This is a genomic window from Halorhabdus sp. CUG00001 (genome assembly GCF_009797925.1).
GTDB lineage: Archaea > Halobacteriota > Halobacteria > Halobacteriales > Haloarculaceae > Halorhabdus.
On the sequence record NZ_VOLB01000001.1, the window covers coordinates 1,805,702 to 2,036,387 of the forward strand.

General features: G+C 63.6%; 196 protein-coding genes, 4 tRNA genes, 3 rRNA genes and 2 pseudogenes (2 of these 205 cut by a window edge). 106 read left to right on the forward strand and 99 right to left on the reverse strand.

Features of this window, described 5'->3' with window-relative positions; translation table 11 throughout:
* The 3 genes in view from FR699_RS09100 to FR699_RS09110 are tightly spaced (at most 10 nt apart) and all read left to right on the forward strand, a layout consistent with a single transcriptional unit that may run on beyond the window.
* Positions 1 to 50: the final stretch of a sulfurtransferase TusA family protein gene (locus tag FR699_RS09100; protein WP_158855212.1), read on the forward strand. Its footprint begins 190 nt before the window's first position; only the last 50 of its 240 coding nucleotides appear in the window; the start codon falls outside the window, past its left edge; its stop codon occupies positions 48 to 50.
* On the forward strand, positions 47 to 1,186 hold the full coding sequence (locus tag FR699_RS09105; protein WP_158855213.1) for an NAD(P)/FAD-dependent oxidoreductase: 1,140 nt from the start codon (positions 47 to 49) through the stop codon (positions 1,184 to 1,186). Before FR699_RS09100 ends, FR699_RS09105 begins: the two co-directional genes overlap by 4 nt.
* Positions 1,187 to 1,196: 10 nt before the next feature.
* A complete protein-coding gene (locus FR699_RS09110) occupies positions 1,197 to 1,898 on the forward strand; it encodes a DUF1641 domain-containing protein (protein WP_158855214.1) in 702 nt (233 codons plus the stop codon).
* Between the two features lie 162 nt (positions 1,899 to 2,060).
* Here the strand turns inward: FR699_RS09110 and FR699_RS09115 are convergent, their stop codons facing one another.
* The 4 genes from FR699_RS09115 to FR699_RS09130 all read right to left on the reverse strand — a co-directional run bounded on the left by FR699_RS09115 (position 2,061) and on the right by FR699_RS09130 (position 7,005).
* Complete coding sequence (locus tag FR699_RS09115) at positions 2,061 to 3,458, reverse strand: signal recognition particle protein Srp54 (RefSeq protein ID WP_154553082.1); 1,398 nt, start codon at positions 3,456 to 3,458, stop codon at positions 2,061 to 2,063.
* Positions 3,459 to 3,553: 95 nt separating this feature from the next.
* On the reverse strand, positions 3,554 to 4,627 hold the full coding sequence (locus FR699_RS09120; RefSeq protein ID WP_158855215.1) for a threonine synthase: 1,074 nt from the start codon (positions 4,625 to 4,627) through the stop codon (positions 3,554 to 3,556).
* A gap of 44 nt (positions 4,628 to 4,671) precedes the next feature.
* Positions 4,672 to 5,775: a DoxX family protein gene (locus FR699_RS09125; RefSeq protein ID WP_158855216.1), complete on the reverse strand. Its 1,104-nt coding sequence runs from the start codon at positions 5,773 to 5,775 to the stop codon at positions 4,672 to 4,674.
* Positions 5,776 to 6,048: 273 nt separating this feature from the next.
* Positions 6,049 to 7,005 (reverse strand): succinylglutamate desuccinylase/aspartoacylase family protein, encoded by a 957-nt coding sequence (locus FR699_RS09130; RefSeq protein WP_158855217.1) that lies wholly within the window; start codon positions 7,003 to 7,005, stop codon positions 6,049 to 6,051.
* Between the two features lie 165 nt (positions 7,006 to 7,170).
* Between FR699_RS09130 and FR699_RS09135 the strand changes: the two genes are divergently transcribed.
* The gene (locus FR699_RS09135; RefSeq protein WP_154553079.1) at positions 7,171 to 7,440 is read left to right on the forward strand and encodes a hypothetical protein; all 270 of its coding nucleotides are present in this window, start codon (positions 7,171 to 7,173) and stop codon (positions 7,438 to 7,440) included.
* A gap of 27 nt (positions 7,441 to 7,467) precedes the next feature.
* Here FR699_RS09135 and FR699_RS09140 read toward each other — a convergent pair whose 3' ends face one another.
* Entirely contained in the window at positions 7,468 to 8,685 is a 1,218-nt protein-coding gene (locus tag FR699_RS09140) for a potassium channel family protein (RefSeq protein ID WP_158855218.1), read from the reverse strand.
* 212 nt (positions 8,686 to 8,897) lie between these two features.
* On the opposite strand from FR699_RS09140, the gene citZ reads away from it, so the two are divergent.
* Both citZ and FR699_RS09150 read left to right on the forward strand, forming a co-directional pair.
* On the forward strand, positions 8,898 to 10,043 hold the full coding sequence (gene citZ / locus FR699_RS09145; RefSeq protein WP_158855219.1) for a citrate synthase: 1,146 nt from the start codon (positions 8,898 to 8,900) through the stop codon (positions 10,041 to 10,043).
* 221 nt (positions 10,044 to 10,264) lie between these two features.
* Positions 10,265 to 10,417: pseudogene (locus tag FR699_RS09150) on the forward strand (citrate/2-methylcitrate synthase); the annotation flags it as partial.
* 41 nt (positions 10,418 to 10,458) lie between these two features.
* Here FR699_RS09150 and FR699_RS09155 read toward each other — a convergent pair.
* Positions 10,459 to 11,175, reverse strand: a complete 717-nt coding sequence (locus FR699_RS09155) for a hypothetical protein (protein WP_158855220.1) — start codon at positions 11,173 to 11,175, stop codon at positions 10,459 to 10,461.
* Positions 11,176 to 11,301: 126 nt separating this feature from the next.
* On the opposite strand from FR699_RS09155, the gene FR699_RS13200 reads away from it, so the two are divergent.
* On the forward strand, positions 11,302 to 11,796 hold the full coding sequence (locus FR699_RS13200; RefSeq protein WP_199268308.1) for a hypothetical protein: 495 nt from the start codon (positions 11,302 to 11,304) through the stop codon (positions 11,794 to 11,796).
* 397 nt (positions 11,797 to 12,193) lie between these two features.
* Positions 12,194 to 13,405, forward strand: coding sequence for a threonine ammonia-lyase (ilvA, locus tag FR699_RS09165; RefSeq protein WP_154553075.1), 1,212 nt, complete (start codon positions 12,194 to 12,196; stop codon positions 13,403 to 13,405).
* Between the two features lie 5 nt (positions 13,406 to 13,410).
* Here the strand turns inward: ilvA and FR699_RS09170 are convergent, their stop codons facing one another.
* From FR699_RS09170 to FR699_RS09180, 3 genes are all read right to left on the reverse strand, one after another.
* Positions 13,411 to 15,096, reverse strand: coding sequence for a PAS domain-containing protein (locus FR699_RS09170; protein ID WP_158855221.1), 1,686 nt, complete (start codon positions 15,094 to 15,096; stop codon positions 13,411 to 13,413).
* Positions 15,097 to 15,190: 94 nt separating this feature from the next.
* Positions 15,191 to 15,538: a hypothetical protein gene (locus tag FR699_RS09175; protein WP_195837595.1), complete on the reverse strand. Its 348-nt coding sequence runs from the start codon at positions 15,536 to 15,538 to the stop codon at positions 15,191 to 15,193.
* A gap of 181 nt (positions 15,539 to 15,719) precedes the next feature.
* Complete coding sequence (locus FR699_RS09180; RefSeq protein ID WP_154553072.1) at positions 15,720 to 17,015, reverse strand: twin-arginine translocation signal domain-containing protein; 1,296 nt, start codon at positions 17,013 to 17,015, stop codon at positions 15,720 to 15,722.
* Between the two features lie 417 nt (positions 17,016 to 17,432).
* On the opposite strand from FR699_RS09180, the gene FR699_RS09185 reads away from it, so the two are divergent.
* A complete protein-coding gene (locus tag FR699_RS09185) occupies positions 17,433 to 18,554 on the forward strand; it encodes a tRNA (guanine(26)-N(2))-dimethyltransferase (protein ID WP_158855222.1) in 1,122 nt (373 codons plus the stop codon).
* 27 nt (positions 18,555 to 18,581) lie between these two features.
* Here FR699_RS09185 and FR699_RS09190 read toward each other — a convergent pair whose 3' ends face one another.
* Entirely contained in the window at positions 18,582 to 18,971 is a 390-nt protein-coding gene (locus FR699_RS09190) for a hypothetical protein (protein WP_154553070.1), read from the reverse strand.
* 133 nt (positions 18,972 to 19,104) lie between these two features.
* On the opposite strand from FR699_RS09190, the gene FR699_RS09195 reads away from it, so the two are divergent.
* Positions 19,105 to 20,361 (forward strand): YihY/virulence factor BrkB family protein, encoded by a 1,257-nt coding sequence (locus FR699_RS09195; RefSeq protein ID WP_158855223.1) that lies wholly within the window; start codon positions 19,105 to 19,107, stop codon positions 20,359 to 20,361.
* A 3-nt stretch (positions 20,362 to 20,364) separates the two neighbouring features.
* Positions 20,365 to 21,204, forward strand: coding sequence for a phosphatase PAP2 family protein (locus tag FR699_RS09200; protein ID WP_158855224.1), 840 nt, complete (start codon positions 20,365 to 20,367; stop codon positions 21,202 to 21,204).
* A 21-nt stretch (positions 21,205 to 21,225) separates the two neighbouring features.
* Here FR699_RS09200 and glnA read toward each other — a convergent pair whose 3' ends face one another.
* Positions 21,226 to 22,596 (reverse strand): type I glutamate--ammonia ligase, encoded by a 1,371-nt coding sequence (glnA, locus tag FR699_RS09205; protein WP_158855225.1) that lies wholly within the window; start codon positions 22,594 to 22,596, stop codon positions 21,226 to 21,228.
* Positions 22,597 to 22,722: 126 nt separating this feature from the next.
* Here glnA and lrp point away from each other — a divergent pair, with 126 nt between their 5' ends.
* Positions 22,723 to 23,181, forward strand: a complete 459-nt coding sequence (lrp, locus tag FR699_RS09210) for an HTH-type transcriptional regulator Lrp (RefSeq protein WP_154553066.1) — start codon at positions 22,723 to 22,725, stop codon at positions 23,179 to 23,181.
* 66 nt (positions 23,182 to 23,247) lie between these two features.
* Here the strand turns inward: lrp and FR699_RS09215 are convergent, their stop codons facing one another.
* Together FR699_RS09215 and FR699_RS09220 are read right to left on the reverse strand one after the other, a co-directional pair.
* Positions 23,248 to 23,715 carry a hypothetical protein gene (locus FR699_RS09215; RefSeq protein WP_154553065.1) on the reverse strand — a complete coding sequence of 156 codons (468 nt, stop codon included), beginning with the start codon at positions 23,713 to 23,715 and terminating at the stop codon, positions 23,248 to 23,250.
* 327 nt (positions 23,716 to 24,042) lie between these two features.
* The gene (locus FR699_RS09220) at positions 24,043 to 24,708 is read right to left on the reverse strand and encodes a TrkA family potassium uptake protein (protein ID WP_158855226.1); all 666 of its coding nucleotides are present in this window, start codon (positions 24,706 to 24,708) and stop codon (positions 24,043 to 24,045) included.
* 653 nt (positions 24,709 to 25,361) lie between these two features.
* Between FR699_RS09220 and FR699_RS13420 the strand changes: the two genes are divergently transcribed.
* From FR699_RS13420 to FR699_RS09285, 14 genes are all read left to right on the forward strand, one after another.
* Positions 25,362 to 25,496 (forward strand): hypothetical protein, encoded by a 135-nt coding sequence (locus FR699_RS13420; RefSeq protein WP_255470255.1) that lies wholly within the window; start codon positions 25,362 to 25,364, stop codon positions 25,494 to 25,496.
* Between the two features lie 91 nt (positions 25,497 to 25,587).
* Positions 25,588 to 26,511, forward strand: a complete 924-nt coding sequence (rnz, locus tag FR699_RS09225) for a ribonuclease Z (RefSeq protein ID WP_158855227.1) — start codon at positions 25,588 to 25,590, stop codon at positions 26,509 to 26,511.
* 116 nt (positions 26,512 to 26,627) lie between these two features.
* Complete coding sequence (locus FR699_RS09230; RefSeq protein WP_158855228.1) at positions 26,628 to 27,782, forward strand: sensor histidine kinase KdpD; 1,155 nt, start codon at positions 26,628 to 26,630, stop codon at positions 27,780 to 27,782.
* Positions 27,783 to 27,838: 56 nt separating this feature from the next.
* Positions 27,839 to 28,213 carry a VOC family protein gene (locus tag FR699_RS09235; protein WP_158855229.1) on the forward strand — a complete coding sequence of 125 codons (375 nt, stop codon included), beginning with the start codon at positions 27,839 to 27,841 and terminating at the stop codon, positions 28,211 to 28,213.
* 49 nt (positions 28,214 to 28,262) lie between these two features.
* On the forward strand, positions 28,263 to 30,242 hold the full coding sequence (locus tag FR699_RS09240; protein WP_158855230.1) for a DUF460 domain-containing protein: 1,980 nt from the start codon (positions 28,263 to 28,265) through the stop codon (positions 30,240 to 30,242).
* 89 nt (positions 30,243 to 30,331) lie between these two features.
* Entirely contained in the window at positions 30,332 to 30,856 is a 525-nt protein-coding gene (locus FR699_RS09245) for a hypothetical protein (protein ID WP_158855231.1), read from the forward strand.
* A 98-nt stretch (positions 30,857 to 30,954) separates the two neighbouring features.
* Positions 30,955 to 31,242 (forward strand): translation initiation factor eIF-1A, encoded by a 288-nt coding sequence (gene eif1A, locus FR699_RS09250; RefSeq protein WP_154553056.1) that lies wholly within the window; start codon positions 30,955 to 30,957, stop codon positions 31,240 to 31,242.
* An 86-nt stretch (positions 31,243 to 31,328) separates the two neighbouring features.
* The gene (gene rio1, locus FR699_RS09255) at positions 31,329 to 32,180 is read left to right on the forward strand and encodes a serine/threonine-protein kinase Rio1 (RefSeq protein ID WP_158855232.1); all 852 of its coding nucleotides are present in this window, start codon (positions 31,329 to 31,331) and stop codon (positions 32,178 to 32,180) included.
* 171 nt (positions 32,181 to 32,351) lie between these two features.
* Positions 32,352 to 33,500, forward strand: a complete 1,149-nt coding sequence (locus FR699_RS09260; protein WP_154553054.1) for a thiamine ABC transporter substrate binding subunit — start codon at positions 32,352 to 32,354, stop codon at positions 33,498 to 33,500.
* Between the two features lie 2 nt (positions 33,501 to 33,502).
* Positions 33,503 to 35,296 carry an iron ABC transporter permease gene (locus FR699_RS09265; protein WP_158855233.1) on the forward strand — a complete coding sequence of 598 codons (1,794 nt, stop codon included), beginning with the start codon at positions 33,503 to 33,505 and terminating at the stop codon, positions 35,294 to 35,296.
* Positions 35,289 to 36,356 carry an ABC transporter ATP-binding protein gene (locus FR699_RS09270; protein ID WP_158855234.1) on the forward strand — a complete coding sequence of 356 codons (1,068 nt, stop codon included), beginning with the start codon at positions 35,289 to 35,291 and terminating at the stop codon, positions 36,354 to 36,356. Before FR699_RS09265 ends, FR699_RS09270 begins: the two co-directional genes overlap by 8 nt.
* 79 nt (positions 36,357 to 36,435) lie before the next feature.
* A complete protein-coding gene (locus FR699_RS09275) occupies positions 36,436 to 37,452 on the forward strand; it encodes an AIR synthase family protein (RefSeq protein WP_158855235.1) in 1,017 nt (338 codons plus the stop codon).
* Between the two features lie 93 nt (positions 37,453 to 37,545).
* Positions 37,546 to 39,672: a ribonucleoside triphosphate reductase gene (locus tag FR699_RS09280; RefSeq protein WP_158855236.1), complete on the forward strand. Its 2,127-nt coding sequence runs from the start codon at positions 37,546 to 37,548 to the stop codon at positions 39,670 to 39,672.
* A complete protein-coding gene (locus tag FR699_RS09285; protein WP_158855237.1) occupies positions 39,672 to 40,355 on the forward strand; it encodes an anaerobic ribonucleoside-triphosphate reductase activating protein in 684 nt (227 codons plus the stop codon). Before FR699_RS09280 ends, FR699_RS09285 begins: the two co-directional genes overlap by 1 nt.
* Before the next feature lie 67 nt (positions 40,356 to 40,422).
* Here FR699_RS09285 and FR699_RS09290 read toward each other — a convergent pair whose 3' ends face one another.
* Together FR699_RS09290 and FR699_RS09295 are read right to left on the reverse strand one after the other, a co-directional pair.
* Entirely contained in the window at positions 40,423 to 41,091 is a 669-nt protein-coding gene (locus tag FR699_RS09290; RefSeq protein WP_158855238.1) for a hypothetical protein, read from the reverse strand.
* 102 nt (positions 41,092 to 41,193) lie between these two features.
* Positions 41,194 to 42,024: a TrmB family transcriptional regulator gene (locus FR699_RS09295; protein ID WP_154553049.1), complete on the reverse strand. Its 831-nt coding sequence runs from the start codon at positions 42,022 to 42,024 to the stop codon at positions 41,194 to 41,196.
* A gap of 262 nt (positions 42,025 to 42,286) precedes the next feature.
* Between FR699_RS09295 and FR699_RS09300 the strand changes: the two genes are divergently transcribed.
* From FR699_RS09300 to FR699_RS09310, 3 genes are all read left to right on the forward strand, one after another.
* Positions 42,287 to 43,288, forward strand: coding sequence for a transcription initiation factor IIB family protein (locus FR699_RS09300; protein ID WP_154553048.1), 1,002 nt, complete (start codon positions 42,287 to 42,289; stop codon positions 43,286 to 43,288).
* A gap of 82 nt (positions 43,289 to 43,370) precedes the next feature.
* The gene (gene nagA / locus FR699_RS09305) at positions 43,371 to 44,552 is read left to right on the forward strand and encodes an N-acetylglucosamine-6-phosphate deacetylase (protein ID WP_158855239.1); all 1,182 of its coding nucleotides are present in this window, start codon (positions 43,371 to 43,373) and stop codon (positions 44,550 to 44,552) included.
* Positions 44,553 to 44,704: 152 nt separating this feature from the next.
* Complete coding sequence (locus FR699_RS09310; RefSeq protein WP_158855240.1) at positions 44,705 to 45,958, forward strand: OFA family MFS transporter; 1,254 nt, start codon at positions 44,705 to 44,707, stop codon at positions 45,956 to 45,958.
* 42 nt (positions 45,959 to 46,000) lie between these two features.
* On the opposite strand, the gene FR699_RS09315 is transcribed toward FR699_RS09310, so the two are convergent.
* Positions 46,001 to 47,347 carry an MBL fold metallo-hydrolase gene (locus FR699_RS09315; protein WP_154553045.1) on the reverse strand — a complete coding sequence of 449 codons (1,347 nt, stop codon included), beginning with the start codon at positions 47,345 to 47,347 and terminating at the stop codon, positions 46,001 to 46,003.
* Between the two features lie 94 nt (positions 47,348 to 47,441).
* Between FR699_RS09315 and FR699_RS09320 the strand changes: the two genes are divergently transcribed.
* The 15 genes from FR699_RS09320 (at position 47,442) to FR699_RS09390 (ending at position 66,312) form a co-directional block, all read left to right on the forward strand.
* The gene (locus tag FR699_RS09320; protein ID WP_158855241.1) at positions 47,442 to 48,134 is read left to right on the forward strand and encodes a DUF502 domain-containing protein; all 693 of its coding nucleotides are present in this window, start codon (positions 47,442 to 47,444) and stop codon (positions 48,132 to 48,134) included.
* A gap of 208 nt (positions 48,135 to 48,342) precedes the next feature.
* Positions 48,343 to 49,521, forward strand: coding sequence for an alpha-1 4-glucan-protein synthase (locus tag FR699_RS09325; RefSeq protein WP_158855242.1), 1,179 nt, complete (start codon positions 48,343 to 48,345; stop codon positions 49,519 to 49,521).
* Between the two features lie 34 nt (positions 49,522 to 49,555).
* Positions 49,556 to 50,716 (forward strand): extracellular solute-binding protein, encoded by a 1,161-nt coding sequence (locus FR699_RS09330; RefSeq protein ID WP_158855243.1) that lies wholly within the window; start codon positions 49,556 to 49,558, stop codon positions 50,714 to 50,716.
* On the forward strand, positions 50,713 to 52,350 hold the full coding sequence (locus FR699_RS09335; RefSeq protein ID WP_158855244.1) for an iron ABC transporter permease: 1,638 nt from the start codon (positions 50,713 to 50,715) through the stop codon (positions 52,348 to 52,350). Before FR699_RS09330 ends, FR699_RS09335 begins: the two co-directional genes overlap by 4 nt.
* Positions 52,347 to 53,486 (forward strand): ABC transporter ATP-binding protein, encoded by a 1,140-nt coding sequence (locus FR699_RS09340; RefSeq protein WP_158855245.1) that lies wholly within the window; start codon positions 52,347 to 52,349, stop codon positions 53,484 to 53,486. The genes FR699_RS09335 and FR699_RS09340 overlap by 4 nt, the downstream gene beginning before the upstream one ends.
* Entirely contained in the window at positions 53,486 to 55,504 is a 2,019-nt protein-coding gene (locus FR699_RS09345; RefSeq protein ID WP_158855246.1) for a glycosyltransferase family 39 protein, read from the forward strand. Before FR699_RS09340 ends, FR699_RS09345 begins: the two co-directional genes overlap by 1 nt.
* Complete coding sequence (locus FR699_RS09350) at positions 55,501 to 56,043, forward strand: gluconate 2-dehydrogenase subunit 3 family protein (RefSeq protein ID WP_158855247.1); 543 nt, start codon at positions 55,501 to 55,503, stop codon at positions 56,041 to 56,043. Before FR699_RS09345 ends, FR699_RS09350 begins: the two co-directional genes overlap by 4 nt.
* A complete protein-coding gene (locus FR699_RS09355; protein WP_199268309.1) occupies positions 56,040 to 57,677 on the forward strand; it encodes a GMC family oxidoreductase in 1,638 nt (545 codons plus the stop codon). The genes FR699_RS09350 and FR699_RS09355 overlap by 4 nt, the downstream gene beginning before the upstream one ends.
* Before the next feature lie 139 nt (positions 57,678 to 57,816).
* Positions 57,817 to 60,018 (forward strand): PAS domain S-box protein, encoded by a 2,202-nt coding sequence (locus tag FR699_RS09360; protein ID WP_158855248.1) that lies wholly within the window; start codon positions 57,817 to 57,819, stop codon positions 60,016 to 60,018.
* A gap of 220 nt (positions 60,019 to 60,238) precedes the next feature.
* Positions 60,239 to 60,883, forward strand: coding sequence for a helix-turn-helix domain-containing protein (locus tag FR699_RS09365; RefSeq protein ID WP_158855249.1), 645 nt, complete (start codon positions 60,239 to 60,241; stop codon positions 60,881 to 60,883).
* Between the two features lie 131 nt (positions 60,884 to 61,014).
* Complete coding sequence (locus tag FR699_RS09370; protein WP_154553255.1) at positions 61,015 to 61,239, forward strand: 4Fe-4S ferredoxin N-terminal domain-containing protein; 225 nt, start codon at positions 61,015 to 61,017, stop codon at positions 61,237 to 61,239.
* Entirely contained in the window at positions 61,232 to 63,703 is a 2,472-nt protein-coding gene (locus tag FR699_RS09375; RefSeq protein ID WP_158855250.1) for a molybdopterin-dependent oxidoreductase, read from the forward strand. The genes FR699_RS09370 and FR699_RS09375 overlap by 8 nt, the downstream gene beginning before the upstream one ends.
* Complete coding sequence (gene dsrO / locus FR699_RS09380) at positions 63,700 to 64,449, forward strand: sulfate reduction electron transfer complex DsrMKJOP subunit DsrO (RefSeq protein ID WP_154553033.1); 750 nt, start codon at positions 63,700 to 63,702, stop codon at positions 64,447 to 64,449. The genes FR699_RS09375 and dsrO overlap by 4 nt, the downstream gene beginning before the upstream one ends.
* On the forward strand, positions 64,446 to 65,786 hold the full coding sequence (gene nrfD, locus FR699_RS09385) for an NrfD/PsrC family molybdoenzyme membrane anchor subunit (protein WP_154553032.1): 1,341 nt from the start codon (positions 64,446 to 64,448) through the stop codon (positions 65,784 to 65,786). Before dsrO ends, nrfD begins: the two co-directional genes overlap by 4 nt.
* Positions 65,779 to 66,312 carry a molecular chaperone gene (locus FR699_RS09390; RefSeq protein WP_158855251.1) on the forward strand — a complete coding sequence of 178 codons (534 nt, stop codon included), beginning with the start codon at positions 65,779 to 65,781 and terminating at the stop codon, positions 66,310 to 66,312. The genes nrfD and FR699_RS09390 overlap by 8 nt, the downstream gene beginning before the upstream one ends.
* Positions 66,313 to 66,777: 465 nt before the next feature.
* Here the strand turns inward: FR699_RS09390 and FR699_RS09395 are convergent.
* Positions 66,778 to 66,850 (reverse strand) — tRNA-Pro (locus FR699_RS09395).
* 82 nt (positions 66,851 to 66,932) lie between these two features.
* On the opposite strand from FR699_RS09395, the gene FR699_RS09400 reads away from it, so the two are divergent.
* Positions 66,933 to 67,211, forward strand: coding sequence for a pro-sigmaK processing inhibitor BofA family protein (locus FR699_RS09400; protein ID WP_154553030.1), 279 nt, complete (start codon positions 66,933 to 66,935; stop codon positions 67,209 to 67,211).
* Positions 67,212 to 67,235: 24 nt separating this feature from the next.
* On the opposite strand, the gene FR699_RS09405 is transcribed toward FR699_RS09400, so the two are convergent.
* Positions 67,236 to 69,896 (reverse strand): glycoside hydrolase family 31 protein, encoded by a 2,661-nt coding sequence (locus tag FR699_RS09405; RefSeq protein ID WP_158855252.1) that lies wholly within the window; start codon positions 69,894 to 69,896, stop codon positions 67,236 to 67,238.
* 479 nt (positions 69,897 to 70,375) lie between these two features.
* On the reverse strand, positions 70,376 to 71,434 hold the full coding sequence (locus FR699_RS09410) for a TrmB family transcriptional regulator (protein WP_158855253.1): 1,059 nt from the start codon (positions 71,432 to 71,434) through the stop codon (positions 70,376 to 70,378).
* Between the two features lie 226 nt (positions 71,435 to 71,660).
* Here FR699_RS09410 and FR699_RS09415 point away from each other — a divergent pair, with 226 nt between their 5' ends.
* From FR699_RS09415 to FR699_RS09425, 3 genes are all read left to right on the forward strand, one after another.
* Positions 71,661 to 73,379 carry an alpha-glucosidase gene (locus tag FR699_RS09415; protein ID WP_158855254.1) on the forward strand — a complete coding sequence of 573 codons (1,719 nt, stop codon included), beginning with the start codon at positions 71,661 to 71,663 and terminating at the stop codon, positions 73,377 to 73,379.
* A 3-nt stretch (positions 73,380 to 73,382) separates the two neighbouring features.
* Positions 73,383 to 75,077 carry an alpha-glucosidase gene (locus FR699_RS09420; protein ID WP_158855255.1) on the forward strand — a complete coding sequence of 565 codons (1,695 nt, stop codon included), beginning with the start codon at positions 73,383 to 73,385 and terminating at the stop codon, positions 75,075 to 75,077.
* 216 nt (positions 75,078 to 75,293) lie between these two features.
* Positions 75,294 to 76,202, forward strand: coding sequence for a hypothetical protein (locus FR699_RS09425; RefSeq protein WP_158855256.1), 909 nt, complete (start codon positions 75,294 to 75,296; stop codon positions 76,200 to 76,202).
* A gap of 1 nt (position 76,203) precedes the next feature.
* Here the strand turns inward: FR699_RS09425 and FR699_RS09430 are convergent, their stop codons facing one another.
* Positions 76,204 to 78,285: a DEAD/DEAH box helicase gene (locus FR699_RS09430; RefSeq protein WP_158855731.1), complete on the reverse strand. Its 2,082-nt coding sequence runs from the start codon at positions 78,283 to 78,285 to the stop codon at positions 76,204 to 76,206.
* Positions 78,286 to 78,390: 105 nt separating this feature from the next.
* Between FR699_RS09430 and FR699_RS09435 the strand changes: the two genes are divergently transcribed.
* The gene (locus FR699_RS09435; RefSeq protein ID WP_158855257.1) at positions 78,391 to 79,638 is read left to right on the forward strand and encodes a CBS domain-containing protein; all 1,248 of its coding nucleotides are present in this window, start codon (positions 78,391 to 78,393) and stop codon (positions 79,636 to 79,638) included.
* Between the two features lie 14 nt (positions 79,639 to 79,652).
* Here FR699_RS09435 and FR699_RS09440 read toward each other — a convergent pair whose 3' ends face one another.
* The gene (locus FR699_RS09440; protein ID WP_158855258.1) at positions 79,653 to 80,156 is read right to left on the reverse strand and encodes a 2'-5' RNA ligase family protein; all 504 of its coding nucleotides are present in this window, start codon (positions 80,154 to 80,156) and stop codon (positions 79,653 to 79,655) included.
* 82 nt (positions 80,157 to 80,238) lie between these two features.
* Entirely contained in the window at positions 80,239 to 80,418 is a 180-nt protein-coding gene (locus tag FR699_RS09445) for a hypothetical protein (RefSeq protein WP_154553022.1), read from the reverse strand.
* A gap of 336 nt (positions 80,419 to 80,754) precedes the next feature.
* Here FR699_RS09445 and FR699_RS09450 point away from each other — a divergent pair, with 336 nt between their 5' ends.
* The 9 genes from FR699_RS09450 (at position 80,755) to thrC (ending at position 91,034) form a co-directional block, all read left to right on the forward strand.
* Positions 80,755 to 81,984 (forward strand): argininosuccinate synthase, encoded by a 1,230-nt coding sequence (locus tag FR699_RS09450; RefSeq protein ID WP_158855259.1) that lies wholly within the window; start codon positions 80,755 to 80,757, stop codon positions 81,982 to 81,984.
* 3 nt (positions 81,985 to 81,987) lie between these two features.
* The gene (gene argH, locus FR699_RS09455; RefSeq protein ID WP_158855260.1) at positions 81,988 to 83,466 is read left to right on the forward strand and encodes an argininosuccinate lyase; all 1,479 of its coding nucleotides are present in this window, start codon (positions 81,988 to 81,990) and stop codon (positions 83,464 to 83,466) included.
* 108 nt (positions 83,467 to 83,574) lie between these two features.
* The gene (lysX, locus tag FR699_RS09460; protein WP_158855261.1) at positions 83,575 to 84,450 is read left to right on the forward strand and encodes a lysine biosynthesis protein LysX; all 876 of its coding nucleotides are present in this window, start codon (positions 83,575 to 83,577) and stop codon (positions 84,448 to 84,450) included.
* Positions 84,450 to 85,508, forward strand: coding sequence for an N-acetyl-gamma-glutamyl-phosphate reductase (gene argC / locus FR699_RS09465; protein WP_158855262.1), 1,059 nt, complete (start codon positions 84,450 to 84,452; stop codon positions 85,506 to 85,508). The genes lysX and argC overlap by 1 nt, the downstream gene beginning before the upstream one ends.
* A 16-nt stretch (positions 85,509 to 85,524) precedes the next feature.
* A complete protein-coding gene (locus FR699_RS09470) occupies positions 85,525 to 86,367 on the forward strand; it encodes an acetylglutamate/acetylaminoadipate kinase (protein WP_158855263.1) in 843 nt (280 codons plus the stop codon).
* Positions 86,364 to 87,491, forward strand: a complete 1,128-nt coding sequence (locus tag FR699_RS09475) for an aspartate aminotransferase family protein (protein WP_154553016.1) — start codon at positions 86,364 to 86,366, stop codon at positions 87,489 to 87,491. Before FR699_RS09470 ends, FR699_RS09475 begins: the two co-directional genes overlap by 4 nt.
* Positions 87,491 to 88,567, forward strand: coding sequence for a [LysW]-lysine hydrolase (locus FR699_RS09480; RefSeq protein WP_158855264.1), 1,077 nt, complete (start codon positions 87,491 to 87,493; stop codon positions 88,565 to 88,567). The genes FR699_RS09475 and FR699_RS09480 overlap by 1 nt, the downstream gene beginning before the upstream one ends.
* Positions 88,564 to 89,454, forward strand: coding sequence for an ornithine carbamoyltransferase (gene argF / locus FR699_RS09485; RefSeq protein ID WP_158855265.1), 891 nt, complete (start codon positions 88,564 to 88,566; stop codon positions 89,452 to 89,454). Before FR699_RS09480 ends, argF begins: the two co-directional genes overlap by 4 nt.
* Positions 89,455 to 89,762: 308 nt before the next feature.
* On the forward strand, positions 89,763 to 91,034 hold the full coding sequence (thrC, locus tag FR699_RS09490) for a threonine synthase (RefSeq protein WP_158855266.1): 1,272 nt from the start codon (positions 89,763 to 89,765) through the stop codon (positions 91,032 to 91,034).
* Between the two features lie 210 nt (positions 91,035 to 91,244).
* Here the strand turns inward: thrC and FR699_RS09495 are convergent, their stop codons facing one another.
* A complete protein-coding gene (locus FR699_RS09495; protein WP_158855267.1) occupies positions 91,245 to 92,822 on the reverse strand; it encodes an NAD(P)-dependent oxidoreductase in 1,578 nt (525 codons plus the stop codon).
* A 96-nt stretch (positions 92,823 to 92,918) separates the two neighbouring features.
* Positions 92,919 to 93,083 (reverse strand): hypothetical protein, encoded by a 165-nt coding sequence (locus FR699_RS13205; RefSeq protein ID WP_195837594.1) that lies wholly within the window; start codon positions 93,081 to 93,083, stop codon positions 92,919 to 92,921.
* Positions 93,084 to 93,288: 205 nt separating this feature from the next.
* On the opposite strand from FR699_RS13205, the gene FR699_RS09500 reads away from it, so the two are divergent.
* From FR699_RS09500 to FR699_RS09515, 4 genes are all read left to right on the forward strand, one after another.
* Positions 93,289 to 94,140, forward strand: coding sequence for a CBS domain-containing protein (locus FR699_RS09500; RefSeq protein ID WP_154553011.1), 852 nt, complete (start codon positions 93,289 to 93,291; stop codon positions 94,138 to 94,140).
* The gene (glyS, locus tag FR699_RS09505) at positions 94,137 to 95,900 is read left to right on the forward strand and encodes a glycine--tRNA ligase (protein ID WP_158855268.1); all 1,764 of its coding nucleotides are present in this window, start codon (positions 94,137 to 94,139) and stop codon (positions 95,898 to 95,900) included. Before FR699_RS09500 ends, glyS begins: the two co-directional genes overlap by 4 nt.
* A gap of 4 nt (positions 95,901 to 95,904) precedes the next feature.
* Positions 95,905 to 96,531, forward strand: coding sequence for a dolichol kinase (locus tag FR699_RS09510; RefSeq protein WP_154553009.1), 627 nt, complete (start codon positions 95,905 to 95,907; stop codon positions 96,529 to 96,531).
* Positions 96,532 to 96,667: 136 nt separating this feature from the next.
* On the forward strand, positions 96,668 to 99,187 hold the full coding sequence (locus FR699_RS09515) for a DEAD/DEAH box helicase (protein WP_158855269.1): 2,520 nt from the start codon (positions 96,668 to 96,670) through the stop codon (positions 99,185 to 99,187).
* A gap of 28 nt (positions 99,188 to 99,215) precedes the next feature.
* On the opposite strand, the gene FR699_RS09520 is transcribed toward FR699_RS09515, so the two are convergent.
* On the reverse strand, positions 99,216 to 100,409 hold the full coding sequence (locus tag FR699_RS09520; RefSeq protein ID WP_158855270.1) for an inorganic phosphate transporter: 1,194 nt from the start codon (positions 100,407 to 100,409) through the stop codon (positions 99,216 to 99,218).
* 190 nt (positions 100,410 to 100,599) lie between these two features.
* Here FR699_RS09520 and FR699_RS09525 point away from each other — a divergent pair, with 190 nt between their 5' ends.
* The 3 genes from FR699_RS09525 (at position 100,600) to hisS (ending at position 105,081) form a co-directional block, all read left to right on the forward strand.
* On the forward strand, positions 100,600 to 102,039 hold the full coding sequence (locus tag FR699_RS09525; RefSeq protein ID WP_158855271.1) for an APC family permease: 1,440 nt from the start codon (positions 100,600 to 100,602) through the stop codon (positions 102,037 to 102,039).
* A 1-nt stretch (position 102,040) separates the two neighbouring features.
* Positions 102,041 to 102,790 carry a universal stress protein gene (locus tag FR699_RS09530; RefSeq protein ID WP_158855272.1) on the forward strand — a complete coding sequence of 250 codons (750 nt, stop codon included), beginning with the start codon at positions 102,041 to 102,043 and terminating at the stop codon, positions 102,788 to 102,790.
* Positions 102,791 to 102,945: 155 nt separating this feature from the next.
* Positions 102,946 to 105,081, forward strand: a complete 2,136-nt coding sequence (gene hisS / locus FR699_RS13335) for a histidine--tRNA ligase (protein ID WP_229770485.1) — start codon at positions 102,946 to 102,948, stop codon at positions 105,079 to 105,081.
* 50 nt (positions 105,082 to 105,131) lie between these two features.
* On the opposite strand, the gene FR699_RS09540 is transcribed toward hisS, so the two are convergent.
* Together FR699_RS09540 and FR699_RS09545 are read right to left on the reverse strand one after the other, a co-directional pair.
* Complete coding sequence (locus FR699_RS09540; protein ID WP_370515569.1) at positions 105,132 to 105,542, reverse strand: zinc ribbon domain-containing protein; 411 nt, start codon at positions 105,540 to 105,542, stop codon at positions 105,132 to 105,134.
* Between the two features lie 738 nt (positions 105,543 to 106,280).
* Complete coding sequence (locus FR699_RS09545; RefSeq protein ID WP_158855732.1) at positions 106,281 to 107,321, reverse strand: zinc-dependent alcohol dehydrogenase family protein; 1,041 nt, start codon at positions 107,319 to 107,321, stop codon at positions 106,281 to 106,283.
* A gap of 420 nt (positions 107,322 to 107,741) precedes the next feature.
* On the opposite strand from FR699_RS09545, the gene FR699_RS09550 reads away from it, so the two are divergent.
* Positions 107,742 to 107,951, forward strand: coding sequence for a hypothetical protein (locus tag FR699_RS09550; protein WP_154553004.1), 210 nt, complete (start codon positions 107,742 to 107,744; stop codon positions 107,949 to 107,951).
* Between the two features lie 14 nt (positions 107,952 to 107,965).
* On the opposite strand, the gene FR699_RS09555 is transcribed toward FR699_RS09550, so the two are convergent.
* From FR699_RS09555 to FR699_RS13210, 4 genes are all read right to left on the reverse strand, one after another.
* Positions 107,966 to 109,033, reverse strand: a complete 1,068-nt coding sequence (locus tag FR699_RS09555) for a hypothetical protein (RefSeq protein ID WP_158855273.1) — start codon at positions 109,031 to 109,033, stop codon at positions 107,966 to 107,968.
* Positions 109,034 to 109,116: 83 nt separating this feature from the next.
* A complete protein-coding gene (locus tag FR699_RS09560; RefSeq protein WP_154553002.1) occupies positions 109,117 to 110,400 on the reverse strand; it encodes a Tat pathway signal protein in 1,284 nt (427 codons plus the stop codon).
* 89 nt (positions 110,401 to 110,489) lie between these two features.
* Positions 110,490 to 111,530, reverse strand: a complete 1,041-nt coding sequence (locus FR699_RS09565; protein WP_158855274.1) for a hypothetical protein — start codon at positions 111,528 to 111,530, stop codon at positions 110,490 to 110,492.
* A gap of 70 nt (positions 111,531 to 111,600) precedes the next feature.
* Positions 111,601 to 111,750 (reverse strand): hypothetical protein, encoded by a 150-nt coding sequence (locus FR699_RS13210; protein WP_195837593.1) that lies wholly within the window; start codon positions 111,748 to 111,750, stop codon positions 111,601 to 111,603.
* Between the two features lie 179 nt (positions 111,751 to 111,929).
* Here FR699_RS13210 and FR699_RS09570 point away from each other — a divergent pair, with 179 nt between their 5' ends.
* Positions 111,930 to 112,541, forward strand: a complete 612-nt coding sequence (locus tag FR699_RS09570) for a YigZ family protein (protein ID WP_158855275.1) — start codon at positions 111,930 to 111,932, stop codon at positions 112,539 to 112,541.
* A gap of 98 nt (positions 112,542 to 112,639) precedes the next feature.
* On the opposite strand, the gene upp is transcribed toward FR699_RS09570, so the two are convergent.
* Positions 112,640 to 113,314 carry a uracil phosphoribosyltransferase gene (gene upp / locus FR699_RS09575; protein ID WP_154552999.1) on the reverse strand — a complete coding sequence of 225 codons (675 nt, stop codon included), beginning with the start codon at positions 113,312 to 113,314 and terminating at the stop codon, positions 112,640 to 112,642.
* A gap of 155 nt (positions 113,315 to 113,469) precedes the next feature.
* Between upp and FR699_RS09580 the strand changes: the two genes are divergently transcribed.
* Entirely contained in the window at positions 113,470 to 114,159 is a 690-nt protein-coding gene (locus tag FR699_RS09580; protein ID WP_158855276.1) for a DUF5828 family protein, read from the forward strand.
* Between the two features lie 82 nt (positions 114,160 to 114,241).
* Positions 114,242 to 115,426: an inorganic phosphate transporter gene (locus FR699_RS09585; protein WP_158855277.1), complete on the forward strand. Its 1,185-nt coding sequence runs from the start codon at positions 114,242 to 114,244 to the stop codon at positions 115,424 to 115,426.
* A gap of 20 nt (positions 115,427 to 115,446) precedes the next feature.
* Here the strand turns inward: FR699_RS09585 and FR699_RS09590 are convergent, their stop codons facing one another.
* Positions 115,447 to 116,853: a hemolysin family protein gene (locus FR699_RS09590; RefSeq protein WP_154552996.1), complete on the reverse strand. Its 1,407-nt coding sequence runs from the start codon at positions 116,851 to 116,853 to the stop codon at positions 115,447 to 115,449.
* A 116-nt stretch (positions 116,854 to 116,969) separates the two neighbouring features.
* On the opposite strand from FR699_RS09590, the gene FR699_RS09595 reads away from it, so the two are divergent.
* From FR699_RS09595 to FR699_RS09605, 3 genes are read left to right on the forward strand one after another with little or no spacing between them, the layout of a single operon-like run.
* On the forward strand, positions 116,970 to 117,266 hold the full coding sequence (locus FR699_RS09595; protein WP_154552995.1) for a glutathione S-transferase N-terminal domain-containing protein: 297 nt from the start codon (positions 116,970 to 116,972) through the stop codon (positions 117,264 to 117,266).
* Entirely contained in the window at positions 117,266 to 117,778 is a 513-nt protein-coding gene (locus tag FR699_RS09600; RefSeq protein WP_158855278.1) for a redoxin domain-containing protein, read from the forward strand. Before FR699_RS09595 ends, FR699_RS09600 begins: the two co-directional genes overlap by 1 nt.
* A 1-nt stretch (position 117,779) precedes the next feature.
* The gene (locus FR699_RS09605; RefSeq protein ID WP_158855279.1) at positions 117,780 to 118,370 is read left to right on the forward strand and encodes an L-threonylcarbamoyladenylate synthase; all 591 of its coding nucleotides are present in this window, start codon (positions 117,780 to 117,782) and stop codon (positions 118,368 to 118,370) included.
* A gap of 25 nt (positions 118,371 to 118,395) precedes the next feature.
* On the opposite strand, the gene FR699_RS09610 is transcribed toward FR699_RS09605, so the two are convergent.
* The 3 genes from FR699_RS09610 to hemG form a co-directional block, all read right to left on the reverse strand.
* Entirely contained in the window at positions 118,396 to 119,043 is a 648-nt protein-coding gene (locus tag FR699_RS09610; protein ID WP_158855280.1) for a hypothetical protein, read from the reverse strand.
* A gap of 64 nt (positions 119,044 to 119,107) precedes the next feature.
* A complete protein-coding gene (locus FR699_RS09615; protein WP_158855281.1) occupies positions 119,108 to 119,719 on the reverse strand; it encodes a hypothetical protein in 612 nt (203 codons plus the stop codon).
* A 74-nt stretch (positions 119,720 to 119,793) separates the two neighbouring features.
* Positions 119,794 to 121,053, reverse strand: coding sequence for a protoporphyrinogen oxidase (gene hemG, locus FR699_RS09620; protein WP_158855282.1), 1,260 nt, complete (start codon positions 121,051 to 121,053; stop codon positions 119,794 to 119,796).
* 184 nt (positions 121,054 to 121,237) lie between these two features.
* On the opposite strand from hemG, the gene FR699_RS09625 reads away from it, so the two are divergent.
* Positions 121,238 to 121,465, forward strand: coding sequence for a DUF2249 domain-containing protein (locus FR699_RS09625; RefSeq protein ID WP_195837592.1), 228 nt, complete (start codon positions 121,238 to 121,240; stop codon positions 121,463 to 121,465).
* A gap of 56 nt (positions 121,466 to 121,521) precedes the next feature.
* Here FR699_RS09625 and FR699_RS09630 read toward each other — a convergent pair whose 3' ends face one another.
* Entirely contained in the window at positions 121,522 to 121,941 is a 420-nt protein-coding gene (locus tag FR699_RS09630; RefSeq protein ID WP_158855283.1) for a universal stress protein, read from the reverse strand.
* 129 nt (positions 121,942 to 122,070) lie between these two features.
* Here FR699_RS09630 and FR699_RS09635 point away from each other — a divergent pair, with 129 nt between their 5' ends.
* From FR699_RS09635 to FR699_RS09645, 3 genes are all read left to right on the forward strand, one after another.
* The gene (locus FR699_RS09635; protein WP_158855284.1) at positions 122,071 to 122,382 is read left to right on the forward strand and encodes a CGCGG family rSAM-modified RiPP protein; all 312 of its coding nucleotides are present in this window, start codon (positions 122,071 to 122,073) and stop codon (positions 122,380 to 122,382) included.
* Positions 122,383 to 122,483: 101 nt separating this feature from the next.
* The gene (locus tag FR699_RS09640; protein WP_158855285.1) at positions 122,484 to 122,717 is read left to right on the forward strand and encodes a DUF2249 domain-containing protein; all 234 of its coding nucleotides are present in this window, start codon (positions 122,484 to 122,486) and stop codon (positions 122,715 to 122,717) included.
* Between the two features lie 48 nt (positions 122,718 to 122,765).
* Positions 122,766 to 123,542, forward strand: coding sequence for an MOSC domain-containing protein (locus tag FR699_RS09645; RefSeq protein WP_158855286.1), 777 nt, complete (start codon positions 122,766 to 122,768; stop codon positions 123,540 to 123,542).
* A 35-nt stretch (positions 123,543 to 123,577) separates the two neighbouring features.
* Here the strand turns inward: FR699_RS09645 and FR699_RS09650 are convergent, their stop codons facing one another.
* Complete coding sequence (locus tag FR699_RS09650) at positions 123,578 to 124,225, reverse strand: TetR/AcrR family transcriptional regulator (RefSeq protein ID WP_158855287.1); 648 nt, start codon at positions 124,223 to 124,225, stop codon at positions 123,578 to 123,580.
* A gap of 175 nt (positions 124,226 to 124,400) precedes the next feature.
* Here FR699_RS09650 and FR699_RS09655 point away from each other — a divergent pair, with 175 nt between their 5' ends.
* A complete protein-coding gene (locus tag FR699_RS09655; protein WP_199268311.1) occupies positions 124,401 to 127,265 on the forward strand; it encodes an RND family transporter in 2,865 nt (954 codons plus the stop codon).
* A 19-nt stretch (positions 127,266 to 127,284) separates the two neighbouring features.
* Here the strand turns inward: FR699_RS09655 and FR699_RS09660 are convergent, their stop codons facing one another.
* The 12 genes from FR699_RS09660 to FR699_RS09715 form a co-directional block, all read right to left on the reverse strand.
* Positions 127,285 to 128,400, reverse strand: a complete 1,116-nt coding sequence (locus FR699_RS09660) for a TIGR04053 family radical SAM/SPASM domain-containing protein (protein WP_158855288.1) — start codon at positions 128,398 to 128,400, stop codon at positions 127,285 to 127,287.
* A 128-nt stretch (positions 128,401 to 128,528) separates the two neighbouring features.
* Positions 128,529 to 128,780 (reverse strand): hypothetical protein, encoded by a 252-nt coding sequence (locus FR699_RS09665; protein ID WP_154552983.1) that lies wholly within the window; start codon positions 128,778 to 128,780, stop codon positions 128,529 to 128,531.
* A 27-nt stretch (positions 128,781 to 128,807) separates the two neighbouring features.
* Complete coding sequence (locus tag FR699_RS09670; RefSeq protein ID WP_158855289.1) at positions 128,808 to 129,593, reverse strand: HEAT repeat domain-containing protein; 786 nt, start codon at positions 129,591 to 129,593, stop codon at positions 128,808 to 128,810.
* Entirely contained in the window at positions 129,586 to 130,455 is an 870-nt protein-coding gene (locus FR699_RS09675) for a hypothetical protein (RefSeq protein ID WP_158855290.1), read from the reverse strand. The genes FR699_RS09670 and FR699_RS09675 overlap by 8 nt, the downstream gene beginning before the upstream one ends.
* Positions 130,455 to 131,189, reverse strand: coding sequence for a molecular chaperone TorD family protein (locus tag FR699_RS09680; RefSeq protein WP_158855291.1), 735 nt, complete (start codon positions 131,187 to 131,189; stop codon positions 130,455 to 130,457). Before FR699_RS09680 ends, FR699_RS09675 begins: the two co-directional genes overlap by 1 nt.
* Entirely contained in the window at positions 131,186 to 132,037 is an 852-nt protein-coding gene (locus FR699_RS09685) for an ethylbenzene dehydrogenase-related protein (protein ID WP_158855292.1), read from the reverse strand. The genes FR699_RS09680 and FR699_RS09685 overlap by 4 nt, the downstream gene beginning before the upstream one ends.
* Positions 132,038 to 132,216: 179 nt before the next feature.
* Positions 132,217 to 133,266 carry a 4Fe-4S dicluster domain-containing protein gene (locus tag FR699_RS09690; protein ID WP_158855293.1) on the reverse strand — a complete coding sequence of 350 codons (1,050 nt, stop codon included), beginning with the start codon at positions 133,264 to 133,266 and terminating at the stop codon, positions 132,217 to 132,219.
* The gene (locus tag FR699_RS09695; RefSeq protein ID WP_158855294.1) at positions 133,266 to 136,121 is read right to left on the reverse strand and encodes a molybdopterin-dependent oxidoreductase; all 2,856 of its coding nucleotides are present in this window, start codon (positions 136,119 to 136,121) and stop codon (positions 133,266 to 133,268) included. Before FR699_RS09695 ends, FR699_RS09690 begins: the two co-directional genes overlap by 1 nt.
* Entirely contained in the window at positions 136,118 to 136,303 is a 186-nt protein-coding gene (locus FR699_RS09700) for a hypothetical protein (protein WP_154552977.1), read from the reverse strand. The genes FR699_RS09695 and FR699_RS09700 overlap by 4 nt, the downstream gene beginning before the upstream one ends.
* On the reverse strand, positions 136,296 to 137,708 hold the full coding sequence (locus tag FR699_RS09705; RefSeq protein WP_158855295.1) for a cytochrome bc complex cytochrome b subunit: 1,413 nt from the start codon (positions 137,706 to 137,708) through the stop codon (positions 136,296 to 136,298). The genes FR699_RS09700 and FR699_RS09705 overlap by 8 nt, the downstream gene beginning before the upstream one ends.
* Positions 137,708 to 138,334, reverse strand: coding sequence for a ubiquinol-cytochrome c reductase iron-sulfur subunit (locus FR699_RS09710; protein ID WP_158855296.1), 627 nt, complete (start codon positions 138,332 to 138,334; stop codon positions 137,708 to 137,710). Before FR699_RS09710 ends, FR699_RS09705 begins: the two co-directional genes overlap by 1 nt.
* On the reverse strand, positions 138,327 to 138,902 hold the full coding sequence (locus FR699_RS09715) for a hypothetical protein (RefSeq protein ID WP_154552974.1): 576 nt from the start codon (positions 138,900 to 138,902) through the stop codon (positions 138,327 to 138,329). The genes FR699_RS09710 and FR699_RS09715 overlap by 8 nt, the downstream gene beginning before the upstream one ends.
* Positions 138,903 to 139,137: 235 nt before the next feature.
* Between FR699_RS09715 and FR699_RS09720 the strand changes: the two genes are divergently transcribed.
* Together FR699_RS09720 and FR699_RS09725 are read left to right on the forward strand one after the other, a co-directional pair.
* A complete protein-coding gene (locus FR699_RS09720) occupies positions 139,138 to 139,824 on the forward strand; it encodes a helix-turn-helix domain-containing protein (protein WP_158855297.1) in 687 nt (228 codons plus the stop codon).
* Positions 139,814 to 140,146, forward strand: a complete 333-nt coding sequence (locus tag FR699_RS09725) for a hypothetical protein (protein WP_158855298.1) — start codon at positions 139,814 to 139,816, stop codon at positions 140,144 to 140,146. Before FR699_RS09720 ends, FR699_RS09725 begins: the two co-directional genes overlap by 11 nt.
* A gap of 96 nt (positions 140,147 to 140,242) precedes the next feature.
* On the opposite strand, the gene FR699_RS09730 is transcribed toward FR699_RS09725, so the two are convergent.
* The 3 genes from FR699_RS09730 to FR699_RS09740 all read right to left on the reverse strand — a co-directional run bounded on the left by FR699_RS09730 (position 140,243) and on the right by FR699_RS09740 (position 144,288).
* The gene (locus tag FR699_RS09730; RefSeq protein ID WP_158855299.1) at positions 140,243 to 141,499 is read right to left on the reverse strand and encodes an RNA-guided endonuclease TnpB family protein; all 1,257 of its coding nucleotides are present in this window, start codon (positions 141,497 to 141,499) and stop codon (positions 140,243 to 140,245) included.
* 256 nt (positions 141,500 to 141,755) lie between these two features.
* On the reverse strand, positions 141,756 to 142,442 hold the full coding sequence (locus FR699_RS09735; RefSeq protein WP_158855300.1) for a molybdenum cofactor guanylyltransferase: 687 nt from the start codon (positions 142,440 to 142,442) through the stop codon (positions 141,756 to 141,758).
* Entirely contained in the window at positions 142,429 to 144,288 is a 1,860-nt protein-coding gene (locus FR699_RS09740) for a molybdopterin biosynthesis protein (RefSeq protein ID WP_158855301.1), read from the reverse strand. Before FR699_RS09740 ends, FR699_RS09735 begins: the two co-directional genes overlap by 14 nt.
* 103 nt (positions 144,289 to 144,391) lie before the next feature.
* On the opposite strand from FR699_RS09740, the gene FR699_RS09745 reads away from it, so the two are divergent.
* The gene (locus tag FR699_RS09745; protein ID WP_158855302.1) at positions 144,392 to 145,219 is read left to right on the forward strand and encodes a molybdopterin synthase; all 828 of its coding nucleotides are present in this window, start codon (positions 144,392 to 144,394) and stop codon (positions 145,217 to 145,219) included.
* Positions 145,220 to 145,309: 90 nt separating this feature from the next.
* Positions 145,310 to 145,555, forward strand: coding sequence for a DUF2061 domain-containing protein (locus tag FR699_RS09750; protein WP_154552968.1), 246 nt, complete (start codon positions 145,310 to 145,312; stop codon positions 145,553 to 145,555).
* Here the strand turns inward: FR699_RS09750 and glp are convergent.
* Positions 145,545 to 146,756, reverse strand: a complete 1,212-nt coding sequence (gene glp / locus FR699_RS09755) for a gephyrin-like molybdotransferase Glp (protein ID WP_154552967.1) — start codon at positions 146,754 to 146,756, stop codon at positions 145,545 to 145,547. The two genes, FR699_RS09750 and glp, sit on opposite strands and share 11 nt — an antisense overlap.
* Before the next feature lie 113 nt (positions 146,757 to 146,869).
* Here glp and moaA point away from each other — a divergent pair, with 113 nt between their 5' ends.
* Positions 146,870 to 147,907 (forward strand): GTP 3',8-cyclase MoaA, encoded by a 1,038-nt coding sequence (gene moaA, locus FR699_RS09760; RefSeq protein ID WP_154552966.1) that lies wholly within the window; start codon positions 146,870 to 146,872, stop codon positions 147,905 to 147,907.
* 39 nt (positions 147,908 to 147,946) lie between these two features.
* Here moaA and moaC read toward each other — a convergent pair whose 3' ends face one another.
* The 8 genes from moaC to FR699_RS09800 all read right to left on the reverse strand — a co-directional run bounded on the left by moaC (position 147,947) and on the right by FR699_RS09800 (position 155,863).
* A complete protein-coding gene (moaC, locus tag FR699_RS09765; RefSeq protein ID WP_158855303.1) occupies positions 147,947 to 148,441 on the reverse strand; it encodes a cyclic pyranopterin monophosphate synthase MoaC in 495 nt (164 codons plus the stop codon).
* Between the two features lie 53 nt (positions 148,442 to 148,494).
* Positions 148,495 to 148,995: a molybdenum cofactor biosynthesis protein B gene (locus FR699_RS09770; RefSeq protein ID WP_158855304.1), complete on the reverse strand. Its 501-nt coding sequence runs from the start codon at positions 148,993 to 148,995 to the stop codon at positions 148,495 to 148,497.
* A gap of 225 nt (positions 148,996 to 149,220) precedes the next feature.
* Positions 149,221 to 149,296 (reverse strand) — tRNA-Cys (locus FR699_RS09775).
* A gap of 561 nt (positions 149,297 to 149,857) precedes the next feature.
* Positions 149,858 to 149,980: ribosomal RNA gene (gene rrf / locus FR699_RS09780) — 5S ribosomal RNA — on the reverse strand.
* A 112-nt stretch (positions 149,981 to 150,092) separates the two neighbouring features.
* Positions 150,093 to 153,012: ribosomal RNA gene (locus FR699_RS09785) — 23S ribosomal RNA — on the reverse strand.
* Positions 153,013 to 153,222: 210 nt separating this feature from the next.
* A tRNA-Ala gene (locus FR699_RS09790) sits at positions 153,223 to 153,294 on the reverse strand.
* A gap of 98 nt (positions 153,295 to 153,392) precedes the next feature.
* A 16S ribosomal RNA gene (locus FR699_RS09795) occupies positions 153,393 to 154,864 on the reverse strand.
* Together the 16S, 23S and 5S rRNA genes with 1 tRNA gene alongside form the textbook arrangement of a ribosomal RNA operon.
* A gap of 687 nt (positions 154,865 to 155,551) precedes the next feature.
* Positions 155,552 to 155,863: a non-histone chromosomal MC1 family protein gene (locus tag FR699_RS09800; protein ID WP_154552936.1), complete on the reverse strand. Its 312-nt coding sequence runs from the start codon at positions 155,861 to 155,863 to the stop codon at positions 155,552 to 155,554.
* Between the two features lie 254 nt (positions 155,864 to 156,117).
* Here FR699_RS09800 and FR699_RS09805 point away from each other — a divergent pair, with 254 nt between their 5' ends.
* Both FR699_RS09805 and FR699_RS09810 read left to right on the forward strand, forming a co-directional pair.
* Positions 156,118 to 156,315 carry a hypothetical protein gene (locus tag FR699_RS09805; RefSeq protein WP_154552935.1) on the forward strand — a complete coding sequence of 66 codons (198 nt, stop codon included), beginning with the start codon at positions 156,118 to 156,120 and terminating at the stop codon, positions 156,313 to 156,315.
* Positions 156,316 to 156,367: 52 nt separating this feature from the next.
* Complete coding sequence (locus FR699_RS09810; protein ID WP_158855305.1) at positions 156,368 to 157,420, forward strand: quinone-dependent dihydroorotate dehydrogenase; 1,053 nt, start codon at positions 156,368 to 156,370, stop codon at positions 157,418 to 157,420.
* 27 nt (positions 157,421 to 157,447) lie between these two features.
* On the opposite strand, the gene FR699_RS09815 is transcribed toward FR699_RS09810, so the two are convergent.
* From FR699_RS09815 to FR699_RS09830, 4 genes are all read right to left on the reverse strand, one after another.
* Positions 157,448 to 157,669 (reverse strand): hypothetical protein, encoded by a 222-nt coding sequence (locus FR699_RS09815; protein WP_154552933.1) that lies wholly within the window; start codon positions 157,667 to 157,669, stop codon positions 157,448 to 157,450.
* A 224-nt stretch (positions 157,670 to 157,893) separates the two neighbouring features.
* Complete coding sequence (gene pheT / locus FR699_RS09820; protein WP_158855306.1) at positions 157,894 to 159,624, reverse strand: phenylalanine--tRNA ligase subunit beta; 1,731 nt, start codon at positions 159,622 to 159,624, stop codon at positions 157,894 to 157,896.
* On the reverse strand, positions 159,624 to 161,129 hold the full coding sequence (locus tag FR699_RS09825; protein ID WP_158855307.1) for a phenylalanine--tRNA ligase subunit alpha: 1,506 nt from the start codon (positions 161,127 to 161,129) through the stop codon (positions 159,624 to 159,626). The genes pheT and FR699_RS09825 overlap by 1 nt, the downstream gene beginning before the upstream one ends.
* A 248-nt stretch (positions 161,130 to 161,377) precedes the next feature.
* On the reverse strand, positions 161,378 to 162,874 hold the full coding sequence (locus FR699_RS09830; RefSeq protein WP_158855308.1) for an MATE family efflux transporter: 1,497 nt from the start codon (positions 162,872 to 162,874) through the stop codon (positions 161,378 to 161,380).
* A 173-nt stretch (positions 162,875 to 163,047) separates the two neighbouring features.
* On the opposite strand from FR699_RS09830, the gene FR699_RS09835 reads away from it, so the two are divergent.
* A complete protein-coding gene (locus tag FR699_RS09835) occupies positions 163,048 to 164,835 on the forward strand; it encodes a S9 family peptidase (protein ID WP_158855309.1) in 1,788 nt (595 codons plus the stop codon).
* 144 nt (positions 164,836 to 164,979) lie between these two features.
* Here FR699_RS09835 and FR699_RS09840 read toward each other — a convergent pair whose 3' ends face one another.
* Complete coding sequence (locus FR699_RS09840; RefSeq protein WP_154552929.1) at positions 164,980 to 165,225, reverse strand: ferredoxin; 246 nt, start codon at positions 165,223 to 165,225, stop codon at positions 164,980 to 164,982.
* A 94-nt stretch (positions 165,226 to 165,319) separates the two neighbouring features.
* Here FR699_RS09840 and FR699_RS09845 point away from each other — a divergent pair, with 94 nt between their 5' ends.
* Together FR699_RS09845 and cgi121 are read left to right on the forward strand one after the other, a co-directional pair.
* Positions 165,320 to 167,773, forward strand: coding sequence for an ATP-dependent DNA helicase (locus FR699_RS09845; RefSeq protein WP_158855310.1), 2,454 nt, complete (start codon positions 165,320 to 165,322; stop codon positions 167,771 to 167,773).
* A complete protein-coding gene (cgi121, locus tag FR699_RS09850; RefSeq protein WP_158855311.1) occupies positions 167,773 to 168,309 on the forward strand; it encodes a KEOPS complex subunit Cgi121 in 537 nt (178 codons plus the stop codon). Before FR699_RS09845 ends, cgi121 begins: the two co-directional genes overlap by 1 nt.
* A gap of 30 nt (positions 168,310 to 168,339) precedes the next feature.
* Here the strand turns inward: cgi121 and FR699_RS09855 are convergent, their stop codons facing one another.
* Positions 168,340 to 168,816, reverse strand: a complete 477-nt coding sequence (locus FR699_RS09855) for a MaoC family dehydratase (RefSeq protein WP_154552926.1) — start codon at positions 168,814 to 168,816, stop codon at positions 168,340 to 168,342.
* Positions 168,817 to 169,034: 218 nt separating this feature from the next.
* Between FR699_RS09855 and FR699_RS09860 the strand changes: the two genes are divergently transcribed.
* From FR699_RS09860 to FR699_RS09880, 5 genes are all read left to right on the forward strand, one after another.
* Positions 169,035 to 169,325: an AbrB/MazE/SpoVT family DNA-binding domain-containing protein gene (locus FR699_RS09860; RefSeq protein WP_154552925.1), complete on the forward strand. Its 291-nt coding sequence runs from the start codon at positions 169,035 to 169,037 to the stop codon at positions 169,323 to 169,325.
* Positions 169,326 to 169,328: 3 nt separating this feature from the next.
* On the forward strand, positions 169,329 to 169,880 hold the full coding sequence (locus FR699_RS09865) for a hypothetical protein (RefSeq protein WP_154552924.1): 552 nt from the start codon (positions 169,329 to 169,331) through the stop codon (positions 169,878 to 169,880).
* A 43-nt stretch (positions 169,881 to 169,923) separates the two neighbouring features.
* Complete coding sequence (locus tag FR699_RS09870; RefSeq protein WP_154552923.1) at positions 169,924 to 170,472, forward strand: poly(R)-hydroxyalkanoic acid synthase subunit PhaE; 549 nt, start codon at positions 169,924 to 169,926, stop codon at positions 170,470 to 170,472.
* Between the two features lie 5 nt (positions 170,473 to 170,477).
* Positions 170,478 to 171,818: a class III poly(R)-hydroxyalkanoic acid synthase subunit PhaC gene (gene phaC, locus FR699_RS09875; protein WP_154552922.1), complete on the forward strand. Its 1,341-nt coding sequence runs from the start codon at positions 170,478 to 170,480 to the stop codon at positions 171,816 to 171,818.
* Between the two features lie 111 nt (positions 171,819 to 171,929).
* Positions 171,930 to 179,645 carry an LAGLIDADG family homing endonuclease gene (locus FR699_RS09880; RefSeq protein ID WP_158855312.1) on the forward strand — a complete coding sequence of 2,572 codons (7,716 nt, stop codon included), beginning with the start codon at positions 171,930 to 171,932 and terminating at the stop codon, positions 179,643 to 179,645.
* Positions 179,646 to 179,665: 20 nt separating this feature from the next.
* Here the strand turns inward: FR699_RS09880 and FR699_RS09885 are convergent, their stop codons facing one another.
* Together FR699_RS09885 and FR699_RS09890 are read right to left on the reverse strand one after the other, a co-directional pair.
* Positions 179,666 to 180,583, reverse strand: coding sequence for a transcription initiation factor IIB family protein (locus FR699_RS09885; protein ID WP_158855313.1), 918 nt, complete (start codon positions 180,581 to 180,583; stop codon positions 179,666 to 179,668).
* Positions 180,584 to 180,646: 63 nt separating this feature from the next.
* Positions 180,647 to 181,069, reverse strand: coding sequence for an HIT family protein (locus FR699_RS09890; protein ID WP_154552919.1), 423 nt, complete (start codon positions 181,067 to 181,069; stop codon positions 180,647 to 180,649).
* A gap of 82 nt (positions 181,070 to 181,151) precedes the next feature.
* On the opposite strand from FR699_RS09890, the gene FR699_RS09895 reads away from it, so the two are divergent.
* Positions 181,152 to 182,159, forward strand: a complete 1,008-nt coding sequence (locus FR699_RS09895; protein WP_158855314.1) for a hypothetical protein — start codon at positions 181,152 to 181,154, stop codon at positions 182,157 to 182,159.
* 27 nt (positions 182,160 to 182,186) lie between these two features.
* Here the strand turns inward: FR699_RS09895 and FR699_RS09900 are convergent, their stop codons facing one another.
* A complete protein-coding gene (locus tag FR699_RS09900) occupies positions 182,187 to 182,414 on the reverse strand; it encodes a hypothetical protein (RefSeq protein WP_158855315.1) in 228 nt (75 codons plus the stop codon).
* An 87-nt stretch (positions 182,415 to 182,501) separates the two neighbouring features.
* Here FR699_RS09900 and FR699_RS09905 point away from each other — a divergent pair, with 87 nt between their 5' ends.
* Positions 182,502 to 182,723: a hypothetical protein gene (locus FR699_RS09905; protein ID WP_154552916.1), complete on the forward strand. Its 222-nt coding sequence runs from the start codon at positions 182,502 to 182,504 to the stop codon at positions 182,721 to 182,723.
* 50 nt (positions 182,724 to 182,773) lie between these two features.
* On the opposite strand, the gene FR699_RS09910 is transcribed toward FR699_RS09905, so the two are convergent.
* Positions 182,774 to 183,763, reverse strand: coding sequence for an aldo/keto reductase (locus FR699_RS09910; RefSeq protein ID WP_158855316.1), 990 nt, complete (start codon positions 183,761 to 183,763; stop codon positions 182,774 to 182,776).
* A 118-nt stretch (positions 183,764 to 183,881) separates the two neighbouring features.
* Here FR699_RS09910 and ileS point away from each other — a divergent pair, with 118 nt between their 5' ends.
* Complete coding sequence (gene ileS, locus FR699_RS09915) at positions 183,882 to 187,133, forward strand: isoleucine--tRNA ligase (protein WP_158855317.1); 3,252 nt, start codon at positions 183,882 to 183,884, stop codon at positions 187,131 to 187,133.
* Positions 187,134 to 187,473: 340 nt separating this feature from the next.
* On the opposite strand, the gene FR699_RS09920 is transcribed toward ileS, so the two are convergent.
* A complete protein-coding gene (locus tag FR699_RS09920) occupies positions 187,474 to 188,910 on the reverse strand; it encodes a type IV pilin (protein ID WP_158855318.1) in 1,437 nt (478 codons plus the stop codon).
* Between the two features lie 117 nt (positions 188,911 to 189,027).
* On the opposite strand from FR699_RS09920, the gene FR699_RS09925 reads away from it, so the two are divergent.
* Both FR699_RS09925 and FR699_RS09930 read left to right on the forward strand, forming a co-directional pair.
* The gene (locus FR699_RS09925) at positions 189,028 to 190,281 is read left to right on the forward strand and encodes an MFS transporter (RefSeq protein ID WP_158855319.1); all 1,254 of its coding nucleotides are present in this window, start codon (positions 189,028 to 189,030) and stop codon (positions 190,279 to 190,281) included.
* A 79-nt stretch (positions 190,282 to 190,360) separates the two neighbouring features.
* Positions 190,361 to 190,999 carry a class I SAM-dependent methyltransferase gene (locus FR699_RS09930; RefSeq protein WP_158855320.1) on the forward strand — a complete coding sequence of 213 codons (639 nt, stop codon included), beginning with the start codon at positions 190,361 to 190,363 and terminating at the stop codon, positions 190,997 to 190,999.
* Between the two features lie 324 nt (positions 191,000 to 191,323).
* On the opposite strand, the gene FR699_RS09935 is transcribed toward FR699_RS09930, so the two are convergent.
* From FR699_RS09935 to FR699_RS09985, 11 genes are all read right to left on the reverse strand, one after another.
* Positions 191,324 to 191,746 carry a CopG family ribbon-helix-helix protein gene (locus FR699_RS09935; RefSeq protein ID WP_158855321.1) on the reverse strand — a complete coding sequence of 141 codons (423 nt, stop codon included), beginning with the start codon at positions 191,744 to 191,746 and terminating at the stop codon, positions 191,324 to 191,326.
* A 272-nt stretch (positions 191,747 to 192,018) separates the two neighbouring features.
* Positions 192,019 to 192,867, reverse strand: coding sequence for a ribose-phosphate diphosphokinase (gene prs / locus FR699_RS09940; protein ID WP_158855322.1), 849 nt, complete (start codon positions 192,865 to 192,867; stop codon positions 192,019 to 192,021).
* A gap of 41 nt (positions 192,868 to 192,908) precedes the next feature.
* Complete coding sequence (locus tag FR699_RS09945) at positions 192,909 to 193,724, reverse strand: hypothetical protein (RefSeq protein WP_158855323.1); 816 nt, start codon at positions 193,722 to 193,724, stop codon at positions 192,909 to 192,911.
* 66 nt (positions 193,725 to 193,790) lie between these two features.
* Entirely contained in the window at positions 193,791 to 194,348 is a 558-nt protein-coding gene (locus tag FR699_RS09950) for a pyruvate kinase alpha/beta domain-containing protein (protein ID WP_233263390.1), read from the reverse strand.
* 760 nt (positions 194,349 to 195,108) lie between these two features.
* Positions 195,109 to 196,023 (reverse strand): hypothetical protein, encoded by a 915-nt coding sequence (locus FR699_RS09955; RefSeq protein WP_154552909.1) that lies wholly within the window; start codon positions 196,021 to 196,023, stop codon positions 195,109 to 195,111.
* A gap of 141 nt (positions 196,024 to 196,164) precedes the next feature.
* Complete coding sequence (locus FR699_RS09960) at positions 196,165 to 197,214, reverse strand: zinc-binding dehydrogenase (RefSeq protein ID WP_158855324.1); 1,050 nt, start codon at positions 197,212 to 197,214, stop codon at positions 196,165 to 196,167.
* 146 nt (positions 197,215 to 197,360) lie between these two features.
* Positions 197,361 to 197,609 (reverse strand): hypothetical protein, encoded by a 249-nt coding sequence (locus FR699_RS09965; protein WP_158855325.1) that lies wholly within the window; start codon positions 197,607 to 197,609, stop codon positions 197,361 to 197,363.
* Between the two features lie 277 nt (positions 197,610 to 197,886).
* Positions 197,887 to 199,137 (reverse strand): ABC transporter substrate-binding protein, encoded by a 1,251-nt coding sequence (locus tag FR699_RS09970; protein WP_158855734.1) that lies wholly within the window; start codon positions 199,135 to 199,137, stop codon positions 197,887 to 197,889.
* Positions 199,138 to 199,349: 212 nt separating this feature from the next.
* Positions 199,350 to 200,294: an ABC transporter ATP-binding protein gene (locus FR699_RS09975; RefSeq protein WP_158855326.1), complete on the reverse strand. Its 945-nt coding sequence runs from the start codon at positions 200,292 to 200,294 to the stop codon at positions 199,350 to 199,352.
* Positions 200,294 to 201,469 carry an iron ABC transporter permease gene (locus FR699_RS09980; protein WP_154552904.1) on the reverse strand — a complete coding sequence of 392 codons (1,176 nt, stop codon included), beginning with the start codon at positions 201,467 to 201,469 and terminating at the stop codon, positions 200,294 to 200,296. Before FR699_RS09980 ends, FR699_RS09975 begins: the two co-directional genes overlap by 1 nt.
* A 6-nt stretch (positions 201,470 to 201,475) precedes the next feature.
* Positions 201,476 to 202,414, reverse strand: coding sequence for an NAD(P)/FAD-dependent oxidoreductase (locus tag FR699_RS09985; protein WP_154552903.1), 939 nt, complete (start codon positions 202,412 to 202,414; stop codon positions 201,476 to 201,478).
* A 476-nt stretch (positions 202,415 to 202,890) separates the two neighbouring features.
* On the opposite strand from FR699_RS09985, the pseudogene FR699_RS13340 reads away from it, so the two are divergent.
* Positions 202,891 to 203,049 (forward strand): annotated as a pseudogene (locus FR699_RS13340) (ZIP family metal transporter); the annotation flags it as partial.
* Between the two features lie 35 nt (positions 203,050 to 203,084).
* On the opposite strand, the gene FR699_RS09990 reads toward FR699_RS13340, so the two are convergent.
* The 9 genes from FR699_RS09990 to FR699_RS10030 all read right to left on the reverse strand — a co-directional run bounded on the left by FR699_RS09990 (position 203,085) and on the right by FR699_RS10030 (position 211,542).
* On the reverse strand, positions 203,085 to 204,062 hold the full coding sequence (locus FR699_RS09990) for a nucleoside hydrolase (RefSeq protein WP_158855327.1): 978 nt from the start codon (positions 204,060 to 204,062) through the stop codon (positions 203,085 to 203,087).
* Positions 204,063 to 204,321: 259 nt separating this feature from the next.
* A complete protein-coding gene (locus tag FR699_RS09995; protein ID WP_154552901.1) occupies positions 204,322 to 204,639 on the reverse strand; it encodes a ferredoxin family protein in 318 nt (105 codons plus the stop codon).
* Positions 204,640 to 204,643: 4 nt separating this feature from the next.
* Positions 204,644 to 205,984: an FAD-dependent oxidoreductase gene (locus FR699_RS10000; protein WP_154553249.1), complete on the reverse strand. Its 1,341-nt coding sequence runs from the start codon at positions 205,982 to 205,984 to the stop codon at positions 204,644 to 204,646.
* Between the two features lie 68 nt (positions 205,985 to 206,052).
* Complete coding sequence (locus FR699_RS10005) at positions 206,053 to 207,093, reverse strand: electron transfer flavoprotein subunit alpha/FixB family protein (protein ID WP_154552900.1); 1,041 nt, start codon at positions 207,091 to 207,093, stop codon at positions 206,053 to 206,055.
* Positions 207,094 to 207,873 carry an electron transfer flavoprotein subunit beta/FixA family protein gene (locus tag FR699_RS10010; RefSeq protein WP_158855328.1) on the reverse strand — a complete coding sequence of 260 codons (780 nt, stop codon included), beginning with the start codon at positions 207,871 to 207,873 and terminating at the stop codon, positions 207,094 to 207,096.
* Between the two features lie 223 nt (positions 207,874 to 208,096).
* Complete coding sequence (locus FR699_RS10015; RefSeq protein WP_154552898.1) at positions 208,097 to 208,381, reverse strand: DUF6360 family protein; 285 nt, start codon at positions 208,379 to 208,381, stop codon at positions 208,097 to 208,099.
* Between the two features lie 85 nt (positions 208,382 to 208,466).
* Positions 208,467 to 209,192 (reverse strand): DUF6612 family protein, encoded by a 726-nt coding sequence (locus FR699_RS10020; protein WP_154552897.1) that lies wholly within the window; start codon positions 209,190 to 209,192, stop codon positions 208,467 to 208,469.
* Positions 209,193 to 209,263: 71 nt separating this feature from the next.
* The gene (locus FR699_RS10025; RefSeq protein ID WP_158855329.1) at positions 209,264 to 211,039 is read right to left on the reverse strand and encodes a nitrite/sulfite reductase; all 1,776 of its coding nucleotides are present in this window, start codon (positions 211,037 to 211,039) and stop codon (positions 209,264 to 209,266) included.
* Positions 211,040 to 211,128: 89 nt separating this feature from the next.
* Positions 211,129 to 211,542, reverse strand: coding sequence for a hypothetical protein (locus tag FR699_RS10030; protein WP_233263391.1), 414 nt, complete (start codon positions 211,540 to 211,542; stop codon positions 211,129 to 211,131).
* Positions 211,543 to 211,923: 381 nt separating this feature from the next.
* Between FR699_RS10030 and FR699_RS10035 the strand changes: the two genes are divergently transcribed.
* Positions 211,924 to 212,622, forward strand: a complete 699-nt coding sequence (locus FR699_RS10035) for a hypothetical protein (protein WP_154552895.1) — start codon at positions 211,924 to 211,926, stop codon at positions 212,620 to 212,622.
* Positions 212,623 to 212,656: 34 nt separating this feature from the next.
* A tRNA-Lys gene (locus FR699_RS10040) sits at positions 212,657 to 212,730 on the forward strand.
* A 339-nt stretch (positions 212,731 to 213,069) separates the two neighbouring features.
* Here the strand turns inward: FR699_RS10040 and FR699_RS10045 are convergent.
* The 5 genes from FR699_RS10045 to FR699_RS10065 all read right to left on the reverse strand — a co-directional run bounded on the left by FR699_RS10045 (position 213,070) and on the right by FR699_RS10065 (position 219,715).
* Entirely contained in the window at positions 213,070 to 213,738 is a 669-nt protein-coding gene (locus tag FR699_RS10045; protein ID WP_158855330.1) for an Sjogren's syndrome/scleroderma autoantigen 1 family protein, read from the reverse strand.
* A gap of 203 nt (positions 213,739 to 213,941) precedes the next feature.
* The gene (locus FR699_RS10050; RefSeq protein ID WP_158855331.1) at positions 213,942 to 215,321 is read right to left on the reverse strand and encodes a sugar porter family MFS transporter; all 1,380 of its coding nucleotides are present in this window, start codon (positions 215,319 to 215,321) and stop codon (positions 213,942 to 213,944) included.
* Positions 215,322 to 215,694: 373 nt separating this feature from the next.
* Complete coding sequence (locus tag FR699_RS10055; protein ID WP_158855332.1) at positions 215,695 to 216,579, reverse strand: class 1 fructose-bisphosphatase; 885 nt, start codon at positions 216,577 to 216,579, stop codon at positions 215,695 to 215,697.
* Between the two features lie 109 nt (positions 216,580 to 216,688).
* Entirely contained in the window at positions 216,689 to 217,984 is a 1,296-nt protein-coding gene (locus tag FR699_RS10060; RefSeq protein WP_154552891.1) for an O-acetylhomoserine aminocarboxypropyltransferase/cysteine synthase family protein, read from the reverse strand.
* 132 nt (positions 217,985 to 218,116) lie between these two features.
* Positions 218,117 to 219,715, reverse strand: coding sequence for a DNA-directed DNA polymerase II small subunit (locus FR699_RS10065; protein ID WP_158855333.1), 1,599 nt, complete (start codon positions 219,713 to 219,715; stop codon positions 218,117 to 218,119).
* Positions 219,716 to 219,873: 158 nt separating this feature from the next.
* Between FR699_RS10065 and FR699_RS10070 the strand changes: the two genes are divergently transcribed.
* Positions 219,874 to 220,770, forward strand: a complete 897-nt coding sequence (locus FR699_RS10070) for a S26 family signal peptidase (RefSeq protein ID WP_154552889.1) — start codon at positions 219,874 to 219,876, stop codon at positions 220,768 to 220,770.
* 26 nt (positions 220,771 to 220,796) lie between these two features.
* Here the strand turns inward: FR699_RS10070 and FR699_RS10075 are convergent, their stop codons facing one another.
* Positions 220,797 to 222,368 carry a Cdc6/Cdc18 family protein gene (locus FR699_RS10075; protein ID WP_154552888.1) on the reverse strand — a complete coding sequence of 524 codons (1,572 nt, stop codon included), beginning with the start codon at positions 222,366 to 222,368 and terminating at the stop codon, positions 220,797 to 220,799.
* A 1,048-nt stretch (positions 222,369 to 223,416) separates the two neighbouring features.
* Between FR699_RS10075 and FR699_RS10080 the strand changes: the two genes are divergently transcribed.
* The 5 genes from FR699_RS10080 to FR699_RS10100 all read left to right on the forward strand — a co-directional run.
* Positions 223,417 to 224,058 carry an Era-like GTP-binding protein gene (locus FR699_RS10080; RefSeq protein WP_154553247.1) on the forward strand — a complete coding sequence of 214 codons (642 nt, stop codon included), beginning with the start codon at positions 223,417 to 223,419 and terminating at the stop codon, positions 224,056 to 224,058.
* 6 nt (positions 224,059 to 224,064) lie between these two features.
* Positions 224,065 to 224,448 (forward strand): DUF2073 domain-containing protein, encoded by a 384-nt coding sequence (locus FR699_RS10085; RefSeq protein WP_154552887.1) that lies wholly within the window; start codon positions 224,065 to 224,067, stop codon positions 224,446 to 224,448.
* A complete protein-coding gene (locus FR699_RS10090; protein WP_154552886.1) occupies positions 224,448 to 225,215 on the forward strand; it encodes a Zn-ribbon containing protein in 768 nt (255 codons plus the stop codon). The genes FR699_RS10085 and FR699_RS10090 overlap by 1 nt, the downstream gene beginning before the upstream one ends.
* Positions 225,216 to 225,280: 65 nt before the next feature.
* Positions 225,281 to 225,703, forward strand: a complete 423-nt coding sequence (locus FR699_RS10095; RefSeq protein ID WP_154552885.1) for a PPC domain-containing DNA-binding protein — start codon at positions 225,281 to 225,283, stop codon at positions 225,701 to 225,703.
* 24 nt (positions 225,704 to 225,727) lie between these two features.
* Positions 225,728 to 230,686, forward strand: the 5' portion of a protein-coding gene (locus tag FR699_RS10100; protein ID WP_158855334.1) for a DNA polymerase II large subunit. Its footprint extends 72 nt past the window's final position; the window shows 4,959 of its 5,031 coding nt (coding positions 1–4,959); its start codon is at positions 225,728 to 225,730; its stop codon lies beyond the right edge, outside the window.

The following is a 230,686-nucleotide window of genomic DNA, read 5'->3' on the forward strand; positions in this document are numbered from 1 at the left end:
CGGTCGAAGAGATCGACGACCACTGGGCCATCTACGTCGAGACTACATGACCGACGAGATCGTCGTCGTCGGTGGCGGCACCGGCGGCACTGTCCTGGCGAACCGGCTCGCCGAGCGCCTCGAACCGGCGATCGACGCCGGCGAGGCCCGCGTGACCGTGATCAACGACGGCGAGCACCAGCACTACAAACCCGCCTACCTCTACGTCCCCTTCGGCAAGAAGACCGTCGAGGAGGCCAAACGGCCACTGACCGATCTGTTGGATCGCCGCGTCGAGTTGCGTATCGATCGCGTCACGGGGATCGACACCGACGGCAAGTCCGTCACGCTCGAAGACGGCGACGAACTCGCCTACGATCACCTCGTGATGGCAACAGGCGCGAGTCTCGACCCCGAGGAAGTCCCCGGCCTCACCGAGGGCGGCCATCACTTCTACGGACCCGAGGGTGCGGAGGCGCTTCGAGACGAGCTGGCGGACTTCGATGAGGGGCATCTCGTGCTGTCGGTCATCGGCGTCCCGCACATGTGTCCGGCCGCACCTCTGGAGTTCGTCTTCATGGCCGACGATTGGTTCCGGAAACGCGGCATCCGTGAGGACATCGAGATCACGTACACGTACCCGATTCAGCGCGCCCACGGCCTGCAATCGGTCGCCGACTGGGCGAGACCGAAACTTGCGTCCCGGGACATCAACCTGGAGACGTTCTTCAACGCCGATCGGGTCGATCCCGACGCACAGGTCTTAGAGACCATGGAAGGCAACGAACTCGACTACGACCTGCTCGTGGCGATCCCGCCCCACACTTCCAGTGACCTCGTGAGCGAGGGCGGACTGGGCGATACCTGGATCGACGTCGACCGAGCGACCCTGGAGGCCGAACAGGCCGAAGACGTCTACGCGATCGGCGACGTGGCCGACGTGCCGACGAGCAAGGCCGGCAGCGTCGCCCACTACGAGGCCGGCGTCGTCGCCGACCGGATCGCCAGCCGCGTCCGGGGTCAGACGCCGACCTCGGTCTACGACGGGAAGACGGTCTGCTTCATCGAGACTGGCATGGACGAGGCGACGTTCGTCGAGTTCGGGTACGGCGACGAGCCGGCGATGCGCGAACCATCCAAACCCGTCCACTGGGCGAAACTGGGCTACAACGAGTCCTACTGGCTGACCGCCAGGGGACTGCTGTGAGGTGCCAGTCATGACCGAGGACCCTGCCGACCGGCTCCGTACTGACGGCGGTGCTGGCCACGTCGAGACGGAAGAGGCAACCGAGAACGGGCACGGAGAGAGTGAGACCGACGTCGATCTCGAATCACTGGTCGCCGAGAACCCCGAGGCGGTCGCCCGCCTGCTCGAACGTCTCGATCTGGTCAACGACCTGCTGGACGGCGCCGACGTCGCCACGTCGGCGATGGACGACGAGATGGTCCAGTCCCTTGCCGGCACGGGGACGAATCTCGGACTCGCAGCCAACGAGATCGCGACCGACGAGACCGTCCAGCTCGGCGAGGCCGTCGGGCAAAACGCCGACGATCTCGCCGATGGCGTCGAGAAAATAGCTGAATTGCAGCGAACGGGCACGCTGGACGACCTGCTCGAACTGGCGGAACTGGCCTCCCTGGCCAGCGCCGCGATGGACGACGAGATGGTGATGTCGCTTGCCTCGACCGGGACGCGGCTTGGCGAAGTCGCCGATACCGCGGCTGACGACGACGTTGCACGCGGCCTCGAGGAGGTGCTGGCTGCTCTGGGTGAAGCCACAAGCAAGGATCCCGAGCAAATCGGTACAATCGGACTGCTGAAGGCCACTCGTGACCCCGACGTTCAGGCCGGGCTGGGGCTTGTGATTGCACTTGCCCGGGCACTCGGCCAGCAGACGCGCGAGCGGGCCGAAGAGTAACTATTTTTCGAGTCGGCAGTGAGACGAGAGACCCCGGTAGGCACCCGCGGCTACCTGTCCGTCCACCGGCGTCAGAACCCTGAATCGGTCGGTCGAATGCGGTTGCAGCGACGTTTCGAGCAGTTGGTCTGACCGAGACCGGTCGCTGCTCGCAGACGGTAGTTATCCGAACGGGTTGCCGCCCATGCCACCCATGCCGCCGCCCATATCGCCCATGTCGCCCTGGTCCATCTGTTTCATCATGCGCTCCATGTCGGCGTCGCCCATGCCCTGGAACTGCTTCAACGTGCGTTCCATCATCTTGTGCTGTTCGAGCAGTTCCCGAATCCGATCCTCTGGTTTCCCAGAGCCACGGGCGATACGATCAGTCCGGCTGCGGCCGATCTGGCGCGGGTTCTCTAGCTCGTCTTCGGTCATCGAGTCCATGATGACCTCGAAGTCACGCATGCGCTCTTCGGTGACGTCCATGGCGTCGTCGGGCAGTTGGTCCATCATCCCACCGCCCAGGCCCGGGATCATGTCCATCACCTGATCGAGCGGCCCCATCTTGTTCATCGCCTCCATCTGCTTGCGCATGTCCTTCAGGGTGAACTCTCCCTGGAGCATGTCCTCGGGGTCCCAGTCTTCTTCCTCGCCCGTCTCCTCCATCGCGCGCTCGACGCGCTCGGTCAGCTGTTCGAGGTCGCCCATCCCGAGCAAGCGGGAGACGAATCCGGAGGGCTCGAAGCGTTCGACGTCCTTGACGGTCTCGCCGGTACCGAGGAACGCGATCGTCGAATCGGTCTCGTTGACGGCCACCAGGGCCCCGCCACCTTTCGCCGTCCCGTCGAGTTTCGTGATGACGACGCCGTCGATCCCGACAGCCCCTTCGAAGCGCTGGGCCTGCTCTTTGGCCTCCTGGCCGATCGCGGCGTCGAGCACCAGCAGGTTCCGGTCGGGCTCGACGACCGATTCGATCTCCTCTAACTCGTCGATGAGGTCGTCTTCGAGGGCGTGGCGACCGGCGGTGTCGACGATCCGCACGTCGGCGTCCTGGGTGGCTTCCAGGCCGTCACGGGCGATCTGGACCGCGTCGTCGCTATCGGGATCGCCATAGAAGTCGACCTCGGCGCGTTCGGCCATCTGCTCGGCCTGTTCGTAGGCGCCGGGCCGCCAGGTGTCGGTCTGGATGACCGCCGGGCGCAGTCCTTTCTTCGAGAACCACCAGGCGATTTTCGATGCCGTGGTGGTTTTCCCCGACCCCTGGAGGCCGGCCAGCACGATCGTCTGGGGCTCAAGCGGGATCGGCGTCGATTCACCGACCAGATCGACCAGTTCCTCGTAGACGATGCGCAACACCCAGTCACGGGCAGAGGTGCCGGCCGGTGGCTCCTCCTCTAAGGCCCGCGTCTCGATGTTGTCCGAAAGTTCCATCACCAGGTCGACGTCCGCGTCGGCCTGGAGGAGCGACCGCTGGACCTCCCGGACGACATCGGCGACGTCGTCCTCGCTGATGCGGGACTTCCCCCGGAGGTTGTCGAGTGCCCCCCGCAGAGACGATCCCAAATCGTCGAGTACCATTTGCTCGCGGCTACGCTGTGGCAGCGGTAAAGGCTTTCCGTCGGTGCCTACTCGGGAAAGCCCGGCGTTCTGCACGCTCACACTGTGAGGGGCAGTCAGCGAATCGTGGTGCCGTTTCGCCCCGTCAGTGGGACCACCACGTCCTCACCATCCGCGATCGCCCCTCGCTCACGAAGTCGCGCCACGCCCGCCACCGCTGTCGCGCTCGTCGGTTCGACGACCAGTCCCTCTCCACGCAGTCGCTCGTGTGCGCGCTCGGTTTCGCCGGCCGTGACTGCGATCGCATCGCCCTCTGTCGTCTCGATCGCATCGAGTATCTGACGCCGCCGCACCGGGTCAGCGATCTGGATGCCGTCAGCCACGTCGTTGCGGGCCGCGTCGCGCTCGTTGCCCCGAGCGGCAGCGATCGGGGCGACGCCGCTGGCCTGGACACCGTAGCATCGTGGCAGCGAATCGATCCAGCCCGCCCGGTAAAGGCGCTGAAAGCCCTGTGCTGCACCCAGAAACAGCGTGCCGTGACCCAGCGGCGTCACCACTGCGTCGGGGGCCGTCCAGTCGCGCTGGGCGAGCACTTCCAGAGCGAACGTGGCCGTCCCGGCCAAGAAGAGTGGGTCCCAGGCGTGACTCGCATAGTACCCGTCCCCTCGCTCGACGGCCCCGATGCAGGCGTCAGTCACGGCCCTTCGGGAGCCGTCGATTTGCCGGACTGTGGCTCCCGTCCCCTCGATCGCCCGAATCTTCGAGGGCGTGGCGTCGCTGGGGACGAAGATCTCGGCGTCGATCCCGGCCCGGGCCGCATAGGTGGCGATCGCCAGCCCGGCGTTACCAGAAGAGTCTTCGAGGACGCGATCGGCCCCGCGCTCGACGGCACGAGAGATGACGACGGCCGCACCGCGATCCTTGAAACTCCCCGTCGGAAACAGGTGTTCGAGTTTGTACTGGATACCGCGCTCGCTGTCGATCAGCGGGGTCCAGCCCTCACCGAGCGTGACCTGGCGGGCGACGGGGACGAACCCATCACAGGCCCACAGCCCAGCGTCCCGATCGAGAGCGGGTGGCGTCGCCGGCAGCCTCGACAATGCCTGGAGCGCCAGTGGCGACCCACACGAACACCGCCAGGGACCCGCAGTCGGAGACGTCCGTCCACAGTCGGTACAGACGCGTTTCATACCGTCACTCCTCGGCCCCGAGACTCGGATCTATCGGTCGATGCTCAGTCGGCCGCCGATGCCGGATCGGCCGGCGACTCCCAGTGAGGGTCGAGTCGCTGCCGGATGGCGGGAACGAGCGAGGAGTCAAGCGAGTACCGGCCGCTCCCGACGACCAGCAGCGCCGAGAGGAGGCCAAACAGGGTGATGTGGGCGAGGACGGGATCGTCCGGTAGGCCGAACAGCGTCGTCGTCAACATCAGGAAGCCGACGGCGGCACTCCCGCGGGTGAACAGCCCCAGGATGAACGCCGCGCCGACGGCGGCCTCGACTAAGCCCGCGCCGAACACCCACAGTTCGGGCGCCACGGGGACGACCCGGGTCAGTTCGTACTTCTCGACGACCGCGAGGGCGCTTGCAGGGTTGAACCACTTTTGGGTCACACCCAGATACAGGAAGTTCGCCCCGACGAACAGCCGGAGCAAGGGGGCGAGGGGCCACTCGTCGATCCCGACCCGGCCGGCGAGTTCGGCCGGCGTCGGCAGGCCGCGGCCGCGGCTGGCGAGGGTGCCATCAGTGACGACCAGCCGCCGGATGAGCATATCGGCGCTGGGCTGGCCGGCCCCGACGATCATGATACCCAGAAAGCCCGCGATGTACTCGCTGGCGAGCAAGAGCGTGGCATCGGTGGCGAGCAAGCCGAGATAGACGACCAGCCCGATCGCCGCGACCACGCGGGTCGCTAACCCGAACAACAGCAGGAAGCCGATCGCGACCTGCAAGAGTCGGGCTTCGACGGGGAGACTCGGCGTGAACAGGTAGCCGGCAAAGCCAGCGCCCACCAGCGGGAGGCCGACCGACAGCCGGAGCATCCAGGGGAGATAGGGCCGGTAGGACTGGAGGGCCTTGCTGGCGACGGCAATGTCCGGAACGACGCTGGCGAAGCGGAGATACCCCGCGACCAGCGCGAGCGCACCGATCGCACCGCCGGTGAGCAACACGAGACTGCCCGGATCGGTGAAGACAGCGGTGAACAGTTCAGCGGCGTTCCCAGTGCCCTCGTCGCCGGTGACGTACTCGACGTGGGCACTGACCGGCACAGCCGAGAGGACCGCCGCGAGACTGGCAGCCAGGAGGATAGAGAGCCTGCGTTTCGAAGACGTTCGCATAGGGGGAGTAAGGGAGAGTCCCGTAATACCCCTTGTTCCCCGGAAGATCGTGTCGCTATCGAAGGTGCCACCGACCGATCACGCCCCATGGACACGCAACAACACACTCGACTCAGCGTCGGAGTGAACGCTCTAGGGAGCGGGTGACGACGAAGCCAGCACCGTGCGTTCGATGATAGAGCCCCGAACGATCGTGTCTCACCCGCCAGAGTGCCAGTGGTGTCGGTGACGGGACGTCGATACGACGGTGTGGCATCGGGCGATACTCGACGGTCAGTACGAATCGATAGTGGTCCCGACCGAGCAGACGTACTCGCCGGTCGCGACCTGCGGGAGCCGGCGTGTCCGCCAGAAGATACCGTCGGAGTCGGCGCTGATACGCTCTTTGACGGTCCCGAAGACGTCCGTCACCGAAAAGAGGTGATCGCCGGCCGCGACGCGCTCGCCCAGGTCGGGTTCGAAATGAACCAGCCCCCCAGCCGGTGCACCGTACTGGTCGAAGCCACTGGCGCGGGTCTGGGTCTCCATCGGGGCCGTTCCGTCGAGGAAGCCGTAGTGTCTGAGCACGTTCCGGACGCCCTCGACCCCCACCTGGATCGAGCCCTCGTCCCAGCCGACGGCCCCGCCGAGTTCGGGATCGATCGTCGGGATGCCCTCGTCGGGCGCGGCCCGGGCGAGCTGGCCGTCTGGCCCCTTCTGGTCGAGGACGTGCCCACAGCCGAAGGCTTTCGCGAGTTCGAGACACGCCTCGTGAAGACGGTGGCGTGTGCCACACCGGATCCGGGTCTCGTCGATCATCCGACTGGTCGAGCCCTGATGCAGGTCGAGCACGAGATCGGCCCGGGAGGCAGCCGCGAAGGTCGCCGCGGCGAGGCGCTCGCTGGTGGTACCGGCTTCCTCGCCGGGGTAGGCCCGGTTCAGCTTCGTGTCGTCGATGGGATTGCGATGTTCGGCGACCTGGAACCCGTGGTAGTTGACGATCCCGACGAGCAAGATCGTGCCACTGATCGCGTCGGGATCGAGTGTCGGCACGAGCCGTGTGAGGACGCCTGCGCCGTTGAGTTCGTCGCCATCGCTGACCGCCTGGACGTACAAGGTCTTGCCGTCCTCGCGGCCGTTGACGACGGCGACCGGCAGGCCGACCGCACTCCCATCGCGGGTCTCTCCGACGTGCATTCGTCCGGTGGCGATCTCGCCGGGCGCGGCGGTCGCCGTCCCCAGACTCGTCATTGTGCGTACTGGACGGGGCCACCGTCTTTAGCAGTTCGATGTGGGTCAAGCGTGCCGGAAAGGCACACGGCGGTGTCGCGGCGGCACCACGGCCGGCACCGTTCCCAGCAGCCGGCCGGATCGCTGGTCCGGGGAGTTCTTGACGGTCCCGCGCCAAGTCGACCCGTGTCCGAGGCATCGAACGGCCGTAGACGACTGGTCCGTGCACTCCGGGTCCAAGAACACGCGAAGCTCGGCTTCGGGGCGGGTATGGCCTTCGCCGTTGGTCTCTACGTGCTGTTTGTCCTCCGGGCGGGCTCGCTCGTGACGCGAGCGCTGTACGTGACGCTCCTGGTCGTCCTGGCACTGAGCGTGGGCGCGGTCGTAACGACGGTGCTGGTCGGGGCTGAAGCGTACAAACTGGCCGCCGAGGACGGCCCGCCGGATCGCCGGTGACGGCGCCCAGTCGACACCCACCGCCGCTCAAGCACCGTCCAAGAGGGTCGCCAGCCGCTCGGCACCGCTGCGGGTGCCCTTGGCGATGAGGACGTCACCCGCGTTGACCTCCGTCGTCGGCCCAGGCGAGAGTTCCCACTCGGACCCGTGTTTGCCAGTCGGCTGGTCGCGAGGCCGGCGGACGGCGATGACGCGCATCCCCGTCTCGGTCTTGAGTTCCCGCTCACCGAGCGTGACGCCGTCGAGTTGGCTGTCGGCGTCGACGGCCTCCCGGACGATCACTTCGTCACTCTCCTCGACGGCGGCCGCGACCACAGGGTGGGTCCCCAATCCCCGGAGGACACCTTCACTGATCTCCAGGGCGGCATCCGAGATCACCTCCGTCGCGTTGGCGAGGCGGACCATCCCCCGGAGGCTGATCGGCTCCTCGACCCGGCCGGCCGCCCGGAGCGTCCAGGCTTCAAACCGGGACTGGAGGGCGTCGACTTCCGCTTCGAGTTCGAGGACCTCCTCGGCGACGGCCTCGCTGTCGAACAGCACGGCCCCATAAGCGAGGTCGACGGCGAGTTCGCTCATGTTCTTCATGAGGACGATCGAGTCGACCGCCCGTTCGAGGTCCTCGATGGCCGGTTCGGGGGCGGCCGGCGGCTCGTAGTCTTCACCGGTCGCAACCGCGTAGACATCGGCGATCCCGTCGTCCGGCCCGCGCACCAGGAGGACATCCCCGGTTTCGAGTGCCGTCGTCGCGTCGGGATTCAACAGCCACTCGCCCTGGCGACGAATTGCGATCACGCGGACCCCAGTGGCGGTTTCGAGGTTGAGATCACCGAGGGACCGGCCGGCGTAAGACGACCCATCTGTGACGGTTGCCCGCACCAGCGTCTCGACGGCCTCCGGAAGCGTCGCTCGCATCGCCGGCGGCAGGCCGACGTCTTCGAGGACGACCTTGGCGATGTCGCCCGCGGCGTCGCTGATCTTCTCGGCAGCCCCGACGACCCCAAGCACCGGGGCGAGCGCCTCGGCATCGGACGGGTTGCGGGCGGCCATGAGGAGACTCATCCGTGCCTGCAGGTGCAAGACGTCCATGCGCTCTTCTAAGACGAGCACTTCCTCGGCGATATCGTCACTCCCCAACAGGACGGCCGAATACGACAGATCGATCAACAGCTCGGCAGTGTCTTTCATCTCCGCCAGCACTGCCTTGACACTGACCGGCTCGTAGCTGACAGCCTCGTCGGGCGACATTCAGTATCGGTTCAGCGCCACGGGCCAAAAGGATTGCCCGGCGTCGACCGGGATCGGTTATTGGTACCATACCACTCGCCAAGAGAGACGAACGTCCAGCGACAGACCCGAAACGGCGCCATTCGACCAGTAAACGGACCAAAAACAGGAGACGCCGGCAGACGAGACCGGGAAACGATAATGCTTTTCCTTGACGGAAAGCAGTATAGGGTATGCCTGAGGAGCTCCGGAAGGGACTAGAGGGCGTGCTGGTCGCCGAGTCGACATTGAGTGACATCGACGGCGACGCGGGCCGACTCGTCTACCGGGGGTACGCCATCGAGGACCTCGCCAGAAACGCCAGTTTCGAGGAGGTACTGTACTTGCTCTGGGAAGGGCAGTTGCCGACCGAATCGGAACTGGCGGACTTCCAAGAGCGGATGGCAAACGAACGCGAGGTCGACGAGGCCGTCCTCTCGACGATCCGGGAGCTGGCGGCCGCCGAGGAGAACCCGATGGCCGCTCTCCGGACGGCCGTCTCGATGCTGTCGGCCTACGATCCCGAGGACTCGACCGGGGAGGGGGGCAACGGCGAGATCACCCAGCGGAAGGGGCGGCGAATTACGGCCAAGATGCCGACGATCGTCGCCGCCTACAAGCGCTTCCGTGACGGCGAGGAGTACGTCCCGCCCCGAGAGGACCTGGGCCACGCGGCGAACTTCCTGTACATGCTCAACGGTGAGGAACCCGACCAGACGCTCGCGGACATCTTCGACATGGCCCTGGTCGTCCACGCCGACCACGGCATCAACGCCTCGACCTTCGCCGCGATGGTGACCGCCTCGACGCTGTCTGACCTGCACAGCTCGGTCACCAGCGCCATCGGCGCGCTGAAGGGGGATCTACACGGCGGTGCCAACCAGAACGTGATGCACACGCTGCTCGAAATCGACGAGCACGAGCTGACGGCCGTCGAGTGGGCTCGGGAGGCCATCGAGGGCGGCGAGCGCATCCCCGGCTTTGGCCACCGCGTCTACAGCGTCAAGGATCCCCGGGCGAAGATCCTCGGCGCGAAATCCAAGGCCCTGGGCAAGGCCGCAGACGAGTTCAAGTGGTACTCCTATAGCCGGGCCATCGAGGAGTTCATGGACAAAGAGACGGGCATCGCGCCGAACGTCGACTTCTACTCGGCGTCGATGTACTACCAGATGGGCATCCCGATCGACATCTACACGCCCATCTTTGCAATGAGTCGCGTCGGCGGCTGGGTCGCCCACGTCCTCGAATACCAGGACGAAAACCGCCTCATCCGGCCGCGGGCACGCTACGTCGGCCCCGACGATCAGGCATTCGTTCGGATCGACAAGCGTGGGGAATAGCGAGAGAGATCGATCCGAGAATCCGGAAGACGAATCGATGTGCCGGAAAGAACTATCGGACGACAACTCGGACGATCTCCGTGCTCGGGTTCGTCGTATTATCGACGAGGATCGGACTCTCTTCGACGAACTCGACGAGTAGCTTTCCTTCGATCTGTTCAGCGGAGCGACACGCGCCGTATTCGAATTGGCTACGGATCGATGCCGTCCAAATCGGCCAGGTCGACATCTACACGCCCATCTTCGCGATGAGTCGCGTCGGCGGCTGGGTCGCCCACGTCCTCGAATACCAGGACGAAAACCGCCTCATCCGCCCGCGAGCCCGTTACGTCGGTCCCGACGATCAGGCATTCGTCCGGATCGACGAGCGGTAGGCTCGGCGCCGAATCGCTCGACAAGTTTGGATTCTAGTCCGTCAGTTCGTCGGTTCGAGCAAGGTCGAAACGAGTTCGTAGGCGTACTCAGCTTCGTCCGGGCCTGCCGTGACGCCGAGTTCGACCTGGTACGGACCGTCTGGTCGCTCCTCGACGACGGCGGCACGGTGGCCCCCGGTCCCTTTGATCGGGACGGCCTCGCCGTCCTGGTCCGTCGCGGTCACCTCGGTGACGATCAGGGCGTGGCCCGCCGCGAACGAACCGGGCGCACTGAGTGGACCGATCGAGTACCCGGACTCGATCTCGGTGAGGTCGATCGTGAACGGGTCTGACCGATGGCAGGCGTCCTGGGTTGGCGTCGGAATCGGCGTTGGCGTCGGCTTGTACGGTCCCGTGTAGGTTTCCCGCAAACAGGCCGTCATCTCCCCAGCGTCGCTGAGGAAAACCACCTGGAGAGTCACGTCGAGAGATTGCACGGTATCGGGAACGTCGCCGGCTCGAACGTCGTACTCGACGGTGACGGGTGACGTCTGCGTCGTTTCGGTCCCAGTCCGGGTGCTCGTCTCGATGTCTTCCTTCGTCGGTGTCGCGGTTTCGTCGGGGCCATTGGAGTCGATGCCGGTCGGGGACGCCGCTGTCGTTCCAGGCTGCTGTCGGGTCTCGCTTGGCGAGTGACCGTCGTCGCTCGCCGTGGACAAGCAGCCGGCAGTGCCGAGGGCCCCCGTTCCACACAGTGCCAGGAACGTTCGTCGGTTCATGGGCGTCCCTACCGGGGCCACTGAAAAGTGCTTTCAGAAGACTCAACGGCCGGTTTGTGTTATCGATGCGCTCGACGATTCCCGTTCGCCCAAAAACATATACCACATTGATGGCCAGTGATCGGTATGTCGAGCCGCCTTGTCCCCCTGCTTGTGGTCGTCGGTATCGTCGCGATAGCAGGCTGTGCGACGACGAGTGCGCCGACGACCCAAACGCCAACCGCCACTACAACCGCAACGCCGACCGCGACGCCGACGACAGCAGCCCCGACAGCGACCCCAGCTACAACGGAGACGGCAACGACGACGAGCGAACCCACGACGATCCTGGATGGTGACGATGCCCCAGTCGTCCTCACCAACAATGACGACGAGCGTCACACACTGCGCGTTTCTGTCACCAACGAGTCGGCCGTCCTTTTCAACGAGACAGTCACGGTCGAGGCCGACGCCGAGCAGACGATCGTGACCCTCCAGGGACCGGAGACGACCTACCGGGTGCAGGCGGCGCTGGACGGCCAGTCGATCGACGAGAACGTAACGCTGTATCCGGGATTCGTCGAGAGCCAAATCGGGATCGACGACGACGGAGACCTCGAATACACGACACTGGTCAATTAGCGGTTCAACGCGGACACTGCAGATGTCGAGACACAACCCAGAAATGAGAGCCACACGCCTGCTCACAGCGAGAGAGGGACCGAACCGACGGTGGCTGGGAGAGTGATCGATCGGGTCACGCTGACACGAAGACACGACCGGCGACTGGGACGCACCACGAACGGATCACGTTGTCACGAGCGGATGATCGCTGTCTCGGTACGACCGCCGGAGATTCTATTGAAGTAACCGGACGTCCGTCGGTCACCCGTCAGACTGCTCCTCTAACCGCTTTGAGTCCTGCGATTTTACGCCCATCACGCTACCACGAGATTTAAGTACTCTCCACCACCCGCTTCGAGTGCAGTCACACGCTCTCTTCCCCTACCCTTACTGGCGTCCAGTCGGAAGTGCAGATATGCTCACCCGCGAGGACGTCCTGGCGGCCCGCGATCGGGTCACCCGGACAGCCAGACACACGCCCCTAGAGCGGTCGTACTCGTTTTCCGAGATGACGGGCGCGGACGTACACTTGAAATACGAGACCGTCCAGCGGACCGGCTCGTTCAAGATCCGTGGCGCGACCAACCGGATCGCAACACTCACCGAAGCCCAGCAAGACGCCGGTGTCGTCGCGGCCAGCGCCGGCAACCACGCCCAAGGTGTTGCACTCGCAGCCAGCCAGATGGGGGTCGATTCGACGATCGTCATGCCCGAGCGTGCACCCGTCGCGAAAGTCAAAGCCACCCGCAGCTACGGGGGCAACGTCGTCCTCCACGGCGAGGACTACGACGCGGCAGCCGAACACGCCCACGAGATCGCCGACGCAGAAGATCGAACGTACGTCCCTGCCTTCGACGACGAGATGGTGATGGCCGGCCAGGGAACTCTCGGCCTGGAGATCGAAGAAGACTGTCCCGAGGTGGACACGGTGGTCGTCGCGGTCGGCGGCGGGGGACTGATCAGCGGCGTCGCGACCGCGCTGAAAGGCCTCTCAGAGGACGTCCGCGTCATCGGCGTCCAGGCCGAGGGTGCGGCCAGCCTCCCGCAGTCGCTGGCAGCGGGCGAGATCGTCGAGCGCGAGGGCGTCGACACGATCGCGGACGGCATCGCGACCCGGAAGGTCGGCGAGCGAACGTTCGAGGTGATCCAACGGCGGGTCGACGAGGTGGTCACCGTCCCGGACTCGGCGATCGCCGTCGCGGTGACGAAGCTGCTAGAGCGAACGAAGACACTCGTCGAAGGCGGCGGGGCGGTGCCCGTCGCTGCCCTGTTCGAGAACGCCTTCGAATACGAGGCCGGCGAGACGATCGTCCCGGTGTTGTCCGGTGGGAACGTCGACCTGAACGTCCTGACGACGATGATCATGCGCGGGTTGATCGAGACGGGCCGGTACCTCCGGATCCGGACCGTCCTCGAGGATCACCCCGGGGCCTTGGAGGATCTCGTCGAAATCATCTCCGCCCAGCAAGGCAACATCTACGCCATCGAGCACGACCGCGCCTCGCGTGACATCGCGATGGACGATACGGTCGTCGATCTCGACATCGAAACGCGCGGCCCGGAGCACGTCGAAACGCTGCTCGGGACACTTCGCGAGAACGGGTACGCGGTCGACGTGTTGGTCTGAGAGGCTCACCCGACGCGATCGTCGACGTCGATGTGCACCCCGACAGCACGGAGCGGGTCGCCGTCCTCGTCGCGGCGAGTCACCCGACCGATGTCCTGGACCCACTTCCAGGCCCCGCCGGCCGTTCGCATGCGATGTTCACTCTCGTAGCGGTCGGTCTCACCGGCCAGATGAGCGTCCAAGGCGGCCGTGACGTCGGGGAGATCTTCCGGATGGACGCGCTGTTCCCAGGCGTCGAGGGTGTCGTCGATCTCCGCTATCGAATACCCAAGCATCGTCGCCCACTGCTCGTTGAATTGGACCTCGTCGGTCCGAATATCCCAATCCCAGATGCCGATTTCAGCCGCCTCGACGGCGAGATCGTACCGTTCCTTGTAGCGTTTGAGTTCCCGCTCGGCGATCTTTCGCGGTGTGATGTCCCGCATCGCCCCGACGACCCCGAGGATCGTACCGTCGCGGTCTTTCAGTGGATAATCGCGGACCGAAAAGGTCCGTTCGTCACCGTCCGGGCCCGTCCGCGTCACTTCGTAGTTGAGAATCGCACCATCGAGAACGCGATCCTCGCGTGCTTTGATTTGCTCGGACCAGACCTCGCCTAAGGCGTCGGGCAGCGGGATCTCGCCGACGGCATCCTCGGAAATGCCGTGAAATTCCCGGTAGCGCTCGTTGGCGAAAATGAGCGTATAGTCGGTATCGATCCCGGCCAGTAGATCACTCGAAGACGCGACGGCCCGCTCGTAGACGCGCAGATCGGCCTGTTTGTCTCGCAATTCCCGCTCGTTTTCGGCCCGATGGATCGCGTGTGCGACGTCTTCGCCCAGTTCGGCCAGCAGAGAGTGTTCCCGCTGATCGAAAAACGCCGGCTGGTCGCTGTAGACACTCAAGGCCCCGAACTGCCGGCCGTCGTGAACGAGTGGTACGGTGACGACACCTCGGAGGCCGTGCTCACGGGCGAGGGCTTCCCAGGACTCCGGGGCGGGATCGTCCGGGATCGACTGGACCACGACCGACGTGGCCCCGCCGAGAGCTTGTGCAGTCGGTTCCACCGCGGGAGCGGCATCATCGATCTCGACAGTGAGTGCATCCAGATAGTCGGTTGCGGGACCGGCACTCGCGCGGACCGTGACGATGCCGCCCGCAGGCGCGCCAATCCAGACCAGTCCGTAGGGCTCGATCCGGCTGATAACTGTACACACGTCCGCTTCGATCTGAGCCCGACTTTCAGCGCGGACGAGACGCTGGTTGACGTCCCGGAGGACTTTCTGCATCCGGTGCATCGTCGCCGCCCGGTCCCGACTGCGGGCGGTCGCGACCGCGTTCGTGACCCGATTGGCCAGGACGGCGTACTGGCTCGTGCCTGCCCCCTTCTGGAGATAGTCGGTCACGCCAGCAGAGATGGCATCGCTGGCGATCTCCTCGCTCCCTTTGCCCGTAAAGAGGATAAACGGCAGGTCATCGTACTCAGCACGAACGGCTTCGAGGAACGCGATCCCGTCACAGTCGGGCATCTCGTAGTCGCTGACGATGCAATCGACATCGATCTCCGCCAGTACGTCCAGGGCCGCGGCAGCACTGGTCGCGGTTTCGACGACGAGGCGCTCGTCCTCACGGGCGAGCAACTGGCTGGCCGTCTCGACGAACGCGGACCCGTCGTCGACGTGCAACACGACGATCTCGTCCCGCGACTCCATGATTGTACCCGGTCTTGGAATCCTGAACCATTAAATCATGGGTACAGTTAGCAAATGCCAGCTTTCGATCGCCGGCGACGAGACTAACCGGCCGTCACACGAAATCCCGGACGTCAGAGTAGTACATGTCGTGGTGGTCGACAGCGTCGATCTCCCGGGCGATCTTGACCGCCAAAACGTGCCAGCAGAGGGCGGTCGGATCGTCGGGATCCAGATTGTAAGCGGCGTCCTCGCAGGTACAGCCGCCGCCCTCGATGACGTATTCGTCGCTGTGGCCGACGACAACCGTGAAGTCCTCGTATTCCTTGACGCGATCCTCGGCGACAGCCTCGATGGCCCGGACGCCACGGGAGTCGTGGACAGTAGTGATACGGTCGACGACGTCGGCGGTGAGTTCGCCCGCTTCAGCGAGAGCCGCTTGCCACTCTTCGAGGCCAGTCACTGGTTCCGTTTGGATGGCGTCGGGCAAAACAGGTTCGGTGCACGCAGTGTTCGGGACACAGCAACGAAGATCGAATCACAACCCCGCCCGAAAAAGAGCGGTGAACGTCAACCCGCCGGGACCGGCAGTTCAAGGCGGAGGGGACGGCGCTCGGCCCGCTGGGGCCGACAACGCGTCGAGGCTAGTCCGCAGACGACGAATCCGATCGGAGCGCTGCGAGCAGTTCGCTGACACCGGACGACTGGGACGGGGATTCGAGATCGGCCCAGACCATACGGTGGTCGGACGCGGCTCGGACCGTCTCGATCCGGCTATCGCTCGGTTTGGGCCAGACGACGCCGCCATCCTCGTAGGAGAGGGCGGGAGAGGGCAGCACGCGATCCAGTTGGCCGACGACGGTATCGCCATCACCGGCCTGGCCAGGTCGCGGCCCGCGAATCCGGGTCGCATGCGGCTTGCCGAGGTTCTCGCCGCCGGGACTGCTCGGGAGTTCGTCCGTGTAGAAGTCCTTGTTCTCCCGGAAGAACGCGTGGGCCGGCTTCAGGATGCGTTCGCCCATGACCGCGGCGTTTTGATCGCCCATGAGGACGTAGCGATCGTCGTCGAGTCCGCCCTCGTTGCCGTCGTCGTCGTAGATGTACTCGGCGTTGGCGACGTAATCCGCCCAGAACCGGACTTCGTCGTGGTTCCAGCGGCCGTTGAAGTTGTTCGGCCCGTCGTACTGTGGCGGGGTCGGGTGAGACGTGAGGACGTGAACGGGCTCGCCGTCTACGCGAACCGGAATGTCGGCGTGAGTCTTCGAGGAGAGACGGAACGCGTCTGTCTCCTCCGGAGTCAGGTAGATGCCGTCCTCGTCGAGGTCCATCGAGCCGTCGTCGAGGGGCATCAGGTTGTTGGGCATGTCCGCCCAGAGGAACTCCTGGAAGGTTCTGATATCGGATTCCAGGATGGGATACTGACTGGCGATCGCCATGCCGTACTGGCCGGGGTAGAACCCGAACCCGTAGGCGTCGCCGGGCCGCTCGCCCGCACTCCCGTCCTTGTTGAAGTCGTAATCCTCCTCGGGGAGGACGCCGGTGTTGACCGGTGGCTGGAAGGTGTACGGGAACGGAATCGGGTCCAGATCGTCCCGCTGTGGCACGCGGAGGTAGTTGTCGATGAACGCCCGGATGTTCGTCTTGTCCGTCTTCTTGCCCTGCTGAATGTTGTTTGTCAGCTCGTTGATGACGAGGACGTCCGGCCGGATCTCTTGAATGAGTTCTGCGGCCGCAGCTGCCTGCTCGTCGCCGGAGCTGTCTTCGTAGAAACTAGTCTCTTCTTCTTGAACCTGCGACGTTGTGAGATCCTCGATGTTGAACTGTGCAAACCGCGTCGCCGAACGAGGCTCGTACGCACTCGCCGTTCCGGCGATACCCGCGGTCGCTACAGTCGCGCCGATCCCTTGCAGGAACGTCCGCCTGGTCGTGTCGTGCGACATCACATACTTATATACTCTATATAGTTATAAATGGAGGGGGTCGATCATGACATATAAAATGCGGGAGCACAGGGCCGATCGGCTCTCCGGCAAGCGGTTGAACGCAGCGATTGCCGTGTTTATACTCACAGAGCGGTAGTGAAAAGTGGCACAGCATGCACTCTGGGACGAGATTCGCGCCACCGACCGGACGATAGCCTCTCGGGCCAACGATCGGTCCGTCGTCGTCCCGTCCCCAACATTTTTATATTGTAGATGCTGGCGCGACGAGCACCCTCGCAGTACTTATGATCACAGATGGTATAAAAGGCGATACGCCCGACGGGTGACGACAGGCCTGGCAGAGCGGTGGCCAGTTGGGCACTCGAGGATGGCCAAGAGCGAGGGGCTTTTCCTCACGGCCGGCCCAGCGAGGATATGCGTGTCACGGAGGGACGGGTAACCGTCGATGTCCCCGAGCAGGCCGAGGCAGGTGTCGGCGATGCCGTCTTTTTCAATCCCGACCAGGAGTTGAATCGAGACCTGACGGTCGCCACACTCAAAGCCTACCGCGAACGGATCGACGCTCGCGACGAGCACCCCGTCGAGACCTATCTCGATGCGACGGCGGCAAGTGGCATCCGCGGCGTGCGGGCGGCCGCAAACGACTTCGAGACGACACTGTGTGACGTCGATCACGATGCTGTCGAGCGCTGCCGGGCAAATCTCGCTAGCAACGACCTCGATGGCGACGTCGTCCACCGGAACGCAAACGCACTCATGCACGAACGACAGTTCGACGTCGTGGATCTGGACCCGTTCGGGACGCCGATCCCGTTTGCCGACGCCGCGGTCAACAGCGCGAGTCGCCTACTCGCGGTGACGGCGACCGACCTCGCGCCCCTGTGTGGGGCTCACTTCAACAGTGGCGTCCGGTCTTACAGCGCGGTCCCGCGAAACACCGAGTACCACGGCGAGATGGCGGTCCGGATGCTCCTGGGCGCGCTGGTGCGGACCGCCGCACGCTACGACGTTGCGGCCCGGCCGATCCTCACTCACGCGAGCGATCACTACGTGCGGACCTACCTCGAGTTCGACTACGGCGCACAGGTCGCCGACGATGCGATCGCGGGACTCGGCCACGTCCACCACTGCCAGCATTGTCTGTATCGCTCGACGGCCGATGGACTCGTCGCCGACCCGCCAGAGAGTTGTCCCCACTGCGGTGAGCACCTCCAGACAGCCGGGCCGCTGTGGCTCGGGTCGACCCACGAGTCCGGCTTCCTCGATACGGTCGAAACACACCTCGAAGAGACGATGGAGAGCCGCGACCGTGCAGGAACGCTCCTCGAAACGCTCTCGGCAGAGTTGGACGAACCGACCCACTACGATCAACACCGTCTCTGTAAGCGCTGGGACCGGTCGGCGATGGCCATGGACGACTTTCTCGCCGCGCTCCGGGAGGGGGGCTACGACGCCAGCCGCACCCACTACGGCGGGACGACGTTCAAAACGGATGCCGACGTCGAAGCGATTCGGACGGCAACGGCAAAGCTGTAGGCGGCGACGTGGAACGGGGCAGAAGCGTCAGGCCAGCGCACCCGAGAGGCGAGTGACGACGAGAGAGAGCAGGCCGTAGATCGGGCGCAAGAGGTGATTGAGCAGCGCGAGGAGGCCAACGACGCCGCCAAGCGTCTGGAGTTCACCCGGCGACGCCCCGGCAAAGACCAACAGGACGAGGCCAGCAACCAGTGGGCCGGCGGGAAGGGCGGTAAGATATGCCTCGAACGCTCGATTGTCCAGCAGGCCATAGAGACGATGGCGCAGTGCCGTGCCGGCGAGGCCACTGCCGATCAGGGCGATCGAAAGCGGCAGCGACCCGGGAAGTCCCGCGAGTCCGCATCCGACCAACAGGAGGCCGCCGGTAAAGCCCGCACCGGTGACCTGGCGAATGCGCCAGACCAGTCGCTGGTTCATACCATCAGTTGCGGGAGCCTGACGTAATCAGTTTTCGCTCCAGGAGAGATACGGTAAGTTGCAGCCCCGCCCAGCGGACAGACAGCGAGAAACCAGCCAAGCGGTTTTGTCGTGGCCGGGTGGAGCAACGCCCATGCAACGACAGGGACGTGAATTGATCGGGACGACCCGGGAGATCGTCACTACCGTTCGGGAGACTCGACTATCTTTTCTGGCGGCGGGGACGGCGTATTACGCGTTCGTCTCGGTGTTCCCGCTTGTCTTGCTGGTCGTGGCCGTCGGCTCGCTGCTTGGTGGCGATGCGATCGCCCAGCAGGTCATCGGTACGGTCAGCGGGGCACTCTCGCCCAGTGGCCGTCAGTTGCTCCAGGAAGCCTTCGTCAGTGAGAGCGGTCGAACCAGTGCGACCATCGTCGGGGTCGGCGTGCTGGCCTGGAGTGGGTTGCGTGTCTTTCGCGGTCTCACGATAGCGTTCGGAACGATCTATGGCACCGCCGACGAGGAAACGTTCCGCGGCCAGTTGCGGAGGGCAAGTCTCGCGTTACTCGCGCTGGGGATCGGCGTGGGGACCGTCGTCACTGGCACAGTCCTCCTCTCGGAGGCGGGTATCGCCTTCGCCGGGTTCGCCCAGACGAGTGCGGTCGTTGTCGCGTTATCGGGCCTGTTGTTGCCGGTGTACATCGTCCTCCCAGCCACGTCAGTCGGGCTCCGCGAAGCAGCCCCGGGGGCGATCACGGCCGCCGTCGGGTGGACGGTATTGAGTGTCGTCTTTCGGGTCTACGCCGCGAATGCCGGCCAGTTCGACGTCTACGGCGTGGTTGGCGGCGCACTGCTGTTTGTCACCTGGCTGTACGTTGGGGCAAGTGTCCTCCTGCTTGGGGGCGTCGTCAACGCCGTCCTTGCGGGGCCAGACCGGCAATTACAACTTCGATCGCCTCACACGTCCGGGAGAGACCCGACAATGACCGGGAGAGACGGGGCGGGCGACGGGACCGACGCGCTGGATCGGGAGGGCAGCGGCCAGACTGAGGCCGACCAGCACGCGGAGGTCGAACAGTTACGCGCCGAGATCGAGCGCCTCGAAGCCGAGATCGACGACCGGACGGTCGATCGAGATGACTTCGAAAGCGACCTCGAGCGGTACGTCCGCCGGCGCGTCCGTCGGGGTCACGCCCACGGCTGGGGACCGTACCTCGTCTTGCTGTACGGGACAGTCATGACGCTCGGGGCCTTCTACTTCCTGGGCGGCGGCTGGGCAATCCTGGCGATGCTGGTGATCTGGTTGTCGACACTCGGCCTGTACGCGCTGATGGTGCTGATCGGCGTGGCGACCAAAATCGTAGGCGCGCCAGGTCGCCTCCTGGATCGAATTCGTGACTGGCGCGATTGATCCGTGATCGATCCGATCTCGGCGGCGTGGCTCGCCGTCGCCGGTGTGACGCTGCTCGGGGACCCGCTGGTGGTTGTGAGCATCGGCATCGCCGCGTACCTGTTCGGTGGCCGACTCCGTAGCGGTGGGCGCGACCGCACGCGGGAAGCAATGCTTCTGGGGCTGATCGCCGGCGCTCTCGCGTTGACGGCCGCCCTCAAGACAGGGCTCGCAATCACTCGCCCGGGGGGCGCTTCCACCCTGCCCGGCAGTGAGGGGATGGGGCCTGTCGTCGAATCGATCTACACCTGGGTCGTCGGCCCTGGCGGGTACGCCTTCCCGAGTGGCCACGCCACGGGCGCGGCCGTCGGCTGGGGCGGCCTGGCGTGGGTGTTTGCCGACGACGATCGACGACCGCTCCTGGTGGCCGGAGGCGCGATCGTCGCGATCGCTGCCTCACGGGTCGCTCTGGGAGTCCACCGACCGCTCGAAGTGAGTGTCGGCATTGGCCTGGGCCTGACCTACCTCGCCGTCGCGACCAGAGTGGCAGGGACGCCCCGACGCACCTTCGCGCTGGCGGGCGTGATCGGCACAACGAGCCCACTGTTTGTCGCACTCGACACCGATGGATTGTTCGCCGCTGGATTCGCCCTCGGTGGGTTCGTCGGCTGGGAACTGCTGGGGGCTGGCCGGCCGAGCTATCGGACGAGCGCCATCGCAATCGGCGGCGGGCTCGCAGTGATAGGGCTGTTCGCACTCCGGCTCGAACTGTCCCAGGTCGCGCTGACGCTGCTCGCCGCCGGTGGCGGGGTCGCCGTCGTCGCCGCGCCGCTTGCCGTCGGCAACGACCGCAAAAACGAGTAAAAAGCGATCCGGTGGCTCGTCTCAGAACGTCTCGAGGTAGCGATCGAGTTCCCACTCGGAGACGTCGACCAGGTAGTCCTTGTACTCCTGGCGTTTGGCCTGGAGGAACTTCTCGCTGGTGTGGGGGCCAAGCGCGTCGAGAATAACCTCGTCGTCTTCGAGGGCGTCGAGCGCTTCGCCGAGGTTCTCGGGCAGCGTGTTGATGCCGTACTCCTCGCGTTTGGCCTCGTCGAACTCGTAGATGTTCTCCCGGACTGGATCGGGGCAGTCGATTCCGTTCTCGATCCCATCCAGGCCAGCGTGGATAAGCGCCGCAAAGGCCAGGTACGGGTTCGAGGACGGATCGGGGAAACGGGCCTCGATCCGGCTGGCGGCGGGGACGCGCGCGGCGGGCTTGCGGATCAGCGCCGAGCGGTTCCGATCGGACCAGGCGACGTAGACGGGTGCCTCGTAGCCTGGGACCAGGCGCTTGTAGCTGTTGACGGTCGGGTTCGTGACGGCGGTGATCGCGGGCGCGTGGTCGAGGATACCCGCGAGGAACTGCTTTGCCGTCCCGCTGAGGTCGAACTCGTCGTCACCGTCGTGGAAGGCGTTCTCGCCCTCGGCGGTGAACAGTGAGATGTGGGTGTGCATCCCCGAGCCGTTGATTTTCGGGATCGGCTTGGGCATGAACGTGGCGTGGAGGTCGTGTTCGGCCGCGATGGCGCGGACGACCGACCGGAAGGTGGCGACGTTATCGGCCGTCGAGAGGGCGTCGTCGTAGGTGAAGTTGATCTCGTGTTGGCCCTCGGCGACCTCGTGGTGAGAGGCCTCGATGTCGAAGCCCATGTCCTCTAAGCCGAAGATGATGTCCCGGCGGACGTCGCTTGCGAGGTCCTTGGGCGCGAGGTCGAAGTACCCGCCGACGTCGTTGGTCTTCGTGGTCGCACGACCGTCCTCGTTCTCTTCGAAGAGGAAGAACTCGGGTTCGGGGGCGACGTTGACCTCGTAACCCATCTCGTTTGCGCGGTCGATGGCCGTCTTGAGAATGCCACGCGGATCGCCCTCGAAGGGTTCGCCAGTCGAGGTGTTGATCACATCACAGATGAGACGGGCGGCAGCGCTATCCTCGCTGGTCCGCCACGGCAGGACGGCAAAGGTCGACGGATCGGGGTCGAGGCGCATGTCCGACTCTTGAATCCGGACGAACCCGTCGATCGACGAGCCGTCGAAGTAGATCCCCTCGGTGAAGGCTTTCTCGGCCTGGTCGGCCGTAATCGAGACGTTCTTGACGGTCCCCAGAATGTCCGTAAACTGCAACCGCAGGAAGTCGACGTTCTTCTCGTCGATCGCTTCGAGCACTGCCTCGGCCTCGGCGGACAACCCGCCGTCTGTGAGCTGATCGTTTGTCATCTTTCTCGTCACTCCCGAACTGTACCCCCGATATAAAAACACTGCCGCTCTGCGCAAATCTTCCGTGTCACTTCGAGAATTGGATATTCGTAAAATTCTAATGGGTAGATCCCGTCAGTGACGCCAATGACGTACGAAAATCTCGACCGCAAGCTCATCAACGAACTGCTGAGCGACGGGCGCGCAAGCCTCCGAAGCCTCGCCGACGACCTCGACGTCTCGGTCACGACGGTCTCGAACCATCTCTCGGATCTCGAAGAACAGGGAATCATTCAGGGGTACACACCGCGGGTCGACTACGGCGAGATCGGCTACGACGTCACGGCGATCCTCCAGTTGAAAGTCGAAGGAAGCGCCCTGCCCGAAGTCACTGATCGACTCGAAGAACTCGACCAGATGATCAGCGTCTACGAAGTGACGGGCGATCACGACATCATCGCGGTCGGGAAGTTCGCCGACACCGACGACATGAACGCCGAGATCAAGAGCCTGCTTACCGACCCCGAGATCAAAGAGTCAAACACGAGCGTCGTGCTCAACGCGGCCGTCGAACACGAACAGTTCGAACTCGATATCGAGCAGTGAGCGCCCCGGCCGAACCGACGGCGTAAATCGCGACTCGGCGTGGCAGTCGGGCTCGGTTGCGACCGCTCACTGTCGCGGATCACGATCCGGCCCAGGATAGTCCCCACCGACCGTCGCTTCGTACAGTGATTGGGCATCGAACACAGCCAGGAATGCCGCTGGCGAGCGGACGCTGACCGTGTATCTTCGGAGTGCGACACCGGCTTGTGCGCCAGTGAGTTGCTCGTCGAAAGAGAGGACGTGCCCGGCGTCGCCGGCGACAGCCGATGCCAGGGCCGGATGGTCCCCATCCGGATGGGTGACCGAGTGGCGTTCACGCTCGATCCGGGCACGCCAGTCAGTAGCCAGTGACTGCCCCGCGATGTCCGCAATCAGGGCCGCGGCGTCGGCGAGGAGAGCGTCGCTGGCGAGCAGCGTCAGCCAGTCGTGGGCACGAATACGTGCCATCGCCTGCCGGGCCTGGCCGCCGACCAGCAGGTCCGCCGCCAACACGTCGGCGTCGGCCACGAACCGCGTGGGGTCACTCGTCGTCATCGGCCCGGTGGGCCGCCAACCGCTGGCCGATAGCGTCGACGGACGTCTCGACGTCTTTCGCTCGGTCGAACAACACGTCCCAGGAGTCCATGTCCTGCCTGTCGGTGCTGACGGGCAAAAGCCCTCGGATCAGCGAGCCGTCATGCACTCGTCTGACGCAGTTTTTTGTAGGCCCCACCAGGCAGTTAGGATGGGCGCGCACCGACGGCCTCGTCGTTTTCCCATCCTCCCACAGCGCGCCCGGGCACCCACCCGTTTTCGACGGGCCCGAACGGCACACAGTGATACAGCCACGCGTTCGTGAGTGAAATAGCCAGCGAGAGCCACTCAGGCGTCGACAGCGGGAGTCAGATGGGTGCGGATCTCCTCGATAGCCTCGGGTGGGGCAGTGATCGCGATGCGATCGCCGGGTTCGATCGTGGTTCTGGGCAGCGGAATCGACATCGGTTCGTCGTTGCGACCGTGGGCGTAGATTTGGGCGGAGCCAGGAAGATCGAGCGTGACCACACGATCACCGACCACCGGCGAGTCCGCCGGGATACGGATCGACGTGACGGTCAGGTGCTCGGTGAGGTCCGCCAAGACGTCGAAATCACCGCCGAGCATAGCCGTTTTCGCCCCCGCGGCACCCAGCCGCTCGGGATAGATGACTTCGTCGACTTCGCTGGCGTAGTTGTCGTACAGTTCCTCCCGATAATCCGCATCGATCCGCAGGACCGTCCGACAACCGTGTTCGGTACCGATCATACACGCGGCGAAATTAGCGTTGAGATCGCCCGTCAACCCGGCGATGGCGTCCGCCTCGGCGATGCCCGCTGCGTCGAGGGTGTCCGTATCAGTGCAGTCGCCCAGTACCGTCTCGAAGGACTCCTCGCGTGCGCGCTCGGCCCGCTTGGCGTCGATCTCGACGATCGTGACGTCGTGGTCCTCCTCCCGGAGCACCCTGGCGGTACGCATCCCGACCCGCCCGAACCCGACGATGACGAAGTGCATACCTGTGTGAAGTACCACCACACCTAAAAACGCTCCCCTCATTGGCTCCTCCAAGCAGCCGATCGGGAGCATCTCGATGAGAAGTGAGCCACAGCCATAGAAGCCTCTCCCGTGGAGCGCTCGAATAGTGACAATCGAGAGACCAAACAGTGACGACCGCACCGATGGAGTGGGCCATTCTAGGGCCTGGAAAGTAGCTGACAGGGGTCGCTGGGGCTAGGGACAGTCGATCACAGGATCAGGGATGCAGCACGCGTCGGCCATACCAAGTAAGAGTGTGTAGTGCGTTCACATCACCTCCGATAAAAGTTCTCACGACCCACGCTGTAAAAAGGCTTTGCCATACCACCAAATTTGCACCCCAAAACGACGACGATGCGTCGAGTCTTTCCGATATTACAATCAAAATGAAAGACTATCCGACTACGAATACAACAGTCGCTGTTCAGGAGCAGTCCATTCGACGACGAGCAGACCGCACAGGGACAGCACAGTGATCCAGCGAACCAGTCGAGATGACCTGAGACAGATTGGTCACGGTCGTGGGGAGAACTGGCAGATGTGTGTTTCCCAATCGACGAAGTAGTCGGACACGGGGAGATCGACAGCCGATATCAACACTGATTTGGGAGGAAGTACAGGGGGTGGGTGAGATGGGTGAGGAGGACAGCGACGAGTACCCCTACACGTTCGAGTGTGCCAAGTGTGGTTGGGAGACAGCAGGCGAGCGCCGGCCCGTGGCCTGTGCCGTCTGTGGGGGCCGGATGCTAGCGACGCCATCACGGTGAGAGGCCGACAATCCCGAACCGGTAAGAGACGAGCGGTCGCCGCCCGGTCGATTCGAAGGGCGTTTAGCCGTCGACGGGTGACAGACGGGTAATGCGCGTGACGTTCCTTGGGACCAGCGGTGCGGTGCCGACGACCGAACGTAACCCCTCGGCGATCATGTTCTCCCGAGACGGTGAGCGACTGCTCTTTGACTGTGGTGAGGGGACTCAGCGCCAGATGATGCACTTTGGGACGGGATTCGACGTCGCACACATCTTCATCACCCACCTCCACGGCGATCACGTCCTGGGCATCCCGGGCCTCTTACAGACGATGGACTTCAACGACCGCGAGGCCCCGCTGGCGATTCACGCCCCTCAGGGCACGCGGTCCCGACTGGAGGATCTCATCGGAGCGACCGGCGACCGTCCCTCCTACCCCATTCGGATTACGCAAAATCGGGCAGGGGACGTGGTGCTAGACGCCGACGAATACGAGATTCGAGCGATCGAGACCGAACATCGCACACGGTCGATCGGCTACGTCCTCGAAGAGGACGACCGCAAGGGCCGATTCGACCGCCAGAAAGCCGAGGAAAAGCTCGGGATCTCACCGGGGCCAAAGTACTCCAAACTCCACGACGGCAAGCCAGTCGAACACAACGGGCGGACGATCCAGCCCGAGGAGGTCGTCGGGCCGCCCCGACCCGGACGGACCGTCGTCTACACGGGCGATACGCGGCCAGTCGAGGCTGTCCGGCGAGCCAGCGAGGATGCAGAGCTGTTGATCCACGACGGCACGTTCGCCGACGATCGCGCCGAACGGGCGGCCGGAACCGGGCACTCGACGGCGCGCGAGGCGGCGACGCTGGCTGCCGAGGCTGGGGCAAAGCGGCTCGCACTCACCCACGTCTCGACGCGGTACGCGGGGCAGGGCCACCGCCTCGAAACAGAGGCCCGAGACGTATTCGGTGACGGTGCCTTCGTCGCGGCAGACGGCCAGACGCTCGATGTCCCGTTCCCGGACAGCGAATGACACGGTAGAGGAGGAGAGCGCGATCGTCACCGTCGAAACGGTCGAAAACTGGAGAGCGAAAGCGCCAGTGTCTCGAAGTCAGAACAGTTACTTCCCTGTAGTCTAAGTACGTCGTAATGGCCAAGCAGCGGGCCGATGCCCTCATCGCACGGGGTCTCGACGCCGCGTCGCCGCGGGGTATTCGTCTCGCCAGTGCCTGGTTCATCGCTGCAGCTGGCCTGGCCGGGGTCGTCGTCCCGCTGATACGGGCCGTCACGAGTGCCAGCGCCACCGGGTCCCCCCTGCTTGGCACCGTCGTGCCGATGACGTTCGGGCTGAGTGTCCTGGGCGGCGGCTACTGGCTCGCAAACAGCGATTTCGACGGCGAACTCGCCGTTGCCGTCACAGTGTGGTGGTTCCTCGGGACCGCCTTCGGCGCGTTCGCCGCGCTTGGAATCGTCGGCTATCAGTTGTCCGCCGGCGTCGAGTTGACCAATATTTCCGTCGTCGTTAGCGGCTTGGCGTCGATCGGTGGGATCGGCGGGCTACTCGTCGGCCGATACGACGCTCGCAGCCAGCGCCGTCGCCGCGATCTCGAAGCTGAACGGGAGCGACTGGCCGACGAGCGGGAGAAACTCGCCTTGCTCAACCGAATCGTCCGTCACGATATCGGCAACGACCTCCAGATCATCAGCGGCATGACCGGTCACTTAGAGAGCTACGTCGAAGACGACGGACAGGACTATCTCGAACGTGTCCAACGCACCACCGAGGAAGCGATCCAACTGACCGAGCAGGTCCGGGCGTTCGTCGCGTCACTGGGTGTGGACGATCGGTCGACCAGTCGTCGGATCTCACTCGAACGAGTCCTCGAAACGCAAGTCGACAACGCACGCGAGGTCCATCGCCGGGCGACGATCGCCGTCGACGGCGAACTGCCGGACGTCGCCGTCGCCGCCGACGAACTCCTCTCGACGATCTTTCACAACCTGCTCACCAACGCCGTCGAACACAACGATCGGGAAAACCCGTCCGTCGAAGTATCGGTAGAAGCAAGCGAGAGGGCGGTGACTGTCTCGGTAGCCGACAACGGCCCAGGCATCCCGCCGGCCGAGCGCACAGCCGCGCTGAACCCCGATGGCCACGAGGTAGACAGTCAGTCTGGACTGGGCCTGTACATCGTCGGGATGCTCGTCGATCGCTACGGCGGCTCGATCTCGTTTGCGGATCGGGATCCCAGGGGCACAGTCGTGACCGTCCAGTTGCCGATTGCCGACGGAGACTCCGAGTAACACAGCCTAGACAGGGGCCGTTAGCGTCTTCCGTCAGGAATGGGAACCGTCCCGGCATGAACCTGACGCACGTCGCACTCTGGGTGTCGAAGTTGGATCGCTCGCTATCGTTCTATGGGGATCTGGGGTTCGAACGAACCTGCTCGTTCACTGCCGACGGCGTCGAGAACGTCTACCTCAGTGCTGGCGACGGCGAACTCCAACTCAAGCACGATCCGACGCGAACGACGCCGATCGCGCCGTCGCGGGCAGACACTGACCACGTTGCGTTCCTCGTCGAAGACGTCGAGCGCGTCGCCGAGCAGGCCCGCAAAGCCGGTGGGTCGGTCCGCACCGAACCACACGTCGTCAAGGCTGCCGACGCCAAGGCGACGTTCCTCGAAGATCCAGACGGACACACCATCGAGTTCTACCGACCGCTCGACGGATGAGCGTGGGGACGCCACGGCGTTTATACTCCTGACTCCCCTACCGACGGCCGTGCAACGGACGGCTGCCCTGGACGACGTGATCTTCGGCGTGGATATCCAAAGCGGGGACGTCAGAGGTAACTCGCCCGCCTACGCGCTGGTGATCTTCGACGGCGAGTCCATCGAGCGAGACGTGGTGAGCCACCGGAAGCTCCGCCGGCTGATCGAGACGAAGACACCGGCGATCGTCGCCACGGACAACATGTACGAGCTCGCCGAGGACAAGGACGCCCTCGTGCACTTCCTCCGCGAGTTGCCCGAGGAGACGCGACTCGTCCAGGTGACCGGTGACCAACAGCCGGAGCCGCTATCACGGGTCGCGACGCGCCACGGCGTGCCATACGGCAAGGACCCGATGGAAGAAGCCGAGGCCACAGCCCGTCTGGCCGCGGGAAACGTGGGCTATGAAGTCTCGGCGTTCACCGACACGACACGCCTGAAAGTCGCCCGCGGTCGCTCGACGGGCGGTGGTGGTGGGTGGAGCGAGGACCGCTACACGCGGCGCATCCACGGCTCGGTCAAAAAGCGAACGCGCGAGGTCGAACGCGAACTTGACGCGGCCGCGCTGGACTACGAGCGGGAGGTCACCGAGAAGTACGGCGGGTTCGCAAACGCAGTCTTCGAGGTGCAAGCGAGCCCGGGTGAGATCCCCATCTCGGCCGAGCGGTCCGGCGACACCCGCATCGAGATCGAGCGTGAGCGTCGGGACGGGATCGAATTCGAGCCACTCGCCCACCGGCGCGATCACGTCGTCGTCGGGGTCGACCCGGGAACGACGACCGCCGTGGCCGTCCTCGGCCTCGACGGCGAGGTACTGGACGTCTACTCGACGAGAACCGACGATACCGCAGCAGTCATCGAGTGGGTCATCGAGCGTGGGCGACCGCTCCTCGTCGCCGCGGACGTGACACCGATGCCCGAGACCGTCGAGAAGTTGCGCCGAAGTTTCGACGCCGCCGGCTGGACGCCCGACAGCGACCTCGCCGTCGACGAGAAACTGCACCGAACGCGCGAACAGGCCTACGACAACGACCACGAACGGGACGCCCTGGCGGCGGCCCTAGAAGCCTACGACGATCACGAAACGCAGTTCGAGCGGGTCGCGGCGAAAGTCCCGCCACGCGAGGAGGTCGGCCCCGTCCTCGCGCGGGTCGTCGCCAACGACGAATCCGTCGAGAGCGTCCTCGAAGACCTCAGCGACGACGAGAGCGAAGCCACGGAGACGAGCGAGCACGAACCACGGGAGTTGAGCCCCGAAGAGAAAGAGATCAAACGCCTCCGGGAACGCGTCGATCGCCTCGAATCACACGTCGAGGACCTCCGTGGCACGATCGAGGACAAAGACGAGACGATCGCGGCCTACGAGGAGAAACTCGAAGCCGCCCGCAGCGAGCAGCGCGCCGAGACGCGCAAACGGCGGGAAGTCAACCGCCTCGAACGCGAGAACGACCGCCTCGAACGCGAACTCGAAGACGAGCGCGATCGCGTCGCGGATCTCGAAGGCAAGCTCGAACGTCTGAAAGCCCTCTGGAAGCTCGATCACTCCAATTTTGCCGACGTCGAGAAAGCCAAAGAGGGCCTGGTCCCGGTGAAGGTCGTCGAGAAGTTCACCACCGAGGCCATCGAGGACGCCGACGACCGCTTTGGCCTCGCCGAGGACGACATCATCCTGTTCCGGGACGCCACCGGTGCCGGACGCTCGACGGCGGCGTTACTGGCCGACCTGGAACCGCGGCTGGTCCTCCGGACAGGCGGACTCTCGGACGTCTCCGACGAGGTGCTGTTCGAGCGACGCGTGCCCATCGCGCCGGCCGACGCCGTCACCGTCCAGGAGGTCGACGAACTCGCCGTCGCCCGCGAACGGGAAGTCGAGGCCGCAATCGAGGAGTGGCGCGACTACGAGAGCGAGCGTGAGAAGGCCCGGACCGCCGAGATGGTCGACCAGCTCATCTCCGAACACCGCGCCTCCGGACACGGCGGGAGCGTGTGAGGCAAGTCGAGCACTCACCGACTCGCGCGTGCCACCGCTCGTCGGACCCGAAGTGAGGGTTCTTGTGGACCAGGGACCGACGAGTCCGCATGGAGGAGTTCGTCGCGAAAAACCTGGATCGGTACGCGGACACGCAAGGGTTGTTACCCGAACGCCTCGCCGAATTCGGCGAACAGTATCGCGAGCAGGGCCATCTCACCCGCGAGCAACTCTACGACCTGGCCTTCGAGAGTTCGACCAGAAGCGCCTACCACGTCGAATCGAACCCAAAAGCGCGCTGTATCGAAGTGACGCAAAACGTCCGACGAGTCGAGGGCGACTTCTCGAAGATCCGGCTCATCAGCGGGCTCTCGGGGTTCAAAGCGCCGACGGCCTCGGCCGTGCTGACCGCGCTCGATCCCGGCCGGCACGCCGTCGTCGACACGCGCGTGTGGGCCTCGTTGGAGCGCCTCGAACATGTGGAGGGACGCAAGGAATCGTTCGACGCGGCCGACTACGTGACGATGATCGAGCCGATCCGTGAGATCGCGCAAGCGACGGGTTACTCCCCCGCCGAGGTCGGCTATGCGCTGTTTGCCTACGACGAGCACGTCCGTGAGGGGACGCTACACTGAGCGGGGGGCGGTCGGCGTGTGGCGAGTGAGTGGCCAGGGACCAGACCGGCCCGAGGCGGTTTCCAAACCTTAAACCCCTGCCTCCCGTAGCGGGAGATATGAGCGATCAGGAGCGCACGGATCTTCGCATGCCTGACGACGACGAGGTGTTCGCAATCGTCACAGAGATGCTGGGGGCAAACCGCATCAACGTCCGCTGTATGGACGGCGTCGAGCGGACCGCTCGTATCCCGGGCAAGATGCAAAAGCGCATCTGGATCCGCGAAGACGACGTTGTTCTGGTCAGTCCGTGGGACTGGCAAGACGAGAAAGCCGACGTTACCTGGCGCTACGAGAAACAGGAAGCCGACCAGTTGCGCGAGGAGGGCCACATTCAGGAACCGTGACGGGCGAGACATGACGGTGGCACCCCACCGACTGGCTGGGTCGAAGCGGGATCGAGGCCCACACCGACTGTTTTCGCGGGGCGACGATGGCTGAGTTCGGCCTGATCGACGACGAGGGAGCCGAAAAGCCAGGTGACGAGTTCGAGGAAATCGAGGTCGCGGATACCGAAGCCGACCGGATCGCCCGCCGCCGAGATCGGGAGTTCAGCGAGTTTCGCAAACGCATCAAGAACACCGAGCAGTTCAAAGTCGAAGCGTCGGTCTTCGACGACGCGACCTTCGCTGCGCTGTACAAACTCGTCCAGGACGGCCACATCGAGGCCTTCGGGGCACCGATTTCGACTGGAAAAGAGGCAAACGTCTATACTGCATTAGGCCCGGAAGACACCGAGGTCGCGGTCAAAGTCTACCGGATCAACGCCTCCGACTTCAAGGACATGCGCGGGTATCTGGACGGCGACCCGCGATTCGAAGGGATCGGCTCGGACAAGAAGAAGGTCGTCACTGCCTGGGTCCGCAAGGAGTTCGCCAACTTACGGCGCGCCAAAGAAGCCGGCGTCCGGGTGCCCGAACCGATTGCCGTCGAGCGAAACGTCCTCGTCATGGAGTACATCGCGACCGACGCCGAGGGTCGGGCCAAGCGACTCAACGAGGTGCACATCGAGAACCCCGAGACGGCCTTCGAGGTCCTCCGGGAGTACATGCGCCGCCTCTACGACGCCGGCCTCGTGCACGGGGACCTCTCTGAGTACAACGTCGTCTTCCACGAAGGTCAGCTCGTGGTGATCGACCTCGGCCAGGCCGTAACGGTCCTCTCGCCCAACGCCGACGACTTCCTGCAGCGAGACTGTGCAAACGTCGCGAACTTCTTCGCCGGACTAGGTGTCGAGGTGACGGCCGAGGAGTTGTACGACGACATCACCGGCGACGACGAGTAAGTGAGACACGCCTCGATTGGACGAGGTGGTTCGTGGATGGCAGCCATCATCGCACGTGCCGACTGAACGAGCGCGATAGCACACTGAGAGAGTAACAGCACAGCCAGCGAGCAGTAGAGACGTTTGCTGCAAACCGCAAAGGACACCACCACCCAGTCGAACAACCAGGTGGTGAAACGACGCACGTTCCTTCGAACAGCCGGTGTGGGTGCCGTCGGGATGACGGCACTGGCCGGCTGTACGGGCGGAGAACAAACGGACGAGGGATCGTCGACGACCGAGACGGAGACGAATACCGAGACGGACACGAACGCCGAGAACACCGCAACGCAGACAGACACGACGACCGGTTCCGTGACGGCCGAGCGGACGCTGCGGGTGGCGACATACTCCTCGTTCACTGGCGAGGGGACCGCCGGCAACTGGCTGAAGTCGGCCTTCGAGTCGGCCCACGACGGGGTGACTGTCGAGTTTGTCACGCCCGAGAGCGGCCTCAACCAGTACATCCTGCGCCGTCAGCAAGGTGCCCCCCTGGATGTCGACGCCTACGTCGGGCTGAACACGTCGGAGCTCGTCCGGGCCGATCAGGAACTCGATAGCTCGCTGTTCGCGACGCCGGACTTAGAGCGGGCTGGAGACGTCAAGCCGGGACTGCAGGCCGACCCACGCGGGCGGGCAGTCCCCTACGACACCGGGTACATCTCTCTGGTCTACGACGAAAACGAGGTCGAGAACCCGGCAACCTTCGACGCACTCACGACCGACCCGTATCAGGGTGACCTTATCGCGCAGAACGCCCAGCAATCCGATCCGGGCCGGGCGTTCCTGCTGTGGACGATCGCCCAAAAGGGACCGGACGGCTACCTTGAGTACTGGCGGGACCTGCTGGCCAACGACGTGACGATCCTCTCCGATTGGGAGCCGGCCTATCAGGCCTACCAGAACGAGGAAGCGCCGATGGTCGTCTCCTACTCGACCGATCAGGTCTACTATCACGGCGAGGGCGTCGATATGTCGCGCCACCAGGTCGGGTTCATCAACGACCAAGGGTACGCCAACCCGGAGATGATGGGGCTGTTCGCCGATGCCGACACACCGGAGCTTGGCCAGCAGTTCATGGACTTCGTGCTCTCACCGGACGCCCAGGCCGAGATCGCGGTCCGGAACGTCCAGTTCCCGGCCGTCGAGGGCGTCGATCCCGGCGCGGAGTTCTCGAAGTACGCCTACGAGCCAGCCGAACCCGTCACGTTCTCCTACGACGAACTGGCAGGGAACGTCGAGGGATGGATCGAGGACTGGGCCCGCGAAGTCAACGCGTGAGGATGCGGTGGCCGTCGTCGGATCGGGTCGTCTTCCCGGCCGGCGTGGTGGCCACGCTGGGAGTGCTTGTCGTCGTCTTTTACTACCCCGTCGGTCGCGTGCTTCTGGCCGCGATCGACCTTGGCGGGACCCCGCTGGCACCGATCGTGGACGTCCTCGCTGACCCGTTCTACGTCGGCCTGGCCCACCATGTCTTTGCTGACCCAACGGGCATTCCTGCAGGCGTGGGCTCGTGGCTCGCTGCGGGTGGGCCCCTCAGTGCGATCGAGTTCGGTCTGTTCGGTTTTACCGCCTACCAGGCAGCCCTATCCGCACTCGCGAGCGTTGCACTCGGCTTTCCCGGCGCGTACGTGCTTGCCCGCTACGATTTTTGGGGACGGCGAACGCTTACGTCGCTGACGATTGTTCCCTTCGTCCTCCCGTCGATCCTCGTGGCGGTCGGCTTCCAGGCGATGTTCGGCCAGACCGGGCTCCTGAACGACGCCCTCGCGGTCGTCGGCCTGGGACCGATCGACGTGCTCTATACGCTGCCGGCGATCGTCCTCGCCCATGCCTTCTACAACGCGCCGCTGGTCACTCGCTTCGTGACGGGTGCCTGGGAAGGGGTCGACGCCCGCGAGATCGAGTCGGCCAGAGCGATGGGCGCAACCCCGATTCGCGCGTTCCGGGACGTCGTCCTTCCCCAGTTGCTCCCTGCGGTGCTCTCGGCGACGGTGCTTGCGTTTGTCTTCTCGTTCATGTCGTTCCCGATCGTGCTGTCGCTGGGCGGCCTGGAGTTACAGACCGTCGAGGTGTGGCTCTACGCGAAGGTGCAATCACTCGACCTCGAAGCGGCCGCCGCGTTGGCCGTCCTCGAATCGCTGCTCTCGCTGTCCCTCATGTACCTCTACCTCCGGTACGAGTCGGGGCAGATCGCGTCCCGTTCGGGCGGCCGCTCGCGTTCACGACGGTCGCTGTTGGACGGATTGGGGACCCTTCGTGATCCACGTCGCCTGGCAGTACTCGCCTACGGCTGTATCGCGGCAGTGGTCTTTCTCGGGCCAGTCCTCAGCCTGCTGGTCGAGAGCGTCACCGGGCCAGAAGGGGCGTTCACGACGGCGTACTACGAGTTCCTGCTCGCACAGCAGGCCTCCGCTGCGGTCGGGACGATCGCGCCCCTCACGGCGATTCGCAACTCGCTTTTGTTCGCCCTGGGAACGCTTGCCGTCGCCGTCCCGATGGGCGTCATCGTCTCGCTGGTCGCGACCCGCGGCGGGCGGGGGAGTCGCCTCGCGGAGACGCTGCTGTCCGCGCCGATCGCCGTCAGCGGCATCGTCGTCGGCCTGGGCCTGCTCCAGACACTCGTCTTCGGCGTCGACGTGTTTGGCCACCGGCTCACCGTGACCGGCTGGCTCGCGGTCGTCGCCGCCCACGCCGTCGCGGCCTACCCGTTCGTGACGCGAAACGTAACTCCCGCTCTGGCCGGGATCGACGACCGGATCGTCGACGCCGCGCGATCGCTGGGGGCGACGCGGTTCCGTGCCCTGTTGACGGTAACGCTGCCGTTGATCGTCGCCCCGCTGGTGGCCGGGGCGGCCTTCGCCTTCGCGATCAGTATCGGCGAGTTCGACTCGACTGTCCTGCTCGCCGAGGGCGGGGCGAGTCACACGATGCCGGTCGCCTTGGAGCGCTACGTCGGCAACCGCTCGATCGGGCCGAGTCTCGGCCCCGCCACGGCGATGGGCTCGGTCCTGCTCGCGGTGACAGCCGCCAGTTTCGTGGTTATCGATCGCGTCGGGGGACGATACGATGGCTAATTCGACCGGAACAGGGGTCGAACTCGAAGACGTCGCCGTGACCTTCGGTGACGTCCCGGCGTTGTCGGACGTGACGCTGTCGGTCGCCGAGGGGGAGTTCTTCACGCTCGTCGGGCCCTCCGGGTGTGGCAAGACGACGACCCTCCGGACCGTCGCCGGCTTCGAGACGCCGGCGAGCGGGTCGGTACGGATCGGCGGCCGCGACGTCACCGGCCTGCCGCCCGAGCAGCGCGACGTGGGGATCGTCTTCCAGAACTACGCGCTGTTCCCGCACATGACCGTCCGGGAGAACGTGGCCTACGGCCTCCGGTACCGGTCGCCGCCGGGCGAGACCGCTCCCGACGAACGCGTCGCCGAGTTGCTGGAACTCGTCGAGGTGGCTGGCCTGGCGGATCGACAGCCGGAGTCGCTATCAGGCGGGCAACAACAGCGCGTCGCCCTCGCTCGCGCACTCGCACCCGGCCCGGACGTCCTCCTGCTCGACGAACCGCTCTCGGCGCTGGATGCGCGACTGCGCGAGCAGTTGCGACTGGAAGTGCGGGAGATCCAACGCGAGTTGGGGATCACGACGATCTACGTCACCCACGACCAGGCCGAAGCGCTGGCGATCAGCGACCGGATCGGCGTGGTCAACGACGGTCGGATCGAACAGGTCGGGACCCCGGAGGAGGTCTATCGCAACCCCGCGACACGCTTTGTCGCCCAATTCGTCGGCGAGAACAACGTCTTCGACGCGCGGGTCGACGGTGGCGGTCAGTCCCTGAGAAGCGACGACGGCGAAATCGTCTCGATCGACGACGAGCGGTTCAATCTCCCGCAATCGCCCCCCGACGGCGGCGATGTGACCGTCTGTATCCGTCCCGAGGACATCTACCTCGGGGCCGGCGAGACGACTCTCTCGGCGACCGTCGAACACGTCGAATTCCTCGGCGACGCCTATCGCGTCCACTGTGCGTGGAACGGCCACTCGATCCGAGCCAGGACCCAGCGCCCACCGGACGGCGAGACCGTCACGCTCGGGTTCGACGCCGCGGACGTCACTGTCGTCGGGGCCGAGTGATCGGTCCGACGCCTCGGCAGTGTCGCCCCCACGGGAGGAAAGCGCCGACGATTTGACGGCGACGGACCTACGGGTGGCAATGCCGGATCGCGGAAAGATCGACGACGCGACCTTCGAGGAGATCATCGCGCCACAACTGGGTGCCGACCGTGCGGACGTGGCGCTTGGCCCCCAACACGGCGTCGACTTCGGCGTGCTCTCTGTCGAGGACAGCGCGATCGTGACGGCGACCGATCCGCTCTCGATTCTCCCCACGCTTGGCTTCGAGCGGGCCGGGCGCATGGCGCTCGATATCGTGCTAACGGACGTCGCCGTTTCGGGCATCGCGCCGACACACGTCACCGTGAGTCTCTCACTGCCGACGGAGATGACCGACGCCGAACTCGCCAGGGCCTGGCACGGAATGGCCGCCCACGCCGAATCGCTGGGTGTGAGTGTCGTCGCCGGCCACACGGCCCGCTACGAAGGCATCGAGTACTCGTGGGTCGGTGGCGCTACGGCCCTGGGTGTCGGTGACCCGGCGGATCTCGTCCGCCCGGACGGGGCACAGCCGGGCGACGCGATCGTCCTCACGACCGGTCCCGGCGCGGAGACGGCCGGACTGTTCGCGACGCTGTTCCCGGACGCCCTGGACCTCTCAGCTGAGACCGTCGCGACGGCACAGGAGCGCGTCGAGGACATCCTCGGGGTCGCAGACGCAACCCGGGCCAGCGAGGCCGGGGAGCTGCACGCGATGCACGATGCCACCGAGGGCGGGGTCGTCGGCGGGCTCGCCGAGATGGCAACGGGAGCCGGCCACCGGTTCGTCGTCGAGCGGGAGCCGGCCCCGATCCAGCCGGGCGTCCAGCCCGTGTGTGAAGCCGTCGGCGTCGATCCCTGGACGGTCTCCAGTGCAGGGAGCCTCCTGCTCACGGCACCCCCCGAAGAAGCGACGGCGGTCGTCGAAGCGATGAAAACGCGCGGGACGCCGGCCGCAGTAGTCGGAGGAGTCGAGGCGACCGACGGGAAAGGGGGCGTCCACCTCGACGGCCAGCGAGTCGAGCCACCGGCGAGCGATCCCGCCTGGGACGCCATGGCGCGGCTGTCGGACCGCTGAGGCGACGTGTTCGTCGGCGTGGCCGAATACAAATTAGTTTGTACAATAGCAAGCAAAGTTGTTTAGTAGTCCCGGACAGAACCCGGGAGTCACATGCTCGAGGAGGTTCGCAAGCGCGATGGCTCACGCGAGGAGTTCGAACGGACGAAGATCACGACCGCCATCCGGCAGGCGTTCGACGCGGGTGGAACCGACCCAGGGACGAGCGTCGAGACGCTGGCCGATGGAGTTGTAGACCGCCTGGACGCGACGGACGGGGCAGTGGCAGTCGAGACGATACAGGATCACGTCGAGCGGACACTCGTCGCGGCCGAGGAGTACGAGGCCGCCAAGCGGTACATCCTCTATCGACACCGCCACGCCGAGTTACGTGATCTTGCGGGACTAGTCGAGCAAGGCGGTGGGGCCACACAAGAGAGCGATCAGGGAGCGGTCGATGCCTACGTCGACCGCGAGGACTGGCGCGTCCGGGAAAACTCCAACATGGATTACTCCCTGCAGGGGCTGAACATCCACCTCACCGAGCGCACTATCGAGGACTACTGGCTGGAGAACATCTACAGTACCGAGGTGGCCCAGGCCCACGAGTCGGGCGCACTCCACATCCACGACCTGGGCGTGCTCGGACCCTACTGTGTGGGCTGGGACATCGAAGACATCCTCCGAGAGGGCCTGAAGGGCGTCCGCGGAAAGGTCGAGTCCGCGCCCGCAAAGCACTTCGACGTGGCGCTGATGCAACTCGTGAACTTCCTCTATACGCTGCAGGGCGAAGCCGCCGGCGCCCAGGCGCTGTCGAATTTCGACACCTATCTCGCGCCGTTCGTCCGCGAAGATGACCTCGCGTACGAGGAGGTCCGTCACGAGATCCAGCAGTTCGTGTTCAATCTCAACGTTCCGACGCGGGTCGGCTTCCAGGCCCCCTTCACCAACCTCTCGATGGACCTGACGGTGCCCGACCACCTCGCCGACAAACCCGTTGTGATCGGGGGCGAACAGGGTGAGGCGACCTACGGCGACTTCCAAGCGGAAGTCGACATGATCAATCGGGCGTTCGCCGAGGTCATGCTGGAGGGCGACGCGAAAGGCCGACCCTTCACGTTCCCGATTCCGACCTACTCCATCACGGAGGACTTCGAGTGGGACAACGAGACCCTCGATCCCGTCTGGGAGATGACCGCCAAGTACGGGACGCCCTATTTCTCGAATTTCGTCAACAGCGAGATGGACACCGAGGACGCCCGCTCGATGTGTTGTCGGCTCCGGCTGGACAACCGCGAACTCGAAACGCGGGGCGGCGGCCTATTTGGCTCGAACCCACTCACGGGCTCGATCGGGGTCGTCACGATCAACCTCCCGCAACTGGGCCACCGGGCCGACGACGAGGCCGACTTCTACGACTGCCTGGAATCGCTGCTGGACGTCGCAAAGCGGAGTTTAGAGACCAAACGCGAGGTCCTAGAACGGTACACCGAGCGAGGGCTGTATCCCTACGCCAAATTCTACCTCCGGAACGTCAAGGCGGCACAGGACAGCTACTGGGCGAATCACTTCTCGACGATCGGCCTCATCGGTACCCACGAGGCGTTGCTGAATCTGCGCGGTCCCGATGCAGGGATCGACACGCCAGAAGGGAAGCAATTCGCGGAAGACGTGCTGGAGTTTATGCGCGAGCACCTTCGGGAGTACCAGGCCGAGACCGGACACATGTACAACCTCGAAGCGACCCCCGCAGAGGGCTCGTCCTACCGGCTGGCGCGTCGCGACCGCGAGCAGTTCCCCGACCTGCGCGTCCACGCGACCGACCGACTCGGCGGCGAGGAGCCGATCTATACGAACTCGACGCAGTTGCCCTTCGGTGCGGAGCCGGATCTCTTCGACGCCTTAGACCACCAGGACGATCTCCAGACGAAATACACGGGTGGGACAGTCTTCCATGGGTGGTTGGGCGAGCAACTGCCCTCGCCCGAATCGACGAAGCAACTCGTCAAAACCATCGCCGAGAACTACGAGTTGCCCTACTACACGCTGACGCCGACGTTCTCGGTCTGTCCGACCCACGGCTATCACAGCGGCGAACACGAGGACTGCCCCGAGTGCGGGGAGTCCTGTGAGGTGTACTCGCGGGTCGTCGGCTACCTTCGCCCGACCGAAAACTGGAACCCCGGCAAACAGGCTGAGTTCGACGAACGGGCAGATTTCCGCCCGAGCGTCGGGGACTGATGAATCTGGGTGGTCTCCAGCGGACGACGCTGTCGGATTTCCCCGGCCGTGTCGCCTGTACCGTCTTTACCGCCGGTTGTACCCTCCGCTGTCCGTACTGTCACAATCCGGAATTGATCGACGAGACGCCATCGCTTCCCGAAGCAGAGTTGTTCGCGTTCCTCGAAGCGCGGGGTGACGTCCTCGATGGGGTCGTGGTCAGCGGCGGCGAGCCGACGTTACAGGCGGATTTGCCGGCGTTCGTCGAGCGAATCGCCGATCACGGACTGGACGTGAAACTCGACACGAACGGGATGCGGCCGGACGCATTGGAGGGGGTACTGGCAACCGGGGCGATCGACTACGTTGGGATGGATCTGAAGACGCGACCCGCTCGCTACGGCGAACTCGGGGCCAGAAATGGCGTCGCCGAGGCCATCGAACGTAGCGCCAGGATCGTCCGCGAACAGGCACCGGCCTACGAGTTCAGGACGACGTTCGACCCGGGCGTGGTCGAGCCGGCCGATTTCGAACGACTGGCCGCCCTCGCCGGGGACGGCCCGCTGTACGTCCAATGTGTCGAAACCGACGCCACACTATCGCCCGAGCGGGTCGAACCGACGCCCTCGGAGCCACTCGAAGCGATCGAGGCGGCCCTCGGAGACGTGCCGTCGCCGATCACCCGACGATCGACGGAGCGGTAACACCCTCACGTCGAGTCAGCGGACGCGAAACGGAGGGTTTTGGATCGCAGGTGGTGCTCCGGATCGACTACCACCGCTGGAAGCGCTCGCGCAACGTACTCCCGGCCGCGCCGATCACAGCAGCACCGATCGCGACGCCGATCGCCGGCGTGAGCAAGTCACCGAACGACGGAGACGCCATCTCGGGGGCAAAGAGGATGACGAACACGGCCAGCAGAAGTAGTGTCCCGAGCACAGCGCCACCGTTGACCGCTGCACTGACGGCCGGCGGTGACGACCCCGGCGAGACCCGCTGGGCGACGAAAAAGCCCAGTCCGATCGCAACCAGCGGCGAGAGAATGATAGTGAACTCGAAGGCACCGTACGACGCCACGAACAGCGCTTGCTCGCTGGCTATCGAGATGCCAGCGACACCGCTAACGCTGTCCCCAGCGAGCGTAGACACGAGAAACAGCATGACTAACGAGCCCAGTCCGATCGTGAGATACACGCCCAGCCCGAGTTTGCCGAACTTCTGGAAGTCAGGCCCCAACGCCGAGCCGCCCCGCCCCTGGCCGTAGCCGGGTTGGCCCGCAGGTTGCTGTGGGACACCCTGCTGGTGCTGCTGGCCCTGCTGTCCGCCTTGTGGCGGTGCCTGTTGCTCTGGCTGGCCCTGCTGGCCCTCCTGGGGGTGGGCTGGTTGTCCATCTTGCGGTTGTCCACCGTCGGTACCGGTTTCGTGATTTCTTCCCGACATATGCAAGGGCGATACAGACACGAGACAAATAAGTTCCGGAAGAAATGCCACAGCGCAACGACCGTGCCCGAACGTGGCAGAGAACTTCGAGCGGACGGGAGCTCACACTGCGGGTTCGGCCGAGCGCTGAATCGCGTCGGCAAGCAGCGGTCGCATCATCCCGACCAACGGCGCGGAGTCGCCATCGGTCCAGACGGCCCGGTGTTTCCGGACGCCGGGAAGTGACGTTTCGACGTCGGCACTGACGAGTAACTGTTGGCCGTCGACCATGAGAATCGCACTGACGGCCCCCGGCTGGATCGGGTGTGAGTCCCACCACGTCCAGGTCTCTTGGAGGCGTGCCTTCGGGAGTTCCTCCCGCAAGCGCTCGCGAATCCCTGCCGCGGGAGAGCCGATCACGACATCGACGTCGCGTTCGGTGGCCCCACGTACGGCGGCAAGCAGATCGTCAGTCAGGAGATCCTCGACGGCTGCAGCGAGCAACACCTCCTCGTCGGCTTGCTGAACGAGCCCTTCCATGCGCTCGCTGACCTCGGCGTCGCCCTCCATCACCCACACGTCGCCGCTGTCTTCGGTCGCCTCGGGCGGCTGCAACCGCGGCAAGAGTTCCGCCAGGCGGTCCAGCAGATCCGAGAGGCGGCGATCAAGTAGCGAGACGGCCTCGTCCGGGTCGGCGACACGGAACTCCCGGGGCGTCCCCTGCTGGACGTCGACCAGCCCCCGTTCCTGCAAGCCCTCCATGCAATCGTAGACGCGAGCCCGCGGGACGTCCGCCACGTCACTGACGTCCTTGGCCGTGCCCTGGCGAACGCGCTGGAGTCCGACGAAACACTTCGCCTCGTATTCGGTGAAATCGATCGTCTGTAACAGCGAGACACACTCCTCGACGATCGAGTGATCCGATCCGTCTGTCGATGACCTGTCGTCTGTCATGGTTGCGTGGCCCCCACTTCGGGTACGTTCGGTTCGATCCACATCCGAATAGTCCTTTGGACGTTTCTACGTTTGTCACAACTGATTTGCCTCGCTATCCGAGCGCTCTACTGCATCACCGCCACAAATAGCCCAGCGACGGGGCAGGTGAGTTGTTATTTGTCCCGTATCGATTCTGTTTCGATCTCAGTGAAAAACTGTCGAAAGCCCTAAATAGTCCGGTCGGCTACTGGAGGTACGGAACAACGCAGCAAGGTCAGTCATGTCAGAAACGAACTCGGCACGGACGGTCTCTAAGCACCGAGCGGGCAACCGGCAGAACGGACAGCAGGCCGAATCGACGACAGCGTGTCCCGAGTGTGACGGGACAGTCGTGACGGACGAAGAGCGCGGCGAGCGGGTCTGTGAGGCGTGTGGCATCGTCGTCGAGTCCGAGGCCATCGACCACGGGCCGGAGTGGCGTGCATTCACGCCCGCAGAGCGCGACCAGCGGAGTCGCGTCGGTGCCCCGACGACCAAGCTGCTCCACGACGAAGGGCTCTCGACGTCGATCAGTTGGTCTAACAAGGACGCCAGCGGCCAGACCCTCTCGGCCTCCCAGCGGGAGAAGATGGGGCGGCTTCGCGTCTGGGACGAGCGCTTTCGCGCCCAAGACGCCCAAGATCGGAACCTGAAACAGGCGTTGGGCGAGATCGACCGGATGGCTTCGGCACTGGGACTGCCAGACAACGTCCGTGAAACCGCCTCCGTGATCTACCGGCGAGCCCTCGAAGATGGGCTGCTCCCGGGGCGCTCGATCGAAGGGATGGCCACGGCGTCGCTGTACGCCGCAGCCCGCCAAGCCGGCACACCCCGCAGCCTCGACGAGTTCGAGCCCGTGAGTCGAGTCCCTCGCCAAAAGTTCGCCCGTGCATACCGGTATCTCGCTCGTCAGCTCGAACTCGGGATCGCTCCCGCAGATCCGGCATCGTACCTGCCACGGTTCGTCTCGGAACTTGGGGTCGGTGACGAGCTCGAACGACGCGCCCGCAAGCTGCTGGCGAGGGCAAAAGAGGATGGAGTCCACAGCGGCAAGAACCCGACAGGACTGGCTGCAGGCGCGATCTACGCTGCCGGACTGCTGACCGGCGACCGGGTTACCCAGGGTGCCGTCGCCGAGACGGCCGACGTCAGCGAGGTCACGATCAGGGATCGGTACTCCGAGCTCCTGGCGTTGCTCGAAAGCGGCGACGTGGACGCTCGCAGTGAGGCTGCCGGCCTGTAGCCGAGCGCTGTCTCCGACGACGCCGGGCGATCGTTCGATAGGGTGACCAACAGTTTTAGGCCCTCGCCCGGTAGGGTCGCCGATGACCGCGAGTGAACGGATCGCAGTGGGCCAGGCGCTAACGCCGTCACGACAGCTCGAAGGAACCGTTGTCACGATCGAAGACGGGACGATCGAGGCAGTCCAGAGCCGGGCAGCGGCCGAGCGCTCGCCGACACGAACGTATCCAGATGGGATCGCAGTCCCCGGCTTCGTCGACGCACACATCCACGGCTACGCGGGCGATGCCGTCTCCGGCGATCCGGACGGGCTGGTGAATATCGCGGAAGGAGTCGTCGAGACCGGCGTGACGTCGCTGTTCCCGACGACCGTCTCAGCCCCCCAAGACGAGCTCGTCGCTGCGGGGGCAGCCACCGCCACGGCCGTCGATCGCGACCACGACGGCGCCTCAATCGCCGGCCTCCACCTCGAAGGACCACACGTCAACGACGACCAGCGTGGGGCCCAAGATCCAGCTGCACTCCGGGACCCGGCTGTCGAGGAACTCCAGGCCGTCGCCGACGCCGCCGAGGGGACCCTCGCTCGCGTCACGCTCGCCCCGGAATTGACCGGCGCAGACGAGTTCATCCAGGCGGCACGCGAGCAGGGACTGGTCGTCTCGGCCGGCCACTCCGGGGCCGATTTCGAGACGGCCACCACCGCCTTCGATGCCGGCATCTCGATCGCGACCCACCTCTACAACGGCATGATCGGCTTCCATCACCGTGAGCCGGGGATCATCGGCGCGTCACTGCTCGACGATGGCGTCACTGCCGAACTCATCACTGACTTACAACACCTCCACCCGGGGGCGATCGAGCTCGCGCTGGCCGCCAAGGGACACGAGGGGTGCATGCTCATCACGGACGCCATCGCCGCGACAGGGCTGCCAGATGGCGAGTACAGCCTCGGTGAAATGGACGTCGTCGTCGAGGACGGAACCAGTCGACTCGTCGAGGATGGCTCACTCGCGGGCAGCACACTCACGATGGACGCCGCCGTCCGGAATCTGGTCGAGGAGCTCGGACTGGACCTGTCGAGGGCGGTCCGGATGGCGACGGACATCCCAGCTCGCGCGATGGAACTGGACGACCGTGGACGGCTAGAGCCCGGCCTGCGTGGGGACCTGACGATCCTCGACGGCGACCTGACGGTCCAGGCAACGATCGTCGGCGGCGAAGTCGTCTACGAGCGCGAGGCGGCCCGAGAAGCAACACGGCAGTAGTATCACCCCCCGAGTAGGCTTCGACCGCGACGGTCTCGACGCCGGCCGGCGACAGCCCCGAGGCGGTCGTGACGACAGCGATAATCGACTCGCAGTGTTTCCTCCCGAAACCCCCGACCGATCCATGATCGAGGTCGTTCCCGGAGGCCGCCATGAGTGAGGACGTCGAGTACGGCGCCCGCGCTCGCGACGTGCTCGGGTTCTCACGGTGGTGGTTGGTACTGGCGGCCGCGGGGATGATGGCCGTCGTTGGCCCCTACCAGTACGTCTGGAGCAGTCTCCGGGATCCCGTCGCAGCCACTCTCGGCATCGACAGCGCCACACTCTCGACCGTGTTCACGCTGTACGTCGTGATCCAGGCCGGCAGCCAGTTCCCCGTCGGCTGGTGGCGTGATCGTCACGGCCCGCGAGCACTGTCGATGCTCGCTGCTGTCCTCGCCGGCGGTGGCTATCTGGCGTTGTCAGTCGCGACGAGCGTCTGGCAAGTCTATCTCGCCTACGGACTGGGTGCACTGGGCGTCGGGATCGTCTACACGGTGGCCGTCAATACGGCACTGAAGTGGTTCCCGGACCGTCGCGGCCTCACGGCTGGGGCCGGGACGATGGCGTTTGCCGGCGGGAGCGCCGCGTTGGTCCCGTACGTCCGGGCGAACACGGGACCGGGCAGTCCCGTCACGGCGTACAGTGGCGTCCTCCAGCAGGTCGGCGTACTCATCTTCGTGGTCGTGTTCGTCGGCGCGCTCGTCCTCCGTGATCCGCCGGCCGACTGGCAGTCGACAGAGACCGAAGACCTGGGAGCGACTGGCCGGCAGTTCACCTGGCGGGAGATGGTCCGGACCCGGCAGTTCTGGCTCATGTACGCGATGTTCGTCGCCGTCGCCAGCGCCGAACTCATGCTCATCGAGAAGGTCGTCTCCTATGCGGGGACGCGCTCTCTGCGGGCGGCCGTCGCCACGGCGGCTGCGACGCTGCTACCGGTTGCCAGTGCGGCGGGTCGGCTGACGATCGGCGGGCTCAGCGACCGACTCGGGCGCACGCGGACGATGACGGTAACGTTCGTTCTCAGCGGCCTCGGCCTGTTCGGGGTCGTCGCCTTCGGAGAGGGAGGGATCGGGACGGCGTTCGTCGCCGCCGTCGTCGCCAGCGTGTTCTGCTCGAGTCCACAGTACACCTTGTTCCCGAGTGCAGTCGCGGACTTCTATGGCGATGCCAACTCCAGTGGCAACTACGCGCTGCTGTACTCCGCGAAGATCTGGGGTGGCGTCTTCGGCGGGACCGTCACCGGCACAGCGGTGGTCGCCCTGGGCTGGAACCCGACGTTCCTCCTCGGAGGGAGTCTGGCGGTGCTGGCCGGGCTCGGGGCGCTCGCTTTGCAGCCACCGTCGGGGCCTGCCGAGAAGTCCTGACCGCCCGCTGTGATGGGGGTCGACACCCGACAACGTGCCGACTCACAGCGTGACCGTCTCACCGCGTTCGGGTGCCGACGCGTCGAAGCCGTCTGCGGCCAGTTCCGCGGCGAAGTCGACGGTTCGATCGCCGTGGACGACGAGCAGTTCCGAATCGCGGTAGTTCCCAAGAAAGTCGAGCAGGCCGCCACGGTCAGCATGCGCGGAGAACTCGTACTGTTCGACCTGGGCGGCGACGGGCATCACCTGGCCGTCGATTTCGGCCCGGCCCGTCTCTAGCAACGCTCGGCCGGGCGTGCCCGCGACCTGGTAGCCGGTCATCGCGATCTTGTTCACCGGGCGATCCCGGATCGCCGGAACGTACGTCATCGCCGGACCGCCCGAGAGCATCCCCGAGGTGGTGATGATCGCCGTGTTCTGCTCGGCGATGCGCTCGCGCTCCTCGCGGGAGGCACCGGTGCCTCCCGCTCGGAATCCGGGGGCTCCGCCCCCGCTTTGCCCGTCTCTCCCCGTGACGAAGCGAGCGTGTGATTTGGCCCGCTGGAGTGCCTCGGGATCGCGGAGGAATTCAGGATGGCGACGGAGCAATTCCGTCACGTGCGTCCCCATCCCGTCGACGTAACAGGGGATGTCGTGAGCCGCACAGATCAGCATGGCTTCCTGGGTCCGGCCGATCGCAAAGGCCGGGATCACGACCGTCCCACCCTCCCACAGCGTCGTCTTGATGCTCTGGGCGAACCGGTCTTCGATCGCTGCTCTGTCCTCGTGGGTCACGTCCGAGTACGTGCTCTCGGTGATCACGACGTCGGCGTCGGGCCGGGCAGTGGTGCCGGCGACGAGTCGCTGTCCACGGATCGGCCTGCCGCGCCGATCCGTACGGCTCGCGGGAGCGTCGCTCCCGCGGTGATCGCCCGTGTGAAAGTCACCCGTGTACAGCAGTCGCGTCTCGCCGTCGTCGATCAGAACGTGGGCACTCCCAGGGATGTGCCCGGCGTCGAAGAACGTGACCTCGTAGCCAGCCGCCTCGAAGGGCTCTCGATAGCCGTGCGTCTCGCTAACTTGCGTCACTCGCTTGACTTCCTGCTCCGTAAAGGGGCAGTCGTAGGTGCCACCGTGGAGTTTGATCGTGTCCCGGGCCAGCGTCAGCGCCAACTCACGAGTCGGTGGCGTCCAGTGGATCGGCGGCCGCCGATCACCCGACAGCAGGGCGGGGATCGTCCCGACGTGATCGAGGTGGCCGTGGCTGACGACGACTGCTTCGGGGTCTGCATCGAGTGGAAACTGCGGCGGCGTCGCCGTCTGCATCCCGAAGTCGACGAGCAGTCGATCGTCGATCAGGACCGCGCTCCGACCAATTTCGCGAGCGCCGCCCAGAAACTGCACGTCCATTGCCGGCGATTACGAGGAGGATCGGTTTGTGGGCGTCGATTCGGGCCAGGGTCGGGACCGAAGTTTAAGACCCTCCGGTGGCTGGCTGTGCAGTATGGTTCGCCTGCAGACGATCCGTCGGAGTTTCGTCGCCGGAATATTCTTCGTCGCACCACTCATCGTCACGATCGTCGCCCTCCGACTGTTGATCGGGTGGGTCTCCGGGTTCGTCAATCCGATCGTTCAGGCGACGGCGCTGTCACGGTACACCGCCGATATCGCACTGGTCGCCCAGGGCATCACCCTGGTCGCGTTGCTCGGATTGGTAGCCCTGCTTGGCTATCTCGCCCAGCGATCGTTCGGCCAGTGGCTCTTCGAGTGGTTCGATCGGGCCTTCGGCATCGTCCCGCTGGTCAGCGTCATCTACACCAGCGTTCGCCAGATGACCAACGCACTCCGCAATCGGGAGAACCACTACGAGAGTGTCGTCCTCGTCGAGTACCCACGCGACGGGGTCTATGCAGTCGGATTCGTCACCGGCGAGAGCCCCGACTCCGTCCAGACGGTCACCGGGGAAGCGTTCAACGTGTTCGTCCCGACCAGCCCGAACGTGACCGGCGGGCGACTCCTGATAGTGCCCGAAGCCGACGCCTACGACATCGACATCAGTGTCCGCCGGGCGTTGCGGCTGTTGATGACCACGGGCATGGCCGAAGAACAGTCCGATATCGAACAGCTCGCGGCCGAGACTGACGTCACCCTCCCGGATGTGGACGGCCTCGGGGGAAAAGACAGTGACGACACCTAGATCGTCGGCTGAAGCCTCGACGTCGAGAGGGGCCGATCCGACGACTGGTCGCCGCACGCGCCTGACAGGCCAGTACGCACAGATCGTCGGATCCGAGACGAGGACGTGCCGGTAGTTAGTCCCCCAGATCAGTGGACAGTGGCGGCACGGCACTGGACATCGCCGATCAGCAAGCTTTTAGGCCATCCTAAACTAGGCGGCGACAGGAATGCCACCCCAAGATGTCTGCGTCGTGATGCCGACGATACGCGAGTACGAGGCCATCGCGGCCTACGCCGAGAACGCCCGCAAACACGGGTTCGACACCGATCGGTTGTTCGTCGTACTGGTCACCGAGGATTGGTGTGAGACCGACGAGATGGAGCGACTGCTCGAGGAGGAAGGCCTCGATGGGGCCGTCTTCGACGCGACTGCTCGCGAGCAGTGGTTTCACGAGCACGGCATCGCCGAGTACGAGTACCTGATCCCGGCCGGCAGCCACGCCCAGACGTCGTTCGGCCTGCTGTACCTGTGGGCCAACGAGCGCTTCGAGTACGGCGTCTTCCTGGACGACGACACCCGCCCACACGAAGAGACGGATTTCTTCGGGACACACCTGGCCAATCTCGCCTACGAGGGCGAGCTACCCGCCGTCGAGTCCGACGAGCAGTGGGTCAACGTCCTCTATCAGAGCGACCACGATCTCTATCCGCGCGGGTATCCTTACAGCGCGATGGACGAAGACTGGACGGAGACGAGCGTTGGCGTCGAATCGGTCGTCGCCTCCCAGGGCCTGTGGACGAACGTGCCCGACCTCGATGCCGTCCGGATCCTGATGGACGGTGACCTCCAGGGCCAGGCCCAGACCCGCACGACGGCCGAGGACTTCGGGCCGGACTTCGTGGCCAGACCGGGCAACTATCTGACCGTCTGCTCGATGAACCTCGCGTTTCGCCGGGCGGTCGTGCCCGCATTCTACCAGTTCCCGATGGACGACAACCCATGGGACGTGGGCCGATTCGACGACATCTGGTCGGGACTCCTCCTCAAACGGGCCTGTGACGTCCTGGGCAAGCAGATTTACAACGGCAACCCGCTGTGTGCACACAACAAGGCCCCGCGGTCGACGTTCGACGACCTCGCGAACGAAGTGGCCGGGTTAGAACTCAACGAACACGTCTGGGAGATCGTCGACGACGCCGGGGCAGACGCTGACTCCTACCGCGAGGTGGCCCGAGCGGTCGCCGACGCGCTCGTCGCAGCCGACGCAAGCGAGTACCAGAACGGCGAGTTCCTGGCATACTGTGGCGAGCACCTGCGTGACTGGCTCGATTGTCTCGGCGAGATCGAGCAGGCACCGGCCCAGAAACATCCCGTGGCCGCCGACGGTGGCCCAGGAGGATCATGAAGCTTTTATGCATTTAGGCAAACCTAAAACAAAGATGAGTGAGCCATCGACGAGTCGACGACGGTTTCTAGGCGCGATCGGCGCCGGCGCGCTGGCCGGTCTAGCCGGTTGTGCAGGACAGACGGACGGGACGACGACCGAGGGGGCCGGGAACCTCGACATTCCCTCGCTGTCGCAGTTCCGTGGCTCCGGTACGCTCGCGGAGGGCCGGCCCGCGCCGGGCGGGACGTCGATCGCGGACCTGCCGGACCTGTCGGGATCGCTGAACCTCTACATCGGCGGCGGCGAAGGTGGCATCTATCTCAACTTCGTCGAGATGCTCGAAGAGATCTACCCGGATTTTTCGGTGTTCAGCAGCGCCGCTCCCTCCTCGTCGCTGGCCCAGACAGTCGTCGAAGAGGTCGAAGCCGGGGCCGCCCAGGCCGACGTCTTCTGGTCGATCGACGCCGCCTCGCTCGGGTACGTCGCCAACAACGACGCCTACGAACCGCTTGCCGACGCGGCGCTCGATCCCGTTCCAGCCGACTTCCAGGGCGAGGACGGCTCGTGGGTCGGCGTCGCCGGCCGCGCCCGCAGTGTGCCCTACAACACCAACGCCATCAGCGACAGCGAGATACCCGAACAGATCGCGCAGTTCCCCGAGACTGGGCCACTCCAGGGCACGATGGGCTGGGCACCGACCTACGGTGCCTTCAAGTCCTTCGTGACCGCGATGCGATTGCAGAAGGGTGCAGACGCCACTCGCCAGTGGCTCCAGTCGATGGGACAGGCAGGCACCAGTAGCTCCCCCAACGAGTACGTCGTCGCCCAGGAAGTCGCCGACGGCGATCTCACCGCTGGCTTCGCCAACCACTACTACGCGATGCGAGTGAAAAATCAGCGCCCCGATGCCCCACTCGATCTGGCCTTTACCAGCGGTGATGCCGGTGCCCTCGTCAACGTTGCCGGGGCGCTGCAGGTGAAAGGGACCGAGAAGGGTGACCTCGTGGCTGATTTCGTCCGGCATCTGCTGTCGGCCGAAGCCCAGGAGTTCTTCGCGACGGTGAGTTTCGCCTACCCGATGATCCCTGACGTCGAACCTGTCGGCGGCCTGCCGACCGTCGACGAACTGAATCCGCCCGAGATCGATCTCGCCGACCTCTCCGACCTCGAACCGACACTCGATCTGATGCGCGAGGCGGGCGTGCTGGGATGAGTTCGCCGGGCCGCACTGACCGCCTCCGCGAGCGTCTCCCCAGAGCTGGACGCGAGCGTCTCCCCGACGGGCTCACGGTGCTTGCCGTCGTCGTGGCCGTCGCGCTAGTCGTCCCTCTCACCTGGCTGTTCGTCGAAGTGTTCGACCTCGGGCCGCGTGCCCTCGAACTCACCGTCGACCCACAGACGATCGAAGTCCTCCTGCGCAGCGTCGCACTCGTCGTCGTGGTCACGACGGCAAGCGTCCTCGTCGGCGTCCCGATCGCCGTCCTCACCGCCCGAACAGACTTGCCGTTCGCGCGTTTTTGGACGGTCCTGACCGCACTCCCGCTGGCGATCCCGAGCTATCTCGGGGCGCTTGCAGTCATCTCGGGCTTTGGCTCGGGGGGGAGTCTCAATACGTTGCTCGCGCCGCTGGGCCTGCCGGAGTTGCCGGCCGTGACCGGCTTTGCCGGCGCGGCCGCCGTCCTCACGCTGTATACGTATCCGTACGTCCTCCTGACGACGCGAGCGTCGCTACTGTCACTCGACACCTCACTGGTCGAGGCCGCCCGGACGCTCGATACCGGGCGTCTCGGTGCGTTTCGACGGGTTACACTCCCCCAGATCGCCCCCGGGATCGCCGCCGGCGCGCTGCTGGTTGCGCTGTACACCCTAGCTGACTTCGGGACGCCGAACTTCATGGGTGTCGAGGTGTTCACGCAGTTCATCTACGCGCGCTACCAGAACCTGATGCGGCCCTACGCAGCCCTGCTGTCGCTGCAGTTGCTCGGGGTGACGGCAGCGATTCTCTACCTCGAATCGCAACTCGGTGCCGACGACGAGGGGGCCTACGCGAGTCGCGGATCGCGCGGCGGCGCCCTCATCAAGTTGGGGAACTGGCGCTACGTCGCCGCCCTCGTTCCAGCCACGGTCGCGCTGCTTGCGGTCGCCCTGCCAGTCGCCGTGTTCGGACTCTGGCTGACCGGTGACGGGGCAGGCTACAACACCGGCGGGCTGGCCTTTTCCTGGACGTACGGCTGGAACTCGGTGTACCTGGCCGTCTTCGCGGCGATCGCCTCGATCCTCGTCGCGCTGCCGGTCGCGGTGGCGGCCGCCCGCGGCCGGTCACGGCTGGCCCGGCTGGCCGACCGGCTCTCCTACGTCGGGTACGCGACACCGGGAATCGTCATCGCGATCGCCCTGTTGCTCGCGAGCCTCCACGGGCTCCCGAAATCGGCCACGGAACTGGTCTACCGGTCGCTCCCGCTACTGGTGTTTGCCTACGTCGTCCGGTTCGTCCCACAGGCCATCGGGGCGATCCGGGCCTCGACGATGCAAGTCGATAGCCGACTGATCGAGGCCGCCCGGACGCTGGGTCGATCCCGACTCGGTGCCTTCCGGGCGGTGACGCTCCCGCTGATCGCCCCCGGGATCGCGACCGGCGCGGCGTTGGTCTTTCTCACGACGATGAAGGAACTACCGGCAACACTGATGATGCGGCCGCTGCAATTCGATCATACGCTGGTAACCTACATCTGGAAGGTCCGGGAGGCCGGACTGTACGGCCAGGCCGCGATACCCGCTCTCGCCTTGATCGTCATCTCCGGCCTCTCGATGGCCGTCATCCTCTCCCAGGAGGGTTCGAACACATGACTGCATCACAACCATCAACTCCAGTCGACACACAGCCCCAGACGACCGGCAAATCCAACGTAACCGACGAAAAGCAGGAAATGATCCTCGCACTCGACGGCGTGACCCGCCGGTTCGGCCCCGAGACAGCCGTCGACGACATCAGCCTGACCGTCCAGGACGGCGAACTGCTGACGCTGCTTGGCCCCTCGGGCTGTGGGAAGACGACCACGCTACGCCTGCTCGCTGGGCTGGACGAACCCGACGAGGGGACGATTCAGGTCAGCGGCGAAACCGTCGCCGGCGGCGATACCTTCCGCCCGCCAGAAAAGCGGGACGTGGGACTGGTCTTTCAGGAGTTCGCGCTGTTCCCACACCTGACCGTCGGGGAGAACGTTGCCTTCGGCATTCAGGACCGCGAGGAGGCGGCAATCGACGAGCGCGTCGAGGACCTCCTGGAGCTGGTCGGTCTCGGCGACTATCGCGAAGCCAGCCCGGAGGACCTCTCGGGCGGCCAGCGCCAGCGGGTCGCACTGGCACGCTCGCTGGCCCCGGAACCCGAGGTCCTGCTTCTGGACGAACCGTTCTCGAATCTCGACGTCGGCCTGCGCGAGGAGATGCGCCGAGAAGTCCGGCGGATCATCAAAGAGACCGGCGTCACCGCCGTCTCCGTGACCCACGACCAGGAGGAAGCCCTCTCGATCAGCGACCGCGTGGCGGTCATCGACGACGGCCACGTCGAACAGATCGGCCGCCCGGAAGTGGTCTTCCAACAGCCCGAATCCCGCTTCGTCGCCGAATTCCTCGGCCAGGCGGGGTTCGTTTCGGGTACCTTCGCAGACGGCTGTGTCGAGACGCCACTGGGATGTCTCGACGCCGATCGCATCGAGGGGCTGGACACTGAATACGAGAGTGCCACGATCGACGTGCTGGTCCGACCCGACGACATCCGGGCCGTCCCGGCCGATCCCGCGGGCACCAACGCCCGGATCGTCGATCGGCAGTACACCGGCCCGTCGTTCGTCTACACGGTCGAATTAGACTCCGGGGCCGTCCTGCACTGTGAACACAACCACGCCGAAGAACTCGGGATGGACAAACGCGTCCGGGTCCGCCTGGCGACCGACCATCCCCTGGCCTGGTTCCCCGCCGAGTGATGAACCGACGCCGGTTTCGAATCGCCACGCTCGCGATCGCACTGGTCGGGGCCATCGCTGTCTGGTCCGTCTCGACGGAACTCTTTCCGTACCACTCGCTGAACCACGACGAAGGCGTCTATCTCCAGCAGGCCGCGATGTTGCTTGAAGGGAAGCTCCATCTCAAGCCGCCCGTCGAGGGCATCTTCCGGCCGTGGTTCTTCGTCGAGGGAAGCGGGGGCCTCTATCCGAAGTACGCCCCGGTCCCCGCAGGCATGTTCGCGCTGGGGGAACTGTTCGGGGGCTACCGACTGGCCCTGCCCGCCATCGCCGCCGGGATTCTCGCGGGCGTCGCGGGCGTGGCGAGGGAGGTCTTCGATCGCCGGACCGGACTGCTGGCGGCCATCTTCGTCCTGGCCTCGCCGTTGTTCCTCCTCGACACGGCGACGTTCCTCCCCTACGCGCCGACGACGCTGCTAAATGTGGCCTTTGCCTACGCGTACCTCCGGGCCGATCGGACCGACGACTGGCGGTGGGCAGCAGGGGCCGGCACAGCGATCGGCCTGGCGTTCTTCGCACGGCCCTTCACGGCTGTGCTCTTTGCCGCGCCGTTCGTCGGCCACGCGCTGTGGACGCTTCGAGACGACTGGCGAAACGCACTCCCCCGACAGGCCGCGACGGCCGGACTCGGCCTCGTCGGCGTCGCGCTCGCGCTGGGCTACAACGCCGTCCTGACCGGCTCGGCACTTACCTTCCCCTACGAGGCATTTGCCCCACAGGACGGCCTGGGCTTTGGCCACAGAGAGATCCTGAACCACGGCATCGAGTTCACGCCCGCACTCTCGATCGAAGCCAACGGCCAGGTGCTCACAGCGTTCGTTGGCCGGTGGATGTTCGGCAGCATCGTCGGGGCTGGCCTCGCACTCGTCGGACTCGCCATCGCCATGCGCCGGAACTGGTCGCCGCGGACAGCCACCCTCGCCGGCCTCGTCGTCTCGATTCCGGTCGGGAACCTCCTCTTTTGGGGCAACTACAATCTGCTCGGGAATCTGGACGTGGCCGGTGACGGCCTGATCGCCGCGCTGGGGCCGTACTACCACTTCGACCTGGTGGTTCCGACGGCGGCGTTGGCCGCAGTCGGCGCGCTGTGGGCGTTCGATAGTCTCAGAAGCGTCCTCGAAGCGCGCCTCGACCAGCGAAGCGCGGTTGTCGCCCTGACGGCAATTGCCCTCGTGGGCACACTCGTCGTGGGCGGGATCACAGTCGATCGGGCCACGGAGCCAGTCGAGCGGAACGCCGCCGTAACCGACACCTACCAGCGCGTCTACGAGCCGTTCGAGCCGGAACCACCGGACAACGCCGTCGTCATGGTGGAACCGCCCTACGGCCCGTGGCTGGGCCACCCCTTCCAGGCGTTACGAAACGACCCCGGCTACGACGGGCACACCGTCTACGCGATGGAGTATCGCCCCTTCGCCGTCGCCGACGCCTTCCCCGACCGGGACCTGTATCGGTTTGGCTACCGTGGGATCTGGGACCCACTGGGTGGCTCGCCCGAACATGCCCGGCTCCAGCGCGTCCACGAGCGATCGGGTGCGGGCGTCACACTGGATACGAGCGTCGGGCTCCCCGAGGGGATCACGGGTGCGACGATCACTGTCACAGCGGACACTGAGACAGCCCACTACGTCGCAACCGAGACCGACGGAACCCTCGCGTTCGACGTCCGGATCGCCGACGGGACCGTACAGGTAACAGGGCCACTCGATGCAGTCGATGGGGACACACTCAGCGTCGAGGGCCGAGAGGACATCGACGTGACGGTCTTCGCCGATTACGGCGCGAGTGGCTTCGAATATCGACTCTCAGTACCAGTCGAAGCCGAACGGAACGGAGTCCGAGCGCTCACCCCGACCGTCGAGTACTGTCTGGACGTCCGTGCCTGTGGTGGTGCAGCGACCTATCTGCCCGAACAGGCCCCCGATGGCGTGTTCGTCCAAACAGCACTTCGGACAACCGACGAGGAAGCCAATCCATGAGTCACGAACTCACCAGACGCGACGCGATCGCGGCGCTGTCGGCCGCGGGCGTGGCCCTTGCGGGCTGCGTCGCAGCGCCCGGCACTGACGAGCGCGCGACCGACACGGACCGCCAGCTAACCGACCACGACCGGGAAACGATGGTCGCGACTGCCGACGTCCTCTATCCGACCGACGTCTCCGGAATCGAGGGCTTCGTCGAACGGTACGTCGATGGACGTGTAGCCGAACGGCCCGAACACGCCGAGGGGATCGCCGACGCCCTCGCGTATCTCGACGAGTATTGCCAGGCGTGGTTCGAGAGGGACTTCGCAGCGCTGTCACGCAAAGAGCGCGACAACGCACTCCGGGAAATGCGGGCCAACGAGGCGACGCCCGACCCCGACGGGAGCGACATCGAGCAGGTGCGTTACTACGTGATCAACGACCTGCTGCTGGCGCTGTATGCCTCGCCGACCGGCGGCCAATTGGTCGGGATCGAGAACCCGCCGGGCCATCCGGGCGGCCTCGATAGTTACCAGCGGGGGCCACAGTCGTGAGCGTCGACCGGACGCCACGCGAGCGGGTGGACGTCTGTGTCGTCGGCGCAGGCCCGGCCGGGTCGCTGCTCGCCCACCGGCTTGCCGAGGCGGGCTACGCGGTCGTCGTACTCGAGGCCGGCCCACGCTTCGACCCCGAACGACGGATCGAGCAGATGGGCGATGCCCTCCGGCCGACACATGGACGCCCGGAAATCTGGGAGATGGGCGGGGCTCGGGACGCCTTCACTTCGAGTGGAGATCGCCACTACCCGCTGAATCACGCCCGGGTGAAAGGCGTCGGCGGCTCGACACTGCACTGGCAGGGCATGGTGATGCGGCTGCACGAGCGGGATTTCTCGGTCGCAACGCGGGAGGGTGTCGGGGCGGACTGGCCGATCGACTACGAAGACCTCCGGCCGTACTACGCCCAGGCAGAGAGCGCGTTGGGGGTGGCCGGTGCGAGCGACAACCCCTTCGCCCCACCGCGCGAGCAGGCCCACCCGATGGCGGCATTTGCCCCGTCACACAGCGACGGGATCTTCGCCCAGGCCTGTGAGTCACTGGGCATTGGGACCCACTCGGTGCCCAACGCCCGCAACTCCGAGCCGTACGACGACCGGGCGGCCTGCGTTGGCTATGGGACCTGCCAGCCCGTCTGTCCCTCCGGCGCGAAGTACGACGCCACCAGTCACGTCGCGAAAGCCGAGGAAGCAGGCACACGAGTGATCGATCGGGTTCCCGTCCAGCGTCTCGAACACGACGCGGCGGGTGAGCGCGTGACAGCGGCGGTGTATGCGACGCCAGAGGGCGAGACCTACCGGCAGCGAGCCCGGCAGTTCGTCGTCGCGGCCGGCGGCGTCGAGACCCCACGGCTCCTCTTGCTCTCTCAGTCGTCGCAGTACCCCGACGGGCTGGCCAACAGCAGCGGGCTGGTAGGGCGGTACTTCACCGAACACCTCTTTGCGGGGACGGGCGGTCGAATCGAGCAGGCGACACGCCAGCACCACGTCGGGTTCAACACCACCGAGTCCCACCAGTTCTACGACGATCCCGCGGCGGGGACAGACGAGGGGATCCCGTCGGCCGGAGCCGACGCGGACGACCTCGGGGCGATCAAACTCGAATTCCACAACTACGCCGGTCCCGCACCCGTCGAGGCGGCACTGGCCGACGGCGGCTGGGGCGACGGGCTCCGGGAGCGAGTCGCCGATGCGTACGGCAATCACCTCGCCGTCGGGGCCTTGATCGAACAGACCCCGCGCCGGGAGAACTACGTCGGCCTCGATCCCGCACGGACCGACGACCACGGCAATCCCGTCCCGGAGATCCACTGGGGACTGGACGCCCGGACCGAGCGGACGATCCGACGGGCAAACGAGATTCAAGAAGCGATCCTCTCCGAACTCGATGCCGAGAGAACCTGGCAGGTCGGCCCCGAGAACACCGGGCCGGCGTCCCATCACATGGGCACGACACGGATGGGGAGCGATCCAGCGGCGAGTGTCGTGAGCGGACAGGGACGGAGCCACGACCTTTCGAACCTGTGGCTGGCCGGCAGTAGCGTCTTTCCCACCGGCGGCGCGATGAATCCCACCCTGACGATCGCCGCACTGGCGTTGCGGACAGCCGCCCACATCCAAAAGCAGGTGTAGTGCGACGGCGAAACCACGCCAGGCCGACACCGGCACGCCCGACGATCGCTGATGGCGACGAGATGGGACAAATCACCGCGCGTATCGTGTTAGACAGGCTAGCATAACGATTATCAGTAATTAGTCACCTTGCAGACGTATGGGTGCTGCAACCGGGATTTGCTACGTCACCGCCGACCCGGACGTCGAAGAGAGCGTCGGGGAAGCACTGGAAGCCACCCACTCCCGGTTTCGCGTCGAGACGGCGACGAGCGTCGAGACGGCAGTCGATCGACTCCAGGCGGTCGATTGGATCGTCAGTGACCACGACCCGCCCGAGATCGACGCCATCGACGTCCTCGAAGCCGTCCGGGCGGTCGACCCCGAGATGCCGTTCGTGGTGGCGACAGCGAACGGGTCAGAGCAACTGGCCAGCGAGGCCGTCTCGGCAGGCGTGACCGAATACATCAGCCAGACGTCCAGCGACGACGGCGAAACACTCGCCTCCCGGCTCAGTGAGGTAATCGAACGAGCCGGCCGCGAGCGGCAAACCGACACGGATTGGGCACTCCGGGAGATCGCTGCCCAGACCGACGACGTACTGTTCGTCGTCGATGCGGACTGGGAGACCCTTCGGTTCGTGAACGGAGCCTACGAGGACATCTTTGCGGGGTCGATCGCGGACCTGCGGGCCGACCCAGCGTCGATCGTTACGCAAATTCATCCCGACGATCGGGAGACGGTACACCGGGCGATGGGGCGTCTCTCGGCGGGCACAGCAGCGACAGTCGAGTGCCAAGTGTATGGCCCCGAAGGGACAGTGCGATGGATCCGGGCCGAAGGCAAACCGGTCTTCGACGACGGCACGGTCAGCGAAATCGTCGGGTTCGTCCGGGATATCACCGAACAGGTCGAACGCACGCGACGTCTGGAGACACTCATCAGTAACGTGCCGGGCATCGTCTATCGCTGTCGGAACGATCCCGACTGGCCCATGGAGTACGCCAAAGGGGAGTGTGAGGCGACCACAGGCTACACAGCGACAGAACTAGAGAGCGACACACTCGTGTGGGGCGAGGATGTCATTCACCCGGCAGACCAAGAGCGCGCCTGGGAAACCGTCCAGGACGAACTGGCAGCCGACGGTCGCTTCGAACTCACCTATCGAATCCAGACACAGGGAGGCGAGACGAAATGGATGTGGGAGCGTGGCCAGCTGGTCGAGCGACGAGACGCCGCAGACACCCTCGAGGGGTTCATCACTGACATCACCGAGCGCAGAGAGCAGAAAGAAGAACTAGCGGAACTGAACACGCTGCTCTCGACATTGTTCGAGACGCTCCCGGTCGGCGTGACAGTCCTGGACGACGACGGCAACATCACGCGTGCAAACGAGCACGCCGAAGCGGTCCTCGGTCTGGACGAATCGGAAATCATCGGTCGAACGTACGACGACCCCGAGTGGGAGATCATCGACGCGGACGGCAACGAGATCCCCCCCGAAGACCTCCCGTTCGCCCGCGTGATCGCGAGTGGTGAACCGAGCTACGACTATCGCCACGGGATTCGCTGGCCCGATGGCTCGGTCCATTGGCTGTCGATCAACGCGGCGCCGCTGGCGACGGATCCCGACGATATTCAGGAGGTCGTAACGGTGATATCGGACATCACCGAGCAGCTGGAAAACGAGCGGGCACTGACACGGCAAAACGAGCGCTTAGAAGAGTTCGCAAGTGTACTCAGCCACGATCTCCGGAATCCGCTGAACGTCGCCAGCGGTCACCTGGAACTGCTCGCCAAAGCGGACGACAGCGAACACGTCGCCGCGATCGAAACAGCCCACGAACGGATGAAAACGTTGATCGAGAAAATGCTGCTGTTGGCCCGTGAAGGCGATCGGATCTCGGAGACGGAACCAGTCTCGCTCCGCTCGCTGATCGAGAACTGCTGGCAGACGGTCGACACCCCTGGCGCGCGACTCCGCGTGTCGATCGATCGGTCGGTCACCGCAGACCGGAACCGACTGCGACAGCTGCTGGAAAATCTGATCCGGAACGCCATAGAGCACGGCGCTGACCCGGCCGGGACGGTGGCCAGAGACGGCGACGATACCCCCGCGGTAACCGTCCAGATCGGCCCACTCGACGGCGGCTTCTACGTCGAAGACGACGGGCCAGGGATTCCGCCAGACGAGCGTGAGGCGGTCTTCGAGACCAGCTATTCGACCCAGGACAACGGGACCGGGTTCGGTCTGAGTATCGCCAGGCGCGTCGCCGAAGCGCACGGCTGGGCGATCCGCGTGACCGAGAGCCAAGCGGGCGGGGCACGATTCGAGATCACGGGCGTCGAGTTTGTCGACTGATCGACGGCAGGCTGATCGTCACAGGAAAGCGGGTCGGTGAACCGCATTCGAGGGGGGAGAGATCACACTCTCAGACGGAGGGCACGCGTCCCACGCGTGCGGTCAAAGAGCACGCTATCGGTCGCGCCTTCGATGTCGAACCGTACAATCGGTCAACACGCGTTCTCTTTCCGAAAGAATCGGCAATAGATTCAGGGCATTCCGGTATGGATCATCACGTATGAGTCCCCGATCGAGTCCTGCAGTCGATGCAATCGACGACGAGGAGAGACCAGGATTCGATTCCCGACGCCCGCTGACTGCCGTCCTGAAAGTCGAGGGCGCCGACTGTGTCTGTCCTGCGGTCGACACCGGTGACAGTACCCCACCACTCGACCACCACATAATCGACGATACCTGCCACGTCACCTCGTGTGGGAGCATCGAGGACGCCGCAGTCCACTACCGACGGACGACGGTCGACGGAGAGTGTGTCTGTCGGATCGTGGCGTCTCACGGCTGTAACCCCTCCCTGCAGGTACTGGGCGAACAGTCGGTCGTCGTGCGGACGAACCCGCCCGACAAAGAGACCTTACGGGAGGTCGTCACGGACATAAGAGAGATCGCAGAGAGTGTCCGCTTGCAACAACTGGTCAGGGGTGGGCCTGGCGACCGTCGCTCTGAGCTCGTCGATCTCGACAATCTGACCGAGACAGAGCGTGAAACGATCGACTGGGCGATCGTCGCCGGCTACTACGATCGACCGCGGTCGATCGATTTCGAAGAGTTGGCCGACGAAATCGGTATCTCGAAGTCGGCCCTCTCGAAGCGGCTTTCGGCGGCGGAAGCAAAGATCATGCGCGATCTATTCAGCGACGAACCCTAGCCCGCTGGTGGCCGGGTTTCCGGGGTGTATATAAAGACCTCAATTGTGTCCGGACAGTAGGTTGGAGGGGGAGAACGTGGGTACAGTCGTGGTGGCTCGAAGTGACTGATACGACCGACACACACGACGAGATGGAGCGGTATCTCAACGGGGACAACTGGGAACAGTCAGTCGAGGCAACTCTCGACGAGAGCGCCCACAGTACGGAATTGGGCAAGCAAATGGGGCGGGACGCAGTCCGAGTCAGCATCGGTGAGATGTCCGAGTCGGACTTCCACGAGAAGTATCACGACGCCGTTCTCGAGGAGTTCGGCGTCGATAACCGACCGACGAAGCCGGAGGGATTCGATGAGTGAACACGACGGCGTCACGCGCCGGAACGTCCTGCTCAGTGCTGGAGGGGCCGCAGGCGTCCTCGGCCTCGGCGGTTCGCAGGTCCTCCAGTCGTTGAGCGACGATTCAGGGGTCAACGACGTCGAGAGCTTCCTCCAGGAGAACACGGTCGTCCACGGCTACTGTTCGCCCAACTGTCGAGGTCACTGTCCCCTCGACATTCACGTCCGGGACGGGCAGATCCGGAAAGTCGAGCCGGCGATTCCCGACCGCGAGGAGTTCCGACGGGCCTGTACGCTGGGACAGACCCACATGCACCGGACGTACAATCCCAACCGGCTGAAGTATCCGATGAAGCGAAGCGACTGGTCGCCCGAGACCCCGAACCCCCAGGGACGGGGACCGGACGCCGACTTCGAGCGCATCGAGTGGTCCGAGGCCCTCGATTACGTCGCCGACGAGATGCAACGCATCCGCAAAGAGTACGGTCCCGAGAGCGTCTACTTCGAACTCGGATCAGGCGGTAGCGGCATCAACGGGACGGTTTATAGCCGTCTGGCGAACCTTTTCGGCGGGACGATGATGTCCTGGTCGATCGACATCAACGTCGGTCTCGGCTTCCGGCGGATCACCGGCTCGGGGTACTTCAACACCCCGACGAACATGCGGACCGACATCAAGAACGCCGACACGATCCTCATTTGGGGTGGCAACGTCTTCAGAAGCCGCCTCAATCCCGACGCACGGTTCCTGCTCGATGCCATCGAGGGTGGAACGAAGATCGTCGGTATCGATCCGGTGTACAACCAGACGACAGCGAAGTCGGACCTCTGGTTGCCGGTCAAACCCGGCAAGGACATCCACCTCGCGATGGGGATGATCCACACCGTCCTTGAGGAGGGACTGGAAGACACCGAATTCTTACGAGAACGGACACTCGCGCCGGCCCTCGTCAGAACCGACAACGGCGATCTCCTCAAGACGGGAGACGTCTTTGCGGACGGTGACGACGAGACACCGGTCGCCTACGACGAGGCGGCCAGTCAGGCGGTGGCACTCGAACCGGAAACGTACGGCGAGTACGCACTGCGTGGCACCTTCGACATCGGTGGCCACGAAGTCCGGACAGCGCTGACGGAACTCGATGCGGCTGCGTCCGATTACGCACCGGAGGACATCGAAGAGACCGTCGGCGTCGAGGCCGAAAACATCCGGCAAGCGGTTCGCTGGCTCGCAACGCGGGGACCCGGCGGCGTGATGACGGGCCTCGGCGTCGACCGGTACGTCTACGGCCACGTCTTCGGCCAGGCGTACGCGATCCTCCTTGCGCTCACTGGCGATTACGGCCGGAGTGGCTGTGTCACCGGCGGCCGATTCGCCGGCTCCGGTTACAGCAGCGATTACGGGACCGTCGAGGGAAGCCCAGGAGTGCGGCGGTTCCAACAGAAGGGGATTCTCTCGGCGCTGCAGGGTGACGCCGACCCGCCGCTGAAAATGATGTACACCCAGTCCTCGAACTTCGTGGCCAACCAGCTTCCCGACCGCCAGCAGTGGATCGATGCGCTGTCGAATCTGGATCTCGTCGCAGTGGCCGACATCCACCACACGCCGACTGTCCAGCACGCCGACATCGTCCTGCCTGCCTCCCACTGGACCGAACGCGAGGACATCACTGGAGCCGGTGAACACCCACATGCCATGTACCGCGAACCGGTCCACGATCCGCTGTGGGAGTCCAAATCCGACCATTGGATGATCGCGGAACTGGCCGACCGGCTGGGTTACGGCGAGCACTTCGAACGCGATCGCACGGCGTTACTCCGGACGATCCTGGAGGCCGAAGACCGGTTCACGTTCGAGGAGATCCGTGAGAAGGGGACGATCCACCTCGAAACCGACGAGGTCATCTTCACAGGCGAGTTCAACACGCCCTCCGGGCGGCTCGAAATTTACGACGAAGACGCGCCCACCGAAGATGGCGTCTCCCTCGAAGTGCCGGTTCCCCTGGAAGATCGAACAGCAGACGATCACGAACTGGCCGAGGAGTACCCGCTGTTGTTCATGCAAGGCCACTCGAAGTGGCGCATCCACTCACAGTGGGCCGAGAACCCGCTGATGCGGGAGATCAACCCGGAACCGCGGATCGACATCAACCCACAGGACGCCAAAGAACGCGGCATCGAGGACGGCGAGTACGTCCGAGTGTACAACGACCGCGGCGAGATGATCGTCAAGGCGAAGTACAACAACGCCTACCGGCCCGGCCACGTCAACACTGACCAGGGATGGTGGGGCGATCACTACATCGCCGGCCACCACAACAACCTGACACACACGGACGTCAGTGAGACGATCGAGAACTTCGCGTTCTACGATACGCGTGTCGAGATCGAACCGGCCCCGGACGACCTCGATACGAGCAAGTACGACGACCCGGCCGAGACAGAGTGGATCGACGAACTGCAACACGGCGGTGATACAGCATGACCAACTACGGAATGGTGATCGATCAAGAGCGGTGTATCGGCTGTCACTCCTGTGCAGTGGCGTGTAAAGACGAGAACAACGTCAGCACGGGCCAGGCCTGGAACCGGATCCTCACCACGGGTGGCGACAACATCGACACGCCGGCAGGCGAGTATCCAGTCGATGGCGGGGACGGAACGCTGTCGATGGAGTATCAGCCGACGGCCTGCCAGCACTGTGAGAACGCGCCCTGCGTGAAGGTCTGCCCGGTCAACGCCACGTACACGCGTGAAGACGGCATCGTCGAGATTGACTACGAGAAGTGCATGGGCTGTCGATATTGTATGGCAGCCTGTCCGTACAACGCGCGAGTGTTCAATTACGACGAACCCGAGACGACACCACCCGACGGGACCGGCAACGTCGAGCAACGCGAACGGGGCGTCGTCGAGAAGTGTACGTTCTGTAGCCACCGCCTGGAGGAGGGCCTCGATCCGGCGTGTACGATCGCGTGCCCGTCGAGTGCACGGATCTTCGGCGACTTCGACGACCCAGACAGTGCCGTCTCGCGGTACGTCAAACAGTACGAAACCACGCAGTTGCTCGAAGACCTCGAAACGGACCCCAGTACCTACTACATTCGCGGGGAGATGAGCCCCGGACGGAACCATCTCGGCAACGAGATGGAGTCCGAACTCGACGACCCGCCAAAGCGTCGCAACGCCAAGCCTGGGGTGCCAGCGACCGACGGAGGTGAAGACAGATGAGCAACGCGGCCGCCCAATCCGGCGCGTTCGGGACCCGTGGGAAGGCCTGGATCGGTGCATTGAGCGTGCTCGTCCTCGCGGGGCTGGCGGCTTGGGCCTACCAGCTCAGCGAAGGGCTAATCGTCACGGGGATGGACAACGTCTTCTCGTGGGGGCTGTACATCATGTTGTTCGTCTTCTTCGTTGGCCTGTCGGCTGGCGGGTTGATCATCTCTAGTGTCCCGAAGTTCTTTCACTCAGACCGGTACGACTCGATCGCGGCACTCGGCGTGCTGGTCAGCTTTGCCTGCATCGTGGTCGCAGGACTGCTAATCTTGCCCGATCTTGGTCGCCCAAGCCGGGTCGTCGGGTTCTTCCTCTCGCCGGACTTCCGATCGCCGATGGTGTGGGACTTCGGGATCGTGGTGCTATATGGCCTGTTCTGTGCCGTGTACTTCTGGCTGCTGACCCGGCGTGACCTGGCCGCTCGCGGGTCGCGACTGGCCTTTGGCGTCCAGGATACGGCGGCCGGCCGACAACGCGATCGGAAACTGTCGTTTTGGGCAGCAGCAATCGCGATCCCGCTTGCGGTCGCATTGCACTCGGTGACCGGTTGGATCTTCGCGCTACAGATCGGCCGTGGGAGCTGGTTCAGCCCGCTGGTGGCCCCCATGTTCATCATGAAGGCACTGGTCTCGGGGCTGGCACTGGTGCTCGTGGTCGCGATACTCGCCGATAAGTTCACGCGATTCGAACTGTCGAAGGAGCTGGTGCCGGAACTCGGGAAAGTGCTTGGCGTGTTCGTCGCGGTGCACATCGTGTATCTCGTCGGTGCCGAGCGGCTGCCCCACGCCTGGGCCGCGAACTTCGATTTCTGGGCGATCACCAGTGGCTTTCTCGTCGGCGATACGGTGTCGTTCTGGCTGTGGACCGTCGTCGGCGGGGTGGTCCCGCTGGCGTTGCTGGTCGTTCCGGCGCTCCGAACACGGACCTGGGCTGTGTTCACTGCCAGCGTGTTCGCGATCCTCGGTATCCTCTTCGAGGGCGTGAACCTCATCTTCACCGGCTACAACGATCTCAACATCGGGGCGGCTCCCGGCGTCACGACCGGGACCGGATACAGCGGCGTCGGCTCGAACATCTGGGCGACGGTCGGCACCTACACGCCGACGGCGATCGAGTTGCTGATCTCGCTCGGGCTGGTCGCCCTCGGGGCGTTGATCCTCACTCTCGGCCTGCGGTACTTCCCGGTGTTCCCGAGCTCGGCACTCGGGGATGGCACACGGACGAACCCGACCGGTGACACCGCGACCGCAGACGGCGGAACGATTCGACCAGACGGTGGCAGCGATGAGTGACGCCACCGCAGGCGGAGAGGCGACAGCCGCCCAGGGCTATGCGGTGCTGGCGCGATGCTGGCGCCAACCGGACGAACAGCTCCGGACCGCCATCGAGTCGGGGGCACTCGCCGGTGTCGTCTCCGAACGCGAGACACTCGACTTGACGGCGTTGGGGACCGAACACGCCCGCCTGTTTGTCGGACCGGACAGCCCGCCGTGTCCGCCCTACGAGAGCATCTATCGCGATGGCGATGGCGACACCGCCGGGAACGTCCTCGGCCCGTCGACGCGAGCGGTCGTCGACTGGTACGACGAGTACGGCCTCGGGCTCGATCCGGAGTGGTCGGATCTCCCCGATCACATCGCGACCGAACTCGAATTCGCGGGCCATCTGTCGGCGGTCGCCTCTCGGGAAACCTGTGAACAGTTCCTGGATGAACATCCCCGGCAGTGGTTCGAGACGTTCTTGGATGGAGTTCGGGCAGAGACACGCGAGCCGTTCTACGCCGAGCTCGCGGACGCGACCGCCGCCGTCGTGCGATAATTTTCGATCCCACCTTTCGTAAGGTGTGTCTCACCCCCAGTACAATCTTAACGCCGCGAGATGGCGCTTTGTCCGCCTCGGTTCGTCGGCCCGGTAAACCGACGTGACCGTGTGAAGACCGACTGGGTGAGCCCCAGGCAGGGACGGCCCCAAAGGTCACTGATCAGAACCGAAGTATCCAGACCGCCGATCCCGATAGACTCGCGAAACCGAACGCCCGTGGCACCTCTGATCGCTACCCCGCTACCGATGGCGTCGACTCACCGGACGGCCGACCTGGTGTCGTCGTGGCACCGAACGGCCACCTCGGCATGCAGACAGTTGCGAGCGAATAATCGAGGCGCTCGCCGTGGCGAGGGGGTTGGCTACTGGCGAGCGCAGCGAGCCAGTAGCTATTTTTGGGCCAGCTTTTTTGCAAGGAGAGGTGTGCCTACGGCGTACCCGACCAGGAAAACGGTGGTACAGTGGGACCGCGCGGATTTGAACCGCGGTCAACGGCACCCAAGGCCGCAAGGATACCAAGCTACCCCACGGTCCCGCATTACCCGTTTGCAGCGAGGCGATCTAAAGCGTTTCGTTCTGGCCAGAAAGCACATACGAGGGTGTCGCGAAGTTGTCGTATGGTCGCACTACTCGAAATCGGTGCCCTCCTAGTCGTCTTAGCGGTCGTCTTCGGCGCGTATTGGATCGTCAAAGCGGTCAAGCCGTTCATCTGGAACGCCATCCTGGGACTGCTCGTGTTCTTGCTCGCCGATCTGCTGGTCGGACTCGAAGTAGCGATCAGCCCGCTGGCGGTGTTGGTCGTCGCCGTCGGCGGTGTGCCGGGCGCAGTCCTGGTGATCTTGCTATCGATCCTCGAAGTCGCGTTCGTACCCGGCGCGATCGTCTTTGTGCTCTAAAGCGGGTTCGAAACGAAGCCAGGGTCAGTGAGCCGGTTCGTCCGGCGCGTCACTCTCGACAGCCATCGTGAACGTGTCGCCGTAAGTGAGTTCGAGACGCCCGTCGACCGCACTGCCACTCACGTCGAAGGCAGTCCAGTCCGGGACGGTCCCGGACTCGGCCGAGCCAGCATCGAAGAGGAACGGTTCGTCCTGCCAGTCCCAGGTCGTAAATCGATAGGAGACAGATGCGTCGTCGGGATTCCAGACGACCAGTCGCTCCGCGCCATCGTGGTCGAGCCGGGCCGCCCCGGCGCCGGTGATCGTCTCGACGAGCGCCCGCATCTGGGCAGTCGTGAGTGGCCCGGAGTACTCGGCCAGCCATGCGATCGAATCGGGCTCGAAGTCCTCCAATATCGCCTCCTTGACGGCGACGTGGGTCTTGAACGACCACAGGAAGTCCTCGATGCGCTCGCGGGTGTGGTCCTGTCGAGAGATCAGCGAGTCGGCGTCGGTGTCGAGGGTGACTGACAGGCCCTCGCTGACGGCCATCGCGTCGAACGCCACCACCAGCGTAGCGTCCGACTCACGGTAGGTCACCTCGAAGTCGACCGGTGCATCGACCCTCACGTCCGTCGGTTCGCTGACGCCCCGGAGGTGGAGGTCGTAGGTGCGCTCGTCGGGAATGAGCGAGCGGTCACCGGCCGCGGGTTCGATCTCGAAGGTCAGGCTGTCGCCATCGAACGTCTGTGTCAGGGTCGTGGTTGCGGAGGCACCGTCACGGTGGGCCATCGTAGTGCCGTCGTCCTCGTAGAGCGTAAACTCGTTGTCCGCGCCAGGGAACGCGACGACGCGCAGTCGGTCGGGATTGGCGACATCCTGACGCGCGTCGGGATCCATGGGCACGATCGCCCCCGCTTTGGCGTACACCGGCAGATCGTCGAGATCCCCGTAGCGGGCGAGCCACCGGCCGCCATCGTGGTACTGGCCGGACGTGAAGTCGAACCACTCACCCTCGGGCAGCCAGACCGACCGCCGGGCCAGATTGGTCTCATCGTCGCGCTCGCTGAGGTGGGGCGCAGCGAGCAGTTCGCTCCCGAAGTAGTACTGGTGGACGGTCTCGTAGGCCGCCTCGGCGTCGGGATGGTGGTAGTACATCGGCCGGACGAGCGGGACGCTCTCGGTGTGATCGCGCCACGCCATCGTGTAGATGTAGGGGAGCAACTCGTGACGCAGCGTCAGGGCGTCTTCGAGGCTCTCCGAGATCGTGCCATCGAAGGCCCACGGACGCTTATCAATAAAGCGGTGTTTGGTGGTGTGGATGCGATTGATCGGCGAGAGGGCACCGAACTGCGTCCAGCGGGCGTACAGTTCCGCAAAGTCGCGCGGGTCGCCCTCCCCGCCCATGTGGCCGCCGATGTCGTGACTCCACCAGCCGTACCCGACGTTGGCCGAGGTGGCCGTCAGGTGGGGCTGGAACCGCAGGGACTCCCAGGAGATGTAGGCGTCACCGGAGAAGCCGATCGGGTAGCGGTGGCCGCCGAGGCCGGGCCACCGCGAGAAGATGAACGGCCGTTTCCCGTCACGGGTCCGATCGAGCGAGTGCAAGTGATTTAGCGCCCACAGCGGGTCGAGTCCCTCCATCTCGGGTGACTCGTCCCATTGTTGCCAGTCGATCCACCAGAAGTCGACGCCCTCCTCGTCCTCCATGGGGTCGATCAAGTGCTCGAAGTAGCCACGGAGGAACTGCGGATCGCTCGCGTCGAACTCGACTGGCTCCTCACTCGCCGGGTCGATCCCCATGAAGTCGGCAAAGTCCTCGTACTGAGCCTCGTGAGGATGAACACCCTCCGCAGGATGGAGGTTGAGCGTCGTCTTGATGTCGTTGTCGTGGAGCCAGTCGATGAACCCGGAGGGATCGGGGAAGTACTCGTCGTTCCAGGTCCAGCCGGTCCAGCCATCGTGGTGTGCGTTGTCGACGACGTGCCAGTCCATGTCGATCACGGCGACCGACAAGGGGATATCCCGATCGAGGAAGCCCTCGACAACCTCGCGGAGTTCGTCCTGGGAGTACTCCCAGTAGCGACTCCACCAGTTGCCAAGCGCCCAGCGGGGCACCATCGGCACCTCGCCGGTGATCGCCCGGAAGTCTGCTAAGCGAGTCTGGTAGTCCTGCCCGTCGCCGAAAAAGTACAGGTCTTCGTAGCCGTCGGCCGCCTCGCGGGGCTGGACCCAGCCGTCGTCGCCAAAGACCAGCCGGTCGGTGTCCTCGACGACCGCCCACCCGTCACGGGACACCAGCCCGTCTTCGAGCGGGGCCGACCCGTCGACCTCGTCTACGGTCCGCAACGATCCGTTCAGGTTGCCGTCGTTGTCCGCACCGTAAACCCACTCAGTGCCGTCGGCAAGTTCGATCGACAGTGTTTCGGCGCTGAATCCATCGCCAGTGTGGTCGTACTCGAGTTCCAGGGCGTCGGTCTCGACGACCAGAGACTCGCCGGTCCGGGTTACCTCGAAGTCGGGAACCGGCTGGTCGCGATACCACACCAGTTGGCTCGGCCGGTCCTCGAAGGTCTCGGTCGGATCGTACTCCAGCCGGAGAACCCGGGGCGAGAGGACCGTAATCCGGCAGTTGGGAGCCGAAACGATGGCGTCTGGCTGTGCGTGCGGTTCGAAATCCGGAACGTGTCGATTGGACAGATGCATAACTACTGGGTAGTGGAGGGCGGGGAGGCGCCCGCAGACCGGAGGTGCTCGTTGGGGGCAAGCCACGTCGAGAGGGGGCCGACCACCGATTTCGGGGTCTCGTCGTCGATCGAGCCCCGGTTGCAACCGTCGAGGGAGACAGCCGGGCCGGTGTCGTCCGGCGACCCATCGTCGGTTGGTCGCCGTTCCCAACCCACGGGAGTCCCGCATAGGCGAGACACACCTCGTCGGCGGGGGGACTAGGCATCAATTTACTATGAAGGAACGGCAATAATAAAACTTCTGGGAGAATGTATTCTTCAAAGCTCTTAGCGGGCGTCCAACGCCGTCCCTGGCCGAAACAGTACCCAGCGAAGCGAGACACGGTACTGAACGAAAATGCGTACACGATCGAAGAGCGGAGCCGATCACGAACAGCCACTCAGGCAACGGTTGCACGTCGGACAGGGGGCCGGCAACGAGCAGGACAGACCAGACGGTCACTCTTCCGAGAGCAGCCGAACTGATTCGGCTTCGTACCCCTCTAAGAACGAGTCGTGTCCGCCGACGGTGACTGGCCCGTCGGCCGTCTCGAGGCACAGAGAGTGCTGTAAGGAAAAAGTCTCACTCCGGGGTTCGATGAGTTGCTGGACGACGTCGGTGATCCGGCCGGTCAAGCGTTCGTCGCTTGCCGTCTCGACCTCGGCCCGAAGCGTCGTGCTCTCGGAGTCGGACAACGCAGCCTGGAGGACAGCGTGGCGGAACCACTCGAAGGTCTCTGGCAGTGGATCGGGCGAGGTGACGGACAGTTCCTTGGCGGCAGGCCAGTACGTCGCGATGAACATGCTGAAGATGGTGCTCGTCAGGAACGCTTCGGTGACGTAGACGGCATAGCCGTCGTGGTGAGGTCCAGCGAGGACCGGCGCTTCGCCGACCATCCCCTCACGGTAGTTGTCGACGGCGTACAGAAAGGGCAGGTGCTCGTCCCAGTACCGAACGACGTCGGCGACAGGTTCGAACGGTGCCGGATCGGTGTCGCCCTCGTAGTCCCCGAGCAACAGCAACACGAGCACCCCCCGCTCGTTTGCGGCCTGAAGCGCGGATTCGATCTCGGGATAGATCGCTTGGGGGATCGAAATGACGATCTCGTGGTCGGCTAACTCGATGGCCTGGCGCAGGCGTTTCAGCGCTGTCTCCCTCGATTTGATGATCCGGATGTCCGGAGAGGTCTCTGCCGTTTCGTCGTACGTTGCAGCCAGTTGGGGTCGGATCGATTCGAGCCGGGTGGTGAGGTTCTCGATCGCATCGTCGGGGGGCACGGCACTGATTGTCGTCGGTGATGCGTGCTCTTTGACCCGGACCAATCCACGATCGGCCAGCCGTTCGGCGATGTTGTAGACCGCTCGCTGGGTCACGTCGGCCGCCTCGGCGATCGTTCGCGTCGTCGCCTCGTCGTGGGCCAATATCGCAAGGTACGCGTCGATTTCCGTGTCCGAGAAGCCAAAGACGGCGAGTTCCTCCCGAATCTCCCGGTCACGGCCGTCTGATCGCTCGCTCATCGTCTCACATTCTGCGGGTTGCCTTGAATACGTTACCCATCCACGACGGCCGGGAGACGAAGGCCTGCCCGTCGCCGCCCGGCCAGTGGCGAGAAGAGCGACGATCGAACCGATGGCCCGACTGGACGGGACGTGAGATTTCCCACCGACCCATAGAGTTGTAGTATATGTTCTTCGTAAATTTAGATAACGTTAAGAGCGTGCGACGAGTGGTGTCTAAACGGACATGAGTAACCCGAACGAGCCGGCACACGGGGCCGATGGGTCGACAGAACAGCCACGAGCGTGGTGGAAACGGGCGGACATCTACCAGATCTACCCACGGAGTTTCAACGACAGCGACGGGGATGGCATCGGCGACATTCCCGGGATGATCGAGAACGTCCCGTATCTCGACGAGCTGGGTGTCGATGCCGTCTGGCTGTCCCCAGTCTATGCGTCACCGCAGGCGGACAACGGCTACGACATCAGCGACTACCGCGCTATCGACGACCAATACGGCGAGCTAGCAGACTGGGAAGAGCTGCTCGCAGCGTTGCACGACCGAGACATGCGCCTCATCATGGATCTGGTCGTCAATCACACCTCGGACGAACACGAGTGGTTCCAGCGCTCCCGAGCCGGTGAGGAACCCTACGACGAGTTCTACTACTGGCGAGAGGGCGATCCCGCGGAACCACCGAACAACTGGGACTCCTTTTTTGGCGGCTCCGCCTGGTCCTACGACGAGACCCGCGAGGCGTGGTATCTCCACCTCTTCGACGAGAAACAGCCCGATCTCAACTGGCGCAATCCGGCAGTCCGGGAGGCAGTCTACGAGATGATGCGCTGGTGGCTACAGAAAGGGATCGATGGGTTCCGGATGGACGTCATCAATCTCCTCTCGAAACCCGAGGGGCTCCCGGACGGCGATCCCGACGGAGGGCTGACCGGGGCCGAACACTTCATGAACGGCCCGAAGATCCACGACTACCTCTCGGAAATGATGGCCGAGACGGTCGAAACGGTCGACCGAGAGATTATGACTGTCGGGGAAACCCCCGGCGTCTCCGTCGAGGACGCCCAGGAGTTCGTCGGCGAGGACGGCGACGGCCTCTCGATGGTCTTCCAGTTCGAACACGTCAGCGTCGGCGACGGCGACAGCAAGTGGGAGGCCGGCGAGTGGCATCTGCCGGCGTTCAAAGAAATCATCGAGCGCTGGCAGACTGGGCTGGCCGAGGACGGCTGGAACAGCATCTACCTCTCGAATCACGACCAGCCTCGCATGGTCTCGCGGTTCGGCGACGACGACCAATACCGCCGGAAGTCCGCCAAACTGCTTGGAACGTTCACCCACACGCTACAGGGGACGCCGTTCGTCTACCAGGGCGAGGAACTCGGGATGACGAACACCCCATTCGAATCGATCGAGGAACTGCGCGACGTCGAGGCGATCAATTTCGTCGAAGAGGCCATCGCTACCGGTGACGCCGAGTCCTACGCGGACGTCCGGGACGCGATCGAAGCGGTCAGCCGGGATACCGCCCGAACGCCGATGCAGTGGACCGACGGGACACACGCTGGATTCACCGACGGCGACCCCTGGATCAAGCTCAACCCCAACTACACGAGCGTCAACGCCGAGCGCGAGCGGACGGACCCGGCCTCCGTCTGGCAATACTACCAGGACCTGATCGCCCTGCGCGAGGAACGCGACGTCCTCGTCTTTGGGGACTTCGAGTTGCACTATCCGGATCACCCGTCAGTGTTCGCGTACACGCGGACACTCGGGGACGAACGCGGATTGATCGTGCTCAACTGGTCCGGAGAATCGCGGTCGATCGACGTCCCCGATCACGTCGATCCGGGGCTCGAACTGGCGATCGCCAACGACGACGCCCCCCAAACCCTCGGGACGACACTCGAACTCTCGCCGTGGGAGGCACGCGTCTATCTCACGGGGTGACTCATGGACACGCACGTCGAGACGAGCGAGGACAGCCTCGATCGCGAGTGGTGGACCGAAGCCGTCGTCTACCAGATCTACCCACGGAGTTTCAACGACAGCGACGGCGACGGCGTTGGCGACCTCTCGGGTATCGTCGAGAACGTCGCGTATCTCGACGAGCTAGGTGTCGATGCCGTCTGGCTGTCTCCAGTGTACGAATCGCCCGGCGAGGACAACGGCTACGACATCAGCGACTACCGCGCTATCGACGACCAGTACGGCGAGCTAGCAGACTGGGAGCGCCTCGTCGAGTGCCTCCACGACCGGGACATCCGCCTCATCATGGACCTGGTGATCAACCACACCGCAGACGAACACGCGTGGTTCCAGCGGTCCCGAGCCGGTGAGGAACCCTACGACGAGTTCTACTACTGGCGAGAGGGCGATCCCGCGGAACCACCGAACAACTGGGAGTCGATCTTCGGCGGGCCGGCCTGGTCGTACGACGACCAGCGCGAAGCGTGGTATCTCCACGTCTTCGACGAGAGCCAACCCGACCTCAACTGGCGCAATCCCGACGTTCGCCGGGAGATCGCCGACGTGATCAGCTGGTGGCGCGAGAAGGGGACCGACGGGTTCCGGATCGACGCGGCCTCACACATTTCGAAGCCCGAAGGCCTCCCGGACGGCGATCCGGACACCGATCCGACCGGGATCGCCCACTACAGCCACGGCCCCACCCTGGACGCGTATCTCGAAGAACTCACCGAGCGCACACTGGGCGAGGCCGGGGTGATGACTGTCGCCGAGATGGGCCACACGACCGTCGAACAGGCCGCCGAGTACGTCGCCAGTGAGTCAAATGGCCTCGAGATGGTGTTCCAGTTCGATCACGTCGGAATCGGAGACAGTCCCGAGGACCTCTTCGACCCGGAAGCGAGCGACGAGTGGGACCTCACGGCCTTGAAGGACATCGTGACGCGACAGCAAACTGAGATCGCCTGGCCGGCACCGTTCCTCGGTAATCACGATCTGCCGCGTGCCGTTTCGCTATTCGGCGACGACGAACGATACCATCGCGAGTCGGCGACACTGCTTGCCACGTTCCTGTTGACGCTGCGGGGCACACCGTTCGTCTATCAGGGCGACGCGATCGGAATGCACAACGCCGAGTTCCAGCATCTGGCCGAGATCGATGACGTAATGACGATCGGTCGGGTCGAATCGCTCCAGGAAGCCGGCGTCATCGATTCTCGCGAGGAGGTCCGCCAGTTCGTCAACGAGCGGAGCCGGGACCACGCCCGGACGCCGATGCAGTGGACCGACGGCAAACACGCCGGCTTCACCGACGGCAGCCCCTGGCTCAAAGTCAACGAGCGCTACACCGAGATCAACGTCGAGGCCGCACGCGCCGACACACACTCGGTGCTCGCCCACTACCGAGAACTGATCGACCTGCGCCACGAGTGGGCCGTCCTCGTCGACGGCGACTACGAACTACTGCTCCCCGAAGACGAGCAACTCTACGCCTACAGGCGGACACTGAGCGAGGAGACGGCACTGATCGTGCTCAACTGGTCGGCCGAACCGGCCACCTTCGAGTCGCCGGTCCCGACCGACGGTGCTGACGCCGTTACCGGAAACTACACCGACGTTCCGTCGACCCCTGACGGGACGACGTTCCGCCCCTACGAAGCAGCGATATACAGGCTCTGAGAACGTTCCCGAACGTAGTCCACTCATGCCGCGTTCTCAAAAGCGCCCCCGTTTGTCGGGTGCCGGGACGGCAGTCCACCATAGTCACAAACGACATACCATCCGTCGCGGCGCCCCCCTATTATTGTCCCCTCTTGGCGGCGCGGCACTTGCGGCGGCGAAACCGCCGTTCGGAATGTCAAAGATTTATGCGTAGACTGAGACAAGTACGCGCTGATGACGGATGAAAACAATCCGCGCGAGACGCAGAATGGCGAGCAGGACAGTCAACCACGTGGGAATACGGGTGGACAACCAGCGAATCAGGGTGGAGCTCCCGGCGGCCAGCAAGCGGCGGGCACGGGGGCCCAGGGCCAGGGCAGCCAGCACACCCAGGGTCAGCAAGGCCAGGGCGGCCAGTACGCCCAGGATCAGCAAGGCCAGGGCGGCCAGTACGCCCAACAAGGTCAATACGCCCAAGGCGGTGGCTACGGTGGTTCGAGCCTGTTGAACGACCTGCAACGGCCCGAGCCCAAGCGCTATCTCAAAGGCATCGTCGGAACGATGGGGATCGCGTCGGTGCTACTGGGCGCGATGACGTTCCTGCTGGGAATGATCGGCGGATTCTCGTTCGTCCCGGGAGCGGTTGAGGTGGCCGGAAGTACCGCTTCGGCGATGGGCACCTCCAGTGGCCCGCAAGTCGGTCAAGTACTGGGAACGACTCACCAGCTGACGATCGGATATCTGACGGCCGAGATCGCCCCCTTCATCGCGTTCGGTCTCGCGCCATTGATCGGCCTGTTCGTGGCGACCCAAATGAGCGACGACGTACAGACCCGTCGCATGACGGCAGGTGCCGGTGTCTTCCTGGGCGGATTCGTGTTCGTCCTTGTAACGACGCTCATGGCGTCGTTTATCGTCCCGTCACTGAGTGCATTCACTGAGGCCGCGGGATCGAGCGCGGCCGGTCTCGGCGGTCTCCCCGCGGGAGCATCAGAGATGTCAGGATCGCTCAACAACCTCAGTTCGATCCAGTTCGGCAATCTCATCATCAATAGCGTCATCGTCGGACTGATGTCCGGCATCGCGGCGTTCGGAGCCGCCTACGCAGCCGACACCTTCCTCGGTGAAGGCGCGGGCTACTGACTCATCGCTGTTCATCAGCCAACTCCGCGTCGGCGACGATCTCGAAGGGGTCCATTCCCTTGCGGATCCCGTCCAGTAGCAGGAACGCCCGATCGGGCGAGAGGAAGTGCCGCGTCACGGCCCGTCCTAGCGGCGTCGGCTCCAGGCCATCGATGAACTCGTACTCCAGAAGCTTTCCAAGAGCGTGTTTGGTCGGCACCTCACCGAGCATCCGACCGTTGAGTCGCTTGGTCGCACTGCCGCCGACGACGACGTTCGCCAGCGTCTCCTCGACAGCTGCGCTCTCGTCGTAGCGATTCATGACGGGTTCCATCTCTCCTTTGAGGAGCTTGAATGCCACCTCGTCTTCGGTCATTTCCTGGCTGTTGTGATAGACGCCGTCGGGTTCGACCAGCAGGTAGACCGTCCCTTTGTCGTGGTAATCGGGCCGGCCGGCCCGCCCGAGCATCTGAGAGAACTCTTGGACGGTCAGCCACTCGATGCCCATCGCCAGGGAGTCGAAAATGACCTGGGAGGCCGGGAAGTCGACGCCGGCCGCAAGCGCTGCCGTCGTGACGACGGCGGACAGTTCCTGGTCGGCAAACATCGACTCGACTTTGCCGCGGCGGCTGTTGTCCAGCCCGGCGTGATAGGGAGCCGAGGAGTACTCCAGTCGACGAGAGATCTCGTGACAGCGCCGCCGTGAGTTGGTGAAGATGATCGTCTGGCCGCGATACCCCTTCGAGGATTTCGTGTCGAAAGCCCGCTTGACGAGTTTGTTCTCGATATCGACTTTCTCGTAGTCGTCGGCGAAAGTGACGTGCCGTTCGATCGGCACGGGCCGTTCCTCGAACTCGATGAGTTGAGCCTCCAGGGAGTCCGCCAGCGAGCCCGGATTGCCGACGGTCGCCGAGAGGTAAATCCACTGGGTGTTGCCGGGCGCACTCGTCTGCCCGCCCCGGTCGTCACGGACCGCCGTCCCACCGCCTTCCTCACAGTAGTACTTCAGCCGCGAAATGAGGCCGTCCAGGCGGTGGCCGCGCTCGCCCTCACCGAGGGTGTGGACCTCGTCGATGACGACCGTCCCGATCTGACCGAGATCGTGGCCGACCCGCAGGGCATGATCGATTCCCTCGTAGGTACCAACGATGATGTCCGCACTCGGGTCGAACCCGCCACCTTCACCCCGGATACGACTGGAGCCAACGCGGAGACTCACGTCGACGAGATCGCCGTACGCCTCTTGAAAGTCCTGGTATTTCTGGTTTGCCAGCGCCACGAGCGGGACCAAAAACAGCATCTTTCCCTTGCCGTTGAGGACCCGATCGATCCCGGCCATCTCGCCGATCAGCGTCTTCCCGGTCGCCGTCGCCGAGACCACGAGTTGGTCCTGTCCATCCGTGACGCCGTGCTCGACCGCCAGACTCTGGACCGGCAGAAGTTCCTCGAACTGGGATTCGAGTTTCTGTTGCATGCCCGGATGGAGGCTCAGCGAGTCAGTTGGGACGAGATCGACGTCCTCGACGGTGGCGCTGATCTCGTCGAACTTCGTGAGTTCCGGATCGAGTTCCCCAGAGAGGAGGTTCTTGATGCGTTCGAGATCCTGGACTTCGAGCAAGAGCGCTTCGAGGCGATCGCGGGCAGTACCCGTCACGTCGCCGTGGTAGGCGAGTTCACGCTCCAGTTCCGCGATCGCACAGTCCGGACAGATATCGTCGCCGTCGGCAGCGATCGCCGTCTCGCTCGTGATCGGCGCGTACTCGCCACTGGAGGCACAGTACCGACAGGTCCGGACGACCTTCGCTTCGAGTTGGTAGGCATCGAGCATCTCGCGGGCGACCCGTCGACCACGACTGGAGGTCTGTTCGGAGACGCGGATCCGGTCGGCCCGGCGAGCCAGTTCGACGAACTGGTCGGGGCTGCGCAGATCCTCCTGGCTGCCCCGCTGGACCCGAAGGCGGGCCGGGCGGGGACCGGCCGAGGTCTCTTTGACCTCCAGTCGACCGCCAAGTACCCGCTGTCCGTCCTGCTGGACGACCACCCGAAAGTCCTCGCCGTCTTCGTGGACGAATAGCGTGTCGACGGCCGAAAGCTGCTGGGACACACCGCCAATAGGAGCAGGATCCACTTGACTCACTCGGACCCGATCGGACCGAGACGCCATGCCGTGACACGGAGCCTTAAGACGCTGCCAAGACTACGTGCGGACATGCGACGCATCCGGATCGGTAGCGCCTTCGGGATCCCGATACAGCTGGACTTTACGTTCCTGCTGGTACTCCCGCTGTTTGCCTGGATCATCGGCGCGCAGGTCGGCCAGTCGGTCGAACTCATGAACGAGGTCTGGGGGGCCGGCATCCCCATCGAGCCACTGTCGACGGGTGCGTTCCCGTACGTCCTGGGGATCACTGCGGCCGTCGGCCTGTTTGCCTGCGTCGTCCTCCACGAACTGGGCCACTCGGTCGTCGCAATGCGGTTTGGCTTTCCGATCTCGTCGATCACGTTGTGGCTCTTTGGCGGGATCGCCCAGCTCGAGGAGATGCCCGAAGACTGGAAACAGGAACTGTTCATCGCGATCGCCGGCCCCGCCGTCAGCGTGGCCCTCGCTGGCATCTCGTATGCCGGCTTCTGGCTCGTGCCGACGGGCGAGGCGGTCGGGATCGCGTCGGTGAAGTTCCTGCTTGGGTACTTCGCGCTGATGAACGTCGCCCTGGCGATCTTCAACATGCTGCCCGGCTTCCCGATGGACGGCGGACGGGTCCTCCGGGCGCTGCTCGCCCGGACGCGCCCGTTCGCCCGGGCGACCCAGATCGCCGCCGAGGTCGGGAAGCTCTTTGCCCTCCTGCTCGGGTTGTTCGGCCTGTTCGGCGGCGGCGGCCTGTTTCTGGTCGCGATCGCCTTCTTCATTTACATCGGCGCATCCAGTGAAGCCCAGATGACGACGATGAAAGCCGCCTTCGAGGGCGTGACCGTCCGAGACGTGATGACGCCGGCCGATCGGGTTCAGTCGGTCGATCCGGACATGTCGGTCGCGGAGTTGATGGAACTCATGTTCCGGGAACGCCACACGGGCTTTCCCGTCGTCGAGAACGACGAGATCGTCGGGCTGGTGACCTTAGAAGACGCCCGTGCCGTCCGGGAAGTCGAACGCGAGGCCTTCACCGTTTCGGACGTGATGACGACCGATCTGCGGACGATCGGCCCGGACGAAGACGCGATGGCGGCCCTGACGCGCCTCCAAGAGAACAACATCGGGCGGCTGTTGGTCATGGAGGCCGGGGAGTTCGCTGGCTTGCTCACCCGGACAGACCTCATGACCGCTCTGGATATCATCAAGCAGAGTGGCCGCGACAGACTCGTGGGTGGCGGATCGTTCGGGAATAGGACGGTCCCGACGACTGGTCGAGATGCCGACGACGACGACATCTCCAAAGAAGACCGCCGCTTCGAGGACTGAGCCGACAGCGAGGCTCAGATTGGCAGAGAGACACTACTTGCGGGCTCACCGCGTCGGGCGTCACGAACGGTCAGTCGCGAGACCGTCCAGGTGATCGGCTCGATCGAGCGCTCGGCCAGTCCGGTGGTCGTCGCCCGATCGCCGCCCCGGGCGATCGTGACGTGTGGGGAGTAGTCGTCGCCTTCCATCCCTTCGACCGGGGAGAACTTCGCGACGAGTTTCTCGTGAACGCGCCGGAGTTCGGGACTCTCGACGGTGAGATAGACGACGGGCGAGGGGCCGTTCGTCGCGTTGGCGAAGTAATCGATACCAGTCACTTGTGCCTCGAATGGCGGCTGCCCAGCGAGATACTCCCGGATCTGGGCCTGGAGTCGCGGCACCGATCGATCCTGCCCGAGTCGCTTGAGCACCAGCGTGTGCTCGCCGCGCGTTCGTTCCTGGGCCCGTGGCACTTCCCGGGCGAGTTCACTCGCCAGTCGGGCAACCGACGAGGGAACGGGGACGTTCAGACTGTACACGTCTTGAGTGGAGAGGTCGAGCAGAATAAGCGCCCCGATCGATCAGACAGGTCCGGATCACTCGCTGAAAGAGCGAGATCCCTCAGATCCGGTCGAGAAGCCACAGCACGATCAACACGACGATGATCAGCCCGAGCAGCGGCCGGAATGGGCCAAGAAGCCACGCCATCCACCCCAGGACCTCGCCAACGATTTCGAGGACAACCAAGACGATTACCAGTGCGAGGACGATCTTCAGGAGGTCTTCGACGTCGAGATTCATGTAAATAACTCCACACGCGAGAAGCATAGGTGTTGTGGCAGTTGCCGACCACGAGGACACAGAACCGTGACCCAGCAGTCACGACAGAGATCAACACGCAAGGAACAAACCCGGAAGATATTTGTACTCCATGCCGGATATTCCGGGGTACATGACGCCGATCCACCGGTCCGCGTCGATCGCAGTTGTGACCGGCGGGTCTGTCTCCCTTCTTCGACGCCGACGACGGGGCCGTTAGCCCCATCACTACTACTCCTTTCACGCGTTCGAACGTTCTCATCGCCGCCCACCGTCGGGTTCCGGGGCGGTCATCTCTCACCCGACAGTCACGACACTATGACACACTCCACGACACAACAGGACGGAAACGGCACAGTTGCACTCGCCTTCTCGGGCGGGCTCGACACCACAGTCTGCGTACCACTACTCAAAGAGGAATACGGCTACGACGACGTCATCGGCGTCACGGTCGACGTCGGCCAACCGGAGTACGAATTCGACGAAGCCGAGGAGACGGCCGAGGCCCTCGGTCTCGACCACTACGTCGTCGACGCCCGTGAGGAATTCGCCGACCTCTGCCTGTCCGCCGTCGAGGCCAACGCCGACTACCAGGGCTATCCGCTGGGAACCGCCCTCGCACGGCCAGTCATCGCCGAGGGAATCGCCGCGGTCGCCAGAGAGCAGGGCTGTAGTGCCCTCGCGCACGGCTGTACTGGCAAGGGCAACGATCAGTTGCGCTTCGAGGCCGTCTGGCGCGACACCGACATGGACGTCATTGCGCCGATCCGCGAACTCGGGCTCACCCGCGAGTGGGAGAACGAGTACGCCGAGGAGAAGGGTCTGCCCGTCGAGGGCGGGGCCGGCGGTCGCTACTCCATCGACACGAACCTCTGGAGTCGCTCGATCGAGGGCTCGGAACTCGAAGACCCCGCGACGATCCCAGAGGACGACATCTACCTCTGGACGGAGAATCCGTCCGGGAAGGACGCCGAACTCGTCGAGATTACGTTCGAGAACGGCACTGCTGTCGCCGTCGACAGCGAACAACTCGGCTCGGTCGAACTCATCGAGGAACTCAACGAGCGCGCCGGTGCCCACGGGATCGGGCGGACGGACATGATGGAAGACCGGATGCTCGGCCTCAAAGTGCGCGAGAACTACGAGCACCCCGCGGCGACGGTGCTGCTGACGGCCCACGAGGCCCTGGAGGGACTCGTCCTCACCGCCGAGGAACGCCAGTTCAAGACCTCCATCGACCAGCGCTGGTCCGAGAAGGCCTACGAGGGACTGATCGACGCACCCCTCGTGAAAGACCTCGAAGGGTTCATCGGCGAAACGCAGTCCCGCGTGACCGGGACAGTGACGGTCAAGCTCGAAGGCGGGCACTGCCGGGCCGTCTCGCGTGAATCCGAGTACTCGGTGTACAACGAGTCGGCGGCCTCGTTCAACGAGGAGGCCGTCACCGGCGGGATTACACAGGACGACGCCACCGGCGTCGCGAAGTACCACGGGTTCCAGTCGCGCCTGGCCAGCGAGGTCACCGAGTCTCTGGCCGACGAGGAGTGAGTTATGCCCGAGGAACCCACGGACGAGAGCGGGACCGACGGCGATAGCGTCGTTCGCCGCGAGCGCTTCAGCGGCGGCCCCGCCCGGGGGTTCCTCTCGTCGCTCGCCGCGGATGAGCGCATCTTCGCCGCTGACCTCGCAGTCGATCGCGCCCACGTCGTGATGCTCGCCGAACAGGGGATCGTCGAGGCGGAGACCGCTGGCGAGATCCTGGCCGCACTCGACGACATCGAAGCGGCAGGTCACGACGCCCTGCCCGACGGCGAAGACGTCCACGAGGCTATCGAGACGGCCGTCATCGACCGCGTCGGTCCTGACGGCGGTCGGATGCACACCGCCCGCTCGCGTAACGACGAGGTGGCGACCTGCATTCGTTACCGCCTACGCGAGGACCTGCTGGACGCGATCGAGGCGACGCTCGAAGCGCGCGGCGCGCTGATCGAGACCGCCGAGGCCGAGGGCGAAACCGTCATGCCCGGCTTCACCCACCTCCAGCCGGCCCAGCCGACGACCGTCGCTCACTGGGCACTGTCCTACGAGCGCGCGCTGGCCCGCGAGACGGCCCGCCTGTTCGATGCCTACGAGCGCACGAACCAGTCGCCGCTCGGCGCGGCCGCCTTCGCGGGCACGCCGTTCGATGTCGACCGCGATCGGACAGCCGAACTGCTGGGCTTCGACGGACCGATGGACAACGCGATGGACGCCGTCTCGGCGCGGGACTTTCTCGTCGAGTCGACGGCTGTTCTGGCAACCCTGGCGACGACGCTGTCGGGACTGGCCGAGGACGTCGTGATCTACGCCAACAAGGGATACGTCGAGGTGGACGACGCCTACGCCTCAACCTCCTCGATCATGCCACAGAAGAAGAACCCCGACACGCTCGAACTCGTCCGCGCACGTGCGGGTGACGCCGCGGCGGGGCTCAACGGCCTGCTGACGACGCTGAAAGGGTTGCCACGGGCGTACAACCGCGACCTCCAGCGGGCCGGCGGGCACGCCTGGCGGACGATCGATGGCGTCAGCGAGGCCACCGAAGTCGCTGCCGGCGCGATTGCCACAGCCGAGTGGAACGACGCGGCGCTGGCCGACGCGGCAGGCGAGGGATTTTCGACCGCCACTGGCGTCGCCGACGCCTTAGCGATGGCCGGCGTCCCGTTCCGGACGGCCCACGAAGTCGTCGCGAGCACGGCACAAGCGGCTGGCGAAACGGACTTCCAGACGCTTGAGGCCGCCACGCGGAAAGTACTCGACAAATCATTGACCGAGTTCGTCGACCGCGAAACGGTCGAGGCAACGCTCGATCCCACAGAGAGCGTCGCCAGTCGCGACTCTCCCGGCGGCCCGGCCCCAGAGGCCGTCGCCGAGCAGGTTGTGACGGCCCGCGAGGACCACGCGGCAGACAGCGACGCGCTGGCCGAGCGCCGGGAGACGCGTGCGAAAGCGGACGCCGCGCTACAGGCAGAGGTGGAGACGTATGTTTGAGACGATCAGCACGACCACAGTGACCACTCACCACATGACCACGAGACCGTCCATCGAATCGCCCCATCAGTCGCCCGACGACGGGCAGACAACGGAGCGTGAATCGCTATGAACGTCGGATTGCTGTACTCGCGCATTCGCCAGGACGAGAAACTCCTCCTCTCGGAGTTGCGCGAGCGCGGCCACGAGGTGACGAAAATCGACGTGCGCAAACAGCGCTTCGGCCTCGATTCGCCCCCGGCGGATTTCGAGGGCGTCGATGTCGTCCTCGATCGCTGTCTGGCGACCAGTCGGAGTCTCTACGCGACGGAGTTTTTAGACGCCTACGACATCCCCGTCGTCAACAGCCACGAGACGGCCGAGACCTGCGCCGACAAGGTGACCAACAGTCTCGAACTGCAGAAAGCCGGCGTTCCGACCCCGAAGACGGAGGTCGCCTTCACCAAGGACACCGCTCTCGAGATCATCGAAGACTTCGGCTATCCCTGCGTGCTCAAGCCCGTCATCGGCTCGTGGGGCCGCTTGATGGCCAAGATCGACACGAAGGATGCCGCCGAGGCGATCCTCGAACACAAGGCGACGCTGGGTCACTACGAGCACAAGGTCTTCTACGTCCAGGAGTTCGTCGAGAAACCAGGCCGGGACATCCGCGTGCTGGCGACCGACGGCGAGCCGATCGCGGCGATGGTCCGCTCCTCGGATCACTGGCTGACCAACGCCGCGAAGGGTGCTGAAACCGATGTCTTCGAACTGGACGATCGCGCCCGCGAACTCGTCGCGGAGGCGAGCGAAGCCGTCGGCGGCGGTCTCCTGGGCATCGATCTCATGGAAACAGGTGAGGACGAAGACGGCAACCCCACCGGCTACACCGTCCACGAGGTCAATCACACCGTCGAGTTCAAGGCGCTGAACGACACCGTCGAGACGGACGTGCCCGGCCAGGTCGTCGACTGGCTGGAGACGAAAGCGGAGGTGAACGAGTGATGTCCGCGAGCGAGGGGGAAGCGTCACTCACTGCCTCGGTCGTCGGTGCAAGTGGCTTCACCGGCGGCGAACTCCTGCGGTTGCTCGCCGGTCATCCCGATTTCGAGATCGCCCAGGCCACGAGTCGCTCGAAGGCAAACAAGACGATCGGTCACGTCCATCCGAATCTCCGTGAACTGGACCTGCGGTTCAGTTCGCCCGAGGATCTGGAGTCGGTGGACGTACTGTTCGCGGCGACGCCCCACGGCGTCTCGATGGACCACATCGACGCGTTCCAAGACGCCGCCGACACCGTCGTGGACCTCTCGGCTGACTTCCGCCTCGACTCGGAATCCCAGTACGACGAGTGGTACGACGGGCATTCACGGCCCGAGTTGCTGGCCGAATCCGAGTACGCCCTCCCGGAACTCAACCGCGAGAACCTGGCCGGCGCGGATCTGATCGCCTCCGGCGGCTGTAACGCGACGGCGACGATCCTCGGCCTGCTGCCGCTGTTCGAGAACGACGTCCTCTCGGGGGACGAACAGATCGTCGTCGACGTGAAAGTCGGGTCCTCGGAAGGTGGCGCAGGGGGCGGCGAGGCCTCCAGCCATCCCGAGCGCTCGGGTGTCGTCCGCCCCTATGCGCCGACGGGCCACCGCCACGAGGCCGAGATCGAGCAGTTCCTCGGGACGAGCGTCTCCTTTACCGTCCACGCGGTGGAGATGATCCGCGGCGCGAGCGCGACGATCCACGTCTTCCCCGAGGAGCCCGTCTCGAAAGGGGACCTTTGGGGGGCCTACCGCGGAAGCTACGAGGACGAACCGTTCGTTCGGATGGTCGCCGGCGGCGGTGGCGTCTATCGCTACCCCGAGCCGAAGGCCGTCGCGGGCTCGAACGACGCCGAGGTCGGCTTCGAACTCGATCCTGGAAACAAGCGTGTCGTCGTCTTCTCGGCCATCGACAACATGATGAAGGGCTCGGCCGGCCAGGCCGTCCACGCGGCCAACATCGCGCTCGGCCTCGAAGAGACGGCCGGGCTGGACTTTGCGGGAATGCACCCGGTGGGATCGCCATGACGGAGGTGTGTCGCGCGTGACCGTGGTCGTCAAAGTCGGCGGCGCTCGCGCTGTCGATCCAGAAGGTGCGCTGGCGGACGTAGCCACACTCATAGAGGAAGGTGAAGACATCGTAGTGGTCCACGGCGGCTCGACAAAAGTGGACGAGACCCTCGAACGCATGGGGATCGAGCCGGAGTACGTCGAGACGCCTTCCGGTGTCGTCGGCCGATTCACCGACGAGAAGACCATAGAAGTCTTCGAGATGGCATTTGGCCACCTCAACACGCAACTCGTCGCGGGCTTGCAGAGCCAAGGCGTCGACGCGGTGGGACTCAACGGCGTCGATGGGAAACTCCTGGCCGGACCCCGGAAATCGGCTGTTCGCGTCATGGAGGACGGCAAACGGAAGATCAAGCGCGGCGATCACTCGGGCTCGATCAAGGAGGTCAACGAGGACCTACTGTATACGTTGTTAGACGATGGATACACCCCAGTTGCCGGGCCACCGATGGCCGGTAAGGATGATGCCGAGTGGATTCCGGTCAACACCGACGCCGACCGCTCGGCGGCCGCCATCGCCGGGGCACTCGACGCGAGGCTCGTCCTACTGACGGACGTTGCTGGTGTCTACGAGGATCCCGACGATGCCGAGACGCTGATCGAATCAGTCGAGACGGGCGAGGACTGGGAGACGCTCGAAGACGCCGCCGAGGGCTTCATGGAGCGCAAAATCATGGCTGCCAAAGAGGCACTCGTCGGCGGCGCACCTGCGGTCGTCGTCGCTGACGCCAACGCTGCCGACCCAATCAGTGCTGCCCTCGACGGAAGCGGAACACACGTACACGAAACAGCGATCGATACGGAGGATCAATCATGAGCGGATTCGTCTTTTCAGAGAAACCGATACAGATCGAGGACGGAGACGGTGCAGTCGTCTACGACGACGCGGGTAGAGAGTATCTAGACATGGGCGCAAGTTACGCTTGCGTCCCACTGGGGCACAGCCACGCAGCCGTCGATACGGCCGCCAAAGACCAGATCGACGACCTGACCTACGTCCAGGCGTCCTATCCCGTCGAAACCCGGACGCAACTGTACGACCGACTGGCGGCCGTCGCACCAGGCGACATCGACAACGTCTGGCTGTGCAATTCGGGGACGGAGGCCAACGAGGCCGCCCTGAAGTTCGCCCGGTCGGCGACGGGCGACTCGAAGATCGTCGCCACCATGCAGGGCTTTCACGGCCGGACGATGGGGGCGCTGGCGACCACCTGGAAGGACAAGTACAAGAAGCCCTACGAACCGCTGATCGGCGATGTCGAGTTCGTCCCCTACGACGACAGCGAGGCCCTCGCCGAGGCTGTCGACGACGAGACGGCCGCGGTCATCATGGAACCCATCCAGGGCGAGGGCGGGATCCACCCCGCCTCGACGGAGTACCTCGAGGCCGCCCGCGAGATCACCGACGAGGCCGACGCAGCACTGATATTCGACGAGGTCCAGACCGGCATGGGCCGAACGGGAGCGCTGTGGGCCTGCGAGAAAAGCGGCGTCGTCCCGGACATGCTCACGACGGCAAAGGGACTGGCCAATGGCTTCCCGATGGGTGCGACGCTGTGTCGGGACTGGATCGCCGAGGACTACGGCTCTCACGCCTCGACGTTTTCGGGCGGGCCAGTAGTTTCGGCGGCCGCCGAGGCAACGGTCTCGACGCTCGTCGAAGAAGAGATCCCGAGCCACGCCGCCGACGTGGGCGAGTACCTTCGTGGGCAACTCAGCGAAGAACTCGGTGACAGTGCCCGCGAGGTCCGTGGCGAAGGACTCATGGTCGGTGTCGAGATCAAGCGGGGGGCCAACCGCGTGCTCAAGGATCTCGCCCTGAACCATCAGGTGCTGGCGCTGCCGGCCGGTCGAACGGTCGTACGGCTGCTCCCGCCGCTGGTCGTCGATCGCGAGGACGCTGACGCGGCCGTCGCGGCGCTATCGGAGGCGATCGACTGATGAGCGCCGCGACTGAAGATCAAGCGGCGGAAGTCTCGACAGCGGCGGCCCGCGAACTACTCGTTGATCTTGTCAGTACGCCGTCTGTCTCTGGCAACGTCGAGGCGGCTACCGAAGAACTCGTGGCCTTCTTCGAGGCACACGACCGCGAGGTCTGGGTCGACGACGTGGGCAACATCCGTGCCCCGGCAGACGATGGCGTCCTCCTCACCTCTCACATCGACACCGTGCCGGGAGACATTCCAGTGCGGTTAGAAGAGAACGACGACGGCGAGACAGTGCTGTGGGGTCGCGGGAGTGTCGACGCCAAGGGACCCCTGGCGGCGATGGCCGCCGTAGCAGTCCGGACGGGGGCGAGCTTTGCCGGCGTCGTCGGTGAGGAGGTCGACTCGACCGGCGGACGCTACCTGGTCGCGGACCGCGATAGCGAGCCCGACGTGGTGATCAACGGCGAACCCTCCGGCTGGGACGGAATCACGCTCGGGTATCGCGGTCTGCTCGGTGGCACGTACGTCGCTACCAGCGAATCCGGGCACTCCTCGCGGCCCGACAACAACGCGATTCAAGACGCCATCGACTGGTGGAACCGCGTCGAAAGCGAGTTCGCCAAAGACGAGTGGCACCCCGTCTTCGAGCGCGTTACCTGCAAACCAGTCGATATCGACGGCGGGATCAGCGGTGACGGCCTCTCCGTCGAGACGACGATGCGCGTCCAGTTGCGCGTCCCGCCGGAGTACACGACCGACGAACTCAGAGAAATGGCCGGCGGCCACTTAGAGAACGGGACGGTCAACTGGGACGATTGGGTCGAACCGGTGATGATGAGTCCCCGGACCGAAGTCGCCCGCGCCTTTCGTGCGGCGATTCGTAAGCGCGACGGCGACCCACGCCTGTTGCGCAAGACCGGGACCAGCGACATGAACATCTACGCCGACGCCTGGGACGCCGAGATGGTGACCTACGGCCCCGGCGACTCGGATCTGGACCACGCCCCGGACGAACACCTGCCGCTGCCCGAGTACGACCACTCGGTTGCAGTCTTAGAGGACGTCACGACGACCCTCTTAGAACCATGACACGCAACGTACTCGACGTCGACGATCTCTCGGCCGAGGAGTTGACGACCGTCCTCGACCGCGCGGCCGCGATCAAGGCCGGCGAGGAACCGGGCAAACCGCTCGAAGACGAGACGCTGGCGATGATATTCGAAAAGCCCTCGACCCGGACACGGGTCTCTTTCGAGACTGGCATGACCCAACTCGGCGGCCACGCCATTTTCCTCGGGCCGGACGACATCCACCTCGGAGAAGGCGAGCCGGTCAAGGACACCGCGCGGGCGGTCTCGCGGTACACTGACACGATCATGGCGCGGCTGTTCGACCACGAAGACGCCCAGAAGCTGGCCGAATACGCGACCGTGCCGGTGATCAACGGGCTCACTGACGACGCCCACCCCTGCCAGACACTCGCAGATCTGCTGACCATCCGCGAGCACTTCGGCGGATTCGACGAGGTGAGAGTCGCCTGGGTCGGCGACGGCAACAACGTCGCCCAGTCGTTCGTCCTCGGCGCGGCGATGGTCGGCCTCGACCTGACCGTCGCGACCCCGGAGGGCTACGGGATCGACGACGACGTACTGGAGCGGGCCGGAGAACTCGGCACCGCACCCGAGACGACGACCGATCCCGAGGCAGCCGTTGGGGACGCCGATGTCGTCTACACGGACGTCTTCGTCAGCATGGGCCAGGAGGATCGCCGCGAGGAAAAACTCGAAGCCTTCGAAGGATTCCAGATCACGGCCGATCTACTCGGCGACCGCGCGCTGATGCACTGTCTGCCGGCCCACCGCGGCGAGGAAGTCACCGACGAGGTAATCGAGAGTGACAGCGCGATCGTCTGGGACCAGGCGGAAAATCGACTCCACGCCCAGAACGGGCTGTTGGTGTGGTTGGCAGAACGGTAGTTTCGCGAGCGACCGACTGGAGCGAGCGGTTTTTGGTCCACCGGTAGAGCAAGCTCTGCCGAGCCCACACTCACTTCGCTCGTGAGGACCACGTTTTTGGGAGTCGAGCGGGACCGGCGGTCCCGCTGACCATGCGAATGGCGTGGGAGCGTTGTTCCCACGGACAGTGTGAGCGGGCCTACGGCCCGCGAGCATTCGGACGCTGCGCGTCCGCGAGCAGATCGGGTTCACAGAGCGAACCCGATGAAGTAAAAAGTGGTGGCGTGGATTCCGCGGCTTTTTTCCACTGCGACACGTCGGGACACCCAATGAGCCATCTAGAGATCACGCAAGACGAACCGGCCACCGCCACCGATGGCGTTTGGCTGACCTGCATCGAGTGTGCCGAGACGTACCCGCCGTTCGATGGCATCCGCTATACGTGTGACGCGTGTGGCGGGTTGCTCGAAGTCCGGTATGCCGACCTGCCGACGTTCGATGAGTTCGGTGACGAATCGAGTGCCTTCCACGGCGGCGTCTGGCGGTACAGTGCCGCCTTGCCCTTCGACACCGGCGTGACGCTCCCGGAAGGTACCACGCCACTCCACGAAGTCCCCCAGCTGGAAGCCGAAATCGGTATCGAGCGCTTGCGGGTCAAACACGAGGGAATGAACCCGACCGGGAGTTTCAAGGATCGCGGGATGACAGTCGGCGTCCGCGTCGCCCAGGAAGTCGGTGTGGACCGGCTGGCCTGTGCCTCGACGGGCAACACCTCCGCCGCGCTGTCGGCCTACGGGTCACGGGCCGGACTGCAAGTGCTCGTGCTCTTGCCGGAAGGCAAGGTCGCTGCCGGGAAAATCGCCCAGGCGAGTCTCCACGGCGCGCGCATCCTCGAAGTCGACGGGAACTTCGATCGCTGTCTCGATATCGTTCAGGACCTCGCTGACCGCGGGGAAGCCTACCTGCTGAACTCGCTGAACCCCTTCCGGCTGGAGGGCCAGAAGACGATCGGCCTGGAGATCATGGAGCAGTTCCGCGACGAAGAAGGCCACTTTCCCGACCGAATCGTGCTACCGGTCGGCAACGCCGGCAACACCGCCGCACTGTACAAGTGCTTCCGTGAACTGGAAGCCAGCGGCGCGATCGACGCCGACGACATCCCGAAACTCACCGGCGTCCAGGCCGAGGGATCGGCACCGATGGTCGAAGCCATCGAGAAGGGCTGGGATCACGTCGAGCGCTGGGAAGCTGTCGAAACGATCGCGACGGCGATCCGCATCGGCAACCCGGTCAACGCGCCCAAAGCACTCCCGGGTATTCGAGAGACGGGCGGGACGGCAGTCGCGGTCAGCGACGAGGCAATTACTGACGCCCAGCGAGCGCTCGCCGAGGAGGGCGTCGGCGTCGAACCCGCGTCGGCGACTTCGATCGCAGGGCTGCGGAAACTCCGCGAGCAAGGCGAGATCGGTGCCGAGGAGTCCGTGGTCTGTCTGACGACTGGCCACCTACTGAAAGATCCCGACGCCGCCGTCGCGGCCGGGACCGAACCCGAGCCAGTACCCGACGATACCGACAAAGTGCTCACGCATCTGCGTTCCTGAAGGCCAATCGGGCGGCTGTGAATCGAGTATCGAGACGATAACAGCAGAGCGCCGGCTGGGTCACTACTCGATATATCGAGCGACCCCAGCGAGAGGCGGTCTCTGGCAGATCGGTCGTCGCTCTGTGGCAACGAGTAACGTTATCGGGTGGTCAACACCCCAAAGGTGGCGTGCTCAAAACGAGCCCAAAGAGGTGCGCTGGGCCGGGGGTCAGAAGCCGTTGAGTTCGACAACCGTCGTCTCGAGGATACGGTCGTCGTCGTTGAGCGCTTCGAGGACAGCCGTCGTCGGTTCGTCGTCGAGGTTGTACACCGACATGGCCTCTCCACCGATCGCTTCGCGGCTGTTGAACATGCCCGCGATGTTGACGTCGTGCTCGCCAAGGACCGTCCCAATGTACCCGATGACGCCTGGTGCGTCGGCGTTCCGGACGATCAGCATGTAGCCGTGGGGGATCGCCTCGAGCCAGTAGTCGTCGATACTGACGATACGGGGGTCTTGGTCGGCAAACTGCGTCCCTTCGACGCTGAGGGAGCGGTCACCATCACTGACGGTGACGGTCAAGAGATTCTGGAAGTCCGGCGCATCGTGGCTCGTCGAGACCTCGACAGAGACGCCTTCCCGCTGGGCGACACGGCGAGCATTGACCGGATTGGCGTCCCAGCCGAGTGACTCGAACACACCCGTGAGCGCGCCTGCCGTGATCGGTTCGACGTCTTCGGTCGCGATCTCGCCGGCATAGTCGACCGCGACGGCCGAAGGTGTCCCCTCGAATAGCTGGAGAGCGATCCGACCAGCCGTCTCGGCGAGATCGGCGTACGGCCGGACCATCGGGTACTTGTCGGGTGAAATCGAGGGCGCGTTGACGGCGTTTGCGACCGGTTCGTCGGCGAATGCAGCAAGGACCTGGCGGGCGATTGCGGTCGAAACGGATTCAGCAGTCCCGGTCGTGCGAGGGGCGATGCCGGGGGTTACGATGACGTCCTCGACGTCACGGAGCGGACTGTCCTCGGAGAGTGGGGCCTCCTGTACCGTATCGAGCGCGGCACCGTGCAACGGTCCATCGTCGACGGCCGAGGCCAGCGCGGATTCGTCGATCAGCGCCGGATCGCCGCAGTTGACCAGATACCCCTCACCGAGGGTGTCGAATGCATCTTCCCCGAGTACGACGCCCTCGTCGGCGCTTGCGTGCAGCGAAAGGAAGTCAGCCTGCTCGAGGACCGTCTCGTAGTCGGCGACCGCAGCACCGACCCGTTCGACCTGCTCGTCGTCGGCCTCGGGTGCGTAGACGACGAGATCGAGCCCGAGGTTGCCTAGCCGCTTTGTGGCTTCCTGGCCGACGTCGTCGAACCCGATGAGGCCTGCCGTCTTGCCGTCCAGTTCCGAGCCGAGAATGTCACCTTTCGCCCACTCGCCATCTTTGAGCCGGACGTGTCCTTGCGGGATCCCACGCCCGGTGGCAAAGACCAGTCCGACGACGAATTCGGCGATCGATCGAACGCTCTCTTCGGGGGCATTAGCGACCAAGACGCCACTGTCGGTCGCCGCTTCCACGTCGATGGCCTCGACGTCGATCCCGGCCTGGCCGACGATCTGCAGGTCCGGGGCACGCTCGAAAACAGTGGACGTGACCGCCACGTCACCGGCGACGATCAGTGCGTCGGCAGTCTCGGCTTGGTCGGCCAGTGCCGCCGGGCCGTCGACCTCGACAGTCCGGACGTCGTGGCCCGCCTCGGCAAGCAGTGTCAGTCCGGCCTCGTCGACCGGGCCCGTGACTACGATCTCCATATCAGGGGTGACTGCACGCCCCGGCATAACGCTTGTTTTCTCCCGCTGGCGACGGCAAGCAGTCCGGGAAGGCACAAACCGCAAAAACAGCGAGCCCTATCGCCACGCCGACAGCGACGCCGCCTCCGCCACCGGCATCGAAAGATACGCATTGTCGCGGCTGATGTCGGCTATGACGAGCGCCTCGTCGTCCTCGATTGCGGCCATGATTTCACCGTCTGAGTGACCGTCTGCCGCGAGCGCGTCGGGCTGTTGCGACATACTATGTGAGTAGGTAACAATCATACATAAACGTGCCGAAACCCACTGACAGTATCGCGATTCGTCAGCCAGACGTCTGACGCTTGGCGTCAGTTGACCGATACAATTGGCCCCGATCCGAGCGGAGCCGCTCACGTAGCGGGGTGAGATCGGGCACGCCAACTAAACAAAGATTTAGTACGTGGACCTGGGAGTACTTGCCAGTATGAACGTCGCGGACGTCATGACGCCACGGGAGGATGTCGTCACGGTCGAGATACCGGGCACCAGAGACGACGTCCTCGAGTATTTACAAGAACGACAGTTCTCGTCGGTCCCAGTCGTCAAAGAGACCGACGAGGGCGAACAGTTCCGCGGGATCGTCACGCGTGACTCCCTGATCAAACATCCTGATGAGGACCAGCTCGCCTTGCTCGTCGAGGAAGTACCGACGACGACTGCGGACACTGCGCTGGAAAACGTCGCTCGGACGATCGTCGAGACGGGCGAGCCACGCGTCCCGGTCGTCGACGGCCAGCTCGAAGGGATCGTCACGATCACGGACGTCGTTCGAGCGATCGCGGAAGGAAGCGTCGACGACGGTGATCGAGCAGTCGGCGACCTCGCACGACGTGACGTCAATTGTGTCTACGCTGGGACGCCGTTGCCCGTCGCAGAACGAGAACTGTCTCACGCCGACGTTCCCTACGGGGTCGTCCTCGACGACGACACAGACATGTGTGGCATGCTGACCGAAGTCGACGTCCTGACGGAGGCTGAAGTCGTCGAAGGCGAGGCCGAGACGGGTGAATCCATCGCCAACCAGGACGACGAGTGGATGTGGGAAGGCATCAAAGCCGTCGGCAACAGCTACATGCCGACCCGGAACGTCGAGATTCCGGACGAGCCGGTCAGTGAGTTCATGACGGCCGATCTCGTGACGGTCAACGGCCGCCGGACCGCCCAGGAAGCGGCCCAGTTGCTCATCAGACACGGGATCGAGCAGGTGCCGCTAGTCTCGGGTGACGACCTCGCGGGCATCGTCCGCGACATCGACGTCCTGAAAGCGCTACGATGACCCAGGTAGAGGCACAACGACTGGTCGAACTGGCCAAACGCCGCGGTTTCTTCCTCCAATCGGCCGGCGCCTACGGCGGGATCTCCGGTTTCTACACGTACGGCCCGCAGGGTGCCGCGCTGAAACGCAACGTCGAGGACACGTGGCGTGACCGCTTTGCCATCCAGGAAGGCCACATGGAGGTCGACGCGCCGACGGTCCTGCCCGAACCCGTCTTCGAAGCCTCGGGCCACCTCGATGGGTTCGACGACATGCTCGTGGAGTGTCCCGAGTGCAGCGAGTCCCACCGGGCCGACCACATAATCGAGGACGACCCCGACACTGGGATCGAGGAGGCCGAATCGCTGGCCCCCGAACGCGTCGAGGAGGTCATCGCCGAGTACGAACTCGTCTGTCCGACCTGCGGGACGGGACTTGCCGGCCAAGCTATCGAGCAGTTCAATCTGATGTTCGAGACCAATATCGGGCCGGGGTCGTCGTCACCGGGCTATCTTCGACCCGAAACAGCCCAGGGGATCTTCATCGAGTTCCCACAACTCGCAGAGTACGCCCGCAACCAGCTACCGTTCGGGGTAACACAGATCGGCCGGGCCTACCGCAACGAGATCAGCCCCCGGAAGTCACTGCTTCGCGTCCGAGAGTTCAGCCAGGCCGAACTCGAACTGTTCGTCGATCCAGAAGAAGACGAGCCGGATCTCTCGTCGGTGGCAGACGTTTCTGCACGGTTCTATCCAGCCACCGCCCAGGACTGCGAGGGCGGCGGCGTCATCGAGACCACGATCGCCGAGGCGGTCGACCACGGTATCGTCGCCGACCCGTGGATCGCCTACTACCTTGGTGTCGCTGCCGAGTGGTACGACCGCATCGGCCTAGATATGGACCGGTTCCGCTTTCGACAGCACCGCCCCGGCGAACTCGCCCACTACTCCGAGGATTGCTGGGACGCCGAAGGTGACGTCAGCGATCCCGGTGAGGACCCGGACTGGATCGAACTGGGCGGGTTCGCCTACCGGGCCGACTACGACCTCTCGAAACACGATTCCCACTCCGAAGAAGAGTTCACGATCTTCAAACAGTACGACGATCCCGTCACCGTCGAGACGCCGACGGTCGATCCGGACATGAGTTACCTCGGGCCGGAGTTCGGCGGCGCGGCCGGCGACGTGGCCGCGGCCTTGGAGACGCTTGCCGCGGACGACCCAGATGCCTTCGAAGGCGAAGAAGTAACCGTCGAGGTCGACGACGAGAGCTACACCGTCCCCGTCGAACAGACGGGCTTTGCCGTCGAGGAGGTCACTGAATCCGGCGAGCACGTCACACCGCACGTCGTCGAACCCTCGCTGGGCATCGACCGGGCGCTCTATACGGCGCTCGATCACTCATACCGTGAGGACGAAGTCGACGGCGAACAGCGGACCTACCTCTCGCTCCCGCCCGAGGTCGCCCCGACGACCGTCGGCGTCTTCCCGCTGATGGACAAAGACGGGTTGGGCGAGCGCGCTCGGGAACTCGCTCAGGATCTCAGAGCGACAGGCCTCGCGGTCACGTACGACGACTCGGGGGCGATCGGTCGACGCTACCGCCGTCAGGACGAAGTCGGGACACCCTACTGTGTGACCGTCGACTACGACACCCTCGAAGACGGGACCGTGACGATCCGTGACCGGGACAGCACCACCCAGCGCCGCGTCGCTATCGAGACTCTCGGGGCGACGATCGAGGCGTTAGTCGAGGGCGAGCAGGCCTTCGAGGACATCTGAAACCGTGGCGGGCGGCCTCCGGGACGCTGACGGCGAGATCGCCAGACGGCTCGTCCACGCCAGTACCAGCGTCGTCCCGCTCTCGTACATCTTCGTCGACGCGATCGAGTGGCGTCACATCCAGGCTTTTCTCGGCATAGCCGTCCTCATCGCTCTTGGCTTCGAGTCGTTCAGACTCGTCGCCGGCTTCGAGTGGTGGGTGTTCGATCGACTCACCCGGAGCTACGAACAGGAGAATCTCGCTGGGTACTTCCTCGGTGCGGTCGGGCTGACCGTGGTCGCGTTCGCCTTCTCGCCGCCGGGTTCGACGGCGCTCGTCGAGGGGCTTGGACGGTCGCCAGTCGCCGTCCCGGCGATGCTCATGCTCACCATCGCCGATCCGTTCAGCGGGCTGCTGGGCTCGGGCGAACTCCGGACAGCCAAACAGGCGTGGGTGTTGCTCGCGACGTTCGGGCTCAGTACGCTGCTTGCTGCCCCGTTCGTCCCGACCGTGCCGGCGGTGCTTGGCGGGATCGCGGCGACCGTCGCCGACGGTATCAAGCCCGTCGTGGGCGGGTACGTGATCGACGACAACCTGACGATCCCGATCGCGGCCGCCGTGGCGATGGAAGGCGCACTGACGGTGCTGTAAGGACCGTCGAGGGGACGCTAGACGACGATTCGAGATACGTCGCAGGGCTCCCTCGTGGGCCGCCCGTCCGGACAGGCAGATCACTTTCACCGTGGTATCCGAACGCTTAGGCGCTGGCAGGGCAAACGATGGGGAAATGGCAGCGACAGGCGAGGGCGAAGATGCTGACGGCGAGTACGTCGACGGGCCGCTCGTCGAAACCGGCGTGCTCGAACAGCGAGCCTACCAGACCCAACTGGCAGACGCAGCGGCCACGAGCCACACCCTGGTCTGTCTGCCGACGGGGTTGGGGAAGACGACCGTCAGTCTGCTGGTGACCGCACAACGGCTCAACGAGGCCGGCGGGAAGGCCCTCCTGTTGGCCCCGACCAAGCCCCTCGTCCAGCAACACGCCGAGTTCTACCGGGAGGCATTAACGATCGACGACGAGGCAATCGTCGTCTTCACCGGTGAGGTGCGGCCCGACAACCGCGCCGAATTGTGGGACGAGGCGACAATCGTGATCGCGACGCCGCAGGTCGTCGAGAACGACATCCTCGGCTCGCGGATCGACCTCTCTCCTGTGACCCACTGCACCTTCGACGAGTGCCACCGCGCCAGCGGCGAATACCCCTACACGTTCATCGCCGAGCGCTACCACGCCGAGGCCGAAGAGCCACTCGTGACGGGCATGAGCGCCTCACCGGGCGACGACGAGGAAGCAATCTTGCAGGTCTGTGCCAACCTCGGCATTCGGGAAGTCGAGGTGATGACCGAGGACGACGCCGACGTGGCCGCCTACACCCACCAGACGAGCGTCGACTGGGAGCGTGTCGAGTTGCCCGAACCGGTCGTCGAGATCCGGGATGGCCTACACGAAGTGATCAAAGACCGGATGAGCCAGCTGAAAGAACTGGGTGTCACCGGCACGACCCAGCCCGACGTTTCCGAACGAGAGATCCGGAAGATCCAGGCCAAGGTGCAGGAGTTGATGGACGCAGACCAGTCGGAAGGCTATCAGGGGATGAGTCTACTGGCCGAAATCCGCAAACTCCGGACGGCCGTCACCTACGCCGAAACCCAAAGCGTCGAGAGTCTACGCCGGTACTTCGAGCGATTGAAAAACGCCGCTCGCTCTTCGGGGGCCTCGAAGGCCGACCAGCGGCTGGTCAGTGAACCGAAAGTCCGGGAGGCCGTCCGGAAAGCCGAGGACTTCGACGATCTGCACCCGAAATTCAGACGGACGCGCGTGCTGATCGCCCAAACGCTCGGCATCGAGGACGGCGAGCGCGTCATCGTCTTCACCGAATCCCGCGACACCGCGGAGACGCTGACGGACTTCCTGGGTGAGCACTTCGATACCCGGAAGTTCGTCGGCCAAAGCGACACCGAGGGCAGCGATGGGATGAGCCAGAGCGACCAGCAAGAAACCTTAGACGCCTTCCGCGCGGGCGAGTTCGAAGTCCTGGTCTCGACCAGTGTCGCCGAGGAGGGCCTGGACGTGCCCGAAGTCGATCTCGTCCTCTTTTACGAACCGGTTCCGACGGCGATTCGCTCGATCCAACGCAAGGGCCGGACCGGCCGCCAGACCGAAGGGGCCGTCACGGTCCTGATCGCCGAAGACACCCGCGACGAGGCCTACTTCTGGAAGTCCCGCCAGGACGAAAAGCGCATGGAGCAAGAACTCCGCGGACTCAAAGACGTCGCCGGCGAGATCGAATCCCGGCTGGACGAACAGGTCAATCTAACGGCTTTCGACAGCGGTGAAAAGAGTGCTGACAGCACGGCGACCGACGATACCCACGAAGGTACCGGGAGGAAGGACGACGATACCACGGCGTCCGACGGAGACGATGACAGCACGGCAACGGAGAACGACGAACGCACGGAAACAGACGACGACGGCCAGACCGGCCTAGACGCCTTCGCGCCGACCGAGGCGGATGCAGTCGAGTCGACTGCCGATGAGGACGACGACAGTGACGACGATCCGGAGGGGACGGTCGCCACAGCCAAGCGCGAGGAGGGGTGCGAAGTCGTCATCGATCAGCGGGAACTCGACAGCGCGATCGGGCGGGACCTCGCCCGCCAAGAAGGGATCGAGACACGCCTAGAGACCCTGGAAGTCGGCGACTACGTTCTCTCGGATCGGGTCGTCGTCGAGCGCAAATCGGTCGCTGACTTTCTGGATACCCTGACAGGCGGGGATCGGTCGGTCTTCGAGCAGGTCAAAGACGACGCCCGGCACTACGATCGGCCGGTCGTGATTCTGGAGGGCGAGGGCCTCTACGAAGAACGGAACGTCCACCCGAACGCGATCCGTGGCGCGCTGGCGTCGCTGGCGGTGGATTTCGGAGCGAGCGTCCTCCGGACAGCCGACGAGGAGGGGACTGCGGCGTTGCTCGCGACGATCGCGACCCGCGAACAGGAGACAGCAGACCGGGAGATCAGCGTCCACGGCGAGAAGCAGTCAAAGACCCTGGCCGAACAACAGGAGTACGTCGTCGCCTCGATCGCCGACGTCGGGCCGGTGACGGCCCAGGCACTGCTCGAACACTTCAGCACCGTCGAGGCGGTGATGACCGCAAACGAAGAGGACCTGCTGGAGGTTGGCGGAGTGGGTGAGGTCACCGCCGAGCGGATTCGGGAAGTCGTCGGCAGCGACTACGATCCCTGAACAGTCCTCACACGGGAACGGCCAGCGCCTACTGCATGCCCAGCACTGTCGAAAACACCCAGTAGATGCCGTAGCCGACGCCAACGGAGGAGGCTAGCGTAACGAGCCAGAAACCGACGGTGACGCCGATCTTCCGACGGGAGACGCCGGCCGACCCGGCCGCGAGGCCGCCGCCGATCACCCCCGAGATGATGATATTGTTGAACGAGATCGGGATACCCAGCGCGATGGCTACCTGAGCGATGATGAATCCCGGGACGAGCGCGGCGATCGAACGTCGTTCGCCGAGCTGGGCGTACTCCCGCGAGGTGGCCTGTAAGAGCCGTGGTGCGCCCATCCACGCGCCGGTGAGGATCCCCGCGGCACCGATCGCCAGCAATGCGAGCGTCGGCAACCCGAGTTCGGTGACGAACAACGCCTCGAGGGGGCCGGTCGCCAGTCCAACCTGACTACCACCCGAGGAAAACGCGACGACGCTCCCCAAAATCACGAGAAAACTCCGGATCCCCCGCTGGACCGACGCCTGGGTCCGGCGACGGAACGTGACGAAGCCAAGCACCGCAAACGCTGCCGTGATAGCGCCCCGTACCAGTGGAGCCGGGAGATCGACGAGCATCGTCGCGAAGCCGGCGACCGAGTTCTGGGTCGCCCCCGCGGGGGCCGGCACGATGCCGAGTTCCACGTTCGCGATGATGCCCGACACGACAGCGGCCAGCAATGGGACGCCGACCGTTTCCGGGATGTCGTCACGACGAAGGATCGTCGCCGTCCCGAACGCGAGCCCACCCGAAACGGGGGGGACGAGGAGCCAGAACGTCGCGAGTTCCTGATACTTGGCGAGGGCCGGATCGCCACCAAGAGACAGACCGACCCCGACCATCGCACCGGTGGTGGCGAACGCTGCGGGCACTGGATATCCCGTCCGGACACCGAAAGCCATGAACGCCGCCGCCGTGAGCAGTCCCGCCGTCGCTGCCAGCGGCGAGATCTGCGTGTTCAAAATGAGGTCACGGCCGACCGTTTCGGAGATCGAGCCACCCTGTAAGAGTGCACCAATGGCCGCAAGAATGCCGATGAGGAACGCCGCCCGCATCGTCGAGATGGCGTTAGCACCGATGGCTGGCGCGAACGGCGGCGAATTGGAGTTTGCCCCCAGTGCCCAGGCCATACCGATACAGGTCAGCGTCGCCAGCACTGCCAGCACCCAAAATGTGAGCGCCATCTCAGGATCGCCCCCCACGACGTCCGGGACTGCACGCGTCAATCGACCACGATTGGGCTGACATCAGGTACATCTTTGATCGGTGTATGGTAACAAGTTACGGCAGTCTCGGTTCGAGAACACGCAAGTGAGAATCGAGCAAGACGTGCCTCGTCGGTGGAACTATGTGCTAGCCAGTACCACTCACAGTATGGCGGATTCCCCAGTCGACGCCGAAGCGAGCGGGGAGAACATCGAGGGGGAACAGCCAGAACCTGCACCGGAGGCAGTCACCGAGGAGGCGACCACCCACGAGGAGGGCGTCGAGCTAGAGCGGACGATCGGGCTCGTCGGCGGCCTGGCGATCGGCATCGGGACGATGATCGGCGCAGGGATCTTCGTCTTTCCCGGACTGGCGGCAAACGAGGCCGGCCCGGCGGCGGCGCTATCCTTCTCGATCGGCGGCGTGATCGCGCTGCTGGTCGCCCTGCCGGCTTCGGAACTCGCGACAGCGATGCCCCGAAGCGGGGGCGGATACTACTTCATCTCCCGCAGCCTCGGGACGGCCGGGGGTGCCATTGTCGGCCTCGGCCTGTGGCTGGGGCTGGTGTTTGCCGCTGCGTTCTATCTGGTCGGCCTGGGTCACTACGTCGTCGCCGTCCTCGAGGAAGTAGGTATCGTCCTCGCGCTCGGGCCAGCCCCACCACACGTCGTGCTCGGATTGATCGCCGGGGCCGCCCTCACCGCCCTCAGTATGGCCGGGACCGAGCGGACGGCGGCCCTCCAGAACGGCATCGTCGTCATCTTGCTGGCGATCCTGACCGGCGTGCTCACGTTCGGCATCCTCGATGCACTGGGCGTCTTTGGCCGCCAGTCCGTCCCGGATGCGTTCTTCTCACAGGGGTACTTCCCGGTGCTCTCGACGGCCGCGCTGGTGTTCACGTCGTACCTGGGATTCGCCCAGGTGGCGACGGTCGCCGGCGAGATAAAGCAGCCAAGCCGGAACCTCCCCCTGGCGATGGTCGGCTCGGTGATCGTCGTGTCGATCTTCTATGTAGTGACGATCTTCGTCGCCACGAGCACCTTCGGGGCGAAGCGACTCGGCCAGTTCGGCGAGACGGCGATGGTCAACGTCGGTCGGGACCTGCTTGGCTTTCCCGGGGCTGTGCTGATCCTCGTCGCCGGCCTGTTGGCGACGTTTTCCTCGGCGAACGCCTCGATCCTGAGTGCTTCGCGGTCGATCTACGCGCTGAGCCGTGACGCCTTGCTCCCCCGGAAAGCCAGCGAGATCAATCTGAAATACGGGACGCCACACGTTGCGCTGGCGATGGCCGGCGGGCCGATCCTCGTGTTGGTCGCCACCGACAGCGTCGAGATTCTCGCCGAGGTAGCGTCGTTTCTCCACCTGGTGATGTACGCGCTCATCTGCGTCGCGCTACTCGTGGTGCGCCGGAACGATCCCGCCTGGTACGACCCGGCCTTCCGAATGCCAGGCGTGCCCGTCTTGCCGGCGATCGGTGCCCTCGCGAGCGTGTCGCTGATCGCGTTCATGAACGGTGCCTCGATCGTCATCGGGATCGTGATTATGGCACTGTCCTACGGGTGGTATCGCTATTATGCCGACGACGTGCAGCTCAAGGGTGACATATAACATGACCGACCGACCGTCCGTCCTCGTTCCGATCCAGGTACTCGAAGGCGAATCGCTACCCGAAGGCACGCCGGACTTACTCGCGAAGGCCCACGTCGTCCTCCTGGGATATCACGTCATTCCGGAGCAAACCGCGCCGGGGCAGGCCCGGATGCAGTTCGAAGAGCAGGCCCTCTCGCGCCTGAAAGCCTCGGCGGAACTGCTGGTCGAGGCGGGGGCAACCGTCGATCATCGACTGGTGTTCACCCACGACGCCCAGCAGACGATCGACCGGCAGATAGCCGAGTACGACTGTACTGCCGCGCTCGTTCCTCGCGCCCTCGCCAGCGTCGAAGACGTCCTCGTCGCCGTTCGCGGGACGGTCGGGCTCGATCGACTGGCGCAGGTGGTCGCTGGACTGTTCGCCGACGGTGTCAACGTGACGCTGTATCACGTCAAAAGCGACGACGAGACGGCTGCCGACGTCGACGTCCTGCTGGATGGCCTCACCGACCGCCTCGGCGACAGCGATTTCGACACCGATCGCGTCGACACCAGGATCGACCACGATGTCGGCGCCATCGATGCGATCGCCGAGCGTGCCAAAGCCTACGATGTCGTCGTGATGGGCGAGTCGGATCCGTCGCTGTCGACGTTCGTCTTCGGAATGCCGGCCGACCAGATCGCCGAACGATTCCTCGGGCCAGTACTGGTCGTCCAGCGCGAACCGCCGGCAGACCCCGATACGACCGAAGCCGACGACCGGTCCTGATCAGCGCCGACCGGCACCGGTCGGCAAACCGATATATATTTCGGGAGCGAGCGATCACGAACAGTCGTGATGACGTCTATCGCCGGTGAGTGTGTTCATCTCCGCTAAGTTCTCCGGAGTCGCTCGGTCAGTCCTCGACTTCGAGGTGAGTCACGATGGCTGGTGAGCGAGTGCTGGTTCCCGAGAAGGGGCGCAACGCCGGGGCCGCCCTGGCGATCGAACTCGACGGCGAGGGCTACGACCTTGAGTGGATACGCTCGCTGATCAACGGGAAAGGCAAACGCGCCGCCAAGACGGGCGAGGGATTCGAGGCGTTACAGGCCCAGATCGACCGGTTGAATGCGATCAACGACACCGGCGATCCGGAGACCGGATACACCGACCAGCTGGGAACCTTCCGGATCGGGTTCAAACACTTCGGGCGACTCAATCCCCGCCCAGTGCTCGAAAAGATCGAATTCACCGACCGCCGGATCGAGGGCTACGAATCGCCCCGCGACGCCTGGGAACAGGGCGCAAGTCGCTTCTATGCGGGGTACGACGCGATCCTCGAAGAACTCCTCGGGTACGAAGAACTCGACGTCAGCGAGGGCTTCGAGACGGCCGTCGAAAACGCGCTGGGCGAGCGCGGCTATCGGCAGACTGGCGCGACCGGCAGCGACGTGACCTGGGCAGCGATGTCGGGCGACGAGGCCATCCCCGAGGTGCCCGAGGCTGTGCTGGTCCCAGAATCGTTCCGGCGGCTCGGAGCCGCACTGGCCCGCGTCGTCTGGGGCGAGCAACCGCCCCTGTACACGTACGACGAGTACGCACACAAGCGCGACATCGACTTTGCCGACGAGGAGCAGGTCCTGGCAGACGCCCCGCCCGGCGTTGCGGGCATCTACATGTTCGTCACCGGCGGGACCGCCAGGGAGTTCGGTCTCGCAATCGAACCGATTGAGGGCGCAGAGAGTCGTCTCGGTATCTTCGAAACGGAAACACAGCAAACCATGGTCGAAACAACGAGTCTGAAAGGTATGTACGATCGCCTGCCCGGGGAGTTCTCTTCGTGGCGGGCGCTGATCGACGTCGTCGAACAGACAGCCCAGGAGTTCGGGTTCAGAGAGATCGATACACCCGCCATCGAACGGACGGAACTGTACCGGATCAAATCCGGCGAGGAACTGCTCGAACAGACCTACAGCTTCGAGGATCGGGGCGGCCGTGACGTGACACTGACCCCCGAGCAAACCCCGACGCGGGCGCGGATCGTCCAGCAGCGCAAGGACCTCACCACGCCGATCAAGTGGTTCGACACCTCAAAGCGCTGGCGCTACGAAAACGTCCAGAAGGGGCGAGACCGCGAGTTCTTCCAGACCGACATCGACATCTTCGGGATCGAGTCGGTCGCCGCCGACGCCGAGCTGATCGCCTGCGGTGCCCGCATCTACCAGAAACTCGACGTCGAAGACAGCGTTGAGTTTCTGATCAACGACCGCAACCTCTTGGAGTCGATTCTCGAAGCCGAGGGTGTCGAGAACACCCAGGCGACGATGGAAGTCATCGACGACAAGGAGAAACTGGAACGCGAGGAGTTCCGCACGGCGCTGACCGAGAGTGGCTTGACTGGAGCACAGGCCGAACTGGTCGACGAGCTGACTGACATCAGCGGGCCGATCACCGAAGCGATCGACGAACTCGAAGCGATCGCCCCAGACGAGGCGGCCGCCCAGGCCGCCGTTGGCCGCATGGCCGAGCTGGCCGAGCACCTCGAAGCCTACGACGTCGCCCCGATGTGCAAACTCGACCTCTCGATCGTGCGCGGACTCGCCTACTACACCGGGCTGGTCTTCGAGGCCTTCGACACCCAGGGCGAGTTGCGGGCGCTCTTTGGCGGTGGCCGCTACGACGAGCTGGTCGGCCTGTTTGGCGACCAGGAGGTCCCCGCCGTCGGGTTCGCCTTTGGATACTCGACGACCCGGGAACTCCTCGAGCGGGAGGGTGTCTGGCCCGAAGAGACTGTCTCGACCGATGTCTACATCGCGACCGTCTCGGCGAGCGTCGCAGACGTCGGCGTGGAACTCGCGACCGACCTGCGAACCGAGGGGCTAACCGTCGAGACGGACCTGGCCGATCGAAACCTCGGCAGCCAGTTCGGCTACGCCGACGGAATCAACGCCACCTACGCCGTGGTCGTCGGTGAGCGCGACCTCGAAGACGACGAAGTGACCCTGCGAGATATGGAAAGCGGCGACGAGGAGAACGTCCCAGTCGACGATCTCGTCGATATCGTCGACGACCGGCTTTGACATCCTCCCACGGCTGAAGCCGTGGGATTCCCACGTTGGGATATTAGGGTCTACGGTGCTACCTGTTCTTGTGGGGCGACTCGCCCCGTGGATTTGTCGAACAGGCGTACCGATGGCTGTGCCAAGCAGCCGTTACTCCTATCCTGTGACGGATTCGGAGTTACCGTCGCTCGCATATTCTCTGCCGCGTTCAAATCACTATTAGCGACGAACTCGCAGTTTTCACAGACGTACAGGCCACGCTCAACACGGTTTGAATCGGCTTTCGTACCACACTTACAGCACGTTATCGACGTAGCCAACTCGTACTCATCAACCCACTCAATCTCGATGCCACGCTCTTCAGCCTTGTACTCGATATGACTCAGCAAAATTTCAAACGCCCAGTCGTGCAGGCGTTTGTTGCCGTGTCTACCCCAGTCTTCACCAGCACGAATGTTCTTCGGATGGCCGACTGCAATTGTCCCAACGCTTCATCCCACCCGTGAACGGGTGGGCTTTCGCCTCGCTACCGCTGTAATTCCTGCTTGTCCGTGCTGTAGCCGCGTCCGGTCCCCGGACGCTCGCGTTTTGATTGTGAGAGTTGGCAGTCAACCAGTGCAAACGGGACTGAGAGGCTGCGATCGGGAGATTGGATATACCGAAATAAGATTTACAGGCGTTGCACAGCAGCCCCCAGCACCATCGGAACGAAAGGGACTCCCCCGCACCGACCAGTGCGATCCGGGCAGAAGGGGCGATCAGTGCACCGAGCCCACTCTGGAAGCCCCCACCCGATAGTCACACCCAATCGAACAGATCATCGAAGCGGCCCAAACTATCGTACCGACTCCGCCTGTGGGCAGCCCGTAGCGAAGGGGGAGTCGCAATAAACCAAATTCAGCTATATTGAACGAGAGGAGTGGCTTCACCCTCACTGCCTCGCTGGCCGAAGATGACGATAGCGACACACCGAGAGAGACAGGAGCAAGCCGATCTGCCAACGGTTCGACGGTCTCGTCTTGCTTGCCTCGCCACTGCCACGAGGACGAAGAGTCTTCACAGAGGCGCCACGGACGGGCGCGGCCACTACCGGAGCCAACGAGCACAGGTATTTGCAACGTCGAAGGTCGCTCGTCGGGGCTAGTTGGTCTCGCTGTCAAAGTGGTGGGTCACTTCGTAGGAGGTGTGTCTGAGTCCCAGCCGGCCAACGCGTCGGGCTATGTGTTGACTGTCACCAGGACCTTGATGGCCTCGCGCTCGTCCATCGCCGCATAGCCCTCCGGGATACCGTCGAGATCGACAGTCTTCGTGAAGATTGGCGATGGGTCGAGTGTGCCTTGTAACACGTCAGCCATGAGCTCCTCGGCGTAGGCCCGGACGGGGGCAGGGCCACCAGTGAACGAGGCGTTCTTTGCGAACAACTGACTGACGAATTCGGAACTCTCGATGTGAGGAACACCGACGTAGCCGATATTACCGCCGGGCCGAACGATTTGGGCAGCGGTTTCCAGTGCCGACTCGGCACCGACGCATTCGAGGACGTGATTCGCGCCACCGTGGGTGAGTGTGTTGACTTCCTCGATGGCTTGTTGGCCCCGACTCGAGACGGTCGCTGTCGCGCCGAAGTCACGAGCCATATCGAGGCGGTCGTCGTGGTGGCCCATGGCGATGATGCGTTGGGCGCCGAGGCGACGCGCCGCGAGCACGCCACAGAGGCCAACGGCGCCGTCGCCGACGACGACAACCGTATCGCCGGGACTCACGTCGGCACTGACCGCAGCGTGGTGGCCGGTCCCCATCACGTCCGTCAGTGGAAGGAGCGCTTGGAGGGTGTCCTCGTCGTCGGCATACCGATCGGGAACGCGAACGAGCGTGCCGTCGGCCTGGGGAACACGAATTTGCTCGCCCTGCCCGCCACAGTCCAAATCACCCCAGAAGCGACCGTTTACGCAAGCCGTCTGGAGGCCGTTGCGACAGAACTCACACTCGCCACAGCTGATTGCAAAGGGTGCAAACACGCGGTCGCCGGGCTCGACCGATCGGACGTCCGCACCGACAGCGTCGACGATCCCCATGGGTTCGTGGCCAACGGGGGACCCCGTTTCCCGGTCTTCCTCGCCACGGTAGAACCACAGGTCCGAGCCACAGATCGCGGTGTGGGTAACGCGAACGACCACGTCGGTTGACTCCTCGATATGAGGGTCCGGTCGGTCTTCGATCCGGATATCGCCAGGGCCGCGGTAGATTGCAGCGTTCATGTTGTCCATCGAAAAGCAGGAGGGCCTCACTGATGTATCCGCTGGCGACAGGAGCGGCGGGTACCCGATACTGTCGAGCGATCCCCAGACGCATCGCCGTTGCCGTCCGGGGGCGGACAGCGGGCAAGAGAAGGCCAACATAGACCCGGAACTGTCCCCACGACCGAGTGGGGACGAAACGTCGCCTGGTGGTTGGCACTAAGGGCCGAAGTCCAAATGGCGGTCTGCCCGCCAGCAGTGACAAGGGCTGGGCAATGCCCACCGTTGGCAGGAGGTTTGGTGTCGAGACCTGGCGCGGATTCTCAGAGGAGCCTCGCGACAGCGCTTCGTGCTGGCAGTTGCTCGATCCAGCGGTCGGTACATCGTCGGCGTCGTCACCGAACCGGATGATTTACCACCGGGAGTGTGTACAACTCGGGTATGAACAGCGTTACGGATCGCTTTGCGGATCGGCTAGAACCGATCGGGATCGTGACAGGGGCGTTTCTCGTCGTCGTCGGGCTCGGCACGATGGCCGGCCAACCGTGGAGCACCAACGGCAGCGCACTCGTCTCGGCGGTACAGCTCCTGGGTGTCGCGGGGATGGTCGCCATCGGCGTCGGGTTGGCCTGGCTCGCCCGGAGCGAGTAACGAAAAGCGTCTACTCAGCCTTTGACTGGCAGGTATCCCATCGCGAGCAGGACGATCGCAGCGAGGAAGCTGAGAATACTCACACCCCAGAGTCCGTTCATCCGTTCGTGGTAGTAGTCGATATCGGCTTGTTGTTGCTGGTAGGACTGGGCGGCGTCCTCGCTGGGGAGGATTTTGACGGACGACACCTCTGGAAAGTACACGAAGTACTGTTGGTCGTTGAGCGTGACGGTGCTCGCACCCGCAAGCCGGACCGTGTTCGGCCGTTCGGCCGACCAGACCAGGGGCACGCCAGCACTGGTCACGTTGCCGATCGTCGCGTCGTTACCCTGGTACCACACCTGCTCGCCCTCCTCGAAGGTAGCGGTGTCGGGTTCGGGCAGATACGCCGACAGGGCGACGGTTGCGTTGTCTTCCCGGGAGACGACTGACTGAACGCCATCGACCGAGACCGTCTCGTTGTAGACGGCAGGATCGCGTTCGAGCCGGCTCGAAACGTCGAACACTTGGCGGAAGGTTGCCGAGTCAGGCGCGGTACCGTTCTGGACAGTCACGCGGTAGGGCTCGGCCCAGACCAGGGTCACGCCGTCGTCGTCGATCGCCGTGACGGTCGTTTCGTTGTCGCGGTAGGTGAGGGTGTCTTCGACAGCGATGGTCGTGTTCTGTGAGGCGTTGTCGGTGTTCGAGAGCATCGCCATCGGCGAGTCCGCCGAGGTGTTGACCGTCACGCGATAGGTGCCGTTCTCGTAGGGGATCGTCGAACCGGCTTCGAGCGTCCGCGACCAGCGCGCGTCTTGGCCGTCCCACCGGACGTCGAGTGGTGAGACCGTCGAGTCGTTGGCGAGGGTCTCGGTGTACCGGGCTGACTCGTTGGTCCAGGCGAGTTCACCGGAGCCATCGCCCGAGCCATCGACACTCTCGACGGTATAGGTGCGGTCCTGGACGCTGAACGTGTCGCCAACAGTGTGTGCCTCGCCCGGCAGCGAGATCGACGGGGCCTCAGAGATGCCGATGAAGGCGTAGGCCCCGGCGCCGACGACGAGGAAGAGCACGACAGAGATCGCGACAGCGCGTCGTTGCATATCACGTCGATCCGGCGGGCCACCCGGTAAACGTTACGGCACCGGGGAAATCGGTCGAGACTGGCCGCGCCGAGACGGAAGAATCACGCCGGGTGTGGGTCCGGGAGCGCCCGATGGCGGCGCGGCGGGATCAAAAAGTTCCCCCGGTGGGTGGTGAAAATATATTCCAGAATGCCGTTGTTGACCCGCTGGCGAATCGCCGGTTCGTCAGTCAGGTCGGTCCCGTTCATCGCCCGCCGGACGTCCTCGAAGGCAGAAATCCCCTGCTGCAGCGACGGGAAGTGCAAAGCGGCAACGTCGCCGTCGGTCGATTCACAGTGCCGCCGGAGGAGGCGGACGTTGCCCTCGCTGTCGCGGTTGGCCCGGGCGGCCTTCTGTGCGTGGCCGACGCGGCCGAACTCGCGGGCGTGCTCGCGAACGTGTTCGATCATCTCGGGAGTGAGTCCGCTGTCGCTACCGAGATTGTCCCCGACGCCCTCGACGAGTTCGTCCGCCGCGTGGACGGGGCTGAACAGTTCCGCGACGCGTTGGGTGAAGTCCTGTTCGCCATACCAGTCATCGAGGCGCTGGCGGAGCCGCGAGACGTGTTTGGTCGTCCCGCCGGCAAAGGGCCCATCGTCGATCGTCACGTAGTCCTCGGTCGCCTGATTGCCCGTGAACCCAGCCTCAAAGCCCATAAACAGCGGCGAAGCCTCGGGGACGGGCTCGGAGTCGGGAATGCCAGCCACGTCCTGCTTCTCGGCTGGGAGCCCCGCACCGACGAAGCCCGTCCGGCGGTCGGCAACCGAGAAGACGTCGGTGAGTGGCGTCTGGACGGTGACGCCGTTGGCCCGATCACGCTCGCCCCGCAGGGCGCGGTCGGCTTCCAGGACGACATCGGCACGGTCGCTGGCGAGGTGGACGAGTGCGTCCTGGGTGTCGAAGGCTGGATCCTCGAACGGCGAGAGGCGGCGCGGGGACGGCAAGTCGATGGTGTCGGGCACCGATGCGTCGAACCGGTCGAAGTAGGCCGGCGAGTACCCGATCGAAGATAGCAGGCCGTCGTTCGAGCGCTCGTAGGCTCGATCGATCGTCGAGAGCGCCGATTCGACGGCCGCCCGGTCGGCGTCGGTCGGTGGGCCGTCCCGCTCCAGTGTCAGATACAGGAAGACCTGGTGGCGCGGGAGTTTCACGTTGCCGTGCTCGTCAGTCCGGACGCGGTCGTTCCAGGCGTGCTGGCGTTCGGGCAGGGTCGTAGGGTCGTCGACCCCTGTCGGTACTGGATCGTCTGACTGTTCGAGACACGCACTCAGCGCCGCCGCGCCGCCAGCCGCCACCGCGGCCTTGCAGAACTGGCGTCGGTCGAGTCCGGATCGCTCCGCTGGCATTGGCTACTGTTGGGCGTCGACTCCGAAAACCACACCGCCTCCGGCGACTGGAACATGGTTCGCCAGCGCCGGCGACCCAGGGCGACCCGCTACAGTTGCACCGACGCCGTCGGCAGGTCGAAGAAGGCCGTCTCGTAGCCCTCGTGGCGGGCGACCTGCGGCGGTGTCTCGGCGAGCAACGAGATGGATTCGCCAGCTGGATCCGCCGACAGGGCCGTCCCGTAGTGATAGCCCAGTTCGGGATCGAACGTGCGGGTTAGTTGGGTTTCGATCGGACCACCGCCGGTGGTGAAACGGGCCGACAGCCCCATCCGAGAGAGGCGAATCCGGTTGTACCGGGTGTGGGGAATGACCGCGAGGTACGGGCCGGAGTCGATGCCAGGGGGCGACTCGTCGCGGAGGGCAACGAGATAGCGCGCGTCGCCGGCCCGGGTCGTCGCTGTCCGACCGGAAACTGTCGCTTGTTCTGGAGCTCGTGCGCCAGCGACTGCCCCGCCCATCGGTTCGAGTGCGCCGCGCTCGCCAGCCCGGTCGAGTCGGTCGAGTCGCAACTCGGCCATCGCGCGTTCGTCGAACGAATACGAGAGTGTCTCGGTGACTGGATCGGTGAATCGGTCGCGAAAGGCCCCCGTCAACCGGACCGTCGGCGTGCCGACAGTGACCGCAAGGTCGTACTCGCGACCGTCTTCGAGTCCGCTGAAATTAGCACCGTGGTGGAGGCCCATCGTCTGGGAGAGCATGGCGTAGATCGTCTCCTGAGAGGCCAGAGACCCTTCGCGCGTGATCGCCATCGAGAGGCCGACTTCGGGGACGACGAGGCCAGTCTCACGATCGCGAACAGTCGCCATCAGGTGAGTCGAGTCCGCCTCTTCCAGCGGGACGCGCTCGGTGTCGGTGCCAGTCACCATCCAAAAGCGGTGGGGATAGCTGTAGGTCACGACGAGTTCGTACGGGCCGGCCGTGACCGAGCCAACGCGCGCCATCCCCTCGATGTGGCCGGGAACGTAGCTGCCGGCCGGCCGCTCGGAGACGACAGTCGGGACGTCGATCGACCGGGATTCGATCGAGCCACACCCGGCCAATGCTGTCGCTCCCAGCGCACTCGTCGCGAGGAACGTCCGTCGGTACACATCGGCTGTACGGGCGGCACATCAAAACGAGTTGTGGTGTCGGTCGCCCCTACCGGGACCAACGGGCCGATCACTCCGGGCGGACGACCGCCGAGCACCCGGGACACGTCGCATACATGGCCTCGCCGCCGGCCCGTTCGTAGGTGATCAATACGCGTCGCTGTTCGATTGTGGCCCCACAGTGCGGGCAACGGCCGACGGCGTGGCTGTGTTGTTGCATTGGAAAGGGGAACAGTGTGGAACGTGTGACGGCGTGTCGTCAACGACGCTCCAATTCAGTCTGGGTCGGGAGATGGTAAATAAGCCAGCCCACCGGAGTGAAAGTGAAACTGTGGGATAGCGACCGCACGGACCGACAACGCGAAACTGGTTTCTCTCCGGGCACCGAATTCCCTGACAGTGAGCAGCAAGGTCTATCAGACGATCGCCGAACCCGGGCGAGCGGAGTTCGTGATCTCGGGCTCTGAGTTCATCGGTCACGCCCGGCCCGTCGAGACAGTCCAGGACGCCGAGTCGTTTATCGAGGAGGTCCGGGACGAGTACGACGATGCGACGCACAACGTCCCGGCCTATCGGGTCCGTGCCGACCCGCTCAGGGAGTACGAAAGCGACGACGGCGAGCCCTCGGGATCGGCCGGCAAGCCCGCGCTGAACGTCCTTCAGGGCCAGGAACTGGAGAACATTGCCATCGTCGTGACGCGGTATTTCGGCGGGACGGAACTGGGCGTCGGGGGACTCGTCAGCGCGTACTCACGGGCGGTCAAAGAAGCGATCGAGCAGACGGAAGTCATCGAGGAGCGGCCCCACGAACAGCTGGCGATCACCGTCGAGTACGACGACTCGGGGACCGTCAGAGGGATTCTGGAGAGCGAGGGCGTCGAGTTCGAGGCCGAGTACGGCGAGGACGTCCAGTTTTCGGTGCGGGTGCCGACCGAAGAGAGCGACGATCTGTGCGATCGGATTGCGAGTGCGACCAGCGGACGAGCGGACGTCAGCGGGCCGACAGAGTAGCCTCGCGAGATCGGGGTGTCGATCGCGAGGCAGTCGATACGTGTCTTCGGACAACACGGACCGAAGAACAAAGAACAGAGGGAGTCTGGAGATATTCGTTACGTCGTCCGGAACGCCCGATCGCCGGCATCGCCCAGTCCGGGAACGATGTAGCCATCGTCGTCGAGGCGATCGTCGATGGCGACGGTCAGGAGTTCGATGTCGGGGAATTCCGAACGGAGTCGATCGAGTCCCTCGGGGGCGCTGACGGCCGAAAGGACGATCACACGCTCGGGGTCGGCACCGTTCAGCACCTCGTCGATGACGGCACACATCGTCGAGCCCGTCGCCAACATTGGGTCGGCGATGATGAGCGTGTCTTCGTCGTGGATGTCGGGCATCTTGTTGTACTCGATGGAGATGTCGAACTGGCCCTCACTATCCATGCCACCTTCCTCGTCGCGGCCGGCGGAGATGACACCCTGCTTGGCTCGCGGGAATGCCTTGAGCAATCCTTCGACGAACGGGGTCGCCGCGCGGAGGACGTTGACGATCACCACGTCGTCCATGTCGCCGACGCGCTCGCCTTCGGTCGTCATCAGGGGCGTCTCGACGGTGACTGTTTCACGCTGCATGAGGCCGTCGATGATCTCGTAGCCACAGATGCGGCCGAGTTTGACCAGTCCTTTCCGGAAGGCGACCTGTTCGGTATCGACATCTCGCAGTCGTGTTAACGTGTCCTGGGCAAGCGCGTGGGAGACGACCTTGGCTCGGTCGTAATCTTCGATAGTCATCGTCGGAACTGAGACGGTGACACCTCAAAGGCGTTGATATTTGGGGCCGACAATCCGCGGGAGAGATCCGCACACGGCGATAAGCCTTATGCGGAGCGAATTCTAACCGGGGCCAAGACGGGAGACGACCACCGTCACACCTCCCGTGATCGTCTATGGAAGAGAGTGTCTCCGGCTTCAAGGTTCGCGGCGAATGGATCACCGTGGTCGAACACGGCGAGCGAATTGTGCGGGCGCTCCAGGAACTCGCCGACGAGTACGACGTCGACGAAACAGTCCTCGGGGAGTTCGACGAGTGGCGGCCCAAGAGTCACGAGCGACTCGACGAGGACGTCAACGAGAAAACGGCCCAACAGGCCCGCGTCAACGAGGGTGAAGGCGAAAAGCGGGGCAAAGACCCCGACGACGACCTCCGATCGGCCGGTGAGAAGCTCGCAGACTCCTACGAGAACCTCAACGACCCCGACGAGGCCGTCGACGCCTGGAGTGATTCGATCGACTACGTGGCCCGGGCGGCCGATTCGGCCGGCCGGAAGGCGGTTCGAGCAGTCGAAGACCGTGTTTACCGAAACGTCATGACGCAGGTCGCACCCTACTACTTCGATAATGACCTGATCAGCGCGAACATCCGCCGTGTCGACGACACGAACCCCGAGTACGTCTTCGAGGTCAACGTCAACGACGACGACCTGAAAATCCGGGTCTCGAACAAACTCGCCGACTTCGACCAGGAGGTCGATCGTTGGCACGTCGACACCGAAAAGGAGATCGAGACGCCCGAAGCCGCCGAAGGTGTCGAAGTGCCACAGACGAACCACGACGACGTCGACTCCAGAACGAACTGACGTCTATCCGGACAGTCCCCGTTGTCGAGCCGTTCTCGCCGAGACCGTAGCGTATTAGCGGACACAGGACAACCCCGAGACCATGGGACTGGTCGTAACTGTCGGAACCGTGCTCGTCGCCGCACTGGCCAGTCTGTTCATGGCGTGGGCCATCGGTGCCGGGTCCTCGGGCTCGACGCCGTTCGCGCCCGCAGTTGGGGCCAATGCCATCTCGGTGATGCGGGCTGCCTTCGTCGTCGGGATTCTCGGACTCGCCGGGGCTGTCCTACAGGGGGCCGCAGTCACGGAGACCGTCGGACGCGGACTCGTTCTCTTTCCCGACGGCAGCGGCCTGACCTCGACGGCCTCGATCTTGTTGCTCACGATCGCCGGCGGCCTGGTCGCCGTCGGTGTCTTCGCCGGGTACCCGATCGCGACGGCTTTTACCGTGACTGGCGCAGTCGTCGGCGTCGGGCTGGCACTCGGGGGCGAACCCGCATGGGGAACCTACCAGGGGATCGTGGCACTGTGGGTCGCCACACCCTTTGTCGGGGGCGGGGCAGCCTACGGCACCGCTCGCTGGCTCCGAAGCGGGGTGGGCGGGGAAGCCCGCATCGTCGCCGCCCTGGCCGGGTTCGTCGGTGCGATTCTGGCGAATATCCGCTTTGCCATATTGGGGCCAGCCGACCAACAGGCGTCGGTTGCGGCGGCGATCGCGACGAGGCTGGACGCCGGCATCGCCGTACAGGTGGCCGTCACATTGGCGTTTGCGAGCCTCGCCGCCGGGCTCCTGTATCGGGGAACGCGGGCGAATCGTGCCCAGAGCCAGCGACGATTCCTCCTCGTGCTCGGTGGCCTCGTCGCGTTCTCGGCGGGTGGCAGCCAGGTCGGGCTCGCGATCGGACCGGTCCTCCCGGTCCTGGAGCCGTACGACCTCCCGCTGGTCGTCGCCTTGCTCGCCGGTGGAGTCGGCCTGCTGGTCGGCTCCTGGACCGGTGCGCCACGCATGATCAAGGCACTCAGCCAGGACTACTCTTCGCTGTCCCCGCGGCGGTCGATCGCGGCACTGATCCCCGCGTTCGTCATCGCCCAGATCGCCGTCTTCTTCGGCATTCCCGTCTCGTTCAACGAGATTACGGTGAGTGCGATCGTCGGCAGCGGCTACGCTGCCGGGGGCAGCGGAATCAGCCGGGCGAAGATGGGCTACACCGTACTCGCCTGGATCGGCTCGCTCGTGATCGCGCTTGTTGCGGGGTATGGTGGGTATCGGCTCCTCACACTGCTGTGAGCCACAGCGACGTGGGACTCTCAGGACTCGTCGGTCGCGTCAGCCTCGTCGGATTCATCGGAGGGGTTGCCATCCCTCGGCTGAGATTTGTCCTCGGGCAAGGAGATTCTCGCTTTCATGATACGGGTGTTCTCGACCTGCTGGACGCGGATCTCGACGCCGTCGTACTCGATAGATTCGCCTTCTTCGACCAGCCGGCCGGCGCGATTGAAGACGAACCCCGCGATGGTCTCGAACTCCTCGCCTTCTGGCAGATCCAGACTCAGCGCCTCGTTGACTTCCTCGATGTTGACCTCTCCTTTGACCAGGGCAGTATCGTCGTCGATGAACTCGATCGGGTGTTCTTCTTCGCCTTCTAGAATCTCGCCGACGATTTCCTCGGTGAGATCCTCCATCGTGACCAGCCCTTCGGTCGTCCCGAATTCGTCGATGACGATCACCAGATGAAGGCGTTCGGCCCGCATCTCGGCGAGGAGATCGTCGACGTTTTTCGATTCGGGGACGTGTAGCGTCGGTTCGATGAGGTCCTCGAGTTCCACGTCGTCTCTGCCACCATACTGGGCATCACGGACGAGATCGCGAATATTGACGACCCCGATGACGTTGTCGAGACTCCCCTCGTAGACGGGCAGGCGGGCGTGGCCACCGTGGATACACTGCTCGATGGCTTCGTCGACCGAGGCATCGACTGAGATGGCATCCATGTCGAGCCGGGGTGTCATGACTTCCTTGGCGATCGTCCGGTTGAACCGGAGGGTACGCTGGAGCATCTGGCGTTCCTCCTCGTCGAGGACGCCTTCACGCTCGCCAGTCTGGATCATGTCTCGGATCTCCTCGCGGGTCAGATAAGACGTCTCGATGGCCGAGCGACCGCCGGTAACCCTATTGACCAGCCCAGTCAGGAAGTCGAACAGGGTAATGAGCGGCCACAGGACCTTCTCGACGAGCTGCAAGACGGGGGCGACCCGACGTGCGTGTAACTCGGTGTTGTCGACGGCGTATGACTTTGGCGCGCTCTCGCCAAACAGGAGGACGAGCGAGGTGATCCCGAGCGAGGAGACGATCACGGCCGCGCCGGCGTCGAAGTAGAAGCCGACGATCGTCGTCGAGATCGAGGACATGGTGATGTTGACCATGTTGTTGCCGACGAGGATCGTCACGAGCAACCGATGGGGATCTTCCTTGAGTGCCTTCACGGCGGCGGCACCGCGCTTGCCCTCCTCGAACATCGCGTCCAGCCGGTGGGCTGGCAGGGAGAACATCGCGATCTCCGAAGAGGAGAAAAATCCCGACCCGACGAGAAGGGCCAGGATCATGAGGGCACCGACCAACGTGACCGCCATCTGTGACAGTTCGATGCCAACGACCGGCACGGTGTAGAGGTGGATGCCAACCTCTGCCGCTGCTGAAAGTCCAGATATACCCATCAACACCCTGTGTTGCCATGCCGGGAAATTAACTCTTGTGTGGATTCGTGCTCGTTGGGGTCTCGGCGGGCGAGAGCGCCGACAGACTTAGCCACAGGCGGCCCCAACGAGAAGACATGTCAGAGACTGCGCCGTCGATCACGCTCTATCGGCTCCAGGCGTGTCCGTTCTGTGAGCGAGTCGCTCGCGTCCTGGACGACTTCGGCCTCGAATACCAGTCGCGGTTCGTCGAACCCCTGCACTCGAAACGCAACGCCGTCAAGCGACTAACCGGCGCGCGGACAGTCCCCGCGATCGTCGACGAATCGACGGGCGTAACCATGAGCGAGAGCGCCCAGATCGTCGCGTACCTCGAAGACACGTACGGCCAAGCGAGCGCCACGGCGACCGAGCAGACTGGAGGTGAGGCCTGATGGATCTCGAGTTCGACGTCGTCGAGTTCGAGGCAACCGATCACGTCGCCGAAGGCGAGGCCGCCCCGGCGTTCACCCGCCCGCTGGTGAACGACGAGTACTGGGAAGACGTCCCGCTTGCGGCCCTGCTCGAGGAGCCGCCCGTCGTGCTCGTGTTCCATCCCATGGACGGGTCGTTCCCAGCGACGTACGTTTGGAACGAAATCGCCGATCGCGAGTGGCACGAATCGGCGACGGTCGTCGGCGTCTCGATCTCGACGCCTTATGCCCACAAGCGACTGATCGAGTCCGAAGGCCTCGAAGCGTATCGCCTCTATTCGGACCCGAGCAACGAGATCGCCCGCGAGTACGGCGTCGCCCACGATCTTGACGGCATGGCCGGCATCGAAGAACCACGACCGGCCGTGTTCGTCCTCGACGGCGAGGGCGTCGTCGAGGACGCCTGGGTCGCCACGGAGTGGCCCGAGTTCCCCGAGTACGACGAGATCGAAGCCGCGATCGAATCGCTGTAGTATGGTCAGCGAACAACGACTGCAAGCGGCAGCCGAAGCTGTCGACTCGGGCGGCTTGGTCGTTTACCCGACCGAGACGGTCTATGGCCTGGGCGCTGACGCGCTCGATCCCGAGGCCGTCGAGGCCGTCTTCGCCGCGAAAGACCGAGACAGGACGGACCCGATCTCGCTCGGCGTCCCAGACGTCTCGACCGCCCGAGAGCACGTCGAGGCCGGCGAGCGCGAGCGGGCGTTCATGGAGGCGTTCCTCCCCGGTCCCGTAACGGTCGTCGTCCGGCGAGGGGGCGATGTGCCGGATGCACTCACGGCTGGACGTGAACGCGTCGGCGTTCGCGTGCCGGAGCACGACCTCGCGCGGCGATTGCTCGAACAGACCGGGCCGCTGACGGCCACCAGCGCCAACGTCTCCGGCCGGGAGAGTGCGACCCGGGCCGAGGATGTCGACCGAGAGATCCGTGACGCCGCCGGCGTGGTTCTCGATGGCGGTGACACGGCCGGCCAGGCGAGTACGGTCGTCGACGTCAGTGACGGCACGATCCACCGACGCGGCGCGAACGCCGACGCCGTTGCCGCGTGGCTAGATGCGAACTGATCGGCCACGCTCGGAACGGACGGGCTCAGAGGAGCGAGCCGAGCGAGCGGGTCCGGACGCCACAGGAATCGCGATAGTCACAGGTCTCGCACTTCGTTCGATTCCGGACCCGTGAGGGTGGGCCGTCGATGGACCGGACGGTCCGGAGGGTCGAGCGGTAGCCAGCCCGTCGGTGAGCCGACAGCGAGACGCGCCGAACCACCCCGTGAGCCGGATACTCGGCGAAGGCGATGTCGATGGGTCGCTCCCGTTCGTAGGAGAGAGCCAGTGCGGCGGCCACCAGTCGGACGGACTGGGGCTGCCAGACGCCGGTATCGGGCGGCTCGCCGGTAAATAGCAGCGACGGGGCGACCGGCTCCTCGAGGATCTTGTGGGCGACGCCTCGGCAGTCCCGGCCCTCCAGTAAGACGTCTCGGTCGGCGGGGTCGACAAGGCTTTCCCAGGCCTCGGAGCGGGCTTTCGCCCGGTGGAGTGCCGAGCGATACTGGGTCGCGGTGACGGCGATGGGCTCGTCGTCCAGATCCGCGTCTGCGAGCAGCCGCGGATATTCGTAGGCGAGTTCACGCCGCAGGACGACTGAATCGGGCACTTCGGGGGTCTCGTCGTCGCGCCGACGGTAGTACAACTGGCGGGGACAGTAGGCGGCGGTCGCCAGGTCACGGAACGTGGGCACGGCCGGGAGTGGCCGCGCTCCGCATCATAAACGGACGGACTGCGGGAATAGCAACGGCCCGGACTCAAAAGGAGACGTCGGTCTCGATGTCGGCCGCCGCCTCTTCGAGGCCGTCCTCGGTCACCTCTTTGGTCAGCCGATCGGCCAGCTCGGCGTCGGGAATGACGTCCCGGAAGGTACTCCGGTAGCGGTGGCTGACACGACGGGCTTGCTGGCGGGCCTCGAAGACGCGCCGATACCGCACAATGGTATCGGAATCGATGGTCAGTTCCGAGGCGAGAGTCTCGGCGTCGTCAGTTTCTCGGAGCCGCTCCCGGAGTTGATCCCACTCGATCGAGGCGTCGGTATCGGACGCCCGAAAGAGGTGCAGTTCCAGCCGGGCCAGAAAGACGGTCTCGGCGTCAGTGTCGAGTGCGTCGGCGATCGCGTCGTCGTCGACCCCCTCGTAGAACAACTGGACAAGTTCGACACGCTCCTCGATCGTCAGATCCGCCTCGAACGTGAACGTCTCGGCCATGGCCTCGACGACTGCCCGGACCCGTTTCGTGACGGTCTCGTCGTCCAGATCGGCGAGAGCAGCGAGTGTGCCCCGGTCGGCGGACTGATCGGCCGTGACGGTGTCGGTCCCTGCCACGTCGACGAACAGCTCCCGGAGTTCCTCGGTTTTCTCGTCCATCGATCGACAATTAGTCGTCACGACCAATGTAGGTGTCGGGGAGGATTCGATCCGCCCGAACACGACCCTGCGGTTCACTCTTCGACGATCGAGGCAGCCGTCCGCCGGCCGTCCGCGATACGGCCGACGATGCCGGCCCGACTGGTGTAACTGGCGGCGATCTCGATGCCGTCTGGCAGCGAGAGATCCTCGAGGGCGGCCCACGAGCGGTCGTAGGCGGGCATACCCGGCCGGAGGATCGACACGTCGAGAACGTCGGCCGGCTCGCCGGTGACCGTCTCGAATTCCTCGGCCGCGCGACGGCCGATGACCGCCGGATCGGCGTCCAGGGCGTCGGCATCGCCGCTGCCGACGTAGGACGTGAACACGCCGTCGCGATCGAGCATGCTGTGATTCCAGGTGGAGCCGTCGGTCAAGAAGCCGTCGTCGATGATGTGAAAGCCGTGCCCGGTCCCATCGAAGTCAGACCGCAAATGGACGACGCCGATCGGGTTGTACGTGAACTGCTCGAGGACATCGGCGGCCGCCGGATCGACGCCATCGAGCAAGGCCGCGGTCGTCGGAGCCGGCGTCGTAAACGCCACCGTCTCGACGGCGTGAGTCTCGTCTTCGGTGTGGACGAGATAGCCGTCACCGGCCCGTTCGACGCTGGTGACGGGTGTATTCAGCTCGATCGTGTCGGCGTGGGCCTCTGAGATGGCGTCGGGGAGGCGCTGGAGCCCAGCCTCGAACGTGACGATCGACGGCGGATCGACGCCTTCGAGCAGCTTGCGGGCCGCATAGAGGAGGATGCTCCGCTCGATGCCGACGTGATCGAGCGCCCGCCCCAGCGAATACTCGACGTACATCTCGTCTGGATCACTGCCATAGAGGCCACTGTACAGCGGCCCCATGAACCGGCGGGCCGCCTCGGCGCCGAACTTCCGGGTGAGAAAGCCATCGACGGTTTCCTCGGGCTGTGGCCCCCGCGTCAGCGGTTCGAGGAGCACTCGGGCCTTGCCCGGCCAGGACAGCAGGTCAGTCGTGATCGCCTCTCGGACCGACAGCGGCATCGTGCGCAGTTGCCCGTCGTGGTAGGCAAACAGTGGCTGGTCGTCGTGACCATACCGGAGTTCGTCTTCGAGGTCGAGCGTCTCGACCAGTGACTGGACTGGTTCGGAAAGCCGCAGCCGTTGCGGTCCGGTTTCGAGGACATGTCCGTCGACGGTCTTCGAGCGGACGACACCGCCGGGTTCGGCGGCGGCCTCGAACGTGTGGACGTCGGCCCCACGCTCCGCGAGGAAGTGCGTCAGCGCCAGCCCGGACATCCCCGCTCCGACGACCGCGACAGTCATGCGATCACCGCCAGAGCGAATCCAGCACGACCGGCACGCGGGAGACAATTGACCATAGCTACGGGTAGGGAATCGACGTACAAAGTCTCATTGAACGGCCGGAAAGGCGAGCAGCCAGGGGACAGGGGCGACCGAAGACGTTCGGGAACAAGCCGATTCCCGTCGGACAGTGAGTGAACAGTGCATGACGACACTCGACCTACGAGACGTCCCGCCGCCAGAGCGCCATCCGAAGATCCACGAGGCCTTTGCCGACCTCGACAGCGGCCAAGCACTGACGATCGTCAACGACCACGACCCAAAGCCGCTGTTCTACGAGTTCCAGGCCGAAGTCGAGGCCTTCGACGCCGACGGGTACACCGTCGAGGAAGAAGCCGAGGGGAAGTTTGTCGCAACGCTACCCAAAAAGTGAGCAGCCGCTGTGCGGTCGGGGGCCCAACCCACCGTTGTTGAGACCCAAGCGCACACTCAGACGACCTCGAGGCTCGCCGAGGAGTCCGCGTCGAGTCGGTCGAGCAGCCTCGGCGATTGTGTCGGTCGACCGGACCCATCGGGATGCCGGCAGACGAGCCAGTCGATGTCGTTTGCCGTCACGTACGACTCCATGACGTCCTGTGGATCTCCCTCGGTAACCCGCGATTCGAAGTCGATCCCGCGGGCCTGACAGCGATCCCGGATCTCATCGAGAATGACCTCGCTTTTCTCGGTGTGTATCTCCCGGGCGAGTTCCTCCCAGCCGTAAACCGAGTATTCGCCAAAGCGCCACGCGTCGATCACGTAGACGGCGTGGAGCGTCGCCTCCTCGTCGGCCGCTTTCTCGATCGCCCGATCGACGTGTGGGCTCGTCCGGTCCCCCTCCGTCACGAGCACGGCAATCTGTCCCCCCATACCCAACTATCATTCATTATAGAAAATAAGGATTCGGATGGGGGGCGACGAATCGGCCGATCATCCAGTTTTGCCGGCGGTGAACGGATTCGCCAACACCCTTTCGAGTGCACGAGCCCTGATATCCTCATGAACGACGCTGAGGTTGCGGACGCCGAATCGACGCCGGTGACCGATCGGGTCCACGAGAACTCCTGGTCAGCGAACCTCGAACAGCCAGCACACGCCGAAAACCGAAAGCGGGTCGTCGAGGGGGCGCTGACAGCGATCGAACACACGGCCTCGGGGTACCACGTTAATCTCGTGACCCACGCCGAACACGGCCATCCGGAGACGTATCTCTACGAGGTACTCGATGCGGAGTACGGCGACGATCTGACCTGGGAGTACATCGACCAGTGTGGCTGTGGCGGGCACGTCCTGCGGGTTCACGTGCCTTGAGGGGTCGATCACAGGGTACTGTCCGCAACGAGTAGCTGCCAGTCTGTAGTGCGAACTTGTTCGGGAGAGAACGATTACGGACGAAGCGACTCTAGGCAGGCATGGCACAATCCGCCGACGCATACGACGCGACGCTGGACGCCCGCGAGATCGATGGTGAACCGTTCGGAGCCATTATGGACGCACTCACGGACCTCCAGTCCGGGGAGACACTCCTGTTGATCAATAGCTTCGAACCGGAACCGCTGTACGACGTCCTCGAAGAGCGTGGCTTCACTCACGAGACCGAGCAGGTCGACCCCGAGGAGTTCCACATCGAAATCCAGCACGCCTGAGCGAGCGAGTCGGGAACCCTTACTACCGGCGCAACCGACCGACCAGCAATGGCACGGATCGAGCGATTGCGCGTCTATCCGGTCAAGGGCCTGGACGGGATAGACCTCGAGACGGCGCGTGTCCGTCCGGGCGGCACGCTGGAACACGACCGTGAGTTCGCCCTCTTTGATACCGACGGTGACGTACTCAATGGGAAACGAACTGATCGCGTTCACGACCTGGAGACGGACTTCGATCCGGGATCCTCCACGTTGACGGTCCGACCCCCCGACGGCGACCGTCGCGAGTTCGATCTCGACAGCGACGCCGAGAGCGAACGAACCCAAGCGTGGTTTTCCGACTTCTTCGACATCGAGTTGACCCTCGAACGTGACGAGTCGCTGGGTTTCGTCGACCGCCGGGAGATGGGACCGTCAGTGGTCAGTACCGCTACACTCCGGGAAGTCGCCTCGTGGTTCGACACACTGAGCGTCGACGGTGTCCGTCGCCGACTTCGGGCCAACATCGAGGTGTCTGGCGTCGACGCGTTCTGGGAGGACCAGTTCGTCGGCGAGAAGGCACCAGCGTTCGCGGTCGACGGCATTCATTTCGAGGGTGTGACGCCCTGCGGGCGGTGTATCGTTCCCGAACGCGACCCCGATACCGGCGAGCCGACCCCCGACTTCCGTGCACAGTTTGTCGAGATGCGCGAGGAGACGTTCCCCGAATGGGCCGACGAAGCGGCGTTCGATCACTACTATACGCTCATGCTTATCGCGTCGATTCCCGAGTCCGATAGGGGCGCAGAGATCCGAGTCGGCGATCAGATCGAGTTCGTCGAGTGAGATGGGCTGACCAGGAACGCTCTCGAGGACAGGACTCACGACTCCGTGAGCAGCCGATCCTGCACGATCGTCTCTAGTTCCGCCCGAATTGCGTCGACCCCAACGCCATCGGCTGTCGCCCGGCGGAACAGTCCGCCCAGCATGACAGTCACCAGAAATTCCGCAGTTTGATCGGCGTCAACGTCCCGGAATACCCCTTGATCGATGCCTTGCTCGATGACGCTGGCGAGTCGATCGCACATCGAATCGTCCATCTCGGTGAAGCGATCGCGGTAGGCCTCGTCGTAGGTGCCTTGCGATCGCAGTTCCACGTAGGGACGACCGGACTGGATGTCCACAGCACCCTCAACGGGCGGGACCGATCCGTCAGCCAGTCCGTACAGGCCGAAGTCGACGTACGCCCAAAGCATGTCGAGTGGATCTGCGGTCTCTTCGATACCCTCTAAGGGACCACCGAACTGGCTGAGCATCGTATCGAGAAATGCAAGCAGCAGGTCGTCTTTGTCATCGAAGAAGTGATAGAACGAAGACTTGCTGAGATCGGCCTTTTCGGCGATCCGCTGGATCGACAGCCCCGCGAACCCGTACTCCTGGACGGTTTCGAAGGTCGCCTGCATTATTCGCTCGTGGGTGTCTGCCGGCTCGCCAATGAACGGCGACCCCTCCGTGTCAAAATCAGCCATACCGAACGATTATTCGGCGATCGGTGATATATGTCCGGTTTCCGCGGGTGGAAGCACTCTGTGACCTCAGAATCCATTCGAGGAAAGACCTATGTAGTTTCCGAACGAACGTTCGGTACACAATGGCCGAACGATCGTTCGGTAACACAGTGAGACAGGCTGGAGGTACCCGTCAATGACGCCTGGCGTCGCCCAAGCTATCGCGGACAACGCACGAGTCGTCATCGTTGTCATGCTTGTCGCGTCGGTCGTCGTCGGTGCCGGGGTGACGATGCTCGACCGATCGACCTCGCTCGATCAATTCCAGACCGACGCAGCGGAAGCCGACGCGCTGGAGTATGCCGACGCGAACTTCTCGTCGGGGACTGCAAACGCGACGCGGGCACAGGTCATCGTCCAGGACGACGATGTCCTCGATCAAGAGACGCTACTCGCGATGCTCGAATACGAACAGTCGCTACGTCATAACGAGACAGTCAACGAGACGCTCGCAGACGAAACCCCGACGGCCAGCGTCGCGCAGGGACTTGCGACAGCGTCGATCCGCGAGAACCAAATCGAAGCTGTCCGGGAACGACAGCGTGAACTCAACGAAACGAGAGCTGTACTCCACGAGACGCTGGAGTCCCTCGTTGCGAACCCGAATGCGAGTGTTCGTCCGGCGTTCGAGCGCGTCGACGCCAACACCTCGGTGAATCTCACTGAAGACGACTACACACTGTTTGCAGAGACAATTGAGGAGCGCCGTGCGTCACAGGCGAACGGGACTCTTGATGGTGCGAACGGAACGGAACCAAACGGTAGCACAAATACGGCGGACACCTCTCCGAACCGCAACCAGAGCATCCTCGCTGAAGAGTACGCAGCACTCGAAGACGACCGGACGGCCATCGCCAACCTCGATCCCGATCTCGACGAGCAGATCGATGAACTGCGATCGCTGAACGATTCACAGATCGACGCTCTCACGGCGGATGTTCTCGCCAAGAATGCAAGCCAGTCATCGAACGCGCTGGCGTTCATGCCGGATTACTACGAGCCAGGTTCCGCGGACGTCAACGCCACGTTACTGGTCGTTACCCAGGAGAGTCCCGGCGGTTCGTTCGCGCCTGGCGACGCACCTGAGAAGATCGAAGACGCACAGGCCGCCCTTGGGGATCTCACTCCCGACGACGGGTCGATGTCCGTGCTCGTCTACGGTGACGGAATCGTCTCGACGGAGATTATCGATTCGATGACCGACAGCATCTTGCTGGTCGGCCCGCTCGCCGCGGCGTTCGTCCTGTTTGTCCTCGTCGTCGTCTATCGGGATCTGCTGGACATCCTGCTGGGACTCGGCGGGATCGGACTGGTTCTCGTCTGGACGTTCGGCGCGATGGGTTGGTTCGACATTGCGTTCAGTCAGCCGTTCATCGTCGTCCTCGTCTTGCTGATCGGCCTCTCGATCGACTACGGACTCCACGTCGTAATGCGCTACCGAGAGGAGCGTGCCGAGGGAGACACCTCGCCATCCGGAGCAATGGCTGTCGGGCTCGGAAGCGTCGGAATCGCGCTGGTGTACGTGACCACGACGACCGTCATCGGCTTTCTGTCGAACCTCACGAGTCCCCTGTCGATCTTCCGCGAACTCGGGGTCGTAAGCGCGATCGGCATTGTCGCCGCACTGCTGGTCTTTGGCGTCCTCGTCCCGGCGCTGAAAGTCGAATTCGATGAGCTGCTGGAATCTCACGGCTTCGATCGGGTAAAGCCCGCAGTCGGTACCGGACGCGGCCCGATCAACCGACTGCTGGATACGGGTGCGACGCTGGCGACGACGGCACCCTACGTCGTCATCGTCGTCGCCGTGTTGATCAGCGCCGGCGGGGCCTACGGCGCGACCGAGATCGACGCGAGCTTCGAGCAATCGGACTTCCTCGCCGAAGATCCGGCCGACTGGCTGAAAGACCTCCCCGAACCGATCGCACCCGGGACGTATACTGCTGAGACCGCGATAGATATCCTCAACGAGGAATTCGTCAGGAAAGATACGACCGCGACGATCCTCGTCCGTGGTGACGTGACAAATCCGGCGACGCTTGATCGGATAGATGACGCACGGATGAACGCCAGTGGCCTTTCTGTGACTGAAACATACGCCGGCGGTGCAGCCGCCATTTCGGATCCGATCACAGTGATGGACAACGTGGCAGCTGACAACGTCTCGTTCAACGCGACGATCGCGGCCGCTGACACTGACGATGATGGCGTCCCTGACCGGAACGTCACGGCGGTCTTCGACGAACTCTATCGCGTCGCACCAGACGCAGCCGGGGACGTAATCAATCGAGACGGCGGTGAGTACGAGGCGGTTCGGATGGTCGTGACGGTCGACGGTAACGCTGAGGGCGAGACAGTCACCGATCAGATGGATTGGGTCGCCGACGACGTCGAGGGCGGTGGCGTCTCCGCGATCGCGACGGGTGGCGTGATCGTCAACCAGATCACCGCCGACCAGCTTGCCGAAACGGCCATTTTGAGTCTCATCGTCGCGCTTCTGTCGGTACTTGCAGTCCTGACAATCGCCTACCGGGTGACCGAAGAGAGTGCGACTCTCGGCGTCATCACGATCGTTCCCGTCGCCATGACGCTGGCGTGGGTTCTCGGAACGATGGCACTGCTCGAAATCCCGTTCAACATCGTCACGGGGATGATTACCGGCCTGACGATCGGGCTCGGCGTCGACTACAGCCTGCACGTGAGCGAGCGGTTCAACCAGGAACTCGAGGACGCGGAGACGATTGCAGCGGCCTTACACGAGACGATGACTGGGACCGGCGGGGCCCTGCTGTCGAGTGCAGCCACGACCGCTGCTGGTTTCGCCGTTCTGCTCGTCGCGATTTTGCCCTTCCTCCAGTCGTTCGGCCTTATCACCTCGCTCACTATCGTCTACGCCTTCCTCGCGGCGGTCTTCGTCCTGCCGAGCCTGCTGGTGGTCTGGGCCCGATTTACAGGAGACGGGGAATCCGATCGGCTCCGGCAGCCCTGGCTGGAAGAAAAGTAACCGAACAATTCGCCAGAACTCAATCGGCCGGATGTTCCGCCATACCCTCGGGCAACGGGCCGTCGTAGCCGTCGGGAACGTACCCACACAGTGGGTCGCTCGCCATCGGATCGCCCGTGGTCGCAAACGCTCGTGAGCGACTGCCGCCACAGACGAACCGGAACTCACAGGCCCCACACTTCCCGGAAAGTTCGTTAGGGTCACGCAGTCGCTCGAAGAGTTCCGCGTTGCGGTAGATGTCGACGACACTCGCCTCGCGAACCGACCCGGCCGAGTTGGGCAGAAAGCCCGACGGGAACACCTCGCCGGTGTGGCTGACGAACGCGAAGCCGTTGCCGGCCGTGATGCCCGTCGAGCGATCGTCGCCGGCGGACTCGCCGTTCCCACTGGGCGGTCGGCCGCCGCTCTCCCGGTGGTGCTGGAGTGCGACCCGCCGGTAGTGGGGTGCTTCGGTCGTCTTGATGCCGAAATCGGCTTCCTGGTTGACGTCCACGAGCCATTCCATCACCGTCTCGGCACGCTCGGGCGAAATGGGGTCGAGGACGGTCCCGCGACCGACTGGCACGAGGAAGAACACCGACCACAGGACCGCCCCGAGATCGGCCACCAGCTCGCGGATCGCCGGGAGGTCCTCAACTGTCTCCCCACAGACAGTCGTGTTGACCTGCAACGGCAGCCCCCGGTCGCGTGCAGCACGGGCGGCCGCGATCGTCTGGGCGAAACTCTCCTCTTCCTTTCGGAACTCGTCGTGGGATTGGGCATCCGGGCCGTCCAGACTCACCGCCATGCGGCGAAGGCCGGCCTCGGCGAGGTCGTCGATCCGGTCGGCCGTCAGCGAGGCCGTCCCGCTTGGCGTCAGCGTCATCCGTAATCCCTGCTCGGTGCCGTACTCGACGAGTTCGGCCACGTCGTCCCGGTAGAGTGGGTCACCGCCCGAGAGGACAACGAGCTGGTCGTCGCCGAAGTCGGCGGCGTCGGCGAGGAGTTGCTTGCCCTCTTCGGTTGTGAGTTCATCGGGGTGACGGAGGTCTTCAGCCTCGGCCCGACAGTGTTTACAGGCCAGATCGCAGGCCTGGGTCAACTCCCAGATGAGGACGACCGGCCGCTCACTCGGGTCGATATCGGTCGGCCGCACGCTACCTCACCCCAGTGCAGTCAGCGCCCGCCCGTCGAACCAGAAATGTCGTGGCATACCGATCCATGGGAAGACGTTGCCGTCTCCAGGCAAGTCGCCCGTGCCGAACGTGTTCGACCGGAGACGGCTCACGACGGCTGGCCCGGGTCCGCCCCGATCGTGTCGGCTCGCTCGACGTACAGCGTCTCGACGCCGGGGATCGCCTCCAGCGTGCGAAAGAGATCGATCATCGCTTCGTCGCTGTCGATCGAGTCGGGATCGGCGACCAGCCAGACCGCGCCCTCGCCGACGAACAGTACCTCGATCGGGCTCGCTGCCCCTTCGTCGGTAATGGCATCGATCGAGCGCCTGACCTGCGAGGAAAGCGTGTCGGTTGTCATTGCTTCGTGAGTGGCGTCGGCGGTCGCTCAGAGCTGTGGCGGTTGGTCGTGCGATCCAGTCGGGTCGGTCCCGTCCGGGGCGGTTCCGCCGGGTGGCCCCGGCATCGAACCATCCCCCTCAAGGGCGTGTGCAGCGGTCTTTGCGACGATGGACGCCTCGTCGGCCCGGAGTTTTCGAAGGGCAGCCTCGGCGTCCGGATCGTCGATCCGACCCAGCAGTTCGGCGACCCACTCCCGGACACGATCGTTGTCGTCGTCGGTCAGGGCAAGCAGTTCCGGCAGCGCGTCCGCACCGCGGCTCTTCCACAGCGAGATGACAGCGTTCCGTCGGACTGCGTGGTGTGTATCGTCGAGAGCCGCCTCGATCCGGTCGGCCTGTCCCGCCCGGTCGAGGTGATCGAGGGCGACGATCGCTTCAGCACGAACCCAAGGGTCTGGATCGTCAGTGGCCGAAAGAACAGCCGCCGGCGTCGCGTCGGCCAGTTCTCCCAGGGCTTCGACGGCGAACTGTCTGACGAGGGCGTCTGGATCGTCCGTCGCCCGGTCTCCGAGTGCGTCGATGGCCGCCTCGCTGGGACCGCGCTCGGCCAGTGCCAGGGCCGCCCGCTGGCGTTCGGTCGCCGCTTTGGCAGCCAACTGGTCGAGCAGGGCCGCGAGGCCGTCCTCGGCGACCGGATCGGTGTCGGCTGCCGCGAACTCCGCCTGGCTGGCCTCGCCCAGTGTCACGTCCGCCCGGCTGGTCGTCACGTCCGGATGAGCGGGGTCACTGCTGTCGGGCTCGTCCGCCGCCTGGTCGCGATCGGGCTCAGGCATCACGAGCACCTCCGGTCGCCGTCTCGACGAGCAACACGAGCGCGAGGACGACAGCGACTGCGCGCGGAAGCGTCGCCGGCACGCCAGCGAACAGCAGCAAGCCGGCGCCCAGTGTGGCTGCATGTTGGCGCGTTCGTAACGCGGCACTCGCGGTGACTGTCAGCCCGCCGACCGAAAGCGCCATCAGCGGGAGCGAGGCCCCGACGATCCCGCCGGCAACGAGGCCGGTCGCCCCGAGCAAGAACGGTGCAACGATCCCGAGGGCCACCAGCAACCCGGCTGCCACAGCACCTGCCAGGTAGTCGGTCCGGCCCCGCACGAGGAAGATCGGTGTCCCAGCGACGCCGAGCAACGTCAGTTGTGTCCCCAGCGATCGGGTTGTCGCCGCGGCAATCCCGAGGGAACTCCCAAGCGAGGCCGTGAGGCCACCGAGGAGGACACCGGTGACGACGGCCGGGCCGATGGGGAACGTCCGCTCTGCATACAGTCGCGCCCCGGCGGCCACACCCGACCCGGCGACGAGTGCCACGACGGCGGGCACGGAAGCCGGTCGCGCGATCGTGCCGGTGACGCCGAAGACGCCGACGAACGCCAGCCCGACCGTCTCGTAACCCCCAGCGTCGAGGACAGCTATCGCGATCAGTGAGCCGGCACAGGCAAGCGCCGTGACGGGGACGAGAAGGTCCTGGACGGCAACAAGATCGAACGGGACAGGCGTCCGTGCGTTGATCGCCAGCCGGCTCACGAACAGCGTCGCCACCGCAAAGACCGCCGGGGCCGAAAGCGTGACGCGATCGAGTGTCACACCGTGAACTGACCGCGGAGCCACAACGGCATTCAGGGCCGGGACGCGTCCAGCCATCACCAACTCACCTCGCGTCCGTCCGTCGAGGCAGAGGTGTCGAGACGGTCTGTCAAGTCCGCGTGATCGGCCGCGACGACTCGATCCAAGACGGTAGCCAGAACAGTGTAGATTCCCGCTGTGGCGGGTTCGGCAAGGGATTCTCGAAGTGAATCCGTAAAGACAGTCAGGTGGCGGTCAAGAAGGTCCCGGCGGGCAGCCGCGGCGTCGTCCTCGCCGAGGGCTTCCCGGCGGGCGAGATAGCCGGCGAATTCCAGTTGCAGGCCGAGGTTGTCGTGGTGGTCACGTTCGTCAGTGTCGACCGAGAGTCCGTAGTACTCGTAGGCTCGCGCGAGGTCGACGTTGACCGTCTCCCAGGTCGCGTCGTCCCGATGACTCGACTCGTACAGCGAGACGGCCGGCCCCTCGGTCTCGACAGAGCCGTCGGTTCGGTCCGTGGTGACGGCCGATCCGAGGGCGAACAAGCCGTTGTACCGCGCACTGAGTTGCCGGTAGTCGTCCTCGACAGAGAGGGCGGGCACCGTCACTTCGAGAGTGGTCGCTGCGAGCGCATCGCGCAGTCCGGTTTCGATGTCTCCGCCAGCGAGATCGGCATGGAGTTGCTCGGTCGGGTGCTCGAAAACCCGGGCGAGCGTCTGGTAGAGGACGCCTCGGGCGGCCGGATCGGGTTCGACAGCTTCACGGTCGAGACGAGTGTCGGGCTGGTCTGGCCCGGCGGCGTCGGTGTCACTCATCCCGACTCAGCCTCCTGGCCGGCCCGACGAACGCTGATGGCCGTGACCGCGATCACGAGTGCGATCGCGATGCCGGCGACTGCCCAGAGGATCGTCTGGAAGGGGGCACCGTCCTCCGCAGGTCCAAAGGGGAAGTAGTACCACTCGCTGACGGCTTTCTGACCGGCGCGTTCGGTATTGTCCCCGTTCCAGACGCCAAAGGCGACGTTCAGATCCGCGTCGGCAGCCAACTGCGTCCGATTGTCGACCGAAGCGTTCAACGCTCGCGTGAAGACGACGCTCCAGCCGCCATCCTCGCCAATCGTGGTCCGCGTCGCCTCGACGCTCACCTGGGGCTGTTCGAACGCCGTCGTCGAGCCCGGGCCGCCGGCGAGTAGTTCCTGGGTCGTCCCGGTGCCCGTCCACTGCCAGACGTTCACCAGATTGCTCTGACTCCCCATCGCGATCGCCGGCTGGGTCGTGGCGTTGACGGGAAACTGGATGGCCGCCATGTCGGCGAACGCCCGTGGCGAACTCGTCTGTCGATCAGTGCTCGAATCAGCCCAGCGCAGGCGGACGAACAGCGTGTCGTCCGTCGTGGCAGCCTCGACCTCGACGGCGCGAACGCTGGTATCGTCGGCGTTGGGCACGCCACTGGGGGCACTCGCCAGCGGAATCGTTGCCGCCGGCACGTCACTCCAGCCGTCCGCTCCCGGATCGGCCAGCGATCCATCGACGTTCTCGACGGGAATCTCACGGGCCGGGCGGGCATCGGCGATCAACGGGACGAGGGCGGCGCTGGCGACCAGCAGGCCCGCGAGCAGGCCGGCGACGAGCAGTGGGCGTCGTCCCTGGGCAGCGTCAGTCATCGTCGAACACCCCCGGAACGCCGTTCCGGCGAGCTCCAATTCGCTCACTTCGTTCGCTCATTGGAACACCGGGAGACTCACTTCGTTCGTCTCCCGAGCTCAACGATTCCTTCCTATCGTCAGTCATCGTCGAACACCGGGAGGCGAAGCGTCCCGAGCTCGACGATTCGTTCCTGTCGTCAGTCATCGTCGAACACCTCCAAACGGTACTGCTGGGCAGGATTCTTGTCCTGGAGGATCTCCATGAGTTCGCTGTGGCCGCCGCGTTCGACCTTGGCGCGTTCGCGCTCGATCGTGTCCAGGGCGTCGTTTACCTGCTCGCCGAACAGCTCTTCGAGGTAGGATCGGGGAATGCGCTCGACGTCGACGCTCTCGCCGTCCTCTGAGTGCTGTGGCGGGGCGACCGGCGGAATGTAGTAGACGTTCGGCGTCGTCTGGTACTCCGGATGGAGCGGGAGGGCAACTTCGTATTGCTCGACGAGTTTGTAGATCGGCCCGTCCTGATCGTCGAGGTAGCCCACCAACCGCAGTTGGGTCGTACACTGATCCGCACAGGCCGGCGGATGCACCTCGTCGTCCGGTCCCTCGCCCTCGATGCGAGGGTAACAGAACACGCACTTCTCGCTGTTTTTCGTCACGGCATTGTAGTAGACTTTCTTGTAGGGACAGCCCTCGACACAGTATCGGTAGCCCCGACAGCGCTCCTGATCGACCAGGACGACGCCATCTTCCTCGCGCTTGTAGATCGCCTTCCGGGGGCAGGCCTCCACACAGGAGGGATGGGTGCAGTGGTTGCAGATCCGCGGCATGTAGAAGTAGTAGTTGTTGGGATGCTCGCCGGCACCCTGGTCTTCGTCCCAGTTGGGTCCCCACTCGGGATCGCCGTTCTCGGGTTTGAGGGCCTTGTCCTCGCCCTCCTTGAGGATGCCCTCGTGGTCGAACTCCCAGGCCTCGCCGTACTCCTCCTGGGAGGGAATCTCGCCGACGGAGCGCTCGTTGTGCTCTTCGGACTCCCAGCCGCCACCTTTCGATTCCCAGTCACGTGGGTAGCCGGATCCGGGGCGGGTCTCGACGTTGTTCCAGTACATGTACTCGGTGCCCTCCCGTTCGGTCCAAAGGGTCTCGCAGGCGACCGTGCAGGTCTGACACCCGATACACTTGTTGAGATCCATCACCATCGCAACCTGGTGGTCGACGCCGTCGGCGATCTCGACGTCATCGTGGGCCATCAGTCCTCACCCCCTTCTTTGGGCCTGATATCACAGCGAACGTCGTTGTTGACGCCGGTCGGTCCCCAGAAGTTCGGGAAGAAGTGGAGGTGTTCGCCCGAATCTTCGGGGTACTGGACGAGTTGGGTGGGTTTCATGTACATCGGGATCAGCGAGTTGAAGTTGTCGCGACTGGGGTACTGGTACTTCTCCCAGGCGAAGTAGTGCCGGACCGTTCCGGGTTCGCTGGCCGGGTAGATTTTGGCGTTGGCCTCGATGGTCGCCAGATCGTTGTAGATCTCGACGGTGTCGCCGTCTTCGATCCCGCGATGCTGGGCGTCCTCGGGATGGATGAACACCACGGGCTCGCCCCGGTTGAGCTGGAGCATCTTCTCGCTGTCGCGCCACGTCGAGTGGATCGACCACCGGCCGTGGGGCGTGTTGTACCGCAGCGGATACTCACTCTGGTCGTTCGTCTCGACCGGGCGCTTGTGGGTGGGCAACTGCTCGTCGACGTCTAAGAACCAGTCGTGATCGATGTAATACTGCTGGCGGCCCGTGAGGGTAGGCCACGGTTCCTTGTCCTGAACGAAGTCTTTCCAGGGCGCGTAGGCTTTCCCTTCCTCCAGATCGGAAGTCCAGTGGCCGCCCGCAGCCTCGAAGCGCTGGGGCTGTTCGACGGTATCGGCGAAAGTGATCTCGCCGCCGTCGTCGGGATTGGTCTCCGTCGAGTGTTCGAGGACGAACTCACAGGCGGCCTTGTCTTCTTCCAGACCACCCGCCTCGTCGGTCTTCCAGTCTCGGACGTAATCGTCGTAGACCGACTGCAAGTCGATCTGCCGATCGAACTTGCGGTCGTCGATCGGGTCGATGTCCCGCTCGATGGCGAGCTCCTGGATCTTCGCCGCGAGTTCCTTGAAGATCTGCCAGTCGGACTTGGACTCGCCGATGGGTTCGACGGCGGGCGTGAACGGATGCACGTAGGTGTGCATGTCCGTCATGTTGAGGTCGTGTTTCTCGTAGTGGCTCGCGGCCGGCAGCACGATGTCAGCGTACAGCGCCGTCGAGTCCAGCCGGAAGTTGATGTCTACGACGAGATCCAGCTTGTCCCAGAGAACTTCCTCGACAGCGATGTTGCCTTTCGCCTGGTTGAAGAAGTTGCCACGCCAGACGAACATCGTCGAGGGGTCGGGTCGGGAGCCGTCCTCACGTTCCTCGGGATAGACCGGCATCCAGTCCCTCTCGACGGCCTCTTCGATCTTCGCGCGCGTATCCGGATCGGTGTTTTCGAGGATTCCGGCGTGATAGTAGGTCCACAGCGTCGTCGGGACACCACGGACGGAGCCGGTCGGGAACGAGAGGGATTTCCAGCCTTTGAACGTCCAGATCTTCTCCTGACCGACGTAGTGGTCGACGCCGGTGCCGTTCCGGCCGATGTGGCCGGTCAGCGTCACGAGCAACTGGATCGCGCGGTTGCCAAGGTCGTTGTGATACCAGTCGTTGACACCTTTGCCGTGGATGATCTTCCCGCGGTCGACGTCGGCGAACTCCCGGGCGATCTGCTGGTGGGTTTCGGCCCCGACGCCGGTCTCCTCGGCGATGTACTCGGGCGTGTAGTTGGCCAGTTCCTCCCGGAGGTTGTTCCAGACCGAGGTGACCGAGACTTGCCCGTCGGTCGTCGCAACGGTATCCTCGACGGCGAGCTGGGGGTCGAAGTCGAGTTCGATCGACAGCGAATCGTCGTACTTCCCCGACCGCTCGCCCAGCGAGCCAGGCGCAGCGCGGAGGTTCCCGTCGCCGTCCTGCATGACCATGACCTTCTCGGGCTCGTCGGCGTCGACATCGAGATCCGGCACTTCGTCGGCCCGAAGGAACTTGCCCGTGTCTTCCCGGACGAGCAGTGGCATGTCCGACTGCTCTTTGAGATGTTGTTCGTCGTGGAGACCTTCCTCGACGATGGTGCGGGCCATCCCCAGCGCCAGGGCGGTGTCGGTCCCGGGGTCCGGGGCGATCCACTCGTCGGTGTGGATAGCAGTCTGGGAATAGTCCGAAAAGATCCCAACGCGCTTTGCGCCCTCGTAGCCGGCGTCGAGGAAGTACTTCGCGTCGGGGATACGCGTGACGTTGATGTTACTCCCCCAGGCGATGATGTACTCGGCGTTGTGCCAGTCGGCACTCTCGGCGTTGTCGGTCTGGTGGCCCCACGTGATCGGCTGGCCCGGCGGCAGGTCGGAGTACCAGTCATAAAAAGAGTGGGAGACGCCGCCCAGGAGGTTGACCAGCCGGGTTCCCGACGCAAAGGAGATCGGACTCATCGCCGGGATCGGCGTGAACCCGGAGATCGCGTCGTAGCGGCCAGCCTGGACCTCCTCGATGACGTGCTCGGCGATCTCCGTCAGGGCCTCGTCCCAAGAGATGCGTTCCCACTCGCCAGCCCCGCGCTCGCCCGTTCGGCGCATGGGGTACTGGACGCGCTGTTCGGCGTCAACGTAGTCGTTATAGCAGGCCCCTTTCTGGCAGCCCCGCGGGTTGGGGTCGGGCAGACTCTCGTCGAAGCGGGGGTAGTCGTTGGCCTGCTGTTCGCGCCAGACCTGGCCGTTCTTGACGTAGACGTCCCACGAACAGGAGCCGGTGCAGTTGACCGAGTGGGTCGAACGGGCGACCGAATCCCAGTCCCACTCCTCGCGGTAGAAGTCCTCCCAGTCGCGGTAGGGGTAATTGCCGATCGGGTCCTCGACGGTTTCGAGGCCGTCAAGTGCCCGGTCGGCGACCGACAGGCCGGTCGCGCCGACCACGCCGGCCGCACCGGCACCCAGCAGGAAGTCACGGCGCGAGAGGCCGTCTGTACTGTCGTCGGATGGATTTGCGTCGCTCATTGGTTCTCGATGAAGACGGTTGCAGTCGCGAGTATCGCTCCGATCACGACGAGGACGATCCCGGCAGCGGTCGTCGGCCCAACCTCCAGGGCCGCAGTCGCTACCGCCAGGCCCGCGAGTTTACTCGCCGTATCTACGCGTCGATACGTCCGGCCGGACAGCGCCGGCAGGTACTCACTCATCGTCGGGCACCTCCACTGGTTGGGCTGTGTCGTCGTCCGATCCTGCCGGCGACTCGTCGGGCTCGCGTTCGCGGGTGATCGCCCAGTGGACGATGCCGAAGGCAGCGATCGGACCGACGATCATCGCGGCCAGGAGCGGTAGGTTGACGGCACCAGTCGTCGTCCCCAGCGCCTCGGCGAGCAGGTTGTTCATGCCCGCGATCGAGGCGATCATGACGAAGACGACGCCGGCGACGCCGACGCCCGTCTGGACCGGTCGCTCGAAGGGATCGGCCGTGAAGTGGACGCTCTCCCGCCGCCGGTCGATAAAGGGCCAGGCGAACACGGCCAGGAAGACCAGCGCCGGCAGGGCGACCCCGCCGAGGAACTCCGCGCTGATCTCGATCGGGCCAATGTGAAAGCCCAGCGAGGAGGGCAGGACTTTCAGGAAGCCATACAGCCACATGAAAAACCAGTCGGGCATGATCAGCGCAGGCGTGCCCGCCGGGTTGTTCGGCCCGTACTCGGCGATGTTGTGGACGGGCAGAAACCCGGCAAGTGCCGAGAGCGTCGCCAGCGTCAGGAAGAACACGACAGCACTGACTGCCGCCTGATTGGGGACGGCCGGGAGCCCGACGACGACACTATCGTCCTCGCGATCGACGGTATCGTGGTTGACCCCGCCGTCGGCGGCCGCCGACGAATCGACCGGCTCGACGTCCTCCTCACGCTGTGCCTCGGTGTGTTTCTGCCGGACGAGCAGCCCCATGTGGGCCGCCAGGCCAACGGCGATCAGCGCCGGAATGAGGAAGACGTGTAAGAAGTACAACCGCGGGATCGTCGCACTGGAGGGGAAATCCCCACCGAAGACGATCGCGGCGATAGCATCTCCCAGAATCGGGATCGAGCCGGCGATGTTGTAGCCGATCCCGGTCGCCGTCGAGGCGAACTCGTCGAAGGGCAGCGCGTAGCCAGTGTAAGCCGCCCCCATCGCCAGGATCGCCAGCACGGTCCCGACGACCCAGTTGATCTCCCGTGGGTTGCGGTAGGCCCCGTGGAAGAACACCCGCAGCATGTGCAGGCCGATCGCGGCGACAAAGAGGTGGGCCGCCCAGTGGTGGAACCGACGGATGAACATGCCGAAAGGCACGTCGTAGGTCAACTGGAGGACACTGCCAAAGGCTGCCGGCAGGTCTTCGCCCTGGAATTTGGCGACACTTCCCTCGTAGGTCATCTCTGCTGTCGACGGCTCGTAGAAAAAGGCCAAGAAGATGCCAGTCAGCCCGAGCATCACAAAGGAGAACAGCGCGACCTCCCCGAGCAGGAACGAGTCTTCGGCAGGGAAGGCTTTCCCGAGGAAATCCTCGGCGTCACCCAGATCGAGGCGGTCGTCGAACCAGTCATAGAGGCGGCGAGTTCGGGACATCACTCACCCCCCGCGCCGACGTGGCCGTCGAAGTCGCCCGTCGCGATCAAATGGCCGTCGCTGGCGAGCGTGATCGGGAGCTGGGGCAGCGCTCGGGGTGGCGGCCCCCCTGTCACTGCCGCACCGTTTGTCGGATCGAACTTTCCGTAGTGACACGGACAGACGAGTGTGTCGTCCTCCCGATCGGAGACGGTACAGCCCGCATGCGTGCAGATCTTCGAGTAGGCCGCATAGCCCTCGACGGTGTAGGCGAGTTCGGTCCCGTCGCCGTAGTCGGTCTCGGGGAAGCGCACGAGCAGCGTGGGTGCGTCGCCGATCCCGGGCCGGGGCTCGGGGAACACCGTCAACTGCTCGCCTGCTTCGAGGCGATCGGGCGTGATCCGGTTGCCGTCCCCATCAACCAGCGGGATACTCTCACCGTAGATCGGGCCGGTGTAGGTGCGCTGGAAGACCTGCTGGAGGCCCGCAAGCGGTGCGGCGAGGCTGGCCAAAGCAGTGAGTCCGCCCCCCGTCGCCAGGAGTTTGGCGATGTCACGGCGCTGGAGTGTCGCCCGGTCGTCGTCGAAGAGGCTCGGCCGGACGGGGGCTTGCTCCTCGTCGCACTCACAGGGGCAATCGTCACTCACCGTGACCCCTCCGTTCGGCCACCGCAACGTGGGGCATGAACCAGGCGTAATACGCGACTGTGAGCAGAGCCAGCGAGAGGAACAGCCCGGTCGCGTACAGCCCGAAGTACTGGGTGCGTGCAAGCGTGAGGTATTCGCCGGTGAACAGCGCGGCAAAGACGATCGAAAGCACCGTCAGGCCGGCCATCGCGACCAGGCCCTCGATCGAGTCCGGCGCGTCCTCGTAGGCGACCAGCCACCGGTCTTCGGTCTCAAGCCAGGGGAGGAGTCGATCCGGGAGCGAAGGGGAATCCCCTGGACTCGATCGCCGCACTGCCCGGTTCATGAACCGGTGGGCGGCGGCCAGGACGCCCACGAGGGCAAACAGGACGACCCAGATGATCACCCCGACCTGGCTGGGCGAGAGTTTGTTCGGCGTATCGACCAGGCTCCCCAAGGGCTGCATTTCGGAGACGCTCTGGTCGATCGCGATCTCTGCTGCGGGGGGCTCGCCGTGCAGCGCTACGAACCACATCGGCAAGAGTACGGCGAGCACCACGACCGCGATGACGAGTGTGGACCGTCTCATATTGATCACTGTAAACTGATATCTCGCGCTCGGGACAGCAGCGGATGAGCGGAGATGTCGGTCACATCGATATGCTGTCTCTCCCCCCAAAGCTTGAGAACCTCAACGCTGAGGGCTTTTATGTTAGAAGATAATGAAATATGTTCGGGCAGATGTTTATAAGCGAATGGCGACTCGACCCGAACCCGTTCGGCCCAAACGAAATATGGGTCGTGGGGCTGTACATAGAGAGAGAATGGAGGGTATTCGGGCAGAACTCGTCGTCGAGGACCCCAAGCAGTGCGACGTGGCGGCCGCGTCCCGGGAGTGTGGGCCGGTCGCGTCGGTTTCGCGAAGTGGCGTCCCGGACGGCGAGGGACGCGTCCACGACGAGTTCACGGTCCGGGACGGCAAGCGGCCGGATTCCCTCGGCGACGCGACAGCCATCTTCAGTGACGACCGCCGGACCATCTACCGGCTGGCGCGCACGCCCGGCCGGGGCTGTGTCTGTGAGTGTATCGAGCGCGAAGGCTGTACCGTCCGGGACGTCCAGGCCGCCGACGGCACGCTGTTCGTGACAGTCCTCGCCCGGGAGCTCGACGGCATACGCGCGATCGTCTCAGCGCTGCGGGAGACTCACGACGGCGTTCAGGTCGGGAAGCTGGTCCGTGCGCCGCCGGAGAACGACGCCGGCCCGCTGTGGGTCACTGATCCGGACGAATTGACTTCCCGCCAGCGGGAAGTGCTCCGGACGGCCTACGAGGAAGGGTACTTCGAGTACCCACGGCAAGCGAGCGCCGAGGAGATCGCCGACACCCTCGGGATTGCGACGCCGACGTTCACCGAACACCTGGCGGCCGCCCAGCGGAAGCTACTCGCGGAGTGTCTCGAAACAGACGGCGAGCGCCGGACGTCCCCACGAAAGAAGCCCGATGGGGACTGATCAGGAGTCCAGATCGTACAGAGAGAAGTGTCTCCGCAAGTTCCTCGTCGTGACACTCTTCGGCCAGCGAAAGCGCCGCCTGGGGCCGGGCGAGCAGTCTCGCGACGAGTTGGTCGGCCAGTTGTTCGAGGGCCTCGTGGTGGCAGTCATCGACATCCCGGCGGGCCACTGCAAGTTGGCGCCGCTTCTCTCGCTTTGCCCGCTCGCGGAGTCGGCGGGCAGCCGCCTGTACATTGTGATCACCCTGTTCGGCTCGGCTCGCGGAACACTGCACAGACCCACGGAAGACCAGGACCGGCTAGTGACCTCCTCCTCGCCGTAAACGGAGAGGGATCGAAGATCCCTCAGGCAGTCGGGCTACGCCCGACGACGGCGAGGCTTCCCGTACCGCACCGCAAGCGTTGGGATATTTGCTGGTCTACGGGCAGACCTGTTCTTGTGGGGCTATTCTCCCCGTCGATTTATCGAACAGGCGCACCGAAGGTTGGGCCAGACAGCCGTTACTCCTATCCTCAGCAGGACTTGGAGTTACCGTCGCACGCATATTCTCCGCCGCGTTTAGGTCGCTGTTCGCAACCAGTTCGCAGTTCTCACACACGTACAATCCGCGCTCAACCCGGTTCGAATCTGCTTTTATGCCACACTCACAGCACGTTACCGATGTAGCCAACTCGTACTCGTCAACACGCTCTACGTCAATCCCACGTTCCTCAGCCTTGTACTCGATGTGACTCAGGATGGTTTCAAACGCCCAATCATGCAGGCGCTTGTTCCCATGACGACCCCAGTCTTCATCCTCACGAATGTCTTTTGGATGACCAATCGCAATTGTTCCAACTGCTCGGTCAGCACATTGTTCTACAATGTCTTTGGAAACTGCGTGGAGAAAGTGATTTTGCCGCCGGGATTTCTTCTGTCGTGCCCATTCAGCATGGGCGCTTGGACCGTTTTCGCCTTCCGTGTCATATTCTTCCTGTCGGAAGTAGTGGGCGTCCTCCTTCAAGGCGTTCCCCGGATATAACAGCGTCTCGTCACCAACAGAGACAGCGGCAGTATTGCAGATACCAAGGTCAACACCAGCCGTCTTCTCGCCAGACGAGTCGGCGGTGTCGATGGCGACTTTACAGACGAAGTGCAGTTCCCAGTGGTCGCCGGTCCAGACGATGCGGACCTGTTGTACGTCTTCTACGGCAGTCAGGTCTGCGTCTGGCCCGGTGTCGTATTCGCAGAGAACGAAGTCACTCCATCCGTCTTTCAGGTTTGTGCCTTTCGAGAGGCGGACTTGGTGGTGTTTGGTATCGAGTTTGAACCCGTCTTCTTTGAACGTGATTGTCGAGCGTGGGCGTTCGTCACCGTGTTTGCGGTAGCCCGGTGGGTTGGCGTCTGGGTCATCTTGTTCGAACCAGGACTGGAAAGCGCCAGCCAATTCTTCGACGATTGCCTGGCTTGATTGGGCGTTCAAATCTCTCCAGCACGGTTGGTTCTTCATGTAGGACTTGAGCGGTCCTTCATCGGGTATTTCACCGGTTTCGTCCCAGATGCGGCCTGCAGTCCACCGAGCGACGTTCCAGATTTTACTGCCGGAACGAGCGAGTGAATCCAGGTCACGCACAACACCGTCACGGTCGTTGGTGAGTGTCGCTGTAATGGTGCGTGTTGTGACCAGATTCACCATACATAGCCCTTGACAGTAAAATGACTTAATGGTTCGTGTCAGCGTTGAATATCCAGCCGGGCGAAGTAGTGACGGTCTCTCACCAGAGCGTACGCGAGTCACTCCCGTCCTCGAAAATCGAAGATTTTCGGGTGTGGTTCGAGACGCTACGCGTCTCGTCATCACGAGAGACTCCGTCTCTCGAACGACAGCAAGACCTTCGGTCTTGCCATGCCCCTGTTCAGTCCTCGGTTCCGACTGAGCGTCGGAACACTCGTCACTCACGGGAAGGGCGGGATTCTCTCGCTGAATCAAGATCGCCCGCCTCACCATCCGCCCGCTCGTCGTCGATGGCCTGCCGGACGCGTCGCAACTCGGCGACCGTGTTGACGTTCCGAACCGACCGCGCCAGATCGAATTCGTCCGGGCGTTCCGCCGCCGGAATCGGCCGGACTGCCAGTCCGTCGAGCAACTCACGGACACGTTGAGTCTCTGGATTGGTAACCAGTTCGTTGCGGAGGGACTCGCGGCGATACCACGCGTGGAGCGGGTGAGTCTCGCCGCCGGTCTCCGGGATGATCGCGTCGATTTCCGGGGAGCGCTGGTCCGCGAGCCAAGAGAGCACCCCAGGGTCGACCAGCGGAAGGTCACAGGCGAGGACGAGCAGCCACCCCGAGTCAGCGACAGTGACAGCGCGTTCCAACCCTGCGAGCGGCCCCGCACGATCGCCGGCGTCGACGACGAACCGGATGGCTGTATCCAGGGCGTCGGCATAGCCCTCACGCTGGTCGGCCGATCCCACGGCGACGATCGGCGTCCCATCAGTCACTGACGCGGCCGTTCGGACGACGCGTTCGAGCATCGGCTCCCCGTCGACGGTAGCGAGGGCTTTCGAACCATCGGCGAAGCGGCGGCTCCCCCCACCGGCCAGGACGACTGCCGTCGCTTCGTCAGTCGGCTGCATAGCCATCCAGACCGGCGAGGAAGCGAGCCTCATCGAGGGTTCGTGCCAGCGATGTGACCCCGGATTTCCCGGTTCGACCGCTCGCTGCGACGGCACGCACACGCTGGGTGCCAAGCGACAGGAACGCCAGTCCCAGATCACTCGCGGTCGATCGCAGGCCAAGCCCGGCATCCGCGTCACCGCGGGCGACCCGGCGGGCAGGACTCTCGAGGCCCGGAACCGCCACATCGTACCCGTCGATCGACTTCCGCAGTGCCTCGGGCTCGGCTCGCTGGTCGATCACCGCGTCGAATACCGCTCGCAGCCCCGACTCACGGTCGCGGTTGACCAGTCGATAGTCACCGACGGCCAGCTCCTCGAGCGATTCGACGTCAGTCGCGTCCGCAGAAAGGACCACGCCCCACTCGCGCGTCCAGGTCGCGAGAGTCTCGCTGTCCCCGGGGTGGGAATCGCCGGTGAGGACGGCGACATCGGCGATACCGTCCCGGAGCCAGCGGGCACCGCCGCGGGTTCCAATCGTGCGATAACGGGTCGCGTCGATCCCGGCGATCGCAGCCGCAAATCCGGGGTCTGATTCCCCAACTGCCAGCAGGGCAGGGGGGCGATCGGCCGTCGAAAACCGTTCGACTGCGAGGCGTTCGCCGGCCGGCAAGACGCGCGTGTCGGCCGGCATCTCGACGACCCCGTCGGCGTAGGCCAGGCTCGTCGTCGCGCCGCTCCCTCGGTCGACGGGATAGGCCAAGAGTTCGTCCGCACCGTCCCGAATCAACCCGACCGGCAGTGCGCGGTGGCGTCCCTCGGCGTACCGTTCCTCGACGGCCAGCTCAGCAGTGACGGTTTCGGCGTCCCGCTCGGTGCCCGTCCACCGGCGGAGCGTGGGCGCGACCAGCAACCGGAAGATCGACAGCGCCGAGACGGGATAGCCTGGCAGCCCGACCAGCGGCGTCCCGCCGTACCGGCCAACGACTGTCGGCTTGCCGGGCTTGATCGCGACGCCGTGGACGGACAACTCGCCGTCTTCCTCGACGATCCGGTACAGCATATCGCCGCTCCCAGCACTCGTCGACCCGGAGGTGAGGACGAGATCGCACTCTTTGGCCGCTCGCTGTAACGTCTCGCGAATCGCGTCCTCGTCGTCTTCGACCGTACCATATGGGACCGGATTCGCGCCTGCCGCCCGGACCGCGCTGGTGAGAGTGGTTTCGTTGACGTCGTAGATCTGGCCGGCAGTGTGATCGAGAGCACTACCGGGAGCGACGAGTTCAGCGCCGGTCGAAACGACGCCGACGTCCGGGCGCGCACGGACAGTGACAGTCTCCTGGCCGATCGCCGACAACAGCCCCAGCGTTCGCGGCGCGAGTCGCGTCCCGGCACTCAACGTGCGATCGCCGGCCGCGACGTCACTGCCCGCGGGTGCGACGTTCGTTCCGGATGGGACGGCCTGCTCGACGGCGACAGTCTCGCCCCGACGCTCGGTACGCTCGACTTTCACGACGGCGTCGGCGCCGGGCGGCAAGACGGCGCCGGTCGCGATCTCGATGGCCGTTTCCGGCCGGACCCGATAATCTGGCTCCTCCCCGGCCGCCAAAGAGCCCTCGACACCGAGTTCGACAGGGTTCGTCTCGCCGGCCCCCGTCGTATCTGTCGCCCGGACGGCGTAGCCGTCCATCGCCGCCCGGTCGAAGCCGGGCACGTCGATCGATGCCGTGACTGGTTGGGCGAGTACGCGGCCCGACGCGGACTCGACTGGAACCGCCTCAGTCCGGGCGGGCCGCTCGACGGCCGCGATCGCCTCGCGAGCGTCTTCGGGAGTTACCAGTTCGCGCATTTCCCGGCGCTCTGTCATAGGATCTCGTAGGCCCCGGGCGCCGAAAAGCACGCCGGTGAACGCGTTCGGCTGGACACTTTCGCCAGCAGGTTCAAGGGCACCGATCCCCCCTACCCTAACGATGAAGCCGGTCTCGATAGTCGGCCCCTCCGATGCAGGAAAGACCACGCTAATCGAACGTCTGACCGAGCGACTCGCCGATCGCGGACCGGTCGCAACCGTCAAACACCTCCGGTGTACTCCCGACATCGACACCACCGGGACTGACACTGCCCGCCACCGGGAGGCAGGTGCCGCCGAAACCTACGGGATCGAGGCCGACGGAACGTGGTTCGGGACGGGGACTGACCGGACACTCGGGGCTGTTCTGGACGACCTCGCGCCCGACTACGAGTACGTGCTCGTCGAGGGATACAGCGACGCGACTCTCCCGACGATCGCGCTGGGCGGGCGAGACCACACCGGCGAGACACTCTTAGCCGCGAGTTCGGCCGACGGTGTGAATCTGGACGCCGCCGTCGAGGCGATCGAAAGTGTCGAGCCGTACGTGACGCTGGACTCGCTGATCGCGCGGGCAGTCGGGTCCGAACAGGCCGAGTACGCAGGTGCGATCGCGACGTTTACCGGTCGCGTCCGGGTGAAAGACGCCCCCGAGGACGCCCGGACCGAATCCCTCGAATTCGAGCGCTACGACGAGGTCGCTGCCGAACGCATCAGGACAATCCGGGAAGAGTTGACCGACCAGGAGGGTGTCTTCGAAGTGCTGGTCCATCACCGGACGGGCGTCGTCGAAGCCGGCGAAGACGTCGTCTACGTTGTCGTCCTCGCCGGGCATCGGGCCGAGGCCTTCAGCGCAGTCGAAGACGCCATCGATCGTGTGAAAGCCGAAGTCCCGCTGTTCAAAAAGGAAGTGACCGTCGAAGACGATTTCTGGGCCCACGAACGATAGCGTGAGCGGGTGAAGTCAGGCAATCCGCGTTCCGCACCCGAGAGTGAGTTCACCAGGGCTTTCGAGTAGCCGGCGGGAGTGATGGGATACATGTCGATCCGTTCGCTCTTTCGAAACCAGGCCCGACAGGCTCGTTCGCGGGCCATCGTGAAGACGCTGCTGTACCGGACGGTGATGATCCTCATTACCATCGTGGTCGCGCTGGCGGTGACCGGGGAACTCGACCAAGCGTTCAGTATCGGGCTGGTCACGAACGTCGTCAAAACAGGGACCTATTACGGGTACGAGCGCCTCTGGGATCGGATTGCGTGGGGCGTTGAAGACGTCAGCGGGTAGCCCGCCAGTCCTCGACTCGAACGCGTTCGCCAGCCTCGTATCCCTCGACGGACTCGGGGACGACCACCCAGCCATCAGCAGCAGTGACGCTCGACAACACGCTCGCGCCCGCGACCCGAATCGGTTCGACACGATCGGGGTTGTCCTCGCTCTGGCGCACTCTCCCAAAGGTGCGAACACCCGGCTCGCTGGCTATCTTGCCGTCCAGTTCCGCCGCGAAAGTGTGAATCGACGGCGGAGTACGTCCGACAGCGTGGGCCAGTGACGGCCGGAGTAACTGAAGCGCACCGACATAGCACGAGACTGGATAGCCCGGGAGAATCAGCACCGGTGTCTCGTCGACGGTCCCGAATCCGAGAGGGTGGCCGGGCTTGATCGCGACGCCGTGGACGACCAGTTCGCCGACCGACTCGATAACCTCGGGCAGCAGGTCACGATCGCCCACGGATGAGCCCCCAGTCGTCACGAGCAAATCCCGGTCGGTTCGTCTCACGATGGCATCAGATAGTCTATCAACGTCGTCGGTCACGATCTCAGCTTTCGTCGCCTGCCCACCCCACTGCTCGACCAGTCCGGCGACCATTGTCCCGTTGGTCTCGACAACTTCACCCGGGTCGGGGTCGGCCGCCACGAGTTCTTCGCCAGTCGGAACGACCCCGACGGTCGGCGGGTCCCTGACCGGTATCTCTGTCACACCGGTCGCCTTCAAGAGCGCGATGTCGGCCGGCCCGAGTCGATGTCCCGCATCGAACAACGTCTTGCCTGCTGGGATATCCTCACCAACCGGGGAGACGTTCTCGCCAGGCGCGGCGGCTGACTCGACGGCGAGTTCGTCCGCTCGTTGGGTGACGTGCTCGATCATGACCACGGCGTCACCTCCCTCGGGGATCGGCTGCCCGGTATGGACGCGAACGGCGTCGCCGGCCGAGATCGACCCACTGGCGGGCTGCAACCGTCGGGGAGACCGAGCGCCTGCGCCAGTGGTGTCGGTTGCCCGGACAGCGTACCCGTCCATTGCTGCCCGCTCGAAGTGTGGGACCGGTCGGTGTGCGTCGACCGACGCGGCGAGTACCCGACCGGCGGCCTCGTCCGGAGGGACAGAATCGATCCGGTCGTGTGGCGCGATCAGGTCCAGCCATTGCCGGCGAGCGTCAGCCAGTCTTGTTACCGACTGGAACCCAGCTCGGTGACGATCAGCCATGTCCGGGGTTGAGAGCCCCCGAGCAAAAAGCGAGTCGGGACCATGTTCGGTCCACCTACCGAGTGTGTGGAACGGGCGCGCCTTTTAGGTACCTGGGTCACTGGATATCGAACATGCTTGCGGACCGCTTCGATCGAGCGCTCACCGGGATCCGGGTGTCACTGACCGACCGGTGTAACTTCGATTGCGTTTATTGCCACAACGAGGGCTTGGGTGATACCCGCGGCCCGATGGCCCCCCGCGAGGACGAACTGGGGACTGACGAAGTGGTCCGCGTCCTGGACGTGGCGGCCGACGTGGGCGTCGATGCCGTCAAGCTCACCGGCGGGGAGCCGATGTTGCGCGAGGACCTCGAAGCGATCGTCCGGCGCGCGCCCGACGCCCTCGAGGTCTCGATGACGACCAACGGCGTCTTCCTCCCGGATCGAGCCGAAGCACTTGCCGCGGCCGGCCTCGAGCGCGTCAACGTCTCGCGAGACGCGATCGACCCGGCGGCGTTTGCCGATCTGACGAACGCCGGCGCGTCCGGGCAGGTCTTTGCAGGGATCGATGCCGCGCGCGAGGCCGGGCTCGATCCCGTCAAGCTCAACGCGGTCGTTTTCGAACAGACAGCCCATCACATCCCCGACCTGGTCGAGTACGTAGCCAGCCGGGACGAATTAGTGTTGCAACTCATCGAATTCATGCCGGAACTGGTTGGAAGTCCAGAGTGGGCGGTCGAAATCGAGCGCGTCCACGACTGGTTGTCCGGTCTGGCCGTCGAGATCGAATCGCGCGAGATGCACGACCGGACCCGCTACCACATCCCAGCGGGCGCGGCCGACGCCACAGGCGATGGGTCGACAGCACAAGCGGGCGAGGGTATCGGCATCGTCGAGATCGTCGATCCAGTTGGCAACGAAGACTTCTGTGCGAACTGCCACCGCGTGCGGGTGACGCCGGAAGGGCACCTGATGGGCTGTCTCAATCGCCCCGACGAGCGTGTCTCGCTTGGCGAGTGCTCCCGGAAGGCAATCCGCGAGGCGTTCGAAACCGCCGTCGCCGAGCGTGTCCCCTACTACGGTGAGTACATGACCCGCGAGGACGGCGAATGGGTGCGAAATCCTGAGTACGCCGACCGCGACGTGCCGACTCCGAGTACCGACGACTGACCGGGGTATGCAACCAGCGTGCCACCGAAGCCGAGCCTGTCAGCCCATCGCGTCACCCGCGTCGAGTTCGTCGACGGTCTTCTCGACGACCCGGACGTCCTGAATCGCCGTCCCGGAATACTCACCAGTGGCGTCTTTCTCGGCAGCCTTGACCATATCCCAGACGACATTTAGCCCCGTCGTCACGCCTTCCAAGGCTTCCATTTCACAGCCAGTCTGGCCGGTCGTCTCGACGGCGACGCGGAGAGTGATCGCCTCGTCGTCGAGAGCGAAATCTGTCTCGACATTCGTGATTGGAATCTGGTGACAGAGCGGAATCGTCTCCCAAGTGTGTTTGACCGCCTGTATCGCGCCGATGCGGGCTGTCGCGAGAACGTCACCTTTCGCGACGGCGTTCTCGCGAATCGCCTCGAGAGTGGAAGGCGTGAGCACGATCGACCCAGCCGCAACTGCGCGTCGCTTCGCTGATGGTTTCTCGCCGACGTCGACCATGTCGGCCGCCCCATCCTTGACGTGGGTAAACTCCTCGGTCATGCACGAGCCTTGACCGCGCCCGATGTTGTAGGTTCGGGCAAGCCCGATCAACGCTACCGAGTCGCCATCGCAACGAGGTGGGCAATTTCCGGCAAGATGATCTCTTCAGTCCCGAGCGTGACTGCGGCTTCGCTGCCGGGCAGGCAAAAGACAACGGTCTGATCGATGACGCCAGCAGTCGCCCGGGTCGCAATCGCGTGCGTGCCAATATCCTCTATCGAGCGTCGCCTGAAGTGTTCACCGAACCCCGGTAGTTCGACCTCGAAGGCGTCCTCGGCGACATCGATTGTCACGTCGTCCGGCGTAATCCCCGTGCCACCCGTCGTGACAATCGCGTCGACATCCGGATCGGCGACGAGGTTACCAAGCGTCGTCTCGATCGCGTCGGCATCATCGTCGACGAGTCGCCGGTCAGAAAGCGTCACACCAGGAGTGTCTGTAACCGCCGCGACGATGGCACCACCCGAAGCATCCGTCGCTTTGGTCCGGGACGTTGAAATCGTCACGAGGGCGATCGACACCTCATCGACACCGTGGTCGTGATGTGGACTCATGCGTGGGTAGTCGGGAGCCTGATAGAAGAGCCCACCGTCGTCGAAAATTGCTCCAATAAGGGTAGTACTAAGAGCTGATCCACACCACTAGTTCGAACCGAGACTGAGGACCCAACTGTCGCCGATGAATGTGACTTCCACTCAGCTATCAATCCACCCCAGTTTGGTGAAGTGCAGTTGTACCCCGATTGTGTCACGATCGCAACTACTACTCAAAAGGCAAAAAGCCAAGGGCCGGATTTGAACCGGCGATGGGCGGCTCTGCAGGCCGCTGCGTTAGGCCGGACTCTGCCACCTTGGCACAATAGACACTCGCCAGTCCGTCGATTTATGTTTTACGAGTGGTGGCCGCCGAGAACGGAGTCACGATCCAACGACTGAAATGGAGATTACCCCAATACGCCGCCTAGTCAAATACCCAATAATTGTATACTATCTACGCATATTTATCAAGATGTAAAAACGTTCTTGCGTGTCCTCCTGATACTCGTACGCAGATGTCGACACTTAACCAACCTGCCTCCCAGAAAGACAGCACATGGCATCTGCTCACGATCGGCGCCGTCTTAGTCGTGGCCAGTCTAGGATTGTCCAGCTGGCTGCTGAGTAACGGCGACATCCCAGGTGGCCTCGGCACACTATTGCTAACGATTGCTGGTAGCCTCTTCATCGCGATCGGTAACGCGGAGTCGCCGCCACAAGGTGCATAACTACCTGTAGAGCCTGTCTCCGGTCTTTAGAGTATTTTTGTCGGCTTTTCAAGAGTGTTGCCACTCACGGTAAATGAAGCGCACTACATAACGATAAAAACCCATCCGAGAGAGAAGGATGTCTCTCTCGGATGGGTTGAATATGGTATAAGTGGAGGCGGCGAACCGGATTTCCCAGAGACTCTCGTACTCCAGTACTCGCCGGAACGCAGGCGGGCTTAACTTCCGTGTTCGGAATGGGTACGGGTGTAGACCCCGCCGCTATGGCCGCCTTAACGCCGATCCGCGGAATCGAACCGCGCTTGGCCAGCGATCGGTTGATGCGATACCGTTGTACGTGCGATCCAGTTTGCGCCTGGACGCGATGCGTCGCGTTCACATGCGGTATGAATGGTGGCTTCGGTCAGTTAGTTCTCGCGGGCTAAACACCTCGTTACCTCGGTGCGTACACCCCGAGTCTATCGAACTCGTCTTCTACGAGTGACCTCAGCGGTACCTCTTTTCCAGGTGGGTTTCCGGCTTAGATGCGTTCAGCCGTTACCCCGTGTGGCGTGGCTGCCCGGCAATGCTCTCTCGAACAACCGGTACACCAGTGGCCACCATCCGTAGTTCCTCTCGTACTATACGGACGTTCCCGTCAGGTACCAAACACCCCCAATAGATAGCAGCCGACCTGTCTCACGACGGTCTAAACCCAGCTCACGACCTCCTTTAATAGGCGAACAACCTCACCCTTGCCCGCTTCTGCACGGGCAGGATGGAGGGAACCGACATCGAGGTAGCAAGCCACTCGGTCGATATGTGCTCTTGCGAGTGACGACTCTGTTATCCCTAGGGTAGCTTTTCTGTCATTCATTGCCCGCATCAAGCGGGCAAATGAGTTCGCTAGACCACGCTTTCACGTCAGCGTTCCTCGTTGGGAAGAACACTGTCAAGCCATCTTTTGCTCTTGCGCTCTTCTCCGGATCTCTGACCCGGATGAGATGGCCTTAGGGCGCGCTCGATATTCTTTCGAGCGCGTACCGCCCCAGTCAAACTGCCCGGCTATCGGTGTCCTCCTCCCGGAGTGAGAGTCACAGTCACTAACGGGTAGTATTTCAATGCTGACTCGGTGGCGTGCTGGCGCACGTACCTGTGTAACGTCTCCTACCTATGCTGCACATTAGCGACCATGTCTCAGCGACAGCCTGCAGTAAAGCTCCATAGGGTCTTCGCTTCCCCTTGGGGGTCTCCAGACTCCGCACTGGAATGTACTGTTCACCGGGCTCAACGTTGGGACAGCGAGGCTCTGGTTAATCCATTCATGCAAGCCGCTACTGAAGCGGCAAGGTACTACGCTACCTTAAGAGGGTCATAGTTACCCCCGCCGTTGACGGGTCCTTCGTCCTATTGTACTAGGTGTTCAGATACCCGCACTGGGCAGGATTCAGTGACCGTACGAGTCCTTGCGGATTTGCGGTCACCTATGTTGTTACTAGACAGTCCGAGCCTCCAAGTCACTGCGACCTGCTCATTTCCTGAGCAGGTACCCCTTATCGCGAACTTACGGGGCTAAATTGCCGAATTCCCTAACGTCGATTGATCCCGACAGGCCTTGGCTTTCTCCGCCAGAGCACCTGTGTCGGTGCTGGGTACGAGCACCGTACTGTCTTTTCAAGGGCCCCAGGTTGAACCAAATTACTCTATCTCGCCGTTCGCCCGCTTCGTGCCATTACGGCTTCCACGAGCTTTGACGATTCGACCGGGCGAATGCCCGGCATGGTCTACCCCGAGGCGTCGACATTGAATGTACGGTGGCACTGGAATATTAACCAGTTTCCCTTTTGATCCGCTCGAGTTGCGACGGATCTTAGGATCGGCTAACCCTCGGCTGACGAACAGTGCCGAGGAACCCTTGCTCTTCAGGCCGTCAGGATTCTAACCCGACTTTCGCTGCTACTAAGACCAGGATTTTCGTTTCTACGCGGTCCACACGAGTTCTCACCCGTGCTTCCACCCGCGCAGAACGCCAACCTACACAACCACCCTCTAACAGGTGTGGCCAGGTATCGGTGGTGGACTTGAGCCCCGATCATTTTGGGCGCCTCAAACCTCGGCCGGTAAGCTGTTACGCTTTTCTTGGAGGGTAGCTGCTTCTAAGCTCACCTCCCGGCTGTCTAGGGCTTGAGACCACCTTCGATCGCACTTAGTCCACACTTGGGGACCTTAACCCAGCTCTGGGTTGTCTCCCTCACGGTACACAGGCTTACCCCGCATACCGGACTCCTCGCATCAATGGCGTCCGTAGGTTCGGAGTTTGACAGCCGCGCCGACTCCTCTCGGAGGCGGACACGGCAATCGGTCGCTCTACCCCACGGACTACCTCAGCGAAGGTCATGCTTCGACATGTTTCGGTTGGAACCAGCTGTTGCCGGACTCGATGGGCCTTTCACCCCTACACATAGATCACGAGAGGGTATTGTAGGACACCAACTCTAACAGGCTTCCACGTAGCTTTCGCCACGCTTCACCTTGTCCATGCGTAGATCGTCCGGATTCGGGTCGTGCCCGTATGACTCCCCGCCCTTGAAGACGGCGGCCCTCGTGCAAAGCACTGCGGCCATGTCGGTTTCCCTATGCCTTCCCCGATAATCGGGTTAGACTCGCCATACAAGCACACTCCCTGGTTCGTTTTTCAAAACGTACGACTGAACAGCGGCTTCCCTCGAGTCCTACTGTATCCTCGCGGATAGGTCGTTCGTCGAGGGACCTTTCGTGCCCAGTCGCTCCATCGTCAACTGATTTTAGGCCCTATTTCGCCTCCCTTCTGAGGGTACTTTTCAGCGTTCGCTCACGCTACTTGTTCACTATCGGTCTCGGGACGTATTTAGTCTTGACAGTAGATGCCTGCCAAATTCACGAGGGATTTCCAACCCCCGCTACTCGGGAACTGGCGCACGTCGTACTTGACCTCGTTACGGGGCTGTCACCCTGTATCGCGCTCTGTTCCAAGAGACTTCAAGAGGACGTTCCGACGATGAGTGCCAGTCCACACACCACATTGGCCGTAAGGCCTTCGGTTTGGACTGTGTCGCGTTCACTCGCGGTTACTGACGACATCACATTCGTTTTCTCTTCCTGCCGATACTGAGATGTTTCAGTTCTCGGCGTTCCCCATTGCGCAAAGCAATTGCGGTGAGGAGTTCCCATTCGGGAATCTCAGGTTCTACACCTCCGTGCGGCTCCCCTGAGCTTATCGCAGCTTGGCACGCCCTTCGTCGGCGCCCGAGCCGAGCCATCCACCAGCTGACATAGCAGCCAACTTCACTTCAAGCGCCGAGTGTGAACTCGACGCAACGCGTCCAGTGGACGCCTGGATCGCACGTACACACGGTATCATATACACGCCCGTCGGTGGCGGTGCGTGCATCAACCCTTCCCATCCCCGCGTTGACGCGGGATGGTGCATCGGTCGTCCGTACCCAATCGAAGCGCCGTCCCACACTTAAGGGACACGGATTCGATCGGACACGAGCTATGGACCCACTGGGATTTGAACCCAGGGCATCCTCCTTGCAAAGGAGGCACTCTACCGCTGAGCTATGGGCCCTTCCGCCGTACAATGTTAGCCTCGGTAGTTCATAGGTGCCCGACTGGCTGTCGGCGAACGTGCAGGTGGGTCGGGGCAACGCCCCGATCCCGGTCAGTAGGAGGTGATCCAGCCGCAGATTCCCCTACGGCTACCTTGTTACGACTTAATCCCCCTTGCGGAGCCCAGATTTGACCGTCGCATGACGGCCTCATCCGGACCCCACTCGGGTGATTTGACGGGCGGTGTGTGCAAGGAGCAGGGACGGATTCACCGCGCGCTTCTGACACGCGATTACTACCGAATCCAGCTTCATGAGGGCGAGTTTCAGCCCTCAATCCGAACTACGACCGAGTTTAGGGGATTAGCGCGTCCTCTCGGACTGGCATCCCACTGTCTCGGCCATTGTAGCCCGCGTGTCGCCCGGCACATTCGGGGCATACTGACCTACCGTTGCCCGTTCCTTCCTCCGCTTTGGCAGCGGCAGTCCTCCTAGTGTACCCAGCCATCGCAAGATGCTGCTGGCAACTAGGAGTGCGGGTCTCGCTCGTTGCCTGACTTAACAGGACGCCTCACGGTACGAGCTGACGGCGGCCATGCACCTCCTCTCAGCAGCGTCGGGTAAAGTCATCAACTTGACCGTCATTACTGCTGTCGGTGCCGGTGAGATGTCCGGCGTTGAGTCCAATTAAACCGCAGGCTCCTCCGGTTGTAGTGCTCCCCCGCCAATTCCTTTAAGTTTCATCCTTGCAGACGTACTTCCCAGGCGGCTCGCTTCGCGGCTTCCCTACGGCACAGCGCAGGCTCGTAGCCTGCGGCACACCTAGCGAGCATCGTTTACAGCTAGGACTACCCGGGTATCTAATCCGGTTCGAGACCCTAGCTTTCGTCCCTGACCGTCGGGTCCATCTTCTCGAGGCGCTTTCGCCACCGGTGGTCCGTCCAGGATTACGGGATTTCACTCCTACCCCGGACGTACCCCTCGAGTCTTCTGGCCCCAAGCCAAACAGTTTCCGCCGGACGCCGACGCGTTGAGCGCGTCGATTTCCCAACAGACTTGTCTGGCCGGCTACGGACGCTTTAGGCCCAATAACAGCGGCCATCACTCGGGCTGCCGGTATTACCGCGGCGGCTGGCACCGGTCTTGCCCAGCCCTTATTCTTGTACCACCTTAGGGTACAGAAAAGCGAGGACTATATGCCCTCGCACTCGGAGTCCCCCTATCGCACTGTCGTGCAGTGTAAAGGTTTCGCGCCTGCTGCGCCCCGTAGGGCCCGGTATCTTGTCTCAGATACCGTCTCCGGGCTCTCACTCTCATGACCCGTACCGATTATTGGCACGGTGGGCCGTTACCCCACCGTCTACCTAATCGGCCGCAGCCACATCCTGTGGCGCCAGGACGTTTCCGACTCGCCGCACTCCAGCGTGCGAGTCGTATCGGGTATTAGCCTCAGTTTCCCGAGGTTATTCCCGTCCACAGGGTAGTTTGGCCACGTGTTACTGAGCTATCCGCCACGGGTCTAAACCCGTGCGACTAGCATGGCTAAATCGGACTCCGATAGCAATGGCCTCCGGCAGGATCAACCGGAATGTCTCCCCATAATGGGGAGGGTTAGGCGGGAACACACCCAAAAGGGTGTGATCGCTATCGTAGCACGTTCGCTGACACCCAGTCGGGTGTCACCGAACTACCAAGGCTAACATCAGATCCCATCTATACGGCGGACCGCAGGGGTGGAATCCTCATGTCTTCCGGACCAGATCGTAGGCCAGGAAGGGTCATAAACCCTTCGAGTTGGCCCCGAACCGACGTTCGGATGGTCCGTCGCGACCGGGGCAAATCGAGCCCCGTCCGAGCCGCGTTCGTATTCAATCCGAAGTGCCCTGTTACACTTAAGGGCATCGGATCGAATCGCACCACGCGAGTGGCACGACGCGACCGGAGGGGCGCCGATCGCCCTTCGTCGCTGCGTATTTCTTCAGATGGGAGGTTAATACTTAAGCCCGTCGAAGGAGACCCGCCACGTCATGCGATTACAAGCGTTTCGGCATGCCTTCTCTTGACATGGGGTATAGAGAGAGAGAACCGTGTTGGAGGAGGCCAGAATATCGAGGGAGAATGCTGCGCGGCTGGAGGCCGACAGTTCATGCCGCGCTTATTGCACGTCGGTCACTGCCGAGTGGATGCCGCGCACTGGCGGCTAGTACGTGCGCGACCGAGAGACTATCGACTTCGTGGTGGGACTACCGAAAGGAATCTAGAAGTGAACCGACCAGGTTAGATCTCGTCGAGGTGCTCGACGCCCTGCTTCGAGACGTTACCTTTGGTGATATCACCGGGCATCCAGTCAGGTTTGTCGTCTGGCGCAGATTCCTCCCACGCCCAGCCTTCATAGACGTGGACTTTCTTCGTGCCTTTCTCGCGGAGCCGAAGTGGCTCCGGGTCAGCTTCGTCTTCACTCGGTGCCGGTTCGAGCCGACGTGCCGCTTTCAGAGCTGCTTGTCGAGGGGTGCCCCCCGAGAAGACGCTTGACTCGGTACCGTCGTCTTCGCGTAGCGCGAAGTTTCGTTTGTCCGTATCACGTGCCATGGTTTCGACGCTCCATGCCAACCCAGCACATGACCCATTATAAAAATACCCCCGGATCGAAGGGGGGGACGGCACAAAATATATAAGTGGAGGTCCGAGGCCTTGCGATATGCGGGACAAATCGAGGCAATATAGGCTGAAATACTGGCGCGCGCGCTAAACAGAGCGCAGCGTTCCTGTATCCCAGCATGCCGAGATCCAGGCACGGTAAGCTTAAGTGTGTGGTCCGGCGATGCTCAGGGTGAGATACCGCGATGGTGCGAAAGAAGAAGCTTAGCCCGAGTGGCGCAAAAGACGAGGACGGCGAGTATCACAACGTCCACATCAATCTCCACGAAGACGAGTTGGCCGTCGCCGGGATGGAAATCGGCGACGAGGTCTTTGTCCGAGTCCGAGACAATAAGATCATTATACAACAAGCAAACCCAGACGACGTCGAGCACGAATTCTGATGCACTATCGTCAGGGCGACACCCGGAGAATAGGCAGAAGAGACCAGCACAAATGAGCGTATACGATATCACAAAGCCACTGTTGTTCAAACTGTCACCAGAAACCGCACACAGTCTCGCCCATAGGGGGCTGGGAGTAGTAGAGGGAACACCGCTTGCCACACTACTTGAGCGAGCATTTGTCGTCGAAGACGAGCGTCTGGCAGTCTCGGCGTTCGGCTGTGACTTTCCGAACCCAGTCGGTGTGGCTGCCGGCTTCGACAAAACAGCCGAGGTTCCTGGCGCGTTGCGATCGATGGGATTCGGACACGTCGAAGTGGGAGGCGTCACCGCCCAGGCACAGGCGGGGAACGCGCGCCCGCGCGTTTTCAGACTTGTTGAGGACAGAGCGATCGTCAACCGGATGGGACTGAACAATCCTGGTGCGGACGACGTTGGCCCACGTCTAGCCGAGACAGACGTCGCCTATCCCGTGGGTGTGAACCTCGGCAAGTCCGAAGGTGTTCCACTGGATGAGGCGGCCAAAGACTACCGGTATACCTACGAGCAGGTTGCAACGGGCGGGGACTTTTTCGTCGTCAACGTTTCCTGTCCGAACTCGCCAGGGTTCCGTGAGTTACAGAGCCGGGAGCCGATGGCAGATATCTTCGAGACGTTGACCGAGGCCGGCGCGAGCCCACTCTTGGTCAAATTATCACCCGACCTCTCGGAAGGGGCGATCGAAGACGCACTCGAATTGGTCGCGGAGTACGACCTCGATGGGGTCGTTGCGACGAATACGACGACGGATCGCCCCGACACCCTATCTAGCCCGGATCGCGTCGAAGAGGGCGGACTGTCGGGAAAGCCACTCGAAGGACAAGCGACCGAGCTGGTCAGATTCGTCGCCGAGCGGACCGACGTCCCAGTAGTCGGCGTCGGTGGCGTATTTACGGCTGCCGACGCCTACCGGAAGATCAGGGCCGGCGCGAGCATGGTGCAGGTTTACACGGGCTTTGTCTATCGCGGGCCGACCATTGCCCGCGATATCAATCGCGGCTTGGTGACGTTGCTCGAACGGGACGGATTCGATAGCGTCGAAGACGCAGTCGGCGTTGATCTCTGAGCGTGCCAAGGGTGGCGAAAAAGAGAATTATCGACAGTCCGTTACGGTGACAGCGTGGGCAACGTCGACGCTAATCCAGGTCGTACCGATCTCTGGCCATTCAGCGTCAGCCGGGAAGACAGTGAGTGTCGAGGGGTCCTCGCGGTCGTCGAACGCTCGATCGAGCCGTGACGACGGGTCTGCCTCGGCCGTCTGAACGGCGGGAAGCTCGAACGTCGATTCCGGACTCGTGTCGTCGGTCGAAGACATCGAATGTCGCTCCTAGCATATTGTATGTGAGCGAGAGGCATATACCGACGCGAAGCGGTAATACTGACCAAACCCGCCGATAATTATTATAAATACGTGTATATTGATGGTAATCTCGAGGAAAATAGAGGGTATGAATGCCAAATGCGGGGAAGAAAATTCAGATGCGCACTGGAACTCTCGCTTCGGCGAGAGACAGATGACCACGGCAACCGGGAGAGCCGCTACTGCAGCGCTGCTAGATCAAACTCGAAGGCCACAACCGGTAATTCTAGCTCGTGCTCGATGAGGACTGCCGGATGGAGTTCACCGATCACGCCGACGGCATCGCCATCGATCTCCACAGTCGCGACCCGGCCCTCGATGAACGAGGGGTGCTCAGTCGGTGGGGTCGCAAGATCGACGTTGAAATCCGCGACGAGAGCCTGAAGTCGGGCCTTTGCGTCTTCGTAGGATACGTCGTGGCGCGCGAGCGCGCCCGCGAGGTGACGCTTCTCGCTGACCCCGGTAGGATCTCCGTCGTCGCGCTGGGCAACGAACCCGACCTCCGCAAGGTCCTGTGGGTAACGGCGGTGGGTATTGTTCTCGAGAACCTGCATGATCGAAGGGAGAAGCCACGTCCGGACGACTGTGTAGTCCTCACTGTACGGGTTCGTGACGCTGACGGGTTCGCTGGCCCCCAGGATATCTGCCTCGGTATCGAGGCGCATCCGTCCGAGGAGTTCGTCCGCGCTCGTCAGGTGGAAGTTCAACAGATCCTGAAACCCAAGCCCAATCAGGGCCGTCCGGACGGCCGCCGCCAATCGGGCGCGCTCGTGACGCCCGCCGATCGTTCCGACCGTGGGATAGCGCGGGTCGAGTTCGTTGAAGCCGTAGGCTCGCCCGACGTCGTCAATCACGTCGACCGGGTGGAGCACGTCGACGCGATACGGCGGGACCGTCACGTCGTAAGCCGGCCCGCCGTCCAACGCTGTGACGTCACCGTCTAGCCCGGATCGTTCGAGTAGGTCGATCACGTCCTCTTGGGCAAGATCGATCCCAAGCGTGCGCTCGATGCGGTCGTGAGCCACTGTCTTGGTCTTGGTTGCAAAGTCCGGCCGAATCAACTCGGCACCGTACTCCGAGGGGGGATTCTCGTACTCGACGCGAACTTCTTCGATCGTCCCACCGCGGGCGTCAAGCGCATAGCAGACGACGTTGAGCATGTGATCGATCGTCCACTGATCGGTCCCGGTCATCTCGATGAACAGATCCCGAGAGTCGGTCGAGACTTCGGTCCGGCGACCGTTTACCACCGGCGGGAACGAGAACAGACCAATCGAGTCGTAGATTGCCGGGACGGTGTCGTAGGCGGCGACGAGATCGGCGTACTCCTCGCCGATATGGTGTTCCTCGAGAACCTCTTCGGGCGCCAGTTCGGCATCGCCCTCCAGGGGCACGAACGTGTCACCGTCGGGTTCGATACCGGTGTAGCGAAGGGACTTGCCCTCGCCATCGTCGGCGGCTTCCCCGCCTTTCAACATCGTCAGATCGTGGACCCCGATGGCGCCTTTCGCGCGCTTGCGGCCCATCGTGGCGTGGAGTTTCTCCTGTAGCTGGATCAGCGAATCCAGCGATGCCTCGTCGAGATCGAGGCCACGGACGACGGCGCCAGTGACGTACGGGCGCTCGTCGGGCACGCCTTCGACCTGGATCGTCCAGTCAGGATCGTTCGTCGAGGGAACGTGGACGCCCCGATCGTCGCCGTACTGGTAGCGCAGCGAGCGGGCGACCCCCTCAACGGAGAGGCGATCGAGTCGGTCGGGTTCGAACTCGAAACGTAACTCGCCGTCCTCAGTTTCACCCTCGTACTCTAGGCCGAGTTCGAACAGATCGGCCCGCAAGTCGTCGTCGCTCTTTTCGTCGTGGCCGGTTAGCGTCCGGAGTTCGTCAGTGTCGATATCGACGGTGGGCATCAGTAACGCACCTCCTCGTTGCGCAGGTAGTCCAGATCGACCAGCGTTCCGTGGACGTCACGGATGTCCTCGGCGCCAGTAACGAGCATCATCAGCCGTTCCAGGGCCAGCCCCCAGGCCATCACGTCACAGTCGACGCCGAGCGGGTCGAGCATTTCTGGCCGGAAAATCCCGGAGTTGCCGATCTCGACGACTTCGCCAGTAACCGGGTGTTCGCCGAACAGCTCGAAGCTGGGCTCCGTGTAGGGGTTGTACGTCGGCTTGAATTCCAAGTCGGTGATACCGAACTGTTCGTAGAACTCCGTGAACGTCCCCATCAGATCCCGGACCGAAAGGTCTTCGGCCATCACCCAGCCCTCGATCTGGAAGAACTCGAGCAAGTGAGTCGCGTCGATCTCGTCGTTGCGGTAGGCCTTCTCGACGGAGAAAAAGCGCTGGGGCGGTTCGAGGTCGCCTTTCGCGACGCCAGCGAGGTGGCGGGCCGACAGCGACGTGGTGTGACCCCGAAGATCGACCTTGCGGGCCATCTCCTCGCCCCACGGTGAGTGATAGCCCTCGCCGTCCGGGCCAACGCCCTCGCGATGAGCGCGTTCGACCGCCTCGCGGACGTCACTAGGGAGATCGTCCATCGGGGGCACGTCGAGGGCGAACTGGTCCCAGTGCGTGCGCGCGGGATGATCCTGTGGCATGAACAGCGCGTCGTTGATCCAGAACTCCGCGTCGGCGTGGGGGCCGTCCATCTCCTCGAAACCCATGCCCACGAGGACCTCCGTGACGCGCTCGGCCATTGATCGAAGTGGGTGCGCTTTCCCGCCGTCAACGGCGGGGGCGTCGGCTTCGACGTTGTAGTCGGCGAACTCGACACGCTCCCACTCGCCGCTGGTGAGCAGGTCGGGCGTCAGTCGGTCGACCCGCTGGGCTTCCTCAATCCCAGCCATCAGTTCCGTGACGCCCGCGTCGGTGAGTTCGATCGAGCGGACAGTTCGCTCGTCGCGCTCGAGAAGCCCACGTCGGTCCAGTTGATCGAGAATATCGTCGTCAGCGACTGGTTCCCCGGCGTCGATGGCCTCGAGGGCAGCCGCTTCCGGATCGGCGTCGAGATCCACGTCGGGTTCGGCGGTGATCTCACCGGCATCAATCGTGCCGTACCCTTTCCGGGCGAAATTCGAGAGGGCGATGTCGACGGCCTCACCGTCCAGATCGGCAGCTCCGATGACTTGGCCCATAGGGGCGCTGGCCTCGTCGGCCCCTTGCTCGACGGCGACACGGTGGAGGCGGTGTTCGGGCAAGTCAGCGTCGAGATAGGACAGTCCCTCGTCGGTCAGCGAGACGGATTCCTCGGTCGTCTCGGTGACAGTGACCAGCCCCTCGTCTTCGAGTTCGAAGGCGGCACGGGTCACCGCCGCTGTGGCCAGGCCTGTGTCCTCGCTCAGTTGGGCAACGGTGCGTCGGTCGTCGGCGCTCGCGGCTTCGAGGACCGCGAGTTGGTTGCTCGGGAGTTCCATCAGTTGTTGTCGGATACACTGGGGTTGCTCAGTTAACGGTTCTCACTCGTCCTTGCAGGTGAACGAGCCTAGATGATCAGTTTCGTTACCGGCCCGATCGCATTGGGGCCGGGAAGTCCACCGATCGTCAGAACGCATCAAAGAGGGCGAACGCCCGGCTGAGACGAGACTGACTGGCGATCCACCGACGATGGGCGTTCAGTGACATACCCGTGGGTTGTCAAGCCATCACAGAAAAGCGTTGGGAGTTAATCGTCCAGCGCAGCCTCGGGGCGGTACTCCCGGCTGATCGCCTTCCACTTACCCGTCGAAAAGCGGTAGTAGTTACCCACGGCCGGGACGAGCGTCTCACCGAGGAACGCGATATAGATTCCCCAGACGCCGATGAGCGTCGTCGCACCCAAATAGGCAGCCGGGAGCGAAACGGCAAACATACCGAGGACCTGGTAGATGAACGGCCAGTTCGTGTCGCCGGTAGCATCGAGGGCCCCGGCAGCAGTCCCTTTGATTCCCTGTGGGATGATCGCAATGGTCGCCGCCAGCACCATCCCGACGGCGATCGGGACCGCATCGGCCTCGGCACCGAAAGCAACGACAGCAGGGCGGGCAAGGACCGCGACGATAGCCGCCGAGACGGTGTAGGTCGCAACTGCCATGAGGGTGATTTCACGACCGTAAACGGCGGCCGTCTCCTCGTCGTCCTCGCCGAGGTGCTGACCGACGAGACTGGAAGCAGCGAGCCCAAAGCCCCACCCGGGGACGTTCATCAGCCCCCAGAGCCGTCGGGTGATAGTGTAGGCCGTAAGTGTCGCCGTCCCGAACATGCCAACGAACACGAGCATTGGGAATCGCGCGACCGTCCAGGTCATGTTCCGACCGACGACCGGCGTCCCGATCGAGACGACGTCAGTAATATCACCCCAGTGAAAGTACGTCCCGCGCGGCGAAACTGAGACCGGGAACTGGCCGATCCCGGGAAGCCGGCCCGCGATCAACCCAGCGATAAACAAGCCGGTAACGAGGGCGTTTGCCGCGACCGTTCCCCAGGCGGCACCGGCCACGCCCATCCCGAAGACGAAGATGAACACGCCGTTGAGCACGATATTCAGGACGGCACCACCGCCCCGAAGGAGCATCGGGATCTGTGCGTTGTCGGCCCCGATGAGGACGCGACTCGCAACGAGGTTCAACCCAGCGAAGGGCACACCGAGGCCCAGGATCTTGAGGTAGGTCGCACCGTAGGCGACGACTTGGTCGTTGCTGTTCAGCAGGCCGATGAGCCACTCGGGAACGAACCAGAACGCCGCGCCGACGGGGATAGTGACCGCGACGACGACGACGAAACTCGCGCGGACGGCCTGGCCGAGTTGAGTGAACTCCTCGGCACCGAAACGCTGAGAGACGAGTGCGATCGTCCCAGCGGCGAAACCGCCGCCAAAGGCGAATGCAAGCCCCCAAAACGGACCGGCGAGACCGACACCCGAGATGGCGTCGTTGGCAACGAGCCCCGACGCGGCCCCGACCATGGCAACGTCAGCGGCGTTTTTCGACATGCGAGCGATGCCGGTGACGACACGCGGCCAGGAAAGATCCGTCGCTCGGCGTGCCCGAGCGCGGTCGACCACTCCGAGGCGAGCGAGTCCGAGTCCGATCAGGAGAATGACGCCACGGACCGGGTTCGCGCGAGCACCGGCACGCTTGAGCGACTGGGCGGCCCGACTGACTGCCGAACGGAGACCAGACACGAAGTAGTAGGTCGTAGCTTATCGTCCGAAAAATGCCTTCCTATCTCGAAGTGATCTACAATCGTCGATCGCCAGAAGCAACGAATTCCAACCGAGTGAAAGACTCAGAGGGCAACGGACCCAAAACAACCACAAAAATAGTTATATAATGGGTGTGTGAAGTGAGGGTGAGGATGGCGCTTACGGATATAAATACGCGAACGGTACTGTTCGTTGTTGCACTTGTGCTGGTGGTAGTCGGCAGTGGAACAGCCTATTGGGTAGAAACGAACGGACAGACAGTGGAAGTCCGGGACGTGCAGTTCGAAGCGACCAACGGGACCATGATGAGCGGGGAGTTGTACATCCCACCAGATGCTTCGACGGCCGATCCCGCACCGGCGATTCTCGCGACTCACGGCTATATCAACTATCACGAGACCCAATCGCCGTTTGCCATCGAGTACGCCAGACGAGGGTTCGTCACGCTGGCAGTCGATCAGGCGGGTCACGGGGGGTCAGACCCACCGGCGTTCGCCAACGGGTTCGGCGGTCCGCCTGCGCTTTCGTACCTCCGGTCGTTATCGATGGTCGATACGGACAACGTCGGCCTCGAAGGCCACTCGATGGGTGGCTGGGCAAGCGTCGTCGCGGCGGCTGTCTATCCTGACGGCTACGAGTCGATGGTGCTTGCAGGCTCCTCGACGGGGTCGTTCGGTGCCCCGCCAGGGTCGCCCGAGTTCCCGCGGAACCTCGCGGTGATCTACGGCGAGTACGAGGAGTTCCGGTACATGTGGGCCGTCGAGCAAGCCCGGAACGTCCCGGACAGTGCGAAGCTACAGAACGTCTTCGGGACGGACTCGACGATCCAAGAGGGCGAGACCTATGGGTCGATCGACGAGGGGACGGCACGGCAGCTGTACACACCGAGTCGAACCCACGCGGGCCTGCACCTCTCACCGACCGCGACCGCCGACTCGATCGAGTGGTTCCAGCGAACTTTAGACGGTGAGGATCCACTACCGCCGGGCAACCAGACCTGGTATTTCAAAGAACTGGGGACGTTGCTCGCGATGCTCGGGGGAGTCCTGTTCATGTTCCCGCTGGGATCGCTACTGGTCGAGCGATACGATCGATCGACCGGATTTCGTCGAGACCGGCCCGACTCACTCGGCCTCACGGGCGTGGCTCGGATCGGGACGGCACTGATCGCGTTCTTCGTGCCGCTCGTGACCTACTACCACCTCCAGGAGTGGGGCCAGAGCACCGTCGCGGCGAGTGCGCTCCTGCCACAGGAGATTACGACCGGCGTCGCAGTGTGGGCGACGTTCAACGCACTCGTGATCGTGGTTGGCTTTGCCGCGTTCCACTACAGAAACGAGGGGTCGTTCGCCGACCTTCGGGCGTCCTACGGCCTCGGGACCGACGACGGCTTCCGGACGATCGGACGGGCAGCACTAACGAGCATCGGGATCGTCGGTGGCTTGTACCTCCTGTTGTCGGTCACGGAGTACCTGACCGGGCAAGGATTTCGCTTCTGGGTGTTCGGCATCCGCCCGCTCGAGACGTTCCAGTTCTGGATCTTCCTCCGGTACCTGATTCCCTTCACCGTGTTCTTCGTCGCGCTGGGCGTCCTGCTGCACGGTGAATTGCGACCCCAGGGAGGCTACACGTCGTTCCGAAAGGAGATGGCAACCAACTGGGCACTGGTCGGCGGGCCGTTCGTCTTGTTGCTTGTCGTCCAGTACGGGACGCTGTTGACGACTGGCTACCTGATGGACAACTTCCTGACGGCCGGCGTGGAGCTGCTGACGATCCTCGCCTTCCAGTTCCTCGTGTTGCTCTCGATCGCGCCGCTGGTCTCGACGTACTTCTTCCGCAAGACGGGCCGCATTTGGACGGGTGCGTTCACGAACGCGCTGTTGGTCACCTGGGTCATCGTCGCCGGGACGGCAACCCACCACCCGATTGCGATCTTCTGAGCGGGGCCACAGATCCGCCCCCTCGCACCGTCTCCGTTCTGAGTCGGCTAGGATGGCCGTCACAGTGCAGTTCCCGCCGGCCGAACGCCCGGAAAGATCGACGATGGCTGAACACGACCCAGACGTGACGACGAACTGAACCGCTCAAGGCACCAGTTGCTCGCCGTCGTCGTCGAGCACTCGAATCGCGTCTACCGGACACGTGCGGGCAGCGAACTTCGCGTCGAGTTCTTCGCCGTCGGGGACAGCCAATGAAACGAGACCGTCCTCGATTGCGTCGCCGTCAACGAGCACCGCCTTGCCGTGTGCTTCGTCGCGCTCGAAGCCGTCCCACTCGGCGACACACTGGAACATCCCGATACAGGTATCCCGGTCGAATTCGACTCGCATACGTCTCCTCTCGACCCGGCGATGTATAAACGCCGCCCACCGGCTCGGCCCGCGAGCGAACCCTTAAACCGGGGGACGACCCTACCTACCTCCAATGGACGTTGCGGACATTCCGGGGGTCCCGTCGTGGGTACCAGCACACCTCCGCGAGCAGGACATCGAAGAGCTCTATCCACCCCAAGCCGAGGCCGTCGAGCGCGGGGTCACCGACGGCGAGAACCTGGTGGCCAGCGTGCCCACAGCCAGCGGGAAGACCCTGATCGCCGAACTCGCGATGTTCTCGGCGATCACGGACGGCAAAGACAGTGGGGACGACGGTGACGAAACCGACGGGACGGCGCTGTATATCGTCCCGTTGCGGGCGCTCGCCAGCGAAAAACGCACGGAGTTCGAACAGTTCGAGGCCTATGGACTGGACGTGGGCGTCTCGACGGGCAACTACGAGAGCGACGGGGGGTGGCTCGGCGACAAGGACGTCGTCGTCGCGACCAGCGAGAAGGTCGATTCCCTCGTGCGAAACGACGCGCCGTGGATCGACAACCTCGATTGTGTCGTGGCCGACGAGGTCCACCTCGTCGACGATGGCGAGCGTGGCCCGACGCTGGAAGTGACCCTCGCAAAGCTCCGGAAGCGAAACTCGGATCTCCAGACAGTGGCGCTGTCGGCGACGATCGGCAACGCTGAGGCGCTGGCGACGTGGCTCGATGCGGAACTGGTCGACTCGACGTGGCGGCCGATAGACCTCAAAAAAGGCGTCCACTACGGGCAGGCTCTCCATCTCGAAGACGGGAGCCAGACCCGACTGCCAGTCAGGGACAGCGAAAAGCAGACAGCGGCCATCGTCCGGGACACGCTCGAAGACGACGGCTCGACGCTCGTGTTCGTGAATTCGCGGCGAAACGCCGAAGCAGCGGCCCGCCGACTCGCGTCGACGACCGAGCCACACCTCGGAGACGAAGAGCGAGAGCGGCTCAGAGAGATCGCGACCGAGATCCGGGAAGTTAGCGATACGGAGACCAGCGACGATCTGGCAGCGGCCGTCGAAGACGGGGCAGCCTTCCATCACGCGGGTCTCTCGCGGGAGCATCGGTCGCTCGTCGAAGAGGCCTTCCAGGAGCGACTCGTGAAAGTCATCTCGGCGACGCCGACGCTGGCGGCGGGAGTCAACACGCCATCCCGGCGCGTCGTCGTCAGGGACTGGCGACGCTACGACGGGACCGCCGGCGGGATGCAACCCCTCTCGGTTCTTGAGGTCCACCAGATGATGGGGCGGGCGGGCCGGCCCGGACTCGACCCCTATGGCGAGGCACTCCTGCTCGCCAGCAGCCACGACGAACTCGACGAACTGTTCGAGCGATACGTCTGGGCTGATCCCGAGCCAGTGCGCTCGAAACTCGCCGCCGAACCGGCGCTGCGGACCCACATCCTCTCGACGGTCGCTTCGGGGTTTGCCAACTCCCGGGCGGGACTGCTGGAGTTTCTCGAAGCGACACTGTATGCGAGCCAGACGACAGAGAGTGGCCGTCTGAAGACAGTCGTCGACGAAGTGATCGCCTATCTGGAAGCGAACGATTTCCTCACGCGTTCGGACGGAGACGACCACCTGCGTGCCACCTCGATCGGACAGACGGTCTCGCGGCTCTATCTGGATCCGATGAGCGCCGCGGAGATGCTCGACGGGCTGAGAGAGGTCGAGCAGACAGCCAGCCAGCAGGGAACTCGATCGCCCCACGACGGACAGACAGCCACGGATGGCGAGCCGCCGGGCTTCGAGACTGCCAGCGAACTGGCCTCGGCCAAAGTCGACGGGACCGACGACAGCCCCGACCCGACAGCGATGGGGCTGTACCACCTCGTTTCCCGGACGCCCGATATGTACGAGCTATACCTCCGCTCGGGTGACGAAGAGGAGTACTCCATGGAGGCCTACGAGCGTGAAAGGGAGTTTCTCGGAGCGATGCCAAGCGAGTTCGAGGACGATCGCTTCGAGGACTGGCTGTCGGCGTTGAAGACAGCCCGGCTACTCGAAGACTGGGCGGACGAGTGTGAGGAGGGGGTGATTACGGACCGATACGACATCGGGCCGGGCGACATCCGCGGAAAAGTGGAAACGGCGAGTTGGCTCCTCAACGCCGCCGAGCGCCTGGCTGGGGAGGTCGGGCTCGACGTGACGCCAGCCATCCGAGAGGCACGCGTGCGCGTCGAACACGGGGTGCGCTCGGAACTGGTCGATCTGGCGGGCGTGGGCGGTGTGGGTCGCAAACGCGCTCGCCGCCTCTATGCGGCTGGGATCGAATCCCGCGAAGACCTCCGAGAAGCCGAGAAGGGGGTCGTGTTGGGGGCCTTACGCGGTCGGGAGAAAACGGCCCAGAATATTTTGGAAAACGCCGGCCACCGTGATCCGTCGATGGATGGTGTCTCAGCGATCGAACCGGACGAAGCGCCAGCAGCAACGGAGAGTGAGCAGACGGCTACAAACGAGACCAGTAGAGACACTGGCGAGGAGGCCGGCGAGTCGGCCGACCAATCCAGTCTGGGTGATTTCTGATGGAGGTCGTTGAGGGCCACCTCGAAGTTGACGATCTCGATGCCGTCTTGGAGCGACTGGGCGCGATCGGAGCCGAGCACGACGTGGCAATCCAGGCGTTCGACGCCCGATACGTCACCGGCCGGGAACACCTCCGACGGGCCTGCGAATTAGCTGATCGCGCACACGCACGCGAGGAGATGATCGCACACGATCCCGAAGTCGAGATCCTGCTGTACGCGGCGGGCCGCCGGCAGATCCAGGACGCCTTGGCGATGGGCGTCTCTCAGGGCCAACAGCCGGCAGTCATCGTCTGTCACGCAGTGGGCGACCGACAGAATGGAGACGGTGACGAAAACGTGAGTGAACGCGAACGGGCAGCCGGCGAGGTCGTCGAAGCGATGGAGTGTCTCGACCGAGCCGACACCCTCGGGGCAGCCGATCCCGATCTGGTCGCGGCGTTTTTCGACATTGCAGACGCCGAGCGAGCCGCAACCGATGCAACGCTCTCGGAGCTAGTGCTCGAACGCGTCGCGATGTTGGTCGTCGAAAAGTAGCGACGCTGCTGTCAACATGCCGACTGCCAGTCAGGCAGGCTCCTCGTCGATCAGGACAACCGCTTGGCCGTCGATGACGACCTCCTCGTCGACGAGAACCTGCGTCGAGAGCTGGTAGCGCCCGCCTTCGAGGGTATCGGCTACCTCGACGGCGGCCGTTGCCCGGTCGCCGATGCGGACGGGGCCTTTGAACTCGAAGTCCTGAGAGAGGTAGACGACAGTACCAGGGAAGCGGGCCAGTGCGGCGCTGATGAGCCCGCCGACGAGCATTCCGTGAGCGATGCGACCACCGAATCGGGTCTCGGCGGCGTAGTCGTCCTCGATGTGGAGCGGATTGGTGTCGCCGCTGGCTTCGGCAAAGTGCATGACGTCCTCGTCAGTGATGTCTTTGCTGAAGGTGACGCGATCCCCGACCGCCACGGCGTCGCTGTCCTCGACGGTTCGATCCCACTCCCACCCCGGGAGGTCGCTCCCGCCTTCGACTGTCGGCTTCGGATTGTCGCTCATTGCAGTCGATCGTTCGGCGGCCGGTTACTAAACTGTAGGGTGACCGGATGGTCCAGCCACACCGGCCACGGACTGAACGAAAACCACCCGACGACGGGGCCCAGTGCCTTCGTGGGAACCAAAACACCCAGCTAATAGGTGAAAGATGGTATCAGATGGGGCTGAATGGTTCTCAGAGGAAAACTTATGTACTTGTAGGGTGTATGTACAGTTGACCGATGACAGACGAGGACGATGGCTTCCAATGGCCGCCCGCGATGTTCACGGAAGCGAGCGAGCAGGCGCTCGAACAACAGCAGGAGTTCCTTCGCCAGATGATGGGAGGGGGAGCGTCCGGGCTGGATATGAACCAGCTCGGGACGATGAGCCAGCTGGCGAATTTCAAGACCCGTGTGCAAAGTGGCGGCCGGATTAGCATCCCCGATGCCGAGCGCGAGGCGCTGGACATCGAAGAGGGAGACATCGTCCAGGCCGTCGTCCTCCCGGTCAAACGCAACCGGAGTGAGTAAATTATGGCAGACTACACCGCACCAATCACGACCGCCTTCGAACTACAGCGCGCATCGATCGAACAGGGACAGTCCGCCCTCGAACAGGGCGTCCAGTTCCAGCAGCACATGAGCCAGGCCATGCTGGGCAGCCTGGAGAGCCAGGAATCCGTCCAACGGCGGAGTGTCGAGCTGAGCCAGACGGCCATCCACACGTATCTCGACACGCTCGAATCGAGCATGCCCGGCGTCGAGCCGGCCGTCGAAGAGCTCCGCAGCACCGTCGACGAGCAGTTCGAGTTCCTGCTTGAGAACCACGCCGAAGCCTTCGATGCAGTCGAAGAGGAACTCAGCGAGGGCGTCGAGTCCTACGACGAGCTGTCGGCAGACTCCCTCGACGCCTTAGACGAGCAGCTCTCGATGTTGATCGAGGCCCACGAGGACGTCGAAGCCCAGTCGGTCGACGTCGTCGAAGACATGGCAAACCAGGTCGAAGACCTCCAACAGCAGGTCGAAGAAGTCCAAGAGCAGGTCCAAGACGTTCAGGAACAGGCCGCCCAAGCGGTCGAGGCCTGAATCGTCCCGTAGTTTTTTCTCGCATGCACGCGCGATTCTACCCATGAGCGACAAGAACACAGACGTACAAGAGGAGTGGAGTGGGATGGTCGAACAGATGAACGACGCAGTGGCCGAGTCCATGGAGCAGAACATGCAGGCCCAGGCTGCGTTCGTCGAATCCTGGACGGAGGCGCTATCGGATTCAGTGCCCGAAGACGACGAGCTTGCCGAGGGAGTCGAAGGATACAACCAGGCCTACGAGGTTTGGATGGACGCAGCCGAGCGGATGTTCGAGCGCTCGGCGGACGCCGCCCAGGGCGAGGACGTCGATCCCACGGAGTTCCGGGATATCTGGCTACAATCGGCCAACGAGGCCTTCAAGGAGATTATGGGCACCAGCGCGTTCGCGGCCACGAACGGCCAGCTTATCGAGTCCATGATGGAGATGCGCCAGCAGGCCGACGACGTCACCCAGGAGACGATTGCCGAACTCGGCTTCCCGACGCGAGGTGACGTCGAAGAAGTCGGTGAGCGCCTGATCGAGCTCGAACGGCGCCAACAGGACGTCGAGGAAAAACTCGACCGGATCCTCGAGGCCGTCGAGGAGTGATCAGTATGTCCGACCCAATGAGTGCCGCGCTGGACATCCAGCGTCGGGCCCTCGAAGAGATGACCGACGCCACCGAGACGGGCGCAGTCCTCGACGAACGCCTCGAAACGATGGGCGACGTCGAGGTGGGGCAGACGCCGGCCGACGTCGTCTACGAGGAGAACAAGCTCGAACTCCTCCACTACGACGCCGAGGCCGCCGGCATCGACGTGCCCGAAGACGAACAGGAAGAGGTACCGATCCTGCTGGTGTTCGCGCTGATCAACAAGCCCTACATTCTGGACTTACAGCCAGACCGGTCGGTAGTGCGTCGGCTGCTCGAAGCGGGCCACGACGTCTACATGATCGACTGGAACGAGCCCTCACGGCTCGACCAGCACCTCACACTGGACGATTACGTCAACCGGTACATCGAGAACAGCGTCGACGTGGTTCGTGAGCGCTCGGGCCAGGACGCGATCAACCTCCTGGGGTACTGTATGGGCGGCACGATGAGTACGATGTACAGCGCGCTCAACCCCGAGAAGGTCAATACGCTCGGCCTGCTGGCGGCCGGCCTGTACTTCGAGGAGTCGGGCGGCGTCTTAGAGATGTGGGGCGAAGAGGAGTACTACGATCCGTCGGCCGTGACCGACGCCTTCGGAAACGTTCCTGCGGACTTCCTCGATGTCGGGTTCGCGATGATGGACCCGATCGACAACTACGTCACGAAGTACGTCCGCTTTGCCGAGAACGTCGACGACGAGGACTTCGTGAAGAACTTCGCCCGTATGGAGCAGTGGCTCGACGAGGGTATCGACGTTGCCGGGACGACCTACACCCAGTTCCTCGAAGAGATCTATCAGGGGAACAACCTCTACGAGAACGAGTTGCACCTCGACGGCGAGCACGTCGACATCGAGAACATCGACATGCCCGTCATCCAGATTGTGGGGGAGTACGACCACCTCGTGCCCCCGGCGGCGAGCAAGCCGTTCAACGACGTGATCCCGAGCGAGGACACCCACCTCATCGAGTATTCGACCGGCCACATCGGCCTCTCGGTGTCTTCGAGTACCCACGAAGACGTCTGGCCCGAAGTCGCCGAGTGGTTCAGTGAACGGTCACAGGTCGAGGCGGACGAGGCCGACGAATCGGCCGAGACAGACGAGAGCGAAGCTGAAACGGCCGAGACCTCGCCGGGCGTCGAGACGGTCGATGGCATCGGCCCGACCTACGCAGAACGACTGCAGGCAGCCGGCATCGAGACGGTCGCCGACCTGGCCGGGGCCGATGCCGAATCGGTCGCCGACGCCGCCCAAGCCCCCCTCGGACGCGTCGAGGATTGGTTCGAAACGATCGAGTGAACGGGCGGTCGCGGCGACGAATCGGCAGAACGCGCGGCCCACGGTCTCGCCCCACGTTCACCCCGGTTTGGGAACCTTCTTGAGGCAGTGTGCACAATAGAAGCTACCAGAATGGCTCGCGCGGAGAACACTGAGTTCATCGATCTCTTCGAGGAGTTTTACCGGGACTACTACCGCAACGAGATCGGAGACCTCGCCCAGAAGTACCCCAACGAGCGTAAGTCCCTGTTCGTCGACTACCAGGATCTCTATCGATTCGACCCCGACCTGGCTGGGGACTACCGCAACAAACCCGAACAGCTCCAGGAGTACGCTGAGGAAGCCCTGCGCCTGTTTGACCTGCCGATCGACGTGAAACTTGGCCAGGCCCACGTCCGGATGACCAACCTGCCCGAATCGACGGACATCCGGGAGATCCGGGCCGACCATCGCGGCCAACTCGTCAGCATCCAGGGTATCATTCGGAAGGCAACCGAGGTCCGGCCGAAGATCACCGACGCCGCCTTCGAGTGCCAGCGGTGTGGGACTCTGACCCGCATCCCACAGTCGACTGGCGACTTCCAGGAACCCCACGAGTGCCAGGGGTGTGAACGCCAGGGCCCCTTCCGGATCAACTTCGATCAATCGGAGTTCATCGACGCCCAGAAGCTCCGTGTCCAGGAGTCACCTGAGGGACTCCGCGGCGGCGAGACGCCCCAAAATATCGACGTCAACATCGAGGACGACATCACGGGGGAGGTCACCGCCGGCGATCACGTCCGGGTGACGGGCATCCTGAAGCTCGATCAGCGGGGCAACGACCGCGAGCAGTCACCGATGTTCGACGTCTACATGGACGGCGTCGACGTCGAGATCGAGGACGAGGAGTTCGAAGAGATGGACATCGACGAGGACGACAAAAAGGAGATCGTCGCCCTCTCGGAGGAACAAGACATCTACGAGCAGATGACCGCCTCCATCGCCCCCTCGATCTACGGCTACGACCAAGAGAAGCTCGCGATCGCACTCCAACTATTCTCCGGTGTGACAAAGCACTTGCCTGATGAATCCCGGATCCGGGGCGACCTCCACGTGCTCCTGATCGGGGACCCTGGTACGGGAAAGTGTGTTAAATTTGACACTAACGTTCGACTCGCCGATGGGACTACGAAAGCGATCGGCGAACTTGTGGAGGCGAACCTCGACGATCCGAAACCCGTCGACGACGGCGTCTGGGATCACGCATCGATCCCGCTCCCGACGCTCGCGCCTGACGGGACGCTCTCGACGGCCGAAGCGACCAAAGTCTGGAAGCGGGAGGCTCCCGACCATCTGTATCGGATCCGGACCGAGAGCGGCAGGGAACTCGATGTGACGCCATCCCATCCGTTGTTCGTCCAGCAGAACGGGCAGCCGACGGCGATGGAAGCTGAAAAGCTTGAGGAAGAACAGTTCGTCGCGACCCCCCGATCAGTTCCGACGGCAGGGGACGATCGAATCGAAGTAGACCATCGCGAGTCACAGTCACCCAACGCGGTGCGGTTTTCGGCCCCCGAGACGTGGACGCCGTCACTTGCTCGGCTCGTCGGATACGTCGTCGCGGAGGGACACGTCCAGTACCGGGCGGACAATACCGCTGACCTCCGTATCACGAACGAGGACGACCCAGTTCTGGAAGACGCCCGAGCGGCCTTCGAGGCCCTCGACTTACCCCACTCCGAGGACGTGCGAGAGGAATCCGGTGTCACTCGTCTTCGTTGCCATTCGAGCGAGTTCGTCAGCTTCCTCGAATCTATCGAGCCAGCGATCCTCGAAAACTCGGCACAGCAACGCGTCCCGGAAGAGATCAAACGAGCGAGCGACCCCATCCGTCGGGCCTTCCTTCGGGCCTACGTCGAAGGGGAAGGCCACGTTGCCGCGTCCGAACGCGAACTCACGGTCGCCTCGATAAGCGAAGCGCTCCTCGAAGACGTGCGTGGGCTTCTCACCTCGTTCGGTATCGACGCAAGCATCCACGAACGCGTCAATGGGAGCTACCGTCTCCGCATCAGTGGAGACGACTTCGGCCACTATGTTGCGGAAGTCGGCTTCGTGACCGACCGGAAACAACTCGCCGCGGAGTCCTACGAAAGGACGACCGGGAATACGAACCGTGATGTCGTCCCCATTTCAGGCGATATGTTGCGTGAGATTCGGGAATCGCTTGCACTCACACAAACGGACTGCAACGTCCCCAGAACCACCTACCAGCACTACGAGCGCGGCGATCGAAACCCCAGCCGCGAGTCCCTTCGAGCCGTCGTCGATGCGTTCGAGGAACGTCTGGCGTGGCTGAACGACCAGCGTAAGGGGCTGGCTGACGAGGACTGGGAGACGATCGTCGAACTGCGGGACGAACTCGGCATCTCACAGCAATCGCTCGCCGACGGGATGGACATTACCCAGACGGCGATCAGCTACTACGAGCGCAACGAGGTCGCACCCGACGGCGGTGAGACGGTCGCCGCGAGTGGGGTCATTCGTGACCGACTTGAGGAGGCGCTCGCCGTCGAATCTACTGTCGACCGATTGGGCGACCTGGCTACGAACGATGTTCGCTGGGATCGCATTGCGTCGATCGAAATGGTCGAGCCTGACGACGAGTGGGTGTACGACCTCGAAGTCGAGGGAACCCACAGCTACGTTTCCAATGGCGTTGTCTCCCATAACTCCCAGATTCTCCAGTACATTCGCCACATCGCGCCACGGTCAGTTTTCACGTCGGGGAAGGGGTCCAGTTCGGCGGGGTTGTGCGTCACCGGAGACACGCGGATCCAGACCGAGGACGGATTCAGAGAGATCCGGGATCTCGTGACGGAAGACCTCCCAGAGCCAGTCCCCACCGAAACGGCGGCCGAGCGAGCGATCGATGTCCAGACGTTCGACCGCGACGACGGCGAGATCGACGTCCGGGCGTCGAGTCACGTCTGGCGGATGCCCGAGAAGCCGACCCGCCGGATCGAGACCGAGTACGGCAAGGAACTCGAGGCCTCGGTGAACACGCCGGTGTTGACCTGCGGGGACGAGGGCATCGAGTGGACCGAAATCTCGGAGATCGAGGCTGGCGATTTCATCGCCGCACCGCGCTTCGAGGACCTCGACCGCTCCGAAGTCGACGTCCGGGAGTTTCTGACGCTTTCGACGGAGAAAGTGAAACTCACGGAGGAGTCCATCGAGTTCCTCCGGACGGAACTCACTGAGGAATTCGGCACGCTTCGGGACGCGGCCGCCGCCCTCGACCTCTCGGAGGATTTCATCTACGCCCACCTGAAGAACCGACACGTCCCGCTGGAGAAACTCGATCGGATGCTCGAGGCCATCGGCGCGACGCGTTCGGATGTCGACTTCGAGCGCCTGATGGTGCGTCACGGCGACAGCATCACGGTCCCGGAGACGTTCGACGCGGATCTCATGTACCTACTTGGGCTCGTCTTCGGCGACGGCGACATCTCGCTGGACCGCCGCGACGGCAATCGTGGGATGGTCCGGATCTCCAACGGGAACGAACGGTTGCTCGAACGGGCCGCCGACATCTTCGAAGCGAAGTTCGACAAGCGCCCGGAGATCGAACGCCAGGACGATCGCGTGCCGTGCATTCGGGTCAACAGCGTCACCATCGCCCGGCTGTTCGAAAACGCTGGCATGGAGAGTCCGAAAGAGGGCCTCGCGCTCGCCCCCGAACTCACCGTCGCCGAACACGGGGATGCCTTCCTCCGCGGACTGATGGACGCCGATGGCTCGGTTTCGGTCCGTGGAGAGAAAGGCGGGTCGAGCGTCCTGCTGTCGACGATCAGCGAGACGCTGGGCGAGCAGGTCCAACTCATGTTGGAGTCCTACGGCGTGAAAGCCCGACTCCGGGAGCGCGATCGGCGCGGGACATTCGAGTTGGCCAACGGCCACGAGATCGAATCCAGCCACGTCCAGTACTACGTGGAGATGTACGGAGCCGAGATCGACCGCTACGCCGAGGCGATCGGTTTCGAGAGCGTCGAGAAGGCGACCGCCCTCGAGGAGATCGTTCGTGAGGAGCGACGCCAGCGCGAGAAGATCCCGGTCGGGTCGGCGCTCGCCGCCGTCGAGGGCGTCGCCGGCGACTACTATCAGAACGTCAATCGCGGCGACGATCCGGGGCGTGCTCGCGCCAGGTCGATGCTCGCGGACATCGACCTCGGGCCGGTCGAACCGCTCGTCGAGGAGGCCGTCGAGGCCGATCTCCGGTGGGAGGAGGTCGTCGCTGCCGTCGATACCGGCGAGAAGGAAGTCTTCGACCTGACCGTCCCGGGGACGCACAACTTCCTCGGCAACGGGCTGGTCACGCACAACACCGCTGCGGCTGTGAGGGATGACTTCGGCGACGGCCAGCAGTGGACGCTGGAAGCGGGTGCGCTGGTGCTTGCCGATCGCGGGATCGCCGCTGTCGACGAACTCGACAAGATGCGTTGCGTGACGGGCAATACCCTCGTCCGCCTTGGCAATGGCCGGATTTCTCGCATTCGGGAACTTGCGCGCGAAGCCGCGATCGACGGCGAAATCGAACCACACGCGAATGGCCGGACGATTCGGGACGTGGACTTCGAAGCCTGGACGATGACGGACGATGGACGGCTCGCGAAACGTCCAGTGACGGCCATCCACGAATACGAGGCTCCTGACGACCTCGCGACCGTGACACTCGAATCAGGCGAGGAACTGACCGCGACACGCGATCATCCGTTCTTCGCGTTCGAAAACGGTGAACGGATCGAGAAGCCAGCAGCAGATCTCGAACCCGGCGATTGGGTGTACGTCCCTCGGTCGATTCCGACATCGGTGACTGACGGGGGTGTTGCTGCGAGTCCAGTTTCGACGGAACGCGATACGGGAACGCCTTCACCGGCGTTCGCCGCGGTACTCGGATACCTCTCCGGCGACGGGAACGTCTACTACGACCGACAGGCAGGCGTCTACGGGATCCGGTTTACGAACAAGGAAGAACAACTCCTTGCTGATTTCGAACGGAACTGCCGAGAAACGTTCGACGTCGAACCGACGCGGCCGCCGAGCGAACAGCGGGACGACGGGGTCGAGACTGTCCGGGTGCCGGGGCAGGAGTATGCCGACGCCGTCGTTGATGCCGGGATGAATCTGGAAACGTACGACGAGAAGGCGTTCCCCGACGGCGTGACCGAGGGGTCGGCTGATGCGAAAGCTGCATTCGTCCGGGCCCTGGCCGATAGCGAGGGGAACGTCGACACGTCGACCGGAAACGTGAGGATCTTCTCTGCAAGCTATGAACTCCTTCTCGGAACAAAGCAGCTCCTCCAGGAGTTCGGTGTGTCGAGTCAGATCCAGACTCGTGAGCGGGCGGGAAAGCGTGATCTCTACATTTTGGCTATCACGGCGGCGGACTCGCTTGCGGCCTTTGCCCGCCATGTCGGCTTCACGCTCGACAGGAAACGGGCCGCTCTGGACGAGGTCTGTGAGGAGGTTTCGGGAGAGAGAACGATTCTCAACGTGATTCCGGAGTGTGGCGATCTGCTGGCCGACATCCGAGAATCACTTCGACTCCACCAATCGGAGTGTGGGATCGACGACGCGACTTACTGCAACTTCGAGAACGGCGACGCGAACGTTTCCATTCGCCTGAGCAAGCAAATTCTGGCCGCCTTCGAGGAGCGAACGGAACGTGCGGCTACGGACAGCGAAACCTTGGCGTCGGACCCCACTTGGGAACGCTTGACTGAGATCAAGGCACGCTATCACGTCTCACAGGCCGAAATCGCTGACGGGACACGATACACACAACAGCGGATATCGCGCGAGTGGGGCGAAAGCGACGAGCTTCGTAGGATAGTCGCCAACCGTCTTTTCGAGATGGTACGCGCTGTCGAAGATACTCAGATAGAACCATTCCGGACACTGGTTCGCGGCGACGTTCGGTGGCGGCGGGTCGACGCGGTCGAGTCCGACGTGCCTGGAGTGCCGTCCGATACGGTCAATCTCTATCGTGGAGAGCTTGCCGATCTCTTGAACTGTCCGCCGAGGGACGCTGTCGACCGTGCCCACGATCTGCTCGCCACGAAACTGTCCACCGAGAACTGGAGCCAACTGCAGGAGGAACTGGACCGATCCGGCGTCTCCCATTCCGAACTGGCTCGCGACCTCGGCGTCGACCAGTCGACAGTCTCCCGGTGGTTCAACGGCACGGTTGAAACTGACAGCTTCGACGAGGTCTGCACGGTCGCACGAACGAGGATCGAAGCCATACGCGACGAAGCTGAGCGGTTGCTGGCTGAGGTCGAAACGGCCCAAAAGTCGAAGGTGTACGATCTGACTGTCGAAGGCACCCACAATTTCCTTGCCAACGGGATGGTCGTCCATAACTCCGAAGACCGCTCGGCCATGCACGAAGCGCTCGAGCAGCAGTCCTACCATCCCGATTCTGAACTCCTCCTCGCAGACGGCCGACGCGTCGAGATCGGTGACTTTGTTGATGAGCGGATGGCTGAACGTTCCGATGATGTGATCGACGGCGTCGATTGTGAAATCCTGCCTGTTGAGGACGTGCGGGTTCATTCCGCTGATCTGGACGACAACGACGTACAGAAGCTCTCTGTGGATCGGGTCAGTCGCCACGAGGCTCCCGAGGAGTTCGTCCGTGTTTCGTTCTCGAACGGACGAGAGGTCGTCGTCACGCCGGAACACCCGATGTTTGTCGAGAGCGATGACGAGTGGGATACGGTCCCTGCCAGTGAAACATCGGCCGGCACTCCCGTTCCGGTTCCGGTCGCCGTCGACGGCGGTGCAGTTGCGCAAAGTCCCGGTTCCGCGACCGGGATCGGGACGGAAACGATAACCGACGTCGAAACGCTCCCCAACGAAGGCGAGCACGCCACCGACTGGGTCTACGACGTGACGGTCGAACCGACCAACACCTTCGTGAGTCAGGGTGTCATCCTGCACAATTCGATCAGCATATCTAAGGCTGGAATAAATGCGACCCTCAAGTCCCGCTGCTCACTCCTTGGCGCGGCAAACCCCAAGTACGGCCGCTTCGATCAGTACGAGCCCATCGGCGAGCAGATCGACCTCGAGCCCGCGCTGATCTCGCGCTTCGACCTCATCTTCACCGTCACCGATCAGCCCGACGAGGAGGAAGACGCCAAACTGGCCGAACACATCCTGCGGACCAACTACGCGGGCGAACTCAACACCCACCGCCAGCAGAACAGTACGCCCGATTACAGTGCCGAGGAAGTCGACAACGTCACCGAAACGGTCGCCCCGGAGATCGACCCCGAACTCCTCCGGAAATACGTCGCCTACGCAAAGCGGAGTTGCTTCCCGACGATGACCGAGGAGGCCAAGGCGGCCATCCGGGACTTCTACGTCGAGTTGCGGACGAAGGGGTCAGGCGAGGACGCGCCAGTTCCCGTCACGGCACGAAAACTGGAGGCGCTGGTGCGTCTCGCAGAGGCCAGCGCGAGAGTGCGACTCTCGGATACCGTCGAGGCGGAAGACGCAGAGCGGGTTATCGGGATCGTCCGGTCCTCACTGGAAGATATCGGGATCGATCCCGAGACGGGTGAACTCGACGCCGACGTCGTCGAGACAGGGACCTCCAAATCCCAGCGCGATCGGATCAAGAACATCCGTGGGATCATTTCGGACATCGAAGAAGAGTACGACGAAGGGGCACCTGTCGACGTCGTGATCGAACGCGCCGAGGAAGTCGGCATGGAGGCCAGCAAGGCCGAACACGAGATCGAGAAACTCAAACAGCAAGGGGAAGTCTACGAACCCCGGACCGACCACCTGCGGACGACGTGATCGGAAGCGGCCCGTGACGGTCAATCGGCGCCCGCGTTTGCGGTAGTGGTGTCGGCCTGTCCGATGGCTGCGTCGCGGATATCCTGATACGTCGAGCGGAGCGTCGCTGGTGCGACACCGGCGACAGCGGCGGCTTGTTGCTGGGTCACGTCGGCCCCGTGTTCGCGGCCAGCAGTGTACAGACAGGCGGCAGCGACGCCACTCGGTGCGCGGCCACCAGCGAGGGTTCGGTCTACGACGATCGCCGCGAACTCGGTCGCGCGGCGTTCGATCGCCGGAGTGAGATCCAACTGGTCGGCAAAGCGGGGCAGGTACTCACGCGGGTCGATCGGCCCCGTTTCGAGGCCGAGTTCCTGATTGAGCGCGGCGTAGGCGACCGTCAACTCGTCGCTGCTGGCCTGGGCGACGGCCGTCACTTCCTCGACCATCCGCGAGACATCCGCAGTCCGACAGACAGCATAAACAGTCGCGGCCGCCATGCCTTCGATCGTCCGACCGTGCAACAGTCCGGCGTCCTGCCCGGCCTCGAAGAGGACACAGGCATCGTCCCGAAAGCTCTCAGTGAGAGACAGCCGGTCGACGATCCGCCGAATCTCCATCATGCCGTACATGCGGTTGCGATCGGCCTTCGAAGCTGTCCGAGAGCGACGGTGCTGGCGGCGAAGGCGAGCCATGCGGCGTCGTCGTCGCGGTGGGCCGGCGCGATCCCGACCAATGCGAGTCGAGAAGCCCCGATCGTGTCTGGCACGCGTGAGCGGGGGACCGGTTCGGCGACGCTGCTGGCCGTCGTCTGCCTCGAAGGTTCGCCATTCGGGACCGGGGTCGATGCGTGACTCGTCGACGACCAGTCCGCAGTCGGTACAGATCGTTTCGCGGTCGCGACGCAACAGTCCACCGTCACATTCCGGGCACTGCCCGGTCGAGCGTGGAGGGCGCACAGTGGGCGAGAAAAGTAAACTGAAGGTAATTAATCTATTGATGTTATTTCCCCAAACGAATGTTTAGAGACGGGCAGCGATCGCATCGGCCAGTTCCGTTTGCGCGTCCTCGGTGACGGTCGGGCGGCCACGAAACAGCGCGTGGACCGGCCCAGCAGCGTCGTCTTCGAACCGTGGGACGACGTGGGCGTGGACGTGTGGTACTTCCTGGCCAGCGGCCTCGCCGTTGTTGACAGCGACGGTCGTGGCCGGTGCATCCACGGCCGCTTCGACAGCCGGAACGACATCGTGGAGGGCCGCGTAGAATTCCGTCGCCGTTTCGGCGGGAACGTCGTCGAGTTGTTCGTAGTGTGTCTTGGGGACGACGAGCGTATGGCCCTCGGCGAGCGGATTCGTATCCAGAAACGCCAGGGCGTCCTCGGTTTCGAAGACAGTGTGACTGGGCAGCTCCTCGGCGACGATTGCACAGAACACGCAGTCGGTCATGGTAGGGGGGTAGAGGTGGTGGCCCAAAAACCGCCGGGTCCCGCCTAGCTTTTTTAGCGGCCTCTGTGAAGGTTGACCCAGCATGTCGTTCCAGTTCGATCCCGAGGTCCAGGCGACGTGGTTTCACAGTCCCTTAGAGGACTTCGAGGAGGTATCTGTCGAGACGGAAGTCCGCCGGGATCCACTCACCGGCCGACAGAGTCGAATCGTCTCGGAGAACTTCGTCCGCCCGGAGGGCGAACCGGAGATCGAGACTGTCCTCAACGACGACGAGGGCTGTTTCTTCTGCCCCGAGATGGTGACCGACGCGACCCCGACCTATCCAGACTGGGTGGGCTTCGAGCGTGGATCGTGGGGTGAAGCCACGTCGTTCCCGAATCTCAACCCCTATGGCGATCACTCGAACGTCGTCGTCCTCACCGAGGACCACTACGTGCCAATCGATGAGTTCACGGTCGGGCAGTTCGCCGACGGGCTGGCGGCCGCCCTGGAGTTCGTCGACGTCGCCTTCGAATCAGACGCCGCCGACGAGTACGCATCGATCAACATGAACTTCCTCCGGCCGGCCGGCAGCAGTATCATCCACCCGCACATGCAGACCTTGGTCGATGAGTGCGGGACGAACCGCCAGGCCGAACGCGCCGAGGCGGCCCGTGCCTACCGGGACGAACACGGCGAGTCTTACTGGGAGACCCTCCTCGCGGAGACGGCGGACGGCGATCGCCATATCGGAGCGACAGGAGGGGTCGAGTGGATCTCGCCCTACGCACCAAAACACCACCGCCACGTTCGTGGCGTCGCCCCGGAGGCGACCGTTCCCGATCCGGGCGATTCCGTCGTCGAGGATCTGGCAGCGGGGATCGTCTCGATACTCGAGTACTACGCCTCGGCCGGCCACAATAGCTTCAACCTCGCAGTAACGCTACAAGACGACGACCCCGCCAACCCACCCGTCGTCGATCTGGTTGCCCGCTCGGTGTTCGAGCAGTACTACTGGTCGGACTCGCCGTTCTTCGTCACACTCCACGACGAGAGCGTCGTGGACGTCCCGCCCGAACAGTACGCACCAGCGGCCGCCGAATTCCTCTAAGGTTCAAGAACGCGCCTCGATCGCCACTCACTCCGTCAACGGGAGCACGATCCCGAAAATTAGCGGCGCGAACAAGCCGATCAAGATACCCGCGATTTCCAAGTCGAGCAACAGTGCCGCTTCCCAGCCGGGCAGAGAACCGACGATGGCCGGGCCGACAACGTGGCCGAGACCGCCGATCAGGAACAGCGCTGCCCCCAGAATGAAGCCGCGTCGTGCCAGGGAAGGATAATTCAGATTCCGTGTCGTTGACATCGTTTCAGTTTTTATAACGCTGGTAAAAAGCGTTTCGTCACAGCGGCGAACAGAAAAGATCATAGCAGTCCCTACGAGAGCGTACCTATGATCGACATGGTACTCGAACAGCTTTCGACGATCGTCTACGCAGTCATCGCCGGTCTCCTGAGCGTCGGCGGCTTTCTGGTCGAATCTGCGGGTATCGACACGCTCATGGCCGGGCAAAGTGCCCTGGGCGCCTGGGAAGCAGTCGTCGGGGTCCTGTTGCTCGTCGCCGGCGTGAAACTGATCCGTGAGAAGGTGCTGGTCGAGTTTTCTGACGTCTGAATCGAGCGTGTGGCTGCAACACTGGACGGGTCGTTTTCGTGACTCCTGGGTTACCAGCGATGGTGGACGTGATCGTAGAGGTGGGCCTCGTAGACGTCCCTGACTGTGCCGTGGGTTTCGTGTGAGAGTGGCTCGAAGTCCGCTGCCGCGGCGTTTTGCTCGACGTGTGCGGGCGTCGTCGAGCCGGGGATCACCGTCGAGACGGCGTCGAAGTCGAGAATCCATCGGAGCGTGAACTGAGCCATCGTCATCCCCTCGGGGACGGACGGGCGCAGTGCTTCGACGGCGTCCAGTCCCGCTTGGAAGGGGACGCCGGCGAAGGTCTCACCGCCAGCGCGACCGATCCCCGCATCGACACCGTCCTCGGCAGCCGTTCGACGATGGTCGTCCTCGCCGAAGTCTTGGACGCCCTCGAAAGCGTCTGCGAGCAGTCCAGAGGCCAGCGGGACGCGCACGATGATACCGACGTCTTGGGCGGCAGCCCGCTCGAAGAACCGTTCTGCGGGGCGATGGCGGAACGGGTTGAAGATGAGCTGGACCGTCTCGACGACGGGGTACTCGATGGCCTTGTCCGCCTGTTCGACTTTTTCGACACTGACCCCGGCGTGGGCGATCTCATCCTCCTCGCGGAGTTGCTCCAGCGTCTCGAACGTACTGGGGTCGTAGAACGCCTGCGTCTCCGGGCAGTGCAACTGGACGAGATCGAGTGTCTCGACGCCCAGGCGCTCTTTCGAGCCGGCGATCGAGTCCCGAAGCCCGTCTTCCGAGTGACCGCCGTCCGGGTCGGGGGCGGCCTTCGTCGGGACGAAAACGTCCTCCCGGCCGCGCTCGTCCAGTACCTCGCCGATGAGGCGTTCGGCGCGGCCGTCGCCGTACACTTCAGCCGTGTCGATCAGGTTGACACCCGCATCGAGGGCGGTCCGGATCGCCTCGCTGGCCTGTTCGTCACTAACCGATGCCCAGGAAGGGCCGACGTTCCACGTGCCCAGCCCGATCGCCGAGACGTCGCGTTGGGTCGAACCGAGTGTACGATACTCCATGCGTGGACGGTCGGGGGCCGACGCGAAAAAGCCGGGGGTCGTTTTGGACAGCACACTGGGACGGCCGGGGGCGCGTGGGATCGATTCTCATTTAATGCCGGCGATAGTGGAAACGGGTATGACCGACGCCGAGGACCGCGATCCGCCGACGTACGACCGGTTCGGCGACGTGGCCGAGCAGTACGACCCCGACAGCGTCCGGCAGCGGGTGTTCACCTACTGGGACGCCGTCGATGCCTACGAGCAGACCAAAGCCCACCGAGCCGACGGCGAGGACTTCTTCTTCGTCGACGGCCCGCCCTACACCTCCGGAGCGGCTCACATGGGGACGACCTGGAACAAGACCCTGAAAGACGCCTACATCCGCCAGCTCCGCATGCAGGGGTACAACGTCACCGACCGGCCGGGCTACGACATGCACGGCCTGCCCATCGAGACCAAAGTCGAAGAAAAACTCGACTTTCAGAACAAGAAAGACATCGAGGAGTTCGGCGAGCAGGCGTTCATCGAGGAGTGTAAGGACTTCGCCGAGGAGCAACTCCGTGGCCTCCAAGAGGACTTCGAGTCCTTTGGTGTCTGGATGGACTGGGACAACCCCTACAAGACGGTCTCCCCGGAGTACATGGAGGCCGCCTGGTGGGGCTTTTCCCAGGCCCACGAGAAGGGATTGGTCGAGCAGGGCAAGCGATCGATCTCACAGTGCCCGCGGTGTGAGACCGCTATCGCCAACAACGAAGTCGAGTACGAGGACGTCTCCGACCCATCGATCTACGTGAAGTTCTCCCTTGCAGATCGGGAAGGCAGCCTCGTCATCTGGACGACCACGCCCTGGACGATCCCCGCCAACACCTTCGTCGCCGTCGACGACGATCTGACCTACCAGGCCGTCGAGGCCGAAAAGGACGGCCAGACAGAGGTGCTGTGGATCGCCGAATCCTGCGTCGAGGACGTTCTCTCGAAGGGACGGTACGGCGACTACGAAGTCGTCGACGAAGCCACGGGCGAGGAGATGGTCGGCTGGAGCTACGAGCACCCACTGCGCGAGGCGGTCCCCGACGCACCCGAGGGCGAGGACGCACTCCAGGTCTACACCGCCGAGTACGTCGAGGCCGATCGGACGGGACTGGTCCACTCCGCGCCGGGCCACGGTGAGGAAGACTTCGAGCGCGGCCAGGAATTGGGTCTTGACGTGTTCTGTCCGGTCGGTGGCGACGGTGTCTACGAGGACACCGCAGGCAAATACGCCGGCGAGTTCGTCAAGGACGCCGACGAGGCGATCATGGACGATCTGGCGGCCAACGGCAACCTCCTCTCGCGAGGGACGACCCACCACAGCTACGGCCACTGCTGGCGCTGTGACACGGGGATCATCCAGATCGTCACCGACCAGTGGTTCATCACGGTCACGGACATCAAAGAGGAGATGCTCGAGAACATCGAGGACAGCCAGTGGCACCCCGAGTGGGCGCGGGACAACCGCTTCCAGGATTTCGTCGAGGAGGCCCCAGACTGGAACGTCTCCCGGCAACGCTACTGGGGAATCCCCCTGCCGATTTGGCTTCCTGAAGGTAGCCCGGACTCGTCGGCGAACGGAGGCGGCAACGCCGCCGACGGCTGGAACGGCTCGATGGACGAGGCTATCGTCGTCGGCGACCGCGAGGAACTCGCCGCACGCGTCGATCAGGACATCGATCCCGAGGCCGTCGACCTCCACAAAGGGACCGTCGACGAGTTGACGATCACCGAAGACGGCCGAACCTACAAGCGCGTCCCGGACGTTTTCGACGTGTGGCTCGACTCCTCGGTCGCCTCCTGGGGCACGCTCGATTATCCCGAACAGACCGAGGACTTCGAGGACCTATGGCCCGCCGATCTCATCATGGAAGCCCACGACCAGACCCGCGGCTGGTTCTGGTCTCAGCTCGGGATGGGGACGGCCGCTGTCGGGGAGATCCCCTACGACGAGGTGTTGATGCACGGCTACGCGCTGATGCCAGATGGCCGCGGGATGTCCAAATCCAAAGGCATCACCGTCGAGCCCCAGGAAGCCATCGAGGAAGGTGGCGCGGACCCGATGCGGGCGTTCCTGCTCTCTCAAAACCCCCAGGGCGAGGACATGCGCTTCTCCTGGGACGGGATGGACTCGATGGGCCGCAACCTCAACATCCTCTGGAACGTCTTCCGGTTCCCGCTGCCGTATATGCGGATGGATGGTTTCAGCCCCGGGGAAACGACCGTCGAGAGCGCCTCCCTCGAAGAAGTCGACGAGTGGGTGCTCTCGCGGCTCCAGACCGTCGAAGCCGAGATGAGCGGGGCCTTCGAGGATCGCCGTCAAGACCGGGCCATCGAGACGCTGATGGACTTTATCGTCGAGGACGTCTCCCGGTTCTACGTCCAGGCCGTCCGGGATCGCGTCTGGGAGGAGGGCGAGAGCGCCTCGAAGGACGCCGCCTACGCGACGCTGTACCGCGTCCTGGAGGAGACCGTCGCGCTGCTCGCGCCCTTTACCCCCTTCGTCGCCGAAGAAATCTATCAGTATCTCACCGGCGACGCTGGTCACGACACCGTACACATGTGCGACTGGCCCGAACCCGACGACGACCTGCGTGACGTCGGCCTCGAAGACGAGATCAGCGTCGTCCGCGCTGTCGAGGAAGCGGGCTCGAACGCCCGCCAGCAGGCCGAACGCAAGCTCCGCTGGCCAGTCAAGCGCGTCGTCGTCGACGTCGACGATCAGGCGGTCGGCGGTTCGGTCGAACTCCAGGCCGATCTGCTTGCCGACCGATTGAACGCCCGTGCGATCGAGGTCGTCGGTCCCGACGAGGCGTGGGGCGAACTCACCTACAGCGCCGAGGCCGACATGAGCAAACTCGGCCCCGCCTTTGGCGAGGACGCTGGGCAGATCATGAACGCGCTCAACGACGCCAGCGTCGCCGAACCGTCGGTCGCGGCCCTGGAGTCGGCGGTCACGAGCGATCTCGACCGCGCCGTCGATCTTGAGGCAGAGATGGTCGAGTTCGTCCGCAACACCCCCGAAGGGATCGCCAGCACCGAGTTCGAGGCCGTAGATGGCGGTGGCGTCGTCTACGTCGACACCACGTTGACCGAGGACATCGAGAGCGAGGGCTACGCCCGCGAGGTCGTCCGCCGCGTCCAGGAGATGCGCAAGGATCTCGACCTAGAGATGGACGCTCGCATTCGCGTCGAGTACGAGATCGACGACGATCGCGTGGCCGATCTCGTCGCCGACCACGAGGAACTCATCGCCGAGGAAGTGCGGGCCGACGCGTTCGGGTCGGTTGAAGAGGGCTACCGCAAGACCTGGGAGATCGAGGGTATCGAGGCCGAGATCGCGGTCGAAGAAGTCTGATTCCGACGGCTGAAGAGCATACGCGGCCGGCGGCCGCGTTTCAACGGAGTCGAGCAGCGAAGACGCGAGACTCCGCCTTTTTGGTCCAGCTTTTTCGAGGAGTGGGCGGCCGAGTGGGACGAGGCCGCCGAGCGCTCGAACGGCGACGCCGTGAGAGCGGTGTGCGAGCGTCGCGAGGTTCGAACGCAGTGACGAACCTCGAACGCGAGCGGTGTAGCCGTGAGCGTCGCGAGCACACCCGACGAAGAAAAAGGTGGTGGCGGGATCGAGGGTATCGAGGCCGAGATCGCGGTCAAGAAAGTCTAATAGCCGTCCACTGTGTCGGGAAGCCCGAGGCTATCTATTCGTCGTATATCGTCACGTTCCGGAACTGTGAGACACCGTTTCCACCGGTGTCGTCGTCGTTGACGAACACGAGACGGGAGACAGTTTCACCACTGGACGCAAGCAGTGAGGTGACGTCGATCTCGTAGCGCTCCCAGCCGTCGTCGCCCGAAGAGACGGGGGTGACTTTCGTGGCCCAGGACTGAGTGCCGTTAAAACGGACGAACCGTGATTCTGTCTCCGAGTTGTCGGTTTCCAGGCCGACACCGTGGATCTCACCCTGGCTCGATGCGTTGAATTCGACCGCAAGCACGGTGTCGTCGGTGACAGATTCGTCGATCGGCACGTACGCCCAGGTGTTCTCTGAGAGAGTCAGCATCGCGTTGTCGTCGCTGACCGCCACGCCAAAGTCCTTGTCCTGGCTGCCGTAGCTTTGAACGGGTTCGGTGACAGTGGCCCCGTCGGCGCTGAATTCGAACTGTATCGACGAATCCTCCGGTGGTGATTCATACGCGCGGATGTTCCGGAACTGAGAGTCACTCGGCCGCTTGGTGTCGTTGTCGACGTCGTTGACGAGGGCGAGAGAGGAGGTCTGGCCGTGCAGTGATGACCCGTAGAGTACCCCGACAGGGATCTCGTAGTGGACCCAGCCATCACCGGTCTCGTACTCGCCGTACTCGATGCCCCAAGGCTGTGAGCCAAGCAGCTTGAAAATCCGGTCACTGGAGATGCTGTCGTCGGTCTCGAAGCCGATCCCGTGGATTTCCCCGGCGTTCGTCGCGCGAAAGTCAAATTCCAGGACCGTTTGGGCAGTGACGTTGTACTCGAAATCGAGCAGCTTCCAGGTGTTGTTCTCGAGGGTCACCGCTCTGGCCCCCGTCGTGGACGTGAACTCGGCATCGGCGTCCTGCCCGCCGCCGTACGATCTGAGGGACCGCTCGTCGAATCGAAGATAGGCGGGGACGGTCCCCTCTCGGGGCGGCGTGGCTGTGTACACGATCGAAGACGTATCACCCTGCTCCCAGACGAGGTGGGCCTCCCGGGACGCGGCCGGATACAGCGGACCGATCTGGGTCCCGGCAGTGAGGCGCTGGTCGTCGACGAACGCCGAGACCGGGTACGACCGGCCGTCGAGTCGGACGGACAGTCGATCGGCGTCGATACCATCGCCGTGCTGGTGGCGGACGAAGAGTCCATTAGCGGCAGTATAGTCCGTCTCGAAGGACGCTGTCGGTGGCTCGGCTTCGAACGGCTCGGCGAGACCGAGGGCAAAAATAGTGACCGTGACCCCGAGGACGATGGCAATCGCGACCAACAGGACGTTGGCCACGACGGGCGTCATGCCCCGATCGCTCCCAGTCTCGTCTGGCCGTCGCGAGGGTGGACTGTCGTCGCGAGAGGCAGACTCGTCAGTGTCGCCCGAGAAAACGGTCCACGCACCACCGGTTGGCATAGCCTGACTTACGCAACCACCCCCAAAGTAATTGGGTGCGACGACGGCGGGACAAAAGACAGGCTAAAGCGAGTGTCGGAAGACTTTACCGCCTCTCTGAGAGGAATACCGATACAGGTGACGAGCAACCGGGAGGCCGATCGAGAGGGGTTGGTATCGGGGAACAGCGGGACACTACTGGTGAGTGTCGCCGCGGGCTGGTTTCTCGCACTTGGGTTGCGATTCGTCCTCCAGGCCATCTTGCCGACGATCACGGCGTCGTTCCCGGCGACGACCGAGACCCAAGCTGGGATCGCAGTTACGGTCCTGTGGGCCGCTTACGGCGTCTTGCAGTTCCCAGCGGGGATCACCGCCGATCGGATCGGTGAAGGACGGGTCCTGACAGCGAGCCTGCTGCTTTCGGCTGTTAGCGTGCTCGCGTTCTCCGTGACACCGACCTATTCGCTGTTCGTGCTCGCGATGGGACTGTTCGGGGCCGCGACCGGTCTGTACGGCCCGCCGCGGGGAACCTTACTCACGCGAGTGTTCGACGAACGGGCCGATCGGGCACTCGGTGCAACGCTGGCCGCCGGGAGCCTGGGTGCAGCTGTCCTCCCGGCGCTGGCGGCGTTACTCGTCGAAGGGCTAGGCTGGCGGACGATGCTTGGACTCACCATACCCGGATTCGTCGTCGCTGCACTGCTCGTCTATCGGAGCACGCACAGACTCGACAGCAAGCCCGACGAGAAACGAGCGGACGGCGGTTCGAGCGCCGCCGAAGACGGCCCGTCGGTCCTGAGTGCGATCAAAATCGCGGGACAGTCAGTCTGTCGCTATCGGACTGGGCTCGCGGTACTGGCGGCGATCATCATGTACTTTGGCTATCAGGGCGTCACCGCCCTGGCGACGACCTACCTCATCACGGAGAAGGGATTCGCCCAGTCCAGTGCGGGCGTACTATTCGGGGGCCTGTTCGTCGTCGGCGCACTGTCTCAGTGGCTGGCCGGGAGAGTCGCCCAGCGGCGGCGGTCGGCCCGCGTCCTCGCGGCCATCGCCGCGGTGAGTGTCCTCCCGCTGGTCGGACTGGTCGTCTTCGAACACCGACTCCTCGTGGCAGCGAGTACACTCCTGATCGGCGTTCGGATGGGCTTTGCACCGGTTTCGAACGCGTTCATCATCGACCACCTTCCGGCCGACGTCGAAGGCACGGCTTGGGGAGCAGTCAGGACCGCCTTGTTCGTGGTGAGTTCCGTCGCCTCGACGGTCGTCGGCTTGCTGGCTGACATCGGCCTGTTCGACGGCGCGATCCTCCTGCTGGCCGGCCTGACCGGTGGCGCAGCAGGGATCTACCTGGCGTTGCCGTCCTGTGAGTTCTCCAGACAGCCCTGGTAATCGTCGTTTCGGGGCGTGGAGATTCCGTCGATCGTCGCGGGTCGCTGGCCTTTTGGACACGCCCGGCCAACGCCGGTCTATGACCGGAAGAGACGGCGACTGGAACCCGGATGCAAACCGCCGTCAGTGGGCCGAGCGGGAGGGGGCGTTCTCCCCGGAGTACTACGCCGAGATCGGCCCCAACGAGGTCAGCGAGACACTCGTCGACGCGCTGTCGTATTACGCCACAGCGGACGCCCGGATTCTGGAACTGGGGTGTAGCTCGGGCCGACATCTCGAAGCCCTCCGGCAGGCCGGCTATGAGAACCTGACTGGGGTCGACCTCAACGCCGACGCACTGGACGTGATGGCCGAGTACTTTCCCCGGACCGCTGAGACGGGGACCTTCCACATCGGCGCGATCGAAGACCTCCTCCCCGAGTTCGAGACGGGTGCCTTCGAAGTGGTCTACTCCGTCGAGACACTCCAGCACGTCCACCCCGAGGAGACGGCCGTCTTCGAGGAAGTGCTGCGAGTGACCGACGATTTGCTGCTCACGGCCGAGAACGAGGGTAACGCGCCCGACCGGGGCCGATCCGGGGCAGAAGTGTCGGCTGTCCACGACGAGTTTCCGCTCTATCACCGCGACTGGAAGGCTGTCTTTACCGACCTGGGCGCTGTGCAGTTGTTCTGTGAACCGACCAACCGAGACACGATCCGCGCGTTCCGAGTTCTTTGACGTCTCGAACGTCGGAACCGGCTACCAACGTCGCTGACAGAGACGCTACGCGAAAGGAGGGCCATAGCACTGCCCCGAGAACAGAGACGGCACCACTGACCGCCAGTCACCGAGCGCGAGTGCGACAGTCACACCGACCGTACTGCCGGAAACCCGTCCACTCGACGTCCCAGAGAGCGACAGTGTGGCCACCGTTCGATGGCGTCACAGAGTGTCGTCGCTGGCCCCACACCCCGTCGAGAAGACCGAGGCGACGGTGAGGACGGGGCGAGGCACCATCGTGGAGTGACGACGTAGAGAAGAGTCCCCCGGGACCCGTCGCCGTTACTCGGGGCGGACTTGGCCGTCGTCCATTGGCAGCACGGAGTAACTGACCGTCTGGATGTCTTGTGTCGCCCGGATCGAACCGACGACCGTCGAGATCGCGTCGAGCGAGCCATCGAGAACGAACAGTTCGAGACAGAAGTTATCACCGACGTGGGTGTGAAAGTTCGATTCGACGACATCGTCGAATGCGTGACGTATTTCCATCATTTCGGACTCGATGCTGCCGGCCTGATACTCGAACAGGACAGTCACCGTTGCCAGGAGTCGTCGACCCTCCAGAGATTCGTCGTCGAATTCGTCGAGTAAGTCCCGGCCGGCGTCCCGGATGACTTCGCTGCGACCGCTGTAGCCGTGTTCCTCGGCGAACTGATCGAGACGCTCGACCAGGGTTTCGGGCATCGAGACACTGACGATGGGCATAAGCAAAGGCACGGCCGTCCGATATTAACGGTTGGCATAGACACGTCGAAAACGGCGCGCCTCACGTTTCGATCCTTCTCTGAACACCGGCTAGATGACAGTGTGACAGTGGGCACGACGACTCCGAAGGAGACTGGCAGCGAGCGATTGGCATTCGTTATCAGTGGCCCAACAGCGACCGTGTTCGCTACGATCGCCCGCGATCAGCGGGCTACCCACCCGGCAACGATCACTATGAAGCGGTCAGTGGAGTGGGCTATCCCGTCCAGTAATCACAACGCGTCGGCGATAACGGGCGCGACGCTGACGTCACTGACGATCCGCTCTAAGGTGTCCGTGGCGTACATCTCGTCGACGCCCGCCCGGAGGAGTTTACTCCAGGCTCCACTGGCAAGTAGTGGGTGGACACAGGTCGCGAAGATGCGTTGGGCACCGCGGTCGTCGACCGCCGCCGCGGCGGTTGCCATCGTTGCGCCAGTCGCAACGAAGTCGTCGACGAGAACGACGTCCCGTCCGTCGACACTCGTTTCGGCAGGTGCGATCGTCGCAGGCGCCCCAGTCCCGGCGGCCGGGTCCAGGTAGTCAGCCACACCGGTGCCGTGGCCGTCCCTGACGGCCTCGGCCAGTGGGAACGCTTGCTCGTCGGTCCCAACGAAAAGTGGGTCGACGAGCCCAGAAGGCAGCGGTTCGGCCAGCCGGCCGGAGGCGTCGATAGCCGTCGCCGGCACGTCGAACATCGACGTGGCGTTTTTCTCGTGGGGGTTGACAGTGATAACTCGGTCCGTCCCGGGCGAGAGCGCCCCCGCGACGGTCGACAGCGAGACGATATCGCCCGGCCGATACTTCCGGTTTTGACGGGCATAGCCCGGGTAGGGGACAACTGTGATGACTTCCTCAGCGCCGGCCTGACGGGCGGCGTCCTGTAAGAGAAGCGCCTCGATATGGGCATCGTTCGAGACCGTCGAAATGACGACGATCGCCCGACCGTCGATCGATTCGGTAACCTGTACGTTCAGTTCGCCATCGGGGAAATACTTCACCTCGGCAGCGCCGAGCGGTTCGCCGGTTGCCGCGGCGATTCTGGCCGCCAGCGTCTGGGAAGCCGACCCGCTGAGGATCATATACGTTCGGTAGCGGCGGCTGGTAAACCCGTTTTCGGTTTTCAGGCCGTCGATCCAGCGACCGCCAGACCAGTGACGTCAGCCAGGCCCAACGATCGCGATCGCCACCCCGTCGCGCCGTCTTTGGCGGCCGGCGGATCGACCAGCATCGTTCCGGCAGCGGTGACGACGACTGGTCCCTGGGCGTACTCCACGTCGACGAGAGACTCATCGACCGGGAGCGATCGGCCGTGCCACGCGCCGTCGCGACGCTCGACCAGGCCCGTCTCGCCGACAGCGTGTGCCCGAGTGCCGTCAGTGGCGACAGCGGTGAACGCACCGTCGTGCTCGCGAGCCCAGTTGCCGTCTGCGTAGGCGTAGAGACCGTTGTCGGTCGCAGCCAGCGGGATGTCACCGGCCGCAACGTCCCGAACGCCCGAGAGACCTGTCTGCTCGACGCTCGATTCGGTCAGTCGATACGCACCGTCGGGAGCCCCGACCCACGCACCGTCGATCGCCTGGACGTCGGCGATCTGGCCGAGCGTCTCCCAGTCCTGGCCGTCGTAACGCGCCAAGTCGCCATCGGGGCTGGCCGCGATCGGGCCATCGTCGAGACCCACCGCGACCGCCAGACCGAAGCCGAGATCCTCGAAGGTGTCCTCGCCGTGACTGGCTCGAAAGACCCCCTCGTCAGTGGCGATCGTCACCTGTGAGTCGCCAGCAGCAACGCCGTGTACGTGGCCCCGTCGGAGCAACCGGAAGCGGCCGACGCGATCGTCCGAGATCGCAACGAGCGTCACGCCGAGTCCAGCCCCGACGTAGACGTCACTTTTTCCGCGTCGGTCGGCGTAGATCCGATCTTCCGCCATCTCGCCCATGTGTGGGCCTCGGCAGGAACGGCCGAAAGGGTATCGACTCGGAGGCGAGTGCCGGCGAGCGAGTGGTTACCACCAGACGAGGTTCTCGGCGTCGGCGGGCTTGGCAACCACTTCGAGCACGCGCGAGTCGAAGAACTCCCGGCTGTTTGCCGCTTCGACGACCAGAATCGTGTCGGCACCTTCGCCGGTCCCCGCGATCGAGAGTACCCGATCGCCGGCATCGACGAGACCGGCGTCACAGGCCATCAGCGGGCACTCGACGGCGACTTTCGTTCCCTGACCGAACAGCCGCAGGACGTCGGCGACGAGTTCGTGTGACGAGAAGCCCTCTTTTTGGGCGATGGCCGACCCGAGGTTGCTGAACACCATCGGCCCGGTGAAGACCTCGCCGCCAGCGTCCTCGATCGTCTCGACGTGGTCGGCGGCCAGTTCCTGCTCGTTGGCCACATCGTACCCATACGAGTGGCCGACGACGACGAGATCCCCACCGAAGCGTTCGGCCGCCTTTGTGCCCGTCTGGCCAGAAGTAGAGGCGACACAAACCGCGTCGATCGGCTCGCTCTGGGCGTAGTCGAGTGCCTCGTCGAGTACGGCGTCCGTGTCCATGTCGTCAGTGTGGATCATCCGATGGATCTCGGCTCGCCCGCCCGCTATAGATTACTATCTCGAACGAGAGGCTGGATGTCGCCTGTAGATCCGATTGACAGCGCCGATCCGCAACCCCTGTTTCGAGTGGATCCAGTGGAACAGGAGTTCCACTGGAAGTCGAAGTGACTGGCTCTGGCAAGTTCGACACCGGTCGAGCGTGAATTGGGGCGTAGTCGCCGGTATGGCGGTCGTTTCCAGGTCCAATGATATATTTTGGCATGGTAACGCCCACCGTTCGATCCGAAACGAAGGGGTTCGAGGGGGAGCGATGCTGGCGTTCGAGTGTCAGACACACGGGTGGTTTCAATGGGCGCCGGATAGGCCGACGAGTGAGCGGGCGACCACAAAGCCCGAGAAGGGCCGGCTCGGGCGGGTTCGGACCGATCCGAGACAGAATCGTGGCGGCGACCGTCCGCCGGGCCGACAGCACTCCGAAAGGGGACGAGCGCCTTCACGCGGGGAACGTTTATGCGGCCGCCGGTCGGCCTGTTGGACATGAGCACGGCAACCAAGGTCGTTCTGGTGACAGTCGCGGTCTCAGCGCTGCTTGCGGTCGCGCTGATCGTAAACGTCGCACTTGCGGGCTAAGACCGGCGAGACAGAAGCCTGACAGAGAGCAGCGGCTCGATTTACTCGCGATTTAGGGCATCGATATCGGCAGTTACAGGCCAGAGATCCAGAGCCACGAAGCGCCACGCCGTCGAGATACTGCCAGCGAGGACACCAATCTCTGGCGTCACTCGCTCCCGGACTGCTCTGAGTCGCTACGAATGTCCGCAGGGACCTCTGGCACTGCTGGGAGATCGACCGCCCGTGGTTCGAACGCGTAGCTGAACTCGTATCGGTTTGCAGTGCCGTTCCGCTGGGCGACGATACGCTCGGTGGCAGAGCGAATCAGTCCGTCGGCCCCGATTCGAACCGTTGCGTTGTACGCCACGACGTTCCGGGCGTCGAACAGTTGCCCGCCTGCGTACCGGTCGGCACGAAGTATCACGGTATTGGGATCCTCGCCATCGTCGACAGTAGCGATACTGAAGTTCCCGCGCCGGAGCGCCCCTCGGAGCGGACTCGTCGCCGTCGAGAGACCACGGAGCGACCGGTCGAACAGCTGGGTTCGGTTCCGTCTGTTGTCCAGCGTAACGTTGCCATCGGTGACGGTGTACTGCCTGACAGCCGTCCCGTTGGCGGCAAGGACCGTCGTGCTGTTGTGGGTCGTGTTTTCGGTCGTCCGCCGGCTCTGTGAGGCGTACAGCACCCGCGTGAGGTTCGCGTCGGCTGTCACTCGCACCGGTGTGACCAGGGAGATATTCCGGAGTGTCATGTTCGTCGTATGGGTCAGGACACCCGGTGTGTCGATCGCCCGTGCCTGGTGTGTGCGGAGTAGCTGTGTGACGTTACGAACGCCAGTGTCGGTCAGTCCTGGGGAGAATCGATCGGAGGCGGTCGTAGTCGGCGTTGGCGTCGCTGTCGCCGTTGGCGAGGCGGCGGTCGGCGTTGGCGTCTGTGTCACTGACGGCGACGGAGTGGTGGGTTCGGCTGGTGTCGGTGTCGGTGAGTCGGTATCCGACAAGCCCACACAGCCGGACAGCGCGACGAGGACGAGCAATCCAACGACGAGGGCGGTTCTGGCGGGCCGTTTGGTGGAGGGCATGCATCAGACACTTCGAGATCCGACATAAAAACACGGCGATTCACCCCTTCAGCGACGACGTTCCCCGAATGCTGTCTCGACTGATCAGAGAATAAGAGACGGCTGTGTTACTCTCTGCGACACGTCATGTTCTGACCCACCTCAGAAGTGGATCAGGGGCTTGATCATCCCGTCGTCTTTGGTCTCCATCATCTCGAAGGCCGTCTGGATCTCGTCGAACTCGAACTCGTGGGTGGTCATCTTCGTCGGATCGACCTTCCCCTGATCGAGGAGGCGCAGCAGACGCTGGATGCGCAGGCGGCCGCCGGGACAGAGGTCTGTGACGATATCGATTTCGGCCATCCCGACGCCCCATTCGGCGCGTGGGATCTTCCGGAACTCACCCTCGCCGTGATAGCCGACGTTCGAGACGGTGCCGCCGGGCTTGGTTACTTTGATGCAATCCTGCAGTGTCTCGTCTGCGCCGAGTGCCTCGATAGCGGCGTCGACACCTTCGCCGTCCGTGAGTTCCATGATCTCCTCGGCGGGGTCGACCTCACCGAAGTCGACGACGTCCGTTGCGCCGTACTCACGGGCGAGTTCCTTCCGATTCTCGACAGTCTCGACGGCGATGATCCGGCCGGCACCCTGGAGTTCGGCCCCTTTCGTCGCCATCAGACCGACGGGACCCTGCGCGAAGACGGCGACGGTCCCGCCCATCGGGATATCGGCGTTCTCCGCGCCCGCAAAGCCCGTCGAGAGCATATCCGCGACGTAGGCCGCCTCGTGGTCGGTGACGCCGTCGGGGATCTTCGCGAGGTTGCCGTCGGCATCGTTGACGTGGACGTACTCCGCGAAGGTGCCGTCTTTGACGTTGGCGAACTTCCAGCCACCGAGCGCTTCGTTTGACTGGGAGGGGTGGCCGTCTTGGGCAGCCACGGAGTTCCAGTCGGGCGTGATCGCGCCGACAGCGACCCGATCACCGGGTTCGAAGTGCTCGACGTCACTGCCGACGGACTCGACGACGCCGACGACCTCGTGACCCAGCGTCAGATCCTCACGCTCGCCGATCGCACCGTGTACCGTGTGGCAGTCTGACGTACAGATCAACCCCTCTGTTGGCTTCAGGATCGCGTCCGTCGGCCCCGGCTCGGGCTGCTCCTTTTCGATGATGGCCGTTTCGCCGATCTCGCGCATGGCAAATGCTTTCATTGTACAACCACACGATAGATTCGCATAGATAGCTTATCAATCTATGCCTGAGCCGACCGGCCCCCATTTCACCTCAGATCAGTGCTTCTCTGGGGTCTCGACTGAGCAGACAGTCCGGTGTGCTATGCCCAGTGGGCCCGCCGGCCTCACTCGCTCAAACGCGGGTGGGTCCGTTGCTCGCCGGGATGGCGGTCAGCGAAGCAGTCACGCATTAGCGCTCGTGACGCCTCGGCACGCGCGTTGCGTTCGCCCGCGTCGATCTCCTCACAGTCGGGCGGCAGAGCCCGGTCGCGATCGACGCTGACACCGGGTAGTTCGTCGTAGACGTACGAGTAATAGCGGTCTGTGAACCTGATGTCTTGGATGCCGTCGGTCTTGCCCAACGCGACTACCATGTCGGCGTAATCGCCGCTATAGGGCGTCCACGTTTCGGAACTTCTTCGAAGGTGACCCCCCGACAGGGACCATCTCAACGGTGTATGCCATTTCGGTGGCCGTTTCCGTCGCCGTTTCGGTGGCTGTCGCGGTCGCCGTTTCCTGGTCGGCCGGTTGGGCTGTCTCGGTACTCTCCTCACCACTACAGCCCGCGAGCAATCAGCCGGTCCCGACCGCGAGGCCGTACTTCAGGTAGTCGCGTCGGTGTGTCGGTCGTGTCGTTGTTCTCAGTCATCCTCAGATGTCTCCGTTGATGGCGTCAGCGACCCGCTTGCGGTCGAACAGCTGCTCCTCGGGGTCGATCTCGGGATAGGGGCCCTCAGTGTAGGTGGGCCAGGCCCCGAACTGGTCAGGATACAGTTGCTTGGCCGTCATCTCCAACTGGAAGAGGTTGAGGATGGGGCCCTGATACCGGGCACCCTGAGGGTAGACCCGGTCTTGTTGGACGGCGGTGATCTCGCCGGCGACTGGATCGGACCGGAACTCCTCACGACGCGCGGCGATGTCCGTGTTCGGCTCGAACCCACCCAGGTGCAAGATCACGTCCGGGTCGGCCTCGAGCAACACCTCGTAATCGACGACCGACGCGGACTCGACTTCACCCTCGAAGGCGTCCCTGGCACCGAACGGGCGGGTGTGTGAAGTCAGGTATCCGGGGTCACTGAGCCTGTAGGCGTAGATCTCCTCGAGGTCCTGAGCGGCGATCATCACGGCCGAGGGTCTTTCGGACTCTGCGGGCAGCTTCTCGTCGATGGTTCCCGTCAGGTCATCGTACACCGTCGCGAGTGCCTGATACCGGTCTTCTTCGCCGAACAGTTGCGCGACGCGTTCGAACTGCTCCCACAGCGTGTAGTACTCGTAGCCCTCGGCGTAGGACTCAGGGGGCTCCTGATGGGTATCACTTAGCGAGTTCCCGAACCAGGGCGAGACACCGCTCGTGATCTCCGCGATGTCGGCCGGATCCCAGTTGTCCTGTTTCGTGATCCAGGCTGGGTCCGCGAGGTGGATGTCGCTATCCAGTTCGTAGAGCTTCTCTTTGCTGGGCTGCCACGAGGAGTACAGCCCCTCCCAGTCGAGGGTGACGCCGGGTAGTCGTTCGACGAATTGGTTCCACAACCGATCGTAGTAGTCCGGCGCGTGCATCGCGGTGATGGTGTCACCGCGACCCAGCGCGAAGGCCATGTCGGCATGATGCGTGAGCCGGGTGAAGACCGTCTCCGGGGGCTCCTCTAGGCTGACCGTCCCCATCGGGGCGATCGATGCGCTGTAGCTGTTCGATTCGGTTGCAGTCTCTGTTTCTGTCGCATCTGAGGCGGCCTCTGTGGGACTGCCATCTGAAGCAGTCTCTGTGGGACTGTCAGTGGTGGTTGTATCGTCTGAAGCAGTGCTCGAACAGCCGGCCAACAGGCCGCCAACGAGTGCCGTACCGCCGTATTTGATCGCCTCCCGTCGGGTCGGTGTCTTGCGTTTTACGGGTTCGTCTGCTATGGGGCTCGAATCGTCTGCCATCGGTTTTAGGCTAGCCTAAACCAAGAAAAGGCTATTGATTTTAGGCGAGCCAAAAATAGGCAATACTCACAGCCGGTTGTTGGGTCCACTCTGTCAGCGCTCGGCTGGACCGGCCGATCGATCTCCCGATCCGGTCCCGGCGGCCTGAGGTGAGAGGCAGTCGATGCCCGACTGGCAGGTGGGCTCGACGATTACGTCTCACCGTCGCTATCAGCCTCGTGTCGGGGGCAGAGCGGTTCGATCCGTGGTCCCCGGGGCGTCCGCTCGACCGCGGCGTCGATCTCGAAGACCTCCGCCAGGAGCTGTTCGGTGATGACCTCCTCGGGCGACCCACGTGCCCTGATTTCGCCGTCTTTGAGTGCGACCATGCGATCGGCGTGCCGGGCAGCCTGCTGGATGTCGTGCAGGACAAGCACGATCGTCATGTCGCTGTCGTCCCGGAGGGTCCGGACGATTTCCATCACTTCGAGCTGGTGATGCAGGTCGAGGAACGTCGTCGGCTCGTCGAGCAGTAGCACGTCGGTTTCCTGGGCGAGTACCATGGCGATCCAGACCAGCTGTTGTTGTCCGCCACTCAGCTGTCCGACCTGCCGCTCGCGCAAGTGAGAGATCCCTGCCAGCTCGATTGCCCGGTCGATCGCCTCCCGATCGGCCGTCGAGAGTCCGTCAAAGAACTCCCGATGTGGGTACCGGCCGTGTTCGACGAGCTGCTCCACCGTGATGCTGTCCGGGGCGACGCTCTCCTGGGAGAGCAACCCGAGCTTCCGCGCGAGTTCTTTGGTCTCCATGTCGTGGATGTCAGCCCCGTCGAGACGAACGACGCCTGATTCCAGTGCAAGCTGATCGGCCAGCCCTTTCAGGAGCGTACTCTTGCCGCTCCCGTTCGGACCAACCAGGGCAGTCACTTCACCGGGCGAGACGGTGATCGACTCCCTATCGATGACCGGCTGTTCGCTCGACGGATAGCCGATGACCAGCCCCTCGCCCCGGAACTCGCTCGCTGTCGTCTTGCCGTCGGTACTTCCGTCGGCTGTCTGCTCCCCATCAGCTGGTGTCTCGCCGTTTTCTCGCGATTTCGGTTCCCTGATAACCTTGCTTGCACCGCCATCCGGTCGTGGGGTCGTCTCTTCGGTCATCAGATCTCACCCATTGTGTCCTGTTTTCGCATCAGGTAGAGGAAGTACGGGCCGCCGAGCAGCCCGGTGACGATGCCGACGGGCATCTGCTCGCTGCTGCCTGCAAGCACCATCAGGCCCAGTCTGGCGCCGACGTCGGCGGCCACCATCAACGCCGGGCCGGCAAACAGACAGCCGACGATGAGTCGCCTGTAGTCGCTGCCAACGACGTTGCGGACCATGTGTGGGACGATCAATCCGACGAAGCCGACGATGCCCGCCACTGCGATGGCTGCCGCGGCAGCCACGACCGCGACCGCCGAGAGGGCAAAGCGCATTCGCTCGACGTTCATCCCGAGCGACGACGCCGTACTTTCGCCTAACAACAAGACGTTCAGCTGTCTCGCACTGACCACCGAAAACACGACAACGGGGATCGTCCAGGGAAGTACCATCCTGACCTCTTCCCACTCGACACCGGTGAGTGATCCCGTCGTCCAGGCGATGGCCGACTGGACCACGCCGATATCACTCGCGAAGAAGAACAGTCCCGTCTGGAGGCTCTGAAAGACGGTGCCGACGATGACTCCCGCCAGCACCAGTCGGACCGGAGAGGTGCCGTTCTTCCAGGCGATGACGTAGACGAGCAGGAACGCGCCGATCCCGCCCAGCGCGGCGATGATCGGGAGCAACGACGAGATTCCCAGCCTCAGGGACCCGAGGACGTACGGGATCACCAGCGTCGCACCCGAAAAGACCACGAGCACGAGGAGGATCATCAGGCCCGCCCCCGAGGAGACGCCCAGGATGAACGGACTCGCGAGTTCGTTGCGGGTCACCGCCTGGAAGATTGCCCCGGAAACGGCCAGGTTCATCCCCACCAGGACGGCGACGACCACCCTGGGTAACCGCATCTGCCAGACGATCAGACTCCGCCGGTTCATCTCCGGTAGTTCGGCGCCCAGCAGGAGCGATTCCCAGGTTTGCAGGGTGAAGATAACGTCCGGGTTGAACAGGGCTCGCCAGGCTTCGATCGGCGTCGTCGAAAACGCGCCGTAACTCACCTGCACCAGGGTTCCCCCCGCGATGACGAGGAGGCTGCCGAGGACGACCGTCCATAGCGATCCCGACAGCCAGTCGAACACCCGATTGCGCCGGGACATCGAATCCGTGACCGTGGCTGATTCGCTCGCCATTGTCAGTCACCCGCCTCCGTTATCACGTTCGGTGTCGGCATCACGGGCGGCCTCGATCTCGCGGGCACGGGCGAGGACCCGCTCGTCGTCGACGTGTTCGAGCAGGCGATCCTGGCCACGTTCGCGGCGGTTTGCGATCTCGTCGTCGTCGATGTAACTCCCGAGGATGCGATCGATCTCGGTCGTCCTGGTTGCCGCTGTCCATGTCTCACCGGCCGCCTCCCCCACGCGATCGTCCAGATACTCGCGCCACGTCTCGCGGTCATGCCACTCCTCGTCCAGTTGTGCCCGTCGGCGGACCCAATCGTAGTGGTCGGCCAGCGTCTCCGGGATTCCTGACGCGCGGCGGTGATCCCGCAGGAGCGTGCGTGCCGTCGCCGCCCCGCGGCCGGCGGCGATGATGGCTTGCTCGTCAGCGTCCGATGGTGTGGCGACGTACAGTCCCTCGATCGGTGTCGAGCCGTCGGCGTTGGGATAGTCCCTCTTGAACTGTTCAGTTTCCTCGCCATCGTCCTCACTGGTGGTGATCATCTCACTGTCGGCGTCGAGGGGCCAGAGGTACTCCCCGTCGTAGCGCGTCGCCGCGATTACCCGACGGGCCGTAACCTGCTCTCCCTCCTGTGGATCGACGACGAACCCTCCTGCTGCGGGAGTCTCAAGGGCCGTGACGGACTCGACGAGGTCCTCACGAAGGGCACACCCGGCCTCACGGATGTGATCGTGGAGTCGTCCGTAGAACGTCTCGATGTCGATGCCAGCGGGGAAGCCAGGATAGTTTTCGAGATGTGCACACCGCCGGATCGAGGAGCGGCCGCGGTCGAACACCAGCGTGTCGAGGCCGTACCTGGCGGTGAATATGCCGGCCGAGCAACCGGCCGGGCCGCCACCGATGACGACCACGTCGTGGTCGTACTCGCCAGCCGATCCGCCAGTCGCGTCAGTCATGGGCTGCGGTCACCAGCGGCGGCGTTCGGAACCTGATTAACTCCGTCAGAGTAGCGTTGACGTCGCTCGGAGCGCCCGTCGGTGCCTCGCAAGCGCCCTGACTGTCGGTCTACCGTGTCCGTCGCTCGTCGCTGCTCGTTTTGCCGCCGTTGACGTGGGCTCTGGGCGTCGGGTTCGCCGGGTCGCGTTCCCTCATCCATGATTTTAGGCTAGCCTAAAGAATATAAATGCGTTCCGGATTTTAGGCTAGCCAAATTTCTCTGGAGTAGGCGCCGGTCGCTCCCCGGCCCGGCTCCAAACGCCGGCAGGCTGCCCTTCTGAACGACGACTGGTAACGGAAAACAGACACACAATATCCAGTCGATTGGTCCCACGATGCAGACCCGAGAGCGCGATCACCCATGGTGACCGATCCTTTCGTCGACCCCGTGGGCGAAAACACCGTCGTCCGGGCGCTGGTTGACGGGACCGTGATCGCGACGTCACTCCTGCCGTACGCGATGGGATTGGCCGGCGGCACGATGTTGGGCGTCATTAGCGACGAGAGCGTTCCCGAAACCGACACTTGCGGTAACGAACGCGTCGCGACATGTGCCACGACGGCCGGCGTGCTCGTGGTTCTGTATCTGAACGTGCGCTGGGTGAATCAGACAGCAACCGAGATACTCGGTTACGCTTCGAGGGCCGCGTCGGGCCGTTGCTCGAACAGCATCTCGAGGAACATCGTCTCGAAGCGTTCGCCATCGAATGATTCGACGACGCGAGTCCGGGGTTCGCCCGCTGTGACACCCAGTTCGTCGACCGCCGTGTACCCGCGGGTCAGCCCCTCGCGTTCGTCTACGTCGACCGCGTACGTCCCCGTCTCCTCGATGAGATCGGGTTCGACCAGCGCCGCCACCAGAGCCGAATCAGGCTGCGTGACGGTATCTTGGCCCATCCGCTCGCGATTGAATTGCCGTACCTGTGTCGTGATGTCGGTATAGAACGTTGTGAGCGGTGTCTCCGGGCCGGCTTCGATCCGTTCGAGCGTTTCGGGGCCGAACTCGGTATCACGGAGCGTCAGACCCCAGTCGAACAGCGTGACGTCGAAGTTGTTCATGACGATCTTCGCGGCGTCGGGGTCGACCCAAAAGTTGTACTCGGCGGCCGGGGTGATGTTACCCAAGCAATTAACCGCCCCACCCATCACCCAAACCTCGTCGAGCAACTCGTCGAGGTTCGGTTCCTGCTTGTAGGCGAGGGCGAGGTTCGTCAGCGGAGCGATACAGGCGAGCGTGATCTCGCCGGGGTTCGCCCGTGCCTGCTCGACGATGTAATCGACGGCGAATTGCTCGCCCGACTCGATTCCGGTCTCGGGGAAACGGTCGCCACCGAGTCCACCTTCCCCGTGGATGTGGTGGGCGAGCTCGTGCTCTTTCTGGAGTGGCGATCTGGCGCCTTCGTAGACGGTCACGTCCTCGTCGGCACCCGCGAGTTCGAGGGTCCGTTTGGCGTTCTCGACCTGGCGGTCGAACGCGACGTTGCCGGCACAGATCGTAATTCCGGTGACGTCGATGCGGTCGGACAACAGCCCCATCAGCAGGGCCTGCGTGTCGTCACCAGCCGTGTCCGTGTCGATGATGACCGATCGCTCGTCTCGATGAGTCATACCCCAAGCCTGGGCCAGGGGACAAATGACTGTTTGGCCCACCCCGCGCTGGCAGGGACTCGCCCCCCGTCGGTTCCTGGGCAGTGGATTCGTCTCCGCAAGCACTTTCGCGGGCCGGGAGCAGGCCATCGAGGCGAAAGTGTCTCTGTGCACGTCTCAGGGTGTGCGGTGACGCCGCTGCAAGGGGCCGAGGCGTCACTGGCCGTCGGGCTGCTGTCCCAGACGAAGCGCCCGATCCAGCCGATGGGCGTCGAAAGAGCTACCCGTGTTTGTAGGAGACGCCGCTCCCGTTCTCGGGGTACTCCCAGACGACGTTGCCGTGCTGGCAGGCCCACCGGCAACTGCCACATTCGAGGCAGTTCTCGTAGGCGATGGTCGGGACGCCCTCGTCGTCCTCTTCCCGCCAGACGTTGGCGGGACAGACGGAGACGCAGTCGTAGGTGACACACTTCTCCTCGCAGATCCCGGGCAGTTCCACGTCCAGGTGGGAGTCGCCGGGATCCTCGTATTTGACCGTGTACAGGCGGTCTTCGATCGATGGCTGCTCGACGTCGGGGGTTGATGGGTGTGCGCTCATGGGTCTAGCGGAACAGCTTGCGGTATTTCCAGGCTTTCTTCGCTGCGCCCAGGTACCCGCCCATCGCGGAGACAACTCGCTTGCGGGCGGATTTCGTGTGGCGGGTCTTGGGGTCGTCGTCCATCCGGAAGTACTCGGCCTCGGCGTCGGCCAAGGCTTTGGGCAGGTCGTCGAAGAGGAACTGTCGATCCTCGGCCGCGGTGTCCAAGAACCAGCCGTAGTGGTTCAGGTTATCCATGACGTAGGAGTCGGCCAGCGCATCCTCGTAGTCGGCGAGGGCGCTGGCGTCGGTCCGGCCGGCTTCTAAGGCGTCGGCGACGGCTTTGCCGGCCTGGTAGCCGCTCTCGACGGCCATGTTCGTCCCTTCCAGGTGCAGGCCGTTGTTCAGGACGAGGCCTGCCGCGTCGCCCGTGATGACCGCGCCATCGTGGACGAGGTCGGGCATCGCCTCCGGGCCGCCCTCGGGGATCGCGTGGGCGGAGTACTCGACCATCCGGCCGCCCGTGATGAGCGGCGCGACCGCCGGATGTGACTTGAAGTCATCGAGCACCTCGTCGGGGCTCCGCTCGTCGTGGACAGCGTCTTCGATTGAGTAGACGACGCCGATGGCGAGCGTGCGCTTGTTCGTGTAGATGAACCCGCCGCCGACGGCATCGCCGACTGCACCGTCGCCAAAGTAGTGCATGGCGGCCCCTTCTTCCTCGGAGAGGTGAAAGCGATCTTCGATGGTCTCTCGATCGTACTTGCGGACCTCTTTGGCGGAGATGGCAACGTCTTTGCGCTCCTGGGGATCGGCCAGGCCGGCCCCTTCGCTGACGAGGGAGTTGGCTCCCTCGGCGAGGACGACCGTCGGCGCCTGGAGAGTTCCGTCCGGGCGGTCGGTCTCGACGCCGGCGATCGCCCCGTCCTCACGGACGAGATCAGTCACCGTCGTCTCGGTGATCAGCGTCGCCCCGGCCTCGACGGCCTGCTCGGCGAACCACTCGTCGAAGTCCCCGCGCATGACCATCCAGGAGTCGTTGTGTGGCTCCGCACGCCAGCTGTCGGGGCGCATCGAGATCTCGGTCGCGTCACCCTCCTCAGACAGCATCGAGAAGGTCTTCTCGGCGACAAAGCGCTCTTTGGGAGCGTCCTCGAAGTCAGTCAACTCCCGGATCCGGGGCGTGAACATGATCCCGCCGAAGACGTTTTTCGTCCCCGGAGAGTTGCCCCGTTCCAGCATGATGACGTCCTTGCCTTCCTCGGCCAGCGTCAGCGCAGCGGTGCTGCCGGCCAGGCCCGCCCCGACGACGATCGCGTCGAACTCGCCGTCGTAGCTGGGCGTCTCAGTCTTCGGCGTTGGCATCGTCGGCCCCTCGCGCTCCTCGGGTTCGGGTTCGACGCCGGCGTCCTCGCCGGACTGGGCGTCAGTGCTCATGGCTCTCCCTCCTCGGCCTCAAGGCGATCACGTAACATCTCGATGAGTTCGGGCAGCACCTCGGCGTAGTCGGCGACGATCCCGTAGTCAGCGTTCTCGAAGATCGGCGCGTTGGCGTCGTTGTTGATCGCGACGACAGTCTCGGAGTCGTCCATCCCTTCGACGTGCTGGATCGCCCCGGAAATGCCGACGGCGATGTAGAGTTTCGGCCGGACGGTCTTGCCGGTCTGGCCGACCTGGCGGGCCGGTTCGATCCAGCCCTCCTCGACCACTTCGCGGGTCGCCGCGACCTCGCCGCCGAGCAGGTCTGCCAGTTCCCACAGCGGATCGACGTCACCCTCGATACCCATGCCGCCGGCGACGACGATTTCGGCGTCGGTGATGTCCGCGACGTCACCGACCTCGCGGCCGAGCACTTCGGTGAGCGTCTCGTCCTCGCCGACGACGACCTCGACGTCTTCGACCGCGCCCTCGCGGCTCTCGTCCGGTTCGGGCGCGTCGAAGACGCCCGGGCGCACGGTCGACATCTGCGGGCGGTGGTTCGGGCAGATGATCGTGGCCAGGGCATCCCCACCGAAGGCGGGTCGGCGCATCTCGTATTGGGATTCGGTGATCTCCAGTTCGGTCGTGTCGGCAGTCAGTCCGGCGTGAGTTGGTACCGCCACGCGACCGGCGAAGTCACGGCCGGTGTGGGTGCCACCGATCAGCGCGATGTCGGGCTTGCGGACCTCGACAAGGTGGCGGAACTGCTCGCCGTAGGGGTCAGCACGGTAGGGTTCGAAGACCGGATCGTCCGCGACGAGTACCCGATCGGCGCCGCGGGCGATCGCTTCCTGAGGGATGTCCGTCTCGCGGACGTCCTCGCCCATGACCAACGCGACCAACTCCTCGTCTTTCTGATCGGCCAGCTCCCGGCCCTTGCCGAGTAACTCCCAGGTGACGCCGGCGACGTCGCCAGCGTGCTGTTCGACGAACACCCAGACATCGGCGTGGGCTTCTAGCTCGGCCGCCGTGTCGGCGTCTGTGCCGGCTGCCATCTAGAGCACCTCCACGATGCGGTCGGCCAGTGCCTCGACCTCCTCGACCGTTTCCTGTTCACGCGGGACGGGTTCGGCGGTGTCCATCCCGCCGACCTGTGTCGGCGAGACCGCCAGTCCGACCTCGTCTTCGATCCCCAGGTCAGAGGCAGACCACTCGACCGGTTCGAAGTCCGTCTCGGCGTAGATCTGCCGGTGGAGCCCGGCCGTCCGTGGCTCGTTTTCGCCGAACTCCATGGCGACGACCACCGGGAGATCGGCCACAACCCGCTCGTAGCCACCCTCGACATCACGCTTGGCGAGGAGCTGGTCCTCGTCGGGCCGGGGTTCGAGATCCTCGACGTAGGTGAGTTGTGCCCAGTCGTTGTGGGCGGCGATGCCCGGCGGGACTTGGCCCGTCGAGGAGTCGGTCGTCTCCTCGCCGCCAAAGACCACGTCGGCGTCGAGTTCCGCGGCCGCCCGGGCCAACGCGAGGCTCGTCGGCCAAGTGTCGCTGCCGCCAAAGGCCCGATCGGTCAGCAACACGGCGTCGTCAGCACCCATACCGACGGCGACCTGCAAGACGTCGTCCGCGCTTGCCGGCCCCATCGTCAGGGCAGTGACAGTGCCACCGACCGTGTCTCTGAGTTGCAGTGCTGCTTCGACGGCGTTGTAATCCGGCGCGTTCATCACGGCTTCGGCGTCCGCCCGGTTGAGGATCCCCGTCTCGGGGTCGATCGATACCTCGTCGGCGTCGGGTACCTGCTTGACGCAGACAACGATGTTCCATTCGTCAGTCATCAGTGATTTGACCCCCTATATAATGGGAATTCGATTCGATTCACGGCGGAGGATCAGTCCTTAACATTAGTAAAAGACTGCGCTATTCTCAACTCATGGGAACCGAACGGCCCGAATTCGGCATGCATCACGGTTTCTATGACCCCCCGTTATTTGGGTGACAATCGAGCCGAATCAGTTCGTGTCCGTTTTTATATTCGTCGCGACGCGGGACCGAAGTGACTCAGTTCTTGTCGTTCGACAGACAGGTCTCGGCGTGGTCGCGCAGTTCGTCGGCGAGCTCGCGGGCCTGGGCAGGCGTGAGTGTAACCGTCTCGGCGTGGGCATCGATCGCATCGACAGCGGTGTTGTCGACTTCCAGTTGCAGATCGACGGTTTCGGGGTTGTCGCGGTCGGTCCGGACGTTCAGGACGGCCGGCGCACGCTCGTCGAACCCGTGGCCCTCGACACGGGCGTCCAAGAGGTCGAAGGTCGTGTAGGCGGTCACAGGGAGAATTCGATCGGCCATGGAGGCAGTGATAGTGGATCGACCTTAGGCGTGACGTCCGGGACAACGGGCTGGGGCCACGTCTCCGGGCCACCGCACCTTGGCGTCAGCTGGCCGTCGCTTCCTCGGGGATGGAAATCGAGACGTCGGTGCCGTAGTTTTCCAGCGTGTACGTCACGTCCACGTCGACAGTCTGGCCCTCGGCGGAGGCCGTCAGGCTCACTGCGGATCGCTTCGGGAGGGAGTCGTCCGTGCGGACGTACTGGGTCAGTTCGATCTCGTCGATGTCCCCCGCGGAGAGTTGGCCGGTCCCCGACTGCTGGCTGAGCAGGTCCTCGACGGCCTGCTTTGTGGGATCGATCCGGATCTCGTAGACCTCAGTGCCGTCGATCGTGGTCGTTCCTTCCAGAGTCACGTCCGAAGAGTCCATGAGATCGCGCTGGGTTTCCAGGACGGTTCCGCTGTCCCAGAGGTTCTGCTCGGAGACGTCCTGGGTCCGCCAGAGCGCATTGGTCTGCTGGTACATCGTCGCCCCGTCGACGTACTGGACGATCTCCTGGCCGTCCATCGTCATCTCCATGCGCATCCGCTGGGTCTTCTCGTTGACCGCACCGTCGGCTTCCGCATCGACCGTCAGGCCGTCACCGGTGGCCGACATCTCCATGTGGAACTCGTAAGTCGAGATGTCCGAGATGGCGTCGATCGACTCGTCTTGGATCGTCGCGACTTCGCCAGTCGGGCCGCCGTCGCCACCACCGCCGGGCAACGCCGAACAGCCACTCAACGCGACCAATACTGTCAGGGCGACGACGAGGAGGGCTCGCGATCGCATATATCGAGGCTGTACCAGTCGCCACAAAAAAGTTTTCAGGTTGATTGGTCCAGTCTTCGGTCGACGGCCGCTCAATCGTCGACCGGTAACGGCTCGCCCTGGCCATCGGTCGGCGCTGGCGAGGCGTCCATACTGTCGTCCTCGGCGTAGGGGTACCACGTCTTCTTCGTGTTGTGCATGTAGGGATCGTGATAATCGGTCTCCTCGGGGTCGATCAGGTCGCCGAGTGCGTCCTCGTCGCGGGCCGCGACGAACTCCCGGAAGGTCTCACCATCGGCACGTTCGGCTTCGAAGTTCTCGATGAGATTGGCGATAGCACCCGGCACTTCGTCGGCGGGGACGCGCATCTCGATCCAGTCGGCAAAGCGCGGATCGTCGCCCAGGCCGCCGCCCAGCCCGATATCCAGGGCTTCGACCGGATCGCCGTCCTTGCGGGTCTTCATGCCGCGCAGGGAGACGTCGGCGATCTGGGGTTGGGCACACGAGGCCGTACACCCCGAGAGGTGGATGTGGAACTCCTCGTGATCGGCGGGCAACTCGACGTTCTCTTTCAGCCAGCGGGCGTAGCGAACCTGGCGGTTCTTCGTCTCGACGATCGACAGCGAACAAAACTCCGTCCCGGTGCAGGCGATCGAGCCGCGCATGAACGGCGACGGGTCTGGCGAATAGTCTTCCAAGAGGGGTTCGTCCAGCAGCGCGTCGAGGTTCTCCTCGGGGACGTCCGTGATGATGACGTTCTGGCGCTGGGTCAGCCGCACTTCGCCGCTGCCGTATTCCTCGGCGAGATCGGCCAGTTCGAGGGTGTCCTCGGCACCCATCCGGCCGACGAGGACGTTCAGACCGACGTAGTAGTTGCCGTCGACCTGTTCGTGGACGCCAACGTGGTCGTTGTGGCCCTCCTGGGAGCCGGTATTGTAGGTATACTCATCGCGCAGGTCCTCGCCGGCGGTGTGGAGATCGAAGTCCACGAAGTCCTCCTGGAGGACCCGGCGGATCTTCTCGACGCCCCACTCGTCGACGAGGAACTTGATGCGGGCGTTGTAGCGGTTCTCGCGGTCGCCATGCTCGCGAAAGAGCGCGGAGAGTCCGCCAGCAACGGCGTCGGCCTTGTCCGGCCGGACGAAGACGTCGATGTCCCGCGCCAGGCGGGGTTCCTTCCGTGAGAGGCCCCCGCCGACCCGGACGTTGAACCCGGTAACCTCCTCGCCCTCGATCTCCTTGCGTGCGGGTTCGAGCGCGAGGTCGTTGATGTCGCCCTGGCCACACCCCTCCGTACAGCCAGTCACGGAGACCTTCCACTTTCGGGGGAGATTGGTGTGTTCCTCGTTGCCTTTGAACGTATCGTGCAGGTCCCGAGCGATCGGCCAGGCGTCGATCAGCTCGTGGGTGTCCTTGCCGGCGACCGGACAGCCGACGATGTTCCGCCAAGAGTCCCCACAGGCCTGCTGGGTCGAGAGACCGTTGTCCTCCAGTTTCTCGAAGATCTCGGGAACGTCTTCCAGCTTGATCCAATGGAGTTGGATCGACTGGCGGGTCGTCCAGTCACAGTAGGCCTCGCCGAATTCGGGGTTTTCTGCGGGGCCAGTCGCGTACTCTTTAGCGATTTCGCCGATGACTCGCAGCTGTCCCGGTTCGATGACGCCGTTTGGCGTCCCGATCCGCATCATGAAGTAGCTCTCCTGGCCGGCTCGCTGGTGGTACAGCCCCCACCACTTGAAGCGCTCGAACCAGGCGTCGTGTTCGTCCTCGGGGATCGAGTCCCACCCCTCCGCGGCGAACTCCATGAGATGCTCGCGTATCTCCGTCCCGTAGGCCTCGTCCTTCCAGCGTTCGACGTCAGTGGGCATGTACACGTCCCTAGACTGGGCCACGTAAACGACCGGTCATCTCGTCAAGCCTCCCGCCCTCTCCCGAGAAGCAGCGATTGTTGCTGGTTTCAGGCGCGAGGTATGCGAACGTCCCGCGTATCGAGGGAGGCAAAGCGACGATTCGGACCGACGATCCGGCCGACAGGAAGCCAGCCGGAGACGGCACTGTCGCCACACGTCACACACTGGCCGGCCGCCCGGACGAGCACAGATTGGCCGGCCGCGTCGACGTCGACGAATCCCTCGATCAGAAAGTCAGCCGTCTCACAGCCACAGACGTCGTGGTCGGCGAGTTGCCAGAGTTCGCTCACGGAGACGACGCGCTCGTCGTCGACGCTGATCCAGGCGCCGTCGTCTAAGATCCGCACGGCAGTCGTCATTGGCGGACGTTCGTGGGCCTCGTTGGTGTAGGCGTCGCCCCGGACAAGCATCGCCGCCAGTTGGACGGGCTCGCCGAGTGCGTATCGCCAATGGGTCGCCATCCCGGCGGCCAGCGCTGGCAAGCAGCGGTGAGTGTTGTGTCACTGATAGCGGCAGATATTGTGCCTAGACGGGAGTTCGGGTAGTGATTACCACTGCGAGGGGCCTTATACGCCTGTGACTGGTATGGAAGAGTGATGATCGAGAGTGCCGACGTGAGTGTCCCACAGGCCTCGGCCGCCGGCACGGCTGGGCGTGGCCAACACGGACTGGAGGGATCGACAGATGAGTGAGACGGAGACCGACCACCTCGACAACGTCGAGGATGGGTGTGGCTGTGCCGAAGTGTGGGAGCACCTCTCCGAGGAGCGAGAGGCCGAAGCCGCCCGCGAGTGACCGGCGACCGGACGTTTTTACCCCCGCATACCCTGGAACGCACACGAATGAGCGACGAGACGCCGGAGCCGGACCTGCCAACTGACCGCGAATCACCAGTCGGCCAGCCGGTGATTCGTGGCGACCCGGACGCGACCGGCGAGCACGCTGACCGGGCCGTGAAGTTCGATCCGGACGACCCACAGAGCGTGCGAGAGGCGGCCGAGACCGTCCGTGCGTTCGCCGAGAACACCGTCGGCGACGAAGACAGCGTGTACATGCTCCGCGGTGCGGCCGCCTGTGCGGCACTGGTCAGAGGCGTCGGCTCCTACAAGGCCGCTGCCGAACGCGCCGGCGGCGAAACCACAGTCTCGTTCGTCCGGAAGTGGTCCCGGGTCCACGACCTGCCGCGCTCGATCCGGCGACACGTCGCCAAAGGCGAAATCGCCCCGACAGCGGCCAAGCATATCGCCCGCGTCGGTGGCACCGCTCGCTTCCTCCTGGCGTTTGCCGTTCTGGATCACGGACTGACCGTCCGGGAGGTGCGCTCGCTTGCGAGTGACATCAACGAGGGGACGAGTCCAGTGGCTGCACTCGCGAGTGCCGGCTACCGGTTGGGCGAGATCAGTGTAACACTCCCGACCGACGCGTATTGCGAACTCAGACGGCGAGCGTCACTGGCGGACGAGTCACCGGGCGAGTTGATCGCTGTGGCACTGGCTGAACATTACGACGCGGTCGGTGCGTCCGACCGTCGACAACCGTAAGGACTTAGCCGGCGACTCCCCCAGACTCTGATGAGGGCCGGTAGCTCAGTCAGGCAGAGCGTCTGGCTTTTAACCAGACGGTCATGGGTTCAATTCCCATCCGGCCCGCTATTGCGACGAACGGACGTGAGGAGCTATGCGGCCAAGGGAATTGAACCCTACCAGTGGCAGCCCGCGCAGCGGAGCGAGCAGGAACCTCTGGTTCCGGTTCAATTCCCATCCGGCCCGTAGTATTCTGTCGCGAGCATACCGCGAGCGACGAATACGCTATGATGGAATTGAATCACGGCAAACGGGCACAACGTAGTGAGCGCGTCTGGCATCGGGTTCAATTCCCATCCGGCCCGTAGCATTTTTACTGCGAGCAATCGGCGAGCAGCGAATGCGCACTGAGAGGAATTGAATCAAGGAGAGGGAGAGGAGCGAATCAGCGAACGTGCGCGACCGTCAGCGAACCTGATCGAGTGCGGCCAGCGCGTCCGCGGCTTCGCTGACGGCTTCAAGTGCGTCTCGGGCCCGCCGTGGGTCGTCAGTCGCTTCGGCCTGCTTGGAGAACGTCGCCAGCGTCCTGAGCAACGATTGACGGGCCGTCTGGAGGTCGCCTGCGGGCGTCTCAGACACGCGTTCGGCCTGCTCGCGACCGGTCGTGGGGTCGACTGTCGGCACTTCGACCCGACCGGGATCCGGTTCCGACCCGCTGTTGGCAGGTCGATCGCCCGTCGACGCGTGGGCTGACGGTCGCTGGTCGTCGGCCGGCCCCTGTCCCGTTGGTTGACCGGCGGCGTCGGGTTGTGCCTCCGGACCGGAGTGCTCTGTTGAGCTCGGGTGGTCCGTTTCGGCTTGAGTGCTGTCGACCGCGGATTGGGCCTGCTGGTCGGTCTGCTCGTCGGTCGACGCCCCGTCCTCGGCCCCGACCGGTTGCTGGCACGTGGGACAGAACTCCTGGCCGTCGTACCGGAAAATAGGGTCGCCACACGCATCACAGTGGGCGTCGGTCATCGTCGCTCCCTTCAACAGGAGGTCACTCATGTGTTCGGTCGCCTCGCGCTTGCGTTGCTCTTGCTCGTACTGCTCGCGGAGTCGTTCCCGCTCGGCTTCCTCGTCGAAGTCGCTCATATACGTATCTAGGGCCGTCCAACGGGCATAGACGTTGCGACCCACACCCAGCACTGTCGTCGGCGTGTGGCCGGCACACGAGAAACGCAAGACCGGAACCGTCGCTGTCGAATGACCGCGAGGAGACGGCGGGGTCGTGCCCAGCGTTGGGGGAACGCGTCGGTGTCGAATACCCGATATCGGGCGGCTGAATCGCGTCGACGTCAGTCCGTCAGCGAGATATTATCCCGGAGGTCGTTCTCGATGGCTTCGAGGGTCCGTCCCTTCGTCTCGGGGACGAGCTTGAAGGTGAACGCGAATGCCACGGCACTGAAGACGCCAAACAGCCAGAACGTCGCCGACGGCCCGACGTTGGCAGTCAGGATCGGGAACGAGAGGGCGACCGCCAGGTTGGCGACCCAGTTGGTGACCGTCGCGATCCCTTCGGCCGACCCGCGGACAGCAAGCGGGTAAATCTCCGAGATGAGCAACCAGAACACCGGGCCCAACCCGATCGCGAAAAAGGAGATATACAACATGAGACAGACAGTCGCGGTGATGCTGAGCACGCCCGAGAGACCCGGCAGGTAGAAGACGACCCCGAGGATCGCCAGCGTGACCGTCATGCCGGCAGTCCCGACGAGCAACAGCGCCCGGCGGCCGACCCGATCGATGTACATCATCGCGACGACAGTCATCACCACGTTGACGACGCCGATCCCGACGGTCGCGAGAATCGAGGCCGCACTCCCGAAGCCGGTCGATTCGAGGATCGTCGGCGCGTAGTACATCACGGCGTTGATACCGGTAATCTGCTGGAGAATTGCGAGGCCGATCCCGACGACGAGTGCCGGGCGCAGCCACGGTTCAAGCAGCTGCCGGAGGTTCGACCCGGACTCGCGCTCGACGGTCTCTTTGATCTCACTGAGTTCCTGTTCGACGTCGCCCTGTCGCGTGCGATTGAGGACAGCCCTGGCACGTTCTGGCTTGCCGTGGCTGTAGAGCCACCGCGGGCTTTCGGGCATCTTCAGGACGCCGATCCCGAGGATGACCGCGGGGACCATCCCGGCCCCGAGCATCCAGCGCCACGCCCCGTTGCCGGCGAAGGCGTAGTTCACGAAGTACGACGAGAGGATGCCGATCGTGACCATCAGCTGGTGCATCGAGGTGAGAGCGCCCCGGATCCGTGGCGGCGCGATCTCGGAGATGTACAGCGGGCCAACGACCGAGGCGAAACCGATCGCGAGGCCGTCGATCAGTCGGCCGGCCACGAGGACGGGCACCGTCGGTGCGATCGCCATCAGGAACGAACCGGCGAAGAACACGCCGGCCGACAGCATGATCAGCCGACGGCGGCCGAGTCGATCGGCGAGTCGGCCGCCCAGCGCCGCGCCAGTCGCCGCCCCGGCCATCGCACCACTGACGACGATGCCTTCGACCAGAGGCGACATCGAAAAGCTCTCGTTGATGAATAAGATCGCCCCGGAAATAATGCCTGTATCGAATCCGAACAACAGCCCGTTCAAGGCTGCCATCGCGGAGACGAGATACACGAATCGATCTCCGTCGCCACTCAATATGTTGTGCACGGCTGTCGTCGACATACAGTCCCGCGCTCGCCAATTGACACGGTTAAGCCCTCTGAAGATTCCCGCGTGATACTGTGAGAGACGATTGTGTCCGTCTTCAGTTTGCAAAAGATCTCGAAAAATAAAATTTCGAAGTAGGTATTCGACGTCTTTTTGAGAGGGTTGGAATGAGTTGTCGTCCCATAGATTCGGCGATCGACAGCGAATAGGCTCGCGCGCGCAGTGGAACCGTGATCGGTTGTCCGGCTCCCGAACGACGTCGAGAAGAGGCGAGTGTCCGTCCGGTACGGTGGGGCCGGAACCGTCCTCAGCGTTACCCATCGGGCGCAACTACCAGGACAACCCCAGAGTTACGCGAACCGATAGCGGCTGGTGTCGAAGCGCGGACTCACCGGGCGTCCTCGAAACGCTCGACCAGCGATTCGTTGCCGATCGCCAGCGGTGACCTAGCGTGGAGGTCATCGACAGCAGAGGAGAGCAACGAACCGGATTCGTCCGAAGAGGCCCCACCGGCGGCTTCGACGATATAACTGACTGGGACTGCTTCGAACTGGTGGCGTGGCTTGCCGTTGGGATGGGACGAAACCGACGGGTACGCGTAGATACCGCCGTTTTCGAGAATGCGCGGGAGATCCATGATCACGGCGCCGGTATACCGGAGTTTGTACTGGCTGCGGATCGCGTCGGCGAAAGCCTGGAAGTCCGCGTCCCACTCCCACTCGCGACCGCCGAGGGCGAAGATACTCGGCTCGTCGGGAAGAGTCACGTCCGAACGCAAGACCGTCGGCGTCCCGCCTTCGAGCAGATACTCCGTCACCGTGTCGTTACGAGCAGTGATCATCACCGTCGTCGGGCCGAAGGTGACGACTGCCGCGGCGATCAGGTCCGCCCCTGCCGCGGGAAGGGGGGCGTCGTAGATCCCGACGACCGTGCCGAGGCCGTTGTTCGAGGCCAGGTTGCCCGAGCCATCGAGCGGGTCGACTGCGACCGAGAGCCCGTCGCCGTCGCCGATCACCCCCTCACGTTCTTCGCTGGCGTAGGCACCGACGCCCTCAAGGGCGAGCAAGCGCTCTTCGAGGACGCGATCCGTGAAGGTGTCTGCGGCCAGTTGGATCTCGCCGCTAGGATTGGTGGAGTCGACTGCGTGCCGGTTGGATCCGAGCGCGTCCCTGATGGCGGGAGTTGTTGCGGCGACCGTCGTGAAAATCTGAGTGACGGCGGTCCGGGTCGTCTCGGGATCCGTCTCTGTGGCTCCGGCGTCGATGACCGGCATCGTACGTGATCGGAACACAACCGCGAGTATGAATCTTCCGAAAAAGTGACTTAACAGCGTTCAGAAAAGCAGTTGTCCCTCAGCGGGCCGAGACAGTCGCGTGCCGTTTTCAGCGCGTCGACCAGGCGATGGCCTGTTCGAGATCGTGAATGATGTCGTCACGATCTTCGAGACCGACCGACAGCCGCACCATGTCGTCGGTGACGCCGGCAGCAGCCTTCTCCTCGTCGGTCAGTTGTTGATGGGTCGTCGAGGCAGGATGGATGATCAGCGTCTTGGCGTCGCCGACGTTCGCCAGCAGGCTGGCGAGTTGGGTCGACTCGACGGTGTTACGAGCGGCCTCGTAGCCCTCTTCGAGGCCGAACGTGATCATCCCACCGTAGCCGCCCTCGAGATACTTGCTGGCGTTGTCGTGGGTCTCGTGACTCTCGAGGCCGGGGTAGTTGACCCACGCCACGTCGTCGTGGTCGGCCAGGAACTCGGCGACTGCGAGTGCGTTCTCTGAGTGGCGGTCCATCCGCATCGGCAGCGTTTCCAGGCCCTGGATGGTCTCCCAGGCATCGAAGGGGGCCTGCTGGTTGCCCAAGTCACGGAGACCGCGCGCGATCGCAGCGTAAGTGAACGCGGCCTCGCCGAATCGATCGCTGAAGTTGACCCCGTGGTAGGCTGGGTTGTCTGTGGCGATCTCGGGGTACTTCTCGGCGTACTCGTCCCAGGGGAACGAGCCACCGTCGACGAGAACACCACCGACGGTCGTGCCGGAGCCGTGGATCCACTTCGTCGTGGAGTTCCAGACGAGATCGGCGCCGTGTTCGATCGGATTCGCGAGATACGGCGTCGCGAAGGTATTATCGACAAAGAGTGGAACGCCGTGGTCGTGGGCGATGTCGGCGATGCGCTCGATGTCCGGCGTCACCAGCGCCGGATTGCCGATCGTCTCGAAGTGGACGTAGGCGGTGTCCTCGTCGATCGCCTCCTCGTAAGCATCGTAATCGAGCGTGTCGACGAATCGGGCTTCGACACCGTTGCGTGGTGCGGTGTGGGTGAAGTAGGTGTAGGTCCCGCCGTACAGCGCCGAGGCGGTGACAACGTTGTCACCGACGTCCGCCAGCAGGAAGGTGGCCAAATTGAGGGCGGCCATCCCCGAGGCGGTCGCGACGGCACCGACCCCGCCTTCGAGTTTCGCCAGGCGCTGCTGGAGAACGGAGTTGGTCGGGTTCATCAACCGCGAGTAGATGTGGCCGTCTTTCTCTAAGGCGAACTGCTCGGCCGCGTCCTCGCTGTCTTCGAAGACGTAACTGGTCGTCTGGTAGAGCGGCGGGGCGCGCGCGCCCGTCGCCGCGTCGGGCTCTTCTTGCCCGACGTGCAATGCGTCCGTGTGGAAGCCGCGATCGTCGTCGCTCATAGCGCTCGGATCTACGGCACCGTCCATTGTATAAGTGCGGTACCAACCCCCCGATTGGCCGCCGTCGGCGACAGCCGTCGAGATTCGCCGGTATCGAAAGTCGTCGACGAGACCGTTGCGACACAGCAACAGTTACCCGAACGTCCTGATCGTCAGGAACTCGCCGGCGTCACTCTCGTCTAAGGAATCGAGGTGGACGATCGGCGCGTATCCAGTGTCCGGGTCGATGTTGACACTCTCCTGGAAGCTGGTCTGGCGTTGCCAGCAGGCGCTGTTGATCGTCAAGACATTGTGATAGGTGCCGTAGCCGAGTTTGTGGACGTGTCCAGCGTGGAAGATATCCGGAACGTCCTCGATGATCATGTAGTCACGTTCCTCCGGCGCAATGCGCGTGTGGCCACCGAACTGCGGGGCGACGTGGCGCTTTTTGAGCAGCTGGCGCATTGCCTTGTGAGGCTCGTCGTAGCTGGCTTTGTCCTCGGGCAGTTCGGCAATCACCTCATCGAGAGAGACGCCGTGATACATGAGGACGTCGACGCCCTCGATCGTGACCGTCGAGGGATTGCCCGTAATCGTCGGGTCGTGGGCCGACATGATCTCTCTGAGTTCCTCGTCGAAGGCTGGCTGGGGTTCGGCCAGGCGGACGGCGTCGTGGTTGCCCGGGATCATCACGATCTCCATGTCGCCGGGCACGTCTTTGAGGTGTTGGGCGAAGGTCTCGTACTGCTCGTAGATGTCGATGATGTCAAGTTCCTCGTCCTGGTCGGGATAGACGCCGACGCCTTCGACCATGTCGCCGCCGATCAGCAGATATTCGACGTGACTGGCCTCGGGTTCGTGGAGCCAATCGGCAAACTCCTGCCAGGCGGTCCGGTCGAATTCCTGGCTGCCGACGTGCAGATCACTGATCAGTGCCGCACTCACCGGGCGATCGGCCGTCGACGGTTCGAACGTCCGCGGGATATCGGGGAAGTGAATCGAATCTGCAAACAGGATCCCGCCGTCGTCGGCCAACGTCCCCTCGATGGCGATGATCTCGTCGTAGAGGAGTTCGTCGACGAGGGCGGCAAAGTCCCGATCTTTCATCACGAGCGCGGGAAACGTCCCGTTGGTGTCTTCGAGGTCGATCAGCCAGTGGCCACTGGCCGTCGACCGGATATCCGCAACCATGCCGACGATCGCGGCCTCGCTCCCGCCCGGCATGGATTCGACGGCGTTGGTCGGCCGGTGGTTGACCCGCCCGCGGAGTTGCCGGGACAGGCGCTCATAGCGGTCCCGAAAGACAGCCAGAAAGTCGGTGTACTCTCCCGTCCCAGTAGAGCGACCGGTCACGTCGCCGGCGATTGCGGGCTCGATCGGATCCCGAGTACTCGCGCCAGCAACCCCCTCCATTTCGACTGGAGAGCTCTCGCTGCCGTCGACAGACGATGACTCGGCGTCTGCAGGTGAAACGGAGGGGGTCGACGGCGGCTGATCCGAAGCGGGATGTTCACCGTCAGTACTATCGGCATCGACGACGGGAGAATCCGGTGCAGGGCGGGAGTCAGTGACAGCCTGGCGGGCGTGCTCGACAGTGATCTTGATTGCCGTATCGGGGACGGCTTCGAGTGCGTCTTCGATCGCGGCGTCAGTGTCGGCTGCGTCCGCCAAGATCGTCACGGCTTCTCGATCCGCGTTGTACCCGCGACTGGCGAGTTCGGTGACGATTCTGGCGGGCGTCTCGCGAGGCACAGTCCCACTCGGGCACCCGGTCAGCAAAAGGATGGCGGTCGGGGCCGATCCCGGCCGTCGGTGGACCGTGCCGGTCGGGACGAGACGGGATCAGTGACTGGGCGGCCACGGTCCGGGAAGGGAAGAATTGTTACTGTCGGGGCCAAAGGAAGGGTGCGATGAGTGAGCCCTCCGACGACACCGAGCAGACTGGCCCCCGAGTCGATCGCCACGGGGATCCTCCCAGGTCTGACCGCGATCGGACGTATCCGGAGGGCACCCAGGACCGACGATACGACGAACCCTCCCGTGAGAACGACGGCGTCTCGGGCCGTGGGGACGACCGACAGCCGCGTGTCGACCGGGACCGGACCCACCCTGGCTCGGGCGGCCCGGGGAATCGGCCACCCGAAACACGGGGAAGTCAGCACACAGCGACACGCGCCGATCGGATTTTGCGCTATCTCTTCGACATCGCGAGCAGCATCTTCGTCGTCGCGGCCATCGGCGGGCTCCTGTTTGCAGCCAGTGGCGTCTGGCCGCCCTTGGTCGCCATCGAGAGTGGCAGCATGAACCCACACATGCAGAAGGGCGATCTCGTGTTCGTCATGGAAGAGCAGCGATTCCCCGGGCCTGGAGCTGAACGCGAGAGTGGCGTTGTCAGTGCCGCCGCAGGGGCCGAGACGGGCTACCGGATGTTCGGGGAGTACGGTGACGTGATCGTCTATCAGCCCAACGGCGACCAAGGAGAGACACCGATCATCCATCGGGCGATGTTCTGGGTCGAGGACGGCGAAAACTGGTACGATCGGGCAGACCCCGACTATCGCGGGAACGCGGACAACTGCGAGGAGCTAAATTACTGTCCGGCCCCACACGCCGGGTTCATCACGAAAGGCGACAATCCAGTCACGAACGATTTATACGACCAAGTGATGGGTGGAAATGGGCTCAGTGAACCAGTCAAGCCGGCCTGGATCATGGGGACTGCCGAGAAACGAATTCCATGGCTCGGCCAGGTTCGATTGCTCTCGGGCGCTGGCAGTGCCACGACGAGCAACGCGACTGGAAGGTGAGCTTCGAAAGCCGTCGCCTCGAGAATTTACTGGTCGAACCGCGCCTGGATGAACGGCTGGACGTCTTCGATATCGCCCAGGCGTGAATCCGAATGGAGGACGGTCTCGGTTTCTTCGATGGGCACCGAGAGGCTGATCTCTTTCGTTCGACCGTACCGGCCCTTCGAAACGACGACAGCGTTGACGATACCCAGCATGTCGAGTTCGGAAATGAGGTCAGTGACCCGACGCTGCGTGAGGACATCGGCGTCGATCTCCTCACACAGTCGCTTGTAGATATTGTACACTTCGCCGGTGTTGATGTTGTGGACGCCGTTTTTCTCGAGCAGGATGATCGAATAGAGGACGAGTTTCGACTGGGTAGGCAGCGTCCGGACGACTTCGACGACACGATCGAGTTCGATCTTCTCTTGGGCCTGGCGGACGTGATCTTCTGCCACGATATCGGTCTGGTCGCGCTCGGCTAATTCACCGGCCGTCCGCAGCAGATCGAGCGCCCGACGAGCGTCGCCGTGTTCCTGGGCCGCAAAAGCGGCACACAGCGGGATAACATCATCCGAGAGTGGGCCGTCTTTGAACGCGACGTTCGAGCGGGCCTGCAGGATATCCCGGAGCTGGTTGGCGTCGTAGGGCGGGAACACGATCTCCTCCTCGCCGAGGCTCGACTTGACACGCGGGTCGAGGAAGTCGGTGAACTTCAGATCGTTACTGATCCCCATGATCGAAACGCGGGAGTACTCCAGTTCCGAATTCATCCGCGAGAGGTTATACAGCGTGTCGTCACCGCTCTTCTCGACGAGTTTGTCGATCTCGTCGAGCATGATAACGACGACGCGTTCGGTGTAATCGACAGCATCGAAGAACGTGTTGTAGACACGATCGGTCGGCCACCCCGTCATCGGGACCTCCTCGAAGCTGTCACGATCCTCACGGAGCGACTCGATTTCGGCATCGATTTCCTCGACGGACTCGAACTGAAGGTCTTGGAGTGCGTTGGGGTCCGATTCGGCGCGCTCTCGTTTCCCGGTCAAGTCGTCGATCCGGTCGTCGATGTGGGCCTCGTTTTGCTCGATGAACTTGTTGGCGAGTTGAGCCAGCACCCGATATTGGGTGTCGGTCACCTCACAATTGATGTACTGGACTTCACAGGGGACTTCGTATTTCTGTGACGTGCGCTCGAGTTCTTCGCTGACGAACTTTGCACTGGCCGTTTTGCCGGTTCCCGTCTTCCCGTAGATCAGAATGTTCGAGGGTGTATCCCCACGGAGGGCAGCGACGAGGATGGTCGCAATATTGTTGATCTGTTCTTCGCGGTGGGGAAGCTTTCGAGGTGTGTAAGACGGTCTGAGAACTTCCTTGTTCTCGAAAATCGGCTCGCCGCTGAGCAAATCGTCGAACAGACCACGCGAGGCCTCGTCCGTATCGGATTCTTCCTCCAAGACGAGCTCGTCGAGGAGATCCGATCGGGTTTCGCGGTCGGATGACTCCATTGATAGTTGCTCCGCATCGTCCGACGGAGACAGCGCAGTCGACTGGTCGTGTTGGTCGCTCGTGCGATGCTCGTCTGCGTCGGCGTCTGTATCGTCCGTGTCTTCCATGGCGAGAGGCCCCCTTTTCGGGTGGAAATCAGCACGCGTAACCGATATATTCGGTAGAGACGGCTGAGAGCCGCCGTATCTGGTGATCGTAGATTGGCGGCCAGTGCAGTTGAACCACACGAACCGGTGGGAGAGAGAGTATTAAAAATTTCGGTTGCTTCGAGCCGGAAAGACACATCGGGCCCAGATAGCACAGAGATTTCACCAATTGGACGTCAGTAGATGGGGGATGGACAGACGGTCAAATCCTGTATGGTCGTAGGTCACTAATCGCATACAACAGCGGAACCCCCCACACCCCTTCGTTTCGACTGGAACAACTCTCAAGAGAGGGTGGGGGGACAGCGACGACAACGAGTTCAACTAGTATGGCAGGGTTTTAAATAAATGGAAATACAACAAAACCCGTAAACCACTAAAAACAGTACTTGTTGTGGAGTGATCTATCACTGTTGTTACGGACCTATTAATCCCTAGAGATACTCCGCATGGCTAGAACACTCGTTCCTGCTTAGAACACACACTACTGGAATCTAGTTCCACTCGACGTTGCCATCTACCTCTTTCCACTGCAAGAACGCATCGTTATCCTCGGGACCATCGTCGAAAGTATCATCGCGCTAGAGTGGACTCGTGACGGTATCTCCCCCAAATCGATCGTGTAACCCGGCAACTCACGACCGCCCATCCACCATCTCGGGGTGTTCCAGTCGAAACGAAGGGGTGGGGGGTGTAGCGAGTACTCTCGTCAGTATACCGTAGGTACCTTCGCCAGTTTCGTGCCAGTCTCGTTTGGGTAACTATCTCACAGGGCACCGTTCTAACTGGACAGCCAACTCTTCTCTATCGGACCACACCCGGACCGATAGTCACTTTCCGGTGAATCTCGATCCGATCGCTTCCCGCAATCGCCCAGCTCAGGATCGCTCGGATCTAAATTCTTGCCATTAGCTTTCGGAGAAGTTATATATGTCTGACGTACAGTTAAGTGGATTCAGGAAGGTAGTTCGGGCAGATGCCCCGACTCGCTCGGGCGCGGGAGGATAGGATGGGCCTGCTCACAGAACTCAAAGACAGCATTTCGCGTGCCGCATCGAGCCTGTTCTCCGAACAGGATCCGAAACGTATCGGGATCTACGGTCCCCCCAACGCCGGGAAGACGACGCTGGCCAATCGCATTGCGCGTGATTGGACCGGCGACGCCGTCGGGCCGGAGAGCGCGATTCCACACGAAACCAGGCGTGCTCGCCGCAAGGAGAACGTCGAGATCGAGCGGGACGGCAAATCCGTCCAGATCGATATCGTCGACACGCCGGGGGTGACGACGAAAGTCGACTACACCGAATTCCTCGATCACGACATGGAGAAAGACGATGCCGTCCGTCGCTCACGGGAAGCCACCGAGGGTGTCGCCGAGGCGATGCACTGGCTCCGTGAGGACGTCGACGGCGTTATCTACGTCTTGGACTCGACGAAAGACCCCTTCACCCAGGTCAACACGATGCTCATTGGGATCATCGAGAGTCAGGATCTCCCGGTGTTGATCTTCGCCAACAAGATCGACCTCGAAGAGTCTTCCGTCCAGCGGATCCGCAACGCGTTCCCCCAACACGAGACGGTCCCGCTGTCGGCCCTTGAGGGTGACAACATGGACGAAGTCTACGACAAGATCGCGGAGTACTTCGGGTGATCTGTGATGGCTGAAGTCAAACAACCGGACGAGGGCGTCCAGATCGACCTTATCAGTGCCGAGCGGATGAACGGCTTGGCGAGCATGGAGAAGATTCGGATGATCCTCGATGGCGTCCGGGACGGCAACATCGTCGTCTTAGAGGAAGGCCTGACGCCAGACGAGGAATCGAAACTCATCGAGGTGACGATGACCGAGATCAGTCCCGACGAGTTCAACGGGATCGAAATCGAGACCTATCCACGCTCGGAGGCGGCCGATCAGAGCTTTCTCGATCGGCTCATGGGCAGAGAGTCGACGAAGAAACTGACGGTGATCGGGCCGGCCAATCAGATCGAGACACTCCACAAGGACGAAACTCTCATCAGCGCCCTCGTCTCCCGGAAATAATGCCCCATCAGTGTACGGACTGTGGCACGACGTTCGCGGACGGCTCGACGGAGATGTTGTCGGGCTGTCCCAGCTGCGGTGGTAACACCTTCCAGTTTCTCCCGGACGGTGCCGATCCCGACTCGGCTCCAGCGGCCGACCCGCCGGAGAAAACGCCCGATCGGTCGACCCCCGATGGTACCGTTGCTCGGACCGTTGGCAGTGCTGCGGCGACTGTCCGGGATATCGTCGGCTCCGACCCCGACAGTGCGGGGACCGCTCCGGAAGCGGCCGATCCACTGTCGCCGTCCGCAGCGGACGAAACGGCGTCACCATCGCCCGAGGACCCCCCTGCGTCGGCTCCTGACGAGACGACAACAGCCGACGAATCGCAAACCAGCTCGGCTGTCTCCGAAATGGAGTCGGGGACTCCTCGGCGTGACCCAGTGACAACTAACACGGAAGATGCCGCTCAGGCGTCCGCACGGTCGGCGGTGGTCAACCCGGACGAGCTTCCCGAGACACCCGGCGACGCGGACCTCGCCGTTGGATCGTCTCCCGGTGCCACAGCGAGCGCTGAGGCCCCCGCCGACCAACCCCAAGACGAACGCCCCGATCTCGAAACCCTTCGGGCAGAACTCAACGACCAGTTCGAGTCCATCCGTATCGTCGAGCCCGGGCAGTACGAACTCAACCTGATGGAGCTGTACGAGCGCGACGAGTACATCATCGCTCTCCAGGAAGACGGCCGCTATCGCATCCAGGTTCCCGGTGACTGGCGGGATTAACCTCGAGACGCACTCGCGACACCCCGTCAGCAACCCTTTTTGTCATCCTCGCCGTGGGTAGTCACATGCACTATCGGGAAGTCGCGGGTTCGCGCGAGTTCGTCGCCCGGCTGGCCCACGGCGAGGACTGGCGCGCCCAGATCGAGGAGTTTGCCGCCGAGGAAGGGATCGAGGCCGCGTTTTTCTTCGGCCTCGGTGCTGTCGAAGATGCGACGATCTGGTATTACGATCAGGAACGCCAAGAGTACGACGAGGCTGTCTTCGCGGAGCCACTGGAAGTCGCCACCTGTGTTGGCAACCTCTCGAATCTGGACGGTGAGCCGTTCGCCCACACCCACGCCGTGCTCTCGCGGCGCGACGGGACGACCCTGGCCGGCCACCTCGACGCAGCGACGACCTTCGCCGGTGAACTCTACGTCAGGACGTTCGAGGAACCGCTCGTCAGGACACACGACGAACCGACCGATCTGGACCTCTGGGAGCTGTAGATGCCCAGCGACAGGGAGATATAAATGCGCGAGGCTGACGAACGCTACTTTCAAACCCTGGAAGACGAACTCGAGGCGGCCATGGCCGTCGCCCGCGAGGCCAGACAGCGTGGCGACGATCCGACGACAGACGTCGAGATCCCGGTCGCCAAGGACATGGCCGACCGAGTTGAGAATATCCTCGGAATCGACGGTGTTGCCGAGCGCGTCCGTGACCTGGAAGGCGAGATGTCCCGTGAGGAGGCCGCTCTCGCACTGGTCGAGGATTTCGTCGAAGGCTCGGTCGGTGACTACGACACGAAGGCCGGCAAGATCGAAGGCGCGGTCCGGACGGCCGTCGCCTTGCTCACTGAGGGGGTCGTCGCTGCCCCGATCGAGGGCATCGATCGCGTCGAAATCCTGCAAAACGACGACGGCACGGAGTTCGTCAACGTCTATTACGCCGGCCCGATTCGCTCGGCCGGCGGGACCGCTCAGGCCCTCTCGGTGCTGGTTGCCGACTACGCCCGGACGCTACTCGATATCGACGAGTATCGCGCTCGTGAGGACGAAATCGGCCGCTACGTCGAGGAAATCGACCTCTACGACGAAAACACGGGCTTGCAGTACTCGCCAAAGGAAAAGGAGACCCGTCACATCGCCGAGCACATGCCGATCATGCTCGACGGCGAGGCCACGGGTGACGAGGAGGTTTCGGGGTATCGCGACCTCGAACGCGTCGACTCGAACAGTTCTCGGGGCGGGATGTGTCTCGTCCTCGCGGAAGGGATCGCTCTGAAAGCACCCAAGATTCAGCGTTACACGCGCCAACTCGAAGAACTCGAATGGCCCTGGCTGCAGGCTCTCATCGACGGCACGATCGGCGACGACGAGTCGGACGATGCCCCAGCGGATAGCGACGAAGAGAGCGATACTCCAGACGAAACAAAGGGGGTAGAAGACGGCGAAAAAAGTGACGGTCCACCGCGTGCAGAACCGGCTAAAAAATACCTTAGAGATCTTATAGCCGGGAGACCAGTCTTCTCCCATCCGAGCGAACAAGGTGGGTTTCGACTGCGGTATGGACGCGCGCGCAATCATGGCAATGCGACCGCTGGAGTCCATCCGGCGACCATGCACCTGGTCGATGACTTTCTCGCGACGGGGACCCAGATCAAGACCGAGCGACCGGGCAAGGCCGCCGGGATCGTTCCCGTCGACACGATCGAAGGGCCGACAGTCCGGTTGGCAAACGGTGACGTTCGACGCATCGACGACCCGGCAGAAGCACTCGAAGTTCGCAACGGCGTCGAGAAAGTTCTCGATCTGGGAGAGTATCTGGTCAACTACGGCGAGTTCGTCGAGAACAATCACCCACTCGCACCGGCATCCTACACCGTCGAGTGGTGGCGCCAGGAGTTCGCCGAAACCGAAGCGGACGTCCAGGCGATGGCCGATTCCGTCAACATCGATCTCGCCGATCCCGCTCCCGAACAGGCCTTGGAGTGGGCGCGAACGTACGATGCGCCGTTGCACCCGAAATACACCCACCTCTATCACGACGTCAGTGTCGAGGCGATCGACGCCCTGGCTGTGGCCATCGCCGAAGGCGAGGTCGGTACCGGTGACGGTGCCGCGATGGCAGGGCGACAGCCGGCCGATGCGACGACCGGCGATCTCAAACTCGATCGGACCGATGTCGTCCAACATACGCTCGAATCACTCCTGGTCGAACACACCCAGACAGACGATTCGATACTCGTTCCGACCTGGCGACCACTCGTCGAGACACTTGGCTTCGACGACGACCTGTCGAGATCCTGGACGCTCGGAGACCTCTCCCCGCGCGCCCGTGAGTACGCTGACGGCGAGAATGCTGTTCGAGCGATCAACGAGATCGCGCCCTTCGAAGTACGCGAGCGTGCACCGACCCGGATCGGCAACCGGATGGGTCGACCGGAGAAATCAGAGGAACGGGAACTGTCCCCGGCCGTCCACACGCTGTTCCCCATCGGCGAGGCCGGCGGCAACCAGCGCGACGTCGCCAAGGCCGCTGGCCACGCCGACGAGATGAGCGATGTCCCGGGCGAAGTCGAACTCGAAGTCGGCCGACGCCGCTGTGTCGAGTGTGGCACGGACACGTACCGACCGCGCTGTCCCGACTGTGGTGGCGTCACCGAGTCGGTATACGTCTGCCCGGACTGCGATCGGGAGGTCGAACCCGACGAATCCGGCCGCGCGGAGTGTCCCGGTTGTGAGACGCTGGCTTCGCCGACCCGCCAAACTGTCATCGACGTCGGCCAGGAGTACCAGCAAGCCATGGCTGCCGTCGGCGAACGCGAGGTTGCCTTCGACGTGCTCAAGGGCGTCAAAGGGCTGTCATCGAAAGAGAAGACGCCCGAACCGATGGAGAAAGGCGTTTTGCGCGCCAAACACGACGTTAGCGCGTTCAAAGACGGGACGGTCCGCTATGACATGACGGATCTGCCTGTCACGTCGGTTCGACCCGAAGAACTGGACGTCACCGCCGAGCAGTTCCGCGAGTTGGGCTACGAGGAAGACATTCGTGGTGACCCCCTCGTCCACGACGACCAGCTAGTCGAACTCAACGTTCAGGATATCGTCCTCTCGGACGGGGCGGCCGAGCACATGCTCAAGACCGCGGCCTTCATCGACGATTTGCTCACCTCCTACTACGGGCTCGACCCCTACTACGAACTCGAGGACCGCGACGACCTCGTGGGCGAACTCGTCTTCGGAATGGCGCCCCACACCAGCGCGGCGACTGTCGGCCGCGTCGTCGGCTTCACCTCGGCCGCCGTGGGTTATGCCCATCCGTACTTCCACGCCGCGAAACGCCGGAATTGCTTCCATCCGGAGACCAAGGTGTGGTTTGAAGACGAGTCCGGTGAGTCGCGATACCAATCCATCGAACAACTGGTAGAGAGTCGGCTTGACGATCCCAGAATGGACGACTTTGGAACGTTGGTCGAAGAGTTACCAGGGACCGTTCATGTCCCGTCCATAGACAGCGACGGAACACCGGTCCGAAAACCGATCGAAGCTGTTTCGAAGCATCCCGCTCCGGATCATCTCCTCAAAATCGAAACGAAGAGTGGACGGACAATCACCGTCTCAGCAGATCACTCGATGCGTCGATGGGAAGACGGCTCGGAGGAAGTCTCAGCGAGTGACCTAACGTCTGGTGACCGATTGCCCATGCCTAAATCGGTCGACATTGCGGGTACTCGCCAGACGTACGACTTGCTCTCGGAATTCATGGCTTTGGATCGTCTCTCCAACGAAGAGTTAGTGGTTCGTGGCTTGGGGAGCGAACGTATCAAATCACTTTTCGACGAAGCGACAGAATCAGATCAGTATCTCAAACCAGTCGCAGAGTGCTTGGGAGTAAGCGATTCAACGGTTTACAATTGGGTTAACCGAGACAGCGTTCCGATTTCGGTTTTGACGACACTGTTTGATGATGTGCCTAGCCGAGTTCCTTCTGATGTTCAGCTAGCTGTCAAACAAGATTCGGCTACGATCTCACGACACCTCAACCTCGATGAACCGTTCGCCAAGCTCTTAGGATACTACGTTGCCGAAGGCTTCACACGCTCTACCGCTGATTGTTATCAGACGACGATTTGTATCCCTGATGAGTCTGCTCGTGAGTTGGTCAGACAGGTTATCGATGAGTCGCTATCGATTGAAGCCTACGAAGAGAACGAGTGGAAAATGACGGTATCGAGCCGTCTCGTCGCTGTTCTGTTTGATGAGGTACTTGGTCTCGGAAGCACCGCTGATGGTAAGCAGATCCCCGAATCCATTTTGACCGCTCCGGATAGCGTTCTTCGTGCGTTCCTCTCGTCGTATTTCAGTGGTGATGGTAGTGCGTCCAGTGATCGAATCGAAGTTCGGGCGCACACGGTAAGTGATCGACTCAAAGATGACCTGGTCGCGGCACTGAAGCGATTCGAAATCGTCCCCAAAATCTATCGTGAAACGCGGATCCCGCAAATCGGAGCGGTCGCTGATTTCTATGAAACAGAGCAGGAATTCGAGACGTGGGTCGTGAAAGTCACTTCCGAGAACGCGGCGCGGTTTGCCGAACGGATCGGATTCCACTTACCTCGAAAGTCAGAAGCGCTTGACGTAGCCTTAGAATCAACTGAACTCAGGACACAGCGACTTTGCGGTGACGGTGGCGACGTTTGGCTTGACGAAGTATCTGATATCCAAGTCGTTGAGAGTGACGTTGATCACCTGTATTCGGTGACGGTCTCGGACACGCACACGCTCGTGGCAAATGATTTGTATACTGGCCAATGCGACGGTGACGAAGACTGCGTCATGCTGTTGATGGACGGGTTGATCAACTTCAGCCGGAAATTCCTACCCGACCAGCGGGGTGGCAGGATGGACGCGCCCTTGGTGATGTCTTCCCGCATCGATCCCGCAGAGATCGACGACGAGGCCCACAACATCGACATCGTCGCAGAGTATCCACTGGAACTGTACGAGGCCACCCGGGAGATGGCCCATCCGGAAGACGTCGACGTCACGATCGCCGAAGACACGCTGGGGACCGACGACGAGTACACTGGATTCAACCACACCCACGACACCAGCGATATCGCGCTGGGTCCGGATCTCTCGGCGTACAAGACGCTGGGATCGATGGAGGAAAAGATGGACGCCCAGCTCGAACTCTCCCGGAAAATCCGGGCGGTCGACGAGAGTGACGTCGCCGAGCGGATTATCGAATATCACTTTCTGCCGGACCTGATCGGCAACCTTCGGGCCTTCTCACGCCAGGACGTCCGCTGTCTGGGATGTGGCGAGAAGTTCCGCCGCGTCCCGCTCACGGGCGAGTGCCCGCAGTGTGGTGGCGACGTCAACCTAACCGTCCACGAGGGGTCTGTCAACAAGTACATCGACACTGCGATGCGGGTCGCCGAGGAGTTCGGTGCCAGAGAGTACACGAAACAACGCCTTGAGATC

Coding starts and splice junctions, on each gene's coding strand:
- FR699_RS09545 (WP_158855732.1), bottom strand. CDS start 107,321: ATGAACGCTGCAATCTACCGCGGCCCTGGCGATATCCGGATCGAAGAC.
- FR699_RS09930 (WP_158855320.1), top strand. CDS start 190,361: ATGACCGGAAGAGACGGCGACTGGAACCCGGATGCAAACCGCCGTCAG.
- glp (WP_154552967.1), bottom strand. CDS start 146,756: ATGGCTGATCGTCACCGAGCTGGGTTCCAGTCGGTAACAAGACTGGCT.
- FR699_RS10035 (WP_154552895.1), top strand. CDS start 211,924: ATGAGCGACGAGACGCCGGAGCCGGACCTGCCAACTGACCGCGAATCA.
- FR699_RS10005 (WP_154552900.1), bottom strand. CDS start 207,093: ATGGCAGCCGGCACAGACGCCGACACGGCGGCCGAGCTAGAAGCCCAC.
- FR699_RS09325 (WP_158855242.1), top strand. CDS start 48,343: ATGCCACCCCAAGATGTCTGCGTCGTGATGCCGACGATACGCGAGTAC.
- FR699_RS09265 (WP_158855233.1), top strand. CDS start 33,503: ATGCGGTGGCCGTCGTCGGATCGGGTCGTCTTCCCGGCCGGCGTGGTG.
- FR699_RS09370 (WP_154553255.1), top strand. CDS start 61,015: ATGGAGCGGTATCTCAACGGGGACAACTGGGAACAGTCAGTCGAGGCA.
- FR699_RS09670 (WP_158855289.1), bottom strand. CDS start 129,593: ATGCCTGAGCCCGATCGCGACCAGGCGGCGGACGAGCCCGACAGCAGT.
- FR699_RS09720 (WP_158855297.1), top strand. CDS start 139,138: ATGGAGGGTATTCGGGCAGAACTCGTCGTCGAGGACCCCAAGCAGTGC.
- FR699_RS09390 (WP_158855251.1), top strand. CDS start 65,779: ATGAGTGACGCCACCGCAGGCGGAGAGGCGACAGCCGCCCAGGGCTAT.
- FR699_RS09480 (WP_158855264.1), top strand. CDS start 87,491: ATGAGCGCCGCGACTGAAGATCAAGCGGCGGAAGTCTCGACAGCGGCG.
- rio1 (WP_158855232.1), top strand. CDS start 31,329: ATGGCTGAGTTCGGCCTGATCGACGACGAGGGAGCCGAAAAGCCAGGT.
- FR699_RS09810 (WP_158855305.1), top strand. CDS start 156,368: ATGAGCGTATACGATATCACAAAGCCACTGTTGTTCAAACTGTCACCA.
- FR699_RS09605 (WP_158855279.1), top strand. CDS start 117,780: ATGGTCAGCGAACAACGACTGCAAGCGGCAGCCGAAGCTGTCGACTCG.
- FR699_RS09595 (WP_154552995.1), top strand. CDS start 116,970: ATGTCAGAGACTGCGCCGTCGATCACGCTCTATCGGCTCCAGGCGTGT.
- FR699_RS09950 (WP_233263390.1), bottom strand. CDS start 194,348: ATGATCCACACTGACGACATGGACACGGACGCCGTACTCGACGAGGCA.
- ileS (WP_158855317.1), top strand. CDS start 183,882: ATGACCGACGCCGAGGACCGCGATCCGCCGACGTACGACCGGTTCGGC.
- FR699_RS09630 (WP_158855283.1), bottom strand. CDS start 121,941: ATGGGGGGACAGATTGCCGTGCTCGTGACGGAGGGGGACCGGACGAGC.
- FR699_RS09330 (WP_158855243.1), top strand. CDS start 49,556: ATGAGTGAGCCATCGACGAGTCGACGACGGTTTCTAGGCGCGATCGGC.
- FR699_RS09615 (WP_158855281.1), bottom strand. CDS start 119,719: ATGGACGAGAAAACCGAGGAACTCCGGGAGCTGTTCGTCGACGTGGCA.
- argC (WP_158855262.1), top strand. CDS start 84,450: ATGTCCGCGAGCGAGGGGGAAGCGTCACTCACTGCCTCGGTCGTCGGT.
- FR699_RS09365 (WP_158855249.1), top strand. CDS start 60,239: ATGAGTCCCCGATCGAGTCCTGCAGTCGATGCAATCGACGACGAGGAG.
- FR699_RS09665 (WP_154552983.1), bottom strand. CDS start 128,780: ATGACAACCGACACGCTTTCCTCGCAGGTCAGGCGCTCGATCGATGCC.
- glnA (WP_158855225.1), bottom strand. CDS start 22,596: ATGACAAACGATCAGCTCACAGACGGCGGGTTGTCCGCCGAGGCCGAG.
- FR699_RS09120 (WP_158855215.1), bottom strand. CDS start 4,627: ATGAAACGCGTCTGTACCGACTGTGGACGGACGTCTCCGACTGCGGGT.
- FR699_RS09725 (WP_158855298.1), top strand. CDS start 139,814: ATGGGGACTGATCAGGAGTCCAGATCGTACAGAGAGAAGTGTCTCCGC.
- FR699_RS09530 (WP_158855272.1), top strand. CDS start 102,041: ATGACCGACCGACCGTCCGTCCTCGTTCCGATCCAGGTACTCGAAGGC.
- FR699_RS09110 (WP_158855214.1), top strand. CDS start 1,197: ATGACCGAGGACCCTGCCGACCGGCTCCGTACTGACGGCGGTGCTGGC.
- FR699_RS09115 (WP_154553082.1), bottom strand. CDS start 3,458: ATGGTACTCGACGATTTGGGATCGTCTCTGCGGGGGGCACTCGACAAC.
- FR699_RS09985 (WP_154552903.1), bottom strand. CDS start 202,414: ATGACTGACGCGACTGGCGGATCGGCTGGCGAGTACGACCACGACGTG.
- FR699_RS13210 (WP_195837593.1), bottom strand. CDS start 111,750: ATGCAACAACACAGCCACGCCGTCGGCCGTTGCCCGCACTGTGGGGCC.
- FR699_RS09515 (WP_158855269.1), top strand. CDS start 96,668: ATGGCAGCGACAGGCGAGGGCGAAGATGCTGACGGCGAGTACGTCGAC.
- FR699_RS09700 (WP_154552977.1), bottom strand. CDS start 136,303: ATGAGTGAGTACCTGCCGGCGCTGTCCGGCCGGACGTATCGACGCGTA.
- FR699_RS09750 (WP_154552968.1), top strand. CDS start 145,310: ATGTCGATCCGTTCGCTCTTTCGAAACCAGGCCCGACAGGCTCGTTCG.
- FR699_RS09415 (WP_158855254.1), top strand. CDS start 71,661: ATGAGTAACCCGAACGAGCCGGCACACGGGGCCGATGGGTCGACAGAA.
- FR699_RS10000 (WP_154553249.1), bottom strand. CDS start 205,984: ATGCCAACGCCGAAGACTGAGACGCCCAGCTACGACGGCGAGTTCGAC.
- rnz (WP_158855227.1), top strand. CDS start 25,588: ATGCGCGTGACGTTCCTTGGGACCAGCGGTGCGGTGCCGACGACCGAA.
- FR699_RS09500 (WP_154553011.1), top strand. CDS start 93,289: ATGAACGTCGCGGACGTCATGACGCCACGGGAGGATGTCGTCACGGTC.
- FR699_RS09890 (WP_154552919.1), bottom strand. CDS start 181,069: ATGACCGACTGCGTGTTCTGTGCAATCGTCGCCGAGGAGCTGCCCAGT.
- FR699_RS09445 (WP_154553022.1), bottom strand. CDS start 80,418: ATGAATCTCGACGTCGAAGACCTCCTGAAGATCGTCCTCGCACTGGTA.
- FR699_RS09525 (WP_158855271.1), top strand. CDS start 100,600: ATGGCGGATTCCCCAGTCGACGCCGAAGCGAGCGGGGAGAACATCGAG.
- FR699_RS09955 (WP_154552909.1), bottom strand. CDS start 196,023: ATGCCCTCCACCAAACGGCCCGCCAGAACCGCCCTCGTCGTTGGATTG.
- FR699_RS09800 (WP_154552936.1), bottom strand. CDS start 155,863: ATGGCACGTGATACGGACAAACGAAACTTCGCGCTACGCGAAGACGAC.
- FR699_RS09550 (WP_154553004.1), top strand. CDS start 107,742: ATGAACAGCGTTACGGATCGCTTTGCGGATCGGCTAGAACCGATCGGG.
- pheT (WP_158855306.1), bottom strand. CDS start 159,624: ATGCCCACCGTCGATATCGACACTGACGAACTCCGGACGCTAACCGGC.
- prs (WP_158855322.1), bottom strand. CDS start 192,867: ATGATCCTCAGCGGGTCGGCTTCCCAGACGCTGGCGGCCAGAATCGCC.
- FR699_RS10045 (WP_158855330.1), bottom strand. CDS start 213,738: ATGAGCGACTTCGACGAGGAAGCCGAGCGGGAACGACTCCGCGAGCAG.
- FR699_RS09865 (WP_154552924.1), top strand. CDS start 169,329: ATGGCAGACTACACCGCACCAATCACGACCGCCTTCGAACTACAGCGC.
- FR699_RS09335 (WP_158855244.1), top strand. CDS start 50,713: ATGAGTTCGCCGGGCCGCACTGACCGCCTCCGCGAGCGTCTCCCCAGA.
- FR699_RS10010 (WP_158855328.1), bottom strand. CDS start 207,873: ATGACTGACGAATGGAACATCGTTGTCTGCGTCAAGCAGGTACCCGAC.
- FR699_RS09945 (WP_158855323.1), bottom strand. CDS start 193,724: ATGGGCGAGATGGCGGAAGATCGGATCTACGCCGACCGACGCGGAAAA.
- upp (WP_154552999.1), bottom strand. CDS start 113,314: ATGACTATCGAAGATTACGACCGAGCCAAGGTCGTCTCCCACGCGCTT.
- moaA (WP_154552966.1), top strand. CDS start 146,870: ATGCTTGCGGACCGCTTCGATCGAGCGCTCACCGGGATCCGGGTGTCA.
- FR699_RS09290 (WP_158855238.1), bottom strand. CDS start 41,091: ATGTCGGGAAGAAATCACGAAACCGGTACCGACGGTGGACAACCGCAA.
- FR699_RS09105 (WP_158855213.1), top strand. CDS start 47: ATGACCGACGAGATCGTCGTCGTCGGTGGCGGCACCGGCGGCACTGTC.
- ilvA (WP_154553075.1), top strand. CDS start 12,194: ATGCTCACCCGCGAGGACGTCCTGGCGGCCCGCGATCGGGTCACCCGG.
- FR699_RS09450 (WP_158855259.1), top strand. CDS start 80,755: ATGACACACTCCACGACACAACAGGACGGAAACGGCACAGTTGCACTC.
- FR699_RS09975 (WP_158855326.1), bottom strand. CDS start 200,294: ATGACCGAAGAGACGACCCCACGACCGGATGGCGGTGCAAGCAAGGTT.
- FR699_RS09520 (WP_158855270.1), bottom strand. CDS start 100,409: ATGGCGCTCACATTTTGGGTGCTGGCAGTGCTGGCGACGCTGACCTGT.
- FR699_RS09730 (WP_158855299.1), bottom strand. CDS start 141,499: ATGGTGAATCTGGTCACAACACGCACCATTACAGCGACACTCACCAAC.
- FR699_RS09690 (WP_158855293.1), bottom strand. CDS start 133,266: ATGGCCCACGATGACGTCGAGATCGCCGACGGCGTCGACCACCAGGTT.
- FR699_RS09220 (WP_158855226.1), bottom strand. CDS start 24,708: ATGCACTTCGTCATCGTCGGGTTCGGGCGGGTCGGGATGCGTACCGCC.
- FR699_RS10090 (WP_154552886.1), top strand. CDS start 224,448: ATGCCCCATCAGTGTACGGACTGTGGCACGACGTTCGCGGACGGCTCG.
- FR699_RS09155 (WP_158855220.1), bottom strand. CDS start 11,175: ATGAACCGACGAACGTTCCTGGCACTGTGTGGAACGGGGGCCCTCGGC.
- FR699_RS09590 (WP_154552996.1), bottom strand. CDS start 116,853: ATGGGTATATCTGGACTTTCAGCAGCGGCAGAGGTTGGCATCCACCTC.
- FR699_RS10080 (WP_154553247.1), top strand. CDS start 223,417: ATGGGCCTGCTCACAGAACTCAAAGACAGCATTTCGCGTGCCGCATCG.
- FR699_RS09280 (WP_158855236.1), top strand. CDS start 37,546: ATGCTCGAGGAGGTTCGCAAGCGCGATGGCTCACGCGAGGAGTTCGAA.
- FR699_RS09600 (WP_158855278.1), top strand. CDS start 117,266: ATGGATCTCGAGTTCGACGTCGTCGAGTTCGAGGCAACCGATCACGTC.
- FR699_RS09125 (WP_158855216.1), bottom strand. CDS start 5,775: ATGCGAACGTCTTCGAAACGCAGGCTCTCTATCCTCCTGGCTGCCAGT.
- FR699_RS09990 (WP_158855327.1), bottom strand. CDS start 204,062: ATGACTCATCGAGACGAGCGATCGGTCATCATCGACACGGACACGGCT.
- FR699_RS09805 (WP_154552935.1), top strand. CDS start 156,118: ATGGTGCGAAAGAAGAAGCTTAGCCCGAGTGGCGCAAAAGACGAGGAC.
- nagA (WP_158855239.1), top strand. CDS start 43,371: ATGACCGCGAGTGAACGGATCGCAGTGGGCCAGGCGCTAACGCCGTCA.
- FR699_RS09635 (WP_158855284.1), top strand. CDS start 122,071: ATGAACGACGCTGAGGTTGCGGACGCCGAATCGACGCCGGTGACCGAT.
- FR699_RS09350 (WP_158855247.1), top strand. CDS start 55,501: ATGAGTCACGAACTCACCAGACGCGACGCGATCGCGGCGCTGTCGGCC.
- hisS (WP_229770485.1), top strand. CDS start 102,946: ATGGCTGGTGAGCGAGTGCTGGTTCCCGAGAAGGGGCGCAACGCCGGG.
- FR699_RS09245 (WP_158855231.1), top strand. CDS start 30,332: ATGGAGGAGTTCGTCGCGAAAAACCTGGATCGGTACGCGGACACGCAA.
- FR699_RS09910 (WP_158855316.1), bottom strand. CDS start 183,763: ATGGAGTATCGTACACTCGGTTCGACCCAACGCGACGTCTCGGCGATC.
- FR699_RS09735 (WP_158855300.1), bottom strand. CDS start 142,442: ATGCAGCCGACTGACGAAGCGACGGCAGTCGTCCTGGCCGGTGGGGGG.
- FR699_RS09310 (WP_158855240.1), top strand. CDS start 44,705: ATGAGTGAGGACGTCGAGTACGGCGCCCGCGCTCGCGACGTGCTCGGG.
- FR699_RS09420 (WP_158855255.1), top strand. CDS start 73,383: ATGGACACGCACGTCGAGACGAGCGAGGACAGCCTCGATCGCGAGTGG.
- moaC (WP_158855303.1), bottom strand. CDS start 148,441: ATGACCGAGGAGTTTACCCACGTCAAGGATGGGGCGGCCGACATGGTC.
- FR699_RS09880 (WP_158855312.1), top strand. CDS start 171,930: ATGGCTCGCGCGGAGAACACTGAGTTCATCGATCTCTTCGAGGAGTTT.
- FR699_RS09585 (WP_158855277.1), top strand. CDS start 114,242: ATGGGACTGGTCGTAACTGTCGGAACCGTGCTCGTCGCCGCACTGGCC.
- FR699_RS09960 (WP_158855324.1), bottom strand. CDS start 197,214: ATGAAAGCATTTGCCATGCGCGAGATCGGCGAAACGGCCATCATCGAA.
- FR699_RS09680 (WP_158855291.1), bottom strand. CDS start 131,189: ATGAGTGACACCGACGCCGCCGGGCCAGACCAGCCCGACACTCGTCTC.
- FR699_RS09315 (WP_154553045.1), bottom strand. CDS start 47,347: ATGGACGTGCAGTTTCTGGGCGGCGCTCGCGAAATTGGTCGGAGCGCG.
- FR699_RS09860 (WP_154552925.1), top strand. CDS start 169,035: ATGACAGACGAGGACGATGGCTTCCAATGGCCGCCCGCGATGTTCACG.
- FR699_RS09770 (WP_158855304.1), bottom strand. CDS start 148,995: ATGAGTCCACATCACGACCACGGTGTCGATGAGGTGTCGATCGCCCTC.
- FR699_RS09295 (WP_154553049.1), bottom strand. CDS start 42,024: ATGACAGACGACAGGTCATCGACAGACGGATCGGATCACTCGATCGTC.
- FR699_RS09190 (WP_154553070.1), bottom strand. CDS start 18,971: ATGAACCAGCGACTGGTCTGGCGCATTCGCCAGGTCACCGGTGCGGGC.
- FR699_RS09895 (WP_158855314.1), top strand. CDS start 181,152: ATGTCGTTCCAGTTCGATCCCGAGGTCCAGGCGACGTGGTTTCACAGT.
- FR699_RS09410 (WP_158855253.1), bottom strand. CDS start 71,434: ATGAGCGAGCGATCAGACGGCCGTGACCGGGAGATTCGGGAGGAACTC.
- FR699_RS10075 (WP_154552888.1), bottom strand. CDS start 222,368: ATGGAAGACACGGACGATACAGACGCCGACGCAGACGAGCATCGCACG.
- FR699_RS09170 (WP_158855221.1), bottom strand. CDS start 15,096: ATGGAGTCGCGGGACGAGATCGTCGTGTTGCACGTCGACGACGGGTCC.
- FR699_RS09675 (WP_158855290.1), bottom strand. CDS start 130,455: ATGGCTGGACGCGTCCCGGCCCTGAATGCCGTTGTGGCTCCGCGGTCA.
- FR699_RS09475 (WP_154553016.1), top strand. CDS start 86,364: ATGAGCGGATTCGTCTTTTCAGAGAAACCGATACAGATCGAGGACGGA.
- FR699_RS13205 (WP_195837594.1), bottom strand. CDS start 93,083: ATGTCGCAACAGCCCGACGCGCTCGCGGCAGACGGTCACTCAGACGGT.
- FR699_RS09905 (WP_154552916.1), top strand. CDS start 182,502: ATGATCGACATGGTACTCGAACAGCTTTCGACGATCGTCTACGCAGTC.
- FR699_RS09400 (WP_154553030.1), top strand. CDS start 66,933: ATGGTCGCACTACTCGAAATCGGTGCCCTCCTAGTCGTCTTAGCGGTC.
- phaC (WP_154552922.1), top strand. CDS start 170,478: ATGTCCGACCCAATGAGTGCCGCGCTGGACATCCAGCGTCGGGCCCTC.
- FR699_RS09685 (WP_158855292.1), bottom strand. CDS start 132,037: ATGACTGACGCTGCCCAGGGACGACGCCCACTGCTCGTCGCCGGCCTG.
- argH (WP_158855260.1), top strand. CDS start 81,988: ATGCCCGAGGAACCCACGGACGAGAGCGGGACCGACGGCGATAGCGTC.
- FR699_RS09645 (WP_158855286.1), top strand. CDS start 122,766: ATGGCACGGATCGAGCGATTGCGCGTCTATCCGGTCAAGGGCCTGGAC.
- FR699_RS09655 (WP_199268311.1), top strand. CDS start 124,401: ATGACGCCTGGCGTCGCCCAAGCTATCGCGGACAACGCACGAGTCGTC.
- FR699_RS10015 (WP_154552898.1), bottom strand. CDS start 208,381: ATGGCCGATCGAATTCTCCCTGTGACCGCCTACACGACCTTCGACCTC.
- FR699_RS10070 (WP_154552889.1), top strand. CDS start 219,874: ATGAGTGAGCCCTCCGACGACACCGAGCAGACTGGCCCCCGAGTCGAT.
- citZ (WP_158855219.1), top strand. CDS start 8,898: ATGCCTGAGGAGCTCCGGAAGGGACTAGAGGGCGTGCTGGTCGCCGAG.
- FR699_RS09230 (WP_158855228.1), top strand. CDS start 26,628: ATGGCCAAGCAGCGGGCCGATGCCCTCATCGCACGGGGTCTCGACGCC.
- FR699_RS09495 (WP_158855267.1), bottom strand. CDS start 92,822: ATGGAGATCGTAGTCACGGGCCCGGTCGACGAGGCCGGACTGACACTG.
- FR699_RS13420 (WP_255470255.1), top strand. CDS start 25,362: ATGGGTGAGGAGGACAGCGACGAGTACCCCTACACGTTCGAGTGTGCC.
- glyS (WP_158855268.1), top strand. CDS start 94,137: ATGACCCAGGTAGAGGCACAACGACTGGTCGAACTGGCCAAACGCCGC.
- FR699_RS09435 (WP_158855257.1), top strand. CDS start 78,391: ATGCGACGCATCCGGATCGGTAGCGCCTTCGGGATCCCGATACAGCTG.
- FR699_RS09740 (WP_158855301.1), bottom strand. CDS start 144,288: ATGACAGAGCGCCGGGAAATGCGCGAACTGGTAACTCCCGAAGACGCT.
- FR699_RS09345 (WP_158855246.1), top strand. CDS start 53,486: ATGAACCGACGCCGGTTTCGAATCGCCACGCTCGCGATCGCACTGGTC.
- FR699_RS09625 (WP_195837592.1), top strand. CDS start 121,238: ATGACGACACTCGACCTACGAGACGTCCCGCCGCCAGAGCGCCATCCG.
- FR699_RS09215 (WP_154553065.1), bottom strand. CDS start 23,715: ATGACGACGAGTGACCCCACGCGGTTCGTGGCCGACGCCGACGTGTTG.
- FR699_RS09555 (WP_158855273.1), bottom strand. CDS start 109,033: ATGCAACGACGCGCTGTCGCGATCTCTGTCGTGCTCTTCCTCGTCGTC.
- FR699_RS09995 (WP_154552901.1), bottom strand. CDS start 204,639: ATGAGCGCACACCCATCAACCCCCGACGTCGAGCAGCCATCGATCGAA.
- thrC (WP_158855266.1), top strand. CDS start 89,763: ATGAGCCATCTAGAGATCACGCAAGACGAACCGGCCACCGCCACCGAT.
- FR699_RS09705 (WP_158855295.1), bottom strand. CDS start 137,708: ATGTCCCGAACTCGCCGCCTCTATGACTGGTTCGACGACCGCCTCGAT.
- FR699_RS09855 (WP_154552926.1), bottom strand. CDS start 168,816: ATGAGCGACAATCCGAAGCCGACAGTCGAAGGCGGGAGCGACCTCCCG.
- eif1A (WP_154553056.1), top strand. CDS start 30,955: ATGAGCGATCAGGAGCGCACGGATCTTCGCATGCCTGACGACGACGAG.
- FR699_RS13200 (WP_199268308.1), top strand. CDS start 11,302: ATGTCGAGCCGCCTTGTCCCCCTGCTTGTGGTCGTCGGTATCGTCGCG.
- FR699_RS10060 (WP_154552891.1), bottom strand. CDS start 217,984: ATGAGCGACGACGATCGCGGCTTCCACACGGACGCATTGCACGTCGGG.
- FR699_RS09300 (WP_154553048.1), top strand. CDS start 42,287: ATGTCAGAAACGAACTCGGCACGGACGGTCTCTAAGCACCGAGCGGGC.
- FR699_RS09425 (WP_158855256.1), top strand. CDS start 75,294: ATGACGGATGAAAACAATCCGCGCGAGACGCAGAATGGCGAGCAGGAC.
- FR699_RS09640 (WP_158855285.1), top strand. CDS start 122,484: ATGGCACAATCCGCCGACGCATACGACGCGACGCTGGACGCCCGCGAG.
- FR699_RS09840 (WP_154552929.1), bottom strand. CDS start 165,225: ATGCGAGTCGAATTCGACCGGGATACCTGTATCGGGATGTTCCAGTGT.
- FR699_RS09560 (WP_154553002.1), bottom strand. CDS start 110,400: ATGCCAGCGGAGCGATCCGGACTCGACCGACGCCAGTTCTGCAAGGCC.
- FR699_RS09695 (WP_158855294.1), bottom strand. CDS start 136,121: ATGAGCGACGCAAATCCATCCGACGACAGTACAGACGGCCTCTCGCGC.
- FR699_RS09270 (WP_158855234.1), top strand. CDS start 35,289: ATGGCTAATTCGACCGGAACAGGGGTCGAACTCGAAGACGTCGCCGTG.
- lysX (WP_158855261.1), top strand. CDS start 83,575: ATGAACGTCGGATTGCTGTACTCGCGCATTCGCCAGGACGAGAAACTC.
- FR699_RS09870 (WP_154552923.1), top strand. CDS start 169,924: ATGAGCGACAAGAACACAGACGTACAAGAGGAGTGGAGTGGGATGGTC.
- cgi121 (WP_158855311.1), top strand. CDS start 167,773: ATGGAGGTCGTTGAGGGCCACCTCGAAGTTGACGATCTCGATGCCGTC.
- FR699_RS09580 (WP_158855276.1), top strand. CDS start 113,470: ATGGAAGAGAGTGTCTCCGGCTTCAAGGTTCGCGGCGAATGGATCACC.
- FR699_RS09130 (WP_158855217.1), bottom strand. CDS start 7,005: ATGACGAGTCTGGGGACGGCGACCGCCGCGCCCGGCGAGATCGCCACC.
- hemG (WP_158855282.1), bottom strand. CDS start 121,053: ATGACTGTCGCGGTCGTCGGAGCGGGGATGTCCGGGCTGGCGCTGACG.
- FR699_RS09715 (WP_154552974.1), bottom strand. CDS start 138,902: ATGAGACGGTCCACACTCGTCATCGCGGTCGTGGTGCTCGCCGTACTC.
- FR699_RS09140 (WP_158855218.1), bottom strand. CDS start 8,685: ATGTCGCCCGACGAGGCTGTCAGCTACGAGCCGGTCAGTGTCAAGGCA.
- FR699_RS09185 (WP_158855222.1), top strand. CDS start 17,433: ATGCGTGTCACGGAGGGACGGGTAACCGTCGATGTCCCCGAGCAGGCC.
- FR699_RS09920 (WP_158855318.1), bottom strand. CDS start 188,910: ATGCCAACCGGTGGTGCGTGGACCGTTTTCTCGGGCGACACTGACGAG.
- FR699_RS09965 (WP_158855325.1), bottom strand. CDS start 197,609: ATGGTAGTCGCGTTGGGCAAGACCGACGGCATCCAAGACATCAGGTTC.
- FR699_RS10095 (WP_154552885.1), top strand. CDS start 225,281: ATGCACTATCGGGAAGTCGCGGGTTCGCGCGAGTTCGTCGCCCGGCTG.
- dsrO (WP_154553033.1), top strand. CDS start 63,700: ATGACCAACTACGGAATGGTGATCGATCAAGAGCGGTGTATCGGCTGT.
- FR699_RS09285 (WP_158855237.1), top strand. CDS start 39,672: ATGAATCTGGGTGGTCTCCAGCGGACGACGCTGTCGGATTTCCCCGGC.
- FR699_RS09980 (WP_154552904.1), bottom strand. CDS start 201,469: ATGGCGAGCGAATCAGCCACGGTCACGGATTCGATGTCCCGGCGCAAT.
- FR699_RS10055 (WP_158855332.1), bottom strand. CDS start 216,579: ATGCCGGTCATCGACGCCGGAGCCACAGAGACGGATCCCGAGACGACC.
- FR699_RS10025 (WP_158855329.1), bottom strand. CDS start 211,039: ATGCCCACTGACGTCGAACGCTGGAAGGACGAGGCCTACGGGACGGAG.
- FR699_RS09835 (WP_158855309.1), top strand. CDS start 163,048: ATGGCGCTTACGGATATAAATACGCGAACGGTACTGTTCGTTGTTGCA.
- FR699_RS09900 (WP_158855315.1), bottom strand. CDS start 182,414: ATGTCAACGACACGGAATCTGAATTATCCTTCCCTGGCACGACGCGGC.
- FR699_RS09235 (WP_158855229.1), top strand. CDS start 27,839: ATGAACCTGACGCACGTCGCACTCTGGGTGTCGAAGTTGGATCGCTCG.
- FR699_RS09405 (WP_158855252.1), bottom strand. CDS start 69,896: ATGCATCTGTCCAATCGACACGTTCCGGATTTCGAACCGCACGCACAG.
- lrp (WP_154553066.1), top strand. CDS start 22,723: ATGACGTACGAAAATCTCGACCGCAAGCTCATCAACGAACTGCTGAGC.
- argF (WP_158855265.1), top strand. CDS start 88,564: ATGACACGCAACGTACTCGACGTCGACGATCTCTCGGCCGAGGAGTTG.
- FR699_RS09650 (WP_158855287.1), bottom strand. CDS start 124,225: ATGGCTGATTTTGACACGGAGGGGTCGCCGTTCATTGGCGAGCCGGCA.
- FR699_RS09815 (WP_154552933.1), bottom strand. CDS start 157,669: ATGTCTTCGACCGACGACACGAGTCCGGAATCGACGTTCGAGCTTCCC.
- FR699_RS09745 (WP_158855302.1), top strand. CDS start 144,392: ATGAAGCCGGTCTCGATAGTCGGCCCCTCCGATGCAGGAAAGACCACG.
- FR699_RS09195 (WP_158855223.1), top strand. CDS start 19,105: ATGCAACGACAGGGACGTGAATTGATCGGGACGACCCGGGAGATCGTC.
- FR699_RS09275 (WP_158855235.1), top strand. CDS start 36,436: ATGCCGGATCGCGGAAAGATCGACGACGCGACCTTCGAGGAGATCATC.
- FR699_RS09180 (WP_154553072.1), bottom strand. CDS start 17,015: ATGTCGCACGACACGACCAGGCGGACGTTCCTGCAAGGGATCGGCGCG.
- FR699_RS09340 (WP_158855245.1), top strand. CDS start 52,347: ATGACTGCATCACAACCATCAACTCCAGTCGACACACAGCCCCAGACG.
- FR699_RS09375 (WP_158855250.1), top strand. CDS start 61,232: ATGAGTGAACACGACGGCGTCACGCGCCGGAACGTCCTGCTCAGTGCT.
- FR699_RS09845 (WP_158855310.1), top strand. CDS start 165,320: ATGGACGTTGCGGACATTCCGGGGGTCCCGTCGTGGGTACCAGCACAC.
- FR699_RS10030 (WP_233263391.1), bottom strand. CDS start 211,542: ATGGCGACCCATTGGCGATACGCACTCGGCGAGCCCGTCCAACTGGCG.
- FR699_RS10050 (WP_158855331.1), bottom strand. CDS start 215,321: ATGTCGACGACAGCCGTGCACAACATATTGAGTGGCGACGGAGATCGA.
- FR699_RS09360 (WP_158855248.1), top strand. CDS start 57,817: ATGGGTGCTGCAACCGGGATTTGCTACGTCACCGCCGACCCGGACGTC.
- FR699_RS09935 (WP_158855321.1), bottom strand. CDS start 191,746: ATGCCCATCGTCAGTGTCTCGATGCCCGAAACCCTGGTCGAGCGTCTC.
- FR699_RS10085 (WP_154552887.1), top strand. CDS start 224,065: ATGGCTGAAGTCAAACAACCGGACGAGGGCGTCCAGATCGACCTTATC.
- FR699_RS10020 (WP_154552897.1), bottom strand. CDS start 209,192: ATGCGATCGCGAGCCCTCCTCGTCGTCGCCCTGACAGTATTGGTCGCG.
- nrfD (WP_154553032.1), top strand. CDS start 64,446: ATGAGCAACGCGGCCGCCCAATCCGGCGCGTTCGGGACCCGTGGGAAG.
- FR699_RS09825 (WP_158855307.1), bottom strand. CDS start 161,129: ATGGAACTCCCGAGCAACCAACTCGCGGTCCTCGAAGCCGCGAGCGCC.
- FR699_RS09320 (WP_158855241.1), top strand. CDS start 47,442: ATGGTTCGCCTGCAGACGATCCGTCGGAGTTTCGTCGCCGGAATATTC.